This window comes from Kouleothrix sp. 19917 (assembly GCF_057073505.1).
The window spans coordinates 115,343-340,164 of record NZ_CP097100.1 but is presented as its reverse complement, the minus strand read 5'-3'; the positions used below and the strand labels follow the sequence as shown (position 1 = coordinate 340,164).

Below are 224,822 nucleotides of genomic sequence, written 5' to 3'. Positions count from 1 at the left end.
TGGTCGGCGCGAACGTGGCCGAGTGCTTCCCGGTGGCGATGCAGTGGCTGTGGCGCGCGCGCGACCGCGGTGCCCGCCTGATCGTGATCGACCCGCGCGAGACGCCGACCGCGCGTACGGCCGACCTGTGGCTGCCGGTGCGTCCCGGCACCGACATCGCGGTGCTGAACGCCATGCTGCGCCAGGTGATCCACGATGGCCTGGCCGACGAGGCGTATATCGCGGCCCGCACCGTCGGCTGGGAGGGCGTGCGCGCGACGGTCGAGCCGTATACGCCCGAAATGGCTGAGCGGATCGCGGGCGTGCCGGCCGAGCGGATCGTGGCGGCAGCGCGGCTGTACGGGCGCTCCGCCACCTCGCTGATCATGCACGCGCGCGGCATCGAGCACAGCACCCACGGCGTGAACAACGTGCTGGCCTGCATCAACCTGGCGCTATCTCGCGGGCAGGTTGGCAAGCCTGGCGGCGGCACGATCATGCTGACCGGCCAGGGCAATGGCCAGGGTGGGCGCGAGATGGGCCAGAAGGCCAACCAGCTGCCCGGCTATCGCCACATCGACGTGCTGGAGGAGCGCCAGTATATCGCCGATGTCTGGGGTATCCCCGAGCCGGAGCTGCCGCAGGAGGGCGCCGCGGCGACCGAGCAGGTGCGTTTGATGGCGGACGGCACGATCAAAAGCTGCCTGGTGATCTGCTCGAACCTGATGGTCTCGCTGCCGGACAATGCGGTTGTTCAGCGCGCGCTGCAACATCTCGACCCGCTGGTGGTGATCGATTTCTTCATGTCCGAGACGGCCGAGCTGGCCGACGTGGTGCTGCCCGGCTCAGTCTGGTGCGAGGACGAGGGCACCACCACCAACCTGGAAGGTCGGGTGCTCAAGATCAACCGCGCCGCCGACCCGCCTGGCGAAGCACGGCTCGATGTCGACATCGTCTGTGACCTGGCGGCGAGAATGGGCCGCGGGCAGTTCTTCCCCTACCGCTCCAGCCGCGAGATCTGGGAAGAGCTGCGTGTCGCGTCGAAGGGCGGCCTATCGGACTACTCCGGCATCACCTGGGAGAAGATCGACGCCCAGGGCGGTGTGTTCTGGCCCTGCCCGTCGGAAGATCACCTCGGCACGCCGCGCTTGTTTGCCGAGCGCTTCGCGCACCCCGACGGCAAGGCACGCTTCAACACGGTAGACTATACGCCGGCGGCCGAAGAGCCGGGCGGCGACTTCCCATTCCGCCTGACGACTGGGCGGGTGGTGTACCACTACCTGAGCGGTAACCAGACCCGCCGGCTGGGTTTTCTGCAAAGCCAGGCGCCCGAGCCATGGGTCGAGATTCACCCACAGGCGGCCGCCCGGCTCGGCATCGAACAGAACGCGCGCGTGCGCGTGCGGACACCGCGCGGCGAGATGGAGCTCAAAGCACTGGTTTCGCCGACGATCCGCCCGGACACGCTGTTCATCCCGTTCCACTATGGCCATCGCGAGGCGGTCAACCAGCTCACCAATGCAGCCGTCGACCCGACGGTGAAGATCCCCGAGTACAAGGTCTGCGCGGCAGCTGTGGAGCGGTTGGACGCAGATGATGACAGCACCGGCGAGGGGCCGCATGTGAACTTCACGCCCGCCAGCGCGCCCAAGATGTTCCCGTATGCCCAGGGCGAGGGCCAGGCGCCACAGGAGGAAGAAGGCAAGCGCTACTAGATTGCAGATTGTCGATTGCGAAGGCTAATCTGCAATCTGCAATCGACAATCTGCAATAGGGAGTTGTCTTTGGCTGGCAAAACACTTTTTGTCGACCCATCGCGCTGCATCGGCTGCCGGGCCTGCGAGGCGGCCTGCCGCGAGTGCGACTCGCATAAGGGCGAGAGCATGGTGATGGTCGACTTTATCGACCGCTCGTGGAGCGTTGCCACCCAGCCGACCGTCTGCATGCACTGTGCCGATCCGGTCGCGCCGTGCGCGCAGGTCTGCCCAGTGATGGCGATCCAGATCACGCCTGACGGCGTGGTGCAGATGGCCGATGCCTCACGCTGCATCGGCTGCCGCAACTGTGTCTACGCCTGCCCGTTCGGCGTGCCAAAGATCGACGCCGAGGCCCGGCTGATGAAGAAGTGCAACCTGTGTTATGACCGTACCTCGCAGGATCTCAAGCCCTGGTGCGCGCAGGCCTGCCCGACCCAGGCGCTGTGGTATGGCGACTACGAGGAGTTCGCCAATCATCGCCGCGGCCACGCCGCCAATGTGACAATCCTCGGCGAGCAGGAGATCCGCACCAAGGTCTACCATGTGCTGCCCGAAAATCAAACCGGGCTGGATGTCGGCGCGCTGCTGCGCCAGGCGCAGGCCGAGTTGGGCCAGGCTACTGGCACGCGCGAGGAGGCATGGGTGCTATGACAGACGCACACTACGACGATGCCGTCCCGGCCGAACGCGTGCCCGAGAGCGGCCAGATCAAGCGCTGGCGGGCCGAGTTTCCCTACCACTGGGACGCCGACGACCTGGTGTCACGCCGGCGCTTCCTGCAGTTCACGGTGTACACCTCGGGGGCGCTGTTCAGCGGCACGGCGCTGCTGGCGCTGCTGGGCCTGCTGAGGCAGCCGGAACAAAGCGAGGCGCAGCCGGTGGCGCGCGCGGCGGATGTACTGGAGGGCCAGCCGTACTACTTCACCTATCCTTCATCCGACGACCAGGCGGTGCTGCTGCGCCTGCCCGGCGACCAGTTCGTGGCCTATAGCCAACGCTGCACGCACCTGTCGTGCGCGGTGTACTACCAGGCCGAGCGCGGGCGGCTGTTCTGCCCCTGCCACGAGGGCGTGTTCGATCCTCAGACCGGCGAGCCGGTTGCTGGGCCGCCACAGCGCCGGCTGCCGCGCATTCGGCTGCGCCAGGATGGTGATATGCTGGTGGCGGAAGGAGTTGAGCCATGACACTGCCGACACGCGACGAGCCGGCGTTTGTCGGCCGCATGCGCTCAAATGAGGCCGTGAGCCAGCCGCCGCCACCCGGGCAGATGTCCCTGATCCTGGCGGGGCTAACGATCGGCTTGCTGCTGCTGGGCATCCAGCTCTGGCTGCTGACGATTGCGCTGGATTTGTATCTGGCCGGCGCGGGCGCGAAGATCTGGCAGCTGGCGCTCCTCTCGGGCGCGATCTTCCTGGGTGGGTTGCTGATGCTGCGGTTGCTGGGCCGCCGGGCACGCGTGCGCCGCGCCGGCAAGCCAAGCTAAAAACCAACAAGACGCCAAGGACGCCACCAAAGAGCAGTGTACGTTTGGTGCCTTTGCCGTCTTGACGGCTGGCGCTGCCGCTGGAGTGTTCGCCCAGATAATCTGAGCAGGAGGGAAGGCATGACAACCGACCATCCAATCTCATCGACCCGCGCGCTCGCGCTGAGTACGCTGGCGTTTGGGGTCGCCTTTGCGGCCTGGTCGCTCTTGTCGCCGCTTGCAACTGGCGTCCAGCGCGATCTGGCGCTGAGCGATGTTCAGACCAGCGTGCTGATCGCGGTGCCGGTCATTCTCGGGTCGCTGCTGCGGCTGCCGCTGGGGATCTTGACCGACCGCTACGGCGGGCGGCGTGTGTTTACCGGGCTGCTCATCCTGGTGCTCCCGGCGCTATTCATCCTGTCCCAGGCCACCTCATACACGTCGCTGCTGATCGGCGGGCTGTGGCTGGGATTGGGCGGCGCCAGTTTTGCGGTCGGCGTGCCGTTCGTTTCGCGCTACTACCCGTCCGAGCGCCAGGGCTTTGCGCTCGGTGTGTACGGTGCCGGCAACATCGGCACAGCGATTGCCGCGCGGCTCGCGCCGCAGATCGCCGCCGCCTGGGGGCGGCCGGCGGTGTTTTATGTCTTTGCCGCAATGATTGTCGCGATGGCACTGATCTTCTGGCTGCTCGCCCGCGACGCCCCCGCGCCGGCTGGCGCACCACGTCCCTCGCTCGCGAATAGCATGGCGGTGCTGCAAAGCGAGCGGCTAGCCTGGCTGTTCAGCCTGTTCTACTTCGTGACGTTTGGTGGGTTTGTTGCGTTCTCGCTCTACCTGCCCAAGCTGCTGATCGACTTGTACAAAATCACGCCGATCGACGCCGGAAATCGCGTGCTGGTGTTTGTGGTGCTCGCAACGCTGGCGCGCCCAACCGGCGGCTGGCTCTCCGATCGGTGGGGTGCGGCGCGAGTACTTCGGGTGGTGTTTGGGATGATCGCGCTTATGGCGCTCATCCTGACGGTGACAACCGCACTGATCCCCTTGACGATCGCCTGCCTGGTGTCCTCCATGTTTCTGGGCCTAGGCAGCGGCGCGGTGTTCAAGCTGGTGCCAGAACATTTCGCGGGCCGCACCGGAACGGTGACTGGAATCGTCGGTGCGGCGGGTGGGCTGGGTGGCTTCTTCCCGCCGCTTATTCTGGGCGCTGTGCGGCAGGCGTTTGGCAGCTATACGATCGGCTTTGCACTCCTTGCACTCACGAGCCTGCTGTGTTTTGTGCTTAATCAGCGCGTCTTGCTAACGAAGCGAAGTGGCAATCCGCTCCGCCATACGAAGCTAGAAACGTGATCAGCGCGCTCGGGTATGCATGAAGCCGTACACAGGACACGTTTCTTGATCTATCTACTGCTCGGCAGCCACACCGATCGATGATTGCCAACACAGATGATAGCTCTGCGGCGAAGCGAGATACTGTGGGAGGCATGCTGATCAACACGGTCGAGAAGGCCTGGGCGCTGCGCAACAGCGACCGGGCCGCCGCCCGCTCGGCGAGCGAGATCCTGCTGACGAGCGCAGATGCCGATCCGCGCGCCACTGCACTGGCCAAGGTGGTGCTAAGCTACCTTGACTACCGCGAGCGGCGCTATGCGCCTTGTTCAGCGACATGGTATTGTGGAACCCGTATAGCCTCACAGAAGAATCTTACCCAGCGAAAAGGTTACGCCTCACCAAAAAGCGGCTCTCCCTCAAAGATCGTGCTATTTCTCGACACAAAATAGTTGCAGTGCGCATACTGGGCATCACGGAGCAGTGCTTTGTCCGGCTAGATTCACATCGTAAGACCTTGAGCACGGAAGATGATATTGGTGGCGAATCCCCTAGTATGCCGATCAAGCCGTCATCTGATAGAGCTGAGCAAAAGGTGAACGTGACGTTTTCGCCTTCGGCTCCTCCGCCAGCCAGCGTAGGATGCGCACCACATTCATAGTGGCGATGATCGGCCAAGGCCGCGATCCCAGCAGCGCGCTAGGCGGCGCACCATTCCATCAGGCTGGAGCGAGCGCAGCCGGTAATCTCGACATCTGAGGCACGGTGTAGCCGATGCCATACAGGCGAACCGCTTGTAAACGCGTGCGCTGGGCGCCATCGCGGCTGGCGTGATAGGCGGCGAGTAAGGCAGATGCAGCCGCGTCGCCGAGTTTGAAGATTCGATGTGTCATAGCACCCATTGTACGCCGTTTATCTGTTTTGTATTAGAAACTTTCTGAAAAGCTTGCCAAAGCCTAGTGTGCGACATACACTACTCGGCTATGGCATATCTATCATATCCTTCTGACTTGACGGATGCGGAGTGGGCAATCGTGTCATTGCTTGTCCCCGAACCGAAAACCAATGGACGGCGTGCGACAATCTCCCGTCGCTCCCTGCTCAATGCCATGTTCTATGTCACCAAAACCGGATGCGGCTGGGAATGGTTGCCGCGTGAGTTCCCAAACTACAAAACCGTGTATCACTATTTCCGACTGTGGCGGCTCACTGGTCTTTGGCAAGCCATCCATACCATTCTGCGCGAGATGGTTGGCCAAGCGCTCGGGCGTAATGTGCAACCGAGTGCGGCGATTATCGATAACCAATCGGTCAAAACCACTGGTGTGGGTGGCGAACGTGGCTATGATGGTGGCAAGAAAATCAACGGTCGCAAACGCCACCTAGTGGTCGATACCCAAGGCTTGGTACTCGCAGTCAAAGTACATGCGGCCGACGTCGCCGATCGCGATGGCGCACCATTGGTGCTTGCTGGCATGCCCGAGCGCTTTCCAGACATCAAGAGGCTGTGGATCGATAGCAGCTACAACGGAAGCTTTCGCACTTGGGCAGTGCAGCAGCTTCCTGGGTGGCATGTTGAAATCGTCAAACATTGGTGGACCGGTATCAAAGGCGTATGGGTTGGGCCAGATCAAGAACCACCGACAATCCCGACCGGCTTTCACGTCTTGCCCAAGCGCTGGATTGTGGAGCGCAGCTTGGCGTGGTTGGGGCAGAACCGTCGCCTGAGCAAGGAGTATGAACGGCTGGCGCAAACCAGCGAAGCGTTTATTTATCTCGCGATGTCGCGCCTGATGTTGCGTCGGCTGGCTCATCTCCAAGCCTCATCTATAGAAATAGCGCGTCTGAATGCTTTTCAGAAGGTTTCTTAGCGCACCTCGTAGCGCCGGCGCTGCGCCTCGCACCTGAGGCGGGAGACGACATCCCACGCCTCGCCGATGTCCTCGAATCCGACCGTCTACGACCCGGCCTATGGGTCGGCGGGCCTGCTCGCGCAGGTACTCGACGCCGCGTCCTCGCGCGCCGTGTTCGGCCTGGAGCAGAAAGCCTTTCCGGCGCTCCTCGGCGCGACGCTGCTGGCGCTGCGCGGCAGCTTTACGCCGCACCTCGCGCGCGGCAACACGCTGAACGCGCCGCTCCATTGCGGCCGGCGCGCCGACGTCATCCTGAGCAATCCCTACTTCGCCGACATCGGCCAGGCCAACGCGCCGAGCCACTTCGCCGTGCGCTCCGGCGCTACGGATCTCCTATTTGTACAGCACATCATGGCACGCCTGAAGCGCCGGCCCGGCGCGCGGGCGGCCGTCGTCGTCCCTGAGGGGTTTCTGTTTCGTGGCGACGCCTTTGCCGCGGTCAAGCGTGTGTTGCTCGATACGTTCCACCTCACGGGCCTCATCGGCCTGCCAACGGGCGCATTTGCGCCATTCTCGGATTTGAAAACCGCGATCCTGGTCTTTGAGCGCCCGGCCACCGCGGCGCCGGCGCCCGATCGGCTCACCTGGTGCTGCGCGCTCACGCCACCGAAAGAGCTGCGGCCGACAAAGACACGCCCGCTCGCCGACGCGCATGTCGACGAGGCGCGGAGCGGGTGGCGCGCCTGGCAGATCATGCGGCACGGCGCGGGCATGGCCCTTGCTCCGCGCGCCGACGCGCATACCACCATGTGGCTGGAGCCCGCCGCGACGTTCGAGGGGCGCGGCTTTGACCTGCGGCTCGCGCCGCCCACAGAGCCGGCAGACCAGCCGCGCGAGCCGGCGGCCGCGATCGTCGCGCGGCTCGTCGAAAACAGCCAGCGCTGTCGGGAGCGGATCGAAAGCCTGCACCGCAAGCTCGGCGGCGATGCGTAGCGTCGCGCTTATGAGGCGGCGGACTGCTCGCCCGCGCGGCTCGTCTGGCGCTGGCGCAGGATGCCCGCGCGCTGGTGCTGTGTCCTGCGCTGCTCGTCGGTCAGGTTGCGGTAGTCGGCGGCCTCGACCGTCAGCGGCCCGCCGCCGGTCAATCGCCGATCCCACATGCGCGACCGGATGCGCCCGTCGATGTCGTCCGGCACGCGGTTGGTGGTGATCACCGTCGGCAGCTCCAGGTTATACCGGTGATTGACGATCTGGAACAGCTTTTCCTTCGCCCACAGCGTCGCAGCCTCGGTACCCAGGTCGTCGAGAATCAGGAGCGGCACCTCGCGGACGCGGCTGAACAGCTCGTCGTAGTCGATCTGGCTATCGGGGCCGAAGGTGGACCGCAGATGATCCAGGATGTCCGGCACGGCGCCAAAGTAGGTCGTAATATCGCGCGCGATCGCCGCGTTGGCAATCGCCGCGGCCAGGTGTGTTTTTCCGCTTCCATACTCCCCGAATAGGACCAGCCAGCCGCGCGGCCGGCGGGCAAACTCCTGCGCTCGCGCGAAAGCGCGCAGGAGGCTCGCGTTGTAGGCATCAAAACTGTCGAATGTTTTATCCTCGAAGTGTTGCAGGTTGCTGAGCCGCCTGAACTCCTCACGCTTGCGGCGTTCAGCCGCTTCGACCTTGCAGCGGCAGGGGAATAAGACGCCGAAGTGCGGGTGGCCAAACGGCACTTCTTCCTTGTAGTAGCCGGCCCCGTCGCAGTCGGGGCAGCGCTGCTCAAGGGGCGTTTCAGGCGCGGCATCCCCCAGATCCGCCAGGTCCGGTTCGATGGGCAGCACGACCGCACGCCGAGCGGCTCCCCGCTCGGCGCCAGCGCCGTTGCCGTGCCCCGGCAGCAGCAGATCGTCCGGGCCGATGCGCCGCATGTTGTCGTCCATACCTATCTCCTGCCAGTTTTACCCTGGTGCCACACGCGCGGATGGCAGAGAACGTGCGCGCGAGGGCGCGATACCAGTGCCTGTGGTGCCGGTATCACCCGGAAGCGCCCGCCGATTGATCGGCTCGGGCCGGGGCGGGAGCGGCCGCCATGCCGGCGACTGCGTGCTTGAATGGTACTGTTCCTGCGCGATATGTCAAGCAAAACCTAGTATCGATTTTGTTCAGGATCGGGAACCGCGTCCCAGACCCGGCCGTCAAGCAGCCTTCCACGCTGCGACTGGCCGGCGCGGGCCATCACGCGGCCAAAGCCCGCCACGCCGCCTTCCCGCACGCTGCCGTCCGGGTCCACGATGATCGTCGATTCGTCGCTCAGCGCCTCGCCGGGCGCGTCCTCGGCCGGCATCCACACGCCCCAGCCGGAAAAGCTGAACGGTATCCGGCGTGCCTCGCACGCCAGGCGGAGCTTCGTTAGCCACACCGGGTGCGGCGGGCTCTCGCCGCCGCCGGCCACGACCCAGCCGATTTTGCGGCCATCCTGCAAGTAGGGGTTCAGCGCCAGCTCTGCCCGCAAGGGAACGCACCAGGCGAAGTGGATCGAGGCGTCGATCCCGAGCAGGAGCGGCGCGCGCTCGTCGGCCTCCTGCTGCGTGCTTATGGGCACGCCGAGCCACAGGTTGCGCAGATGGCCCGGCGCGTCGCGCCGATCGGAAAGGAGGGCGCGGTTCAGGGCCGGAACGAGCGCGGCCATGCGCTCGACGTGCCTGCTCCAGACCTGGAAGACATGTCCCCGCTCGGCCGCCAGGTGCATCGTCCGCCAGACCTGGCGCAGCGCAGCCTCGCTGATGCGGCCGTCGAAGAGGTCGAGGCGCGCCGGGTCGATGACAAAGCGCTGCGGCCGGCGCAGCGCCAGCGGCTGCTCGATCAGGTCGACGAGCGAGGTCAGCGGACGGACAGGGCGTGCTGGTGTGCTCATAGACGCGGCTCCTTTGCTTGCTGAGTCGTTTTCAAGGCGTCGGCTATTTGCGCGGCGATCGCCGCGCGGCCCGCGTCGGTCAGCGCCGCATCGGCAGCCAGCACCGCGCGGATCTGCTCGACCAGTGTGCCGATCGGTACACGCCCGTAAGCCACGAGCACGGCGTTGCGCTCGTCCGCCGTCGCCGCCATGCCCTCTGTGCAGATGACGTCGATGCTCGCGCGTGCGGGCGTGCGCAGGCCGGCCTCGTATTGCGAGATCGCCGACTGCGACCGCTTTGAACACGCCGCGACCTGGGTGATCGAGAGATTGCGGGCTAGGCGCAGCGCCCGCAGCGCGGCGCCTCCGGCCGCAATCGCCGCGCGATCATCATCGATGCTCATCTCTGCTCCTTCGCCGATGCGCTTCGCCTCCGCGCCGCGGCGATTAGCTCCAGCGCGCACGCCGGCAGCGGCGCGATCAGATCCGGGTGCTGAGGGTGGCGCAGCGCATAGCCCTGGCGGCCCCCGGCAGTAGCTTGCCGACGAACGCCTCCAGGCCGCTCAGCGGCCCCAGGCGCACGCGCACGTGGTCGCCGCGGCCGAAGACCGGCACGGCGCCGCAAGGCGGCTCCAGCAGCCACTCGTGCGCGATAACGCGCACGCCGCAGCTACACCAAATAGACCGGCGCGGTAGCCCCCGCATTGATGCGTGGGGAGGAAGTGCCGCTTGCGGCTTGCCACTGCGTAAATTCGTGATATACTATCGGCATCCGAACAAATGAGCGAGCACCCATATGTCCCGCGCAAGCACACCCTCCTTCATCTGCGAGTTGCCGCTCGTGCTCGTCGGTGCCGACGAGCGGAGGCTGCGCATCCGCCTGGACTGCGCGCGGCAGGTCTATAACGCCGTGCTGGGCGAGAGCCTGAAGCGGCTCTCGCTGCTACGCCAGTCGAAAGCCTTTCAGGCCGCGCGGGCGATGCCCAAACAGAGCAAGGAACAGCAGCGCGAGCGGGCTGCCGCATTCCGCGCCCTGGACGTGCAGTTTCGGCTGCGCGAGTACGATCTGCACGGCTATGCCACGCGGTTTGGTCGCTCCTGGCTGGGCGAGCACCTCGATGCCAATACCATCCAGACCATCGCCTCTCGCGTCTGGAATGCGGTGCGCCAGTACCAGTTCGGCGTGCGTGGCCGCCCGCGCTTCAAGGGCAAGGGCCAGTTCCACAGCGTGGAGGGCAAGTCGAACAGGCAGGGACTGCGCTGGCGTGACGGGGCGGTGGTGTGGGGCGATCTGACGCTGCGGGCGCGTATCAGTACGGATGATTCCATCGTCGCGCACGCCCTGACCTGCCCGATCAAGTACGTGCGGATCGTGCGGCGCATGCTGAACGGGCGCCAGTGCTTCTTCGTTCAGCTCATCTTCGCGGGAAGTCCGTACCAGAAGCCACTGAACATGGTGGGGGACGGCGTAATCGGAGTAGATCCCGGTCCGCGCACCTTCGGTCTCGCCGGGGCGGATTGGGGCGCACAGATCGATCTGACCACGCCACTCAAGCAGTCCCGTACTCAGCAGCGCTGCATCCAACGTCAGATCGACCGCCAACGACGGGCCAACAACCCCACGAACTACTTGCCCGATGGTCGGGTACGCCCAGGCCGAAAGCGGTGGGTCATTAGCCGCAATCAACGAGACAACGAGCGGCGGCTGGCAGAAGCCAAACGGAAAGAAGCAGCCCATCGGAAAAGCCTGCACGGGCAGCTTGCCAATGCCCTCCTGGTGCTTGGTAGCGACATTCGTATCGAGAAAAACAGCTATAAGAGCTTTCAACGAACCTACGGCAAAGCCGTCGGACAGGCGGCCCCGGCGGCGTTTGTGGCGTCCCTCTCGCGCAAGGCTGAAAGCGCCGGTGCGAGTGTGACCGCCATCCCCACGTGGCTTAGGCTCTCTCAAATCTGTCTGTGCGGCTCTCTCGCGCGCAAGTCCTTGTCCGAGCGCATCCACCGCTGTGATTGTGGCATCACCGTGCAGCGGGACGTGTTCTCGGCCTACCTGGCGCGTTTTTCTGTGGCCGTGGAAGGGCCTTCTGGCCCGTCCTGGCGGCTCGACGCGGCAAAGGCACAAGTGGCTTTTGCGGGTGCGGAATCGCGCTTCCCGGCGGCGTCGAGACCGATCTCCGTCCAGACCTTTGTGGCCTGGGCGCGAGCACAATCCGCGAGCGGCGGCCCCAATGGGGACGCTCACCTGCTGCCTCTGGGCGGTGGGCCGGAGCGGATCGCCGGGGCAGTTGGCACGATGGTGCGTGAGAGCCAGGATGCTGTAGCGCATGATGTTCCTTGTGAATGTGGTGCGCGAGAGCCTGTGCAGAGCGCTCCGGGTTGTCACCAGAACCCCCCGGATGTATCCGTGGGGTAGATTCGGGTCACGTCGCGCACGTAGCGGTAGCTGGCGCGCGTGTCCAACACATCGGCGGAAGCGAGCGCGCACGGTTCGCCATTTGGGCGCCAGTTGCGCGGGTCCCGGCAGCATGGCTGGTAGATCCTGAGATGCGTCAACACCCCATCACGCGCAACCTGCCAATCATCTGGGACAAAGCCCCGGATCGCCCCCGTGCTCGGCGCAGATCGCCTGGCCTGGAAACGCTTCTGGCGGCTGCGGCGCACGTGTGTCATCGTCAGCCCTCCACCACAGTAGGCGGCGCGTCCTCCGTGATGCGCGCGCGCCGGGCCCACGCCTGGACGTCGGCCTCGATCAGGCGCCGGACCTCGCGGCGCATCGGCATGCTGATCGCCCGGCTCGCGACGTCGGCGGCCAGCGCCGCGTACGTTGCCTCGGAGAGGACCTGCGCGAGCAGCGGGTGCTCGTGGACGCTCGTGCCGAGCGGCGAGATGATGGAGCAGAACCCGCCGCAAACCACGCTGTCTGAACGGCTGCGGCCAAGGCGGGTTCTCGGTGGCTTCAGCCCTTGCACAGTGCGTCCTACTGCGGTATAATGAGTATACCAAAACATTTGTGCGATGACACAACCATGATCCGCACCCATACCATTCCTTGCGATCTGCCCAGGCCCGTTGCCGACGCCCTCAATCGGGCCAGCGGCGCAGTCTACACGCGCACGCTCGTCACCCACTACCGCGTCTACCGCAAGCGCGGCGCTCGCACGCGCCACTGGTTGTCGCAATTCGCCGCCATGCGCCTGAACGACTACTTCACGCGCGACGATCCACCCCTGCTGCACGCGCACTCCAAAGACGCGGCCCAGGAAGCCTTCTACCGGGCGTGCAAGACAGCGAAGGCTAATCGGCGCTTGGGAGCGAAGTACCCCCACAAGCGCACGTTCTATCGCACGACCATCTGGAAGCAGAGTGGCATCCGCCGCAAGGATGCCGCTCTGCTCCTGTCCAGGGCAAAGGGGCTGCCGCCGATCATGCTCCCGCTGCCAGAGCACCTCCAGGACGTGCTGCGCGTGCTGGAAGTGCGGCTGGTCTATGATCGGCGCGCCCATTGCTACACCTGGCACCTGGTTGTCGAGAACGGCAAGCAGCCGAAAGCGGCGCCAGGAACAAACGTCGTCGCGGTCGATCTCGGCGAGATCCACCCTGCGGTAGCAGGCGACGAGCAACAGGCCACGATCATCACCTGTCGCGAGCGGCGGCACCAGCAGCAAGGCCACGCCAAGCGGCTTGCCAAACTGAGCAAGGCGCTCAGCCGGAAACAGAACGGGAGCCGGCGATACAGGTGCCTGCGCGCGGCCAGAACCCGCATGCGTGCCAAACACAAGCGCGTCATACGCGACATGGAGCACAAGATCAGCCGGGCGGTGGTCGATGTGGCAGTCGAGCGGCAGGCCGGTACGATCGCGATCGGCGACGTGCGGGATGTTGCGGATGGCGTCGATCATGGCAAGCAGCACAACCAGCAAGCGTCGCAGTGGAACCACGGCCAACTCCGCCAATACATCACGTACAAGGCCGCAGCCGAAGGCATTGTGGTGGAACTGGTGGATGAGCATCACACGACCCAAACCTGTCCCAACTGCTCCGAGCGGTACAAACCACGCGGCAGGAGGTACTCCTGCGGGCGGTGTGGTTTCAGCGCGCATCGTGATGTGGTGGGACAGATCAACATCCTGTCGCGGTACAAAGCCGGGCAGGTGGGCAGGCTGCGCGCACCTGCCGACATCAAGCATCGTATGCCGCACAACCTGCGGCTCATGCGTAGACGCCGAGACACCGGCCAGCCGGAAACGGTTGTAGCTCGTGGGACTGGGTGCCAGCCGCGAGAAGCCGTAGGGCTTTAGCGCCCTGCGGAGTGTCACGTGCCAGACTTCGCCGGCGTAGTGCGGGACCGCCTCGGCCACCTCGGGCCAGCTCACCCACAGCACCGGGCCTGCGACGGCCAGCACCACGCCCTCGCCGAGCAGGTCGTCGCGGCGGCGGCGGCAGGATAGCTCGTTGCGGCTGTGGACGAACCAGCCCGGCCGGTACAGGCGCGTGCCGGCAATCGCCAGCGCCCGCTGGGCCGCGGAGGGCGGCAGCAGATCGGCCGCGTCGCGCGGTGGATCGCCGGCGCGGTCGAGCTGGCACAGCATGGTGTGCGGGTCACCTAACGCGCAGGCCACGGGGATGGCGTCCGGGCCGTCGACCCGGACGGTGATCTTCTGGCTGAGGACGTGGCCGAGGCCGCCTGGGCTGCCGTAGATGGCGTCGACCCAGACGGCGCCGTCAAAGCGCACCTCGCCAAGCTGCGAGACCTGCCGCGTCAGCGTCCGTGGTTTCTGTGCCGTGGTCACCTGATTGTCTCCTTGCTGCGGCGCTATGCCTCTACTCCGCGGCCCCTTCGACCGAAGCGGCGTGCTGTATCGCCGTGCGGTGGCGCGGAACCTATCCGTCATAGACCCGCAGCGCCGGTAGAATCTCGTCCTCCTCGTGCGGCGGCCGGACCAGCATCTCACGCCGGGCGCAGTAGTCGCGGCGGATGAGGTAGTTGAGCGTGCAGAACGTCCCGCCGGCCGCGATGATGGTCTCGATCGCGTAGAGCAGCTTGGCCGGGTTACGGGTCAGCCACTTAAATGTCGGCGCGAACAACATCTCCAGCGTGCCGGCTTGAATGGCATCAAGCCGTGCGCGCAAGGGCTCGTCGATCGCCGGGTCGTAGCCGCTGAGTACGATCGGCGCGATTGCGTTACGCCGCTCGCGCGGGGGCGGTGGCATACTGAACAGGCCCTCCTCGGGCGCGGCCAGATCGTGCTCTTTTGCTGGCGACGTCGCGAGCAGCCGCAGCCGCTCCCAGGCCAGCGGATAGGTCTGGGCGAGCGCGCCGAAGAGATCGCCGTCGCCAGTCACAGGCGGAACACCCCAGTCGCCGTGCTGGCGCGCGTGCTGCGCGAAGAACATGACCGCGCGCCCCGTGAAAGCTGGAACCTGGGCGTCGCGCAGCCGCTCGCGCACGCCTCGCAGCGCCGGCTCCGACGGGCGCGAGGCGGTGATGTCTTCCAGCATTGAGTTCCGCACGCCGACGGCGACGAGTGCGCGGGTCTCCAGCGGCACCTCGGCCGGCTGGTAGAAGGTGGCATCTTCCGTGCCGAGCAGCAGGGCCGTTTCGCGGAAGACCGGGTCGTCCCAGCGGCCGAGCAGCGACAGCAGCCGCTGCCGGACGTCGCCGGCGATCAGCGCGCGCTGCTGGCTCGTCAGCCCCAGCGCGCGGAGCTGCGGCAGGAGCGTGGTCGTCACATAGCCGTCGACGGCGCTGGTTGGTTGTGGTGTCCGTGGCATGCAGAACTCCTCTATCCGACGGCCTGGCCTTAGCGCCGGCGACGTTGTTCTTCCGAGTCGCCCCGCCGCGGGTGCGCGTGCCCGAGCGTGCGGTCCACCTCGGGCCCCCACAGGGACTCCTGGGCCGTCTCCGGCCGCGGCAGCGCGTCGTAGTCGATGATCAGCCGCCAGGCCGTCGCGAAGACGCTCTTGCCGCCGACCGCCTCCCAGCGCATGCCCGGCCAGTGCTGAGCGAGCCGCGGCGCGCCTTCGGCGCACCAGAACGCCAGGATCGGGATGGCTGTCTCCGCGCCCTCGGCGCAGAGCCCGGCCGCCAGCGCGATCGTCGACCACGTGCCGTTTCCGGCGCCGGGGAAGGCGATGCGCGAGTCGCTGGAGGCCAGGATCGCCGCGGGGCAGGGGTCGTGCGGGAAAGCAATCAGCCCGCTGCCCTTGCCCAGCCGGGCGCTGGCCCACACCTCGCGGACCATCTCGGCCGAGCGCTGCGCGAAGTCAGCGCCGAACGCGCCCGAGACCCGAAAGATCCGCGGTGGCGTTGTCGCGGCTGCGGTCGCGTACGCGTCACCGCCGGTCGGGCAATCCCCTACCGCCAGCCGCCGCGGCGGCTCGGCGCGCTCGACGCTTCGCACGACGGCCGCGATCAGCGGCCGCCAGTTCCCAGAGAGATCCCGCGGCGCGGTGATCCCCACCAGCGGGCGCCCGTCGGTCGATGCCGGGCCGGTTTCAGCTTCTGTCCAGCGTGCCATGGTCCTCACCCACGTTGCGCCGCGCTGCCTGGGCCCGCCAGGGCAGTGGCGGCCTCCCACACGCGCGCGATGTCTTCGCGCGCCGTTTGCGCCAGCGCAGCCAGAATCTCGTCGATCTCTGTTGCGGTTAGCGGCATAGTGGTTCTTCCGATAACGTGGTTGATGTGCAATCTATAGAGTTGACAGTGTTGCCGGCGCTGGCATATCGAAGTCGCAGCCAGCAATGCGATTATTTGGAATGGGCTGAGCACGATCATAGCCAGGCTGTTGGATGACCATCACTGCCTACGCCAGCGCCTGCTGCTGCGACTGCACCGTGGTGACGTTGGCTATGAGCCATGCCGCAATAGCGTTGATGTCGCGCTCCTGATCAGGCGTCACACGAACAATCAACTATCAATCCTTTTCGGTGACACTCCCAGGGCTGAATGAGGCTGCTGAAAAACTACCATGACACCACAATATGTAGAAGCGAGGGTGGCCTCATCGACTACAGGTTGTGTACCCAGAGGACTTTTTCAGCAGTCTCTGAATGCCCTGGGCTTCTGGCGGCTTATGGCCGCGCAGCAACAGGGGGCGAACCCCTGGCCCGTGTCCGAGGCACTACGACATGACAGGCATGCCGATACGTTGTTTGTCGCACCTGGATGCGCCCATAGCCGCCGAACATCGCGCGCGAGCAGATGTTCGACGCGCCATTGGCGTCGCGGTTGACGCTCACGCCACAGCCGGAGCAGCGGAAAGTCCGCCCCCGTGGCGCGCTCGTGTGGACATGCCCGCACGCCGAGCATGTCCGCGTCGAGTAGTCTTCGGGCACATGCGCGCTCGTGCCGCCGAATCGCCTGACCTTGTACTGGACATAGCGCTCGAACTGCCCGCGCGCCCACTGCGACAGCTTCTGGTTGGTTTTGCGGTCCTTGTCGGTCCCGTCAGCAATGTCGCGCACGTCGCCAATCGCCAGCCGCCTCACGCCCCGCGCTCGCGCGAAGTCGGCCAGGCGGCGGCTTGCGGTGTGGAGGACGTGGCGCTGCTGGCGATAGAACTTGGCCGAGGCTTGATGCTTGCGCTTTGTCAACCGTTTCCAGCGACGGCTGCCCTTGCGACAGCGGGCGAGTTTGGCCGTCAGCGTGCTGTGGCGTTTGTTGCGCAGCCGCTTGAGCGAGCGCAGGTAGCGCCCGTTCAGCACAAGCGCATCGCCTCGCTCGGTTACGACCGCCGCAATGTTGATTTCGCCAAGATCGACCCCGGCATGCAGGCCGTCGGCGCGTTCTGGCGGGTCGGGCGGCCCTTCGATAGTGATGGCGAGCTGGAAATGGTCAGCCCGCCACACAAGCGCGACCTGGCGGATGTGGGCAGCACGAAACCGCTCGGGCAGACTCAGCACGAGGTCGCGCTGCTTGCGGCCATTGGGAAGGACAAGCTGCCCGTCCACGACCCGTATCCACTGACCTTTCCACACCACGGTCTGGTAGGCTTTCGCGCGGTAGGGGTAGTTGGCATCCCCCTTCCCCGCTGCGCGGTTCTGGCGGGCAGTGGCGACGTTGGCGAGCAGTTGCTGCGCGAGGAACTGGATGCTTTGCGAGTGCAGCGCGTAGCGGTGGCCTTTGGTCAGCGCGTTCAGGTCGGCTTCGGCCAGCCACACACCCTGCTCGCGTGCGGCGACATGGGCTTGCACCATCTCGCTCCAGCAGCGCCCGGCCTCTTGCCGCAGCGTGTCGCACAGGGCGTGCGTGGCGGGATCGAGCTGCCGCAAGGCAACAAGCTGCACCGTGGCGGTTGTATTGGCGGTTTTGTAGGGCATGTTCGATTGTACCAGAAAATGCGTGCTATTGCAAGCGGTTTCGCGCACCCTGATGCGCTGCGCGGGCTTCATCCCGCCCGTAAACGAGACTGCTGAAAAACTATCCTCACACCACAATTTGTAGGGGCGAGGCTTACCTGATCCACTACAGGTTGTGTACTCAGGGGACTTTTTCAGCAGTCTCTAAACGGCGTGGGCTTTCGCCCGCCTCTTTCTGTAAGGCTCAACCACCAAGACAGCCAGTTTTTCTACTCGAACGTGACCCAGTAGCCCTTCGCCATCGCCGCGATCGCGGCCGACAGCTCCTCGCGCGTATAGAACCGCGCCAGAAAGCCGATTGGGTCGTCGGACTGGGTCCGCACACCATCGGCAATGCCCAGGCGCTCCATTTCAGCCAGCACCTGGCGCGCTAGCCCCAGGCTGGCCTCGGCCTGTGCGGATGTGGCGTGCCACACCTGCCGGCCGCGGCCGAAGCGCCTTGCCATGTCCCACATGAGGCGCCGCTCGTCGTCGTTCAGGGCGGCCGGACCGCCGCGGGCGCTGAGGTGCGCGACGCGCTCGGCGAGTGATGCCTGCGCCGCGTCTGCGGGTGTTTTCATGATAGCGCATTCTGGCGATAGTGAGGGCGCGTCGTCCATAGATGCCTTATGCGTTTGTGTCATCTGCTGTGCTCCTACGCCCGCGGCCGGTCGGCAATGCACACACGCAGGCGCTCCCAGCGCAGCAGGTCGAGCAGCCAGCCCAGCGCGGCGATGCGCGCGGCGGCGGGAATAGCCTTGCCCGCATACGCGCGGCCGCCCAGCCGCTCCCAGCGCTACTCCCAGCGCATCGGCGGCCCACCGTCGTCGAGCCTCGCCGGCTGCTCGACCAGGGTGACGCCGGCCTGGTCGAGCAGATCGACGGCCTGGCGCCAGGCGCGCGCCTCGTTCAGCACAGCCGCGCCGGCGGCGGGCGCGAGCGCCGCCGCAAGCCCGGCGCGGGCCTCCTGAAGGACCGGCGGCTCAGCAGCCCTGCGCGGCCACACCAGCAGCGCGAAGCGGATCGCCTCGCGCATCGCCGCGCCGGCGGCCTCGGATCGCTCCAGCGCGGCGAGCGCGTCGGCCAGGGTCTCGGGCGCCTGATTGTCGATCGATGTGTCCATCCCTCACCACAACGAAAGCTGCTCATCGTCGGCGGCTTCCTCGCTCGTCGCCGGTGGCGCCGCGGGCCGCTGCTCCGGCTTGGCCGCCCTGCTCGGCCGCGTACGCGACTTAGGCGCGGCGCTCCCCTGCTCCGCTTCTGCCACCGCAACCACCTCCTCGGCCACAGCAGGCACCGGCTCGGACGGCGGGGGCAGCCGCCGGCGCCCCTCCTCGATCACGGCCTCGACGGGCGCCGGCCAGGCGCCATCGAGCTGCCGGAGCGCGCAGTGGACGCGGATGGCCTTCAGCGCCCGCTCCTGGTCGGCGTCCTGAAGGCGCTCGACGACCCAGTTCCAATCGATTGTCGGGCGGCCGGAAGCCATTGGTCGTCATCCCTCACCGCGCACTGTGTTGTTAGCGCGCCACCTGCATCACCGGCTCGAAGACCTCCGCCCACAGCCCGGCGATCGTATCCGGCCAGCGTGCCGCGCGCGCGGCCGCGAACTGCTCGGGCGTCAGCAACAGCGCGATCTCGGCGAGCTGGATGACCCGCGATCGCCCGTCGCGCCGCTCGGCCCAGAAAATTTCTGCGTCGCGCTCGGCCGCCTCGCGCTCCGCGCCCGGCGGCGGCTCGACAAGCTCGGCATACCAGACCGGCGCGGTATGCGATTTCAGCAATACCACGTGCGCACCAGGGCCGATCGCGCGCAGCCACGGCGCGATCATGGGGCCCTCGGACGGCTCGGGAGGAACTAGCGCCGCCCACAGCATGTCCAGGCTGTCGATAGCCGGCGGGGTGTCACCTGAGAGCGGCGCCGGGTCGGTGGCAAGTAGCCGCGGGGCATCGCGTCCCGCGCACAGCCAGGGGATCTCAGCCTCGATCTCCTCGATCCGCACGCTCAACCGCGCGACCTCTGCCAGCCGCTGCTCGCGCTCGGCCGCGTGCTCCTGCCGAATCCGCCTGACGATCTCGTCGATTTGCGGCTGGAGCTTGGCGCGCGCCGCTGGATCAGTCTGGGCGCGCTTCCACTTCGCGTAGAGCCGCGCATCCTTGAGCGCCTGCTCGCCGCGGGCGTTGAACGCCTGCTGGTCGGCGCGCTGTCCCTCTCTGGTGTTCAGGTCGGGCGGGCGCACGCGGTCGCGCTGCTGGACGAGCTGGTGCCGCTCGGACGTCAACGCGCTGTAACGCTGCCAGCGCTCCACGGCGAAGGCGTGGAACGGATGCAGGCTCTCGTCAGCCTTGATAATGCCCGTGCCGTTGCGCCAGACCGCTTCCCAGGGCGTGCGAAACGGATTGTAGCTGTTCCAGGCGCGCGGGTGGAGCACGCCGTCGGGAGCGACGTCGACACGCCGCTCCTGGACGATCGTCGGGCGCTCGCCGAACAGCGCGTTCTGGTCGGCAGGCGATACATAATGTGGCAGGAGCGCGTCGCGGCCGGCCGTCGTGAGCACGCACAGGCGCCACTCAATGTACCAGTGCCATGGCGCGTCGGTCGTCAGCGAGCGTTTCGGGGCGGTGCGCGCCACGGCGACGTGCGCGGCGTGCGCAGGGTCCTCAAGCAGGGTGTTGATGATGTCGTAGCTGGTCGTCATGCTGCCCTCGCGATTGGTTGTTCAACTGGTGTGCCGGGATCTGGCGCGCCGCGGCCGGCGCGCAGCGCCGCAAGTTGTGCCTCGATCTCCTTAGTGCGGCGCTGCTGTTCCTGCAATGCCTCTGTGTAGGCGGCGGCGTGCTGCTCGTAGATCGCCTTGACTTGCGGATCGTGGACTTGCACCTGGCCGCGCTCATATTTGCGCCGCAGCGCTGGGCTCTGCTCGGCCAGCGCGGCCATAAAGCGCTCGTGGTACTCGCCGTGCAGCGGTCTGCGCGCGGTCTCCAGCTCGGTGAGCAGCGTGCGCTTGTAGTGGCGCTGGGCCACGGCAAAGGCGTGCAGCCCATCCAGGCTCTCGGCCGCGAAAAACGCGTCGTCGTGGTTCCAGACCGCCGCCCAAGGCGTCGGCGCGATCTGCCAGAGCCACCAGCCCGTTGGCGTGCCCTGCTCGATGGCCTGGCCGAGCGCCATGTCGACGCGCCGGTAGAGGATCACCGTAAGCTGCGCCGAAGGAAGCACCTTCCGCGCAGTCTCGCGATCGGCGACGGCATAGAGCGCTGTCGCCCCGCGCCGGCCGACGCGAATCAGGCGCCACTCGAAGACGATCGTGCCATCGGTGGCTACGTTCTCGCGCCGCGCCGAGCGGGCCAGCATGTAGATCTGCCCATCAGCTTCTAGTGCGGCGATGAGTTCAGGCGACGTGATCACGTATAACCTGCTCAGTTCGCGCGCTCGTGTTGTCGCGCGTAGTCGTCAAGCCACGCCGCCAGGGCGCGGTTGATCTCGTCCTGCGTGCGCATGCGCTCGGCAGCGCGCGCGTGCAGGTCGGTATCGGCGGGAACTTCCTGCCAGGCAGCACCCAGGGCAGCGCTTACCGCCTCCTGCGCCAGCCGGTTCAACTCGTCCGCGTCAGCGACCACGAATGGTGCAGGCGGGGTTTCCGGGAGATTCCACTGCGCCATGACAAAGCGATCGGCGAGATGAGCCTCCGCAACGTACATCGTCCGCGTGCGGCGGTTGAGGACGAGCCAGTGTGTGGGAGGCGCATCGTCGGAGCCGAAATCGTATGGCGCAACATACGGCGCGACGGCGCGGTGGCGCAGGTAGATATACAGGAACGGGTACCACTCGCCGGTCGCGCTGCGCAGGCCAGTGTCCCAAAACGCTTCCGTCGATTGGTAATAGAACGCCATCCATTCGGGGTTGAAATCCGACGAATCGCCGGCATATCCGATCGCCTGCTCCAGCATTGGCGGAACCGGAACTGGAAGCTGATGCAAAGCTGTGGTGTATGGATCGCTCATGAACATGCTCCCCGCTGCTGACACTGTATGTGTTTGTCCGCGTGTCTTGTCTCTGATCTGGGAGAAGGCCCCAGACGGCCGTACTTGTTTCGAGCAAGGTGGTGAGTGCTTGCGGCGCGTTCAATCGTTGCTCCTCGACACGGCTTCTACCGCATGGCAAAGATGTTTTCAGGGGCGAGGATTCAGCCCTTTCACGCAGGGAGGGGGGTCTCATGAGACCCCTCCCCCGCTCAGCCGTCGACCGCGCTCGACATGGCCGCGGAGGGCACTGCAACGCCGTCAACGCCGGAGGTAAGCATGGCCACAAACGCCGGGCCAGAACAGCCCGCCAGCGCGGCCAGCGTTGCCAGGGCGCCGCTCAACAGCATCGCGGCGCCGGGCGCGCCCGCATGCTGCGGAAGCAGCACGGAGACCGGCTGCGCGTCGTGCCGGAACGTCGCCCAATTGCCATCGGGATGCAGCGTCGCCTTCCAGCCGGCAGTCTGAAGCCAACGCACCAGGTCGCTGAGCAGCAAGATCTGCGCGGGGCTGGGGCCGCTCACAGCGCCTACTGCCGCGGCATCATCCCACGCCGGCGAGACCGGCAGCCCCATGTCATCGCACGGTGCAAGCGCCGCGCAGCCGTCCAGAACCTCATCGAGCAGCGGTGAGTAGTCGCCGAGCGCGCCTTCCATGAGACGCGTGACGAGCGCGCGCAGCGCGCCGCGTAGATCCGGCGTTTCAGCCAGGGTCAGCCTGGCGCAGACCTGGTGCCAGCGCGCATCGCCGGCGTCAAGCACCGTCTCGGCCGCGTCAGAGGCGACAGGGCCACCGCAACGCGGACAGATCGTGGCGAGCGCGAACGCCGTCGCGCTGCGCATGGCCGTTTGCGGCAGCAGGACGCCACAATCGCCCGTGTCAAGCACGGCGGTATCGGTGGCGGTGAACGTCGCGGGTGGGTTGTGCATGGCTGTGCTCGTTGCTGATTGGTGGTATCACAGATTGTGATAGTATATCCCATTTCCACATAAATGTCAAATCATAATTTTGTTAAAACGTGAAAAAATCAGTGACTCGACGCGCCGTTTCGCGCATTGGGGTACGGCAGAGAGGCGCAGGCAAAAATAAACTTCTTCTGCTGTTCGCCGGTTAGCTCATCATGACGCGGTAGCTGGAAAGGGATAGTGCAAAAATAAACCTCATCTGGCAGCCGGCGGGGCGGACGGGGGGTTGGTTGATCAAAGCTGGTAAAGGCTCGCAAGAGGTCGAGAAGAGGTTTATTTTTGCGGACGACGTTTATTTTTGCTGACAGGCTGCGCGCGGAGCACCCGGCACGGTCGACGTGAGTCGGACGGCGTCAGAGCGGGGAAGATGGCATGTCGAGCGCAACTACGCGGCCGCCTTGATCAAGGCGGCCGGCTCCAGGGTGGCCGCTTCGGCGCGCTGGCCGGCCAGGACGCTGCGCACCTCGGCGAGCGCGCGCTCGTAGCGCTCCGGCGCGATGGAGAGGGCCTGGTTGCGAGGGTCGCCGTCCTCGTAGGCGCGGATCGACAGATCTACCTGGCAGAGCAGGCGCGCGGTCTCGGCGATCTGCTCCTCGCCGGCATCCGCGGGTAGGTTGTTGAGCAGCGCTGCGCGGCCGCGCTGGAGCAACTGGATGGCGCCTACCGCGCGTGCGCGCGCGATCTTTAGCCTATGGCCGTTGAGGCCGTGGAGCATCATATTACTGGCGCCCATCTGCCAAACACGCCTATCGCGTTCCTGGCCGAAGAAGCGTATAAAATTCAAATCAATAGCGTAGCGATACCCCTGCTCCGCCAGCAGCTCCGCCATGTGCAGCAGCAGCGTGCAGGCGCCTGCGGCTGGGTCGTAGCAACCGATGGGCTGGAATGCCTCGTAGGCACGGTAGATAACCTGCTCGACCATCCAGCGCCGCTCCCCCTCGCTCACGGCGTCGAGGTCCCAGCGGGCGATCGCGATGCGGCGCAGATCGGGCGCGCCGGCGATCGCGGTGCTCAGGCGCTCGGCGAGGTCCGCATCCACCTCGATGATCCGCGCGATCGCGGCCAGCAGCCAGTGCTGCCGGGCAGGGTCCTCGGTGTGCAGGGCCCAGACCCAGAGGTGCAGGATTTGAGCGGAAGGCGAGAGCATGACGAGTTGGCGCAGATCGCGCCCGAGCGCGTCCCAGGCGTCCACAAAGCCCGCTACCGCGTGGTGGAGCGGCAAGGCACCTTCGTCCGGGCGCTGGCCCTGCGCCTCGCCAAGCGTCAGGATCATGAACGCCTCGACGCTCTCCGCGCAGATCGCATCCAGCCGGCGCGCGAAGGCGCGATCCAGCTCCAGCAGCGTGGCCGCGGCGTCGACGAGCCGCGCATGCGCCGCCGAGGCGGCGCGGAACGCCTGGCCGAAAAACGCCATCAGCGCGGCCATTGGCCGGGCCGCGATCGCGGCCTCGATGTGCTGCACCAGCACGGCGCCGACGCCCTCGTCAAGCGGTACGCCGTCCGGGCTGAGCACCACCGCCGGCATCGGGTCGGCGACGACGCGTACCAGCAGCTTGGAGACATCAGGCGGCGTGAAGAACTGGCCGGCGTCGACGTTGACGGCGCCCCACTGCTCGTACACCGGCCCGAGCACGTCGATCATGCCCATCGCGGTCGCCATGCGCACCCAGCCCACCGCGCGGGCAAACTGGGTGTGGATCTCTTCCCAATGCTTTCCGTACCGCTGGCGCAACCGCGTGAAGGCCCTGGCCTCGTCCCCGGGCGGCGCTGGCGCCGGCTCGTGCGCGGCCTGCGCGCGCACATGCTCTGGCTCGGCCCGGAGTGTGTAGTAAAGCGCTTCGAGGAAGTCGTCATACACCTCGCCGCGGCGCCAGCCGGAGATGGCGGTGACGACCTCCAGCTCTTTGATGATGGCTTTGATGTATTCGTCGAGGGTGTGCGGCAGGCGCTGCTTTTTTGTGCTCATATGTGGTGCTCGATTGTAAAGCGGATGTGTAATCTATGGGGGCGTGCCCTTCCGGCGGCGGCAGGCCGCCATGAGGAGGCGTGTAATCACCGCGCCGTCTCCGCACCTCCAGGTCGCGCGACAGCGGCCCGGACGGCGGCGCTGAGCGTCAGCCAGTCGAGATCCAGCGCGCCGCGCGTGGCATCGACGGGCGGGATGTCCATCACCGGAGCGCCCTGGTACGCGACGTCCGGCCATGCCGCCGGGTCGAAAATGCCCGACGGAATGCCGCTCTCGTGGTCGAGCCCCTGCCGGGCGCGAAAGTCGATCCGCTTACCGTCGGCCAGATCGATCCACCAGTGCGGCGTTAGGACTGCGCCGCTCGGGCCGCGCGAAATCGAGCCGCGCATCGGCGTGTGCGCGATGGCGGCCTCCTCCAGCAGGACGTGCGTGGCGAGGATCAGGTCGCGGCCGTCGAGATCGGGGTACGCGTCCAGCAGGCTCAGCGCGGCCGCCAGCGCGCGGTGCGGCTGTGTCGCCTGGCCCCACGCCTCGGCCATGTCGCGCGCCTGGCGGAAGCGCAGCGTTACACCACCGGGCAGCAGATCGTGCGCGTAGACGACGAACGGCAAGGTAGGGCGCTGCTTGCCGCGCACGCGCTGGATCTGCTCGTGGAGCGCGACGGCCTCGGCGCGCGTGAGACGCAGCACCGGAAAATAGCAGAGCCCTGCCAGCCGGTAGAGAGTCGCATCGACAACGCACGGCTGATTATCCTGGACCACCTCGTTCCAGCCGTGGTGGTACGCGAACCCGAAGGCTGGATCGTAGACCCAGCCCTCAATATACGCGAGGCCCTGCGCAGCCAGCGCGGGGGCGCCCAGCGCGACAAAGGCGTTGCGAAAACAGGCGCCTTCCTGCGCGCGGCAGGCGCGCGCAGCGACGGCCGAGCGGCTCTGATCGACCACGCAGTGTGGGTGTGGCCTGGTCGGCAGTACGGCGCCGTGCGGCTTGGCGCCGATCGAGGTGACGGTTGGCTCTCCTATGGCGGTGCTCGTTTCGTTTAGATCCCCACGGGATGCGCATACAGAAGCGGTAGAACGCTGAGATGATCATAGCATGTCATCACATTATTGTCAAATTGTGAAATACCAGGAATGTGAAACGGTAACGGCCGGGCAGACCGCGGGACACACGAGGCGCCCGCCGATATAGATCGGCGGGCGCCTCGTGTGGAGGAGGTATTCCTCTAGCGCCGGATGAGCGGAAGGAAGACTTGTTTGAACGCGATGGCGACCTTTCCGACCTTGTTGGACGCGAACCCGGTATACCAGAGATTGCCGTCGGGCCCGATCGTGAGGGCCTGGATACTGCTGTTGGGCGTGGGCGCGGTCCACTCGGTGACCGTGCCGTTCGGCTCCAGGCGGCCGAGCCCCGGCGCGCCGTCGGCCGCTTCCGTGAAGTAGATGTTGCCATCCTCGCCGGCGGTGATGCCAGTTGGCTGGACATCCGCCGTCGGGATCGGGAATGGGGTCACCGCTCCGGTTGCCGGATTTAACCGCGCGATCAGATTGCTCTGCGTCACCGTGAAGTAGATCATGCCGCCCGACACGGCGAGCTGGGACGTTCCGCCAAAATCGGGCAGCGGATACTCGGTGACCTGGCCGTTCGCGGGGTTGAGGCGCGCGATGGCATCCGTCGCAAAGGAGGTCTCCGTCGCCCAGATCGCGCCGTCAGGCCCCAGGACCAGGTCGCGGACATCGACGTTAGTCGTGGTAAGAACGAAGGTGCTGACAACGCCGGCGGTCGTAATCCGCCCCACGGCGTTGTCGTCTGGCAGCGTAAACCAGAGCCCGCCAGGCCCGTTGATGATCGACGACGGTCCCCCGGTCGTCCCGGTCAGCGGAAGCTCGGTGATCTGCCCGGCTGTCGTGGCGCGCCCGATCTTTTTGATGCTCAGCTCGGTGAACCACAGCGCCCCGTCCGGTCCGGCCGTCACCTCAACCACGTTGGCGTTGGTCGTCGGCACGGTATACTCGGTGGCAACGCCCGTGGTCGTGACTTTCGCGATCTTATTCGCGAGGTTCTCAGTCACCCAGAGGCTGCCATCGGGTCCGCTCGTAATATCCTGGGGCCCGGCCGCCGAAGTCGGCAGCGGGTACTCAGTGATGGGGGGCGTCGCCGCCGCGCGCGCGCCAGTGCCCCACGCGGCGAGACAGGCCAGAACAAGCACCAGCGCTATCCACCGCGCGTGGCGGGCTCCAGGAAGGCGAAGCGAGAGGGCTGTTTGCATCCAATCTCTCCTTGGTCAACAAAACGGAAAGACACACGGGGTTCTATCGAAACGCGCAGGCAAGTAGGGGCTGCGAAAGATCGGGGGAAACACCGGGGCCAGATCTGGCTCGACGTCTGCATGGTGTGATGGAACGCGTGGGACTGGCGCTCGTCGCACGCGCGCTATTCTACCATAGTCTGTCGCACCTCCTGGGACGCCAGGCGGCCCGCTGAAGGGAGCCGCGCGCGAGATCGCCGAGCTAGGCCAGCGGTGGAACACGATCCACCGGCCGCCGCCGGCGTGCCTGCCGCAGGCCAGATATGGCCGCCAGAGTGACCAGCAGAAAGTATTCCCTCACTCAGCGCCGGAGTGCCGCGCCACCGGGTATGGACACGCCAGCGGCACGGGCCGCCGACATACCCCACCGCGCGGCCCGCGCCCGCGATGTCTCCCGCCTGCACTGGTGGAACGCCGTCCCCCACTCGCCGCCGATATACCCCCGCAGGGTCGTTGGCACACGGCCGCCGCTCTGCTGTGTCGCTGCGTTGCGGGCGCCCTCCCGCCCCTCCTGCGTTCGTCGCAGGCTCCTCACTCCGTCGGGTCGGGCCCCTCCCTCCACTGCGCTCCTCCGCGCCGCTGCTCGCCGCCGCTCGCGGGGAACCGCGCGCCGCCGCCCGGCGCGGATCGACGCAGCGCGGTGCGGGCACGTTGCGATTCGCTGCGACTCAGCGCTGGGCGATGCGACTGGCCAGAGACGACTGAATCGCCGACCGACCGGCGTGGGAGACACGCGACAGGGAGAGAAGAAGTCGGCGGGCGCACCTGCATTGGGCTGCCTCAGGCGCGCCTGACGGTAACACCATCACGCCCCCGTCGCGCCCCCGTCGCGCCCCCGTCGCGCTACATACCCCGCCAGCTTTCGCGCAAGCCATCGCGCCAGCCGGCAAACCGTGCGGCGAACCTGATCACGGCCGCCGCGGCTTGCCAGGATGCAATTTGGGGTGGGCGCGAGCAAACCGCTCCAGCTCCTCGCGCGCGATGCCGTACCGCCTTCTCCTGCCTCGCGGGGGCAGATCGATCGCCTTCAGGCCCTTGTGGCGCATGTACAGGTAGACGCTGTCCACGCTGAGCGACGGCCGGCCCCACAGCCGCGCCAGCTCGCGGGCGGCGGCGGGTGGGCTCAGCAGATCGGCGGTGTCCGCGGTCGTTTCTGCCGCCACCTGGTTGTGTTCATTCATCGGTCAGCTCTCGTTGTCTCTCACGCACCACGATACGACCACCGAAATTGCGCGGCGGGGCCGCCTGCTTATGAACTTTTACTATTAAATCGGGTATAGGCCGCGCAGGCGGCCTTCGTGGCAGTAGCCAAGAGCTTTAGCTCGCGGGCAGCCCACCGTCGGGCTGAACCCCTCGGCTACAGTGGCAAAGCCCGCCTGCGCGGACTTCCCGATTATTTTCTCAATCTTCATTAGCAGGCGGGGGGAAGCCGCGTCCAAACACGTATAGTCGTAGCCGCCACCATCCGATTCCCGATCGCAATACTTGAAGGCATAGATGTCGGTGATTTCTTGGAGCGAAGTCCGTGTCTTCATCCCCGCGCCAGGATGATACGGGCGGTGAGCTGTCACGCGCTCGATGTCCAGCGCGTTCTTGAACTCTCCCCAGTGCAGATTGTGATGTCTCCCACACCGCATACAGAAGATTCGAGCATGTGCCCGAATTCCCGGCTTTGGTAACGATCGAAGATCAGACGAGAACTCGGTAACTGCTACAATGGTGCGTGCTTTCGCCATCACGATCTCTCCGTTCGCATCGCATAGGCATAGCCATCCGCCCGCTGGATCACCCTGAGATATTTGGGATGCACGTCAAACCCACTGAGTTTGAACAGCGGTCGCGAACGCACTGCGATCCGCCCGATGTGCGTGCCAGCGTACTTCCCGCCAGGAATGACCCCCCGCACCAGATCGCCCGTCAAAAACCCAAACCACCGCTTCTGCTTCCGCTTGTGGCGGCTCGGAAAGCCGTGCTTGTTCGGCCCACACATCATGGGATTTGCCGCTTTCTGCCGCGCTAACCGGCGTGTGCAGGGACGATCTCTTTGTGCGCATTGCTCCAGGTGCGCTCGTGGTTGACCGGCGCCTCCGGCTCATTGGGTAGACGCTGCGCGTAGGGCCGAACATCGCGCCAGGCGGTCGAATTGTGCGAGTAGTCGAGCAGCTCACCTGGATCGCGCAGGCCAATCTGCAACTCCCGGACGTAGACCTCGATAAAGTCCCCGTCGCCGCGTGCCGCATCGCGCTCGGCAAAGTAGGCCGCGCGCCACTCCGCGATGATCCGCGCGGGGATGGCCCAGCGGCTGCGGTCCGGCAGCGTTGCGACGATGAACTGCTCGGGGATGCCACGCACGGCATCCACTCCGGCAATGTGGGCGCGCAGCCTGCGCTCCAGGGTATCGGTGAGATCCTGGATGATGCGCGCATGGCCGGCGCGGGTCACCGTGGCCCGAATGCCGTAGGGCGCGTCTTGCATGAGCTGGATCGTCACCCGCAGGGTATCGCCGCCGTCGTTGTAGTTGACTGCTGCGCTGGCCGCGCCCTCCTGGTGCAGCGCGCACAGCAGACGCAGCGCGCGGTCGATGTCCAGTTCCATCACTGTATCTCCTCACAACAGGCAACAAACGCGAGATACCTGGGCCACAGCGACAACGATCGCGCCGCTCGGCATCCACGAAAGACGACTAGCCATCAGATCAGTCCGGTTGCATCGACCGCCGCGAGATTCTCAGCAAAGGCCACGTAGCTCTGGTACGCCTCCTGCATCAGATCCAGGCCAATGACGCCCGCGCCATCAGGCACATGCTGGGCCAGCGCGCAGAGGGCTTCGGCACGGCCCTCGCCGGGCCCGAGCGCGCGTGCTGACGCAAGCAGCGTCGTAAAGTGAACCGACGGCGCCTCAGCCAGCAACTCGATCAGCTCGCGCCGCCGGGCTGCGGGCGCGTGCGCAAGCGACTCGACCGCATCCCGCCAGGCGTCCGCGATGGTCGGCCCCAGGGCGCGGCGCTCGGCTGCGCTGCGGGCCAGCGGCCGCAGCCCCACGGCGAGCGCCGCCAGTGTCCGCACGCGGCTCACAGGGCTGGCCAGGCGGCGGACCATGTCCAGCATGCCGGCGATATGCTCCGGCCGGAGTTGCCCGAGATGGGGCGCAAGCGCGCGCAAAATTGTCGCGGTGTCGTCAGGGTCGCAGTCACGCTGGAAGAGAAATGCCTGGACAGGGTCGAGCGGCGCGAGTGCGACGGCGAACAGGCTGCGCTCGGACAGTGGTAGGCGCCGGCGAGCGGCGTCGAGAATCGCCGGCCGATCCTCGGCCCCAACATTCAGATATAGCGCCGCGAGATACTCCGCGAGCTGCGACTCCAGTGCGATACCCGCGCCTTCCAGCGCCTCGGGAGAAATGCTCATGCTGCCTCAGCTTTCAGTGCCGCGCGCCGGCGGCTGATACCTCGCGCGAGCCGCGTCTCGAAGACCAGCTCAGGCACGAGTTTTGCGATCAAGTCGGTGTGGTCGCAGTCGGCAATCCAGACGGCGCAGCTTATGTCCGGGCCAAGCACGATTTCGGCCAGCTCGGCGTCCGGGATGCCCTCCGGCCCAATGGCCAGCACCGCGTGCATGTTTTTATACGCATCGCAAAGCCTGCCCCACGCGGCCGACTCGGGGTGCAACGCGACGGCGAGCACCGGGTTCCCGCGCTCGCGGCTCTCCAGGAACGCCACGCCAGTCGCCGGAGTGTGCTCGCGGAGATAATACTCCAGAACCTGGCCGGCGGGAAGCAAGAAGCGGTCGACGCGCCGAACGATCCGCCACGCCGCCATCAGCTCGGTCGGCGTCAGCAGCCGCGCGCCTGGCTTGCCATCGCGCGACCGGCGCAGCAGCCAGGCAGCCGCGCGCGTGTCGAGGGCGTCGAGTCTACTCTCCGCCAGCAGCGCGCGCAGCGTGCGCGCGACCTGGAGCGGCAGCGGCAGGCCGCCGGCGGCGATCAGGCGGGCAAACCGCTCGGCGTCATGCCCGGCGCGCTCGGGCGTCCAGCGATCGCGCTCGATGAAGTCGACCAGGCGGCCGCTGTCCTGCGCGGCGTCGATCGCGTCGTACTCAACCCCTTCCGGGTCCTGGCCGCCGTGGAGGCGGACTGGGAGCGGCGTGCCGGCGTGAAAGCGGTTGACCCAGACGACGAGCGTGACCTGGCCGCGCCTGATCGTGACCTGGTGGAACGCCCCATTATCCTGGGCGTCGAGGGCGTCGCGCAGCCGCTCGCCGTAGGCGGTGAGCGCCGCGTCGGAGACGCGGAACTGAAGCGAGAGCTTGACCGACTGCGGCTGCTTGTCCTCAGGCATCTGCTCGAAGTGCGCCTCGCAGTAGGCGAGACCGTCAAGATCGTGGGCGTAGAAGGTCAGGGTACCACAGACGGCGCAGCGATCGAGCGGCTCGAACACCATCGAGCCGAGCCCGCATTTCATGCAGTAGCCGTAGCCGTCGCGCCTGCCGCGGCGCTCGAAGACGTGCGCGTCACACGCCATGATACACTGGTACCGCACCCAGCAGTCGGCCTCGGCCGCCTCGACCGTCGCGCCCTCGCCGCGGATGAAGGTATCCGGCTGGCTGGGGAACGCCTCGAAGAATGCGGTTGTGTACCGGTCCGGGCGTTGGGGCGCGGCGTCTGGCGCGGCCACGTCGACGACCGCGCTCAGCACATCGGCGATTGGATCAGCGGGCGCATGCGTGAACACGACGCCGTGTTCACCGCCTTGGATGCGGCAGTCCTCCGGCCAGGGGAACGCGCAGACATAGTCGGCGCGCTCACCGGCGCCGATCCCGCGCGAGCAGGGTGCGATGCGAGGCGTTGGTGCTGCGGGCGTCGCAGTCATTGGCAGGCTCCGAATGCTGTGTCAGGCGGATAATGTGCCGGTAGCATCCCCGAACGGTTATCGAAGTATACGAGGATAATATCACTATATGATACTTTTGTCAAGTAATTAGGTGATCGGCGGGCGCGTATGAGCGCGGGGAAATAAAAACACCACGCCGGCCTGGTGAGCCGGCGTGGTGTTCGTTCTCGGAGGAGATGTCAGGTCAGGCGTGGCTAGCTCGCGCGTGGTTGCCCGCGCGCCGCATGACGGCATTGAGGCGCGCCACCAGCTCGCCCATACTGAACGGCTTGGTGATATAGTCATCGGCCTGGCGCAGCCCGGCGACGATGTAGCCCTCACTGCGTTGGGCTGTGACCATGATCACCGCAATATCGCGGGTGGAGCTGCTCTCTTTGAGCGCGTCGAGGACCTCAAATCCATCACGGCCAGGCATGTTGACGTCGAGCAAGATGACATCCGGCAGTTCGACATGAGCCATATGAAGCGCGCTGGTCCCATCCTCGGCAACGTTGACGGTGTGCCCCAGACTTCTGAGTGCGCGCTCCACAGCGCCCGAGATGATCGGCTCGTCTTCGACGACGAGGATGCGCCATGTCGGCTGGTCAGTAGTTATAGAGATCACGGCTTCTATCCTTCGTGCCAACGAGGGCGTTGTGTTCGCTGGTCAGTAAGTATCAAGCATCAAGTATAAACTATCGAGGGTACACCCACATTACCAATAGTCAACCAAGCTATTGGCAAAACCGGATCGATGTCGTTAATTTATGATTCAGTGTCGTAGCGTATTCACTCAGAGTGCTGTCCCCGGCGGGCGCTGCGTTCCTTGAGTTGGTTCCACCAGGCGGCAGCGGCTGACTGAGACTCATCCAGCAGCGCGGCCGCATCGGATTCCAGCTCGGGCGGCAGGTGCGTGGCCAGCGCGATCAGCGCCTCAGCCCGCTGATCTCCACGCTCGATCTGGCGTGCGAAGGCCAGGAGGTGCGGCAGCCGCTCGGGGGTCAGTGCGACGGGCGCCAGATCCGCGATGCTGTCGGCGCGCTGAACGTCGTCGGTGATCTGTGCCAGGTCGCCGACGGTCGCGTCCAGCGCCGCGGCACACGCTCGCGGCGCCCAGTCGTTCTCGCGCTGAATGGCGGCGGCGAGCGCTGCCACCGCCTGGACGCGGGCCCGTACCTCGGTGATCGCGCGCGCCAGGTCCAGCTCAGTCAGCTGCGTGCTCACTCCAACGCCGCCGGACGCCGCGAGCGCGCAAAGCACGCGCATCTGGTCGGCCGGGTAGTTGAGCTTAGGCACAAGCAGGCGCGCGGCCTCCGGGTCGACCCCGGCGATCGCCATGCCAAACTGGCAGCGGTGCTCGCTCTGCATGCCGTCGATTTCCTCACGGATCGCACGGCGTGCATCGGCGCCGGCGAAGTGGTAGCGCACAGCCAGCAGCGTCACGCGCAGCTCCTGCGGATGGACGTCATGAGCAAGCAGATCCTGCTGTGTTGTCGTCATAGTGTGTCCTCTCAGTGTTGTGCGCGGCAGCGCGTGGCTGGCCGCGCAACTCATCGGCCGTCTCCAGCATGCCGGCCCAGCGCGCGCCCTCGGTCCAGGTCAGCTTGCGCCTCCTCCAGCCGCGTACGCGTGTGGCCATCCGGCCGGCCGGCAAGACCGGCGCGAATCAAGCTGTCCGCCGAATTAAAGAACAAGCAATCCAGCGCGCAGAAAGCCGCCGACGAGCAGAGGATGCCGCGGGTCGGCTCGGCCTGCTCGATGGGCTGGCGCAGCACGATCGCCGTGGCGCGGGCCTCGTCGCGCCAGGCGCCGATAAGATCGCCGGCGTTCAGCTTGTTCCTCGTTCGCTTTGCGACAAAATTTCGCTCGGCCTGCTCCATCGCCGCGTCATGCAACGCGCGCACCGTCGGCGCCGCGGCGGGCGCGGCCTCGTCGACGAGCGTCTCGGCGGGCATGGCATCCAGCGTCATCAGCACCACCTGGCCAAGAAAGACGCATGTCCGCAGCGGGATCGGGCGTCCCTGTGGATCGCCAAGCGCGCCATACCACCCCATCCCAGACTCCTGTGGTGTGAGGAAGTCGTCCCAGCTCCAGCCCGCCTGAAGCGCGTTGAGCTGCGCCACCAACTCGGCGACGGCCGCGCGGGTGCGGCTGTGCCAGATCGCTCGCTCGACGGCCCAGGCGGCGTCGCGAACGTTGGCCTGCTTGCGGCGATCGCTGGCGGCGCGACGCCTGGCTGCCGCGGGGCTCTCGCCTGGCTGGGGCAGGGCGAGCTGTGACTCGCGATACACTTGCTGGTACTGGCTGAACGCGCTCCGCGCCGCGAGCGGCAGGCTCGCCGCGTCCACGGTTCCGATGATCGAGCCGTCCGCGTCGAACTCGACCAGGTGGCCTTCGGCCGTAGTATGAAGGGTGTTGCCGAGAACAAAGCTCATCGCGGCCTCATCAGTTCGTGCGCATGTGATGTATGGCAGGCGAGTTCATACGAGAATAATATCGTCTTATGATACCTTTGTCAATCTACTGAGTAGATATGTGCTGCTACCGTTGATAGAGCAAGGCGCTTCCCATCAAGCCGCCTTTGCAATGATAACCGGCTCATTGGCCGCCGCCAGAAGCTGGAGCAGCGCATCGACACGGTACGCGTCGGCGATGTGGCCGTCTTCGCACAGCTCGCTTGCGACAAACGGCAGCACCTCCTCCACGAGCCAGCGCCAGGCCAGCGCATCAAGGTCGGCCAGGTCTTGCTCCAGCTCGTCCAGCAGCCTGGTGTCGGCCAGCAGGTGCGGAACGCTGACGCCGGTCCAGACCAGCCGCCCCGCTCCGTCGCGCGGCGGCGGCGGCAGCCGCCAGTCAACCTCAGGCTCCTGACGCGCGGCGAGCAGCTCCTCCAGGCTGCGCCGCGGCGGCAGGCTAACCGCCTTCGGCGCCCTGGCAGCCAACTGCTCATCTTCCGCATCCTCAGGCCCGTCAGCCGCCTCCCTGTCATCACGGAGATCCGCCTCGGCGATCGGCATCCACGGAAGCCCGATGAGGTTTCGGTAGCGGCAGAGGTGGTAGACCAGCCGCGCCTCACGCGAGGATTTGAGCTTGGCCGGGCCAAGGCCGTAGACGCCATCATAGCTTGGCGCAATCTTTTGCCAGCCGTTCTTGGCCATGGCGGCCGGGCCCGAGCTGTCGAAGGAGAGCACACAGCCGCTGCGAAGAGTCAGACTCGGCTTGCCGACACCGAACAGGTGGAGCGATTGCCAGTACAGGTCGACCAGGTCGGCCTGCTCCAGGTCGGCGATCAGCCTTTCATACCATGCGATAGAGGCAGTCGAGTAGCGCGCGACGACCATGCCGCCGATCGCAACGCGCGGGACGAGCGGCCGCGGCTCGCTGTACATGGTTCCGGGGGTTGCGCAGACGGCGTCGAGGTAGTCGAGAAAGGCCGGGCTCGCGAAGTCGAGCGGCGAGGGGTGGTCGAGCACAGCGGCCGCGGTGTGCCGGTCGCGCCCTAGCGCGTCGCGCAGGCCGTCCGGGTAGGCGATGACGGGGACAATCGGCGGGCCAGGGTCGCGCGTCGCGGCCATGATCGCCCGGACGATCGCGGGGTAGTTGCGCGTGCCAGCGGTCGCGTCGCCGAGAACATCATAGCTCGGTGCCCAGTCGAATCGAGGCCGGTAGCCGTCATAGTCGTCGATCAGCGTCTGAATATACCCGAGCAGCGGCAGGCGGTCCGGCGATCCTGGGGGCCACGCCCCATTATCATAGCAATATTTGATGCCACCGTGCTGGCGCGCCCACTCGCGCACGTAGCGCGCGCCGCGCGAGCCGGCGATGATCAGGAACGCATCCTGGCCGCAGCGCACCGCCAGCTCAAGGTCGCGCTTGGCAGGACGCTTTCCGATGGCGAAATAGAAAAGAGGGGCGTGGATCATAGCTGGTTGCGACGTCCTCAGCACGTAGACGCTCAGCAGGTGCTACTGAGCGTGTCGGCGCGGTCGGTGGCCTCGGCAAGCACTGCCAGGACGCAGCGGACGTCCTCAACCAGCAGCCCGTCGCTCCAGCTCGTCGGCATATAGATCTTGAGCTGGTTCGGCGGCGGCAGCGTGGGGTCATAGATCACTGCAACGCCGAACGGAACAATGGCCCGGCCGTCGGCAATCTCGAACGTGTGGCTGCCGTCATCCTGCCGGGTCTCCACCACCAGAAGGCCGTGGCCGTCTCGTTGGACACGGTGAGTGATGCTGTGTGCCATTGCGGTGCTCCGATGTATGTCGCCGGAGGCGAGCTGCACGAGGCCAGGCCCTCATCAGGGCCTGGCATACGTTGCGTCTGCTTAGACTCCGAGATGGGCGTCGATTTGGTCGGTGATCGCGTCGATCGCCTCTGCCGCGGCGGGGTTGCGGGCCGCCGTCTGCTGGAGCAGCCCGCCCCTCACGGCGCCCAGTTCCTCGGCCAGCTCCTCCAGCCGCCGCGTGCTCCGCGGGGTGATCTGCTCCAGCGCGGTGGCCAACGCCTCCAGGTCGGCGCGGTATGGTTCCTGGACGGCATGCGTGGTGATGAGCTGGCGCACAGCCGCGGCCCACGCGGCGGTCTTGGAGGGCTTTGCGGCCCTGACTAGCTGCTGCGCACTGGCCTGCGGCGGGGCGCTCAGCAGTGTTCGCGCGATGTTGTAGGCGGCGATCTGGGCCTGGAGCGCGGCGATCTGCTGGTCGATAAAAGCGTCGGTGAACGGAATGATATAACAGGCATCATAGGTGACCGGGCTGCCGGGCTTCTTGACGGGCGTCATGTCGGGCTTCAGCACTTTTTCCAGCCGGACGAGCGCGTTGTACTCATCGCCGACCTGCGCGCCGCGCGGCAAGCAGCGGTCCTGGCTGGTGTAATAGCGCCGCTCGACCGCGATTACGCGGTAGACCCAGCGCTTGTTTTCGTAGCCCGAGACGACGAGCTGGCCGACCTGGATGCCGAAGGTGAAGTCAAAAGAGGCTGGCTGAGTTGTCATGGTGGCACGCCCTAACTTGACAAATGTATCATAACGCGATAAGATTATACCATGTTATTATTTTATGTCAAGTGATCTGTTGACGCCAGGCCGATCGCTTCTCAGCTATGCCAGCCCCAGTTCCATCTGCGCCTGGTGGTAATGCTGCTTGACGGCCGCGCGCTGCTCCTGATCGTGGAGGTCGATCGGCCTGACATCCGGCTCGGGCGGCCATTGGATCAGCCCAGCCCGAGCGCTGAGAAGACTCCGCGCATGGGCACCCATTTTCTCCTCGGTGGTGAAAAAGGTCTGTACCTCGCGCGCGCTCTCGCCAAAGCGCCCTTTGCCAAGCGACAGCATCGTAATCAGACCATCCTGTACGATTGGGATGGAGTTGGTGCAGGCATTCTGGATGAACCAGCTTCCATCGATCCATATCTTGTCGAGCAGGCCAAGAACGCCGAGCGAGTTGACCACGTAGGCGGATGCCTGGCCGAGGAGCCAGACCTTGATGTCGGGAACACCTCGCGCGAGCTGGTAGTAAAGCTGCGCGCCATAGAGCCCGCGAACGAGGCGGTGACACGGACTCTGGGCCATGCCGCCAATCATCACGCGGCCCGTGCGCATCGCCATCCAGCGCAGGTCCGGGTCCTGCGCCGCGCGCTGCGCGTTGGCGATTGCCTGGTATGCCAGGCGTTCGAGCGTTGTGGACGTCGGGCGCACCTGCGTACTGGTGAACGGGATGTAGGCATGCAGCGGCACGCCGCGGCGAAAGCACGGCGCCAGGCGCTGCTCGTCAAGGCGAGCATTGGCGTCCCAGCTCCACAGCATGCTGTAGATAGGCCAGAAGTTCCCGCTGGCCGGGTCGGCATCGTGCGGGTATGTCGCGACCGTCGCGCGCAGCCAGTCCAGGGTGCGTGTGCGACTTTCCGGGTCGTCGAAGGCGGCCCAGCCATCAGGATCGGTCAATTCTCGCGCTGCAAAATAAACCTCCAGGCTATGCGCCCACTGCGGCGCCTCGCCGCGCCACCGGCCATACCCGGACGAATCAATCATATAGGGAAGCTGGCGCGTGGCGCGCGAGCAGAACGCCTCTCGCCCGGGGCGCCAGCGCAGCGCCTGGGGATCGGGGCAGATAAACCCGCCGCGCGCGGTTTCGACGTAGGGAGTCACATCGTAGTGAAAGGCTGAGAAGATAACGGCGTGCTGGCCGACTACACCAGTCGCCTGGTCGCCCAGGCTGCGGTGCGTCGCTGACGTGCGTCGCCGCTCCTGACGCGCTTCGCGGTCTACTGCTCCGCGAACAGCACCGCTCATATTCCCAGCTAGCCCGATATATGACCCCTGGCTCGCCTGGATGATCCGCGCATGCTCCAGCGCCGCCCGCTTCTGGCTGCCCATATCGCCTGCCAGGCCAATCTTTGATTCCATCGACGTTAGTGCTCCGTTGTACTGCTCGTTGTCCGCATTACGACGCCGGCGAGCCTTGCGCGCTTGCCGCGACCAGCTCGTCGAACGCCTGATCAGGCCGTGCCCGCAGCGCCCGCGCAGCCCTGATCAGGGCTGCGTCCTCTACCGCCACCTGCTCCGTATCTGGTCCTGTAAGGTGCCAGGAACCTCCAGCCTGCTCGATCGGCCAGCCGTAGGCCCGCAGCACCTCCGCCGCGCTCTCTGCTTCCGGCTTGCCCGGGCGCGTGGCCTGGCGCAGGAGCTGGCGCAGCTTGATCAGCGCGCGCTCGACCGCGTCCCGAGGATCGGGGACGTCGGACGTAGCGAACCCTGTCGCGCGATTGCAGAGCCGCCAGTAGCCGAGCGCGCCGATCGTGCGCGTGTTCTGCTCCCAGGCCCAGCCGTGTAGCTCGGCCGGCTTGGGTGGCTCGGGCGTCTGCGCCGCGCCTGTTCGGATGGCCGCCAGCACTCGGCCGCAATCGCGGCAGAGGCGCAGGCCGAGCGCGGCCATCTTGACGACGCCTGGCGCCTCGGTCATGACAATCCCGCAGAACGTGACATGGCGCTGCTTCGAGCGGCCGCGCGGTGTGGGCCGCCAGATGTGCAGCGGCGCCTCCACGCTGCGCGCGCCGCGGTGGTGGCCGAAGACAAGCGGGCTCGGAAGAGTAGGCCAGGGCGGGCCGGTGACTGGCACCGGATCGAGACGCAGCGCGCCCGGGAGCCGGGCAAGCTGAGCGACGACCGCGTCGAGCGCGCATGGCTCAGCGATGACGATCGGCGCCGCGCTTACGAGCGCCTCCCTGGAAAGCGCGAGCAGATCCTGCCGCCGCGAGCGCGCGATCCAGGCGCCATCGTGGGCTAGCTCCACGCCCCAGTCAAGCAATCGCAGTATTTCGGCGGCCTGCTCTGGCGTCGCCGGTAGTGTGTTGATCACGATAGTGCCCTCTTCTGTCACTGCTCACAGCCTTCGCGTCCCAGTCGCGTTGCGACAATATCGGCTGTGGTTACGGGTTGTTCTTTCTCCAGGACCAGCGTGGCCCAGTGGCGGCCTATCAGCCGCGCCAGCGTGCTTAGCGCCATATACGGCGTGACGATGCCTATTAGGATCGCCGCCTCGTATACTCGCAGCCGCTTCGGGCCGCCCGCCTGCTCCGCCTCGGCCGCGCGCCGGTTCTGCGCGGCCGCCAGCGTGCGCATGGCCTCTTTCAGCGCCTTTTCGTCGACTTCGGCGACCAGGAGCCGCACATCGCCCGCGGCCAGCGGCGGCGCCTGGCCGACCGCCAGACACAGCGTGGGATAGACGCGCGCGGCCAGTCGCTCCTCGCGCTGCCAGAGCCTGAGGGCCTGCGCCTGCCGCTCCTTGTCCAGCCCGGGAAAGTGACGGCAGCGCAATGCCTTCCCGCGCGCGCCGCAGTTCGCGCAGAATGGCCCGCCAAACTCGCCCCGCGCCTTGACCGGCCGCCGGTCCAATCGCTTTACCAGACCGCCGCAGACGCAATATTCACCCGTTGCGACCAGCCCCGACGTCCTGCTATCCATCATCCAATCCTCCACTTTCGGCGACTGCCTCGCGCCCCACTCGCGTGACCGCCAGCCGGCGCTCAGCGGGCGGGATCTGCTTCGAGCCGACCAGCGTCACCCAGTGGCGGCCGGCAGCGCGACCAGCGGGCCGTCAGGCGCGACGAGCGGCGCGTCAATCGGCCCGCTGGTCCATACGGCGCTATCAGGGCTCACCACGATCTGCCAGCCCATCGCCTGCACCAGCGCCAGGTCGAGCGGCCGCCCGGCCGCCGGCCGATCCGTGCGTACGGTCATACCTGCGCCTCCTCCACGGCCGCGGCCATCGCGTTCCGCGCCTGGTCTATGAGCGCCGCGAACGTCACGGTCTGAACCTCTTCCTCACCGCGACGCGCAGTCCAGCTCCGCTCGGCGAGCGCGGCGCGTACCGCCCACCCGTGGCGCTCGAACCACTCCAGCGCGGCCTGCGCGCTCCCCACCGCGAGCAGCGCTTCGGCGAGCGGCAGCGGGCCGCGGTCCCACGTGGCTATATCGCGCCCGGCATTGACCCCCCACCAGCGGCGGAGCGACCCCTGCGTGGTATCGCCGCGCGCGCGCACCCAGTCAGGCACGCCGTCGCTGATGCCGTCGAGGTCGTGAGTGATCAGGCGGCGGTTCGGGTCGCCTACGTCGACGCGCACCGACCAGAAGCGCCAGCCGGCGCGGCGCAGGCGGGTGGCCAGCGCGCCGTCTTCGCGCGTTTCTGTGAGCTGGCCGACGAGCGACAGCCAGAGCAGGTTGGCGCGGCACGCGTGGAGCGTCTCGTAGAGGGGCCGCAGCGCGCTCCGCACGCGCTCCCACGCCTCGCGCTCGGCCTCGGCCTCGGCGCTGGCCGCCAGCGGAGCCAGCGGCAGCCCTTCGCGCCGCGCGCGGTGCCAGACGGCTAGCGCGACATCGCCGCTCGCGACGCCGAACGGCCCTTCCGCAACCCGCCCCTCCGGCGGGTACAGCGCGGCCAGGTCGCGCCAGCGGCCCGCCAGAGCCCAGCGCGCGCACAGCTCGGCGCTTGGCGGGTCGTCGGGCGCGTCGTCAGACGCCATGGCCGCAGCGCGCGCGTGCTCGTCTTCGGCCACGCCGGCGCGAGAGCACAGCGCGGCGTCGAGCGCCGTGAACGGCGGGGCATCCTCCCGCACGGCCAGGCGCGCGAATGCCGCCCCGGCCGCGCACAGCGCCGGCCAGCCGGTGATCCCCTGCACGCTTGCGGGGTGCGCCAGGTTGGTTGCCGCCGCGTGGATGTGCGCCGTGGCGCCGGCATCGAGCGCGCGCTCCAGCTTGGCTTGCAGCGACTTGAGCGATCGTTTGTGAAGCGGTGTCGGCATAAATGTCCCTTCGTCTTACGCCGCGTCGCGGAGCAAGGCTTTGATCTCGGAGAGCAGGTCAATAATCCGGTGCTCCTTCTGGAGCACACTGTCAGCGATCTGAAGCGGCGCCGGCGCCGGCGCGCCGATCGCGCGGTACGGGTTCTTGCGGTCGAGGTTGTAGCCATCGGCCGCAATCTCGGGGAACGGGACGCGCCAGGCGCGCGCGTGCTGCGCGCGGGCGTGCCACCAGGCCAGACAGTCGGCGAACGCCGCGTCGCCGACCGGGTTGGTCTTGGTATAGCGCTGGCGGCCCTGCGGCGGCGGCATCTCGTAAAACCACACCTCCCGAGTCGGGCCCGCGGCGTCGAGGAACAGGATGTTGGCCGGGACATCCGAATACGGCGCAAACGCCCCGGACGGCAGCCGCACAATCATATGGAGATTGCAAGTCGTCAGCAAACACTCGCGCACGCGAGCGGCCGCCCCGCCAGCGAACAGCGTGCCGTTGAGCACAACCACGCTGGCGCGCCCGCCCGGCCGCCGTAGCTTGCGCGCCAGGAGCTGGAGCAGCAGCAGCGCCGTATCACTCGTCGCGGCCCCGCCCTCCGGTGCGCCAAGCCCGCTCACGTCCTCCCGGCCCCCGAATGGCGGGTTGGTAAGCAGCACATCCGCCATTTCAGGCGCGCTCGCGCCACGCAGCGCGTTGCCGTACGCGAGCCGCGGCGCCTCAAGGCCATGCAGCATCAGGTTGAGCGTGGCCATCAACAACGGCAGCGGCTTGGCGTCGCCGCCGCGAATACACCACGTCTGAAGCGCCAGATGGTCCTCCGGCGTCTGGCACTGCCGGGCCAGGCGCGCGTAGGCTTCGACGAGAAACCCGCCGCTTCCGGCCGCGACATCCTCGACCACCTCGCCCAGGCGCGGATTCAGGGCTGCCACCATAAAGCGCACGATCGGGCGCGGGGTGTAGAACTCGCCCGCCGACCCGGCACTGTGCATCTCCTTGAGTAGCGCCTCGTACAGATGGCAGAGCGCGGCGCGCTGCTCGGGATCGGTAAAGCAGACCCCGTCGACGAGGTCGAGGACCGCGCCGAGCTGCTCAGCGCTCTCCATGCGGTTGGTCAGGTCGCGAAACACGGTCGCAAGCGCGCCCGCCGTGCCCGGGTCGCGCAGCGCCGCCAGCAGAGACGGCCCGCGCGTGCCGTCGGGACGGAGCGCGCCGGCGCCGTCAACAAACTGCTTCAGCGCCTCGCCGCGCAGCCCGCCGCGGCGCGCCGCCCAATCGCGCCAGCGATACGGCGGCTGGATGGTCGGGACGAACGCCGCGCCTCCCCGCTGCGCGGCCTCGCGCGCGCCGTTGGTATCATCGACGAGCTTGAGCAGCAAAATCCAGCTCAGCGTGGCCAGCCGATCGAAGCTGCCGCTCAGCCCGCGGTCCCTGCGCATGGTCGCGCGCAGCGCGCGGAATACATCGGCGAGGCCCTGCCGGGCCGTGTTGCTCCTGCGAGGCATCGCTAGTCGTTCCCCGTGCTCACGGCCGGCGCAGTAAGCGCCAGATCGATGAGGTGTCGAGGGTCGTCGTCGAGCGTCCGCACGACAAGCTCATTGCCGACGTCCAGCGCCTCGACGAGCACATAGGTGTCGCCCTGATCGCCGCGCAGCCGCTTCGCGATCAGCCGCAGCGCGGCGACCGTCAGGTCGATCCGACCGGCATGCGTCACGGTCGCGCGAAAGGGATGGCCGTCCGCCGCGCTGTCGCGCTCGGCTGCCACGGTCAGTTCGACATCGCCGTGCGCGACGTGCAGCCGGCCGCCATCGGCGACCAGCGTGACGCGGTCGGTCTCCGCGCTCAGCAGCGCCGCCGCCCCGGCACACAGATCGCGCAGCGGCCTGACCTGGTAAGCCGCCCGGAGGATGTAGCCGGCGGTGGCGTGGTAGGTCGCGGCGCCCGCCGCGGCCAGCGTGCGATCGTACGTGGCCTCAAGCTCGGCAATCTTGTGCCTGAGGTTGTCTGCGTACTGCAACTGCGCCTTGCGATATGATTCGCGCAGCGCGGGCGGCAGCGCGGCCAGGTCGACGGGCGTGAAGATCACGTCGATCGAAACGCTGTGCTGAGCGTGGTTACCGCACAGCAGCGCCACGCCGCGGCCTGGCAGCGGCCCGATAATGTAGGCGCCTTTCGCCGGATTGGCGCATGTTTCGTGTACCGAGCGCGAGTGGCGCGGATGCGCCTGGCAAGTCGGAACACCAGGAGCGGCTTGTGACTGAGCAGGGCTCATACAGTGATGCCTCCAAAAGTATCATCGAGCGGCACGGAGATTCCCCACACCGGCAGCTTTAGACGAACCGAGCGACTCCACGCGCGCCAAGCGCGAGCGCGAGCGCGACCAGGCTCGCCACCAGCGCGATGGGCCAGCGGCGGATGCCGTAGCGGATCGGGATGCCCGCGGCGGTGGATGCGGCCGCGGCCGCCAGTTGCGTAAGCGCGGACGGCGGCTGAGCGATGAGCACGGCCAGGAGCAGCAAGCCGCTCAGCGCAAACAGTGTGGCGGAGGCGCGATCGCGCACCGACGGCGCCTGGCGTGACCTGATGACGATCGGCATACGATTTCTCCCGTACACACAAAAGAGAATCAAAGACAGGCAGCAACCGATTCGATGATGTCCATGGCATCCTGGTCGGCCGCGTCGCCGGTCCAGAGGGTATGTTCGCGATCCGCACGGCGGTTCCAGCCGCGCCCGCCGGGCTCCGTAGAGACCCAGAGCGGCGTCGCCGGGCTGATGCGCAGCGGCTGCGGCACAAGCGCGACGGCGATCGGCTGGCGAGTGGTCGCCACGGGAAACGCGACGACGACACGCGCCCCGTCCGGCCCAAGGGCCAGGGCGATGTGCGCGCGGCGCCCGTGCTCCTGCACAAGCGCAAAGCCATCCAGCCGCTGCCGCAGCGCGTGCGCGTAGCGGATCGCCGAAAGGGGCTGGCTGCCGGCTTGGGCCAGATGAAGCGCGGCCTCGGCCAGCGACGTGTCGATGCGCGCGAGAAGGGCGCGCGCGAGTTGGCGACCGATCGCGAGGTCGTGGCAGGCGCTGCACATGTCGGAGGCCGCGAGATATGGCTGGGTGCGGCTGAACCACGGAAGATCGGTTCCGTTGACCGCCAGGCCGCAGTGGGTCACGCTGTTGTCGTGGGCGGGGTCGGTGAGGTGAACCAGGTCCGTGCGCCAGTCCCAACATGCCTGCGATTGGCTGGCGATGTCCAGGTAGAGCGTGTCAGCCGCCGGGGCGGCGTGGGCGACGGTCTGTGCGGCGCGCATGAATGGGAGAGCGTCGGTTACGCGCGTCCAGACGTAGATCATGGCGCCGTCGGCGCGGCGGGTCTCGGTTTTCGCTATCCGATCGGGGGTCTGCCAGTCGTCCCAGGTGAAGCCGTGCTCGTGCATTATGTGGGCTTGAAGGTTGTTCAAATCCGACCCGTGGTGGAGATCCGGCACCTGATCGGGCGTCGTGCCGCAGATTAGGCATTCCAGCGCGTACGTGTGGGCCGGAGCGGTAGTAGGTGCTGTCATCGCAATCATCCCTTGAGTATCAACGCGCGGTTCCGTAGCAAGCGGTGCAGGCGCGTGACTGCACCGCCGCTCGACCAGACCTACGCCGCGCGGCTATTCGTGGCGCCGGCGATCTGGTCGAAGAAGATGGCGACATCCCAGACGAACTTAGCCATGCAGCGCTTCCTCCGGCAGCAGCTTGCCGCGGCGATTGCGGATCTGCTCGGCATGCCGCCCGTACCATGGCCGGAACAGGGCCAGCACGGCGGCCCGATCATACAGAAAGCGCCCGCTCGGCTCGAAGCCTGTTACGCAGTGCAGCACCATCGCGGCGTAGGTCTGCGCCGTCGGGCGATCGGCGTCGGTGAGGAGAATTTCTTCGCCAGCCTGCTCGCCCTCGCCCCAGCGCTGCACGACGCGCCAGTTCTCCGCTCCGCCACCGGCCAGGATATAGAGCGTGTTGCCCGCGAAGCTGGCGCGAAGCACGGCCAGGCCATCCACGGCCGGCTCCTCGACCACGGCGACATTGCTTCGCTTGTAGACGGCGCGAGTTGCTGCCATACAATCACGCGCAAACGGCGGATCTGGGCGCGTATTGGAACATGTTTTTGGAACCATAGCGTTTTCTCGCGTTCTTTTGCGTTTTAGTGCAAGTATTCCCAACGCACCGTGCGCCCCCGCTCCAGCAGGATGCAGTCTTTCGGCAAGGCCGATGCTGGCTCGCCCTTGACCCGCGTAAACGCTAATCGCCCCTGCATCGTTGCGGTGGGCGAATAGATACTGTTCACTTGCTTCACCCACCTCCCCTTGACTCGCACGATGTCGCCCTTCCGAAATCCCGCCAACTCCTCGTTCACCTGGTAGCGCACTCGTCCGATCCCCTTGCGAGGGAGATCGTAGTAGCGGCGGCGGGTCTGCCGGGGCCGGAAAGCGATCCGGTAGCTGTTCGGGCAGTCAGGGGCAACGGCCTCCCTGCTCCCCAGTGTGGCAACACACAGCGCGTCGGTGGTATGCGATTTGTGGAGGAGGCGGTGCTTGCGAAACGCGGCGGTTTCATAGCCAAACACGGTAGTAAGCGGGGCAACTGTACTCAAGGCCGCATACAGGTGGGCTTTCCCCTGCATGGTGCGCTGGGCGATCTGGTCGAGGCGCCCGCTCACGCCGGTCACTTGGAGCGTGATCGTACCAGCGTGAACCTTCTCATGACAGGCATCGCACAGCGTCAGCAGATTGGCGAGCGTGTCCTTGCCGCCATGCTCGCGGTAGACGATGTGGTGCGCTTGGAGACGGCAATTGCGTTTGCCGCAGTGCCGGCACCTATAGCTGTCGCGCATCAGGCAGGCTAGACGCAGGTTCTCATCGAGGCGGGTCGGGTCCTGGTAGCGGCTGCCCGCAAGCGTCGGGTCATTTAGTCGGGCAATGTCGACCTGCACGTCCTCGACTACGATCTGGCTGATCGGTAGCGGAAGCTGCCGAACAACCCGGATCACCTCGTCCACATTAGTCCTGATGGAGGGTGGCAGCCGCCTGCTGCGCTTACTGGACGCACGGTTGGCAAAGCGCGGCGGGCGATACCACATCCGGTTGCGTCGAGAACGGCGGTGAACGCGGCGAGTGTCCAGTTTTTCTTTCACATCGCGGCGGTGGTGGATCTCGGCGGCCAGCAGGACTGCTCCATTGCCGACACAACTGATGCCCGTCACGCTGCTGCCTTTGTCGATCCCGGCCACTACCTCCTGCACCTGCCCCTCACACTGCCACCCTAGCTGGATGGTGAAGGGGGAGTGCGCGACCACCCTGGCCTTGCCCGCGCGCAGGAGTTTGCGGGCCTTGGCCTCCTTGCAGGGCATCAACGGCGTTCCGTCCAGGTTACGAACATAGACCTTCATGTGGCTCTAAGCCCTCCTTAAAGGAGTAAAGTGCTCCTCGCGGGTGTTTATCAGTGTTGTCGCGACGCACACACATTCGTGTTTCCACTACCCTTAATGCACGTCCACAGAGCTTCGGACTGGAGCAAACATCCAAAGGTGTGATCATCTGATGAACTGCTGCGTGATTGCTCACGCCCGCTGGTAGCTCCATGAGCATAGTGTCATACAACGCTATACTTTTAGGAACTATCCCAGATCCGCCGTGTGCCAATTTACGCGGCTTTGTCCATCGGTGCGGCCTCGACCACCTCCAGCCCCTCGCTCTCGAACGTGCAGTCAGCAGGCTGCTTGTCGTTTGCCGGACGGATCGGCGAGCCGTTCGCGCCGCGCACCGCAGAGGCGCGAATCATCTTCCCGTTGAAGGACAACCCCATGCAGTGCGCCCGGACGACGAAGCGGTGCCGCGCCAGGAAGGCGTCCATATCGCTCTGGCTGACGCCTGCCGCGCCCGCTGCCTGCCCCACGGCTGCCAGATCGGCCCGCGCCGCGTCCCAGCGCGCCTGGAGGTCGCGCCGATCGGCGTCGGACCAGCCGCTGCCAAGCTCGCCAAGCGAGCAAAGCACGCCCTGCTCGTTAAACACGCCGACCTCGATCGCGGCGACCATGCCGGTCTGCTTGCCGATCCCATCAGTGAAGCCCCAGGCGCCTCTCGTGGGGTCGTAGATCATCGCGACCACGTCGGCCTCGCGGGCGCGGTCGCGCCAGCGGAGGCAGGTGTTCGGGCGCGCGTTAACATAGGGTGAACCGTTCTTCCGCAGCACGAAGCCTTCGCCGTTCCGCTCCCGCACCTCGCGCAGCATCCGCTGCTTGGCCGCCGCGCCGACCGCGGTCGGAATGATCCGCACCACGTCCTGCTGACCCAGGCCCTTGACGATCGTGCGCAACGCGTTTAGCCGCGAGTCGTACCAGTGTGTCGGCGTGTTTGGCAGCAGCGGCGTTGCAATCACGTCGAAGACGTAATAGCGCTGATGGACCGCCGCACCGCCCGCGTAGAGTCCGGCCCGGCCGTGGTCGTCCTCGGCCAGCAGCTCGCCGTCCAGCCAGGTGCCGGGAGCCAGGTGCGCGAAGACTGCGGCGATCTCCGCCGGGACCTCGACACTCCGCCAGGACTTGGTCTTGCCGACGATTCGGCCGTCCGGCGTCTTACCGGCGAGCAGGCGGTGGCCTTCCTTCTTCTCGGTCCAGACCCACGAGTTGTCGGTGATGGTGGCTCGCAGATCGGCCTCGCTCCGAATATCGTTCGGGTTGATGATCATCAATGGGAACGGGAAGCCGTCGGCAGGGATCGCGGCGACGGGCGCCACTGCCGCGGGCGCCGCGACCGGCGCGGGAGCCGCCGTGGGATTTGGGGTGGAGGCGGCAACCGGCGCGGGGGCAGCCGTCGGAGCAGCCGCCGCAGCCGCGGGTGTCGCAGCCACTGGCGCTGGAGCAGCAACCGGCTGAGCGCTCTGCGCCGCACCAGGGACGATCATTGCCTGCGAGTGCAGCGCGATGGGCAGGGTGTCGAGGCTGCGGCCCACCTGCCAGACCAGGCGGTGAATCGGCAGATCGCTGCTTGCCATGGGGCCTAACTGGCCGGTCTGCATGGTGCTGGTCGTGCCGGGAAACGGGTTGGTGTAGACCCGCGGGCGGGCCGGCTTGAGCTTGTCGCCGAACTTCTTGTGCGCCGCGCGCAGCACATCGACCAGCGCGCCGTTCTTGACGACGCCCTGGTCGGTAAACGCCGCGCCCGCGGCCGCGCTGAAGGCGCGAGCCTCGTAGGTCTGGCCTACCTGGCGAACTTCGATCTTGTAGAGCGCGCCGCCGGAAACGGCGACACCGCCGAGAAAAGCGACCAGATTGCCGCCACTGGCGGCTGCTGAGGTAGTAGCTGGCTGTGTCATCGATGTACTCCTGCGATGAGTGGTACGTTGTAACTACTTTAAGTTATATCATATTATGATACTGTTGTCAAGTAACAAAATTGGTATCCTGTGAAATTGGTATCGTGTGAAAATGTGAAAATGTCGGCGCACAGACGGCGGAGAAAAGCTGCCCCCGCACGCGGCAAAGCATACGGGGGCGGTGCGGGGATGCGGCGGGCGGCTCCTTCTGACGCGCCTCGCGGGGGAGCGCTACGCGGTACGGCGACCGCGCGAAAGAGCCAGCGCCGCACGGGCCGAGCCTCCAGTGTGATCTGGTCACGCCGTTAGCGGCGTGAGCGCCGTATGCGCGGCCCGGGCGAACGCGATGGTGCGGCACATGCTATGCGTAGCCGAATAGTGCCTCGATATGCTGTATCCTTTCCACTCGAACGACCGGGCGCCCGCGCGGGCACGTCCAGGGCTGCTTGCAGCGCGCAAGCTGATCGAGCAGGGCCCGCATCTGTTCGGACCGAAGCTGCTCCTCGCCGACCGCGCTCGCGCCCGCCAGGGTCGTCAAGAGCGATTCCTGGATCTCCTCGGGCGTGCGCAGGGCGCGCCGCGACAGGTGATCGGCCACGTCGAGCAGCGTCGCGCCGAGCCGGTCCAGACGAAGATGCGGTGTGGCCAGCACGCGCAGGCTCTGTCCGCAGTCTTCAAAGCGGAGTCCCCAGCGCGACAGCGACTCAGGGTGCGCGAGCAGCAGCGCATGCGCCGCGGGCGGCAGCACGACGTCGCGCGCCATCTCCAGGGCCTCGCCCGGAACACCGCCGGCGAGGAACTGAGCGCCGATTTGCTCATAGCGAATTCGTGCGCCGGCTGCCTGCTGGTCGATGAGCACGAGGCCAACACCCGACTCGGCCATGATATAGCGCTGATGGAGCTGACCGATTGGGCGCAGCAGCGTGAGGTCCAGTGTGCCGGCCCCGGCGGCCCGATCTTGTAGCTGATCATCGGCAGGCAACGCCGGCGCCTGCTCGTTCTCCGGGCGCTCAAACGGCCAGGCATCATGGCGCGCCACGGCGCCCCTTGCCGGAGTTGATGGCCCGCGGCGCTGCCAGCGCGGCCCGGCGGCTTCCAGCAGCGCGGCGTGGAGCGCGATCCCGATCTGGCGGCCCACAAACGCCGGGTCGCGAAATCGGACCCGTGTTTTTCCAGGCTGGCCAGCTACGTCAGCGGCCCAGGCCGGCGCCTCGATATGCAGCGCAATGATCGGGTAGCGATCGTGCGGCAGCAGCGTCTGGTATGCCTCGCTGAGGATCGCGCTGAGGTGGCGGTCCGGTCGGATCGGGCGCCCATTGACCGAGATGAAGATACAGGCACGCGACTCGCGGCCGAGGTCGGGCGGCGAAATAAGACCGGCAATACGTACCCAGTCCGGCTCGTCCGCAGCGTCCTCCTCATCGGCCGGCTGCACGGCCTCCGCCGCGACCGTAAGCAGCGCGCGCGCGACGTCGTCGCCGTAGAGATCCGCCATCGTGGCCCGCAGCGAGCCCGCGCCGCCAGCAGAGAAACGTTTGCGGCCGTCGACGGCAAACGTAACGTGGACGCCTGGATGCGCGACCGCGTACTGGCCGACCACGGCCGCCAGCTCCGCCGTTTCGGCGAGGTCGCTGCGCAGGAAGGCCCGCCGCTCGGGCGTGTTATAGAACAGGTTGCGGACGGAGACCGTCGTGCCATACTCGCGCGCGGCGATGGCTGTCGATTGGACTTCGCCTCCGGCGACGCGCAGCTCCACCGCCTCATCAGCGCCAGCGGCGCGCGTGACACAGATCACCTGAGCGACGGCGGCGATCGCCGCCAGCGCCTCACCGCGGAAGCCCAGTGTGCCTGATCGCGGGTCTGCCGCGCCGCCGGCTTTGGTGGTCGTGTAGCGCTCGAAGGCCATGGCCACGTCGCCGGCCGCGATTCCGCACCCGTTATCCGCGACCGTCACCTCTCGCAGGCCGCCGCCCGTGATGCTCACGGCGATGCGCGTCGCTCCGGCGTCGAGCGCATTGTCGAGCAGTTCGCGCACGACGCTGGCCGGCCGATCGACGATCTCGCCAGCGCGAAGCTGGTCGGACACGCGCTGTTCGAGCCGCTGCATGGTCGGCGAAGCCTGCTCCGGCAGGCGCTGCCGCGCGCTTAGCATGTGGCCTGGAGCTGGGCAAGCGGCTCGACTCGGTCGAGCGCGCGCGGCTCCAGCGTTACCGCCAGGCCGAGCGTCTCCAGCACGATCTCCCAGCGCTCGCGCGCGGTGCTGATCATCTGGATCAATTGCTCGTGCCGGCACTCGTTGCCGCACCGCGCCGCGGTGCAGCCGCAGCCAAGTCCAGGGTGAACCAGGTAACAGCGCCGCGCGGTCGACGACGACGCCACATACCAGGCGCCCTGCGGCAGATCCACCGGTGGTCGCCGCATGCCTTTCGGGAGCACAAGCTCCCAGCCCTGCGGCACCTGGTTCATCGGTCGCATCCCGAGGTTAAAGTCGGCCAGCGCGTTCTCGATCGCCCTGGCGCCGCGCATGTCGCCATGCTCGCGTGCCGCGGCCCGCAGCGCGCGCGCCACTTCCTGCATATAGCTGGCCGGCGGATCGTTGGGATTTGGCGCCGGAATGACGCCAAACCGGACGTTCAGCGTATACAGCGTCTCGGCGATGCTCAGCGACGACAGGTCGTGCCCGAGCGGCGCGTTTGCCGCCAGCAGGCGAGCAAGGCGCTGCTGGGCAGTCAGGTGTTCCCAGGGGCGATCGGGGGGTGGCGGAGAGTGCAGGCGTAGCGCCCGGCGGCGAGGCGCCGGGCGGGAGCGCGGGTAGGCTGAGTCGGTAGTCATGATGCAAGTCCGTCCCGAACACAAAACCTTATTCGTGGCTTTGGAATGCGGTAAACTAGGAATCGATTATATCACATAATCACAATTATGTCAAATTGTGATGCAAACATGGCCTGGTGCAAGGGAGTCCGGCATGCAGGAGTTGACGCGCTTGCCGGACTATCCGACATCCTCGACCAGCGCCTGCGTGTAGAGCTGGGTGCTTGTGCGGGCAGCGTGGCCGAGCAGCTTCTGGACATCGTCCACCTTCGCGCCGTCGCGAAGCAAATGCGCGGCGAAAGTGGTTCGCAGCATGCGCGGCGTCAGCTCGGCCAGGCCCAGTTCCTGCGCATAGCCTTGCAAAATGAGCCAGATCCCTTGCCGGGACAGCCGCTTGCCGCGATGGTTAAGGAATAATGCCGGGCTGGTAGGCGCATTGCGCGTGAGCTGCGACCGGGCATTGTCGAGGTACTCCTCGATCGCGGTACTGGCCGCATGGCCGAGCGGGAGCGTTCGGACGCGGCCGCCGCGCCCGCGGCAAGTCACCGTGCCGTCCTCCAGGTCAACGTCGGCGCGATTGAGGTCGATCAGCTCGCTTACCTGCATACCAGTGGCATAGAGGAGTTCGAGCATCGCCTTGTCGCGCATCCGTTCCGGCGTCGGGTTGCGCAGCGGCAGCTCCAGGAGCGCGTCGACCTGCACGGGCGTCAGCGCCTGCGGGGGCGCGTATGTCACCTTGGGTGTATCGATCTGCTCGGTGGGGTTGGCCGGGATAATGCCGTGCTCGTGAAGAAAGGTGAAAAAAGACCGGGCCGCGGCGGTCCGCCGCGCGATCGTCGAGTCGGCGTAGCCGCGCTCCCGAAGGTGGAGCTGGAACGCGAGCAGGTCGTCGTAGGTCACCGCCGGCCAGGATTGCCGGCCGCGCTCGCGCATGAACGCAACAAGCTGTCCCAGGTCGGTCTGGTAGGCGCTGAGTGTGTTCTCAGCCGTACCACCGCCCTGTTGCAGGTGCTGGAGGAATGTGTCAATGTGCTGTTGCATACGGGTCCTTTACCTTGATCAATCGCTCTAGGCGCATTGATCGGCGCGATGTCGGCGCCAGTGTACCATACGAGCGGCGGCGGCGGCGCAAGCCGCCATCAAGAATCATCGCCTTTCGCGAGAAAATGAGCCTCGATCACGCTGGCTGCATCCGAACATCAAACCGCCGGGCCTTGGCCCATGCGGGTACTGACGGAAAGGGCTAGATCCCCAACGCGTCCAGCTCGGCGGGTGACCGGCCGTTGGCGTGCTTTTCGTAGAAGTACCGCGCCGTCCGCTGCCCGACACGGTGCGTGTCGGAAAGCCAGTCATCCCCGACGAGCTTGCCGCCCTTGATCACACGCACCCGGTGGGTAAATCCAGGCGCCGCGCCGCGCTTCAGCGGCTCGAACTCGACGATCGCGCCGTCCGGGGCGCGAAACTGCGTGACCTGCGTGAAGGTCACCGCGGGCTGCGTGGTCATAGAACCTCAAATTTTGGAGCCGGCGACCGGCGTGAGGCCGGTTCGGGATCGCGCGTTTCCACGATGCCCCGCACATCGTACGCCGGCGCATACCGCGCTGCCGGATTTGAACCAACAAGGAGACACTGTCTCGCAGCGAAAGCTGCTGGGCCTGCCTGATTACTGCCCAAAGCGCGGTAGACAAGTGGCGAGGGGTGGTGGGCTTTGAACCCACGGGAGTCGGCTGCGCTGCCGGTCTCCTCATCACGCGTCACGTCCGATCGAACAGTATCACTGTGGTCGAGTGCGGCTTTGGCACGGCTCGCCGCCGCCGTCCCGCGTCACAGTAATACTGCCCAACCTCGCGTGCGTGTGTGATGATTCCTCCGGCCCGCTCACGTTCCCCACCGCCGTAGGGCGGCGCCAACAAACCCGGTCCACCTCTCTGAGGGCCTGCCGTTGATACCAGCGCGGAGCCTCGCGCTGGCGACTGCGGGTGACGGAACGTGGCCTCACCCCGTCCCGGCCGGCGGCCAGATCCCAGAGCAGCGACTGTCTAGGCTTCACTCCCCATAGCTTCGCCGTCTCGCGCGGCGTTCGTCGCAAACGGCGACGTCCGTTGTGGTGCGCAGGAGGGGGATCGAACCCCCAACATCGGCGCCCGTGATTGCCGACTGCGGCGGCACACGCACCCGCGACTGTTCCCGCCGCGCGGCAGGCGTTGGGGCTCTGAGGCCACACACAGCTCCACCGCTACGTCGAGATGCACCAGGCACGTTGTCGCGACTCCACCGCGCGCGGCCGCAGCCGCTGGCGCGCAGCACGTCACAACCACCAATCCGGCGCGTCCGATGCGCCCGGCGCTCGCGCGCCGGCGCCTTACCGAGAACTTGTCCTCGGGTGCCATCAGGCCAGACGCCACCCAAGCGTTTCAGGCTACAAGCGCATACATCCCGCCGCTCCGGGCTGGGCAGCGCGACGCGGCGGGCGATCGCGCTCCAGAAGGAAAAGATGACCCAGACTACCGCATCCGGCCCGAGCGCTCCTGTTACTGGCTCGCTGGCGGATGGTGAAAATCCGGGATGGCGAGCTAATGTTGTGCTAATAGCACAATATTAGCTCGAACATCACGCTTTCGTACGGCTTTGTGTAGACAGGCCGCGCACACCCCGTACCGGACAGGGCGACGCCCCCGGCCCAGTGCAAACCCACCGCGTGCCTTGCGCGCGATGCCGTGCAACCGCGGCGATCGCGGCCGCGATCTCCATCAGCGTCGCTGCCCGTCCTGCCTGGCCGCGGTGGCCAGGCGCCGATCATGCTGCCGGCGGGACGGAACCACCCCGTCCCGATGCTTTCCCCGGCTGTGTGAACGTGTAGCACTACGTCTGCGGGACTCTCACCCACCACAGCGGCTCACCGGGAAGACTCGGTCACCGCAGACTCCGGCCGAACAGCGCCTGTCGGCGCCTGCCGGCAGCATCTCCCTGCGGCTGATAGCCGCGTCGCTCCGGGAGCAGAGAATGGGGGCGGCGGATGGAGTCGAACCACCGACCTTCGGGTTATGAGCCCGACGAGCTGCCACTGCTCCACGCCGCGATAGACAGGCGTGCCGGAGTTGCACCAGCGATCCTCCAGCGGCCGGGCACTTGGTCGTCGCCCCGGGAAGGCGCGCCAGCGTGTTGCATCGAAGCACACCGCACCAGACTGGTGTTCCAACTGCTAAACTACACGCCCCTCAGTGCCGAAGAGACATACCCTCGGCCTGGCCGATGCTCCATCAGGAGCGGCCCGCCGGCCAGCGCGGGTGCCAGGTAGATCGCCTGGCCTATTGTTCAACAGTGCTTTCTTAATGTGCCGATGCCCGCGAGTATCTGTGACCGCTGAGACGCGCCTGCCCGGTGCAGCTCTGCGTGTGACCTCCGCACGTCCACCGCCCGCATCGCCCGCGTGGGGCTTCTGGTACGGTTTCGGGTCTTGAACCGTTCTTCACGTTCCTGCCCCGGCGCGAAAGGCGCGCCTCACGGTACAGACTGATTTTATCACAATTTTGTTTTTATGTCAAGGAATGAAAATGTTAAATCACAAAAATGTTAAGTTGTGGCAATGTGAAAGCGCCGTGAGATTGTGTTGACGGCGAGCCTACCGCACTGGAGCGCGAAAATACGAGCGGCCCGTGGAGACTTGGGCGGGCCACTCACACCAGCGCGGATGCTTCTGAGCACTGAATTAGGCAGGCGGGGGAAGAGGAGTATCGCCGGACCGGGTAAACGGGGCGCCAAACAGGATTGCGGCGGCAACCCCCAGGCCAATCGCGATCGAGCCGATCGCTGGCGTGAGCGCGCGGAGCAGCGCGAGGGTGACCAGCGCGCCCGCCGCGGCCTGCGCCAGCTCTCCGGGCATGACCCACGGCCAATCCACCTGCCAGGCGCGGCGCGTCCAGCCCCAGGCCAACGCGATCGCCGCGGCGGCCACCAGCATAACAACCGTCCACTCCGGCCACCACTGATCGACCGTGCTGGCCACAAACAAGACGCTGATTGCCGCCAGACCGGCGCGCTTGCGCATGACCGCGTCCAGGCGGCGCCATGGCATAACCACCGTGCGCATACTGCCTCGCTCGCAACTGATTTTTTGCTCGGTTTCTATAGTATAGCGCACGTTGAGGCGGGTCTCTGTCGCTGCCCGGTGACATTTCTGTCAGATCGCGCCCAGTTTCAGAGTCCACCGCACGGACCCGGACGCGCCAGGACGCCGCCTTCGCAAGGCCGGCCGGCGATATACCGGCTGAACGCGGCGTAACCTCAAGCAGGGCTATCGGAGGCGTCAGCGGCGCGGCGCTCGGCCATGATACGGGCGATTTCGCGGCCAATTTGCAGCGGGCCGATCGATTTTACCAGGTAGGCGGCGTAGAGATCAGGCTTATCGGGCGGCAGCGTGCGCCGAATATCATCTGCATTCCGGCCGCTCAGGGAGATGCGCACAACATCCGGCCGGTGCTCGTAAAGCCAGAGCGCAAGCTGGATACCGCGTGACATCCCAAGATTCTGGTCGATCAGCGCCACCTGGAATGCGTGCGCGCCCAACTCCATCTGCGCTTGTTCAATGCTCGAACAGGTGACAACGCGCGCGCCGACGCGGGTCAGCACACTGTCTATCCCAAGCGCCTCGTCGTCAACCAGCAAAATGTTCAGACCGGCGAGGAGCTGTTTTATATCCATCATGCCGTCCTCAGCGGGCGCTGGCGCAGATTGCCTTTTCGCCAGCACGCGCCTTGTACTATCTAGCCCTGATCATACCTCCGATCGGCATAGAAAGATCCTCGTCACGAATGGCCCTGGGCCGCCTAACGTATGAGCCGCACCCAGCCTTCACTACGCAGCCCGGACGTATTTTTGGCGATCGGTGCGTAGATGCCCCCAGACGCGCCTGGCGTGGCCAGGAGCGCCGCGCAGGCGAAGTGCGCTCCCGCGTCCCAACATGCAAGCACGCGCCGTATGCGCTGCTTTAGCGCACTGGCATCGTGTAAACCCGCATATGTACGCATGCTGCCCGGCGCGATTAGGAAGGCTGCTGCGCCGCTCAGAGCGCGCTTTCCGCGGCGACCCAGGAGCCGGAAGTGGTATCGTAGCGGTAGACAAGCTGCTGGCGACTCGTCGGCGGCGCGAGCGTATAAGAAAATGGCGAGATCACAACGGCCAGACCGCCGTCACGCGTCCAGCTCAGCCGGCGCACCCGGCCATCGCCGTCTATCGCCCGATCCGCGATGGAGAACTCCGGCTGCGGCGCGCCGCTGAAATTCCCGTTCTTATCGAGCGCGACCGATTCAACATCGCCGATCCGCGCGCGGCCGAAGTAGAGCCGTTTCCCGCCGCGCGTGTTGCCGGTCACGAGTCCGATGGCGTCGACGCCATCGAGCTGGGAGACCACCTTGCCGCTTGAGAGATCGATACGGTAAATCCGGCCGGCCTCACGCTCGCGCGTGCTCCCGGCGACCGAGCTGGCATACAGGCTGTTGGTGTCGCAATCGGTGACCAGGCCGAGCACGCCAAACGGGTTGGTCTCGGTCGCCTCCGCCGCAGCGGGCAGCGCGACGTACTCAGTCATCTCGCCAGTCTGAGCATCGACGCGGTAGATTCTATTTTGCTGGCCCAGCGGATTGAGCAGCAAACTCGTCTGCGGTGTCGGCGCGACATAGATGTTCCCGCGCGCGTCCAGCACCGCGGCGCCAAGATAGCCGGCGCGGGTCCAGGAGGGATGCTGGTAGATCTGCTGGCCTTCCGGGCGGGTTTTGTCGACCAGCGCCAACCCCGGACGCCGCGTATCGCCGGTGTCGATGTTGGTCTGTGGGCTGAAGCCCAGTCCGCTGGCGAACGGTGGAAACGCGCCGCACAGCACGCCGCCCAGGGGCGCGCGGCTCTGCGCGGACTCGCGCGGGGTCAGCAGCCACCACGCCAGGATCGCGGCCAGTGGCAGTGCCGCAAGCAGTAGCCACCACCAGCGAAAGCCGCGCCGCGGCCGGCTGCGCGGGCGCTTGCCGGCCGCCTCACGGCCCTGCGGCTGGGGGCGGGTCGTGCGCGCGCCCCTGGGCTGATTGGAAGAGGTGCCTTTCATTGGCCGCTCCCTGCCGGGACAAACATCGGCCCGGCCTCGCACGCCCACACCTTCGGCGCATACACGCCGCTCTCGGTCACCCGCGAGTCGGCCCAGCACGCTTCTTGCCCCGGTGCGTCGCTGTTTTTGAGCTGCGGAGTGTACCAGAGCACCAGATGCGCGCCGTCGATCGGCTCGGGCGATGCGCCGATGAATTTCTCGGGCCCCTGCTGCTCATTGGTGTTGCAGCATGGGCCGATGGTGATCATATCGGCGTCGCCTTCTTCGGGATGGTGCCTGGTGACATATATGTAGGCATGATCGTTCTTCGGCGGCGGCGCGTACTGGCCGTGGCCGGGGGCGACAAAAAAGCCCTGTCCCGCGTTATCAAGGATACGGAACAAGTATCCGTCGGCATTGTAGGCGGTGGTATCCGTCTGGAGCGTCCACTGCTCGGTGCTCCATGGTTTCCAGGAGGCGCCGTCCCAGGCCGCCACGTGGTTCTGGTCGCCGGCGAGATCGATCCGCATGACCGGCCGGTAGGTGCCGTCATTGCCGCAGCCGCGGCCCCAGGAGGCCGCGACGACGCGGAAGCGGCCGTCCCCATAGAACTCGTAACGGGAGTGGTAGTTGTAGGAGCAGGGCTGCGGCCAGCCCGGGTGCCGGAACTCCTGATCGATAGCGAACCCGACGACCCCCTTGCCGTCCCGAAGGTCGCTGATCGACGGCGGCTGGTACGCCGGCACGGCCGCGGTGCTGAACAGCGGGCACCCCACTGCATCCGAGTACCCGAACGCCTGCTTCCCGGAGTAGCTCACGTGCCAGTCGACCAGCTTCGCGCTGTGGAGCACGAGCTGATCGCGGAAGCGCACGTCGGCGACGCGGAGCCCGTCCGAGCTGGTGAGCATGTAGCTCAGCTTCCAGCCATCGCGATCGATGCTGGGAACCTGGTCGCAGAGCTGCGCCATGATCGCGCTGTCCTGGATGGTCTTTTCCGTGATTTTCGGCGTCTGCGAGGCGCCGAGGTTGGTCCACTGCACGCCGACCAGCACGCCGTCGGTCAGGTCGACGATCGCCCACAGCGCCTTCTCACCCACCAGGAAGGTCGGCGCCACGCACAGGTGCTGGCTGCGCTCGCAGCGGGTGTTGTTCAGGCTGGTTTTCATCTCGGCCATCGTGGCCTGCTCGGTGCTTGGCTTCCGCCCAAGCGCCTGCTCCACCTCCGGCGCGCTGACTGCGATCTGAACCGCCGCCTGTTCCAGATCTTTGGGAATATCCGGCTGCATTTGCGGCAGATCGGCGACGGCCACCACCGTGCGCGTGTCGACGTCGACCATCGCGACGGTCGCGCTGTTATCGGCGTAGTGATAGATCTCGACCCGCAGGCAGCGGCCGCTCCGGCACGCGGCCGTCTCGTCGGTAATGTCGCTCTGCCGGGCCGGGCGAACGTCAAACACCTCGTTGCGCAGCGGCTCACCGCTCGTCGCGCGCAGCTTCGCGCGCACGCGCGGATCGTGAAGTGCAAGATCCTGGGCCGTCCGCTGCGCATCGTCCAGGCCCTCGTTCAGCATCACGATCGGAACCTCCTGCTTGAGCGATTCCTGGACACGCGTCATGTGCGCTGCATATTCGGGAATCGCGGCCTGAGGCGGCGCTACGCGCGGCGCAAGGATGCCGGGCTCAAGCGGAAGGAGCTGGGGCGCCGCCGGCGCGCCGCACATGACCAGAATGCCGGCCAGCCCCAGTATCAGCCAGCGCGTGCGAGGCAGGCGCTTTCGCACGGCGGGGATCGCCAGCAGCGCGCCCGCGCCGAGCAGCACGGCAACCATCCCAATGACGGCGCGGTCCGCGCCGCTCGACCAGAGCGCGGCGAGACCGAGCTGCGCCGCGAGCAGCAGCGCGCCGAGCAGGCCAATCAAGCGTGGAGAGCGAAGCATTAGATTAGCCTCCGAAAATGGCGAGGGCGTGCGCAAGCGCTCCCGCGGCGACACCGAGCACGAAGGTGGCCGCGAGCAGCGCCGCGGCCAGCCGCCACCCGGCCATGCGCGCCATCATGATGACGGTAAAGATGCCGATCGACGGCGCGGTGCAGATCAACGCGGCGACACCGCCGACCCCCGCGCCGAGCTGCGTGACGATGATCGCCAGCGGGATCTCGAACAAGACCGGGATGCTGACGATTGTGCCGGCCAGGGCCAGCGCGATGATGCCGTCGGGCGTATCGCCACCGAGCGGGCTAAAGAGCGGCTGGACCAGCACCCGGGCGGTGGCGGCCAGCAGCGTCGCAACAATCATCAGCGGTAGGAGCCGGCCAGCCAGCGTCACGCAGCTCCGCCACCAGTCGTAGAGCGCGTTCACCCCAGCGTCACGCCAGCTCACCACAGGAACGGCCAGGTTCACGCCGGCCGGATCGAGGGTCTGCGTGTGCGCGAGGGCGCGGCTGAGCAGCGGGAGCGCGACGAAGGTCAGCGCGGCGCTGAAAACGATGCGCGCGATCACGACCGGGCGCGGAAACAGCGTCGCGATCGTGGTCAGGCCGACGATGTTCCACAGCGCGCTGCCCAGGACGATCCCATACGCGGCTTCCGGCGCGCGCGTCCGGCTGCATGCGCCCTCGCTCGTGACCGCCGCGCAGTTTGCGCAGAGATTAAGCGGCGCGCCAAGCACCGCGCCGAGCAGCACTCCGCCAAAGCCGCGCCGCCCCAGCGCTCGCTCGACCGCGGGCGCCGTCAGCAGCAGCGAAAGCGCCGCCCCGCCGATTGCGAGGCCAAAGGTCATCCCAAGAAGATTGGCGCGCCAGAAGTTCAGCGCCGTCAAGGCGATCGCCAGGCCGGCCGGCGCGTCCGGCGCCACCTCCCAGCGATCCGAAAAGCTGATCGGGACGGCCCCCTCCGGTCGCCAGGACGACTGCACCGCGGCGACTTTGGCATACTCCGCGGGCAGCCGGCTGCCGAGCAGAAACAGCGCGAGCAGAAAGAGCAGCAAACATGCCTTGAGCGCGGCCTGATTTTGTCGGGTGAGGTCACGCCGCAGGCGCGACAGCGAAGCAACCGTCATACACACCCCCACCGGTCATAGCGATCGCCACGGCACATATCGTGCGTGGTATGCAGAGTGTACCAGCAGATCGACCCAGCAAGCGTTGCGGAAGCTCGGCAAAATGAAAACAAGTCACGAGGGCATGCGTCCGATCCTGATCGGACGCATGCCCTTACCGACGATTCGTATGATACACCTAACGCTCGTGTTGGCGGCACACGAGACGCGGCGAGGATACGTCCGTGAACAGGCTGCTGCTTCCAGCTTCCGGCTGCTGGCTCGTGGAGCTGCGGGGCCAGTCGGCGTCAGGCGACGTCCTGGGGAGGATGCGGCGGCGCACTCGATGGTTCGCCCGCCGGAGAGGCGACCTGATCCAGCGCATCGAGGCGCGCGCGGAGCACCTCCTCGACAATCGCGCGCACGGTCACCCGCTTTCCACGGCGTGCCTGCTGATCGAGGGCAAAGCCCTTGACTCGCAGCAGCAGATCCGAGTCCAGGCGTATGACCCGGAGATCCTTAGCCGTCAACGGCTCGCGCGGAATTTCCAGGTCGGGGCGCTCCAAAAACGCGCGCAGCGCATCCTCGATAATGCCGGCCGGCGCTCCTCGGGCCTGGGCGCGCTGGACTAATGCGCGATCGATGGCGACTGTTCTCGTGTGCCTGGCAGAGGCAGGTTGCGTTTGCATGGTCACCAGCGGTACTGTGTGCGGTGAAGCTGCTCTAGTATACCAAAGAAGCCGGGGCGCGTGTGCGCCCCCGCATCTTGCCGACGCCGCCCGGCCAGCATGCATGCCTGGCTCCGAATTATGCCTGAGCGCAGCGCGGATCTAACCGCGGGACTCCGCGTCACGCGCGTCCAGGTAGGCGCGGACGATCTCTTCGATAACCGCTCGCTGTGAAACACGCCTCCCCCGCTCCACCTCTCGATCGAGCGCGAACCACTTTACGGCCATGATGAGTTGCCGATCGACCGAAGTAGTGCCGACGGTTTCTCTGAGCACCGTACTTCGCGGCACCGCCGTGTCGGGGGCCGCAAAAAAAGCGCGGAGGGCCTGCTCTACCACCTCGGTCTGGCTTCCGTACGGCGCACAGCGCCTTAGAAGCGCCTGGTCAAGCGCGACGTTGATTCGACGCGTTGGGGCACTCGTCCCAGCACCTGGTTTCTGTTGAGCGAGATCGTCGTTCATAGCGGATCGCTTTGTCTGCCACAGCAGTATACTACCGCTTGCGCTTCCGATGTAAAGATAGAAGGGCGTTTTATATCGCTTGGTGCGAACGGAGGAATCGGGGAGATCGCGCATCCAAACTGCCTTCTCGCGTTCCCCTCATCGCCACGGCGCAGGCGCTTTGATGCGAAAAATATACCGCTCGGTGCGAAAAATTGCAGAATTATATGTTTCATGCGAAAAATCGCGGGCATCAGACTGTCCTCGAACCCTCACCGGCGCGCCGAAACGCTTATACGTTGCGGTCGAGCAGCTTGGCTTTGATCTCATCAAGCAGTGTCCAGATCAAAAAGAAAGGCCATCTGGGACAATGCCCAGATGGCCTTTTTGGTGCTATGGAATGCCCCCGATTCTGTCACGGACCATCATCTCTCTGCCCACGGGCGACCCGCGGACGCCGTTCCTAGCTTGCGCGGTGTTACCGCGCCTCGCCGTCGCGGCGGCGGCCGGACCAAACTCTCTGGTGCAAACGCCTTGCGGCTCCCAGAGGGCGCCTGGCCCACCGGCCTTGCTGCTCTCACCAGCGCAGTCCCCTAGCCGTCGGCATTGCTGCCGGCGCTGTCGGGCGCTTACCCCGACTGTTTCAGTCCTGACCTGAGCCCGAGGGCCATCGGCCGGAACGTTCTTTCTGTTGGCGTCTTACGTCGCCGGGCACTCGCGCGCCGGCGCCCTCCCTTGCTGTTTCAGGAGGTAGTGTTCCAGCTCGTATGAGCTGGGCGAGCAGTCGGGAAGTTCCTCTGGCGCGCTGGCCAGCGATGGTCTACCATGCACCCTGCGCGTTTAACACCGTACTGCGGTGTCGATAGCTGTCGATGGTCGGGCGTCAAGGAGTTGCACCTTGGACTGCGGTTTATAAGACGGCCGTGTTCCTGTTACACTAACGCCCGAGGTAGCTCCCGTCATAGCGGCGGGAGCCGGAGGTCGCCGTGGTGCGCGTGGATACGCACCGCAGCTTTGCGCATATTGGCCTCTGCCCGGTCGAACCGGAGGCCGGCGAGTTGCTCCAGCGCGGTTGCCGCCAGCGGATGGCGCTCAGCAGATCGCTCTTCTGGGGGTCGCGCGCAGCCACCGTTTGAGGTACGTGGCTTGCTCCGCGACGATGTCGGCGCCGAACAAGGTATTGGGGAAGGAGGTGGGGGATCTCAGCGAAGCTCAGCGCGGCCATCAGGCACTCATAGGCGGCATAGCCGCCGTCGTCAGGTGTATCCATCGTGGCCTCGCTGGGATCGTAAGGCGGTATCCTGTCCAGTTAGACGAGCAGGGCCGCGGCCCCGTCGGCGGCTCGAACGCCGATCTCCGCAGCGGGAAGTGTCCTATCCAGTTAGACGAGCAGAGCCGCTGCTCTGCCGGCGGCTCGAACGCCGACCTCCTCCCTCTGGTACCGGCCGTCGGAATCTGCCTCAGACCGCTGTGTGACACTCCGTCCGCTGAAAGTGGGCGGTTTCTGGCGGCGTTAGCGCCGCGCAGCAACAGGAGGCGCACTCCTGGCCTGTGTCCGAGGCACTACGACATGACACGCATGTCGATACGTGGTCTGCCGCACCTGGACGCGCCCATAGCAGCCGAACATGCTGCGGGAGCAAATGTTCGCACCACCATTGGCGTCACGGTGGACAATCGCACCACAGCCGGAGCAGCGGAACACCCGCCCCCGTGGTGCGGAGGAGTGGACATGCCCACACGCCGCGCATGTCCGGGTCGAGTAGTCTTCGGGAATGTGGTCGGTGGTGCAACCAAACCGACGCGCCTTGTAGCGCATATAGGCTTCAAACTGGCCACGCGCCCATTGGGACAGCTTCTGGTTGGTTTTGCGACCCTTGTCCACACTATCTGCAATGTCCCGCACGTCGCCGACCGCCAGCCGGGTCACGCCGTGCTGGCGTGCGAAGTCCGCCAGGCGACGGCTTGCGGTGTGGAGAATGTGACGCTGCTGGCGATAGAACTGTGCCGATGCCTGAGCCTTACGCTGTGTCAATCGTTTCCAGCGGCGACTGCCCTTCCGACAGCGGGCGAGCTTCGTCGTGAGCGTACTGTGCCGTTTGTTGCGCAGCCGCTTGACCGACCGCAAATAGCGCCCGTTGAGTACCAGCGCGTCACCTCGTTCGGTGACGATGGTCGCGACGTTGATTTCGCCGAGGTCGACCCCGGCGGTGATACCGTCGGTGCGAGTAGGCGGGTCTGGTGGTTCCTCAACAGTGAGCGCGATCTCGAAGTGATCAGCCCGCCACAGCAAGGCGACCTGGCGGATGGTTGCGCCGCGGAACCGCTCCGGCAGCGGCAACACCAGATCGCGCTGCTTTCGCCCGTTTGGCAGGATGAGGGTGCTGTCCACGACCCGCACTGCCTGCCCCTTCCATACCACTGTTTGGAATGACTTCGAGTGGTGTGGGTAGTTGGCCTGAGTATCGCCAGCGGCACGGTTGTGGCGGGTGGTGGCCACGTTAGCCAGCAGTTGCTGGACAAGGAACTGGGCGCTCTGCGAGTGAAGCGCATAGACCCCTCCCCTCGTTAGGGCGTTGAGATCAGCTTCCGTCAGCCAGACTCCTTGATCGCGAGCGGCGATATGGGCCTGTACGAGAGCACTCCAACAGCGGCCGGCCTCGCGCCGCAGCGTGTCGCACAAGGCGAACGTGTCCGCAGGGAGATGGCGCAACGCGATGATTTGGACAGTGTTGGTGGTGGCGGCGATTTTGTAGGCCATGCCCAAGTATAGCAGAAAAGATGTTCTACTTCAAGCGATTTGATGCGTCAGGGTGCGGCGTAAAGTTTCGGGCCGCAGGGAAGATGCCGTAGCGCCATCCCATTAAGACGAGACCATTTCAAACCGGGGCAACGTCGCAATACTCGTTTCCGGTATAATCTCTCGGTCGTGCTTATCCCCCCTTTTCCTGCTCAGCACGGCATCCTAGTTAACCGCGTTCTGCTACGAGGTGCTGTATGTCCACCCTCGACTCCTCTGCTGTCTACCAACTCCGCATCCGGCTCGACCGCATCAGCCCCATGATCTGGCGCCGGCTACTCGTTACCGATGCGACGACCATCGCCGAGCTGCACGCCAGCATCCAGATCGCCTTCGGCTGGAGCGCCTCGCATCTCCATCAGTTCATCATCCACGGCAAACACTACGGCATCGCCTACCTCGGCGGGGTCAGCTTTGCCGACAACCCCGACCACCTTCGCCTGGCTGATTTCCGCTTTCGAGTGGGCGAGCGCTTCAACTACGAGTACAACTTCCACGTCCCCTGGCGCCACGAGATCCGCATCGAGCAGATCATCTCGGCAGCCCCAGGCCACCATTACCCCGTGTGTGTCGGTGGCGCTCGTGCCGCACCACCAGAGGAGTGTGCTGATCCCCACGCTTTTCTCGCCCTGCGCCAGCAGTATCACCCGCTCCACATGATCGAGCGCCTCCTGGCCCTCATCGACGACCCGGACGCGCATCACGACCCCTACGACGAGCTACGGACGCTCCAGTACTGGGCGTCTGTCAATCGCTGCGACCGTCGCGCTATCAATCAGCAGCTGCGACACGACCAAATGGTCACGTCCGAAACGGAGGCGTGCGCATGAAGCTCACGGTGCAGCTCGTTATCGAGCCAGGGGATGGGTCCAAGGTCGTGACCGAGGTGGCCGCCCTTGAGCGCGAGGGACTGACAGAGGAGACCCTCGGCCTGAGCTTGGCCGAGGGAAAGGCGATCCTGGCCGGCGTGCAGGAGAGTATGGTTGCCCAGCAGGCAGCCAGCTACACTACAGCTCAGCAGACCTGCCCTGCCTGTGGCGCACCGCGTCAGTGCAAGGGCCATCACCAGATTGTGGTGCGCTCGCTGTTCGGCACGCTGCGGCTCGACAGCCCACGCTTGAGGCGCTGCGCCTGTCAGCCAGCCGACAGCCCAGGCAGTAGCAGCCCGCTGGCGGAGCGCCTGGTGGAGCGGACGACACCCGAACGATGCTATCTGGAAGCCAGGTGGGCGGCGCTGCTGCCGTTTGGGGTCACCGTCGACGTGCTCTCCGAGGTGCTGCCACTCCAGGCGAACCGCGCCACGATCTATCGGCATACGCAGCAGGTGGCCGAGCGACTGGAGAATGAACTTGGCGACGAGCAGCCGTTCTTTATCGAGGGCTGAGTGCGCGATTGGGATGCGCTACCCCGGCCCCTGGGGCCGCTGACCGTCGGCATTGACGGCGGCTACATCCACGCTCGGGATGGCGACAGAGAGCAAGGCGGGTTGGTTCGAACTGATTGTCGGCAAGAGCGTGCCGACCGATGGCGATGCCAAGTGCTTTGGCTTTGTGACCAGCTACGACATCAAACCCAAGCGGAGGCTGGCCGAGCTGCTCAAGGCCCAGGGACTACAGATGAATCAGGCGATCACGTTCTTCTCTGACGGTGGCGACACCGTGCGCGATCTCCAGTTGTACCTGAGGGTGCTGGCCGAGCACCTGCTGGACTGGTTCCACATCACGATGCGCATCACCGTGCTGCGGCAACAGCTCAAGGAGCTGATTGCGAGTGTTCCCGATCACGATCTGGCGAAACTGGACGACGAACTGGAGCGCCTTAAGTGGTACCTCTGGCACGGCAACGTTTTTCGGGCGCTCCAGGTGCTTGAGGGAGTCCAGTGGGAGCTGGAAGACCTGGACCAGGAAGTGCCGGCAAGCCGCAAGCTCGCCAAGACGGTGGCGGAATTCCACACCTACATCACAGCCAACGAGGACTTCATTCCGAACTACGGCGACCGCTATCGGTATGGCGAGGTGATCTCGACCGCGTTTGTCGAGTCGACGGTGAAGTGGGGTGATCAGCAAGCGCTTCGTCAAGAAGCAGCAGATGCGTTGGACGAAGAAGGGCGCCCATCTGCTGTTGCAGGTGCGAGCCCAGGTGTTGAATGCGGATCTACGGCCAACCTTCGAGCGCTGGTACCCGGCGATACCCAGCACAGATGTTTCAGCAGCCCTGGCGGCGTAGCTAGCCCCCACTTTGAAATGGTCTCTCAAGACGCTCAGCATTCATTGAGGCTGGCCCGGTCGGCCGTACCGCTCGACGCCGCTGCCTAGCGCACCGGTGTGCGAGAATCGGCAGGCTCGCAGGGGAGGTGCATGGTCGCCAGAAAATCTTGCCAACCCCCGATTCAGAACTGCTATCTCAACGCCGCATCAGTGGCAGATAAATTACTCGCTGCAACACTTGGACCTCATTATCTGCGCTGATGATCTGATCGACACTCCCATCGCTGTGTGCATCAACCTGGACGCTTAGCGCACCTCGTCCATCCCAGGCTGCATAGTCGATGATATGGCTCGCCCCCGCCCCGATATTAATGATCGCGTGCTGGTAGTGATGCTCTCCAGTCGCGTCGACGCGCATGATATCAATCCCGTAGCTCCCGCCGCCTGCCAGCGCATTGCTGAAGTGGAGCTCACCGCGATCAGTATCGACTGTCATCGTCACTGTTTGGCCCGCACCAATATCGGCGCTCTGGATGCTCAGGGAGTAACTGGCTGCAGGAGCAGCCGACAGGGCGCCTCGCGCCGGCGGGGAATCTAAAGCTATGGTGAGATTCGCCTCAGCCGCAGAGTCGGCATGATAGCCGATAGTGGTTCCATCTTGGCCGATCATCACCTGGTGCTGGTGGCCGGGGACGAGCGACCCGCCGTCGACAGTAACCGCGTAGCCGGGGCCGAACTGTGAAAGATCGATATCGGTCGTCGTCGTCAGCGCGCGTCCGTCCAGCCGCACTGTATAGGCGGAATCCGTGGGTAGATCGTAGCTGATTGGGCCAGATTGATGGATACCAAATACAAAGCGGCGCTGAGAGGCTCCAGGGATTTCGTCATATTCTTGATTGCTATCGACTCCGATCCGGTGCCCGAGTGAGTCGGTGATCAAGATGCGCGCATCGCCCCGCGAGGTGATGGCCGCGCTCTTGGGAGAATCACTGCTGCCACATGTGGGGCATTGCATAGGCGGTTGATTCTTTATCACCTCAATCAGGTCGAGAGTTGATTTCGCTCCCCCTTGCCATATACCTTGCCCGGTGTCATAGAACCAAGTGTTAGCTGTCGCATCGATGATAACATGGCGATCCACACTGTCGGGGAAATTTGGGTCATAGACTTGAATCCAGAATATGTTGTCACCACGACTCTGCACAGCGTATGGTGTCAGTGTATGTCCAACCCACTCTTCTGGCTTCTCTTCTTGCTTCGGTTGATACCAGATATCCAGGGTTGCATCGACGTTTGATGCGTTTTGTGCGAGGGCGAGGCTGAGATCCTGTAGTATCCGTCCTGGCGTATGAGAACTTGAGTCTTGGCGCGCCTGATACGCCGGATTCGCTAGTTGGCGAATTTGGTATGACGCCAGGTACTGACGTACCGAGTCGAAGTGCAGATCGTGAGTTTTCGTAGCCTGATCCTCGAACATCCCTGGCTGGTCGAGTTCACGGAAAAGCCGCATGCTGGTCACAGCCATACCATAACAGAGTCCATTCGGAATATCGCTTGCCTGCGTTTTCCACCAATCCTCGAAAGGCTTCTTTAGTTGACATTGCCCTTGGATGAAAGATTGGCAAATGACGTCGCCAAAGATATCGCGCATGCTCATGATCGTCAGGTCTTCTGGTTTACCACTGCCGTCATTGGCGAATCGATAGCCATCTAACTTGGGTGTAAACGCTATCTGCGGATCGATTAATTGAATTGCAGTCGGCAGCGTCATCCGCAGGCTGTCAGGGTTGACGACCGTGAGAGCATAGCTGCCAGCTTTAAGGCCAGAAGGCAGCGTTGCCAGGATCGTTGTACTACTTTGTCGTTGTGCGCTTGCTACTGGGAAACCATTTATCAAAACGCTCGCCCCTGAATGAAAGTTATGCCCCTCGATTGTGATCGGCTTAAGCACTGCGGTCAGCATCTGATTTGGCGTCACCTGGTCGATCTGGGGCCGGTCGCTTGCAAGCGGTGTGCTAAGGCGCAACGTTAGCGGCGCGTAGCCGCACTGGGGCGGCGAGCACGGTGGGAGCAACGTGTTCCCGTTGCGGATGACCGGGCGGATGCCGCCATATCCCGCTGTGACGTGCTGCACAGCGCATACGGGACATTCAGCAAGCTCGACGCGCATCACCCGCCCCGGCAACACCTTGTGTTCAAACGAGAACTCGCCCTGCTCGGTCGTCTCATCGATCGCAATCGTTTTGCTTGTTAGGTTGTCGACCAAGGCCACCTTCAGACCGCCAAATGGACTCCCTAAGCGATCGAGCACAACGCCGCGGAGTTCGCTGGTTGGCGGTTGCCGATGCACCCGGTACGTGATCTCGGCCTTCTTCGCCTCATCGCCCTGGCCTTTCAGGAGCCCCGCACACGTCGGATCGGGCGTGTCGCCCAGATCGCCTGTGATGGCGCAGGTGAGCAGATCGATATCAAGGTTGATGTCGCGCAAACCTGGCTGTGGATTGATGTCGATCTGGTCATCGCCGAAGTCGAGGCCGAGGAATCCATCATCGTCCCATAGCTGCAGATTTGCCGCAATATCTGTCGTGGTTGCGAGATCGACAGTGGCTTCCCCGAACCAGTCGGTCAACCGGAGATCGTTCATGCCATCCTTTGGCTTGGTCTGATGGGACTGACCGTTCACCGTAATCTTGGCGTAGAAATCAGGATTGCCCTGGGTCGGCCCTTCGATGACGTCGGGATCGATACCATGGACCGTCTCCACGATCAATTGCGTGACCACATTCCCGTTGAATGGCAGCGCCACATCGACGGCGTCGACGAGACCCGCCGAGGCCACCCCTTGGTTCGCGGTCTGGGGCATACCGACGAATGCGTCCGCATGGGGCTGAAGCGGATCGCGTAAAAATGCGACTGCCCAGCCGTAGGTACTCACTGAATCCATGGTAGGCGCCAGGGTCGCCGAATAATTGAAACTGAGGCCGTTGAAGGTAAATATGAACGCCGCGCCGTTGCCCGCGTCAGCCGGGTCGCCAACCAGGAGCGTTCCACCGGAGAGTGCGACCGACCAGCCAAAGTTGGCTGATTGTGGATATGGATCAGGGCTCAGCAACCTCGACGTGTGGCGCCAAGACCCCTCCCGATACAGAAAGATATGAACAAAGCCGCCGGAGACAGTGTCAATCGGCGTATTCATATTCCAACCGGCTTCCCCAACGGCGATCACGCCAGACTCCAGCGCTACTGCCCTGCCAAAGCCGCCATTGGTGATCGGCTGGTCGGGGTCGACCAGGCGCGGTTGTTCGGCCCAGTTTGAGCCTGTCCGCGTGAAGACATGGACCGCGCCATCTCGGGAAATAGCACTACCAGGTAGCGTGGTCTCCTCCGGCGCGCCGACGACCAGTGTATCCGCCATCGGATCGTCAGGATCTTGCGTGTGCGTCTCGAGCGCGATCGATTCGCCAAAATGAGTAGCCTGAGCGCCAGCGTGTGGGCGGACCTTCACCGGCTCGGGCGCCCAGTCAGTGCCGACACGGTCGTAGATCGTGACGGCACCGTTGTTCAAGGAACCCGAATCATCTGCTATGCCGAGCTGGGAAACCGCGATGGTGTCGCCGGAAATGGCGACCGCATTCCCAAAGTTTCCTGCCTGTGAGGGGACGTCGGGCAGGAGCGGCGTGCGCTGCCAGCTGGCAGCATCGAGCCAGTTCGTACCATTGAGCCGAAAGACATAGGCGGCGCCTGAGGGGGGAGAATAGAATCCGGGATTGTGACGATAGGCGCCGACCACAATCGTGCTTCCGCTGATCGCGACAGCATGCCCGAAAAAACTATGGTCTAACTCGCCGTAGAATGTCGGCCCGGTTTCCCACTGCCCATTGTTGAGACGAAAGATGGTGATAGAGCCGCGTTCCGTCCCGGTGGCGCTATCGGCTTCCGCGCCGACGACAGCGAAGGAGTCATCGATTGCTACGGCGTTGCCAAAGTGCGCCTGTGGTGTGGGTACCGTAGCTCCCATTGTCTGTGTTTGCTGTGGGCCCGCCAGAGGCGCCGCTCGCACCTGCGATGATCGGTGGGGCGACAAAAGGAGGGCCGTGATGCACAGCAGCGCGAGAACGCGTCGGCTGGTTCGAGTGGATCGCAGGCTCATCGATGTCTCCTTTGTGTGTGAGTGGCTATGATGCACTGTGGCTTGGGTGCATGATTCCCTCCCCAGTATCAATTCTGGTTGTTCGTAATCTGGTAACTGAAGTCAGTATAATCGCCGCCCGACCAGCCGACATGCTTGACCCCTGATTCGGTCTGGCCCTCACCAACGCGTACATTGATGGTATCTTGCGCTCGCAAATTATTGGTGCGGCAGTTCTTCCCCTCGTACAGCTGCACTGTAATATTGACCGTCACTGTGCGATGATCCGCTTCTAAATGCACCTCGTAGGACACTACAACGCGCACCTCGTCGCCAGTACAGCGTTCAAAGGAACCGGAGTCCGTCGGCTTATCCGGACTCACGACTATCGGTGGTTGATCATCGATGGCATGATTCTGACGCTCGTTAGAGCCAAAGGTCTCGTCGTCTTCGATGTACAGATCGCCCTGGACAAGAACCTGACGGATCGAACGAGCGATCCAGGCTCGCGCCCACGTAGCAGCCTCTGTAGCCTTGTTGGCGGCCTGCTCGGCCGTGGCCGCGGCGTCGGCAGCGCCTTTCGCGCGCGCGGCCTTGGCCGCCTGCTGTGCCGCAGCTGCGGCCTGCTCCGCGGCGCTCGCTGTGTCCTCCCTAGGATTCTGACGCGCGTTCTGAGCTGCCTGGGTCGCAGCATCGGCCGCCTGCCGCGCTGCAGCCGCGGCCTGCTCCCGTTGGACGATGGTCTGGCGGGCAGCGCTCGCTGCGGCATCAGCCTCGTTGGCGGCCTGCTCGGCCGTGGCCGCGGCGTCGGCCGCGCCCTTCTCGCGCGCGGCCTTGGCCGCCTGCCGTGCCGCAGCTGCGGCCTGCTCGGCGGCGCTGGCTGTGCCCGTCGCAGGATTCTGGCGCGCGTTCTTAGCTGCCTGGCGCGCGGTGTCGGCTGCCTGCTGTGCCGCATCGGCCGCCTGCTGGGCCTGGGCTGCGGCGGCGTCCCGTGCCGCCTGAACCGCGGCGGCGTCCCGCGCCGCCTGGGCTGTGGCGGTCTGCGAGGCTGCCTCTGCGGCTGCTTGTGCCTCGGCAGTCTGCTGTGCGGCCCGTGCCTCGGCAGTCTGTTGTAACCGGGCGGTGGCATCCTGTGCCGCCACAGCCTGAGCAGTTGCAGTTTGCGCGGCGGCGGTCTGCCGGGCCATCTCTGCCTGTGCCGTCTGTTGGGCGTTTGCCGTGGCCTGCGCCGCCGCCGCGATAGTCGGCCCGACATCGACGGTCGGCGGCGCGGCAGCAACGGCGGTGATCGGCGCAAGCAGCGGCGCGCCCGACGGCTGAGAGAGCGCGAATACCGACATGCCGCCAAGCAGCACAAGTATCGCCACCGCCGCTGCGATCCCAAGCCCTCTTGGTACGCGCCGTGGCGCAGCCGCCACAGGCGGGCGCCCGGAGCGCACCCGCTCGAGATCGTCGACGAACTCGGCGACAGACTGATAGCGCAGGTTGCGGTCCTCCTGGGTGGCCTTGGCGATCACCCGGGCGATCCCGGCGCTGGCCTGCGGGTTTCGGCTGCGTACCGTCCTATGCTTCGACTGGGCGATCGGCTTGTAGGGCTCGCCGATCAACATTTCGCCGAGCGTCAGGCCGAGCGCATACAGATCGGTGCGCACATCGAGGGCGTTGGAGATCTTGTCCTGCTCCGGGGCCATGTAGAATGGTGTGCCAGGGTGGTGGAACTCGGTGCCGCCACGCGTATACATGACCGTCGTCAGATTTCCCTGCTGATCCTGGGCTGCCCCGAAGTCGCCGAGCTTCGCGGTCAGCCCACCACGCCCGTCGTCGAACAACAGGATATTCGATGGCTTGATGTCGCGATGGACAACCTTGCGCGCCGAACTCGCCTCCAGTGCCGCGCAGATGTCCAGTGTCAACCGAATGGCCTGATCCTCTGGGATCGGGCCGCGCTGCTTGAGATGCTCCGCCAGCGAACCACGATCGGCCAGCTCGCACAACAGAAAGCTCTCCTGCGTCTGCGGGTCGGTCAGTAGCCCGTAGCACTCGATGATGTTCGGATGCTTCAGCTCTTTGAGGGTACGAGCCTCTTTGGCGAATTTCTGGCCGGTGCGCGGCACGTCGCTGCCTACACTCGCCGTCTTTAGCGCACAATATTGATTCCGCCTCGGCACGAAGACCTTATAGACCGTCGTATCCATGCCCTGGCCGATCTCGCGATCGATGACGATCTGACCAGTGGTGACGAACCCGCTGCTCTGGAGACTCATAGCAACCTCTATTAGTTATCTGGATTGTTAGCGCGGCGCAATGCCGGCCGGAGCGACAAACTGGACGAGCAAAAGCGAATCCTGGATCTGGATATAGCCGCGTCCTAGCGGCATGGAGAGATGTCCCATCTGGCGTGGCAGCTTCATGCCGATACTGGTGGCCGCCTGGCTCTGTTCCGGCGGGCGCCCGAGAAACACCGCCGCCCGCTCGCCTCGCACCGCGCGCAGCAGCCGGCTGCTCCCGGCATTGCTGAATTCACTGCCGCTGATCAGCAGGTGGAATCCGATGTCCTGGCCCTGTGATGCGAAGGGGGCAAGGTTCTCAAGCTCCTGAGGGATGCTTCCAAGATGATCCCATCCACAGATCACAAGAAAGAGCCTGGGCCATGGGCCGTTGCCACGCACGCGCTCGCCGAGCTCGCGCTGGAGCGCCTCAGCCAGCGCGCGGAGTTGGCTGTCCAGACGCACCATACGCACCTGCTCGAGAACCTTGGCTGAGGTGCCGGTGCCGACCTGCAGGCCCATCTCGCGAACGTGCGGCAGCTGCTCGACCATCTGGAGCTTGCGACGTCGGTAGTCCACCAGGAGAAACTGCGCTTCGTCCGGCGTATTGCGCACCGCCAGACCGGCGATAATCGTACCCAGCAGCGACGATTTCCCACACCGCTGCCCGCCGGCGATCAATAGGTGCGGCGTGTTTCCGGCAAAGTCAAGCACTATCGGTTGGAACGACACGTCGGCAAGCCCGACCGGTAGCTGAGTGGTACTCGTTTCCACCGGCATCAGGTCGGATGGCGCGACAAACGGCGGCAGCTCACGCAGCGGCTGTGGCCGCCGCCCGCCTGCCTGCCCATACTTGGCGCTGATCTTGCGTACGGCCTCTTCCGTCTCGTCATTACCAGGTGCGACAATCACGGATCCACTGCTATTGTCGGGATTGGAGCTGGCAGGTCGCAGACTGGGGAGCGCGATCTGGATCTCGACCGGGCGCTCGGTGGCACGCAAGAACCCACGTCCCGGCTGGTCGGCTCTAATTCGGGCGGCGAACGATTTGCCAATGAGCGAATCTGAGTCTGCCGGGTCGTTCAGCCGCAGCGCGATCCGCGTCTCGCAGTGATTCTGAATCCCGCTGGCGACATCGCGCGCGGCCGAACCCGTGATGAGAAACGTCACTCCGTACTTGCGCGAGTCGCGCAGCAGCGCCCGAAGCGTTTCGACCGCGTCGGGGGCGGATGCGGCAAGCTCGGCGAAATTGTCGATTGCGACCAGCAGATGCTGCGGTGGCTCGGGCGCATCGGGTCGTGCGACGCGCTGCGCCACGTAGGCTGCCAGCGTATCCACAGCGTAGTCGCGGAACAACTGCCGGCGTCGGTCGATCTGTGTCTGAAGCTCGACTAACAGGCGTTCGATCCGTGCCACATCGCCCGTGGCAAACACATCGGCCAGATGCGGGAGACGCGTCTCCCCGGCCTGGCGCGCCCCACCATACAGCCCGCAGGCGCCGCCACTCGGGTCGATCGTGTAGATCCAGAGGTTAGATGGTGCGTGGCGTAGCGCAAACGCGAGCAGCAAGGTGCGCAACAGCGTCGTTTTTCCAGAGCCGGCGGATCCGAGCACCAACATGTGCCCGCCGCTCTCGGCGAGCCGAAAGACGAGCGGGGTCTGTTCGGCGCTGGTCGGCAGATCACATAATCCAAACACAGCGCCCGATTCTCGCTGATGTTGCTGCAACAGATCGCCGAGGCTTACCTCACACAGCGGCGGGAGCCAGATACGGTAGTGACTGGCCGCATATGTACTCCCGTGCGACCGCTGCATCGCCAGTTTGAGGAGCGTCAGTTCGCTCTGGTTGGCATCCGGTGAAGTTGCATTGGATAACAGGTTTGCCAGTGTGTGATTCAGCTCCTCGATCCTCCCGGTGACGTCCATGGTCCACTGAGACACCTGATCGGCGGCTGCGTGATACGGCAGGGTAACAAGCGCCGACTGGAACATGTGCGCCTGAGTGCCGGCACGAAAAATTCCCCGTCCGGGCGTATCGGTCGCCAGGTAGGCCGCGTCGGGGAGGCCAACGACTGCACGACTATCGTTGGGGGAGGTTACGCGTAGCGCGATATTATAGGCCAGGTTGAGCAGCATCCCCTCTTTGATGCTGGCGGGCTGCTGGGTCGCAAAGAGCATATGAACGCCAAGGCTACGGCCCTGTTTGGCCACACGCACGAACTCCAACACCAGATCAGGGTAGTCTCGCGCCATCTCGTCGAATTCGTCGATCACGATCATGAGGTTCGGTATCGGAGCGAGGTTCGCCCCGTTCGCCGAAGCTTTCGCACGGTATTCGTGGATGTCCGCGACTCTGCAAGCAGCCAATGCACTCTTACGCCGGTCGAGCTCGCTGTTGATCGCCAGCAGCGCACGCTCAGTCATATAGCCGTGGAGATCCGTCACCACGCCAACAGTATGGGGCAGATCGGCCAGATCGCGAAACGTCGCCCCACCTTTGAAATCGATCAACATCAGATTCAGTCGATCAGGGCTATGGCGCACGGCGAGCGCCATCAAGAAGGTGAGTAGCAGCTGGCTCTTTCCCGAGCCGGTCGTCCCGGCAATCATACCGTGAGCGCCATGCGCGCCCTCATTCAAGTTGATGATCAGCGGATGCGCCGCATCGACCAGCCCCACCGGCACCGGGTGCCAACTCTTGTTTGGATCGATGTTCCAGAGGAGATCTGGCTGGTACGCGCGGATGTCCGCGATATTGAGCAAATCTGTGAGTCGCACCTGGCGCGGCAGATCGCGCCGGCCGGTCGCGTCGGCCAACACTATTTTTGCCAGTCGTCGCGCCAGTCGATTGGACGTCTGTATATCGATCGCATCCACAGCACATCTGATCACACTGCCGATCAATCCGGCGACTGCGAGCACCGGCTGTGGATCTGCGAGATCGATATAGCCACCACATTCTCCGGGAACCTGGTCGGCCTGCGGCACGATGCAGAGGGCATGAATCCCGCATACTCGACCGCGCCGCATTGCGTCGGCGAAGATGCCGTAGTCGCGACCGAACCGATCATAATCGTCGAGAATCAAGACTAGGCGCGGGCGTGACTCCTCAGCACTGGCCTCATTGCGCTGCTGAAGTTCACGTGCCAGTATGCCAATGAGATGCTGGAGATGCTCGGTTGGCCCGTCGTACCGCGCGAGCAGCCGGTAAGTATCGTCGCCAGTGAGCGCACATGTATGGGGCATCCAAAGCATCCAATCCCAATCGCGGCTGCGTTCGTCGCTCCAGACCCCTATCACCCGAACGTCGCCTGGTGCATGGTGTACGATCAGCTGTGCGAGCATGGCGCGCACGAGTGCCAGCGCTGCTGGTCGCTCGCCAGCGATACCAAGCGATCCGACCTCGCGTAATCGAACAGCCAGCGGCACATCTCGAACGGTACTGTACTCACGGGCTAGCGTTGTCGCGCGCTCCATCAAGGGGAGCGAAGCGAACTGGTTCGCCGAGGGTTGTTTGATCTTGACGCTGGCCGGCATGTCGGCGCGACCAATGCGCAGCGCCAGAAAGTCGGCATGCTCAGGGCGGCGCTCCCAGAGCCGCTGGCGCGGGGGTGTGTCGCCACCCTCGGCCACGCCGGCGATCCGGACGAGCGCGCCCGGCTCAGGGTCGTTCTCATTACGCTGGGCGCGCTGCCGATAGTCCAGATCGGCCAGTCGCGCCTGAATGCCGCTGTAGACCGCCTGGCAAAGATCGTCGTACTGCACCCGTGCCGCCTGCTGCGCCCGGCGATGCCGCCGATAGGTCAGCAGGCCAACGCCAACGCTGATCACGGCAATGCCGATTGATGGGAGGCTCACCCACGGATTTATTCGGGCTTCGGGGCGGATCAGCAATATGATCACGTAAAATGAAGCCGTCACCAGTGGAAGCAACATGGCCGTCAGTTGTGGGGTGATTGGCGGATTCGGTGGCGGTGGCGGTGCCGGAATCTCCACCTCATCGTCTGGCAGGCGGTGAACGATGCGCGGCGGGCGATTGAACGGCTCAGCAGTCGCCGCTCGATCGGGTTGGCGACCCGGCGCCACGACAGTTGCGACATTATGGGCCACGTCGGTGCTCTCCTGGCGGTATTGGAAGGATCGCGATCCGGAGATTCCAGCCATCCAAACCAAGGCGTACAGTGACGGCGTGAGCGGGTAGCTCTACGAGCTGGCCTTCAGGAAGTGGCTCTGTCGCAGACCCCAGGTAGGTTCTGTTCGCGAGTGGCAGGAGCGCCCAGCCGTCGGCAGTGCGAACCAGGTCGCAGTGCCGCTCGCGACTGACCCGGCGCAGCCGCACATCGGTACGGTCGAAGGTGCCGGGCAGAGCAACATCGAGATGCTGGAGCAGAAACAGCCGCTGGAGTGACACTGTCTCGTAGACATCGACCTGACAGCCAGGCGCAATGTCGATGCGGCAGAAGCTATGGCTTGGCGCAGCGACTGGCGCGCGCGCCGCGTGCATCCAAGGCGACGTCAGCGTCGCTAGGTAGAGCGTTTCTCCAGTCTGCACTGCTGCCTGAGCCAGGGTCTGCTCAGATGGGAGCGGATCGAAGCCGTAGTGCGTCCGGCGGAACAGGCCGTACGCCGTCCACAGACCGACCGCCGCGCCCTTCTTCTGGATGATCAGCAGAAGATGCTTGACAATCTCCGCCAACGTTTCGGTGCTGCGTGCGGCATAGCGCTCACCCTGCGCCCCACCCCACTCCACGTCAAACAGAATATCAGCCATCATCGCCTATGTCCGCCTCCGTTATAACCCAGGGTTGGCCGCCACAGTCGGCCCTTGAACAACCCAGCGCCGCAGCAGTTCGTGTAATTCATTCTGCCTGGTGCGCCGCGCATCTACCAGCGAGGTGGCCTCGTCGAGAAACAGCAGCCAAGCAGCTGTCGATCCTTGCACCAGCAGAATGGTGCTGCCCTCAACGATGGTCTCATTTTCGTACACAAGCACGCTCAGCGAGCCACGCCAGCGCCAATGGCGCAGCGCTGCAGCAAGCGGGGCAGCATCGGCCGGCGCCACTCCCTGGGCATGGAGAATCGCTCGTGTGCCGGCACTGTCACCTGCATCAGCTTGGTCACGGGCGGCAAATAGCGCGTCGAGCGGAACCTTCACCCCTAGTGGCGGCTCCGCGCCCCGCACGGGAAAGCATGTCTCGAGCCGGGCGACAAGCGACTGCTGCGGATAGAGCGCGGCAATCCGATACTTCCCTGCGGCTGGCATCGTCAGCTCCGCGCATAGCTGCTCGACCTGATAGTGGAGGATCGTCTGCGGCCCCAAGCCAGGTCGCTCGCGAACGCTCACCCACACTCGCCGAGGGGCGGCCATCACGCGGGCCAGATAGTACAGATCGCGACGCAGCACCAGGGTTCCATCGGGCTTGCTCGACAGACCACCCTGCTCACGCAGCTGATGATGCCCCTGGCGCAGCCGCCGCTGAAGCTCCTCGTCATTTGCCGGGGCGAGGTCGGGGTGCTGTAACATGGGAAATGCCACAACGCCAGCAGCGTCGATCAGAACCAGCATCGCATCGGCGTCGAGTATCAGCCCATCGTCACGAGCGGTGGAAACATCGTTCATTGCACACCTATCATTTCGCCCCGCCGTCTTTGGCGCCGCCGAATCGCAACCCCAACATGAAGAAGGGCAGCTTGACGGTAACGCCATGTTTACCAACATCGCCGCCTAGCTGGAATGTGAGCCCAACTCCACCGACAACTCCGACGTTGTAGCCTGCCATGTTGGCACCAATCTCGCCCTCGAGTGAGCCAAGCGATATTCCGGCGCTTCCCGAAAGTTTGCCACGATCCCATCCAACTCGCGCCTCAGCCCCAGGGCCATGCACCGTCGAGGTGCGCGTCAGCCCGAGCGCCGTGTCACCCGTCACCATCTCCTGCGAGCGATTGTACGTCGAAAGCTCGGCAAAGACCCCGGCGCGTGTGCCGTGCTGGGATACACCGGCGAAGACCTCGGTCGATCCATCTGATGCAGTGAGCTTGTGATGGTCGCCATCCTGTATCCAGTGGTCAGTACGCTCGTTGAGAGTCAGCTCCCCATAGGCGCCAGCGTGGAATCCATCCTCGTGCGACTGGTTTATCCCAAAACCATAGGCGCCCTGAATGTCGCCCCAGGATTTCGGTAGATATGCTGTGGGGATGCTGGATGTACCAAGCTCGTAGCGAAACTTCCGCTCATCGCCAATCTCCAGGCTCAACGGCGGCTCGGCGTTCTCCCCAACCGCGGCGGCCGTATGTTGATGAGGCTGCGCTGCCGCGACTACGGCGGATCCAGCGCCGGCGGTGCTCGATCGAGATTCGCCCTGGGCTCGGCTGTGCTGCACCGGATCGCTAGCCGGCCGCCGACGAGGGTGTGGCTGGTCTGCGGCGCGAAGCCGTGGCAGAGTATGCTGTGCGGTTGCTACAGGAGAAGCAGCGAAGCCGGTGGTGGCTTCGATGGCTTGGGCGAACTCATCGATCCGCGTGGCAAGCTCTGCCAGGCGCTCGCATTGCGGCGCCATGCGCTGATGTGTGTCGTCCCATGCCGCCAGGCCACGGTCGGCTGCAGCGCCGCGCCAGCTCAGCGCAAGCGCGCCTATCGCCGTATGCAAGGCATCGTCGGAGCTGATGATCGCCTGGGCGGCGGCGCGCATCCGCTGTGCGGCCTGGCGAAGTTGGTCGGGGTCAACTCGGATGTGGTGTGGCATGCGACACCTGAGATTTCGTCATAGCGCCAAATGGTTGAGCAGTTGGACCCAGCTCACTCATCCAGCCGGCGATCCGCTGCCGAAGCAGCGCCATATCCACACTCTCCAGCAGCAGCGACATACTTCCCGGCATTGCCTGAGTGATCAGCCATGCCGACCCCGGCCCTTGCACAAACGCCGGGTTTGTAGCGAAAACGACCTCCCGGCCCTGGCAGCGCAGAAGCGCAAACATCCCACGCAGCGCTGGTTCACAGAACGCGTTGAGCAGCAGCCCGCGCACGCGCGGCGCCAGCTCGTAGGGGTTGAGAAGCGCCGCGGCCGTATCGTAGTCCTGCCGTGCGGCGGCGGCGACGAGTCGATCGAGCACCTCCATCGGCAGCAGCACACTCTCGCCGACAGCTGCGCCCCGCCTCACCGCGAAGCGCTCGATTAACCGCTCGGCGATTGCGCCAATCGCCGGTAGGGTGCGAAGCATGACGCTTCCAACCGAAGGTATAAGCTCAACCGCCAGCCCGTCGGAGCAGTAATGAATGAAGACCTCAGCGTGACGACCGAGCTCAGTGGCGCTTGTCACGCACACAGCCTGGGGGAAGGCCATCACGGCACCCATCATGAGTAGCACCGGATCAAGCTGTAATGTCCCAGTGGGCATACGGGTGAGCAAACCGCGCTCCGCGAGCCGCACTTGCCCCTCTATCAGCCGCGCCTGAAGCGCGCTGGATGAGGTCGGCAGCGGATATCCAATCAGCGTAGTCGTTCGTAGCGCGTCCATCAGCACAAGCAGCTCGACATCCAGCAGCGTCACTTCGATCATTGCGGCGATCATCCTCTCACTGAGTGAGTACACCGAAGAAATCGGCGAGAGCGAGGGGCAGCTCAGCTGTGCTGCTCGTGTCCGGGCGCGCCTCGAGCAGGTGCCGGCTGGCCGTCGGCATGAGCGGCAGCCGTCGCATGGCATCAGCAGTCATGGCTGGCAGGTTATTGCTCCAGGGTATTCGAAAGCCGTCGCCGTTATGTGCCGCTACGCTGATCTCGCCCGTGAGTGTGAACGGCTGGGCGGAGAACCAGCTCGACCCGACTTCCCGAAGGCTTGTCGGCCGGACATCGTAGTTGAAACCAGCGGTGCTCGCCAGCGGAGTTAGCGGAGCAAGCGCATCGACTGCTCGCATCACATCATCTGGAAGCGCCCGGCTCAGCGCGTGATGCACGGTGACGTGCAACTCGGGCGGGAGCGCGCGCAGCGTCGCTCCGATCACACCCGCGGGATCGACGCCGTTGATTCCAGGCGCCACATCCGGAAGATATTGGCCAGCGAGTCCGGCGGCGGCTTTCAGCACATCTTCAGGGTGCCCTTGTGCAATGGCATGAATAGTGTCTTGGGCAGTGCCGACAACGTTCGGCGAGCCAGTCGAGCCGGCAAGTGCCGACGCCGCTTTGTCGACGGCGTCAAGCGGGCTATCCGCCGACGCTGCGGCCACGATACTATTTTTGATAGTCGCACCCTCAGATCCGCCGGGGATGAGCTGGGGCTCGGCAAGCCCGGCGGCGGCCGTTAGGAGTTTGGCCGGATCGCGGTGCGCAACGGCGTCGATCCCTTTGTTAAGGGTGTTGGCAACATTTGGAGTCCCGGGTACTGCGGGGATGGTAGCGAGCACCTTTTGAACGGCGTCGAGCGGGTTGCTCGCTGTGGCTACGGCCCTGACCATATCTCTGGCCAGGGCGCCCTCAGCGCCGGTGGGAAAGGGAATAGCGCCAGTCAGGCTACCCACCAGCCCACGCCAGTCGCCGGTGCGGACGAGATCGGGCAGATTGGCCGCCAGTCCCAGACCGCCGCCGGCGATCTGCAAACCAAGGCCGACAGGTGGAAAGATAAAGCTGAAGACGCTTCCGACGATGCCCAGGCCGCTAACGGCAAACCCGAGCGCCCGCTTCCAGAATGGCTGATGACGTGCCTGCTCCAACGATTCGGCGTAGTGCTCTAACCCCTCGGCAAACTGCGCGAGATTCTCACTGGCCGCGCCGTACATTGGCTCGAGCGCACGCCAGCGTTCCAGGCAGCGCTCGCGGCTCCCGCCCTGCCAGACGGTGGCGAGCTGATCGATGGCCTGGTTCATGCTGCCGGCACGCCCCGCAATCTGCTCTGCGGCCCCGCGCAACTGCGTAGCCATGTGCCGTATCTGGTCAGTATCGGCCCCAATGCGCCCCACAAGCCCCTCCCTCTAGTACAGGTTGGCGGAAGTTCGTACTCGGTTCAGTGTGCAGTTTGCCACTGTTAGTGATAGCTACTGCTTGCGTCGGCCTGCTCTAGTTCCTCCTTCTCGCGCTGGACCCCTACCGTGATCGGCGTGAGTTGCTCAATCGTCTGCGCGAACCCTTGTCTCCACTGTTCCCACAGTTCGCTGAACTCCGCCTGTGCGTTCCCCTTCCACGAGCTACGCAGCGCCTCTACCGACTGCGCCAACTGGTTGAGTTGGTCGGTGAGCGCGTGAGCCGACTGCTGCATCATCTGAACGGCGGCCTGGGCGACGTCGGTATCCATGCTGATCTTGGGCATTGGAACGCTCCTGTACTACTATGCGCCGAAGTGTCGATCGGCCGCCTCAAATTCAGCCTTCTCCTGCTGGATTCCAGCCGCAAGACTGGGAATAGTCTCCAGCACCTTGCGAGTACTGGTCAGCCACTGTTCCCAGGAGACTGCGAACCGCTGGCGCGCCTGGCCATCCCAGCCTGCTATCATCTCTTCAACTGTGCTCGCCAGCGTCTGCAGTAATTGGTCGAGCTCCTGGTGGTTGCTGAGCAGTGTCGATGCCGTCTGCATCGCTTGCTCGGGGTCAATCTGGATCCTTGTCATAGTGTCTCCGGTCGATCTCTCATGTGACAACCGCCAAGGCGCATTAGAACCGCGCCTGCTGATCAATCAGCACCAGTTGATCGCGCTCGCGCGCGACACCATCGCGGAATTCCTGGAGCCGGCCGATCTGCTGCTGCGTGTGCGCGAGCCACTCTTGCCAGGTGGCAACGAAATTTCTCTGGGCATTGCCCGTCCACGACTGTTCTAGATCCTGGACCGCGCGCTGAAGATTAGCAAGCGCCTCGGTGAGACCCTGGGCAGCTGCGTCAAACGCGGTAATTGTCGCTTGCGCCTGCTCCAGGTCCATTTCAATGGCTGGCACTGATACCTCCTCTTTGCTTGATTGAGTTGTATTGCATATATGAACGTGGGCGTGCATCGAGTTAGCATAAATAAGCGATGACAATCCTGGTACACATCAGGTACAATAGGGATGTACCATCCTGTACCACCCGCAACTAATAGCCATGGGTGCAGATTTACGCTCGAATCAGAACGCTATGTCCGACAGATCGTCGTTTCCCACACGTCTTAAGCAGCTCCGTGAGCAGCACGGACTGTCACGTGACAAGTTGTCGAAGCTGGTCGGCGTTGATCAAGAGACCTTGCGTAGCTGGGAGGCGGGGCGTCGCAAGCCCGGCAAGGATACCGTGATCCGACTAGCACAAGCGCTTGGATTCAGACCGGGAACAAAGGAGTTTCAGGCGTTCATAAGAGAAGCACGCGGCCTGCCTGACCCGACAGCACCACTGGTTGGCGACGTGCCAGCTACCGATGAATCCGGCGACACGCTCACGGTAAAGCGTGTGCCGGGCGCCTCGCTATTGCGGTCGAGGCCCATCGAGCAGCGGGCGCGCGCTAAGATTATTCGCGAGATGCACTCGATTTGGATCGACGGGGTGTTGCAGTACTCGTTGCATGGTCAGGCACTGATAGAGCTTGGGCTTGCGGAGCGCACCGATCTGGCACGCCAGATTTGGGACGATGTTTTTCCGTGGGATCTGCGCGACAGACAATCGGGGGATGCAGAGCTGCCCTTTCCCGAAGGCGCCCTTTTGATCGACGTCTTTGACGCCTACCAAGCCGAACTGTTGATCCTCGGCGCCCCGGGCGCGGGCAAGACTACCCTGCTGCTCGATCTCGCTAAGACGCTGCTCGATCGAGCAAGCGACGATGAAGATTATCCGATACCCATCATACTCAACCTTGCGTCCTGGATCGAGCAGCAGCTTCCGCTGGCCGACTGGCTGGTGGACGAGCTGAGCGAGCGTTACGGCATCGCACCACGGGTCAGTCAGGGGTGGATACGCGAGGATGCACTCTTGCCACTCCTCGACGGCCTCGACGAGGTGCGCCAGCAAGATCGCGCAGCATGTGTTGCGGCACTCAACCAATTTCACGAACAACATCCCTGCGGCATGGTTGTCACGAGCCGATCCGCCGATTATGATGAACTGGTGGATCACCTCCGCATCCGCAGTGCTGTTGTGCTCCAACCACTGTCAGAAGCCCAGATCGCCGCCTACATCCGGCAATTCGGCGCGCGCTTGGCAACGCTCGATGTCGCACTCGGCGTGGATGATCAGCTTCGCGAGCTGGCGCGGCTGCCCCTGCTACTGAGCATGATGGTAGTGGTCTACCAGGGAGCAGATGAGGGAACCATTCCCCACGGAGTTACCCTCGATGAGCAGCGGCATGAGCTGTTCGACCGCTATGTCATTCACGTCTTCACGACGCGTCGTCGATCAATCACGGTCTACACCCTCGATCAGACCCGGCGATGGCTTGCTTGGTTGGCGCGCGAGATGACCACGCGCTCGCAAACTATTTTCTACCCGGATCGGCTACAGTACGACTGGCTGGCAACAAGAACCAGTCGGATCGCGTATGGGCTCATCGATCGGATGGCCGGAGCGGCTTTGGGAGCATTGGCACTTGGCTGTAGCTATCTGCTGCTGATCATCGGCTATGGATTGCTCGCAGCCGAGCCGCAGATCTACTATCGGTATCTCGGCTACGACACCGCGGTCATGAGTCTGATTGGTGCGATCATCGGCGGGATCTTTGGCGGTTTGCCGTCACCTACCGAGGGCCGTGCGACGGGACTACGTGGCGGGCTGGGCTGGCTTATCGGCGGTCTCTACTTAGGTGTGGTTGGTTGGTCGGTAGCGCACTCGATCGCCGGAGTGATCTCCTACGGGATTATCGGCTGCGCCATTGGGGCGTTCAGCGGCCGGCCTAACCTTCAACCGCGCTTGATCAATACTATTGAGCCGCGCCGCTGGTCATGGCAGCGCACGCGCGGGCTGCTACCGGTATTAGTCTCGGGGGGGATCGCGGCTGGGTGGCTTATGGGGCTGCTCGTAGGCCGAATCGACGGGATATTTGGTCGTTTCTTCACACCACTGATCGGCAGCACCATCGCTGGCGGCCTTGCCGGGGTGCTGAGTGCCTTTGCCTTTGGCATCAGTCGCACTGACGTCGCCGAGCAGACCACACGTCCGAACCAGGCTATTTACCGATCGGCGCGAGGTGCCGGCTGGGCGGCGTTAGAAGGTGGCGTGGTGGCGGGTGTCATCTTCACCCTCGTCGCTGCCGTACCAGTTTCCGGTATCCTAACCGCCCTGATGGGAGCGCTCATCGGCGGCGCGGCGTTTGGCGGGTATACTGTTGTCTCTCACTATGTAGTGCGACTAATGTTATGGAGCGTGGGATTGCTCCCACTCCGCCTGCTATTCTTTCTGAGTCTTTGCTCGGAACGCATTCTATTGCAGCGAATTGGTGGAGGCTATCGCTTCATTCATAAGCTCTTACAGGAGTATTTCGCCACGCGCCCAGCGACACGACAACCGATGGCAATAGCTGGTACGCCCGTTGCACCCATCCACCTCCCTCATTGGGCCGAAATCATAGGCCTATGCATGCTCCTGCTACTGTTTGCGTTGTGCCTATCCAGTAATCCTCACAGAACATCGCTAGGCATAGTGGCCCCGAGAGAACAGGCCAGTCTCGTCTTAGCTAGCGGTGCTGGCTACATTGGCCGCACCACATACAATCGGTTGATCGAGGCGGGAAGTGCCGTGCGTGTGAGCGTTGGGGGTGGAATGGAGATCGGCCCATTTACCGGAACTGTAGATCCGGAAGGAGTCGAGCGCGGCTTTTATGGACTTCCGCTTGGTAATGTACACAAAGTCATCGCTGATTTCCCAACCGGCGCGCTCCTCTGTCGTATCATCGGAGAGCCAGCGTGGCGGCTCTGTGCGCCGCAGACAGAGTTTATGGCTCCACACACTGGCCAGATCGAGTTCCTGATCAATGACAAAGACGTAGCTAGCCACAACGGTTCATTTATCATCCAGATAGATGTTGAACCTTGAGTCCAGTCCTCCTCACTCTCTCCAGCAAACATAATCTCAGAGCCTATTAGGAGACCATTTCAAACCGGGGGCAGAGAGCTTCGGCTAATTGGGGCGTGGGTGCCGCTGACAACATCGGGGGTGTTTTTTCAGCCGGGGTCAGGTGGAGGGAGGTGGTCGGAGCAGGAGGGTTGCGGGCGGTTGTCTGAGTGATGAAAGCATATTCTCAACGGTTTGCACCAGTCTGGCGAGAAATCCGAGCGTTGAACACCGATTATTTCTGGTTGTGCCCATGCTGCGGCCAGCCCACCCGCAGGGGCTTCTCGCCTGGCGCCTGGCCGTCGTGAGCTCACGTCGCCGGTCGGGGAGAAAGGCCCCGCCTCAGGCGGCTCAGCCACATCAGCAGGTTGCGCATCGCGCAGGCCCGGTACAGCTGGCACTGCGCCGCCGCCTGCCCCACCCGCCGCGCCCGCCGACAGCCTTGATAGCGCACCAAAAACGCAATCGTCGGCTCCACCTGCCAACGCCCAGCCAGCAGCGCCCGTCCTGTCGGCGTCCGGTTGAAGGCCTCGCCAGCCCGTAGATAGATGTGGTAGTCCGAGATGAACACCCGTCGCTCGCTGTTCGGCTTTGCCTCTGGGTCGCGGCACTGCGACCACAGCGGACAGTCTCGGCAGCGGGAGGGCAGAAAACAGAATGAGACCCCATCGCCACTGCCGTGGACGTAAACCTTGCGACTGACCACGCCGTTGGGGCGATGCACGTGCGACGCTCCGCATCCACCTGGAAGTCGGCGACCGTGAAGCGTGAGCGGTCGCTCCCACCGCTTACCGGTGTGCGCGCCACCATCATCGTCTGTCCCTCGCTGAGCGCGTCAACCCGGGCGCGGGTCTTGCCCCAGCCTCCAATCTGGTCCATTACCAGATAGGGTGGCAGAGGCAGGCCGGCAGCGAGTTGCTGCTCGAGCACTGCGCTCAGTGTCTCGTTGTCAGGGGTCGAGCCGGTCAAGGCCACTGCAGCACGGATACGGGTTGTGGTGATGCTGATGACCGCGTTGCTGCCCAGCACCGCCGGGCTGCCCTCGTGTTTGCGGAAAGTGGCCTCGAGGTCCACCGCACTGCCTAACCTCCGCGTCCCGCGCTTGCCAATCGGCCGTTCCGTCACGAAGCCGGTGCCATCGACGACGAGGTCATCGGCCACAACCTTGACCAAGGCGGCAAGATAGTCGGCCACGACCGCGCGCAGCGGCTCGGCGAGCACCGGCAGGTGTGGGGTGAGCCCGTCACCAAGCCACGTAGCCACGGTCACTGCCGCCTGGAGGCGCTGCTGGCGTTCGATAGCCGTGCGGGCGCCGCAGGATCGGGCCAGAGCACTGAAATCCAGAGGTGGAAGGGCAGCCTGGAGCAAGGGTGGAGCGTAGGCCAACCAACAGCGAGCCAGCCTGAGGCAGAGATGGCGGAGCAGTTGGTCTGGGCCGGGGTGGGTGGCCACCGGGCTGGCCATGGCAAAGGTATCGACAATTTGGGCCGTGGTCGCAGGCTCTTCGGGGTCGACACGAGAAAGGAAGCCCAGCACATCGCGAAAGAAGGCGTCGGGGGCGTGGGCAGTCAGGTAGGCGTGGATGTCGGCCAGGGTCGAGTGGTCAGGGCCGGGCTGACTCAGCGGCAGGCCCACGAACCAGCGAACGAGCAGGTTGGTCGAGAGCAACTCCTCCAGCGCGGGGTCGGAGCAGGTATCAGCCCAGGCACGAACCATCTCAGCACGGACGAATTGGGCAATGGTAAAGGTGGGAGGGGTACCAGGAGTGCCCGGAGCGTGATGGAAGCCGGCACAGGCGGCAACCACGGCAGTAGGGTCATACCATCGGGCAAGCAGCACCAGGGGGTGGTCGGCGCAGCGGCGCAGCAGCGGGCGATAGACCAGAGTTTCGAGCCAGCAGAGAATGGGAGCGAAAAATTCGCCGATGAGCCACTGCACGGCGGGCGGGACATCAGGCAGGTCGCGAGTGCCGGCCCGCAGCACGGGTGGTACAATCGCCATACCAACCGCCTTTCTATGACCTGATTGGTGTAACCGCCCATATCATGTCACAGATGGCGGTTGCTCATGTGTTCGGAATAATTAGCCGAAGCTCTCCGCCCCCGGTTTGAAATGGTCTCGTAAGATGGCATGCGACCGCCCGTTGAGGTTTCTCCCCGAGGCGATTTGCCACATCACGCGAAACTTTACGTCGCACCCGATGCGTCATAATGAGCTGGGCAGGCTTCATCTGACTACTGAAGCATACGGGCTCTCAGCCACTCTTTCTGTAAAAGCGGCGCATCACCACTCTGCCAGGCCGGCGTGGTATCTCTGTACCTGCTCGCCGGCGGCGTCGACGTCCGCGACGCCGCCGGCTGAGCCCAGGCTGTCGGGCCACCTGGCACTCTGCTCTCGGCGGAGCGCTCTGCCATTTGCGCTATGAGGTGCTGGTCGGGCAACGCCGACTTGAACGGCGAACCTTCTTGTTATCAGCAAGGTGCTCTAACCAATTGAGCTATTGCCCGTTGATTGCCGTCGCAGTGCTACGCACAAGGCAGCGGCATATGGTATGCTCGTGCTGGTAGATTCAGAAACCGCCGCAAACCACGCCGACCCCATGGCAGCGGATAATGCGGTTTTTTCATTGCTTCAGCACTTGCAAAGCGCGTCCTGATGCTGTAGAATGAGTGCGTTGAAACAGATGTGCGATCGGCCTGGCCATGATCCGTACCCACATCATCGAGTGTCACCTCAAGCACGCAGAGGCCGATGCCCTTAATCGGGCCAGCGCCGCGATTTACACCCAGACGCTGGTCGCCCACTACCGCGTCTACCGCAAACGCGGCCAGAACAAACGCCACTGGCTCTCGCAATTCGCCGCGATGCGGCTGAACGACTACCTAACGCGCGACGAGCCGCCGCTGCTGCATGCGCACTCCAAGGACGCAGCGCAACAAGCCTTCTACAAAGCATGCAAAACGGCTCGGGCCAATCGCGAGAAGGGCGCGAAGTATCCCCACAAGCGCAAGCGCTGGCGCACCACGATCTGGAAGCAGAGTGGCATCCGCCGCCAGGGGGAACGGTTGCTGCTTTCCAGGGCAAAGGGTCTGCCGCCCATTCCTGTGGAGCTGCCAGAGGAGATGCAGGACGTGCTGCGCGTGCTGGAGGTGCGGCTGGTCTATGACCGTCGTGCTCACCGCTACACCTGGCACCTGGTAGTTGAGAACGGCAAACAGCCCAAAGCGGCTCCAGGAACGAACGTCGTCGCGGTTGATCTCGGTGAGATACATCCTGCGGTGGTAGGTGACGAGCAGCAGGCGACGATCATCACCTGCCGCGAGCGGCGGCACCAGCAGCAAGGCCACGCCAAACGGCTTGCCAAGCTCAGCAAAGCGCTCAGCCGCAAAACCAAAGGCAGCCGGCGCTACAAACGCTTGCAGCGGACCAGGAGCCGCATGCGTGCCAAGCATCGGCGGGTCATGCGCGATATGGAGCACAAGATCAGCCGCGCGGTGGTGGCTGTAGCCATCGAGCGACAGGCTGGCACGATCGTGATCGGCGATGTGCGGGATATTGCCGATGGCGTCGGTCATGGCACGCAGCACAACCAGCAATCCTCGCAGTGGAACCACGGCCAGGTCCGCCAATACATCACCTACAAGGCTGAAGCCGAAGGCATCGCGGTGGAACTGGTCGACGAACACTACACATCTCAAACCTGTCCGAACTGCTCCAGGCGGCACAAACCTCGCGGCAGGAACTACTCCTGCGGTCGGTGTGGTTTCAGCGCGCATCGCGACGTGGTAGGGCAGATCAACATTCTGTCGCGCTATAAGACAGGAGAGGTTGGCGCTTTGCGCGCTCCTTGCGAGATCAAGCATCGTATGCCGCATAATCTGCGGCTTATGCGTAGACGCCGGGACACCGGCCAGCCAGATACGGCTGTAGCTCGCGGGACTGGCCGCCAGTCGCGAGAAGCTGCGGGACTTTAAGCCCCTGCGGAGTGTCACGATTCCCAGTGAGGACCGCTATGCACCGGACAGCATCTATCCCCGTCACCCTCCGCGAGGAAACTGAGTACGGGACGCGCTTCACGATCAGCACCTACTTCGGTGGCATCGAGGCCATGCACCACGAACGTGGGCCCGAGTACGGCTGGTTCTGGCGCATCAACCGCCCCGAGTTGCCCGCCTACCATCGCGAGTGGCACGATCACTCCGCGCTCACCGACACTGTCTGTCAGACCGAATACGATGCGCTCGCAACGGCGGTGATGTATCTCCTGCGCGTGCTGGCAGCGCACGATCAGACCGCCGAATTGGTCGCTGCCCTGGAAGAGGCTGTGGAGCAGTCAGGCATCGACCTGCCGCCGATCGACCCGCCGCGCATCCTCGACCTGAACGAGCGCCTGGAGCGGATCTGCCTCGCCATCGGGACGCCGCGGGCCGCGCCGCCTCCTGAGGTAACCGCTGCGCTGGCGACGCTCGCGACACTCGCCGACGACCTGCCGGAGCACCTGGCCGCGCACCAGGTCACCGCGCTAGATGCCCTGCGCCAGCACCTCGGAATCGCGCCAGAGCGTTAGCTGCCGTGGCCCGGCGCTCACCGGTGCGCACCAGCGCGGCAGCGGCTGTCCCGCCCTGGCGCTCTCTACTGAGCTACGAGGAAATGGTCCCGCGGGTGGGCCTCGAACCCACTGCCTTGCGATTAAGAGTCGCCTGCTCCTCCAAATGAGCTTCCACGGGATGTTGGTGCCCCGGACAGGCCATGATCCTGCACGCTTCCGATTAAAAGTCGGCTGCTCTGCCCGCTTGAGCTACCGAGGCACGTGGTACCTCTCACGCGAGTTGCACGCGTACGCGCGTCGCCGCGCACCGGTTTTTGAGACCGGCGTGTCTGCTGTTCCACCAGAGAGGCATATGGTCCGGCTGGCGCGAGTTGCACGCGCACGGGCTCTCGCCCACAGCGCCCTCAACGCTGCGTGTCTGCTGTTTCACCACAGCCGGATGCTGGTCAGCGTACAGAGATTCGCACTCTGATGACCTTGCGGCCACTACGACCTGAACGTAGCGCGTCTACTGTTCCGCCATATCCCGATGATAGAGGTCTCCGCCCGACCTCCTGCATGTCGGGCAGGCGCTCTCGCCGGCTGAGCTACGCGGAGAGATGGCGCCGCGTGAGGGAGTCCAACCCCCACCTTCAGAGTCCGAAGCTCTGTGCTCTGTGCATTAAGCTACCGCGGCGTGTGGAAGGGCGTACCGGTGCTGCCCCGGCTCCTGCGGCTTGAAAGACCACCGTCCTAGCTGGTAGACCAACGCCCCATAAATACATAAATCCCGAACTCGCATGGTGCCATTGGCTGTGGGCGCAGAGATGACGGCGCTTCATCGCACGTTGCAATGGGACCGCGTGCTTCTGGCAGCTATGTCGGTTGTTGCGCCCTTTGCCCGCTCCATTGCGGGTTGATTCGTGCCTTTGGTGGAGCTGCCGGGCTTCGCACCCGGGCTTCCGCGTTGCGAACGCAGCGGCTTCCTCTTCGCCTACAGCCCCATCTGGAGCCTCGCACCGGCTATGCTCCGGTCCCGGCGCGTTACGAATGCTTGCCGAGAGAAGCGAAAGCCCAGAGCGCTTACGCCTGAGATGAAGCGCCGCGCTTTAGCAGCTTTAGCCCATTGGAGCGCAGCAAAATGCTTGATTACGAACATATTTTCTGCTATACTCGCTCTATGCGAACGATCCAGACAGCCTACCGCTACCGGCTAGAGCCAAACGACGCCCAGGCTACTCAGATGCGCCGGTTTGCCGGCGCGCGTCGGTGGGTATGGAACTGGGCCTTGTCGAGACGCCGCGACCACTACCAGCAGACTGGCAAGAGCCTGTCGGTCACAAACCTGTGTGCCGAGCTTGCCGCGCTCAAACAGCAGCCAGAGACAGCCTGGCTGCGAGAAATGGATAGCCAGGCGCTTCAACAAACGCTGCACGACCTGGATAAAGCCTTTCAATCCTTCTTTGCGAAACGGTCGCGCAGACCTCAGTTTAAGGCCAAGAAGACCGATCCCCTGCGCTTTCGTATCCCGCAGCGCGTGACACTTGACGGCTCGTCTGTTCGTGTGCCGAAGATCGGGCGCGTCAGAGCGCGCATCCACCGCCCAATCGAGGGCGTCATCAAAAGCGCGACATTCAAGCAGGAGCCGGACGGCCACTGGTATGTCTGCTTCGTGGTCGAGCAGCAGGCGATCGATCGCGTCGAGCGGCCGATTGCCACGCACGCCGGCGTCGATGTCGGCCTGAAGACCTTCGCCGTTCTGAGCACTGGCGAGCAGATCGCCAATCCACGCTACTACCGGACACAGGTGCGGAAGCTCAAGCGAGCGCAGCGCAGGCTGTCGCGTCGTACGCTCGGCAGCGCCAATCGTGCGAAAGCACGGCAGCAGGTTGCCCGGCTGCACCAGAAGGTCAAGCAGCAGCGTGCCGATTTTCTGCATAAGGTCACGACCAAGCTGATCACGCAGTTCGACCTGGTTTCGATTGAAGACCTGTCCGTTCGTGGGCTGGCGAGAACCAAGCTGTCGACGAACGTACTGGACGCTTCTTGGGGCACGTTTCGGCAATTGCTCACCTACAAGGCCGACCGGCAGAACTCCTACCTGATGTTGATCGGGCGCTTCTACCCGTCGAGCCGGCTGTGTCCGGCCTGCGGGACGATCAATGTCGACCTCAGCCTGGCTGATCGAACCTGGAGATGTGCGTGCAGCGTCGTTCACGATCGCGATCTCAACGCCGCACGGAACATTGACGCCGAAGGGCTGCGCCTGTACCAGCAGCACGTTCTCCGCAACGTCGCCGTCGGGCAGACGGAGACGCAAAACGCTTGTGGAGCCTCGGTAAGACCCGCGAGAGCGGGCGCGGGACGATGAAGCAAGAAGCCCTCGCGCCTCGGCCTTGGGCGTGTCACGAATGCGCCATGCTTCTGACAACACTTGCGAGGCATTGGCGGCGCTGGAGCCCAGCGCCAGTGGTGACCCGAGCGGGTAACGCTCCCGCGTTTCCTGGTTGAGAGCCAAGCGGTCTTCTTTTAACCTACCGGGTCGGAAAACCATCGTTGTGCCGCGGAGGACGCGGGCCGGCCCAGCCGGCCCACGACCTCATTTCATATGTTGTAGGCGTACTTGCGCCAGACCTCGTGCCGATCCAGCTCGCCAATGAGCGCGAACGCAATCACCTGCGGCTGGCGGGGCTTCGTCCTGAGCACCATGCGCGCCTCTTCCGGGGTTCTGTCCCTTTTGGCGTGGTTGCAGTCGTAGCATGCGGCCACGACGTTCTCCCAGGTCGTCTGGCCACCGCGCGCTTTCGGCACGACGTGGTCGAGCGTCAGCTTCGCGCGACCTGGCTGGGCACCGCAATACTGGCAGGTCTCGCGGTCACGGATAAGCACGGCCCGGCGCGAGCACGGCAGGCGCCGCGAGCGCGGGATTGGGACGTATCGCACCAGGCGGATGACCAGCGGGCACTCCATACTCGTCCCTTGCGCCCGCAGACGCTGCTCGGCGGCCTCGACCAGCTCAGCCTTCGATTGGAGCAGCAGGATGACCGCGCGCTTGATACTGACCATGCGAAGCGGTTCGTAGCTCGCATTCAAGACGAGAACACTCGAACTCAAGAGACGAACACCCCCTTTCAAGACCATTCCAAGAGGGGTGCGCTAAACATAAGATCGGCGTCACTCGCCGACGCCAGTTCCCCATTCGGCGTCGCGCTCGTGTCTCCTAGCGACGCCGGATCTTCATCCGGCGTCGCCGTGCCGCCACACCAGTGGTAGCATGGAAGCGCTAACAACCCACCCACCACTTGTGGAGACACTGCCATGCTACTCGATTTGTCAACCTCGTTCAAGCGCCTCGTCGCCGCCTTCCGGCCCCAGCCGCTCTGCTCGCCTCCAGCCCCTGAGCCTGTCTGCCCGCTCAATCACCCCGACCTGCCCCTGCCCGCCTGGGTCGCAAACGACCCGATCGTCGCCAAGTATCGTGCACTCATCGGCGACCTACCCTGGGCTGACTTCCCCGAGCGATCCACCGACCGCCCCTGGCCTGGCCCTCAGCCTGACCCGCGCGCTCCCTTCGTCGCCGCCTATCTCGTCAAACTTCACGAAGGTAAGCGTTTCATGTCCGAACTGCGCGAGTACCTGCTCGAGCATCCTGCCCTGCTCTGCTGGCTTGGCTTCCAGTGTGTGCCGGATGCCTCCTCTCCTTATGGCTTTGCTGTTGCCCAAACCGTCCCCGACCGTCGTCAACTCAGTCGGGTCTTGCGCACCTTGCCCAATGACTCGCTCCAATGGCTGCTGTCCGCCTCACTCGACTTGCTCCAAGCCACGCTTCCGCCCGAGCAGCAAGCTCTGTTTGGCGACACCATCGCTGGCGACACCCAGGCGCTGCTGGCTTGGGTCAGAGAGAACAATCCCAAGCAGTATATAAAGGAAGGTCGCCTCGACAAGGACTGCCAACCTATCGCAGACCCGGACTGCAAGCTCGGCGTCAAGAAAGCCCGCAACTCTGCCCCTGCCGACGCCGATGGTGCTGCCGACCCTCCGGCTCCCGCCACTCACGCCAAACCGGCTCGCGACCTCCAGCTTGGCGTGGACATCTTCTGGGGCTACGCTTCTGGCATCGTGGTCAGCAGAATACCCGACGGCACCGAGGTCGTGCTTGCCGAGCGCACCCGACCGTTCAACCAAAGTGATGCTTCCTACTTCTTCCCGCTGATGGATGCCGTCGAGCAGCGTCTCGGTCGCAAACCGCGCTTCGGCACCTGGGATTGCGCCTACGACGCGCACTACGTCTACGAGTATTTCCACCAAGCCGGCGGCTTTGCAGCTGTGCCATTCAACCCCGGACGCAAAGGCGGCAAACGCCAATTTGACCCCGACGGTCGTCCGCTGTGTGCAGCTGGCTTGCCAATGCCACAGCTGCTGCGCTATCTCGACCGCACCAGTGGTCTGATTCCACACACGCGTGAGAAGTGTGGCTGCCCACTGCTGCACCCAGCACCGACAGGTACGAGTTGCCCAATCGCCGATCCGCATTTTGAGAAGGGTGGCTGCACCACGACCTTGGCGGCTGATGTCGGCGCGCGTATTCGGCACACGCTTGACCGTGAGAGTGCAGCGTACAAGCAACTGTATGCCCAGCGCACGATGGTCGAGCGGATCAATTCGCAGGCCGAAGCGCTAGGTATGCTCCATCCCAAACTGCGGCGTGGTCGAGCGATTGCGAACCAGAACAGCTTAACCTACGTGCTGATCAATCTGCGTGCCCTGCAGCGTATTCGTGCCGCGCAGGAGCAGCGGCCGAGCACGAGAACGACGACCCTGGCGGCATAGCTCAAGCGGACGGCCTGTGATACTCGAGGGTGGGTGGGAGTGGCAAACGGGCCGCCGAGAGAGACACCAGAACCAGGGACGATAAGCCAAACCGCACACACCTGTTCGCGAGGACGCAAGGACGGGTCGTGAGCTCGTGCGCTCGAAACGGCAAACCAGCGCTGTGATGCGGCAAAACGTGCCGAAAAGGACGAGCGCGCCCTCAAGCAGCCCCGGCACAGGCGTGCAGCACCAGCGTTGAGCGCCTGACGACATCTACCAAGAGGGCTTGCGCTTGCTTATGTTCAGCGCACCACCAAATCGCTTCCCTTATGTTTAGCGCACCCCTCATTCCAAGACGTTGAGCTGGCGCCTCCTGCCTCTTCGCGTGGCTTCTGGAACCCGATCCGGCTGGCCGAGGCCAGGTACAGGACCGGCATCAGTCGCGGCGACCTTTTCAGCCGCAGTGGGAGGCAATGGTCAGAGTGGTCGGAGTTGAACCGACGGCCTCCGGCTCCCCGCGCCGGCGCGCTACCAGGCTGCGCTACACCCTGTCTGTTTGCGACATTTCGCGACAGCCGGTGTCGCGAAAAAGCTGGCGGGACGAGCAGGTGCTGCCCCTGCAAGGCCCTTCACAGGGCTCGACCGCTTTCCAAGCAGCTGCCGTCACTCACTCGGCTTGCCGTCCCGTAGTATCGTGCCATTTCCGCCGCCTTTCGGCGAGTGTTGTGTTAGGGGCGCCGGGCCGGCAGACTGCGGGGCCGCTCCCACGGCTTGCCGCCGAACGGGGAGACCCGGCTCCGACGCCTCCTTTAACTGGCGGGAAGGGCGCGAGTTGAACGCGCAAGGCTCATCGCTCGCCCAGGTTCGAGCTGGGTACCGTCGCCCATCGGTTAGCCTTCCCATACTGGCGGAGAGAGAGCGGATCGAACGCTCAAGGCTTACGCTCGGCCGGATTCAAGCCGGCTGCCGTCACCTATCGGCTAGTCTCTCCATTGGCGGAGCGAGCGCGAGTTGAACGCGCAAGGCTGTTACGCTCGACACGTTAGCACCGTGCTGCCGTCGCCCATCGGCTTGCCGCTCCATAGCACTTGATCACGCACCCCAGCGCGTGGCCGTTCGCCGCCGCGCGTCCGTGTTCTCCGGCCGGACCCACTTTGGTGGACTGAGCGGGATCAGCCCGCGACCTTTCGGTCTGTGTTGCGGATCTGACGGCCACCCGCCCCTCCCCGTCGCGTCGTCGTTTGTACGCGCCGGAGCTGCGCAATCACTGGAGTCCCGACAGGGATTCGCACCCTGGACGGCACGGTTTGCAGCCGTGCTCCTCGCTGTTCGGTTCCGGGACAAATGGGGTGCGCGACGGGATTCGGACCCGCGAAACCTGCGGTCACAGCGCAGTGCCTGATGCCATCCGGCTTCGCGCACCATAATGGCTGCGGGAAAAAGAGTTGATTCCTTGCCGGCTTCAGAGACCGGAGTTTCTACCGACTGGAACTATCCCGCACCTATGCCTACAAGCTATGCTCTGGCACCGTCGGAGGGCCTCGAACCCCCACCTTCGTGTTTAGAAGACACGCGCGCTTCCAATTACGCTACGACGGCATTGGTCCCCCGACCGCGACTCGAACGCGGAAGCGGCTCACACCGCACCAATTTTTAAGATTGGCTCGTTTACCAGTTCCGGCACCGGGGGTAGAGTTTGCAGATTTGCCGCGACGTTTTGCAGATTTGCCGCGACGAGAATACAGCACCCCAAAGCCTTAGATGATGTCTTGATACTCCTTAGTTGCGAAGATTCGGTTCCCATGCGGCCGTTATCCGCCGCACGACCATACCTGCGCATGTGAGGCTGCTCCTCGATCGCAGCAGCAAGGGCTAAATCGGCTGGCGATTGGCGTCCTGCGTTTTGCTCCTCTACTCACGATCAGGCATATGCGCCCGTGTCCCCGCGCGGCTGGCCTGAGCCGCGTGTTCGGGTAGACCGCCCCTCCAGGAACCAGACCCCTTTCTCTACGCGCCGTACGCATCGCATAGGGCAGGCGGAAGGGTGCTATAGCCCACATACCGGCCAATCAACCAGCACTGGCACGGGGAGCAGGATTCTAACCTGCGTAGCGGGGTTCAAAGGCCCGCGTCCTAACACTAGACGATCCCCGTAAATTTGGCGCCGCTGACCCGAGTTGCACGGATACGGACACTGCTTAGGACACAGTCGCGCTATCTGTTACGCTACAGCGGCATACTTCTCAACCGCGGCCGGTATTTGGTCGTGCGCCGTCGCGCAGCGGACCACCGCCGGCCAATGGAACGTTGTGATTGTGGCTAGATCCCCCACCTGGCTCCTGAACCGCCCAGCACGTACCGGCATGCGCGGGGTGAGACACCTCCCGGCGATCGGCCGGCCGCATGGCTGCGTCCACCGTCTTCCAGCCTCCAGCCGAGCCCACCGGCGCCTCTTCTCGCCAGGTCACGACAACGTCTTCGGCGATCGCTGACCCACAGGGCTTATTCGGCTTTATTGGCGCTCCCGCGCGCTGTCACACGCGCTCACGGTCACTGGTCGGGGAAGCGGGCCTTGCTCCCGCCGCCTCCTGGGTGGAAGCCAGGCGCTCTGCTGGCTGAGCTATTCCCCGAGATAATGGTCAGAGCCCCCGGTTCCGCCCCGGGCACCTCCACGATGTCGGCGTGGCGCTCTGGCTGAATGAGCTAGGCTCTGGAATGGTCAGGGAGCCGGGCTATGCTCCCGGCGCCTCCTGGATGGGAACCAGGCGCTCTCCTGAATGAGCTACTCCCTGTTGCGGCCCGCCTTACGGCGAGATTGGGTACTCGCGGCGTGTTTGTCGTGGTGCCAGCCACCAAGGATGCTGGCCGCCGCCCCCGCGCGCCGCGCTGGCACGCGACGCTTGCGGGCGACAACCGCTTCCCACGAACCCTGGCCTTGCCGGGGCCTCCCTCGAACCGGGACACCGCAGAATCGGGCACTCTGGTCAGGTAGGCGAGGATCGCACTCGCGTCCCGTGCTTGGCAAGCACGTGCTCTGCTACTGAACTACTACCTGGTTTTACCGCTTCCTGAAGCATCGTAAAATAATTCGGAGATTGACCACCGCCATCCTGCTGCCGCCTCACACGGCTAGATCGGCTGTATGATCTACCCCATCTGCGACGTTACCGCATTGAGATGCGATCCTGAACCAGATACCTGCACTCATTTCTGCGGATACCTGCACTCATTTTCTGTGCTTCATGGTGGTCTGCCGGGGCGACGATCCCCGTTCGGTTCCTTGAGAGAGAACTGTCCTAACCATCGTAGACGAGCAGACCGTTCTGGATTTCGTAGGCGACCTGGCAGGCGGACGCCTGCTCGCGCGCTCGTTCGGCGATGCGACCGCCCTGGGTTTTCGCGCGCGTGTCCTGGCTGGGGCTTCCCAGCGTGATCGTCTCGATTTGACCCCACACCTCTTGCCGTCGCACAGCGCCCGGTCCGATCCGCTCGCCCGGCAGATCGGCTGCTCCGAGCACGCAAGCCCTACACTGCACGCCGTTCAGCGTAACGCTTTCCGATGACGGCATGGCGCAGGTGGTCGGCGTCCGTCATCATCCCGCGTATTCTTCCCGCGTAGGCGCTCAGGATCTAGCAGCGCTCCACCTCGACCCCATTCGGCTTGTGGCACATTGTGGCGGTTTCCCCAGCAGGCGGTGCTACCGCCTGGAGGCCCCTACGAGACGGGGAACCCACGAAATCACTGGTGCCGTCGCAGGGTATCGCACCCTGACCTCCTGCTTTTCAGACAGGCGCGCAGACTGTCTACGCCACAACGGCAAGGAATGGAGCCGCAGCAGAGAATTGCACTCTGATTTCCTCGTTACCACGGAGGCGGTCTGCTGTTGACCTACAGCGGCGTATTGTGCTACGCGACCTGGTCGCGCAGCTCGCGAGCTATCTCCTTCCGGCCCGCCTGGCGGGCGCTGGTCTTGCGCGGCTGCTGGGCGCGGCGACGAGCGCGGGCGCGGGTGCAGCCGTAGCGATCCGGCGGGTATTTGTCGTGACCAGGGCAGCAGCCCCGATCGCACCGGCGAACGCCATAGGCTTTCACGGCGATCTCCTGTGTTGATGGTGCGGATCGAGAGGGTCGAACTCTCATGGCCGATTGAATACGGCCGCCAAGCCCTCAACCTGGTGCGTCTGCCTGTTCCGCCAGATCCGCAAGTGGTGCAGGTCGGAGGGGTCGAACCTCCATGAACGCTCACGCGCTCGCCTGGTTCTAAGCCAGGTGCGTCTGCCATTTCGCCAGACCTGCGTTGGTGCCGATAGAGAGAGTTGAACTCTCACGAGGTTGCCCTCACTACGCCCTGAACGTAGCGCGTCTGCCTGTTCCGCCATATCGGCATGGCCCAGCAGTGCGCGGTATCCTATCGTTGGACGATCCGAGCGCCGAAGCACCCGGCCAGGAATTAAACCTGTTTCTCCGCGCTCTGCTGGCAACCACAATTTTTGCTGCCCTCCGCCTGGCGTGGTCGCATCGCCACCTCCGAGCCGGTGGAAAACCCGGCCCGGCGGCGCTGCTGCCAAACAGCGCCGGTTTCCAGGCTGATGACGACGTGGCACCGGCCACGCCCTGCGTCAGGCGATGGTAGCGGGAGTGGGACTTGCACCACACGACCTCCTAGTTATGAGCCCGGCGAGCTGCTGCTGCTCTATCCCGCGTCGATGAGATTGTGGCCCTGCTTCCGCCGCCGCCCGCCAGCGGGCGACCACCGCCAACCCCGGCAGGCATCGGCGCTGATCACGCAGGAGGGGCGCTCCTACGCTCCCAGCACATTTGCCGGCCGGCCGTGCCGCGAGTCAGACGGCCCGATTTCCAACAGTCGGCGTGCGACTCGTCGCCTTGGCCGGCGACGGCTTCCACAGGGCTCATGGTGGCGGAGACCGGGATTGCACCGGCGTCTCGGGCTCATGAAGCCCGCGAGCGTGCTGCTGCTCCACTCCGCGTCAATATGAGACGAACCAGATTGGGCACGGCTGCGACGGCGATGAGCGCCCCCATCGTCGGCCGCGTGGCACCTTGAGCGGCGCCGCGCCCATCGTCCCCCCGTTCGTTAGCTGCTCGTTGCCGCGCGCGAGGCGCCTCGCGCGTGACGGGCGGGAGGATAGCCCTGCACCAGCAGGGTGCCACTTGTCATGGTCGGCCAAGAACGACTCGAACGTTCAACCGGCACTGTATCAGAGTGCTGCTCTCACCAGATTGAGCTATTGGCCGTGGTGGAGCACAAGGGGGTCGAACCCTTGTCGTCCGCTTGCAAGGCGGATGCTCTCCCGTTGAGCTAGTGCCCCAGGTGGGCCACCAGCCGGCCCCTGTGGCTGGCCGTGTGCCCGGTGGTGGGTGTTGGCCGAGTCGAACGGCGGTCATCTCCCCCTCTGTGGGGGTGTTCTCCCCTTAAACTATCCGCCCATACGGGCGAAACGGCATTCCTGGTGCCGTACTGCTCTGGTCGACCTGGCAGGTTCCGCCCCTGCAACCTCCTGGATGTGGACCAGGCGCTCTACTCATTGAGCCACAGGTCGATATGGTGGACCGTAACGGGCTCGAACCGTTATCTCCGCCGTGCGATGGCGGCGTCCTCCCGTTGGACGAACAGCCCATTGGTGGACCTTGCGGGCGACGCTCCCGCTACCTCCGCACTGCCAGCGCGGCGCTCTCCTAATCGTGAGCTAAAGGCCCAAAAATCTACTGTGATGTTCTCCAGAAACCACTGTGATAGTTCGGGGAACGTACGAGTCGCCTCGGCGATGGCCTTGCAGCCGCCGGATTTGCGCCGGTTTCACTGTGCAAGAGTGATGCTCAACTGATGAGCGCGTGTACGCCGATGCTGTGAGAGTACACCATCCCCAATGGAGCCGCCTGTCAGATTTGCACTGACACCCGCCGGGTACAGGCCGGCGACGCTACTGTTACGCCAAAGCGGCAAATGGCGGTGTCGACGAGTGCTGCCCTCGCCCCTGAGCCTTGACAGGGCCCAATGCTTCTGATACACCACGACACCGTATGGCGACCTCAGCAGGAATCCCACCTGCGACCTCCGGCTTCGCAGACCGGCGCTCTTTGTGCTGAGCTATGAGGCCAAAATGGCGACCACACCAGGATTCAAACCTGGGATCTCTGCCTTCGGAGAGCAGCGCTCTGATTCGCTGAGCTATGTGGCCACTGCTGGCGCCCGGCCCCTCCACCGCCGTTGGACGCCGCCCCGCTCCATGCCGGCGCAGGGTTCCCGACCTTCAGGTCGCTGTAAGGTATGGCGCGTGCGGTTGGACTCGAACCAACGCTCTCCAGGTTCGCAACCTGGTGCTTTATCCGTCTAAGCTACGCCCGCAATTGGCGCTCCTGGCTGGGCTCGAACCAGCAACTTCCGTCATTCGCCGGCTATCGGCACCTCGCCTAGCGAAAACCCCGCCGCCCCGCTCGCGATCGGTTTGGCCGAGCTGTCCGGTGCTTTGCCAAAATTAAGCTACAGGACCAAGTGGTCCACGCGCCTGGAGTTGCACCAGATCCTCGACTTTATCAGAGTCTTGCGCTCCTTCTGCGCCACACGTGGATGGTGGAGATGACGGGCGACGCTCCCGTGTCCGCAGTAGCGTGTGCTTTCGCTCGATCACGTCGTCGCCCTAGACTGTGCGCCTTCAGGGCCGGAGCCGCTGCGCGGCCGTGATCCACGCCACCACGTCGAACCTACGCATCCCCAAAGTGCGTCCCAGCTCGCCGGCCGTCCGCCGGCCTCCGTCGCCGCACATCCCCTCGGGGCAGCGGTAGGACGGGCTTCTCATCGCTCGCACCCTGCGAGCTGGAACATTGGCTCCGGGACAGGGACTCGAACCCTAATCGTGCGGGTAACAACCGCGTATCCTACCATTGAACGATCCCGGATCAAGGGCGGATCTGCCACTGTGTTGCATCGCACTTCTCATCGGAACGGGGCAACGCAACGCGGCAGGTCTGCCGCCGCGTCGTCCCGAACAATGAAGCACGGCGCAGCGGCAACAGGTCGCCGCCCATTGGTGCCGGAAGTCAGGCTCGAACTGACCATGCCGCCTCTCGGCGACGGCAGCTTTACAGGCTGCTGGGAGTCCACCCTCCCATCTCCGGCATGTGTGGGGACGGTCCCGGAGCGCCTGCCCCGCCGACGAGCGGCGCCGCAGGTTGCTCGCGCCGGGCCGTCCCAGAAAAAGAAAGGCTCGATTGTTAAGGTGCGGCGGAGCGCTGATCGCTTCGCCTCACGCCGCTGGCAGGGCCGAAGCGCTGCTGTTGGCGAGCCTGGTTGTGGCAGGTCTGGAGGGATTTGCGCCCCCACTTCACGTTTTGGAGACGTGCGTGCTGCTGTTGCACTACAGACCTATGGCTGCGGGACAGGGATTTGAACCCCACCTACCTGATTCAGAGTCAGGCGTTCTACCGCTAAACTATCCCGCATCACCTGAGCTGTGAGCCGGTTCGCCCAGCTCGACGTGCCGCCGCACACGGCACTCATCCCGCTCCTGGATTTACCCGATGAGTCGCACACCGAAGTTTCTCTGGTCGGGGAAGTGGGACTCGAACCCACGACCTCGGCGTCCCGAACGCCGCGCGCTAGCCAGGCTGCGCTACTCCCCGATTGGTATAAAAAACCGCTGCTCCGAGTCCCTTGCGGGTGGCCCGGAGCAGCGGTGGAAGGAACCCACCTGGACACTCCGGGTTATGTCATATCACGCCGCGCCACGAAGGCAATCGACGGCATGGCGACGCTATGCTCGGGGCACTGCCCCAGCTCGCCTGTTGATTGCCATTCGAGATTGCGCGTCAGATACAACACTGAGAACTCCTAAGTAAGTGTGGTCGGGGTACCTGGATTTGAACCAGGGGCCTCCTGCGCCCAAGGCAGGCGCTCCGCCAAGTTGAGCTACACCCCGATGATAACTGGATACAAAAAGCCGCTGCGCCGGATCTGCCTGTGTGGCTGACCCGGCGCAGCGGCCGATCGCGACCGCTGAAAACCGGGTTATGTCACGTATGCCGGGTTGGCGGCCGATGCCGCCAGTAAGGACTTGACCAACGCTTTCAGGCGCCGCAGCGCCCCGTCGGATTGCTGCTTCACGATAGCCATCAGCGACAAAAGATTGGCGTCGCCGCGGAACACTTCCGGCTGAAAGGCCAACGTGCGCGTGGTGGTGATGAGGTCTTCGACCTCAGCCACAGGGCCGCATATGGAAATTTGGCTGGTCACGCTGTGCATTGATCCGAAACTTTCCAATAGAAATCTGGACGCTGTACATATTCTTGACGGTTACTGAGGACATAATACCACGCTAACCGTCAACTTCTCTCCGTCTAAAGTCTGATCTTCCGGGCAATTTTTCTACGACTTTAGATGTATCTTCTGAGCTGTAAAACTCTATACTGAACCTTATAGATACTTTGTGAGCAGTGTGTGTGATAGGCAATACAATCGGTCTTTTTACGGTTGCCGGGGTAGTTGCGGTGTGGTATGCTGCATTTCAATGACTGACTCGCGAGGGATCTATGGCTGCTGGATGGACCGACGAACATGAGGGATTACGTGCGTGCCGCGTCCGCTTGCGCGAGCGCTATCCCGCGCTGACCAGCTCCACACTGGCCAGCGCGCTTGGCTTCCACTCGACCTGGTACTCACGAGTCGAGTCGGGCAAGGCCGGCCTGACGGTCGCCAATTTTGCCCGGCTCGCCGGCGGCGTGCTGGGCCTCCTGGCGGCGACGTACCCCAGCGATGTCTGGACGCTGCATGACCTCATCCGCGACGTTCCCCGGCCTGATCCGCTCCCTCCGCTCCCCTCGCTCCCAACCGAACCGCACACATACACCTGGCATACCGAAGATCTCCGCATAGAGCTGGGGCGCGTCCAAGAGCGGCGCGCCCCGATCGCGATTCCTGAGGTCACCGCCGCAATCGGCCTCCAGCATATGGTCCTCTATGACATCGAAAACGGAAAAAGCCCCGGCAGTATACCAACCCTCCTCAAGCTCTACACCTACTTTAGCCGCCACCTCAACCGCCCGCTCCTGCTCGACGAGATCCTGACCATCGCTCGCTATATCCCCGCAGCTCTAATGCCACTCCTCGACCAACAGCACCTGAGTGTCGCAGCCGGCACATAGTCCTTCCTCCATCCGCCCGCCCAACTGCAATGTTCACTTTGTAAGCGGCGTCATCGGCGCCACAGCCAGGCTATTCACGTATAATAGGCGTCGATCCGATGGCATCATGCTGACGCGTCGCATCGTGATCATGTCTTCTCGCCCGCTGCTGCCGGATACAATAGTGTTATGCCTGAGATTACACGGATGCTTACGGCGCTTGGACCGGACGATGTCCGATTCACAGTCGCCGATCCCTCCAGCGAGCCTCAACTCCGCGCGCTATCGCGCGACGGTCTGCTCCACTGCGCCAATTGCGACCAGCGCGTGCTTTACCGGCACGGAGCGGTTCGCCGCGCCCACTTTGCCCACGCCGGCGACGCGCCGTGCCTCGATCGCTATGGCGAGCCGGATAGTCCTCCGCACCAGGCGATGAAACTCGCCATGTGGCGCTGGCTGTGCGAACGCTACCCTGATGCCTCGGTCGAGATGGAGGTGGTCATTGAAACTGGCCAGCGTGCTGATGTGCTGGCTCGGTGGCCAGGCGGCCAACGCCTCGCCATCGAGGTACAGCTCTCGCCGCTGAGCGCGGCGAGCTGGCTGGAGCGCCACACGCTCTATCAGTCCTGCCAGATACGCGATGTCTGGCTGCTGCACATGCGCTGGCTGCGCGGTATCACAGGTTTCACGCAGCCAACCGACGATGCGTACCTCGCACCGCTCGGCGGTACCGCCCGTCTGGCGAGGCTCGGCGACCTGGAGCGGGCGCTGGCCCGCTACGATCACCAGATTCGCTATCTCGACGTCGAAGACGGCGCTAGGGTGTACTTTCTCACCAACATTGAGGCCGCCGAGGATGATAGCGATGGAGCGGCAGACTATCGAGATGATGTGCCAGGTGCCACGCTGCTGGCGGTACCGCTGGCCGACCCCCGCCTCCGCCTGCGCCGGGGGCGGCTGATCTGGCTGCCGCTGGAGGAAGCGCTGGAGCAGCGTGAACGGGATCGGCAGACCGAGCAGGAGCGTCTCGTACGAGCGGAACAGGACGCGGCCGCTCGCTTGCGCTTTTATCAGCAGCGCACAAGCAGGCAGTTCGACGAACACCGCGCCGCGATGGCCCGGCACCCGGCCTGGCGCCAACTCGTCCGCACTGCTCATCTCGACCCCGACCCAGAGCGGCTGCATCCAGTGTTTGGTGTGATTGTCCCGGGCAGCAACTTAATCCGAATCGACCAGCGGCTGTGGCAGGCACACATTTACTACCGGTTGATTCACAATCAACCGCAGCGCAAACGCGACTCGGTGTGGATAGGCAGCTTCCTCCGGCAGACATTTGGCGACGCCTGCGACCCGAGGCTCAATACCGAGTGGATCAGTGAGTATTTCCTCCAGTACCTCGCGAACCTGGGCATTCTGAAGCGACAGCACCAGCACTACATTGTCGTCAAGAATATCCGGCCCGAATGTCCATGCACGCTGCGAATTGAAGCGTACAAAGCCTTGAACCACTGGCATGCCGACCGGCACCTGGCGCGGTACGTCGTCAAAGACCTCCCGCAGCTCGAACCCGAACAGCTCGTCGGTCCTCCACCTGACGGTCACTTATCGCTCTGGGATCGTCCCTGTCCTTTCCCCTGCGACTGGCGCTCCAGCGACTGATCCCATCACAGCCACAAAACACAAACAGGCTGCCGGCCGAACAATCATCCGCGATCCCGTAACCGCCGTGCGCTGTGCTCCTTCCCTGCAACCACGTTGCCGCCGCGCATCCACACGCTCATCCGGTCCTTCATGCCGAACCAGCGCGGAAGCTCGTACACCTCTTCCAGCTCCCAACTCTCCTCCAGCGCAGCGAAAAACGCCTCGTCGGCGGCCGTCTTCGGGTTCCACTCGCCGATAAAGATCACGCACTGGCCCTGGTACGCCGCGAGCGCATCTGCGGCCATCGGGTCGCCCGGCGGCGGCCAGCACAGAAACAGCGCTCGATCGGAGTGGCGGGCGGCCTGCTCGGGCCCGCCGATGAGCACCTCGGACCAGATCACCCCTACGGCCAGGTCGTTCCGATGAAACTCATTGGAATGGGTGTCGTCCAGCGGCGGATTGGCGTCGAAGGCCAGCACGTCTACGCCGCGCTGGCGGAGAAGGTAGGTCCAGTAACCCGTGCCGGCCCCGATCTCCACGATCGGCGCCCGAGCAGCCAGCAGATCCAGGGCGGTATCGTCGGGGATCGCGTAGGAGTAGCGCACGGTGCCAATCGGCCGGGCGAGCGCCCAGCCAAGAATTTGCATCATCGACGACGCGTCGATCTGCCCGTCGCTTTCTTTGGGGATTGTCAGAGCCGCGAACGCATACTGCTGTGCGAATTGGAGGTACTCATTCATCAGGACGGATGCTCGCTAGTAGCGCACACAGCGCACCGCGACATGAGCAGCGCCCCCGCTGGCGCGGGGGCGCTGCTCGCGACGCGACTCACGCGTCAGATGACGGCCCAATCGTCATTCCTCGTCTTGCTGTCTTTCCACACCAGTCGACGAAAGGTGTGTTGCCGAGCCGATGGCTCTACGGCATACAACAGCGTTTACCGCCCGGGCCATTGGTAGCGCCAACCTAAGTCATCGCATACGGGCTGGCACCGCGGAGGGGTGCGAGGTACTCACCCGCGGACAGTATAGCACGGCCTCGCCGCGCCGTCGAGTTGTCTTATCCAAATATTTCATCCGGCTTACTGAAACTGTTCTGCAAAACTGTCTGGGAATGACCAGAGAGGGGGGCTATCTATTAGTGAGACCTGAAAAAAGGTCTCGCTGTACTCGCAGGCGCGCGGCTTCGGCCGGGCGCCTTTATCGTTGGAGGTCTGAAATGAACCAGAACCATCCCGGCACCGACTCCACCCTTCGCCTGGCGCTGGCGCTCATCATCGTCGGCTTTACCATCGTGCTCGGCGTACTCAGCCTGTTCCACGCGGCGGCCTTCCCCGTCTTCAGCGCGATGCTGACGCCCATGGGCATCGTGTTGGGGTATTACTTTCTCGGAAAGGAGCGGCAACAGTGAGCAGACAATGTGAGTCGACGGAAATAACGAAAACGCCCTCGCCGTAACGCGAGGGCGTTTCTTGTTGGAGTTGGTGGCCTCCCCGTCCAGCTCGGCCCCGTTCCTCAGCGGCCGCGACTTATTTTGAGCCGCGGCCGCTGACGGCCGCCTTGAACTCGCTTCCTGGCGTGAACCGGGCCACGTTCGCCGCGGGGATCGTGATGGCCTCGCGCGTGCGGATGTTGGTTCCCTGGCGCTCCGCGCGTGTCGATCGCCTGAACGTGCCAAAGCCCGTCAGAGTTACGTTCTGCCCGCTCGCGACCTGCTCCTGGATGGCCTTGAGCGTCGCGTCGATCACAGCGCCGACCTGCTGCTGCGAGAGGCCCGAAACGCGGCCGGCGACATCCTTGACCAGCGTCTGCTTGCCGTAGATAGCCTTGGTTTCGTTCTGCTCGGTCATCCTTGACACCTCCATATTATTCATGCCCGCTCTGGTGCGGCTTCTTGGCAGAAATCATACCACCAGGTGTCAAGCGTTGGCAATGTGCGTGGTGTGCGAGGCATGCGCATTGCGGGTTCCGGCAGGCCAGAGTGCGAGAAGCGCGGCGAGCCAAGCGCGCTGGAGGGGAAAGAGTAGCGCTGAAATGGGACGACGGCGGGAGAAGGCAATTGCCTTCTCCCGCCGTCGACGCTCGCAGGCTGACGCCCACCTATAGCCTAGCATGGCGCTCGGCGCAAGCCAAGTGGCCGTTTGTCCTCTTAATCGTGGTACCTCACGCCACGCCCGGCGGGTCAGTGTTCGGTGGCGTCCCACCAACCAGCATCGCGGTTCCGGCACCCGGGCGCTCCAGCTCAATGGCGCGTAAAAACGCCGCCGACGCCAGCGAGCGGTCGCGCAAGAACGCCGCGTACATCGACTGCCAGCGCTCGGCCAGCGCCACCTCGTCGAGCCGTCGCAGCTCGGCCTGCGCGCGCGCGACGGCGCGCCGCTCGCGGTCAAACGCGCCCAGCGGGACTGCCGCGAGCACGACCAGACTGGCGACAATCACCGCCAGGCTCGCGACAAACTGCCAGAGCGCGCCGGCAATGAAGGCCAACGCCGCTCCGAACAGCAGGCAGCCGATCGCAGCAGCGTAGATGTGCTGCCGGCGCTGGCGCTGCCAGAAGCTCAGCAGGTCGAATAGCGAAACAGTAGGCTGCACCGGCTGCATGACATCCTCCAAAACACGGCCGCAGCGCCGCGGCGGCTTGCCTTACGCGGCCAAAGCGTGCGCTTCTACCGCCCTCAGGCCATCCAGAACCGCCTGGCGCAGCGCGGGGTCGTCGATGGGCGCGGCCAGCGCCTGGCGTGCTTTTGCCTTGGCACGCTCGTCGTCGTCAAATGCGTCGCGGACAACCGCCAGCGCCAGCGGCAGCAGCGCCGTGGGCATATTGGCCGCGTGACGGCAGACCAGCCGGCAGCAGTGCTCTGGCGGGAGGACATCGCTGACCTGGAGGATCGACAGCAGATCGTCCCAGGTCGCTTGCTGCTCCGGCTCCGGGACGATCGGCCCAAGCGCGCCGGCCACGCTGGCGGCCAGTTCCTGCACGCGCGGCCAGAGCGCGTCGAGGAGTGCCGTACGGTCGGCGGGAACGCCCAGGCGCGCCGCCAGGCTCGCGATCGCCGTATCGTCGACGACAAGCAGCACCTCGCCCGCACCGGTCATGAATGCGCGCACCGGCGGGCCAACTTCTTCACGCAGCGCGTCGCACAGCGCCCTGCTTGCGATTTGCGGACTAACCATGGTAAACATCTTCTCCATTCGCGTTGAACATGGCGAAGGCGCGCCGGCGGGACCGGGACGGCGTAACCGCCGGCATCCCAGTGCCATTGTGCTTCCAGCCGCTCTGCATGGGCAGCAGGCCATTCGCCACAGAGAAAGTATAGCGCCCGGCGGGTGGAGCAAAAGACGGAGGTCGATCGCAACTTGGTAGCAGATCGGCTGCGCGTGTATCGCGGTGTGGGCGCGGCCCGGGGTCAGTGGGCCGCGCCGGCGGGATCGGGAGTGACGTCGTCGACGTCCGCGCCGGCCTCGGCGAGGAGCGCGCGCCCCAAGCGGCGCGTTGGTTAGCAGGACAAAGCGGTTGGTGAAGTGATTGGCGGCTACGGCATTGGCCCAGATAAGTCGCCCGTAGGCCAGCAGCGCGGCCGGCGGCTGCCAGCCGGGCGCCACGCTGCCGCGGATACACCAGCCATACAGAACCCGGCGGTCGGCATCCCCGACCCAGTCGGCAGTGTCGATCGCTGACTGCCACGGTGGTCGAACGTCGAGATAGCCGGTCATCGTCATGCCGATCCCCGCATCCTCAACCGCATCCGCGCGCACCACGGCGACGGCAGGGTTCCCGCCGCCGCTCTCCCCCATCACGAGAAGAAAGCCGGTCAAGGGCTCCTGGCTGGCTTGCAGGCGCTCGGCGACGGCGATGTAGAACGCGAGCTGGTCGCGCCGCGCGCGACCGCGCGCCTGGACTGCCTGGTGCTGGCTGAGGTCGGGCGAATCTTCAACCGCCTCGGCCCGCCTGATCGCTTCGTCCAGCTCGTCGTGCTCCAGGCGCCAGCGGCGCAGGGTTTCCGTGAGATACATGAGGTGCCCTCCAAAATCGCGCCGCGACGGCGCTATCAGGGGTGTGAGTAGCAGCGGAGCAAGGAATCCGGTTAAACGATCACGTATACAGCGTTCTTCTCCTCGTACTGCTTATAGTCTTCTCGACCCCTGTCTTCCAGATCCAGCCATCACGGCGCGCCGTGACTCCTCACCAGCGAAACCCCTCCATGGGAGGGTTTCTCAGGAACGCCCTTGGAACGTGCTCCGAACAGTTGGCCATTTTCCATTTTCGTTCACGAAGGGTTACTTTCCGCATCTGTATCACGAACTGAGCTAGAGACGATCTCGTTTATCACCATTCTCTGTTCTGCTGCTACTCACACCCCTATCAGCCCTGTTGAGCCGGCAGAAAGCCCAAGCCGAGCACACAATCGACAAGATACCCCAGTGTCGCCTCGTCGTCGGGAAGACGCGTGAGCGGCCCATCGGATGCCTGCCGGACCGCCTCTTGGAGCGCCGGCACGATCGCCGCGCGGCGAGCCGCAAGCGGCGCGAACACATCGGCCAGGTCCGGGCGATCGGCGAGGACGGCGCGCGCGACGCCGCGCACCGCATCCAGCACCGTGTCGTCGTGGACAAGCTGCTCCCACGCGCCGCCGCCGGCCGCGTTGGGCGCGACAACCCCCGCGGCGCGCAACTCGTCCCAGATACGGTTCACGGTATCGGCTGGCACGCGGGCCCAGTCGATCTTGGCGAGCAGCCGGTCCTGCTTCTCGCGGCGCCGCGCCGCCGCAAACACGGGGTCGATCACCTCGTAGCGCGCGACCAGCTCGTCCGTCAGGCGCTCGATCCGCTCCTGGCGCTGCTCAACCGTGCCGTTCATACGCCTGAGATCCTTGCTGAAGCGCGAGCCATCGCGGAGCACAACCTGGCCCGATGGAGTGACGCTCTCCACCTGCCCAACGCGCATGCTGGTGTCGGTGATGATGCCGACCAACTGACCTCGCACAAAAGAAACAGCGCTCATGCCGTAACCTCCTGCGCCACAGTCACGTCCGGCGCAGCCGCTGGCGTCGCCGGAAGATCGTCCGCCAGCGGAGCGATCTGGTCCAGCAGCGCCTGCGCGCGATCGCGGTAGGCGCGCAGCTCGGCCGCGACATCCTGCGGCCGTGTCTCGATCATACTAGCAACATGGTGGAACAGACTGCGATGCACGGCGTCGCCCGGGCGCGTGTCCGGGGCGACAAAAATTCGCCAGAGCCGCGCGGTCTCGGCCGCCTGGTCGACGAGCGCGACGATCTCAGCACGCGACGCCAGATGGCGCTCGGACGCGCGGGCATACTCGACGATCGCGTCGACACGCCGGAGAAAAGGTGCCACCCAGGCGAGATCGTCCCAGGCAGGCACACCATGTGGCGGAACTTTTTGCGTTTGTGGGACGAGTGAGACCAGGTAGCGCGTGAGCAGATCTTGCCCTGGAGAGAAGCTGATAGCCAGGTCGATCGGGTCCGGCTGAGCAGCCAGCCACGCTTTCACCGCCGTGCGGTCGGCGAGTGCGAACAGCCAGGCGCGCGCACCTGGGCCGCTGACATGACGAAAGTCGGCAGGTTCCTGGAGGTGAGCCGCACGGCACAGATCGTCCAGCAGGCTATCGGCCAGCTCAGGGATGGTGGGGGAACGTTTCGGCATTGGCGTTACTCCGGCGGTGTGCTGCGCAGCGCCGCCTGATCATAGGCAATGGACCACAATCGACCGTCAGGCCCAGGAAACGTGTACCAGGCCGCCCACGCGTCACCCTCGCAACGCGCGACGAGCTGCGCATCGATCGCAAGCGGCTCCGGGAGCGTTTCGCCTCGGAGGGCTCATCGCCCACTGTACAGACCACGCCGGCCGCGACCGCGATTGCCACGGCACCAACGACGACCGCGGCCTCCAACGGCACCTCGCCAAACCCACCGGTATCGCAAAAGTGGAACATCGGCCGCAGTGCAGCACGCACGCGCACATACACGACCTGCGCGTCGCGCTCGACATCACTCTGGTAATGATAGAGCGCGCCGGTGTTCAGGTGGTGGATCTGTGTTCGCGCTGGGATGCGGATGCGCAGATGCGGCGCCGTGGCGTCATAGGTGCTGATCATCAGCCAACTCCTCAGTACCGGTCACCGGCCAGAGAGGGCAGGTCGAGTATCAGGCCCTGCACATGCGCCAGCGCCTGATAGGCGTCGAGCTGCTCCTCGGCCGTCGCCGCCACATCCGCCTCCGCGCGGAGCTGCGCGCGGATGGCCGCAAGCTGCCCACAAGCATCGTCACGATACGGCGCCCAGGCCGCGGTATCCTCGCCGGCTGCCGTATGCGCCTGCATCGCCGCGGCGGCAATTCGATCGGCCTGCACGACATACCCGGCAATCGTCGGCGGAGTTGCCAGCGTGACATCACCAAGGGTGATCGCCTGCACGCCCAGATCGGCGAAGTTCTGGACCACCGCGCCCATCAGCGCGTCAATCTGGTCCTGCCAGCGCGCGGCCTCCTCGGCCTGTGTCCGGCCCAGGCCGTCCTCGGCGTAGAGCCGCATCAGGTAGTCCTCGGCCACCAGCGAACCATCTTCGTCAGCAAAGCCGTGCTCCGGGTCATACTCGGCCCAGGCGCCGCCGCTCACCGAGATGATGCACAGACGCTGCCTTTCATTCACGCGGCGCTTACGCATCCGGCGCCCGCCTGGCCGGGATGGCACGTAGTCCGACCATTGTAAATACAATATGGCCTCGCCGGCAAACATGGTCTGCGGCTGCGGCTCGTACAGGCGCACCAGCTCGACGTGGCAGCACACTCGCTCCTGGCCCTGCCACCTGGTGAGGATCTGGGAGCGCGAGAGCTGGCGGTAGTGAGCGGGGATGCCGGTTGATTGCATTGGAGAGCCTCTAGCGATGTCACATATTTATGCCGATAATAATATCATGTTATGATACTTTTGTCAAGTGATTGGCGCCGAACCGGTAGCAGGCCAAGCCCATGGCTGTGACTTTTCACACGTATGGGCGGGTGTGTCAGATGTATTGGCCCGGTTGCGTCGTATGTGGGCGCAGGGCAGCGTCCTGGTGAGCTGAAGCCGATCCCACTCCTGTCACCTGGTGCCAATACGTGTGATACCAAGTTGACCCGGCGCCAATACGTGAGAAATAGAGCGGCCAATACATGTGAAATACGGGCCGGTTTCAGGGCCTCTCGTGCCAATACGTGTGAAAAGCTACAATGGCCCCCGACCGCTGGTATGCGGGAGGCCCAAGTGCCACGCGTGAAATTGACAAAGGTATCATAACGTGATATTATTATCGTATATCTGCGGCGTTCATCCGCTCCCTATGGCGAGGTCCACAGATGCCATGTATCGACAATATGACACTCCAGGCCGCCCTGGGCAACCTGCGCCAGCCGCTTTCGGACGGCACCCGGCTCGGCAATCGTTGCCCTAATGGTTGTAGCAGCCCAACCGCTCGTGCCGCGATCATCAGGTTTATCCTGTGCGCCCTTGCACTCCACGCTCCTGCTGGGCGCGTGCTCGTTTCTGCGACCGCGCACGCGTTCCTTCGGCGCTAGCAGCTTCCCATTCCGCCGCAAAGGCTGGATGATTCTCGATCCATTGACTAAGCGTCTGCCGGGTAATACCTGCCGCTGCTGCCGCTTCCTCGCCCGATGCTCCGTCCCGGCGGGCTGTGAGCGTCCGCTCGATTGACTTGGGCCGCCGCCAATGGTCATGCCCCGTTCCTCAGCGCCGCCAGAAATGCTGTTTTTCGCTCGACCTCGCCCTACTGTCGCTCCTGCGCCTCGGGTACATCCGTGAGGAGCCGCACCAGAAGCCGCTGTGGATCACGTTCCCTGTAGATGCGCACGCCTCGTCGCTTCGCCGCTGCCCGCAGGTCGGCGGCGAGATCGGCGAGGTGCTCGCCTTCCTCCGGCACGATTTCATAGAACTGCATGTCCATGAGCTGGTCGAGCATCGCATCACCGCGCGCATCTCGTTGCCGGCGTGCGTGCTGGCGTGTAGTCTTTTCTTTGCTTGCGGCATCGTGCCACGCCTGCGCGAACGAAGGGTCCCATCGCCGCCGCCGCAGCGCCTCGCCCCACTGCCACCCGGCCTGCTCGGCTGCTGCCTTCGGTCGTACGCCTTGCGCCAGGGCCACGAGAAATGCCTCTGCCAGCGGCGCCTCACGCGTCAATGTTTCCTCACGCCTGTGGCGTAGCTGCTCCTCATACGCCTCGCGGACCATGGGAATGGTCTTGGTCCAGACCAACGCAATACCCGGCGCCACACCAACTGTGGCGGACGCCTCCACCAACGGCATATTGGCGCGCAGGGCAGCCGCAAGTTGCTCTTGCTGCTCGCGCGTATACGCTGTGAGCTGTTCCTGCCGGGGAAGTATTGCAGCAACCGACGACGCCAGTGTAAGCAGATCGCAGGCTTGCCCAAAGGGCGCATTCTGTACATGCACCTTTTCGACTGCCTCCAATGACACTCCGGCTACCTGCGCCGCCTCTGCCAACGACTGGCCGTCACGCCACGCGCGAAAGAAAGTTCCGACCCAGCCCGCACGGGGGTGTTCGGGCTCGATCTGCGGCGGAAGCGCTCGCGTAGCAACAACCGCTGCTGCAATCACCCGATTGAGCAGCGCCTCGAAGGCTGCGCGCCGTTCGGCCAGTGGAGTTGACTGAGAGGTACGCCAGACCTGGCGGAATAGCGGATTTTGCTGCTGCTCGGCACGAATCTGCTCCTCCGTTACACCGGCCTTCGCACGGGCAGCGTCTGCCGATTGACCGGCCAGCAGCGCGCCGAACAAGGTTGGGGCCCATGCGGGCATTTGCTGGCTGAACAATGTGGGGATAGGCTCGGGAGCAGAAATGGCTGTGGAGTCGGGCGCCGGCTCGGGAGCAGCGGTGTGCTTGATGAGCGCGAGATCCTGCGCCAGGCGCTGGCGCGCGGCTTCAATGGCTTCCCTGCACGCGTCACGGAATGCTGGATCGGCCGCAACGCGCTCGTAAAAACGTTGTTCGGTAATTCCTGCCTCTGAGCAGGCGTCTTGAAGCTGCCGACCACGCGCCAGCGCCGTGATCACCGCGCGCTGCCACTCTTCGTCGGGTGATGCGGAATCCTCACGCTCAGAAAGCTGGTGACCAGTGGACATTGTCAAGTATGACCCGCTCAGGCGCCATGACCGGTCGTCATGCGCAAACCTGCGAGCGGCGGCCTGCCGCGGGATAATGATAGTGACGACTCTAGCGATAGATGCGCGCTCGGTGGCGCGGAGGCAGATCGGCTACGCCAAGATTGTGCCACAGAAGTGGCCGCTTGTCCACAACGCAGCATGTGCGGCAGATCTACCGCCGCGCCGCCAGTAGCCGGTGAACACTCCAGGACCAGGCGACTTGAGGCCGGCGGCTCTGTATCCTGGCATATATGCCTCTCGGGCCGTGGCGCATAACTCCGCCACCACTTCGAGATTGGCGCAAAACCTCGCCACGACGCCCGTACGGATGAACGAGCGATTTACCGTCCTGGTGCTGCCGGCGCGATAGCAGGGGCACCAGAACCTCCCCAAGATGAAGCATAACCCCGTCTCTTCGAGACGGGGTTATGCTTCAAAACACAGGCCGCACCAACGCGACAACTCGACGGGATAGTGGCACAAGCTGTGATTGTAGCTCAGCGGCGGCGCTCGCCGCCGCTCGCGCGTCCCCCCTTCGGCTGTGCTTCCTCCCACGCAGCACGGAAGCGCTCGTTGGAGCGCCGGTGCTCGTAGACCGTGCCGACCGAAACGCCAGCGCGGCGCGCCGCCTGGTCGACGCGAGCGCCACGCCGGAGCGCCTCCAGGAACACCGCCTCCCAGCGCTGCGGCATGTCTCGCGGCGGCGCGGGCGGCGTGGCCTCCGCTGCATCGCGCGGCCGGGCCGGCTGCTCCCGCCCCGGCCCCTCACGGCGCCCGCCAGGCCGCTGGCGCTCCTCGCCCTGCGCGGTGCCGGACATGGCCGCGTTCATCGCCGCGCGGAAGATCGGATCGCTCTGCCACCGGTCGTAGACCGCTTTAGGCGCAATACCGATAGCGCGACACGCCGCGGCGACCGTGCCGCGCTGCTCCAGCGCCGTCAGAAACCCGAGCGCCCAGTCAGTTTCCTCGTCCGGCAGCGCATCCGCCTCCTCCACGCGCGACTCACCGGGCTCGATCGTCGCTGAGACAGTTGCTTCCGTAACATCCGGCTCAGCATCGATCTGCACAGGTGCGACGTTAACCGACGGGGGTTCGGCTGCCTCGCGCCCATCGACGGGTGACGCTACCTCTGGTGCAGGTGGCGGTGCCGTGGGCGTGGGAGCAGGCGCCTGGCGGGCCGCGCGTACCGCGCGCCCCTGCTCGGCAGCTCCCCCCCATGCCGCTTTGAAGACCCGGTCCTGCCGCATCCAGGTGTAGAGCGTTGTTCGCGAGATGCCGGCGGCTGCCTCGACCGCCTCGATCGCAGCACCTCCTCGCAGAGCTGCCAGCGCTTTCGCCTGGCGATCGCGCCGTTCCTCTCGCCGGACAGCCATGCGATCGTCGGCCGACAGAGCCGCGCGCCCGCGCGGACGCGGGGCAACCACGGGACGCCGCTCCAGTGCCTCCTGCCAGGCGCGCGCGAACGCCGCATCCTCGTTTCTTCGGCGTAGAGCCCGCTTCCACGACCACCCAACCTGCGCCGCCGCAGCGCGCGGCCCAGTTCCGGCCGCAAGCGCCTCCAGAAAGGCGTCCGCCAGCACGGCGTCGCGCGCGCGTTCACCCTCGACGACAGCGCTGCGCAATGTGGGCTCGGAGTGCAACCAGGATTGGAGGTGCTCTATGGGAACGCCGGCGGCCGCGGCCGCCGCCTCTGGCGTTCCCCCACCGCGCAACACCACAGCAGCGTCCTCGACGGATTGCCGGCGCCGCGCCGCGATACGCTGCTGGTAGGCCGCATATGCCTCGGCGACCGCCGGGATGGTCGCCGTCCAGACCGTGGCCAGATCCAGCGACACGCCAGCGGCGCGCGCCGCCGCCTCCAGCGGCTTGTCCGCGTTCAACTCTGCGGCAACACGCACCTGCTGTGCGCGCCATTGCTGCTCGCGAGCCGCCTGTGCCTGCGCCTGCTCTGCCTGGCGTTGCCGTGTAACGGCATCCCAGGCGGCGCCAAACGCCTGGTCGCTCTGCCGCTGGCGCCGGAGCGCGGCCGGCGAGGCGCCGGCGGCCTGTGCTGCCGCCACCGGGCTGGCGCCGTCGCGGTAGGCCGCAAGAGCGCGCTCGGGCCAGTCCTGCGCCGCGGATGTCCGCCGCGTCGCCGGCTGGTAAACATCATCAGGCGATGCCGGACGGTGAGGGGGGACAAAAATAGCGATCAGATCGCATGCCTGGGCAAATGCCGGATTACGCTCACGCTCTACCGCGACCGCCTGCTCGTCTACGTTCGCAATCCGCATCGCCTCTGTAATTGACCAGCCGTCACGCAGCGCGCGCAACAGCGCCCCCTGCCAGTCGGCGCGCGGCTGGGGCGCGCCCTCGCGCGGCGCGATGACGCGGGCGGCGACGACTGCGTCGGCAACGGCCCGGTCGAGCAGCGGCTCATATTTCTTCCGGCCGGAGCCCTCCGCCCCACTGGAGCTTGCGGCCTGAAACGCCTGGCGAAAGAGCAGGTTGCGCTGGCGCTCGCGGCGGACATCCGCGGCGGGCACGCCCGCCTCCTTATACGCCGCCTCCGGCGGCATGCCCTTCAGCAGCGCGTCAAACAGCGCCGGCGCCCAGGCCGGCAAGGCATGAGCAGGAACGCTGTCCGGCCGCGGCGTGCTCAGCGCGCGCGTATCTGGCGACGCCTCGTGCGCACCTACGCGCGCCGCCGCGATCGCCGCCAGACAGGCGTCGCGGAACAATAGATCGTGGGTGTAACTGTCGCGGAACTGCCGGACGCTGACATGCGCATCGGCGCACGCTGCCACCGGCGTCCTGCCTGCCTGCAAGAGCGCGATCACGGCGACTTGCCAGGATTGCAATGCCGCGGCGCCGTGTCCGGGCGCCACGGGAGTACGCGATGCCGACCGTGAGTCGGCCTCTCGGAGATATGTCATTGAAACTCCGCCTTATGTGGCTTTGTCACCTTCAAAACGCGCGAACATGCCGTGGGACAGCATGGCATGTTCAGAATGCACGTAAAGTGGCATACCAGTGGTGGTACGCACGCATCCAGATCTGGACGCGCGTGAGCAGAAATCTTCCGTCCAACGTACCGCAAGGGAATCCTGCCACACTTTTCGCCGATTGTCTAGGGGAATATGGAGCAATTACGGAGGAGTTCGGGGATCGATGTCCGACGACGGCAGTCCGTTGAGCGCCTGGTCCCAGCGCGCGCGGAATTCCCGGTTCTGCGCGCGCACACGGTAGACGAGCGAGGAGGCCACACCGGCCGCCAGACGCGCGCGGGTAATGTGTTTGGTCTCCGCGAGCGCCGATAAGAACACAGCTTGCCACGCGGGCCGCTGTCGAGGAACAGCTAGCGCCTCGTCCCAGAGCGCACGGAACTCTGCGTCCAGCGCGCGCACTCGATAAACGTAGGACGGCACCCGAGTGGCAGCGGCAATCGCGCGCGATACGTTCTGCTGCTCGGCCAGCATGCGTAGAAAGGTGCGCTGCCACTCAGATCGCGGCGCATCCGCCCGCACCTGGTTCCATTCGAGGCGAAAAGCTGGATCGCTGCGCCGTTGCTGATAGGCAAACGAGGAGGAGATCATCGCGGCCGCGCATGCGCGCTCGACACGTTCGCCGTCCCGCAGCGCCGCAATGAAGCGCGCGCCAGTCGGTCGGGCGCGGCAAACGCCGGCGCGCCCGCGGCCCTGGGCGCGCAACGAAACCACGGTCAGACATTGGCGTACCTCCACGCGTGCCATGGTCAGCAATGAGTAGACCATGAGCGCGCCGGACGCCCAGCGGCCACGTGTTAGGCCGGTTGCTCGGCGGGCCGAAGCGCGTCCCACGCCCGGGCAAACTCCGCATCCTGCCGTCGCGTGCGGTACGCGGTGCGGTGCGTGACGCCTGCGCGCGCGCAGGCGTCGACAATGGTGCGGCCCTGCCGCAGGTGGTCGAGAAATACCGGGCGCCAGTCCAGCCGCAATCGCGCCTCGGCGACAGCGGCCTCCCAGGCCGTGCGGAACGCCTCATTCTCGGCGCGACAGGTGTACGCCCACGAGCGCGTTACGCCGGCCGCGGTCGACGCCTGCTCGACGGTCTCGCCGGCGCGGATCTGCGCAAGGAATAGCTCGGCCCAGGGCAGATGTGTGGTGTCAGTGGTTGTGGTTGGTGCAAGCATCATTGCGCTTTCTTGATCTGAATCTACCCCTATGGATACATCCAAGGGATTCTGGTGGCAACTCGACGCGCTCCGCGCAGGCTCTCGCGCATGACGCTCACGAGGAACGTTATGCGCTACAGCATCCTGGCCCTCACGCGCCAGCGTGCCAGCTTTCCCGACGATCCGCTCCGACCTGCTGTCCACAGCGGGCAGCAGGTGGGCGTCCCCAGTGGGAGCACCGCTCGCGGATTGTTCGCGCGCCCAGGCGACAAACGCCTGGACGCCGATCGGTCTCGATGCCGCCGGGAGGCGCGATTCCGCACTCGCCCAGGCCGTTTTGGCCTGAGCCGCATCGAGCCGCCAGGACGGGCCAGAAGGCCCCTCCACGGCGATGGAGAAGCGCGCAAGAAAGGCCGAGAACACATCCCGCTGCACGGTGATGCCACAATCGCAGCGGTGGACGCGCTCGGACAAACTCTTGCGCGCGACACTACCGCACAGACAGGTTTGCGAGAGCCTGAGCAACGTGGGAATGACGGTTACACTTGCGCCGGCGCTTTCAGCCTTGCGCGTCAGGACACTCACAAACGTCGCTGGGGCCGCCTGTCCGACGGCTTTGCCGAATGTTCGTTGAAAGCTCTTGTAGTTGTTCCGCTCGATACGAATGTCGCTACCAAGTGCCAGGAGGGCATTGGCAAGCTGGCCGTGCAGGCTTTTCCGCTGGGCCACCTCCTTGCGTCTAGCCTCTGCCAGCTTCTGCTCGTTGTCACACTGGTTCTGACTGATAACCCAGCGCTTTCGGCCTGGACGTACCCGCCCATCGGGCAGGTAGTTCGTGGGGTTGTTGGCCCGTCGTTGGCGGTCGATCTGACGTTGGATGCAGCGCTGCTGAGTACGAGACTGCTTGAGTGGTGTGGTCAGGTCGATCTGTGCGCCCCAATCCGCCCCGGCAAGACCGAAGGTGCGCGGGCCTGGATCGATTCCGATTACACCGTCCCCGACCGTGTTTTGTGGTTTCTGATAGGGCTGGCCAGCGCAGATGAGTTGCACGAAGAAGCGCTGGTGCCCGTTCAGCGTGCGCCGCACGATCCGCACGCGCTTGATTGGACACATGAGCGCGTGCGTGACCACAGTGTCATCGGTAGGAATGCGGGCACGCAGTCTGAGGTTGCCCCACACCACCGCGCCATCGCGCCAGCGTAGACCCTGTTTATTGGTCTTGCCCTCGACGCTGTGGAACTGGCCTTTGCCCTTGAACCGTGGTCGCCCGCGAACGCCGAGCTGATACTGGCGCACGGCGTTCCATGCCCGCGTGGCGACGGTCTGGATGGTGTTGGCATCGAGGTGCTTGCCCAGCCAGGAGCGGCCAAACTGTGTGGCGTAAGCGTGCAGGTCGTACTCGCGCAACCGAAACTGCGCGTCCAGGGCGTGGAAGACTTGTTGGCGCTCCTTCCTGCGCAGTCGCCGCGCTGTCTGAAACGCTTTCGATTGGCGCAGCAGATTGAGCCGCTTCACGCTTTCGCCCAGCACCACGTTATACACCTGCCGCGCGCAGTCCAAGCGGATCAGCAACTGCCGCTCGTCGGCGCCGGCTAGCACGAGTGGTAGCTCGCAGACAAAGGTTGGGGTTGTGGTGTGGGGCATATGGATACTCGCTCAGATGTTCGGATGGTCACAGTTTACTACAGTTTCACCGCATTGGCAAGCCTCAAACAGTACCATAAGGTCTCAGGGCTGCGCCTTGTTGCTACCGCGCCGACCTATTTCGTGTGCCCCGCCGCCCGTTGTCTGGGGCGGGCGATCGACGCCGCATGATGTTCAGGCAGGTCGCGCCACCTGCAAGCGCGATTCCTGACGCCGAATCACTGCGGGCCGCATAGCGTGAGTCGCCGCACGAGAGCCGATCGGGGTTCCTAAAGCAGACGCGCACGCCTGCCTCCTCGCCGCCCAATCGGGCGGCCCGTCGCTTGACAGACGGCCGGTGCGGCCGCCACACATGGTGAGAACGATCAGCAAAGCACCGCACGCCATACGGTTACGAGGATAATATCACCTTATGATGCTTTTGTCAAGGTATCTGGGCACTGTCCCAGATCCGCGCGATGCGCCGGCGGCGTGACACCATCAGCGACTGTCAGGGCCCGCTCAATGCGTTCGGCCAGCGCGTCAGCGAGGTCGCCGGGAAAGGTCAAAGGGATCGAGATGGGAACGGGCGAAGCATCGGGCTGGCAGAACAACGCCTGCCCGGGAGCGAGAAGGGCTGGGCCATCCCACATGCTCGGGGCGAGACCGGCAGACATCGCAGCTCGCGGGCCGGCGGCGAGGCAATAACGCGCCGCAGCGCGCTCCACCAGGCTGCGGCCACTCAGCGCCCAGCGTTCAAAATCATCTGCGGCCAGCAAACATCCGGCAAGCACAATGTAGAGATCGAGCGAGGCCCCGGAAGTGATCAGCCGCGCGACTGTGCGGCGCGCTCGCGGGCAGTTCGCTGCCAGCTCCGGCCAATCGTCGACGACGAGAAGTATCGGCGGACCGCCGCGCACATGCCCCTGCTGGCGCGCCGACAGCTCCGCGTCGAGCACGCCGGCCAGCGTGTCGATTTCCGGCCAGGTGCTGGCTATCGTGGCCCCCGCAGTGGCCCGGCCGTCCAGGAGATGGCCCGCGCAATCCCACAGCACAAGATTGATACCGTGCAGCGCCGCCTGCGCGGCGAGGAACCGGAGCAGAACAGTCTTGCCAGCCGAGCGGCGGCCGATGATGAGCGCGGGGAACACCTGCGCAAAGCGGCCAATGAGCGGCAGCGCCCCAACGAAGCCGGCGGTCAGGCACTCGGGAAAGGGACGCCACCCGTGCGTGCGCAGATCGGCGAACGTGCGTGTTTCAGGCATGTTCAGAGGCTCCTGGTGCATCGTTCCGTGCGACATGAACGGCGTGAACATGATATACGCTCACGCCGTTCGTGTCGCGCGCGTCGTATCTACGCTGCGACTGCGACCGCCTCCACCGGGATCGCTGCCGGGGTTATCTCGGCAGGCGCCGCTTCAGCCGGCGCCGCGCTGGCAGCGGTGACGAGCAGGACATCGCTGGTCAGCACCGCGGCGGCGGCTGCCTGCAATTCGACGACGCCCTGCTCGATGTCCTGGGTCCAGAGACCCAGGAGATCGCGGTAGGTGATTGCGCGCTCTTTGAGCTGCCGGTACTCGACCAGGCGGGCCGCAATTGTTTCTCCCTTCACGGTTCCCGGCTTGGCGTCTATGAAGCGCTGGAGGTCAAGTCGCATCGCATGCAGGTCGGCATCCAACTTGACTTTGGTGGCCTTCGTAAGCTGCTTGCGCCACTGGGCCTCGTCAGGAACCCCCAGCACCGTCATAAACGGCTTGTAGCGCGACGTCGTCGGCAGCGCGGCAACCAGCCGCGCGAGGCGGTCCACCGCGTCCTCCTGGTCGGCAAGCACGAAGTAGCACCCGCCCTTTGTGCCCATATCAACCGGACTGAGCGACTGCACGATCTCCACGAGCATCCGGCTGATGTCCTTCCCGACGATCGTGCGCTTGGCCTGATCCCAGTGGGGCTGGATCTCGGCCAGGATCTTGTCGCTCTGCGTCACCTGGTCGACGCCGCGCCGGTCGGTGGTTGGAATCACCATGCCGGACTTTTTGTGCAGCAGGAAGCGCAAATTGGTGTCGTGGCTAAACCCGAGCGAGGCCATATCGACCTCCTCAGTCACCACCCCAAACACGGCGTAGTCGCTTGTGGCCGGCGACGAGACGCGCACCAGTGTGCGCTGCTGGACATTCTCCCGCCCGCCGCGGCTGCTCGTCTGCACGTCATCGTCGTCATCCTCGCCCATGGCGCCGTCTGCGCCGCCACGCACCGCGCCGCGCGCCTTCAGCCAGTTCTCAATGCCGCGCCGCAGCGCGTTCCGCTTGGTCGGCTTGGACGGCATGTAGGCGCGGAAACCGGCCAGGTCCAGCAGCGCTTCCAGGTCCGCATAGTCAATCTGCACGCCCCGTGCATACCAGGAAATGACAAACCCCAAAATGGGGTAAGCCCGGCTGGCCGCCGCGATGTCGGCGGCGGTCATGCTCGTGCGGTTGGTGTTTCGCGATGCTCTCGGTGTCATCGCTGTACTCCTCGTATTGTTATCGTTCCCTTGAGCCATAGCGTTTTCTTGCGTTTTATTGGTACGACCAAACGACTGTGCGCCCACGCTCCAGTAAACGGCAATCTCGCGGGCGCGCGGCGGTAGGCTCACCAGGCACTCGTTTGAACGCCACATACCCGTTTGAGTAGATGCTGTTGATCTGTTTGACCCAGCGCCCCTTCACTCGTACGATGTCTCCCTTCCGAAAGCCCGCCAGCTCCTCGTTCACCTGGTAGCGCACGCGCCCCTGGCCTTTGCGCGGCAGGTCGTGAAACCGCCTCCTGGTCTGCCGGGGCCGGAAAGCGATCCGGTAGGTGTTCGGACATTCAGGGGTGACTATCTCACCACTCCCGAGCGTGGCAACACACAGAGCGTCTATCGTATGCGTCTTTGCCAGCCCTCTTCTCTTCCGAAAAGCGCTGGTCTCGTACCCAAACACCGTCACGAACGGGGCGGATGCTCTGAGGCTCGCATAGAGATACGTTTTGCCCTGCATACTCCGCTGGGCGATCTGGTCGAGACGGCCCGACACCCCGGTCACTTGGAGCGTGATGGTGCCGGCGTGAACCTTCTCGTGACAGGCTTCGCACAGCGTCAGGAGATTGGCGAGCGTGCCCTTGCCGCCATGCTCCCGGTAGACGACATGGTGCGCTTCCAGGCGGCAGTTGCGTTTGCCGCAGTGCCGGCAGGTATAGCCGTCACGCATCAGGCAGGCGATCCGCAGGTTTTCGTCCAGGCGGGTCGGGTCCTGGTAGCGGCTGCCCGCAAGCGTCGGGTCGTTCAGCCGGGCAATGTCCACCTGCACGTCCTCGACCACAATCTGGCTGATCGGCAGCGGGAGCTGCCGAACCACCCGGATCACCTCCTCCACGTTGGTCTTGATCGAGGGCGGCAGCCGCCCGCTGCGTTTGCTGGAGGCACGATTGGCAAAGCGCGCTGGCCGATACCACTTCCGTAGGCGCCGGCTGCGGCGGTGCGCGCGGCGAGTGTCGAGCTTTTCCTTCACATCGCGGCGGTGGTGGATCTCGGCGGCCAGCAGCACGACGCCGTTGCTAACGCAACTGAGGCCGGTCACACTGCTGCCCTTGTCGATCCCGACCACCACCTCCTGCACATGTCCCTCACACTGCCAGGTGAGTTGGATCGTGAAGGGGGAACGAGCGACCATCCTGGCCTTGCCCGCCCGTAGCAGCTTGCGCGCTTTGGCAGGAGTACAAGGCATGAGCAGCGTCCCATCTTGATTGCGAACATAGACCTTCATGTGGCTCTAAGCCCTCCTTGCGGAGTAAGATGCTCCTCGCGAGTGTTCAACGGGGTTGTCCTGCGACAGTCACGTTACCCTTTCGGTTTCCTTAAACTGCCGCCACAGAGCTTCAGACTGGAGCAAACATCCGAAGGTGTGATCAACCCGTCAAACTGCTGCGTGATTGTTCACGCCCGCTGGTAGCTCCATGACCATAACGCAAGGTAACGCTATGGTTTTAGGAACTATGTTTATGTTGCTAGATCGCGAAAATGTCGTTCAGGACCGGCAGATCCTGGCTCAGGTCGTCGAGTGTCAGCACGGCGTCCGAGCAGAGCGATAGTTCCCCCATCCCCTGCGTCGTGCCGATAAGCACGCCGTACGACCGCATCTCCATCGCCTTACGAGCGGCGTTGAACTCGGCGAGCACCGTACGGTCGATACGGGTCAGCCCGTCAGTCAGCACGATGACGTCCGCCTTCGGCTGCGAGGTCTGCACCAGATCAGTTGCCTTGCGCATCCAGGGCTCAAAGCGGGTGTCGCTGCCGTTGTAGAAATGCTCCGCGCACCGCAGCGTGTCCTGATACGGCCCCTCGCCGTTCGGGAACACGTCCACGCGGAGCTGGCCCTGCTCGGCGAAGTGCAGCACCACCAGGTCGCGCTTCTGGAGCCGCGCGATCGCCAGAAAGGCCAGCAGCGTTCCACCCGCCCACACGGTCTTCGGGTAGGGGCCGCACGGCCCGCTCATGCTGCCGCTCTCGTCGACGGCGACGATCACCGGTCCCTGGCCTTGCGGCTGACGGCCGATCAGCTCCCACTGCATCAGGCTGCGCTCGGCCATGCCTTTGTAAAAGAGCAACTCAGTCTCTCTCAGCATCAGCAGCGCCAGCTCAGAGGGCAGCAGTAGCGCGGGGTCGTTACCGAAGGTGATGCCGGCCACTTCCGTCGGCGGGTAGGGCACTTTAGTCGCCTGCACGTCGAGCGCAATCGTGATCTGGCGCCCGGCGATCGCCATCATCTGCTTGAGGCGGCGCGAGCCCTGGACCATCTTCGCGAGCGCGATCCGATCCTTGGCGGTGAACTGCTGGCCGCTCCCGCCCCCACCGCCGTAACCACCACCGAACACGCGCACCGCCTCGGCCTCTTCGGCGATCTCGTTCATTGCCTGCTTGAGCCCGGCACGCGCCGCGCGGCGCAGCGCTTCCTCCCGCGCCTCGTCCTCGGCTGTCAGCGCGGCGGCGGCCTGTTCCATCTCAGCCTGCACACTCTCGGCGCGCGCGCGCTCGGCCTGCTCAAAGAGTTCACGGGCGCGGTCGCCCTCAGCCTGCTCGATCAGGTCGGTCAGCGCCGTGGCCTGGGCGAACAGCGCGGCAGCGCCCGACTCCAGCTCGTGCAGCCGGTTGACGTCCGCGACCGTCGCCGCGTCCAGCGCCTGGATGGCGCCGTAGGCAACCCCCAGGGTCGCCATCGCCGAGGCGATCGGGTCGCCCGACGTCCCAGCCGCGCGAGTCTGCCGCCACTCGGTTGTCCCGAGGATTTGCTCGACAATCTGACGATTGATGGCGTGCGCCGGGGTCAGCGCCACGATCGGCCCGATCGCGGGCGACGGCTTGTAGAAGCTCCAGAAAACATCGCGAAACAACGGTAGCGCGGTGATCAGGCGCCTGCTCGCGCCTTCGACCGCCTCGCGCAGCTTGCCGTAATCGCGTACGGCCGCGTCCCACGCCTCGACGTCGTACCCGTCGTGCCGGATGACCTGGGAGCCATCCGCGATCGCCTGTGGGACGAACAGCGGCGGAAAGGTGCCGAACAGACCGGTATCCTCTGGGAGATCGAGGGCGGGCTCATCGACCACGCCCTGCATCGCATCGATCATCACGGCCTCCTAGAGCACGTACTCCGACAGCTCTTTGCGCCAGCCCTGCACCGCATCCAGCGCGCGCTGGATCTTGGTCGGGTTCATCGCCTGCTGCTGCGCCTGGGCCAGCAGCGCCTCCAAGCTCTGGGCTGTCTCCTTGAGCTTGCCGAGGGCCTCGACCGTCGCGTTCATCTTCCGGCCAGAGTCCAGGTCGGTGTCGGCCTGGGCCGCGATCGCGGCGTCATAGGCCGTCTTGGCCTGGTCGCGCTTGTCGACCGCGGCAACCGCCAGCGGGTTGCCCAGTCGCTCGACGACCTGCGCGATGGTGACGCGCTGCTCGCGCGTGGTCCAGAACATGTTGGTATAGACGGCGATGTCATCGTTGGTCACGATGCCGCGACCATCGAGCAGCGCGTTGACGCGCAGCGCGTCCTGGCTCTGCCGCCAGCGCCGGTCGGAGACGTAGATACCTTTGCCGCCCAGCTCGTCGTAGAGCTTATCCAGCGTCGCGAGCACGCTCTGCGGAATCGGGACGTGGGCGGCGACCCACATCAGCGAGAATAGCTCGTCCTGACCCACCACGACGGGCGGCGGCGCGAGCGTAAGCAGGCCGTGCCGGGACGCGAAGACGGGCATGTTGTGCGCCAGCACCCGCAGCATCTGGCCCGACGGTCGGTTCGCCGTCAGCGCCATCAAGCGCGGGAAGTTTGCGCGGCTGACGTAGTTAATCCACAGACGAAAGGTGAATCTGTCGTAAAACGCCATCGTGTCTGGCGTCTGAGGTATTTGGTTCGAGGCCGCGAAGATCGAGATCAGCGGAGCGCGCTCGGTGCGATTGCCGTTGTCGAACTCGCGCTCGTTCATGAGCCGGAGCGTCGCCTGCGTAACCGCAGGCCCCAGATTAAAGCACTCATCTAAGAATGCGAGCTGCGCCGACGGCATATAGCCGGTCGTCAGACGCTCATAGATGTCGCGCGGGAGCTGCGAGAGGCGTAGCGGGCCGAGCAGGTCCTCCAGCTTGGTGTGCGGCGAGCACAGCGTGATGAACTTGCTGAGGTCGAACGCCTGCGCCAGCAGCAGGATGAGGAGCGATTTGGCGGTGCCGGGCGGACCGATTAGGGCAGCGTGCTGGCCGCTCAGCATCGCGATCAGCGCGACACGCGTGGCCTCCCCACGCTCGATCAGTTCGGCGCCCAGCCACGCCTCGATCTGCGCGACCTTCGCGAGCGGCGCCGCCAGGGGCGTGAGGTCCAGCGGACGACTATCGAGCGTCGTACCAAGTGTCGACGGAACGAGGATCTGCGGCGCCGCAAGCGCGGCCGCCACCGGCGATGCTGGCTCGGCCAGCATGAGATCCGAGCCGGGGGGAGACTGGACCGGGACAGCAGTCGCAGCCATCGAAGGCTCCTTTATTGGTGATTGGAAGGCGGTTCAGCGACGGGCGCATACGCGTCCGCATCACCACTGATAGTATCACATCATCACATAAATGTCAAATACTAAAAATGTTATTTCACACACTCATATCTTTACGTTTTTACATTCGTGTGGTATGATACAGAGAGCGCCGGCCCGTGCTCCTCATTGTAGGCGCCTGGCTGGCATCATTACAGTTCGCGCGGAACATCCGCGCCAGCCCGGGAGCATAGTTATGACTGGCAAGAAAAAACCCACGGGCACGTTGGGCAGGATGGCAGCGCCGACATCTGGAGCCAGCAGCGGCCCGCCTGGGATTATCGCCTCTCCCGAACAAGACCTGTCGACTGACACCGTCAACGTGGCCGTTTCACGGCCGATCCTGCTGCGGATCAAGCGCTACGCGCTCATCCTTCAGGAACAGGGCGGCCCTGGCACGCAGCGCGCGGTCGCCGAGCGTATGCTGAACGCCTACCTGGACGGCGCCAGTCCACCCATCGACCTGCCCCGGACGGAGCCGGTGGTGCAAGCGCCGAGCGGCACGATCGCCCTCGGCCGTGCCCTGGTGCTGCGTCTCAAACGCTACACGCTCGACCTGGAGGAGCAACTCGGCCGCACCGTCGCCATGCGCGAGGTTGCCGACGCGATTTTCAATGCGGCCCTCGATAAGGCGGGAATCCCGGCCGGGCCGGGGTCTCAGCGGTAAGCGGCCCGAGAGGCGCCTGGGCCGCGCCGACATATTTCTACACGCATAACGTCACTAAGTCATCCTTACACCGTATACAAATCGTATATCAAGCGATTAGAATGCGGCGGAAACGCCGTGCTATACTGCGTGCGAGAAAACACAAATCGTTCTGCCGAGGAGGCTCGCGCATGCAGAAAATGGATTTCATTGCGGAAGTCGCTCGCCACACCGGGATGAGCCAGAAGGCCGTCAGTAAGGCGCTGAATGGGGCCATTGACGTTATTACCCAGGCGCTGATCAACGACCAGCGGGTCACCTTGACCGGCTTCGGCACTTTCGAGGTGCGCCGACGCTCGGAGCGCGGGGGCGTTCATCCGAAAACACGGCAGCGGATGACGATCGCCGCGACCAAAACTCCGGGGTTCACTCCCGGCAACGCCCTGCGCGAAGCGGTGCGTGCAACCAACGAGGTTGAAGCCATTCACTAGCCCTCGCCGCTACGACGCCAAAAACAGCGCGGGTCCTGTGAGATGTCTCACAGGACCCGCGCTGTTTGACGTCGCTATCCCCGCGCCTTTTCCGGCAGCTCCGCTGGGCCCTCCAGATCGATCGCGGTCGGCGCATCCTCGCGCAGCCCCGGCACCACCAGCCAGAGCCACATGCGGCACTTGAACAGGCGCAGCGGCAAGAGATGCTCGGGAAACTGCTGCCTGCCATGGCCCTGCCAGTGCTCCAGGCTGCCGAGTTTCTGCTTGGCGCATGGGGGACACAAATCGCCGGGCGCGCCTTTATCGATGCTGTACGTCTGCGCCTGCGTGTCTAACGGCTTCGGGTCCGGGATACGGCCATCGACGGCGTACGGGCAGGGCTGGCCGCCCAGGTCGGCGACGAGCTGGCCCGAGCAGACCAGGTCATCCGGGAGTATCACGCCATCGAAACAGAGAAACAGCGCTTTTGCTTGTGTCATACGTTTCCCTGGAAACGGCGGCGGGGGCGGAATTCCGCCCCCGCCGTCGCCATCCTCTGTAGCTACAGCAGCTCCTCGCGGCGGCTCGCACGGCTCGGGCGGGCACCCGGCACCGTGGCGCGCGCCCCGCTGGCAGCCACCGGCGCACCGCGCGGAGGGCTGGGCGGCTGAGCGGATGGACGATCCGCGGCGTGGCGAGCGGCCGGCACATCCTGCGAGCCAGCGCCATCGCTACCGTCGTCGAACGACGCCTCCTGGGGCAGCCCGCCGTTGCGCTGGTAGCGCTGCGCCCAAAGCTGGATGCCACTAAACAGTGACTCGGCCTGCTTGTGGATCTCCGGCTTGCGCCACATGCCCCGCACGTACGACTTGGTTATCGTTCCCGGGTGCGCGGACGCGAACGTGTACACCGTGGTGGACGAGCCGCCCTTCTGCGGATTGCGCGACGTCCACTCGACCTCGCAGCCCAGGACCAGCGGCAGCACCAGCTCATGGAACGTCACCTCCTCAGGCCGGTTGTCGCGGAAAGCATCCGCGGCCTCACAGACGCGGCGGTGGTCCACGAGCGCGTCCATCAGCACGTCCGACGTGTTCGAGCTGACCCCAAGCTGGACCAGGACGGGGATGACGATCCAGGTGATCGGCGCACTCTGGCCGGCCGCGCGTTCCTCGGCCAGCGTGAGGAGCAGCGCGCGGGTCGTCTCGGGCTTGTCGGGGTCGATCGTCACGCCATCGGCAAGGTTCGGCAGCGCGAGAAAGCCGCGCACAGCCATCGACGACTTCTCGCCGTCCAGCCAGCGCAGGCCGATGCCCGCCTCGGCCGCCGCCGCCATCATCGCCGGGTCAAGGGTAATTGAGGAGACCTTGTCGGCCGGAGGGCCGGCGGTGATCGGGTGCAAACCGATAAAGGCGCCAAGCATCCAGTCCTGAGTGATTGTCGTCTGCCGGCCGTTCTTGGCCGGGTGAAAGAACTCGATCCGCGGCACGCCCGCGGCGTGCATGGCGCGGTCGAACTCCTCGTTGCGCCCGGATTCCACGTGGAAGTTGGGCCACTGCGACCAGCTTCTTTCGCCAAGCTCGCGCCACTTCCCGCGCCCGTTGTCCCACTGAATGATGGCCGGCTGCGGCTGCTTGACGGTCCGTCCGATCGGTGCCATGGCTCGTACCTTTCGTCATTCGCCGGGGCGCGCATGGGCGCCCCCGGACGTTATTCGTTGCTCTTATTGTTTATACACCGTTTGAGGACGACGATCAGAGCAGCGGGTCTTCCTTGTCCTGACCGGCGGCAACCGTCGCGCGGCCGATCGCGCCGCGGCGCACTTGGGCGGGCTCAACTGGGGCGGCGGCTGGCACACGGCCGTTTGCGCCCCGATCCTGGCGCGACGCGGGCTCGGCGGCCTGCCCCACCAGCGCTTTCAGGCCGTCGATAAACGCACTGGCCTGGCCCTTGGTCATGCCGGCCAGGTCGATCTCCTGCTCCTGGGCATAGGCGGCGAGCTGCTCGCCCGACCAGCCAAGTTGCTCCTGGAGCGTGGCGATGTAGTTGCGCTGCTTGTCCGAGGCCGGGGCGTCGGGTTCGCGCATGCGGATCTGTGGCGGGACGGCCGGCATTCCGGCGCGGATCTCGTCAATCTGCTGCTCGGCGGTGGCCCGCTGCGCGGCGAAGATGCGCCAGCCAAGATCGACGGCCTGGGCGATCTCCTCGTCGGTAGCGTCGATCGGCAGAACGACCGTCTCTTCCAGGGTGACGAAATCCTCGCCGAGGCGGATGGCTGCGCGGTAGGTACGCGAGACGAGGGGGGCCTGCTCGGTTGCGGTTTTGGACGTTGCCATAGCGGTCTGCTCCTTCCGTGTGCGTTGGTGTGCGTCGAAAATGCGTTGATGTGCGTCGTGGATGCTAGCCTCAGGATGTGGCGCGCGGCCGGGCGAGAACCGATTCGGCCGGAAGCTCCAGCTCAAGCTCGACCCGCACGGTGAGCGTGCCACTCGGGCCGCGTACGCCAACCACCACGCCGCTCAGGCCGGGCGTGGCGCCGGCGAGGACCAGCGCGGGCGTGATGGCGTCGAGCGGGATGATAGCCTCATCGCCGGGGGTCCCGTCTCGGCCAGCGCTGTCGCTGATTGTTGGAAGCGCGCTCTGCTGCATACTCTCTCTCACCAGAACGAGACGGGAACGATTCTGTTCCCGTCTCGTGACTACGACTGACGCTGGCGGCTGCCGCGGAGACCGTCGATAGCCTCGGCCACGCTGTCCTCGATGAACGCCTGGATCGACGCCACATCGAAGCGCCGGCCGAGCGCCTCGTCGACGAAGATACCGACGCACAGCGACACCGCGGCAATCAATGCCTCCCGTCCGAAGTAGTAGGTTGCAAAGGCGCTCGCAAGCACCAAAAGCACGATAACTGCGCGCTGTCGCATGGTCGATACCTCCTTTCCGCGACCTTCAATAATCACTCCATGAGTCTATCACATATTCACATTATTGTCAAGATGTGATTTGACAAAAATATGAACGTGTGATAAAATCAGTCCGCTGGACAACGTTGTAGGAGGCTCTATGCAGGTCAAAGATGCCACAGCAGAATCGCAGGAGACAGCCAGGAGCCTGCGTGAGCAGCTCGGAACGCTTCCGATCTACATCCTGGCGTTCCTGTACGTGTCGGCGCATAAAGCGCGCTGGCTGTGGGTTGTGTTCTTTATATTCTGCGTGCTCGTGCCCTTCATCATCGCCGAGCACCCATACATCTCCGCCCTGCTGGTCCTCGGCGGCTTTGGCTGCATCGTCGCCGTGACCCTCCCCAACCACACACTTGGCCGCACATCTCAATCGCGTGAGCCGGCCGACGTGCGTGGGGTAGATACGATTGAGGCCGGGCGCTAGCGCACGAGCGGCGCGCTGGCGGAGAGAAAGGACGCCTGATATGGCCAATGATCAAGCACAACCGATCGCCCTCGAAATCCTCGCCGCGCGTGTGATCGCGCAGCGCGCCCTTGATCGGCTGGCGCAGGAACTGGCCACGCGGCGCCCCGCGTTCGCGGAGGTGCTACGCGCGGACCTGCAACGTCCGCCTGGCCAGGGCCGGGCCAGCATGCTCGGCGGCGTCCGCCCTGTCGAGCGCATCGTCAGCTTCAACAACGTCGAAGGCCAGGTGGAGACGCCAGTGCCTGGCGGCCAGCTTCCGATCGTCCAACTCCTCGTCGGCGCGCAGCCGCTCAGCCTGGGCGTGATCGCGCGCACGGACGCTGACGACGACGCCGATGCTGACGCGGGAGCGGACGTGCTCGACGAGCTGCGCTGGGCGCCGCTGGCCGCAATCGACGGCCGAACCGCGACATCTACGCATGCGCCGATTCCGCTGACCGAGCGGGTCGATCCGCACGTGTTTCCGCTGATTGACGTCGTCCTTCAGATCGTCGACGCCGGCATGCGGGAGGTGGGGGGATAGCGCGGGCCATTCGTTTGGGCGCGTGTCCACGCTGAGGGTCGGCTGTAAACGGCTTACAGCCAAACACGATGACGCCCCGGCAAGACTGTCCTCTCGCCGGAGCGCCATCCGGTCGCACGGTCCTTGTTGCGAGCGGCGCCACGTTTGGCGCGGCGCGCCGCTCGCCCCGCACGTTGATAGAAAGTATACCGCATCATGCCAGTCCAATGCACGCGCCGGCCATTACCGTTCGCGCTCCTGCTCATCCTCGCACTGCTAGTGCTGCTGCCCACTCAGGGGCGGCCCGTTGTGGTCGCCTACGACCCGCCCGGCGATGACCCGGGGCCGACGACTGGCCTGGGCAGCTCGTCCGATGAGGGCGACCAGGCGCCATAGTCGGTGCGGCCTGGCAACGAGGTGATTCGCCGAGGGAGCCGCAAAAAAATCGGGGCCAGCCAGAGGACGAGTCCACCGGGAAGAAATGGAATGGCTGCCAGGCCGCAAACACGCCTCCCGGAGCAGCAATTCTCGATCCAACAACTCAGTTGCGATGCAGAAGTGTTTTATGACCGACCAACTATCGCTCACTCACCACCGCGCCGGCGACGGCGCGTCCACTACGGCAGCGCCAGGGCCTAGCATAGCGCTGCGCGCGATCATGGACGCGCGGGGGCGCACGGGCCTGCTCAGCGATGAGATCGAGCAGCTCCGTGAAATCCTGCGCGCGATCGCCGGCGAGGCCGGCTGGCTCGACGCCCTCGCGCTTGCCGCCGATCACCCGGAGCCGATGGGCCTCATCTGGGCGCTCCTGGAAGAGGTCCCCGACCAGTATGTCGAGAGCTGCGCGCCGCAGCTCTCGCGTCTCACCGATCTCTCCCTGCCCGTCGAGCCGCTGGCGCGGCTGCTCGGGCATCTTTCTCGCCGCACACCAGCCGCAGATGTGGCGGCCGCCGCCGCGCAGATCGCGCCGACGAGCAGCAGCCTGACTCAGCGCTTCGCGGTGCGCCTGCTGGCGCGGGCGCTCGATAGGCGCCCGCGCGACCAGATCGTGCTCACCCTCCGCGCGCTGCGCGATGGGGTCGTCCGCGAGCTGCTGGTCATCCGTCTGGCCGCTGGCCAGCCGCAGGCGTTCCAACGAAATTGCTGGAGCTCCGTCTGCGCCGGCCTCGACGATCAGACCCCGGCCTGGCGCCTCTTACAGCTCGCCCCACACGTGCCGCGCGCGTTTGTCGTCCACCTGGCGCAGCGGGCTCGCGCGCTCGCGAGCCCGGTTGAGACGGTCGAGGTGCTGTGCGCGCTCGCGCCGCGGAGCGCAAGCCCGGCCGCTCAGATCCGCTCAGCGCTCTCGGTCGCACACAACCTGCGCACGCTGATGCGTGGCGAGCCGCCCGAGACGATCGCCGCGGCGCAGCGTCAGGCGCTAGAGTGCGTGGCGGCCGCACTCGACGCGGCGGGCATGGGAGCTGGCAACCACGTGCGGCTCAGCGCCATCCGCCAGGCCGGCCTAATCCGCAGCGGGTACGAGCGCAATGCCGTCCTGGAGGCGCTCCAGGCGCCTGAGAGCGTGGAGGTGGGGTAATGGCGCGAGGAAGACAGGTCACGCCGCCACCAGTGACGCCGGCCAGCGCGGCCGGCGGCGCGTGTCCCCACTGCGGCGCCACGCCGACAGTCCCGCGAAGCGACGGTCTCGTGCCGATCTGCCAGACCTGCATGCTCGGCTGCTCCACCGAGGAGCCGGGCGATGGGAAGGCAGGCGCGGCGGCCTTCGGCGTGCGCAGCGACAGCACGCTGGCCACGCGGATGTACGCGGCGATCCCGCTGTGGGTTCTGCATCTTCAGGAGTTGGACGACGCGCAGTTCTGGGCTACGTGGCGGCGCTGGGTGGTCGAGGCCAACGAACTACCGGTCTCGGAAGCCATCCTCTACCCGGACGCGAACCGCGCCGAGGCCGAGCAGCATTTCGCGGCCTACGCCAAGGCGATCGCCGCGCTCTCCTTCTGTGAGGGCGGCGTCCCCATATTTGGCCGCCGCTGGGAGAGCAGGCGCCCGCCCGGGGCACGGGCCGTGCCCACGTTGCAGCCTCCCGCCGCGCGCGGCCGCACACCATCAATACGACAACGGAGACCGATACGGTCAGGAACCCAGGACTAAAGCACCTGGGCTTGTGAGGAAGCCTGAATGCCATCAGGTGACCGCGCATCGCAAGTCCTGTACTAGCCGCCACGGGCTATCCCGTGGGACACCGAACTGAGCCGGCTGGGCATGGCAGCCCAGACAACGATCGGGACGCCTCCCTAATCTCGATCCACTTGGCCGACCAGTGGCGAAGGGATACACAGCCCCCGCAAGGGGAGAAGGACGAGTAATCGTCATGGAGTTCATTCCGGTTCACAGCGCGACAGGTGAGCGGCTGATGCCCACCCACGCCGCCCGCGCCCGCCAGCTCATCCGGGCGGGCAAGGCCGTCAAACGCCACGATCGCGGACTGGTCTACCTGGTGCTGACCGAGCGCCAGGCGGGCGATACCCAGCCCATCGCGGTCGGGGTCGATCCAGGCAGCAAGAAAGAGGCGCTCACGGTCCAGTCGGCGACGCATACCTACCTCAACGTTCAGGCCGACGCAGTAACCTGGGTCAAGAAGCATATCGAGACCCGGCGGAACATGCGCCGTCTGCGGCGCTATCGCAACACACCCTGCCGTGCATGCCGGCCAAATCGCCTGCGAGGGCAGGTGCGTCTTCCACCATCCACCCGCGCGCGGTGGGGCTGGAAGCTGCGGCTGCTCCGCTGGCTGGCCCGCCACTACCCGATCACAGACATGGTGATCGAGGATATTCAGGCCACCACCAGGGAGGGCAAACGGCGCTGGAACGCCTGTTTCAGCCCGCTGGAGGTCGGCAAGCAGTGGTTCTACGGTCAGGCCGAACAGGTCGCCACGCTAACGGTCGTGCCAGCCCACTTCACCGCCGCGCTGCGCGAGCAGGCGGGCCTCACCAAGAGCCGCCACAAGCTGGCTGACCGTTGGGATGCCCATTGCGTGGACAGCTTCGCGCTCGCTAGTTATCGAGTCTCAGGGCCACCCAAGCCGACCAGCACCGCCATCCTCTACCTCGCGCCCTTGCGATTCCATAGGAGGCAACTGCATCGGCTAGAGCCGGGCAAGGGCGGCGTGCGGGCCCCCTATGGCAGCACACAGAGCCTGGGGCTGAAGCGCGGGTCGTGGGTGCGCCATCCCAAATATGGAATTGTGTACGTTGGCGGAACGCGGGCGGGAGGTGGAATCAGCCTGCACGAGATGCAAACGGGCAAACGGTTGACAACCCATGCAAAGAAAGCCGATTGCCAGGTGCTTTGCACGGCATCCTGGCGCATACGAAAGGAGGAGCGCGCTTCCTCCCACCACTAAAGGAGACTGCTGAAAAACTACCATGACACCACAATATGTAGGGTCGAGGCGAACCCGATCGACTACAGGTTGTGTACTCAGGGGACTTTTCAGCAGTCTCTATAGCGGGTGGGTTTCCGCGCGCCATTTCTATGAGCACCACTAACCCGACAGCAACCCCCACCGACCCCGCAGCGCAGATCGCCGCGATGCAGGCGCAGATCGACACGCTCCAGATGCAGCTCACCGCGTGGGCCGAGGCTGCCGCGCGCGACCAGGCCGAGCGCACCGCGCACACGCGCAAGCTCGTCTGGGCGCTGCTGGAGGCCCACAAGCTCGCGGAGCGGGCCACGATGATGGCTGACGCGCGGCACGCTCAGCGCCAGGCCGAGCACCGCGCCACTGAGGCTGAGCGCGACCGCGACCGGGTCGAGGCGGAGCTGCACGACCTCAAGCTGCTGCTCGGCGAGCTAGCCTGCGGGCCGATCGCGCGGCGCATGGCGGTGGCGCGCGAGGTCTGGGCGCTGGCCTGGAATACGCGCGACGTGCTCAGCATCGGCGGGCGCACCGGCTTTGACGCCGCCATGGCCCAGCTCGACATCCTGCTGGAAAACAAGGACTGGAACGGCCAGAGTGCTCAGTATCCGGCACCCGATGACGACCCGATCCCGGTCGCCGAGCTGGCGCGCCCAAGCACGATCATCGATGGGACGCTGCTCGGGCGGATGGTCCACGTCGCCCGTCGGCGCGCCGCCAAGGCCGGTCAATGGGCCGCGGCGGCCGACACCCCATGGGATGACCTGCCACAGGGCGAGCAAGCGCTGTGCGAGTGGATCGGGCGGCTTGTCGCGATCGCCGGGGCGGGGAGTGCGCTCTGCCGCGCGTACGCGGTGATGGGTGCGCTCGACGACGTCGCCTGGCTGCTGCGCGAAAGAGTGGGCGGCGATGGCGTCGCCCTGGCGCTGGCGCGGATCGACGCCTGCCTGGCCGGCGACGACCCGGACCGGGCGGCGGGAACGACGCGCCGCGCGCTTCAGGCGGTCGCCGCAGCCGCGGCCAACCTGCGCGCGGCAATAGCGGGGCAGGAGGACGGCGAGGTCGCCTGGATGCGCTCGCCTGGCCCGCGTATCGAGGCGCTGGACACCGCACTTGACGCGTATGACCTGGCCACCGCGAATGGCGCCGACCTGGTCGCGCCCGGCGCGTTCGAGCACGCGATCGACCTGGCGCTCTGGGCCTTACGAGATGGCGAGCGCGACCAGGGAGCCATTATGCTGGCGATGCTGTTCGGCGCGCCCTCAGGCGACGCGCTGGCCGGCCGGATTGTCGCGGCGCTGCACCATGCGCGCGGGGCGCGTGCCGGGCAATCATCAGGAGGCGGCCGTGCCGACGCTGCGCAAAGTCTCTAGCGCCGAGGCGGCAACCTGGGAGCGTTCGACGCGGCCCACCGTGATAGCGCCGCCCGTCCCACCACCCGCCACGGCGCCGCCACCCCGCGCCCCGGACGATTTCCATGCCCGCGGCGTCGCGTACGCGCTCGGCAAAGGTCGCGATTTGAGCGACGTGCTGCTGTGGATGGAAAGCGGCGCGCTGGTAGCGTACAACCGCGGCAAAAGCTCGACGCCGCGCTGGCAGATACCGCGCGCAGCGCTGCTGCGCTTCCTGGCCAACGAGGACTACTGGATGGCCTGGAGCGTCGAGCGAATCACCGACCCGGATCTTCAGGCCGAAGCGGCGCGCATCCGCGACGGCAAGCCTGGCTGGATTACCGTGGAGGAGGCGGCCGCGCTGTTCGAGGTTCCGCAGTCGCGGATCATGGCCTGGATCAGGCAGCACGGCCTGCCCGCCAGGCGCTACCGCAGCGTGTGGTGGGTGCGCGCGAACGCGCACGAGGGCTGGCAGCGGCCGGCAACCTCAGTCCGGCCACGCAGCACGAGTGAGCAGCGCGCCAGCGCCGCGCCCGACCCTGATCTTGGGGGCGCGGCCCCGTTCGTCGCCATCAGCGCCTCCGAGCGCGAACAGCTTATTGCCTGGTCGCGCTTGAAGATGCCGGCAGAGGAGCAGGCGCAGCGCCTTGGGCGCCCGATCCATGTTCTGGAGCCGGTCTGGCTCGAACTCCAGCGCGAGAGGCTCATTCCGCGCCGCAAGGCGACGCGCGGGCCGGACTGGTCGCCCAAACACCGCGCGATGCTCAGCAAGCTGGTCAAGCAGGGACTGAGCTACGACGAGATCGCCGAGGAGATGGGCCGCACGCCCGCCGCGGTGCGGATCGCGTGCAAGCGCTATAACATCCGCCTGCTGCACGCGCCCGGCGTGTATACCGCGCGTGAGGTTGCCGAACTCATGGGCTTGCCGTGCTCCAAAGTCGTCGCGCGCTGGATCGCCGAGGGCATGTTGACAGCCCGCAACGGTGGGCGCACCGATCGGCCGCTCTGGCGCATCCAGCGCGACGACCTGATGGCCTTCATGGCCGAGCCGCTGTACTGGATGGCCTGGCGCGTCGAGCGGGTGGTAGACCCGTACCTGCGCGCGTACGCCAGGCAAATCCGCGAGGGACAGCCAGGCTGGCACACGCCCGGACAGGTGGCCAGGCACTACAGCGCGGGCCGCAACACGCCGCAGCAGTGGATCGAGCGCGGGTTTATCCCGAGCCAGCGCTGGGGTAACCACTGGATACACCAGTCAGTGCTCGACCACTGGGCGCCGCCTGGCCAGCCGGGTATCTACGGCGCTCCGATCGACGGGGCGATCGTGCAGGCCGCGATCGAAGCCTCGCGCCAGCACGCCCACCGCATCCTTGCACAGTTTCGCGCTCGCGCAACTGATCAGGCGGCCGCGTAGCGGCGCCACAGCAGACGAGGTATTGCATGTCGCTCCTTGCACCACACATACGGCTCACGCCGACACAGGCAACCATCTGGCTGCGCGAGCGCGGCGGGCAGATCGAGCGCGCCGGCAAGCGCTGGAATCTCACCTGGCAGGGCCGGTCGCTCAACGTCGACCATGCCGCGCTCTGCGACATCGCCGGGCGCGAGCGCGCGCAGACGCTCCAGGCGCGGCCGCCCTACGCCGGCCGGCCCGTCGTCGTCGCGCTGGTCGCGTGTGTTGGCGAGAAGCTGGATCATGCGGCGCCGGCGCGGGATCTCTACGTTTCCCAGTGGTTTCGTAAGGCGCGCCGCTACGCGGAACGGTTTGCCGACCAGTGGTACATCCTGAGCGCGCTCTACGGCCTGATCGCGCCCAACGAGGAGCGCGCGCCGTATAACGCAACGCTGAATGAGATGAAGGTATTTGACCGGCTGGCCTGGGCTGAGCGCGTCTGGCCGCAGATCCGCGCCGCCATGCCCGAGCCGCAGCGCGACCGGATCGTCTTCCTGGCCGGCAAACACTACCGCTACCACCTGGCCGAGCGCCTGCTGGTGCTCGGCTACGAGGTCGAGGTACCGATGGAAGGGCTGGGCATCGGCGAGCAGCTCGCCTGGATGGATCGGGCCGCCGCGGCGGTGCAGGGATGACGGCGGCGGCGCGACAGCGGCAGCGGCCGCTTGCGGTCGATGACTGGGTGCGGCGCGTGAACGCGCTCGCGCGCCGGATCGACGATTACGCAGAGGGCGTACATCCGGGCGCACTTGTAAGCGATCCCTACTATCAGCGGCTCGTCCAGCAGTATCGCGATCTGGCCGCCGCCCCGACGCGTGACGATGAACAACGACCTGGAGCACAATCTATGATTATTGATTTTCCGGCCATCGCGATGGATGGAGCGGGCGGCAGAACATTCGTCGGCGCCATCGCGCTGACGCTGCTTGGCGCCGCCGCGGATCTGCCAGGGAGCGGCGCCTTCTGGCGGGCGGTTCCCCCCACCGCAGGCATAACGGCGCGACGTCCGACCGGTGACGAGCGGAACGCGCAGATCGCGGTCTGGGAGGCGGCGATCGGCACAAATCTGCATCCCGAGCCCTTGCTGCCGCCGATCACGGCGCTGATGGTGCCGAACGGCGCCGAGGATCGCCCCATCATGGGCAACCCGCAGCCGGGCAGCCAGCCGGATCTGGACCAGCCGGACTACATCTTCGCCGGGAGCACGCTCATCCTGAATCACTCCTGCCAGCTGCTCATCCTGCGCGAGTTCGTGCCGTTCGCGGCGGCGCTAGCCGTGCTTGAGGCCGGGGCAATGCGCAGCAAGCTGTACCACGCCATTGCGGGCGCACACGTCGCCGTCCAGTGCATCCCCTACCGCGACACGATGCAGCTCGTCGAGCTATGGAACGCGAGAAAGCCATACACGCCCGGATGGGAGCGACGCTGATGATCGCTGACGCGCTAACCGTTCCGGACATCGCCGATGGCGCCGCGCTCACGCCGCCGCAGGCCGAGATCCTCGCGCTAAAACTGCTCGACGGCCCGGCTGTGATCAGCATGCCGACCGGCGGCGGGAAGACCTGGCTGGCGCTGCGCCGCGCGCGGGCGGTGCTCGACGCCGATGCCCGCGCGCGGGTCGTCTTCCTGGTGCCGCAGCGGCACCAGGAAGACGATTGGCGAGGTTTGGACGGCTACACGCAACAAGCCTACCGCGGCTATGTTTGTGCCCCACGCTGTTTCAAGAGCGCGGCGACCGCCTCCTGATGATGCCATTTCGCCCAGATGAACGGGGTGCTCTCATACTGAGCGTCTCTGGCCTGCAGATCGGCGCCATGGTCGAGCAGGACGCGTGCCACCTCGACATGGCCATGCCAGGCGGCCACATGCAGTGGCGACAAGGTACAGATGATCTCCTGGTGGAAATGCTCAGCCGCCAGGTTGGGATCGGCCCCATAGCCCAGCAGCAAGGCGGTCGCTTCCGCCAGGCCCTGCTGGGCGGTGAAGTGCAGCAGCCGCTGATATGCGCCGGCCGGACTGACCAGGGTCGAATCGGCCTCTAGCAGGGCTTTGGCGCGATCGAGCTGATTGAGGGCCACTGCCGCTGAGAGATCAGCATCGCCGTGCCTGGCGCGCAAAAGCTCCGCGATATGCTCTTGTCGGTGTGTCACGGCAAGGCAGAACGGCGTGAGCCCCCAGGCGGTTGTAGCATACACATCCGCGCCTGCGTTCAGCAGCAATGCCACCATCTCTTGCCGACCGTGCTGAACGGCAAAGTGCAGCGGCTGTTGGCGTTGGTTCACAATCCCCAACGGTTGGCTGAGCACAGCGCGATCGGTCTCGATCAGCGCCCGGACCGCATCTGGCTTGCCCCAAGCGATCGCCGAGAAGATATCGAGCTGTGCGCCCTTCGCGAGCAGGAAGTCCGCAACCTCGCGTCGCGCAGCTTCACGACGACATTGGCCGGATCCTATCGCAACGGCCCAGCCCACTGGACTGAGGTTGTGCCAGCCATCGATCGCATTGACATCGGCGCCCTGGTCGACTAGCAGTCGCGCAACTTCCAGATGCCCCCCATCGGCCGCCCAATGGAGCGGGATCGTGTCACTGCTGCCTTCGCGCGCCATGACGTCGGCCCCAGCGGTCAGCAACAACTGCACGATCTCCAGATAGCCGCGGTGCGCCGCATAGTGCAGCGGGGTACTCTGCAGATACGGGTCACGGTCGTGGATCTGCGCGGGATCGGCCTGGAGTAGTTGCCTAACTCGTTCGACATCGCCGCTACACGCCGCCTGAATCAGATTGTCGAGTGCCTGCATAGTCGCCTCCTTGAACGTGCTGTCTCTGGATGGACGCTGGTCAGAGAGATTCTCCTGGAGCAGCGCCAGCATGCTCGCGCGCAGTCGCGTGCGCGCCGTGCGCAGCCGGTTCTTGATCGTCATAAGTGGCAGGTCAAGGAACGCACTGATCTCGCGCTGCGAGTAGTCGCTGATGTAGAACAGCGTGATCACCGTGCGTTCGTTGGGTGGGAGCGTCCAGATCGCCTGGCGGATCCGCTGCTTCAGCTCGTCTGCCTCCATCAGCACCGCCAGATCGCTTGCACCCGCGGCCACCTCGTTTGCAGCGTCCAGGGTCACTGTGGCGAGCTGTTTGCCGCGCCTCAGCCGGTCGCAGTGCTTGAAGATGATCTTCCGCAGCCAAGCCGCGAACGCCGCCGGATGCCGCAGCTGGCTCAGGTGGGCATACGCCTCAATAACAGGACTTACGCGGTGGGTCTCAATTCGGGTGGGCAAGCTCGCAACGGCGCAGGCGGAACTTCGCCCGCTTGTATGATTGCCAACTGCCAGCGCTCCTTGACCGCACCCACCGACTCATCGGCTGAGTTGCGCAGCATCTGTAAGACAACGAATGTTAAAAAGACCAGACTGACATGCCGTACCAGCGCCACATCTGCCCAACATTGACACGCTTGCAGGCTTGCAAACTGCTTGGTGTCGCGGAAGAGTGTCTCCACACTCCAGCGCGACCGCTTACGCAGCACCATCACTGTCAGGTCACACCTCAGGTCGTTGCTGACCAAGTACTCGTAGTTGCCGTGACGGTTTCTGGTCACGACCAACCGCAGCTGTCCATACTTGGGTGCATACACCCGCAGCGCTCGCGCTCGCAGCCCCAGATGTGGGCGCCAGCGCAACTTAAGCGTGTCTGCCAGGTCGCGCACCGCTTGTTTGCGACCACGCCAAACAACACTGGTTTTCGGGTTCAAGGTTCCGTGCCAGGTCAGGCCCAGCCTAGTGAGCCGCTTGGTGAACCAGCCAGCGGTGTAGTGCGTATCGCCGACGATGTAGCGGACTGGCAGCTTGGCTTGTACAACCACACCGACCAACTCGATTGCCAGTTGCAGCTTGGTGCGATAGCGCTGCTTGTGGCACGAGCGCTTGGGGCGCCAGAGCCGAAAGCCGACTGGGATGCGCCAGCGACCATCAAGCGAACACCACAGCAGCACCACAATCTGGAAGCCCCAGACTTTGCGCTTCTTGGCAAACGAATAGATACTGCCCGCCCACCGCAAGCGCTTGGCAAAGGCTTTTTCGACAATTACCTCGTCCAGAACCAGATAGCCATCGCACCCCAGACGTTTGGCGAAGGCGCACAGCAGCGCCAGCAGCGCGCGGGTGGAGAAGGGCATCGCTCGCAGCAGGCGGTTGAGAGCGTCGTGCTGGCGTCCAGGCAGGAAGCGCGCCACGCGTGTCTGCGTCGGCCGCGCATCCAGCAAGATCAAGCCAGTCACACTCCAGGCAATCAAGACCGCCAGTGTCGGTGTGCCCAAGCTCCACAGCTTCAGCCTTTCGAGGGCTTGGCAAACGCACAGATACAGCAGGCGCGTGGTACGATACAGACGAGACGCCATCGGAGACACCTCCAGCCAGTCGCTTGTTGTGTGGCAACAACACTGTACTGGCAGATGGCGTCTCGCGCCATGTTCAGTTGTTAAATGGACGGTGGATTACCCCACCGCGTAAGTCCTGTCAATAAAAGCCTCCTGGGCGGCATCCTCGGCCAGATGCGCATCGCCGAGGTAGGCATAGGCGTATCCCACTGCCATGTCCTGAAATCGCTGCACCAGGCAGCTATAGGCATCCAGATCGCACGCCTGCGCACGCCTGATCAGCGCGATCAGATCTTCCATGAACCATCACCGTTCCAACCAGAAGGCCTTCTATGAAAGAGTCCCATCTTTTCGGTAAAAGGTGTAGCGCACCGAGCCGCTTTTGGCGTGGGTGTCAGATCAGGACTGAACCAGCTCAGGTGCTCTGCGCGTGTCAGCCCCTTGCGTGATCAGGCAGATGCTGCCAGGGAGGTCGAACTGACAAGTAGCCCAGGCGAATGGACAGCGTGTGCCTTGGCATCCGGCCGTCAGATCACTGCGGATCGACGCGGAGGTTGAACAAGACCGGCGCGCTTGGCCGCTCCGACGGATCCTCCAGCTGCGCAACAAACGATGGAACTCCATGCACCGCTGCTCCCGATAGCAGGGTCGTTGCCAACGCCTTCAGTTCCTTTGGCCAAAGGGGTAACTGCGGGACATCATTCAAGTGTATCCAACAGGGTACCGCGGTTGCGGGGTGTTCCACCCGTAGGGCAGCGGGATCGCTGAGCGGATATGCATACAGGTAGATTTCCAGGCCGAAGCCAACCTGATCCTGACCATCCGGCACGGCACAGTATTTCGGCACCACCCACTCGCGCAGAAAGGCCACACCAGATATACCGACACGGAGCCCCGTCTCTTCCAGGACTTCGCGGACGGCACACTCCGCCAGGCTCTCATGCGGGGCGAGCCCACCGCCTGGCAGCTGCCAGCCTGCGCTCATGTCACGTGGTGGCAGGAGTAATAGACAGCCCTGGTGGACCACAATGACACGGGTCCGAATGTTGTCGTAGATATTGTGATTGAAGATCGACATCCTGTTCCTTGTGCAAGCCGAGAGCTGCGCGCCAAGATCGGAGCTTCTTGCGTTTCTAGCATCTGGATGAAATGCCGTAACACTGGGCGGGAAGCGGCCGCTGAGCGCTTGCGCTTGGCCCGCGGCGTGAGGCTAGCGTGCAGCTCCTCCTGGGTCGTCACTCCTCGTACGTACAAACAGCAGGTCCTCGGCTGTCTTGCCTGTCCCTTCGATATACGTCAGAAAGCGCTCCGCGAAACGAAAGCCAGCTTTCTCGGCGACGCGCTGGCTCTCGCGGTGCTGCTTGTCGATACGCAACTCGACCTGCTCGAAACCACCTTCGCTCAGCGCCCACTCTGCAACCAATCGCGTGGCCCGCGTGGCGATCCCACGCCCCCGAGCGTGTGGCGCCACACCGTAGGACAGCTCCATACCAGCCTCACTGGTCGGCGCCAGATACATTATTCCGAGGAACGGTTCGCGCTCATCAACGATGAGACCACCTCCATGGATGCCGCCCTCGTTGATCCAGCCAGCCAGTAACTCCTGCACAAACGCTGACGCCCACTCGTGCAGGCCCTGCCCTGGCCGTGGGCCAGGAATCCAGACGCCTTCCAGGGACATCGGATTAGCACCGTACCGCACGACGCAGTCAATGTCGGCAACGGTTGGAATGCGCAGTCGCACCACTCCGTCGGACAGCTCGCGTGGAGGCGGCGGCCCCATCGAGACCTTCAGCGGGTGCAATGATGCTCTCTCATATCTCATCGGTTCAGGCTCCCATCGAGCAAACGTGCTCCCGCGCGGGTCGTAGTATACCGGCAGCCAGCGTGTGTGTCGAGGCGAGCGCCTAATGGCAAGGCTTAGGGGCAGGGCGAAGCCCTATCTGCTACATCCAATGGTGGGCTGCATTATGATTGCCGAAAGCCTACTGACGAACCATTTCAGCCGCTCACATGAAGCCAGCGGAATGCGATTCGGTTGCGAGTGGTTACCGAACAAAGTTCGCGTAACTGCGGTGTTCCAGATTGCCGGTCTGGGTCTGCGGCCGTTGTCAGCCGTGACCGAGTAGTTGGCGCCGGGCTTCGACCATGGCAGTCTCGAAGCCGACTTCGCCCACATCGATGTAGGCCACCCCGGCGTCGAGGCACTCGTCATGAAGCTGTTTGCTACGCCACCGGATCCAGGTGGCAGCCTCGCCGAGCTCCTCCCATGATGCGCCGTGGTGCTGCGGCTTCGGTCCTCGGTAGCTAGCGAGGTCGTCGGTCGAGAATGAGCGGTTTCCCAGAAAGCACGCTCGGATCTCAGTACCCTCAAGTGCTTCTCCTAACCGTGCGGGGTAGGACGCAGACATCTCGAATCCCTCGATGAGGAACCGCTCGTTTTCCTCGGTGCATACCTCAGCCGCCTTCTCTATGTGCGGATACATACACTCGGCGAGCAGCGACGCGTCCACCGGATCCTGGTCGATGGCATCGAGTTCGGGAAGGACCTGGCGCAGCACTGTACGGAGCACATCGGTTGGCAACCACGGGATTTGGTCACGCTTGAGCAGGCGTTGAGCCAGCGAAGACTTTCCCACCCGCGGTGGGCCTCCAATAAGGTAGAGGATGCGCCCACTCATATGCACTTGCGCCATACGTCTTTCCTCCTTAGGAAAGTGTTCGCTATTCAACGCTGTTGCTATGCTGTTTGTTTGCGCATCCGCTGGCGAACCAGTTCGTAGAGCACCACCCCGGTCGCGACACCCACGTTCAGCGAATCCTGTCCGGGCGCCATCGGAATATGCACGCGCTCGGTGCAGACCTCCAGCACCGCCTGGCTGATCCCGCGCTGCTCGTTGCCAACCACGATTGTGACGGGCAGCGGCATCAGCGCATCAAACAGCGAGCGCGACGCATGTGCCGTCGTACCCAAGACGCGTACGCCGTAGGGGCGCAGGTCCACCAGCCAGGTAGGGAGATCGCTACAGCCAAAGATCGGGATCCGACCAACCGCGCCACGAGCCGCACGCACGCAGTTTTTGTGCAACGGATCGGCCTGTGCGCCAGCGACGACCACGCTATCCACGCCTGCCGCATCCGCCGTTCGCAGCACCATCCCCAGATTATCGGGATTTTGCAGATTCTCCGCGACCAGGACCGCGCTGACGTGGTTCGCGTCCAATTCAGCAGCATCACGGAGCTGCACCCGTATGGCAGCGATCACTGCGGGCAGCGGGCGACTCGTCGTGAGTGTGCCCATGAGGGCGTCAGATGCACGATAGTGATGAATGCCGGCCTGCCGCGCCCGCTGCAGCAGCGCCAGGCCCTCGGGCGCACGCAGAAGTTCAGCGGTGTAGACGATGCTATCGATGAGCAAGCCGTCGTCGATCGCCCGCTGCACTAGCGTCAGCCCCTCGGCCACACACTGGGCGTATGCGCGCCGCCCGGCGATGTGCATCAGCTCGCGATAGTGGCTGACGATCGGGTCTTTGCCTTTCGCGATCGTTCGCCCCTGGCCGAGGCCAGCTTGCGCCGCCCTCGGCGCGGCGGGGTTGGTCTGGCCGCGATAGAAGGGGTCGAGCGTGGGAGCGATGAATCGGCCGCTGCCGCGCTTGATTCCCAGAAACGAGTCGACCCGGTAATAGCGCCGATACCCGACGTTTTTTATCACCTGGAGGTAGTCGGCCTGATTGGACAGATTACAATCACAGACCGCCAGCTTGCCCTGCCTCAGCACTGACTCCGTTGCGGCGGAGAACACACTTTCCGCGTGATGGGTCGAAAAATCGCCGATCGCTTGCAGCCCATGCACCATATGACGGTCCGGCCCAATCGCCCAATGGAAACACAACGCCTGCAGATGGCTGCCGTCGTGGCAGACGAAGACGCTGTAGCCGAGATCGAGGACTTCCTGCCAGACCGATTCGCTCCATTGCTCACGGACCAACTCATAATCGGCAGGGGTAAGCTGGCGCACCGGATGGGTCCGGTCGGAGAGAAAGGTGTCCTGGGTCGCATAGTAGCCTTCGCGCGCCGGCATGACCTGCCCGTCGAGTACCTCGGCCATGGTGGTCAAGGGCCAGGCCCCACCGACATAGAAAAAGCCGACGCGATCGCGCGGGAAGGCCAGCAAGACGTCGCGCAGCGCCCGCTCGTTGGTTGCCGCGACAACCGCACGCAGATCGGCGTCGAACTCGGGCTCGGGAGCGAACGCCAATACGGCTTCGATGTCGGTCCACCCCGAGATGAAGATCTTGGCCTCGGGCGAGCCGAAGATCGTCTCGAACGGCACGCACGGCCCGGTCAGGACGCGCAAGCCAAGATAGGGAATGTTGTCACCCATCCATTCGGGCGCAGCGGGCGGAGGCGTGAAGCACTCGCGGAGCTTGACCGACTGGATGAATCGATTGACCGTCGCGTAATCGCTGGTTTCAGTTGCCATACCTGGTCCATTCGCTGCTTGTTGTGATTCATGATAACAAGTATCGACGAACGAGGCCATGTATCATACTGACGTAACAAGTAGCACAATTTGCCTCGGTGCCAGGCCGCGTTCGACCGCCATGGCGATGGCCATCGCTACACCAGCCCGGCTTCCACAAGCGCCCGATGATAGATCGGCTCGAAGCCCTCCTCCATCCACAGATGCGCCAGAAGCTCGCTGGCTGGGACCACACGACGATGCGCAATCTCGAAGCACGGTTTCCACGGCATCAACGCAACCTCTGCCAACCATACCGAGCGAACCAGCACCAGACCTTGCTCGGGCCCTGTGAGGCACACGGCACGGCAGAAGCCGAGTAACCGCGCATCAACGACAGCGGCGCACGCCTCCTCCATCACCTCTCGGCGGAGGGTCTGCTCCCAGGTCTCATCGCCTTCAGGTCGCCCCCCTGGCCAACCCCATCGCTGGCCATTATCGCTGATCAGCACAACGCCATCGTCGGCGGTCACACAGAACGCATTGGCTCCATGGGCAGTACCCTGCGGAGCTGCAGTCGGAGCGTGCCAGGCGATCAACCAATCGCCCCCATTCGAGCGAACCGCGAACGCTTCGCCGTCGCGCGCTACAGAATACACCGACATTGTCATCTCCATTGCGACCAGTCGGAACGGGCTCACGGCTGGCGCTTCAATAGCAGTGTTGGTTCGGTCGCCCCGCCAAGGTACGCGCACACCACATGGGCGCGGAGCGCTTTGGGTATTCCCGTAGCGCTATGCTGCGAGAACGCCCAAAGCCTGTTTCTTTGATGATCTAGCCGCCTTCTACTGCATAGCCGTCCCACACGCCTTGCAGGTGCGGATCACCGGGGACGCTTTGATAGATCGAGAAGACCGTCATATCGTTGACCCAACCCATTTGCCGCCAGAACGCCCGGCCTCTGGCCTCATCCTTGTCGAGACCGGTGAGGACGTGAATGGTTTGGGCACCCTGCTGTTTCAGCACGCCAACCGCATGCCGCACCAGGGCTGCCTGCGTGGCCCATCGTCGGCGAGACGGTTGGACATAGAGTTCCTCGATTTTGCCGGAGCGCCCCGGCATAACCGGATGAGGGCTGATACTGCAGGTCAGAAAGCCGATAATCGTCCCGTCTTCGACCGCCACAACACAGTGGGCATCCGGATGGGCAGGCGTGCGCCTGAGATTATCGAGAATTTGCCGTGCGGCGCGGTCAGGAAGCGGGGTGCCAAGCCGGGCGCAGTTGTCGAGCCACAGATCACGTACCTGTGCGGCCTCGTGTGTTTGCATCATGCGAATGTCTGTCATCGCACACCTCCAGTGCAGATAGAACGATGCATACATGATTACGGACGGGTGGGGAGGAGGTGGCCGCATGTGGAGGTGCGCGGGCACGATAAAAGACACCAGGAGACCCTGGCGGTCGGCAGCAGGTCTCAGGGCGAACAGAGCGATCCTTAGTTGTTGGTCTGAGACGACAACCGTGGGTTGTTCAGCAGACTCACCGGTACGCCAACATGAGCTTACCCGCCTACAGAGCAGGAACGAGCGCAGTCCGAAGATGCAGCAACAGCGATGGAGTCATTATAGCAGGTTCGACAGATGCGGCAAAGGGCAGCCCAACAGGAGCTTCAGCAGAAATACTCTGGCGCTCAATGCTCGCCTGCCATCGGCCTGCCCTACTCCCCCGCGCCGTGCCTCCGCAGCAGGTCGCAGATCGCCTGGTGGCCGTGGTGCTCAGCCCAGCCATAGGGTGTGGCCTCATACTTGGGGTCGCGCGCGGATGGGTCAGCTCCGCGCGCGAGCAGAAGCTCCACCAATGCGACATCACCCCCGCCGGCAGCCCAGTGCAGTGGCGAGGCCTGCACGTCGAACCCCGACGGCTGGGCGTTGACGTCGGCGCCGCGGTCCAGCAGATAAGCGGCGGCTTCGACCTGTGTGCAGATGCACGCATACACCAGCGCCTGTTCGAGCAGCTCGGTCTCGGCGCCAGGAGCCGCCGGGATCGTCTGGTTGGTCGGCGGGTGATGCCAGCCGGCTGTCGAGAGCAGGTTTCCCCCGGCGTCGAAGAACGTTTGGAGCAGATCGACGCGGCCGAGACCGGCGGCGAACTCCAGATCGATTGTCGCGCCACGCTGAACGAGCAGCTCGGCCGCCGCCAGTTGCCTATAAAAGAGCGCCTGCGCCAGTGGTCGCCGGTCGTCGTTGACGCCATCGACCGGCGCGCCGGCATCGATCAGCGCTTCCGCAACCGCGACATCGTTGGCACTGACCGCCCACTGCAGCGGTGTTTCGCCCACCGCTGAGTCGATCGTTCGGGCGTTGATGTCCGCGCCGGCGCGGATGAGCAGCTGCGCGATTTCGATGCCTGATGGTCGATGAGCGGGCCAGTCGGTCAGGTGAGAGAGCAGGTTGCGACCGTCGGGCGAGCGCGCGTTCGCCAATTCAGGCTCCTGCTGGAGCAGCGTCGTGAGCGCTGCTACATCACCGCTCTGCACCGCGGCAACCGCGGCGGTGACACGCTGGGCAAAGCGCTCATTCCGCGATGGTGCCTGTTCATGCAGATTGTCCTGTACCATGGCGAGCATCCTTTGCTGCAGCTGTCTACGCGCCGCCTGCAGCCGTTTTTTCACTGTTGTGAGTGGCACATCGAGGAAGGCGGCGATCTCGCGCTGCGAGTAATCGCTGATATAGAAGAGCAATGTCACTGCGCGGGTATGCTCCGGTAATCCCGCAATCGCCGCATGCACCTCGGCTTGCAGCTCGGCCTGCTCGGCGAGTTGCGCCGGCTCTACATGCGCACAGGCCACCTCGCGGACTGCATCAAGCGAGATTATCGGCTTCTGCTTGCGGCGAGTCAGACGGTCGCAGTGCTTGAAGACGATCCGGCGGAACCAGGCGGCGAACGCGCGGGGCTCGTGCAGTGTCGGCAGGTCATGGAACGCCTGAATGAACGCCTCCTGCGCGGCGTCTTCGGCCAGGTGAAAATCACCCAGGAGCGCATAGGCATAGCCGACCGCCATATCCTGAAAGCGCTGCACGATTGCGCCAAACGCTTCCCGATCGCCGGCCTGCGCTCGCTGGATCAGTGCGATCAACGTATCCATTGCAGTTCTCTGACCCGCAGAAGATCTTCTTGATAAATAGCCCCACCTTGTGCGCAAAAGGTGCCGTGCAGAAGAGCGTGACGAGACGGCCGCTACGGTAGCATACCACAGTGGACGTGTGAAGTGCTGTGTGCCAGTATGCTCATCCTCCCAAAGACCACAGCGTGACGCCAGGCGCGTATCCAAACTGTGCCAGTTTCTTCGATTAAATCCTCCGGTCATGCCCTACACCCGCCTGGGTAGCTCCGAGATCAGGGGATATCCACACTCATGGCAATAAGGAAGCGTCGCCACCACAAGAAAAACTCGCTGACCGGAAAGATACGCCCGGCGGGGTGCTGGGCCTGCCAGTCTGCCGCCGCCTCTGCTGAAGCGAAGAAAGGCTGCTGGGAGCAAACATCCGCTTCAGCTTGCTCCCTGCTGCTGAGCTGCTGGAGCTGTGGCGCCAGCGGGCTGATCACCGCGATGACGGTGCTGGGCGGCTCCACACGCTCGACGCCTTCTGGGGTGAAGTCGATGCGAATCGGGCTCCCGGTCGCCGGGCAACTCGCCTCTGCATGGATGGGCTGGCCAGCAAGAAGCGCCGTCCAAACGATGTCCGGTGCGCAGCCGCCTGCATCGATCCTGCGCGCGCCGATCTGGAGGCGATAGCGGGCGGATGTGCCCGCCACTGAGAGATCAAGGTGAACCAGCCCATCCTGCACGTCCACTTTGAGGAACTGCCGCGCCAGAGCCAGCGTCTCCTCCATGGGCCGATCGCTGGCGGCGGCTAACTGCTCAACCTCGACGGGCCGCTCGCCCCCTCCACTCAGCTTGATCAGTGCCGAGGTCACCTGGATAGCCGGCTGATACTGTCGGCCCACGGTTTGCCACCCAGCATCGAAATCGTCGATAGGATGGCTGCTGATCGTGTCGCCCATCTTTTCTCCTTGAAGGAAGGGCTCATGTGTCGGTAACGTACGAGCCGTGAGTCGAGGGCTTTGAGACGCTCTTCCCAGAAACCGAGCACGCATGCTCCACATGAGCCCCGCCTGTTTGTCACTACTCGTGAGTGATGAGCAACGCACGCACAAGCGTGTGCATCAGCCGCAAGTGCTGTTACTGCTCGTACCTTGCTGCACCACTAAGCCGTATCTCAACCGCGTCCACTGGCAAGAAGACGACGCACCCGACTTGATCGTCGCGCCCGAGCAGCCAGTTGGACACAGCCAGGACCTCGCACCCCGCGTAGCCACGCGCGGCGGCCAGCAGCATCGAGGCGCCGTAGAAGTACACCACGGCATCACTTGTGAACGCCAGGGGCGGGAAATACCACGGCGTCAGATACAACGCTAGAAAGATCGCCGCATTGACGAGATAGCCAACTGGGCCGGTCGCGCGCAGCGGAGTCGACGTGTAGCGCAGCCGCAGCCACTGCCCCAGTAGCAGTATCGCCGGGAAGACGAGCAGCCCCAGCACCGGTTCATACCACTCGTCCAGGTGGAAAGCGGCGATGTTACTCGCGAGCATCCAGCCGCCGACGACAAGCCGCGCCAGCGTGCCAAGCAGACCGATCGCGCGCCGCCGTGCCGGCATGAGCTGTTCGATTATCATTCAGTACCCCTTCAGTAACGTGTTCTTCTCGAATTCCTTATTGATATTGTCAGAGACCTTGTAGCGGAGTGTTTGGCACTCACGCGATCACCCCTGTCGCTGCGCAAGCTCCGCGATCAACGACTTGATCGGCTCGCGCTCCCATAGCAGCTTGCCGATCTGAAAGACCGCATCGACAGGGACAATCACCAGGCCGGGGTGCTGCGCGACATACTGCGCCGCCGTCTCAACCGAGCTGAAGAAGTTCGTGAAGTTGCAGAAGTTGGCGCGGATGTTGTTGAGACTCTCCGTTCCTGGCATCCATGACACCACCGCGGTGCTGGGCTCAACCTCCTTGGCGCCTTCCGGCGTGCCGATCAGGCGGATCTTGGCGCCGTTGATTGGATCGGGGGACTCGATCACAGCGCTGGTTTTGTGTAAGATCGGAAACGTGATCGCATCACCGGCGCACCACACGTAGAACTGCCGGTCGTTGATGATGTAGGAATGCGGTGTCGGCGTAAGCGACAGCCCAATCCCCACGACATTGCCGTTCGCATCCCACTCGACACCAAGCTGGTGGAGCAGCGCGGTGACGGTCTCTTGCGGCAGCTGCAGCCGCGCGGCGATCTGCGCAGGGGCCACGGGGTGGCCATCAAGCAGCAGCAGCTGTGTCACAAGAAGGATAGCTGTTTCCTGCGGTGAGCCTTCAAAGAGCTTGGAGAGCGTATCGGCCAGGGCGTGTAGATCAGCATTGGACACCGTTTGGTTCGACATATGTACACCTCCATCGAACTACAAAGCTACTCTATAAGTTCCAGCGCCGGAACTGGGGGCGGCGAGGTTACCCGCCGCATCTCACTCGATGTTGAGCCGTTTGCGTCGTGTAGAGATAAGGTTCACGTGACGGTTCAAGGTCGACAGCGAGGCGCTCGGGGGAGAGGGCGTGCCCATCAGAGAGCAGCACAACCAGGCGTCGAATGAGTGGGGGATCTTTCAGATCAACTCCTTCGCGCATACTATCATGCAAGGTCGCCGCCAGTTCCTCAACTCAGTTTTCCGTTGTCATTGACATCCTCCTCGTGTGCTAGGGTATGCGAACGCAGCATACACCCTCACCGCGGGGGGAGAGTCAAGAGGGGACCTTGGAGATTGTGTGGCGCGGATCCGAGCCAAAGAGGTTTAACTCAGTCTCTCCTGCCAGCTCTGCAGCGTGAGCAGATTGAAAATCACGAATGCGCTGCCGTAGCGCCTGCAAGTCAGTGATCCTGGCTTCGATGCGCGTGAGCGCGGCCTCCAGTTTTTCACCGAAATGCGGTCCAATCGGCTCGCCTGGGCGCTCAAGATAGACGGCAGTGAGGTCCTGGATTTCTTTGAGGGTCAGCCCGAGTGAGCGCATGGTACGAATAACCTGTACACACCACAATGCCTCCTCGTCGAAGAGGCGGTAGTTGCTCTCACTGCGGCCAAGCGTGTAGATCAACCCGAGCTGCTCGTATTCGCGTAAGGCTTTGATCGGCACACCGGTTCGTCGGGACAGTTGCCCGATCGTCATTGGCTTCGCTAACACCATATGGACACCGCTTTCGATCTGGTCAGCCCTGTTGCTCTGTTGGAGTGCCGATGAGGCGAGCTGACCCAACCTATGTCACTCTTTCAGCAGTGGTATGATTTGTTGTTGGAGTTCTTCACTACTGCCGATGACCGTTCCTGTGCTTGAACCAATTAGCGGCCCAGGGAGCGCCTCCCACTTCGCATCTGGACCGTACAGCAAATAGCCATCCCAAATGATGTCTTGCGCGTTATTGAGATGCTGGGCAAACCAGCGGCCACTGAGGCGCTGCTCATCCCAGAGATGCGTGACCCGTGGATCAGGCATCAGGGATGCATCCCAGGCGCTCCGTCTATCACCGGGGAGCATTGCAAACCAGACCACATATACGCGAAGCTTGGCAGTCGGATGCTTGGCAAGAATCTCCTGCTGTACCCAACGGGCACCTTCCTGGCAGACGCCTCAGGTCGGCGACAAGAGCAAGATCAGTCGTGGCGCTCCAGCATCTCGATTGAAGCGAGATTGGAGGTCTTCGATGCGCTGGATATCGGTCAAGACCGGAGCAGACACAGTGGGTGTGCCGTTTCCTGCCGTGCTGCCGGGTGCCGTTCGTTGTGCTGAAGGCAGCACAAACAGCAGCAGGAGTGCGACGAACCCGCCGAGCAGGAGGACGAGGATCGCAGCGATCCGTTTCTTCATCGCAGTGACCTCCTACGAGTAACCTTACTGCGTATGAGCTGCGGGAGATTGCTGTGTTGAGAGATGGTAGCGGCGCGCGGCAACAATGCGCCCAAGCTGGTAAACCGCTTCCACCGGCAGCGTCCGTGCCTGTGGATGATCCACCTGCCAGGTCGCGGCGGCCTCAGGCGAAGCGAAGAAATGCCCCTGGTCGCAAAAGCTTGCCCGATTGCAGGCGTCTGTGTGGGTATCGGGGATAGTCAGCGAGACCATCGCCGTGGCGGGATCAAGGACGCTCACGCCATCAGGACCGACACGGATCCGGACCGATGTCTGTGTAATTGGACAGACCGACTCGACCTGCGCCGTTTGTTCCAGGAGTATCGGATAGGTCAGCGCATCTAACGCACACCAGGTATAGAGCGTGTGCCCATTGATACGAAATTGATGTGGAGTTGCCTGTAATGACAAGCCCCACCCGACGACCCGTCCCGTCTCGTCACGCTCGATGTCCGACATACGCTGGAAGGTCTCTGTAACTGCGATTTCAGACATACCAAGGGCTGCGCCCATCTGAGCGGCGGATACCGGCTGGCCTCGACCTAAGAGGCGGAGAAGTTGGAAACAGAACGCTTCATTCGTACCGCAGATCCGTTCAGCAAGCAGCTGCCCCAACGCCGTCAGCTCATTGTCATCCATGCGAACTCCTACTCTGCACAACAACTGAGTTTGGCCGGGTCTTTGTAGCGCGAGATAGCCACAATCTTGAGCGCTTCGGCCATCGTCGGATAGACGTGGATCATATCGATGAAGTCGTCAATCGTCGCCCGAAAGCGCATCGCCATCGCCGCTTCGTGAATGACTTCGCCGGCGTTGACGCCCACCATCGAGACGCCCAAGACCTCCTTGGTATCGTCGTCGATGACCATCTTGATCATCCCTCGCGTATCGCGGATGGCTCCAGCACGGGGAACGAACTCCATCGGAACGGTGTTGCACCAGCAGCGGTGACCCGCGGCATTGGCTTCTGCATCGGTTATACCCACAATTCCGATCTGCGGGTCAGTAAAGATCGTGCGCGGGATCACTCGATGGTCAAGGGCACGCCGCGTGCGACCCACCTCCTCGGCAAAGGCGTTGTGGGCGACAATGACGCCGTCGTGCGCCCCAGAGGGCGTCGCAAGCTGATTGCCGTGCTGGGTGCCGATCACATCGCCGGCAGCAAAGATGTGTGGCACCGAGGTGCGCAGGTATTCATCGACCTTGACAGCTCCATCATCCGCCAACTCAACACCGACAGCCTCAAGGCCAACATTGTGGGTGTTGGGTGTGCGCCCGGTTGCAATCAGCAGCCGAGCAGCCCGGAACGTTTGCTCTGAACCATCCACGCGGGCGGTCACGCTCACTTCGCGCGCATCACCTGAAACGCGCACCACCTCCGCGCGGGTCTGGATGTTGATGCCTTCCTCGCGTAGAATGCGCTGAATAGTCAGCCCGACCTCTGGCTCATATCCATGCCGCAGGACGCGGCTGTTGCGCTCAAGAATGGTCACCTGCGTCCCAAAGCGGGCAAACATCTGCCCCAACTCAAGCGCGATATAGCCACCACCCACGATGATCAGCGAAGACGGCAGCTCTTTCAGCTCTATCTCCTCTTGGCTCGTGAGAAGGTCGCTTGTCAGGTATGGCGTTTCCTCAAGCCCTTCGATTGACGGAAGCGTGGGGCTTGAACCAAGAGCAATCAGGATCTTGTCCCCGCGAAGCTGGGTCGTACCCTCCGGACCGTCCACTGCGACCGTATGCGCGTCAAGAAGCCGTGCGCGCCCATACACCACATCGATATCCCGGTCCTCGCCGATGATGCTTTGATACTTCTTGTCGCGGTAGCTCGAAACGACCGCATCCTTTTGAGCGATGAGCTGGCCAAAGTCGAACACTGATTGGTGGGGTGCAATACCGGGATAGCGCGGATTGCGGGCATCAAAGATGATTTTTGCTGCCTCGATCAGGTTTTTCGAGGGCAGACAGCCGCGGTTGACGCACGTGCCACCGAGCGTTCGTACCTCGGTCATCACGGCCCGCTTGCCCAGCTCTGCGGCTCGCAGAGCCGCAGCAAAGGCCGTTGAACCGCTGCCCATAATGACCAGGTCATATGTCCGAGGTGTACTCAAGGGAGCCTCCTATCCTCAACTACAGGTTGAGGTTAATGGTGCTTTGGAGCGGGGCACGTATCGCCGCTCTCTGGGCTAGGTCGGTTCAGGAGCCAGATGCCGAGAACAATCGCGGCGAGAAAGTAGCCGGCACTTAACCCGATCACAAGGCCGGTATGGGTTGAGAGCCAGGCGCCGAGGGCTGTCCCGCCAAAGAGCGCAACAAGAAGCGGCAAGGTGAGGGGTAAATGGCACGGGCACGCCAAAAAGCCCGTGATAAGTAAGAGAGAGGAGCCGATGGAACGTCGCATAGGAACATCCCCATTCCCTAGCCGGCCTGCTCGCTTGCCGTATTGAGAACCGAGCAGGTGGCAAGCTGCGCGCCATGCAGGACCACCATATCTTGCGCCAGCTTGATCAGCTCGCGCACGCGCGGGTCACAAACACGGTAGTACACGAACTTGCCGCGCCGCTCGCTTGTCACAAAGCCACACCAGCGCAAGCATTGCAGGTGGGTCGAGACGCGGCTTTGCCCGGTGCCCGCCAGCATGACCAGTTCGCTGACGTTGTGCTCGCGCTCCAGTAGTGCAAGCAGAATGCGCAACCGGGTCGGGTCGCTCACGCCCGCGAACAGGCGCGCCAGCAGGTCAGCTCCATCAATCCCTGCGCCGACTGGGGACAGCGGAATAGTCCCAGATACAACCTGTTCCATCACATCACCCTATCATATCCGTATATACAGATATCATAGCAATTTTGCGTACGGCTGTCAAATCACCATTCGGTGCTGCTTCATCCCGGATGGCGTAAAAGCAGGGCGTTATCCGGATCAAGCAGTAGGGCTGTGTACGACTGTTCAGGGATTGACAGTCCACCGATCACGGCATACAATATAATGACTGACTGGTCATTTTGCCTCCTCAAGCTTTTCTCGTGGAATGAGGGATAGGTTTATGCGATCGTTCCGTGCGCCATGGCTCGCTACCTTGCGGGCGACGATTCGCCTGCTCTATCGCAGCCATCCACGCGCGTTCCTGGTCAGCGCCGTGGCCTCGCTGGCCGAGCCGCTCTTTTTTCCCGCCTTCATCCTGCTGCTGCAACGGCTGTTGCTGCAGATCACAGCGGGTGGCACAGTGCATGTTACGCCGGCGGTGATCCAGCTCGGCGCCGGTCTGCTAGTTCTGCTCCTCGTGCAACGGCTGGGCATAATCGTCCGCGATGCGTCCTCGACCATCCTGCGGCAGGAGGCCTGGGTGGCGATTAGCAAGCAGGTCATGCAGAAACTGCCGGCCGTGCCCTACCCGCTCTTCGAGAACAATGCCTTTCAAGCCCGCTACGGGTTAGTCATCCGCGAGGCGGCCCAGCGCTCGATCACCCTGGTCGACTCGCTGCTCTCGACCGCGCCGATCTTCCTTGGGTTGCTGGGGCTTGCGATCAGCCTCTTCACGATCGCGCCGCTCATGGTGCTGGCGATGCTGCTGATCGCGATCCCGGCCGGGTTCATCGAGCGGCGTTTCAGCCATGCGATGTACGAATTACAGGAACACACCGCGCCGAACCAGTTGCGGATGGAGGCGCTCACCAATATGCAGGTGGATGCGCCCTGGCAGCGCGATGTGCGCCTCTACCACAGCAATCTCATCCCGCGTGAGCACGCTGCGCTCGCCGACGCCTACCTGGCGCAGCTTAAACAGCTGACGCGGCGCTTTCTGGGCTTGCGCACTGGCGCAGCGTTGGTGCAGGTGCTGGGCTTTGGTCTGGCGCTGGTCGCTGCGGGCGTGCTGATTGCGCGCGGGCAAATTAGTCTCGCCAGCCTGGCCGTCCTCGTGCCTGGCATGGCACTCTTGTCGGGGATGCTCGGGTCGCTGATCTACCACTATCGCGAGCTGCTGGAGTCGCTGACCTATGCGGCGACATTATTCGAATTCCTCACGACCGAGTCCTTCGATGGCCACCGCGCAGTACTGCCAACTCCCAGTGCCACCCTAACACGAGCAGGGCTGGCGGCCATTCACCTGACGGATGTTTCCTTCACCTATCCTGAAACGGGCACAACCGCGCTCAAGGACATTTCGTGTACCTTCACACCAGGCCTCACTGCGATCGTCGGCACGAATGGCGTGGGCAAGAGCACGCTGGTCAAGCTCCTGGCTGGCTTGGTCGCACCAACCACCGGCACGATCCACGCAATCGGATCCACGGGCGGTGCCGAGTCGCTGGATGGCTATGCCAAAGCGGTGCTGTTCCAGAACCCAGCGCATTTCCATTTCAGCATCCGGCACAATGTGACCATGCAGTTCGAGCGGAGCGTGGGCGATGAGGTGCGGATTGCCGTGGCGTTGTGCCAGGCTGGGTTGTGGGATCTCGTCCAGGCGCTGCCCGATGGTATCGACACGGTGGTAGGCGCTGGGTTTGGGGGTGCCACCGATCTATCAGGTGGACAATGGCAGCGACTCGCGCTGGCGCGTTTGCTCTATCACGATTCGCCCTTGATCATCCTGGATGAGCCGAGCGCTAGTCTGGACCCTGTCGGCGAACGGCAGATCTTCGAGCTGTTGCGGACGATGGCTCACGAGAAGCTAATCCTGTTCACCACGCACCGGTATGATACGATTCGCAAAGCCGACACGATCGTGGTGCTGGTCGACGGCCGGATCGCCGAAATGGGCACGCATGAAGAACTGGAGCGCAACGCTGGGGATTTCTGGTCGCTGTTCCTGGCGCAGGGCGCGCACCCGGCGGCGTGATGGCACCACAGATCATCAAGCAGCCTGGCTGCCGGTGCAGCCGTGAGGAGTGGTGACGATGCCGAAGTTGCTGGAGAGGACCCGCGTTGCACGCGAGGCGCGCATCCTGCACGCAGCTGTGACCTGTTTTGCCCGCCAGGGCTATTACGGAACCACGATGGAGGAGATCGCCGCTGAGGCTGGCATCGCCAAGGGCGCGGCCTACGTCTACTTCCCGAGTAAAGAAGCAATCTTCCTCGCCCTGTATGACACCTGGGGCTGTACCTTGCGCGAGGAGATTATGGTGGCGCTGGCGACGCTCACGCCGGCGGAGCGGAACTCAGCGCGGCGGGTGCTGCGCACGATCGTAGAAGTCACCGGGCGGCATGTGCAGGCCGAGGCGGCCACCTGTCGCGTGTTGATGGAGGGCCGGACGCTGGCGGCCTATGTGCCAGCCATCGCTGAACGTGTGGCGACTGAACAGGCGCAGGCCCAGAAACAGCTCACCGCCCTGATCCAGGACGGGGTGGCAGCGGGCGAGTGGTCGCCGGACTTCGACGCAGTGCTTCACGCGACCATGGTGCGGGCGACCATCCACGGCTTGATGGCGAGCTGGCACCTCGCGCCGGGGAGCTTTTCCTGGGACGCGGCGGCGGCGGCACTAGCAGCTGGCTGACTGAGCATCGTGAAGCGTTAGCCGTAGTATACTCATCCTCGTGTGCTGTCAATCTCACCTTGCGCATTACCGACAAGGACCATCTGCTGGATGAGTCCAGGATCGGCATGACACATCTGGCCTGTCCTACAGCCAGCCCTTCTGTTCAGCGAGTCGTGCAGCGTCCATCCGGTTGCCCACACCCAATTTTTGAATAGCCGCAGAGAGATGATTGCGGACAGTTCCCTCGGACAGTGACAACTGTGTGGCAATGACCGCGATGCCGGCACCGCCCAGCGCGGCCGCCAGCACCTCCCGTTCCCGGCCACTCAGCAGGTTGTCACCCTCGCTTAAAGCCGCCAGCGCCAGCTCCGGATCAACCACTCGCTCGCCGGCCACCACGCGCCGGAGCGCCATAGCTAGCTCGGTTGCGGGCGCCTCCTTGAGCAGAATCCAACCGCGCCACTCTCCATCGCCCGCCGGAGATAGCCGCTGCGCCCAAAGGTGATCAGGATCACCACCTGGCAGGACGGCAGGCGCTCGCGCAGCGCCTACGCCGTGCTCAAGCCGTCACCGCCGGGCTCTCAATATCCAGCAGTGCCACACAAACCTCGCCAAATGATCCTCTGGCGAGGTTTCCACGCCGCACCTCGCCATTCTCAGCACAGCCTTTCCCTCAGCGGCTGATACCACAGCCACTGCCTGAATCTGGCACAAGCAGCGGTTCGATGGAGGCCGGTCGAAGCGGCACCAGGCCGGCGTGGCACAGCGCGGCCGCGACCGCGTCCGAGACGCCCGGCCAGAGCTGCACCGCCCAGGTGGTGATCGGGGGCGCGCCCATCCGGCGGCGCACAGTCGGATGGTCAAGGACGGCGAGCTGCCTGGCGCGGCGAATGATCCGATCGCTCGATTCCGGCTCCCCATACACCAGCAGCGCCACGCGGACGTCGAACTGGGGGCGCGGCTGGCCAAGCGCCCAGTATGGCGGCCCATGACACGGGCAGCGCCCGGCGCGGATCGCGCGACAGGCGACGCACGCCTGGTAGCGCGCCGCGGCGGCGGCTTTGTCCGGCCGCGGCTCATCTGGCTGGCGGATTGCGGGCTCGTACCCCCAGTCGGTCGGGTCCGGCAGCCCGGCATCGAACGCGTCCCAGCGCGCCTCCAGCACTCGCAGCGCGTAGTGTTCGCGGCAGACGTCCTTCGCAATGTCATGCTCCCGCTCCGGTACGTCAAACACCTCGCCGCACAGCCGGCACGCGAAGTCACGCTCGCCGGCGATGTCGAGGTCCAGCACGCCGGCAGCGCGGCCGCCCGGGCCAGTCACCGCTACGTCCGCGGCAATCGTGAGCTGCCACGCCCCCATGCCTGGGGACGTTCCGTAGAGCCGATCGAGGAGCGAGGCGGCGGCCTCGGGCGCGCGCAGCGCGGCGATCAGGTTCGCGTCCGCCGGACGCCGAGGAGGGTCCACTGTCAGACCGTGGCGCGGGGGCATGGTTGTCTCCCAGGGCGCATTCGGCGGGCAGATCGCCCAGAGCAATGGGAAGAGTTCGGCAACGACGAGATGTGCGATGGAGGCGCCCTACCGTAAGTATCCTCCTGTGCGATGCCTTTTGTCAAGCAGTAGAACGCGCAGAACGCCGCCTCTCCATATGTCTCTCCGAGCAAAAATTTGAAGATCAGAAAAATCAAAAGGTCGAAAAGTCACGCTTGACAAGTGTCACCATCCGCTATATTATGTCAAGTAAAGATCGTTCAATCTTCCTGATCGCGGCAGCCGCGCATAGGAGCAACACCGATGACAACATCGCCGACCTTCTCCGACGCCGAGATCGAGTCGCGCATCGCCAGCGTTGCCGCCGGCCTGTCACAGCCGCTGGTGGCCGCAGACACCGCCTGGATCGCGGAGAACGTACGTCACTGGCTGTCGAGCTATATGTTCAACGAAAAGAGCCTGGCCGACGTCATTGCGAGCTGGGTCCGCGGGTGCGCTCCGCTCGTCGATATGGACGGCCAGCCCATCACCGTCGGAACGACGCTGCTGGTTCCCTTTTCCAAGGGTGGCGCGGGCAACGGTGCGCACATGCGGCGGATGGTGGTCGTCGCCATTGGCGAGCCAGCGCACCGCGGCTACGGCTATTACACGCGCACACTCACGGTCAAGGGCCTGGGCGATGGAAAGAAGATGAAGCATCATTACCCCAGCAATACGCTGGTCATAGCGCCGGCTCCGGCTAAAGCCTAGCGGTTCTCGCGGCCGAACGAACTTTGTATACTGCACCAGTTAGACACGAGGCCAGCAATGCAGCTCTACATCCCAAATATCGGCGAGAAGATCATACTTGCCGCCGACTGGACCTTTCGCCTATTCAACGAGCGCCGGTGCCAGCCGTTCGACGATTGCCCGGCGCCCGCACAGATCGTCGACAATCCCACCTACTTCCTCAGCCAGGTCAAGCACTGCACGCTCCCGGCCGGCACGATGCTGATGGTCGACCGCGTGTACCTTCGACAGGGCCTGGATGAATTCGCCTCGATCAGCTTCCGTATCGTGAGCACCAGCGCGCCGTGGGTCGCCAAGCAGCGCAAGCGCTTCTGGGCCAAGCTCGACGACATCAACCAGATCCAGATCGTCCCGCCGGCATCTTCGCAGGCCGAGCTGATGATCACCCTGCGGCCGGACGATGTTGTCGCTCGCGCGCGCCAATGCCGGGCGCTCACGCCTCTCGACCAGCTCACGATCGCCAGCGCAGCCGAGGGGTCAGCGCTGGCTCGTGAGGCGCGCGGCCTGGTATTGGAACTGGAGGCGCTGATCGCCGCGCTGCGTGTCCAGGTCTACCAGGCCGCCGCCGGCGCGGACCTGACGAAGATCGAGGCCCTGCTCGCCGACATCCAGCGCCTGCGCGTTGACCTGAACACGCGCGCGGGGCTCCTGGAGCACGGTGCCACACTCGCCGCGGCGTAGACGATCGGACGCTCGCCAGCGCCGCATGACCAGGCCGACCGCTATGCTGCACGCCGCACGAACAACCACCGGCGAGCCAGAGCCTGTGCAGTCGCTGAGCGACTGGGCCCGCGCCCGGCTGCGCGCGCTCAGCGGCTGCGGTCTGCCTGAGCGATTCGAGGTGTGGGATCTGCACGGGGCCCTGGCGCAGCTCGGCAGCGCCGGCCCCGAGCGGCGCGCGGCAGGCGAGCGGCCAGCGCTCGCCAGCGAGGCGGCCGGCGCTTCAAGCTCCCAAATGCGGCACGAGGCGCTCCTCGCGAACTCCTGCACGCGCGCGCCGCGCGCGCTGTGGGATGCTCAGCGGCTGCGGAATACCCTGTTTGTGTAATTCGTCGAGAAGGATTGCGGCGCCTTCCGCCCAGCCATGATCGAGCATCAACAGATGCCCGCCATGGCACGCGCGCGCCTCTGTCCCGAGTATCGTCGCGGTCCGCGCCACCGCCGTCCCGTGTGACAGCGCGTCCCCGGCGGCGCCAATCACAATTGCGCTCGCGCGCACCGCGGCGATGCGCGGGCGAAACGCCCCGCTGCTGAGCTGCGACAGCGCGACAAGCGACTCGGGCTGGAGTTGCCCGGCATAGCTGGACGCCAGCGCAGCGTCCAGTATCGGCGAGAAAAAGACGCGCCGGGCGCGCTCCACGTGCGCGTACGGCTCATACCACACGCCGCTCAGGCGGGCTGCGAGCTGCGCGCGGCCAATCGCCGCCACCGTCTGCGGGCCGAGACGCCGCAGCAAATGCAGCCGATCGACCGCGCGACGCGCCTGGGGAATAGCAACCGCCAGCAGCGCAACCGCGCTCACTGCCTCGGGGTGCCGCGCCGCGCACTCCAGGACCAGCGCGCCGCCCATCCCATGGCCGACCAGCACGGCTGGCGCCGCGAGCGTCGCGAGCACAGCCGCGACGTCGTCGACGTAGTCTTCCATTCGCGCGGTGCGCAGCAGGCTGAACCCGTCGCTGGCGCCATGGCCGCGCAGGCTCATCGAGCACACGAGATAGCCGCGCTCGGCAAAGTAGGTCCGCCAGTGTTTATAGACCCAGGCGCCGGCATACGCGCCGTGGACGAGCAGCACGGGCGTAGCGTGCGATCCGGGGAGTGGTTGTGTGATGGTGCGTTCAAGGTACATCTATCGCTCACTAGCGCGCAAGAGCCCCACGGTGGGAGCGTAACGGGACGACCCCGCCCGCTGGAATGCCGCGCGCGGATAATGCTTCGAGAATAAGTGCCGCGGCCTCGATCCAGTGCGCGTCGAGCATCAGGTCGCTGCCGCCGCGGCTGAACAACGCCTCCGTCCGAAATAGCGCCGCGGTCGCGCGAACGTCTTCCGCCGGCACGAACACATCGCCATATGCGCCTACGACCACGACCGGCGCCTCTAAACCCGATAAATCCGGGCGAAACGAGCCCTGGAGCGTCTGCTGAACGGCAACTGGCGACTCCGGTTGAATCAGCGGAAAATAAGCGTGCAGGTCGTGTGGCGCCACATCCGGCGACAAAAAAGCGCGGCGGAACAGCTCGGCCGAGGTGATCGGGTGATGCAGCGCGCCGCGGAGTTTTGATTGCATCGTGGCCCGCGCGTACGCCAGCGTGACGCTGCCGTCGGAGGCCAGCGCCTGCCGCAGCGCCGCCGCTCGCTTGCGCCCGACAGCCTGCGGGGCCGCGCTGGCCAGAAGCACCACTGCGCGAGTCAGGCGAGCAAACCGCGCCCCGCTAAGGAGCGCGAGCGGCCCGCTCATCGCATGCCCCACCAGCACCGCCGGCGCGCCGATCCGTGCCAGGGCCCACCCGATGTCCTCGACGTAATCCTCCAAGCGCACCGCGCGCAGGTCGTCGCGGTGGCGGTTGGCGCCGTGGCCGCGCAGGCTCAGCACGTACGCGGTATAGCCGTGATCGGCGAAGTACGGCAGCCAGTGCCGATAGCACCAGGCGCCGTGGTATGCACCGTGGACAAACAGGATCGGCGTGGCGTGCGCTCCTCCCGCCGGCTGTTCGATGAGAAGTTCCAGGTCCATATGCCGTCCCGCACAACCTTTCAGTCGAGATCAGATCTGCCACACGATAGCATACCCTACGCGTCCGCCTAGTAGGGTTGCGAAACCGCAGCAGCTTAGGTACAGGTCGACTGTCCGGTCGATCGCCATCCACCCCTTCCGAAAGGACTGCTGAGGCATAGCGGCTGTGACACGGAAACGAGTAAGCGCGGCGGAGCCGCCATGCCGCGCGCGGCATGGCGATGCGGTTTGTGGTTGACGCCTGGCAGCAGGTATGTTATACCTCTCGTGGTCTCCCCACACCACGCGGATCGATCAGCAGTGCGACGCCGCATCTCGAACAGCGGGAATGTGTTCATGCCACAAGCGAGCGGACATCATCAGGACAACCTCCTCGATACGGTGCTTGCCGTCCTTCAGGCGGCCCTGGCGCGCCTGCGGCCGCACGCTCCCTTTTCGTGGCCCATTCTGCTGCGCATCTTCGAAGATAAGGACGTCCGGGCGCTGCTCCCGCGCGATCCAACCCCGCAGGTGCTCGCGGCCGCAATCGATCGCCTGCTGGCAAGCGGCGAGGTCGAGGCGGTCGAGCAGGAGCCGGAGTTGTTCGTATGCTCGGCGGATGTGGGCGCGCTGGGCCAGGCCGCTGTCGAGCGCCATGGCGCCGCCGATGAGCAAGGCCGCGACCTTGGCGCGATCGCCTTCCGCGCGCTGCGCGATCTCGTGAGCAGTATGCTCTGGGATGCCGCGGCTCCGCGCGACCTCGCGACCCGTGACCTGCTGCTGCCGCACCTCGCGCAACTGGTTCTCCAGAGCGAACCGCAGGAACCCGGATGGCCGGATCTGCTTGCCAGGACGGCAAGCACGCTGATCGACCTTGCGCCCGAGTTGTTCGTCGACACGATGCTGAGCGTCGTCGCGCGTAGCACGACCTACGATACGCACCGCGAGCTGCGCGCCATCAGCGAGTGCGCGCGCCGCTTTCTCAAGCGCCGGCCGCGGCACCCCGCGGCATTCGCAGTCGCGCGGGCGTACCGCGCCGCCCAGACGCAGCTCTACACAGTCACCGCTGGCGCGTACGGCGAGCGGTCGGCGCTGCTGGCCGCACCTCTCATCGGCCTGGCGACCGCGCTCGACGCCACGAGCGGCGAGGCCGCGACCCTGATGGAGCAGGCACGCGATCTCGACGACGTGGCCGGCGATCCCAGGGTCTGGTATCACCTGGGGCTGGCCTACGCGCGCTCGCGCCGTCTCGGCGAGGCGCTGGACGCCTACGAGCGCGCGCGCGACCTGGCGGGCGCCGAGGCGCCCTACCTGGCCGCGCGCATCAAACTCGCCCTCGCGACGCTGACCGAGCCGGTCATCCCGCCGGAGCAAGCTGAGCACGCCCGCACGCTCCTGCGCGCGGTCATCGCCGAGGCGCGGCGCTTCATCGCGGAGGGCACCGACATCGCCGAGGAGGCCGGCGAGCCGGTCGACCCGGCGCGCCTGATCCTGCTCGACGGTCTCATCGCCCTGATCTGGCAGTCGCTGTTCACCAACCAGGTACGCGACATGCTGCCGCTGATCGCCGAGGCCAGGCGCGTCGCCGCGGAATTGCTCGACGAGGATCATCCGACGATCCAGGCGCTTGATGATTGGGAGCGTATGGCGCGCCAGGCGCAGCGCACGCGCGGCAAGCCCCGGCGCTAGGCCGCCCAGGCGGTGTGGTCAGCCGCTGAGCGCCTGCTCGGGCGCTGGGGCCGGCTGAGGCTGGAGCTGCTGCCAGATCGCCTGCGAGAGCGGCGTGGAGGCTTCCTGGCGCGCGGCGCGGAGTATGGCCCGCTGCTCGGCAGCGGGGCGCCGCGCGAGTTCGTGCAGGACCCGCACGCTGACATGGTGACCCGCCAGCGCATCCTGGACGTCGGGCATGAGCTGCGCGACCGGCATCACCAGGCGCGCGCGCGTCGCTCGTGAGAGCGAGGCAAGGCCGAGGTCTTTGAGAAGCTGCGCCCAGCTCGTGGGAAGCCGGCCGGACTGCACATATACCCCGACGGTCGGCACCTGCGCCAGCACGCACAGGCGCTTCGCCAGGGCAATGATCTGCCACGCAGATCTGCCGCGCGCGGCCGCGTACCGCCTGGCGGTCTCCTCGCCATCGTCGCCGAGCGCATGCTCCAGCGCAACGATCTGGACCCCGAGGAATTGTATGTATAGTGCCTGGCCGAACCACAACGGGTCGGTATCGCGCCGCGCCAAATTGGCCTGGAGCAGACGCCGGTGCGCGATGTACCAGGCGGGCTCGCGCGCGGCCTGGGCGATCGGGCGGCGCTGAGCGGCGCGGTAGTGCTGTCTCAGACGGTGCAGCAGTGCAGATGCCATAGACGAGGTTGTCTCACTCCGTCAGATCCTGAACGCGTCCAGTGAACAGTGTCTGGACGCGTCAGCCGCCATCCTAACATGCGGCCAGCCGGACTGCAATAGGATGCCGGTCATGAAAACGGCGTGCGCCGCGTGTATAACATCATAGGAGCCAGTTAGAAGGAGCACGCCGTGGCGCTCATCGACATCACCGACCCGCGGATCGACCCGGTCGCACAGATCGGCCTGGCCATCAGGGGCGCAATCGCCGTCTGCCCTACGACTGGCGCCGAGCTGCACGCGTCGCACGGCAGGCGCATGGCTGGCCGGCCGCGCCGCTACATGATGCTGTTCCCAACCGGCGAAAAGTACACCGTCCACGGTCAAGGAGGCACGTTTGTCAGGCAGCGCCTGGGCTGTGCCTTCGGCCTGACCGCGCAGAGCGATGCGGAGGCGATTGCGAAGGCCAACACCCAACTCGCGCGGTTCTTGAAAACACCACGGCGCTGGGACGCGGCACGCTGGCGCTTCGTCGCCGGCGACCCGGCATGAGCGTGCGATCCGGGCGGCTGTCCCAGATGACTTGACAAAAGTATCATAAGATGATATTATTCTCGTATAAGCGAATTCATCCGCGTCATTACAGCACACCGACGAGGACCAGCGGCATGCCAGCATCACGACGGCTCACCTACGACCAGTCAATCGCGGCGCTTCGGGAAGGCCGCACGCTCACGCACTTCAGGCGCTCCGGGCGCATCATCTTCGACGACGGCCGGCAGGCGCAACAAGGCGTCCTGGCCGGACTGAAGCTGCGCGACGCGGTGCGGGTCAGCCAGGAAACCCGCGTCAAGACAGTGTATGTCTTCGCCGGCGACGGCAAGCCCGCTGAAGCTCGCGAGCCGGGCGTGATGGCACACGCGACCATCGATCTGCCGGACGATGCGATCGGGCGCGTCGGGGAGCGCTACACGCTACGCATCGCCCTGAAGGGCAACCTTCCCGGCGATCTGCCGCAGGTCACGCTCAGCGCCAGCGTGTGGGCGAGCGATGAGCTGGCCGTAGAGGAGCCGTGGCACCAGTCGGAGACCGCGACCCCAGATACGCTTGCAGATACCGTCTTTTCGTTCTCGCTATCCGTCGTCGGTCCGGCGTCTGCCGCCAGGCCCGCCACCGTGACAGTCGATCTGCTCGGCAATAACCGCTACCTCGCGACCCTGCGCTTCTCGTTTCCCTGCCGCTGATCAGTACGAGGACAACAAGAGGGGATCATAATGGCGCCCGTCACCATCGAATACGACCACGGCACATTCGAGGCGTTGGTCATCAGCACACTCGGCGTAATGCCGAATTACACCTATATGGCCTGCATGAGCTGGCGCGACCACGGCGGCTACACGCCAGGCGCAGAACTGGCTCCGATCGGCCTGAGCCGGCCATTCGTGATTACCCACGCCGACATCGCAGCAGCGCGGGCCGCGCTGGACGATCTCTACCAGGCGGCGGCGGCATACCAGGCGCTGGTTGTCGAGAACGGAGGGAGCGATCCCTACATCGAAGACCATGCTTTCGGCGCGGACCTGGAAGACGTCGGCCTTTTAGCGGCACGCATCAAGCTGTGGAGCGCGCTTGAGTTCAAGGTTCGCGAGACGCTGCTCGCGCTGCTCGAACGCGGGGCTATCGAGCCGGGCGCCTACAGCATCAGGCCGCCGCAACACGCGTGGCGGCTCCCTGGGCTAAAGCTCCCGGTGTTATTCTCTCCTTTCCCGAATCATATCTGAGGCAAGATGCTATGGCACGTCGAGACGATCGTTACTACCCCCGCCCAAAGCCCGGCCAAGCGGTCAACTTCACGCTGATCGCCGCCGAGATGCGCCACCTCGGCAATACCGGAATCGACTGCCTGCGGGTATACTACGATGCCGATGGGCGCGAGGTCGGCTGGCGCGCCTACCGCGGCGCGAAGTCCACGGTCGGGATCTGGAGTGAAGGTCAGAACCTGGCGCAGCCGCCAAACAACTGGAGCCTGTTCGTCGTGCCCGAGCTGGGCCCCGACCACTGGGGGCAGCGCGACCACGAGCTGGCCGAGGCGGGCGCGGTGCGCTACGACGAGTACACGCGCGCATCTAGCGGCAGGTGGAAGCTGCTGCCGCCCGGCGCCACGTCGGACGAGCAGATCGCGGCCGAGCTGGCCCAGGTCACGGCGGCTGAGCGCCGCCGTGACCTGGGCGCCTATTTTACGCTGGAGGCGCTGGCTCTGCGGCTCGCCGATCGGGCGACGCAAGATGCGCTCGCGCGGCTTCGAGAGGCGATCGAGGGCATTCCAACAACCAGCGGCTGGCAGCGTTGCGGCGCAGTGGCATTCGCCAGCCTGGCCGCCGCGCCGCAGAACGACCAGGCTGGCGCGGACGCCCGGCGCGCGCTGGATCTGGCGCTCGCGGCCGAGCCGTACACGCTAATCACGATCACGCCGTACATGCCCGCCGCGCTGCTCGACGCGATCGCCGCGGCGGCGGCCGAGCCATCGCGGCCAAGCATTCAGGCCCGCCTGCGCCAGCACCTGGCGTGGCGTCGCGCCGCCTTGGCGCGGCAGATGGCGCCGGTGTGCTGAGCCAGAGTAGTCGTCCCAACAACGATCTGAGGACTTGTTATGCGACAATACAGCACGACCGACCAGCGTATTCACACGCTCATTACGTGGGCGCAGAGTTCCTCCAGCGGCTCGCGCCAGCTTGAGCTGCTCGCGACGATTATCGAGATCGCACCCGAGATGACCGACACGGACGGCGAGCGCGCGCGCCTGTTCTGCCGCATCGCGCGCATGCTGCACGAGCTTCGCGGCGTCGAGGTTCCGCAGGATCTCATCGTTCGCGCGCTCCAGGCAGCCCGCACGTCCGTCCACGCCGAGCCGCGCGCCGAGGCGAGCGCGCGCCTGGCCAGGATGATCCGCGACCGGGAGGAGTGCAACGCCGCGCAGGCTGCGCTGCTCGCCGAGATCCGCACCCTGCCCGACCCGCACACCCGCGCGCTAACGCTCCTCGCCGCGCTACGCTTCTACCCGCCATTCCAGCGCATCGCGCTATTCGACGAGGCAATCGCCGCGATGACCCCCGACCAGCGACACGCCTGGGCCACGCGCCACCCCGGCGCTAATATGGTCATCCACACGGTGGTACAATCGGCTCAATCCGACGAGCAACCCACCGTCCGCGCGCGCATTCACGCCCTGCGGCAACCAGGCGTGGCTGTGCATGTCTGATACTTGACAAAAGTATCATAAGGCGATATTATTCTCGTGCTGAACGCGGTGACCGCACCGTTGGCACGCACCAGGGAGAGACGTGATGATCGACCTTCTGCACCCAGAGCCACCCACTGCTGGGCCGCCGCTGACCCAGGCCGACCTGATCGCCTTCTGGTCGCACCCGATCGCGAAGATCGAAGGCTACAGCGGCTGGGGCCACATGTACAGTGCGACGCGCAAGTTGTTCACCGCGCTGCGGCCGAACGGCTACTGGAAGGAGACCGGCCAGGGCGCGTTCCGCATTCAAGTATCGCCTGACGCTGACCTTGCGGTCGTGCGCGCCGAGGTCGAGATGATACTGACACATGTGATACCTTTCACCTTCGAGGAGCCAGGCCGGGCCGCGCTGGGTCCCGTCAAGGCGCTCGGCGTCTTCGAGCATACGATGAGCGACCCTTATAGCTACGTGTTGCTATTCGACGCGTAGGGGAAGCTGCACCTGGTCAACCACCTGTCCGAGCGATGGACGTTTGCCGACCTGGACGAGGCGCTGGCCTACATCCAGGTACATCACTGGTATAGCGAGCACGAGGAAAACGTGGCAGAGGACGCGTTGTAATAACAGCAGCCGGCACCGCTCCGAGCGAAGCGACCGCCGCAGGGAACACAACAATGACCGACCGCCAGCTTCAGGACCCCGTAACTCTCCAGCCGCTGACCCGAGCGGATCTGATCGCCTCCTGGTCGCGCCCGATCGCCGAGATCGACCGCGACCCGTTCTGGCGCCGCATGAACACGGCGATGTACTCGCTGTTCATCGCGCTGCGGCCGGACGGCTACCGCCGCGAGACTGGCCAGGGCGCGTTCCAAATCGCGGTGCCGCCAGACGCCGATCTTGCGGCCGTGCGTGCCGAGGTCGAGTTGCTGCTCCCGCACCTGCTCCCGTTCACGTTCGAGTCGCCGCGCTGGGCCGCGTTGGGCCCCGTCAAGCTACTCAGCGTCTTCGAGCACACGCTGAGCGACCCGGTCAGCTACGCGCTGCTGATCGACGTGCAGGGAAAGCCGCACCTGGTCGACCACCTGTTTGGGCATTGGAGATTCGCGGACCTGGAGGAGGCGCTGGCCTACATCCAAGAGCATCACTGGTACGGCGATCGCGCGGAGAATGTGGCTGAGGAGGCAACGTGGTAACACAGCTAAGCACCAGCCCCACTCGCGAGGAGATCGTCGTCTGGTGGGCGCAGCCGATCAACATTACCGATCGCGACACGCCGCAGCGCCGCGCGATGGACGCGGCCATGCAGGCACAGTTTCAGGCGCTGTACCACGACGGCGTCTGGTTCCAGACCGGGCAGGGCGGCTTCCGGCTGCGGGTCTTCCGCCGCCACGACGCGCAGGCCATCGCCGGCGAGGTCACGTTCGCGCTGCCGCACATCATCCCGTTCGCGCACGCGCAGGCTAGCGATCTAGGGCTGGTCAAGATTGTTCAGCTTCTGGAGCACAATTTGAGTGCCGAGGGCGTCTACTGGCTGATGGCCGATAGTTCCTAAAATCTAGCGTTCTATCGCTTCAGATCATGGAACTACCAGCGGGCGTGAGACATCACGCAGCAGTTCGACAGGCCAACACACCTATGGATGTTCGCTCCAGTCTGTAGCTCTGTGGTTCCGGTTTAAGGGTACCGGAAACGGGAACGTGATCGGGACATGACAAACCTGTTGAACAGTCGCGAGGAGCACCTTACTCCGCAAGGAGGGCTTAGAGCCACATGAAGGTCTTTGTTCGCAATCAGGATGGAACGCCGCTGATGCCCTGTACACCCGCCAAAGCTCGCAAGCTGCTACGGGCGGGCAAGGCGCGAATGGTCGCCCGTGCCCCCTTCACCATCCAGCTAGGGTGGCAGTGTGAGGGCCATGTGCAGGCGGTGGTGGTTGGGATCGACAAAGGCAGCGGCATGACCGGCATCAGTTGTGTCGGTAATGGCGAGGTCCTGCTGGCCGCTGAGATCCGCCACCGCCGTGACGTGAAGGAAAAGCTCGACACCCGCCGCGCGCACCGGCGCAGCCGGCGCCTGCGAAAATGGTATCGGCCTCCGCGCTTTCTCAACCGCGCCTCCAGCACGCGCGGCGGCCGGCTGCCGCCATCGATCAAGACCAACGTGGAAGAAGTAATCCGCGTGGTGCGTCAGATCTCGCTGCCGATCAGCCAGATCGTGGTCGAGGATGTGCAGGTGGATATTGCCCAGCTGAACGATCCGACGCTTGCGGGCAGCCGCTACCAGGACCCGACCCGCCTGGATGAGAACCTGCGGATCGCTTGCCTGATGCGGGATAGGTATACCTGCCAGCACTGCGAGAAACGCAACTGCCGCCTGGAGGCCCACCACATCGTCTACCAGGAGCATGGCGGCAAAGACACCCTCACCAATCTTCTAACCCTCTGCGAAGCCTGCCATAGCGGGGTTCACCAGGGGCGCATTACGTTGAACGTAACGGGCGTGAGCGGGCACCTCGACCAGGTCGCCCAGCGAACCATGCAAGGGAAAGCCCATCTGTATGCAACCCTGAGATCGTCTGTCCCGCTTACGACGGTGTTTGGGTACGAGACCGCTGCCTTCCGCAAGAGCATGGGCCTAGCGAAATCCCACACGACTGACGCACTATGCGTTGCCACGTTGGTGAACGGGGAGGTCGTCGCCCCCGAATGCCCCAACACCTACCGGATCACCTTTCGGCCCCGGCAGACGAGAAGGCAGTTTTACGATCTGCCGCGGAAAGGTCAGGGGCGAGTACGGTATCAGGTGAACGAGGAGTTGGCGGGCTTTCGGAAGGGCGACATCGTGCGGGTCAAGGAGAGGTGGGTGAAGCAGATCAACAGCATTTACTCAAACGGTTATGTGGCGTTCAAACGGGTGCCCGGTGAGCCTGCCATTGCGCGCCCGCGAGATTGCCGTTTACTGGAGCGCGGGCGCACGGTAGTCTGGATGCACTAATAAAACGCAGTACGTCGCAAGAAACTGCTATGATTCAAGGGAACGATAACAATACACCGGGCCGCTACCACGTAGTGTGCAGCCGGCGGTCCGTGGCACGCCAGAGCTTTGACACGCTCGTCGAAGCTATCGGCTACATCCAAGTCAACCACTGGGCGATCGACTACACCGAAGCCAGCATCGCAGAAGAGGACTGATATGGGCGCATGGGGCCACCAGCCGCTCGAAAATGACTCTGCCTGGGACATCGTCGGCAGCATCACCGACACCATCATCCAGGCGATGGGCGCCGCGCTAGAGGCCGGCGACGCGCTCCGCGCGCGGCACGCGATCTGGCTGCTCGGCGTGCTGGACGCGCGCGTCCCCGCCGTGGTCATGCCGGAGCGTGAGATTATCACCGAATGGCGAGCGCGGCTGCTCGCGCTCGCGACGGCCCCGGCGACTAACGCTGACGCCACGACCCCGCCCGTCGCGGTACCGCTCGCGGTGACGATCGTCAGCCAGGAGCTGGCGCGCTTCGCCGAAGAGGGCCTGGCGCGCCGGAACGATCAGGAGGTGCTCGGCGCGCTCGGCGTCCTGGCGCTGTTGGTGCCGGAAGTCGAGGGTCTTGTGCTTCCATCGAGCGCGGCGCTCGACGATTGGGAGCGCCGCTTCTGGATCATCGACCTGTCCGGCTGGAGCGACCCCGACGCGCGCGCGCAGGCCGCGCGGGAGACGTTCGCGGCTATTCGCGAGCGCCGCCTACCGACGACGACGCATACCGGCCTGATGGACCGCATCGTCGAGTACCTGGACAATCTCCCGCCCAACGACCTGTTCAGCGGGCTGCTGAATGATGGGCTAGTGTAGCCGATGAATACACGCGCACTCGCCGAGCTGATCGTGCCGGCATGCCGAACCGGCGGCGATCGCCTGATCAGTTTTTTCGACCAGCAGGGCGAGCGCCAGGCGCGCAACCCCGCCGACCACCCGCTGGCGTTCTTGATAGCTGAGGCGATCGGCGACGTCCCGCCCGAGATGGCCGACGCGCACCAGATCAGCTACCTGCTGGATCAGCTTGAGCGTGATGCGGCCGACCTGAACGCGGTGGTTCGCCGGCTGCGCTGCGCGCAGCGCCAGGCCGAAACTCGCGCCCGGCGGCCGCCGCTGGGGGCACCGGGCGCCGCGCCAGCCGTAAGCAGCCGGCCTCTTGACAGCGATGGAGTGGATGCGCCAACACGATCGAACGCCTCGATCGTGCGTTCCTTGTAGGAGCGAATTGATGACACAGCAGCCGGTACCAGTAAGCCGGCAGCGCGTGCAGAGCGCGCTGCGACGCGCCGGCCACTACAGTGCCGCCCGGTCAAGCGGCGGCTACCAGGTGAGCGAGGAAGGTGGGCAGATCGTCGTCCGCTACAGCACCCCTCACTCACGCTACAGCGACGAGTACGCCGCGCGGGTCCGTGAACAGCTTCTGGGCTACCAGGCGGCGCTGGAGCGGGCCGGCATTCCCTCACATATCCCCGACAGCCCCGGCCGCGTCCCCTGGCTGGTCTGCGCGCCGGCGCCCGGAGAGGGTGCTGTATGAGCCGGCTTACCCTTCGCGATCAGGTTCTGGCGGCGCTGGACGACCTCGGGGTATGTGTCAGTCGCGACGAACTGGCCGCGTACCTCCGGGCGAAACTGGGCATCGCCGAGCGGGAAGTGCGGATGCAGCACCTCATCCCGCTCGCCGAGCGCGAAATCGCCGCGTATCGGCGCGACCCCGGCGCGCGCGAGGTCTGGATCTGCCACCCGCTCACCGCCCGGCACCTCGAAACCATGTGGGGCATCTTCGCTCGCTCGGACTGGCCGCTCGAATGGCGCATCGAGACGATGCGCGGCGGTCAGATCAGGTACCTGAAGCGCGTCATCCGGCTGTGCGAGCTAGCCGCCGCCGCAACGCCAGACGTCGCGGACCCGCTGGCACTGAAACGCCTCTGCCGAAATGCCGCGCGCGGACTCGCGGGTGGCGAGACGCCGTGGGATATGTTCGAGCTGGATCGGTGGAAGACGACCGCCCAGGCCGCGCTGGCCGACATCGAACCGCTGGACGCCGCGGAGCTTCAGCAAGCAGTTGCCGCCGTGGCGCAGCTTCCCGCTGTCGAGCAGCTCTACGAATCACCTGAAAATCTGGTGCATAATTTGAACCGTCCATGATCATATGATCTCGGATGGTTCAAACCATGCACCGAACAGTGCGTTATACGACCGCTTGGTGCATGGTTTGAACCAGTATGATATACTTCGTGCGTCAGTGATACCAAACAGAAAGAAATGATTTGCTATGAGCAACGCAGCCGGGCAGCCGCCGGCCGAGCGGCCAGTTGAGCAATTGCCGGTCCCGCTGTTCGATGGCGTGGTGCTGGCCGCGCGGACGCGCGACGGCGCGATCCACCTTGCGCTCCGCGACCTCTGTGAGACCCTGAGTCTCGCGCTGCCAGCGCAGCGGCGGCGCATCCAGGCCAATGAATCGCTGCACCTCATCCAGCTCCGCGCCCAGGTCGGCCGGCAATTCCGCACGATGGACTTTCTGCTGCTCGACGACGTACCCGTCTGGATTATGGATGTCCAGTCGCGGCGCGTCGGCGAGGAAGTCCGCGAGCGATTCGGCTACATCAAGACCTACCTCGTCAGTGCCGTACAAGCGGCGTTCGCGCAACTCACCGGCCTGCCGGAAGGGCCGAGCCGGCAGATCGAGGATATACGCGATCTTGACCGGATCGACCAGGCACTTCGGACGCTGGAGGAACTAAACACACGTCAGACCACGATCGAGGCAAGCCAGGATCGCGCGCGGATCGCCTTTCGCGACCTCGCGGCAATGGTCCGCAGTCTCCAATCGCGCGTCCAAACGCTTGAGCAGCAGGCGAAGCAGCGCATGTCACCCGCGCAGCGCGGGACGATCTACCATCTGGTGCAAGCGTGGGGCACCGCACTGGCCGCGCGCACACCTGAGAAGAAACCTGGCGCGTCGATTCGATCGCGTTGGCAGCTATTCAATGACCGGTTCAATCTGGGGACGTACACCGACCTGCCTGCGGCGCGCTACGATGAGGCCATTCAGTTTATCAAGGAACAATACCGCGGCCTGACGGGCCAGGAAATCGACGCGATCGAGCAATCGGGACTGGAGTTTGACGAATGACCACGCAGGAGCTGCTATCGGCGCGTCTGGCACGACGGCTGCGCGAGGCACGTGTCCAGGCGGGCCTGACCGTGCGCGAGGCGGCGGTTCAGGCGGGTATTTCCAATCACACGCTCATCGTCAAGTATGAGAACGGTGCCGTCGCACCACCCCTCGACCGCTTGCACGATCTGGCACGCGCCTACGGAACGACGCCGGCCGCGCTGCTGGCGGAGCATGACGCGGCCATGCCGGTAATTGCGGCAATTGACCAGGCCGACTCCGCGCAGCTCGCGCACCTGGCGATGGCGCTGGAGAGCCTGCCGGCATCAGAACAGGAACCAGGAAGCGAATGAGCGAGCTGCGGGTATCCACCCAGGAATCGCTCCCAGTGATACAGGAGAGGAACCGTATTCATGCAGGGCAGAGACGACATGATGCGTTCGTGGTGCATTGAGAAAGCAACGAATGTTGTGGTGATGTTAGCCTACGCCGTCAGTGCATTCAATCGCCTCCCAGAGCGGCCAATGCAGGACGAAAGCGGGCTACCTACCGAAGATTCAGCGCTGATCGACAGCGTGTTTGATGCGATTTGGGATGCGACGAAGCTCCTGGCGTACCACGTTGGCGCATCATGGTCGCCCGACGATGCCGAAGCAATCCGCAAGGACGGAATCAACGGGTACGCGCGCGTTGCCGCGCGCTATGGCCTGACGCTACCTGCACCTACTGCGGATATGCCCGACGACGACCCGCGCCGGCTGGTGGTTAGAACTGCCTGGGTGTACTACGAGGAGGGCAGCGACTGGGGATGGATGTATTGGCCGCCTCCCCTCAAAGATTCTTATGAGCAGCCAAGCGCACGCCGGGGATTTGCGACAGAGGCGTTGGCGCGCGAATCGGCACTCCAGGCCGGTTTTCTGGTGGCGCCCATCCCACCAGGCCAGCGGCCGATACAGTTAGGGCCGCTGGTACGCTATGTCGAGGGTGAGACCTACACCAGTGAGGAGATTGCCGCGTTTAACGCCGGAACCCTCGGAACGGAAGCACTTACGGTGATACCCGACGGCGCGCAAGTGGATCTCGTCGGCACAGAGGGTACCGGTCACGTCATCCGCTATCAGAACCACGAGCTAATCGTCCCCCACGATACGATTTTATGGGAGCAGCCTCCACAGCGCACGTCGCCGCCGCTGCGACTCCTCCTGTGGCGCGAGATGAGCCCGTTAATAATCCGCGACTTGGCGACTCTGGAACAGCAGGGTACGATGTTGAAAGACTGGCGCCTTGAGACCTTTGCGCTCGACCGTCCAATCGTCAAGGATTGCAGATGGGACGGTGTGACATTTGACGCCGGACAGCAGCGCGCTGCTCTCGCAGCTTCGGTAGAAGCGATTATGGCCTACATCGGACGATTACCCCATGCCGAGCGGGTCGCTTTATGCGGGCCGGTTGGCGCGGGCAAGAGTCACCTCGCCTTCGCCGCGGCATTTGCAGCAGCACAGCGGGGCTTGGCCGCCGGGTATCTCGAAACATCACAACTGCCGTTCCAATGGCGTCCCAGCGCGTTACGTGCGTTGGACGCCTTTCGAGAGATCGATCTGCTTGTGCTGGATGATCTCTTCATCAGCGAGCGCCTTTCATCAAAGTTTACGGGGCCGATCAGCGAGTTGATCGCCTACCGCCGGGCGCAGCAGCGGCCCACAGTGTTCACCAGTACGCTGCCGCTCAAGCAACTGCCCGATTTGGTGCGCGAGGATACCACCGAGATCCGGTTACCGCTCAGCGACTATCGCACGCTGCGGTTTCAAGACCAGAGTCCTGATGTGTTGTGAATCTGCCGCCCCTGTGGGCGGATAGCAGCGTAACCAGGAGGCGTATAATAGGTCGTAATTGCATCGTGTCTCTGTTCAGCCGGCTCTCCCTACGAGGCCGGCCTTCGGCTAATTGACAAAGGTATCATAAGGTGATATTATCCTCGTAGTACACACGGCTCGGCCTGATGGGCCGATAGCATCAGAACACCGGCTATAGAGCGCAACACACCGGCTGCGAGGCCGGGAAGGACCGAGCGAATGATTGTTTTCCTGACTCGCTACGAACTCGACGATAACCACCCGGTTCAAATGGGACCGCCGTCGGAGTTCATGTAGCGTGCGCGGCTCATGATCGTGATCGAGAACGACGGCTCGCTCACCATCCTCAAAGACGCGCATGGCCCGATTGGTCGCTATAGGAGCGAGATCCTTCCGTTTCTACTGGCATCCCGCTTTCCCACCGACCTACCGGCTGGCGCGGTTGATACGCGCGATAGCACCATCGTGCGCGCCATGGTGGGCGGGGTCATCGAACCGGGTCTGCTGCCCGAAGGACTGAGAGGTCTCTACACACGCTTGCAGGACGGCGAGCAGTAGATCAGCGGCAAGGCCGGAGGATCAGCCTTGACATTCAAGGTAAGCGATTTAGAGGACGATATGGTTTACATTCTTAGGCCAGATCGGGAGGGACTGACGGTCAGCACGGCCGAGCATGCTACCGCGCCAAACCCAACACCGGTGAGCGGGGTCACCATTCCCAATGACCCGCGCGCCGCGACCACCACGCTGGTGGGGCATTTCGGTGAGGCGATCGAAGTTTGGTATACCCGGACGGGTGAGGCCGCGATTAAGATGTGGCCAGAGTTGAGCTGATGGCACAATATAACGCCGAGCGCTTCAGGCGCGCGGCAACAGTGTAAACACTGCGTTCGAGCCGACGACGATAATCATACGTGCCCGGTTCGGAGGCCCAGCGTACCGATACGCCAATCGCAACAACGATGAGCACACGCCAGCGCACACAACACACAACCCACCCTCGCGAGCTGCGCTGGCTTGTGCCCACCTACCCGCGCATCGCGCACGTGCCCTACCAGCCGAACGCCGCGCGTGACGACCTGGTCGCCTCCGAGGCGGAAGCGGCCGTTGTGTTTGGCGCCACGCGCCTGACGGTCACCGAGAAGTTCGACGGCGCCTGCCTGGCGCTGGCTCGCCAGGATGGCGTCGCTGTCGCGGCGACGAAAGATCACGTACTCCGAAAAGGGTATCTCAAAGAAACCCAAGCCAAGCGGCAGTTTGTCGATGTCTGGCGCTGGTGCGACGAGCACCGCCGCCGCTTCGAGTATCTGGAGCGGGCGCGCGGAGGCCCCGTCAGCGTGTTTGGCGAATGGCTGCGGATGCCGCATACGGTGCGCTACTCGGCGGCAACGCCTCGCTTTGTGGCCTTTGAGATCTACGACGCTGGAGCGCGCGCCTTCCACGACCCGCTGCTGGCTGAGGAGTTGCTGCGGGCGGCCGGCTTCGCCGTGGCCGACCGGCTGCCGATCGAGCGCATGACCGCGTGGGAGGAGCTTGCCACGCTGGCGCGCGGCGCTACGCCCTGGTCGGCGCTGGACGCGTGCGAGGGCGTGGTCTTAAAGATCGGCGACGGCGAAAAGCTCACGCACCGGTTCAAGATGGTCCGGCCGGATTTCGTGCGCGGGCGATTTTTCAAGGTGAAGGAATGATCAACGAGCAGGAACTCGATGTGCCGATCCGGCGATTGGTGCGGGCACTGAACGCCTTCCCGGGCATCCGCACCCGTGGAAGTTGCGGTGGGCACGACAATCCGGGCACTGGCCAGTGGCCCGCAGGCACATGGTATGTGACCTTTGAGGTGGATCGCACCGACCATGGATGGTTCTCGCTGGAGTTCCTCGCGTGGCTTATCAACAACGACTATGGTCAGGCTGGGCATCATGTGACACTCTACCCCACCTCTGCGCCACCGTACTTGAACCAACCCGGCCAATGTCTGCATTTCGCGCTGGAAGGTTACGACGGCGAAAACGCGGACGAGCTTGCCACCTGGATCGATGAACTGCATGCGAAGTATTTCATCCCACCGAAATCAGTCAAACATGCTCGGGCCTCCACCAGGCAGCGAAGTAAACGGCGGAACTGACTCATCTGCGAGGAGTTGCCACACTGGTTCAATATGGTCCGGCCGGATTTCGAGCGCGGCGCCGCATTCGCCAATCATTAAGACAGCAAGGGAGCACACCGATGGCTGCCACACCGGTAAGGATTATCTGCCGGGAGCAGGTCGACGGCGTCGACTATGCCTGGGTCGTCATTCCCGGCTGGGACGGCGAGACGGCGCGGCGCGTGAGAGCGAGCGAGCTGCCGCCTGAGCTATGGGATCGCGTCGTGTGGGGCGTGGTCAAGGTCGGCGAGTCGGTCGCCGCCGAGGCCACCATCAGCGGCGACGCCCAGCCGCCATGTATGCTCGCGCTGCAATTTCCAAAGTAGGGCGATTCTCTGGTATTGATCGCCAAAAGAAGGGATGTCGATGAATCGCAGGAATGAGCCTGGAGTTGACCGAGTTTTATACATCACGGAGCCTCGGCCAACTGTGCTGGAGTGCGTACTCGTCCTCGAAACAAAGGCGGGTGGAGAGCATCCGCGGTTTGTTTGCGGCGGTGAGCACGCCGTGTGGGATATTGTACGCCTCTCGGGTTATCTCGAAGCGCCCATTGTTATGAACACATCGGTCACACCCGCCATCCAAGAGAAGCTGCGCTGGCATCTGGGAACTGTCAGAACGGAGCTTCCGCAGGGGACGGAACTGTGACAGATCGCACACGTCCTTTTGAGATTGACGACCTGGTCCGGCTCAAGAACGCCGGCGACGACTGGGACGGCTGGATCGGCGTTATCGCGCTGCGTGAGGGAGAGGTGCGCCGCACGGAACCGCACCTCGACACACTGGGGCGCCTGCGGGTTGACCTCGACCGGCGTCCCGGCGCCTACGCCGACGCGCCGTCTGGGTGCCTGGGGCGGATGCCGCTGCCGTATGTCAACATACCGCAGCGGTTGAAACCGCGCGGCTTGTATCTGCTCTTTCGATGCTGTGACTCAGGAGCGACACAATTGGCTGGTTGACGGCAGCCACACGAGCAATGTTTACGGCAGCGTTCGTATCAGCGGCAGCGGTATGGCCGCATGAGAGACAACGAAAATGGGCTTGATCGGGTCGGTTACGTTCATCACAAAAACCACAGTTCGCACATCTGCGCGACGTGTTGCACGGATCCACGTAGACCACGCGCACGCCAGAGAGCTGCGCTTTGTAGCTGATAAACGTTCGCAGTTGCCGAAAAGCCCACGAATGGCGCACACGTCGCTGCGAGCGTCGAACCGTGACTCGCTCTCGTATCCCGTCCAAGGTTTCGAGCGCGAGTGCCTTACGCTCCGTCTGCGCCTTAGCAACCAGCGCTTTGCTGATGCAATGGTTGACATCCTTCTGAAAGCGATGTTCTCGTCTCGCGCTTTGGCGCAATCGCCAACGAGCACGACGAGTGTTTGCCAGTTGCAATCTTCGGCGATGGTCGTATCGCCGCTTGCGAACCGCCTGCACCTGTTGTCCGCTGTAGGTCTGGCCAGAGGAGTCGGCGGCAAGGTTCACAAGGCCCAAATCAACGCCCAGGTAGCCGACTGGCTCGTCAGGGGCAGGCGCGACCTTCGATTGGGTGATGCACAGATACCAGACATCCACACGACGCAGCAGCTCCGCGCCGCCGATCTTCCACGAGGTATCGTACAGGTAGCGCCGCTGGAAATCGCCCAACACAAGCTGCCCGACCACGCGGCCGCTCAATGTATTGAGACTGACCCGATCCAGGCTGAGGAGACGGTAGGTGCGTGCGTCGTAGCGGATGGAGCTGTCGGTGGCAAAGGTTGGGCAAGTCTTGGGGATAATCTGGTCGGTGTCTCGGTCGCGCCGCTCAGGGGCTGTGCGCACGGCTCGGACGGCTTCTGCCGCCTTGTCCCTGGCACAGCATGCCAGTTGCGCGCCCAGGCCGTAAGTCACGCGCGACTCGCCATAGACAAGGTAGTGCAGCTTGTTCTTGTTGGTGATACCCTGCTCCCACGCGACCCTCGCGCAGTAGCTTGCCGCCGCATTAAACGCGGTCTGGGTTTGACGCAAGGCCGCATCGGCCAACGCATCAACGGCGATCTTACAGCAAACAGTTCGTATGGAGAGCGGTGTACTCATAGAGTGAGTATACCGCAAGTCGAACATTTGTGCAAGCGCCGCTTGTTGCAAACAAACGTGGTTCCCTTGCGGCGCTCCTCGTTTCCTCCACTGGGGCTTCGCCCCGTGGTTTCCAACTCGTGAGGTTCCTATGATCACGACCGGTGGTTGGTCCGCCGCGCAGCGTCGCCAGCTCGCGACGCAACTCGATACCAGTGCCGAAGCGCTCCAGCGTGTCTGGGGATCGAATCGTTGGCAGTTCCGCCTGTGGGCCATGCAGCACGATGCCTTCCAGGCCAAACAAGAGACCTGGGAGCTGTCCGGGTGGTGGAGCGCGCTGTCCATCGAGGCGCTGATCGAGCGCATGCTGATCCGCGCCATCAGGCGGTCCACAGACCTTCCACCAGACGCGCGCTGCGTTGGCCGGGCCGATGTGGTCGCCGCACGCTGGCTCCGGTCCGATCAGGCCGCCGAATGCCCGGAGTTCTATGTCGCCGAGCGGCCGGGCTAAATCGCGCTGTGGTTCGCGCCAGGCCAGGACCTCGACGACCCGAGCGCGGTTCTCAGCCCGCGAACCATTACACGCCCGCTGCCGTAAACGGCACGGACACGTCCTTGAGCACGCCTATGACAGCACCAACAACGCCGATAACCGACCACCCGCTGCTCCAGGGACTCAACGAGCCCCAGCGCCAGGCGGTGCTCCACCGCGATGGGCCGTGTCTCACGCTGGCCGGCCCAGGGAGTGGGAAGACAGCCGTCCTGGTGCGGAGGTGTGGGTACCTCATCGACGTTCATGGCGTCGACCCAGCTCATATCCTGGCGGTGACCTTCACCAACAAAGCCGCGCGTGAGATGCGCGAGCGCCTGGCGAAGCTCATCGGCCCGAAGCGCGCCGAAAAAATCGTCGCAGGAACGTTTCACTCGCTCTGCGCGCGCTGGCTGCGCAAAACCATCCACCACCTCGGCCGCGACCCCGGCTTCACGATCTTTGACGAAGACGACCAGCGCAAGGTGATGCGCGAGATCCTTGACCGCGCCGACCTCGACTTCAAGCCGGCGCAGATCCTCGAAACGATCTCGGCCGCGAAGACCGAGCTGTGGGATGTTCGGGAGTTCGAGCAGCGCGCGATCGCCGCCCAGGCCGCGGGCGACCCGTGGCCCGCGATCGTCGTGCCGCTTTACGACGCATATCAGCGAGAGCTGCGCAAGCAAAACGCGCTCGACTTCGACGACCTGATTATGCTCATGATCGAGATCTTGCGCACCCAGCCAGGTGTTCTGGCTCAATTTCAACAGCGATTCGCGTACTCGCTGACCGACGAATATCAGGACACAAATTTTTCGCTGGCCACTCTGCTGCGCCTGATCGTCGCCAAACACCGCAATATCTTCGTTGTGGGCGACGATCAACAAAGTATCTATAAGTTCCGTGGCGCCGACGTCAGCCTGATTCGCACTTTCCAGCAAGAGTACCCTAACGCGCGTGTGATCATGCTGGAGCAAAACTACCGCAGCACCAAGACTATCGTCGGCATCGCCCAGGCGATCATCGAGCCGAGCCCGGAAAATATCTTCAATAAGCAGCTCTGGACCGCGAACCCCCAGGGGACGCGCGCACTCCTGTACGAGGCCGACGACGAGTACGATGAGGCCGACTTCGTCGTGCGGACGATCCAGACGCTCAAGCGCCAGGGCCACGCGCTCAGCGAGATGGCGATCATCTACCGCACCAACGTGCAGTCGCGCGTGTTCGAGCAGACATTCGTTCGCGCCGGCATTCCCTACCGACTGATCGGCGGCACGCCGTTCTACGAGCGCAAAGAGGTCAAAGACCTGCTGGCCTATCTGCGCGTGCTCGCGAACCCAAAGGACAACATCAGCCTCGCGCGCATCATCAACGTGCCCGGGCGCGGGCTGGGCGAGCGCAGCGTCGGGCTGCTCGTGACGGCCGCGAGAGACCAGGATTGCTCGCTGCTCGACGTCGTGCGCGCGGTCCACGCCACGGCCTTGTGGCAGCAGTCCACGGTCCGCGCGCCATCGCTCAAGCCGGCCGCGCAGCGCGGCATCGGACAGCTCGGGGCCGCGCTCGACTGGCTGGCCGCGCAGGCCGAGCGGCTGGACATCGAGAACCTGATCGCGCGCCTGATCGAACGCCTTGATTTCGCCGGCTATCTCGCGAAAGAGTACGGTCACGAGGCCGGTGCCGATCGGCTGGCCAACGTGCAGGAACTGGTCAACGTCGCGCACGGCTTCATCCACCTCCCCCAGCACGAACAGCTCGCCGCGTTCCTGGAGGAAGTCGCGCTGATGACCGACGCCGACGTGGCGCGCGACGACACGAACGCCTGCACGTGCATCACGCTGCATCGCGCCAAGGGGCTTGAGTACCCGATCGTCTTTTTGCCCGGCCTGGAGGAGAAGACGCTGCCGCACGCGCGCTCGATGCCGGACGAGGCGACGGTCGAGGAGGAGCGGCGACTGTTCTACGTCGGCGCCTCGCGCGCCATGCAGCGGCTCTACCTCATCCACGCCAGGAGGCGCACCATTTTTGGCGAAACTGAGACCCGCTCGCCATCGCGATTTCTCGCCGATGTGCCCGAGCAGCACCTGGACTGGGCCGACTGACGCCCAGCGTCCTACGCAGGAGGATGCCTTGAACGAAACAACCACCTCGTTCCATATCGGCGATCGCGTACGCATCACAGACACAAACCCGTTCTGGAACGGCTGGACCGGCACGGTCAGTCCTTCGAGCGCGGAGCAGCGCGCCGGCGACGTTGAACGAGCACGGCAGGCTGCTTGTGGCCCTCGACAGCGGCGGTACACAGCAGGTTCTCCCTCAAGGGCTCATACCGCTCACTTACGATTACGCGATCATCAGCAACGGCTGGAGCCTGGAGCAGCGCCGCCACATCGCGGAGGCCATGGCCGCGTCCGGGCTGGATACAGCCTGGGGGGCGCTCTATTTCTGGAAGTGGGCGCGTCGCCGGATCTCTTGAGCGAGCAGTCAGTCACCGCCACGTCAACGAGGCGGCTTGTAGCGGGTCTACAAGCCCAGACTGACAGGACCCAGGGCGGGCAACCGTCCTCCGCCCGGAAGGTCACGATACGTCGGGCTGCGACAGCGCCAGGCCCGACCGCTATCGCTCGTGAGAACGCCGTCCTGGGGTAAGGGACGCATCTGGCGAGCACGACAAGCCTTCCGCGCATGGTCGAGGCGCACATCACCCCAGCAATGGGAGCCGCCCCGGTAACGGGGCAAAGGAACGACAATGGTTTTTGTCCTTTCATCTGACGGAGTGCCGCTCGACCCCTGCCACAAGGCGCGGGCCAGGAAGCTGCTCAAGGCCGGCCGGGCGGCGGTCTGGAAACGTTATCCCTTCACAATTCGCCTGAAGGATCGTTTAGCAGCCGAGGCGATCTCGCACGAGCACCGCTTGAAAATCGACCCTGGCTCGAAGACGACCGGCATCGTGATCGTACAGGAGGAAACCGCTCGGCTGGTCTGGGCTGGCGAGCTGACTCATCGGGGACAGCAGATTCGTGACGCACTGCTGCGCAGGCGCCAGATCAGATGCAGCCGCCGCCAACGCAAAACGCGCTACCGGCCCGCGCGCTTTCTGAACCGCAGGCGGAGAGCCGGCTGGCTCGCGCCCTCGCTCGCCCATCGTGCGCTGACCACGACGACCTGGGTACGGCGGCTGCGAGCACTCTGCCCCATCACGACGATCAGCATGGAGCTGGTACGGTTCGATACCCAGGCGATGGAGCACCCGGAGATCAGCGGGACTGAATACCAGCGCGGCACGCTATTTGGCTGGGATGTCTGGAACTACTTGCTCGCCAAGTGGGGCCACCGCTGCGCCTACTGCGGTGCCACAGGCGTGCCTCTGGAGCAGGAACACCTGATCCCGCGCAGCAGAGGAGGGAGCGACCGCATCACCAACCTCACGATCGCCTGCCGACCCTGCAACGAGCGCAAAGGCAACCAGACCGCCGCAGAGTTCGGCTTCCCGCACTTGATGGCGCAGGCTCGCGCCCCGCTGAAGGATGCGGCGGCAGTCAACAGCGTGCGCTGGGCTATCTATCAGCACCTACTAGCGACGGGCCTGCCCGTCGAGGTGGGCACCGGCGGCAGGACGAAATGGAATCGCGCTCGGCTCGGCTACACCAAGGCCCATTGGCGCGACGCGGCAGTAGTGGGGGCGAGTACGCCGGATGATCTGCGCGTGGCGGTGGCCAGTGTGCTGCTGATCGCGGCGGCAGGCCACGGTCGCCGTCAGATGTGTGGGACAAATGCGAGCGGCTTCCCGATCCGTCACAGGCGGCGCCAGAAGCAGTAGTTAACATTCAGAATAGACGGGTTTTGGCTTCCTGACGCTCTAAAACATGATTCGCAACTTGACGGCGTTATTTCGCTTCCTGATGCAGTGAGAGGCGATTTTGCCCCGTTATTCTGAATAAGGTCTAGTGGTTTGGCTTTCGGAGTGGCGACCTGGTGCGTGCGGTCATCCCGAGCGGGAAATACGCTGGCAGGCATGTGGGGCGGATTGCGGTACGCAGCCGGCCGAGCTTCAAGCTGAATGGCTTTGATGTGCATCCGAAGTACCTGACTCTTGTGCAGCGGGCCGATGGATATACCTATGCAACACGAAAGGAGAGCGCGAGCCCGCCCCCTCCGCTGCGCTTGTCCCCCACCAGCTAAAGCAAGTGGCCCCCGCCGCGCTTTTTTGGTGGTCGGCGCAGCTTACAGCGGCGCTCAGCTTCCACGCGACGTGGCTCGACGACGAAGGCGACCTCGAAGCCATCGCCGTCCAGAGCTTCCTGGAGGCTATCCCGGCGCAAAACTGGCCGCATGTACATACGACGCTGCTGCTGCTGGTCGGTTATGGATGGGCGACGGGGATGACGCAGCCCGCATGAGGGCATGCAGCCCATCCGCATCGCACGAACGGTTTTTACTGGATTGCTTCGATATTGATCCACGGAACCTGGTGACAATCCTCGCCTCACCAGGTACGATCAGGATAGTTCCTAAAAGTCTTGAGTTTTATCCCATGAAACTCATGGAACTACCAGCGGCCCCGCACGGGGAGCAGTTCGATGGGCCAACACACCTACGGATGTTGTTCCAGTCTGTAGCTCTGTGGCTTCGGTTTAAGGGTAGCCGAAAGGCGAAGGTGACCGAAGCATGACAAGCCCACTGAACAGTCGCGAGGAGCATCTTACTCCGCAAGGAGGGCTTACAGCCACATGAAGGTCTTTGTTCGCAATCACGATGGGGCGCCGCTGATGCCCTGTACCCTGCCAAAGCCACTGTCATCTGAGCAGGTTCACACAGGGCGTCAGGACGCCTGTCACGGTGAGTAGCGACCGGACCGGCCGATCGTGCGGCTGAAAGGCCGGCGGAGGGCGCTGCCGATCACCATCACGACCGAGCCGAACGGCAGGCGCGTGTTCGCGCCTGCCGACGTGAGCGCCGCTATGCTGGCGCTGGAGCTACAAAAAATCGAAGATCTGCTCTAAGGCTCGGAAGCCCGGTTGGAGGTGTAGATTGAGTTGTGACACTTCTGCGCGCGCCTACTGCACGCACATTGGCCATCAGATTGCCCCCATACTCGGCATGGCACCACCGGAGGCCCGCGCGGTGCTCCTGGAACTCCACGAGCTGGCCACGACACGGGTTGAGGCCGCCACGCCGGCGCAACGCTCGGGGCGCACCACCGCGCAGGACCGGCTTGCCGCGGCGCGCGCTCGCGCCGAGGACGCCGCCGCCGCGGAGGCGACCACCGCTCTATTCGCCGAGATGCGCTCGATGCAACCGCCCATACCCGTTCCTTCGCACGGGGAAATAGACCCCGCGACTGGACTGGCGCTGCCGAAGCCTGACGCGCAGCACGGCTGGCGCGCCGTGTATGAAACCGTCCAGGCGGCGCGCGCCGGGCGGGAGTTGCCGGATCTGGCGCGAGAGATCATTGGCGCTTTCCGCGCTCGCAGCACGTCCACCCCGGACGCCGTCGCACGCGCCGCCCTGGCGCGCATGCCGAGCCTCTGGACCACCGCCAACACCACGGCCAGCGTCGGCAGTGCGGACGCGGTCGCCGAGACCCAGGACCTCGCCGCGACGGCGGCACAGCTCGACCGCAGTGGTGTCGCGGCGGAACTGCGCGAGGCAGCGGTGGCGTTTCGCGAGGCCATGCAGGGCGGTGGTGTGGCGTTCCGTATGGCCCGGCGCAACCTCGCAATCGCGGTCGTCACGGCGGCCGGCGTTGACCGATGTCTAGCATGTGGTCGTTATGTCGAGTTGGATGGAGCGCATACCTGTCCTGCTGAGCCTGTGGCCGCGGCCATCCCCGTGATGGAAAAAGGCACGCCGGATCGCCTGACCCAGGAGGCGTTGGCGCCGCATCTGCACGCGCTGTCGCAAGCGCCGTTTTTCCCCGAGCCGCTGCGCGAGGCGGTCAGAAACAGTTCCTGGCAGCGCGGGTGGGGCAAGCTGGCCAGGCAACTACGGGCGCACTACGAGCAGATCGGGCAGCCGCTGCCATCTCGCGCGCCCAGTAAGGCGCCGGCGCTCTCGCCGAGCGAGCGCGGGCGGGCGCTGCGCGCGATGGTCGCGCCGCCACCCCCCTCCGGCAACACCTTTCAGTGCGCGGCTGACCTGCTGACCCGCTACCCCGCTATTCGCGCGATTGCCGGAGGCGAGCGGACCGCCTCAGGGCTCGACCAAGCTATCCTGGCCTACGCGGCGGCGCAGCTCCGGGCGGCCCAGCCCTCGCTCGGGCTACGCTCGCTGCGCGGTGTCGAGCTGGCGACGTACATCGACCGCGCTTCCTCCAGGCATGAGTGGCATCTTGCTAATATGGAGCGGCGGCTGGCGCAGGCGATCGTCGATCTTGCGGCGCCGCCACCGCCACCGGATCGGCACATCTCACTTCCTCCCGAGCTGGATGACGCGACGGTGCTAGCGCTTGTACAGCAGGCGATCGACGACCCGTCACACGTCTTTGAAAAACGGCCGACGGCGCCGTCCCTGGAGGAGGCCCGCGCCGAGCTGGAGCGCTACCTGGACCGGATGGCCCGCGGCGATGGTGGCGCGCAGCGCGTCGCCGAGCACGTCGCATACGCACTGCGTGGCGGCGAGGTCGATGGCGGCCACTACCGCAGCGGCATCATTGGCACAATCGCCGAGTCGCGCCGCGAGAGCTATGAGCGGCTTGCCGGCCAGCCGCCGCACAAGTTAGTCGGCCCGATCCTCGCGCTCGACCGGCTCGATATGGCGATCAGCCGCGGTGACCTGCCTGAGACCAATCCGGTCGTCGCGAAAGTGCTGCACTGGGTCGGCGCTTGGGCTCAGACGCGCCAGAAGCAGCACTACACGCTCGCGCGCTACCCGATCGGCCCCGATGGCACTGCCTCCGGCCCGCCCCTCGCGTTTGCGGGCAAGCCGCAGCCGTGGTTGCAGAGCTGGTGGACCGCGATGCGTCTCCAGGAAGTGTACCGGCCGCCGAATGGCAGGCGCCACGTTGCGGCGACTGAGCGCTATGGCTTCGAGATGAACCCGGTTCCCGTGCCAGAACTTGAGGGGAGCGAGCGATGAGCTGCGAATCGGCCCAGCGTGCCGCGGCCACGCGCTTCGGCGCCGAGATCGCCGGCGTGATCCGGTTCAGCCCGGACGAAGCTCGCGACATATTGATGGAAGTGCTCGACCTGGCGCAGGCGAGAGCAGCACAACGCGTCATCCCTAGCGAGAGCGACCAGACCGCCGCCGGCAAGCTCCTACGCCTCCAGGCCCAGGCCGACGACGCGGCCGCGCGGGACGCCACCATCGCCTGCTTCCAGTCGATGGACGAAATGCGAATCTTCCGCCACCGGGAGGGCGCCGTCAGCAAGGATCTCTTTCGCGACCTGGTGGATCCCGACCGCTACCTGGAAACCTTCGTTGTGGTCTCGTGAGCCGAGCACATGCGCCAGCATGCCCGCGTCACGATGGAGGATCAGGCGATCGAAGCTCGGGCCTTCGCGTTCTTGTAGGAGGGTGTCGCACGGTCGCTACGCACCTAATCACCGCCCGGATATATGATCGCCGGACACGATCGGAGTCTCGGTACACTGAGCTGTCATAACGACGAGGGTAAAGAAGAGGGCAGGCGAAAGGAGCGAGACCGATTGAATAGAGAAAGCTCGGTAGAACTGACTTGGATGTGTCACGTATCTGCCCGATCGGCGATGATCAAACGTGTCCCTCCTGATTGATCATAGCGCACAGTATCGGACGTGAGTAAGAAATAGCTCATCACAAAGCGCAGAAGCCCTTGGTGTCCATATTGGGATCCAAGAGCTTCTACCTTTTTGCGCCTTCCGAGAGCGTCACGATTTGTAATGTGCGTTACGGAGGTTTAAGCTAAAGCGTTGCGTATCGATAGGTAGGCCATTGCGCTTGAATGCGGTGGTTTCCGAGACGCTGTCGGCCACACAAGGGCAGGCGCTCGACCCCTGACCCAGCAGCCGGCCGACGCACAGGGCCAGCGGCTGCCGGCATTGGTGGTGCTGCTCTCCGATGGTCAATCCTCCGCCGGTATGGCACCCAGTGAAGCCGTGGCGCAAGCCGTAGGCGTGCAGGTTCGGATCCACGGTCGGTATTGGGCAGCACGCCGAGTTGGACGAGGCGAGCTTGCAGGCGATCGCGCGGCAGACCGGCGGAAGGTACTTCTACGCGGCGGTGGCTGGCCACCTCGAACAGATCTACGGTGATCTGAGTAACCAGGTGAGCTGGATAGAGGAGCGCACGAAGATCACGACGCTCATAGGCGCGCTGGCAACGGTGCTCTTGCTTGCGGGTGGGGTGCTCAGCCTGCGCTGGTTCCAGCATTTCCCGTAGCGGCTGCTACACCATTCCTTGACCCACCACCACACGTTCACTGGCGCTTTCCCGCAGCCGTGCGGCATCGCGCATGGGTGGGGCGCCGAACAGCCGCCTGTACTCGCGGTTAAAATACGCCGCATCGTCGTATCCCACGCGATAGCCGGCGCTCGCTGCATCGAGGTGCTCCCCAAGCATGAGCCTCCTCGCCTCCTGCAGCCGCAGCTGCTTTTGGAACTGCAACGGGCTCAGCGCGGTAACGGCCTTGAAGTGGGCGTGGAAGCCCGAGACGCTCATCCCCACCTCGCGCGCGAGATCCTCGATCCGCAAGGGTTGGTCAAAGTGTTTTCGGATCCGCTCGATCGCCTGAGCAATACGGTGGGCGTAGCCACCTACCGTCGCGATCTGCTGGAGCCTGTCACGCTGCTCTCCCTTCAGGAGCCGGTAGACGATCTCGCGCTGCAGCAGCGGCGCCAGGAAGCCCGCGTCGTGCGGGGAGTCCTGTAGCCTGATGAGCCGCACCACCACGTCCAGCAAATCCGTATCAAGTGGGCTCACGTCAAGAGCACGTACGGAGGGGTGGCTCTGCGGCGACGGGTGCCCAGCCTCGACCATCACCGAGCCAACCAGGGTGGGGGTAAGCTCAATGCGGAGGCTCAGATAGGGGCACTCCGGCGAGGCCTCGACAACCTGTCCTACCACAGGCAGCTCAGCAGTGACGAGCAGGTAGTGTGCCGGGTCGTAGCGGTACTGGTCATCCCCCAGCAGCACAACCTTGCTGCCCTGGGCGATCACGCAGAAGGCCGGGACGAGCACGGCGTGGAGCGGCTGCGTCGGCGAGCAGGCGCGGTGGAAATGCAGCCCTGGCAGCGGCTCAACCGTCCCATCGGCCGGGAGGGTGCTCGCGATCCGCGCGACCAGCTCTTCACGGTTGGTGTGCGCATGCTGTCGCTCCCACGCTGCACGCTGTCCCTTGATCACATCCATAGTGCCTCGGCCTCTCTTTCTCCAGCCCCGGTGTTGAGTATTTAGAGGATTGTCCAATAATTCTCGATAATCATCATACCACATCATGGTCGAAAGCGCCTATACTGGATACGAAAGCGCGGAGGCGCTGCTGGCGCCGTCCAACGCCTGGGAGAATTGTGCAAGCAGCAGCGGTACGCGCTCCGCATATGCACAAGGAGAACAGTCCATGTCAACGGTGCCTACAGTTACTTTAAATAATGGTGTGGTCATGCCGCTTCTCGGGTTCGGCGTGTTTCAGATGAACGATGCCGAAGAGTGCGAGCGAAGCGTCTACGAGGCAATACGCGCAGGCTACCGTCTGATTGACACCGCGGCGGTGTATGGCAATGAGGCCGCGGTCGGCAAGGCCATCAAGCGAGCCGGTGTGGCACGCGAAGAGCTCTTCGTCACGACCAAGCTGTGGATTCAGGATGCCGGGTACGAACACACCAGGCAGGCGTTTGAACAGTCGTTGCAGAAGTTACAACTGGAGTATCTCGATCTGTACCTGATTCATCAGCCCTACGGGGATGTGTATGGCGAGTGGCGCGCGATGGAGGAGCTGTATCGGGAAGGCCGGGTGCGCGCCATCGGGGTCAGCAACTTCCACTCCGACCGGTTGATGGATCTGATTGTACACAACCAGGTGATTCCTGCGGTGAACCAGATCGAGACACATCCCTTCTATCAGCAGACCGAGACCCAGAAATTCCTACAGGACAACAGCGTGCAGATTGAGTCCTGGGGGCCGCTTGCCGAAGGCAGAAACAACATCTTCGAGAACGAGCTGCTGGGTTCCATCGCAACCAAGCATCAGAAGACCGTGGCGCAGGTCATTCTGCGCTGGCTGACCCAGCGCGGGGTCGTGGCGATTCCCAAATCCGTCCGCAAGGAGCGCATTGAGGAGAACTTCAGCATCTTCGATTTCGCCCTGAGCCCGGACGATATGGCGGCGATTGCAACGCTGGATACAAAAACCAGTCTCTTCGACCACCGCGATCCGAACATCGTGAAGCGGTTGGGCGAGGTAAAACTCACGACCTAAACGTACGAGCGGCCCGTTGGCATCTGCGACCGACGACGCCGGTCGTCGTGGAAAAGATGACGCGCGAATCAGCGCAGGGCAACTCACTGGAATTGAAGGGAGAAAGCGGTATGCAACAGCGCACACTCGGTACCAACCTCGCGGTCTCAACCCTCGGACTTGGCTGCATGGGACTCAGCCATGGCATGGGTCCCGCCACGGAGAAGCAGGAGGCGATCGCTTTGATCCGATCGGCCGTCGAACGCGGCGTGACATTTTTCGACACTGCGCAGGTCTACGGCCCGTTCACGAACGAGGAGCTGGTGGGCGAAGCCGTAGCCCCCGTTCGTGACCAGGTGGTGATCGCCACCAAGTTCGGCTTCGATTTCAGTGGCAAGGGTGGTCTGAACAGCCGACCTGAATATATCAAGCAAACGGTCGAGGATTCGCTCAAGCGGCTCAGAATTGAAACGATTGACCTGCTGTATCAACACCGGGTCGACCCGGACGTGCCGATCGAGGAGGTGGCTGGGACAGTCAAGGAGCTGATACAGGAGGGCAAGGTCAGGCACTTCGGCCTTTCGGAGGCGGGCGTACAAAACATTCGGCGTGCCCACGCAGTTCAGCCGGTCACAGCGCTCCAGAGCGAATACTCGCTGTGGTGGCGCGAGCCGGAAGCCGAGATTCTGCCCACCCTGGAGGAGCTTGGGATCGGCTTCGTGCCCTTCAGCCCGCTCGGCAAGGGTTTCCTGACCGGCGCGATCAGCGCGAACACGACGTTCGACACGAGCGACTTCCGCAACACCGTCCCGCGCTTCTCGGAAGAAAACCGCAAGGCGAACCAGGCCCTGGTCGATCTGGTCGGCAGGATCGCCGTGAAGAAGCAGGCGACGCCGGCGCAGATCGCGCTGGCCTGGGTGCTGGCCCAGCGACCGTGGATCGTGCCGATCCCCGGTACCACCAAGCTCCACCGCCTTGAGGAGAACCTCCATGCAGTCGACATTGAGCTGACACCCGACGATCTGCGGGAGATCGAAAGCAGCGTAGCGCAGATCACGATCCGCGGAGAGCGCTACTCCGAAAGCTCACAGCGGATGATCGATCGCTGAGCAGGTCGAAACGTGGCGTGACCGGATCAGATTACACGGCGAACAAGAACAGGAGACACGAGATGTCTGAAGCAAAAGAACCAACGGTCGCACAGAAGCTGGTCGGCGATTTCGCGCCCAAGCTGGCGCAACTCACGGACGAGGTTCTGTTCGGCGATGTCTGGGAGCGTGCCGAGCTCGCGCCGCGCGACCGCAGCCTGGTCACGGTCGCCGCGCTGATCGCGGGTGGCAACACCGAGCAGCTTGCAGGACACCTGAGCCGGGCAAAGCAGAACGGCCTATCGGAAACTGAGCTCGCTGAGGTGATCATCCACCTGGCCTTCTACGCTGGCTGGCCGCGCGCGATGTCCGCTGTCAAGATCGCGCGGGAGGTCTTCAAGAAGTAGCTCCAATCACGTGGCTCCAGGCAAAAGGCGAAGCACGATGAGTCTCGAAAAACGAACACTCGGCCGGCAAGGGCTTGAGGTCTCGGCGCTCGGTCTCGGCTGCATGGGCATGAGCCAGTCGTATGGCCCCGCCGACGAGACTGAGTCGATCGCCACCATCCACCGCGCCATCGAACTGGGCTGCACCTTCCTCGACACAGCGGAGGTGTACGGCCCCTACACCAACGAGGAGCTGCTGGGCCGGGCGCTCAAAGGGCGACGCGATGCGGTGATTCTCGCCACCAAGTTCGGCATGCGCATCGAGCAAGGGAAGCGCATGGGTCTCGACAGCCGGCCCGAGCACATCCGCCAGGTGGTTGAGGAGTCGCTGCGGCGCCTCCAAACTGACCGTATCGACCTGCTGTATCAGCACCGCGTCGACCCCGCGGTGCCGATCGAGGAAGTGGCGGGCACGGTGGGCGAGCTCATCAAGGCAGGCAAGGTGCGCTTCTTCGGCCTGTCCGAGGCGGGCGTCGCCAATATCCGGCGCGCACACGCCGTCTACCCAGTCTCGGCGCTCCAAAGTGAGTACTCGCTGTGGGAGCGGAACCTGGAAGCGGACATCATCCCAGTGCTGCGCGAACTCGGCATCGGCCTGGTGCCGTTCTCGCCGCTTGGTCGCGGCTTCCTGACCGGCGCGGTCAAGCGGGCGGAGGAATACCCCGAGGGTGACTTCCGGCGCGGCGACCCGCGCTACCAGGGTGAGAACTTCGATGCCAACGTGCGGGCAGCGGAGGCGGTGCGCGAGGTGGCGCAGTCGATCGGCATTACGCCGGCACAGGTTGCGATCGCCTGGCTGCTGCATAAGGGATCGGACATTGTGCCGATTCCAGGCACCAAGCGCGTCAAGTATCTGGAGGAGAACGTCGCCGCTGCACAGGTGACGCTCGACGCGGCGCAGATGCAGACGCTCGACGCGGCGCTCGCGCCGGAGAACATCTCTGGGCAGCGCTACAATTCCACGACGATGTCCATGATCGACCGCTAAGCACAATCTTGACAGGTCATCAGGATGGCTCCAGCAGCACCGTTGACACCTGACAATCTGTTTTGATATACCTGCCAGTGCATGGGTATCATTTTTGAAGGCATGCTGGCACGCAGGAGTTATGAGTATGAGCACGAGCAACACTACTATCGCAGGAAAAGTCGTCGTCATCACAGGCGCAAGCAGCGGAAACGGTGCAGCCACCGCGCGTCAACTGGCGCGGCTAGGGGCCAAACTGGTTCTCGGGGCACGGCGGCTCGACCGGCTTCAGGCGCTCGCGACCGAGCTGTCGCTGGGGGCTGACGCCGCCGTGCAGACCGATGTGACGCACTACGACCAGGTCAAGCATCTCGTGGATCACGCGGTGCAAACCCATGGGCGCATTGACGTGATCCTCAACAACGCTGGTCTGATGCCGCACTCGCCGCTTGAACGGGGCAAGATTGAGGATTGGGATCGCATGATCGATGTGAACTTGCGGGGCGTGCTCTATGGCATCGCCGCCGCGCTGCCGCATATGCAAGCGCAGAAGAGTGGTCACATCATCAATGTATCTTCAGTTGCCGGCCACAAGGTGCGGCCGGGCAGCGCCGTCTACGCCGCAACCAAGACCGCGGTTCGCGTGATCTCCGAGGGGCTGCGGCAGGAGGTCAAGCCATATAACATCCGGACAACCGTGATCTCGCCGGGTGCGGTCGCGACCGAGCTTGCAGATAGCGTCACCGAACCCGACATCGCGGCGAATGTCCGCCAGGCCATGGCAATCGCCGTCCCGGCTGACTCCTTCGCCACGATGGTGGTCTTCGCCATGAGCCAGCCAGAAGAGGTGGACATCAACGAGATCCTGTTCCGGCCGACCCGGCAGGAATTGTGATGAGCGACGAGTGGACCAGCCTACAGAGGCAGCCACCGGGGGTGACTGTTGGTAACGCTCACCATCAGCCGCGCCAGACGTGCCTTACGAACGTGATCAGCGCTCGCAGCGCCAACCATCGCTGCGTGCTCATTATATAGTACCTCGACAAACGAAAAAGGAGTTTCCCATGCCTCTACAACCCGATGGTCTGACCTTCGTCATCTCGCCGGAGGTCGACCGCACCCGTGTCACCTACAAGAACCGCTACGGGATCACCATCGCCGCCGACCTCTACACGGCGAAGGACCTCGACAAGAGCGGCCAGCATCCCGCGCTCATCATCGGCCCCAGCCATGGTGGCGTGAAGGAGCAAATGCCGGGCGTGTGGGCCAACCAACTGGCCCAGCGCGGCTATGTCGCTCTCGCATTCGACCCCTCCTACAAGGGAGACTCCGGCGGCGAGCCCCGCTTCGTGTCCTCGCCGGAAATCTTCATGGAAGACTTTAGCGCCGGCGTCGACTTCCTCGGAACCCTCGACTACGTCTCCCGCGACCGGATCGGGCTGGTCGGCATCTGCGGCTCGGGAGGCTTCGGCCTCGGCGCGGCACGCATGGACACCCGCATCAAGGCGGTCGTCACTGCCTCCATGTACGACATAGGCGAGAACTACCGCAACGGGTGGCAGCACTCCTGGAGCGACGCCGATCGACGCGCAGAGATGGACCGCCTCGCCGAGCAGCGCTGGGCTGACCTGGACGCCGGCACCGTAACCTACGACCCGATCTTCCCTGAGGAAGTGCCTCCCGCGCAGGTTCAGCTCGACCCGGTGACGAGCGAGTTCTTCGACTACTACGTCAAAAGCAACGACCGTGGCTACCACCCCCACTCCCAGGGCGGACACATCGCAGTGAGCCACCTCGGGTACATGGGATACGGCGGCCTGCGCTACCTCGAAGACATCAGCCCCCGGCCCGTCCTGATGATCGTCGGCGACCAGGCCTTCTCGCGCTGGTTCACCGAAGATGCAATGAAGGCGATGGGTGAGCCCAAGGAGCTCGTCGTCGTGCCGGGCGCACGACACATCGACCTCTACGACCGCCTCGACCTGATCCCCTTCGATAAGGTTGACGACTTCTTCACGAAGAACCTGCCGTGAGTCGCTCGGCCCCGTGGGCGTCTATCTTCGGCGCCCACCCTGGGAGGGGAACCGGCATCAAGGGCGTCCTCTACGGCACCGGCAACGCCGTGTGCGCCGCGACCAAGACCGCCGTGCGGGTTCTCTTCGAGGGGCTGCAGCAGGAGGTGAAGCCCTACAACCTCCGCACGACGGTCATCTCGCCGGGCGCGGTCGCGACGGAGCTGCCCGGCAGCGCCACCGAGGCGGACGTCGCGGCCGGCATCCAGCAGTTCTACGAGCAGGTTGCCATCCCGGCGGACTCGTTCGCGCGCTGCGTTGTGTTCGCCATGAGCCAGCCCGAGAACGTGGACGTCAACGAGATCCTGTTCCGACCGACCCGGCCTCCGTCGACACAGTCGCGACGTCGTCAGGGTAGTCGCGCCTGAACCCGAGCAGCGTCCATTTCACGCCGGGCGCCCGGACGGCGTTGCACAGCCACGCAAACATGGCGTTGAAGCGAGCGGGCACTCGCCACAGTGCCGCGCCTTCGGCCACAACCGAAGCCCAAGAGCATGTCAATGAACAAAAATCGAGTTGAAGCCTTCAGTGATGGCGTCTTTGCGATTGTGATTACCTTGCTCATTCTCGATATTCGAATTCCTGAGGTCGACTATAACCAACTGCTCGCAGCGCTCGTCGCTATGCTCCCCCGCATGTTCGCCTATGTCATCAGCTTCGGTGTCATCGGAGTCTACTGGCTTTCGCACCATCAGTCACTGCAGTTGATCGGAAAACTGAACGGCTTTCTGATTTGGCTCAACCTGATCTACCTGCTGGCGGTGAGCTTCATGCCATTTCCAACTGCGCTGTTGGGTCGCTACCCCCTGCAGCCAATCCCGATCATGATTTATGGGGTGAATCTGATCGCGGCGAATACGCTTGGAGTGATGCTCACGCTGTATCTACGCGCACACCCTGAATTGGGGAGTGGCCTTGCCCATTGGGCGAGCCACAAGGGCTTGTATGTCTCTGGCTTTGTCAATCTGAGCTACGTACTAGCCATACTGCTTGGGTTTGTCGCGCCGGCAGTGAGCTATGCTCTTTTTGTGGTTGTGCTGATGGTGGTGATTGTCTACCACAGTTTCGCTCCGGTTGCTCGGCCCACCGAAGGAACGCAGCGCCAAGAAGCCATAGAGGATTCACCATGATAGACACCGCCAACCCACGCCTTGATGCTTCCATGGATGCCCGCATGACCTGGTGGGAAATCTTACCGATGACAATTACCGCAGAAAAAAGTCTCTCGCTGAAGGCAACTGGGTTCTGCGCCGCCATTTCAGCTCTCTCATCGATCATAGCGCACATTACCACGCGTGAGAAAGCTTTGAGGTGATTACAAAGGGCAGGCTCTTGGCTGCTCCCCTATGGGGCCAAGAGCTTCTGCCCTTTATGCGCCACTTTGCCATCACTATTGATATTGTGCGCTTGTATTCTACCCTAGTAGCGAGCCGATGCCATTGGCTCGTATGCACAGCCGCATAGACACTGGACAGTATCGGCACATCATTGGATTGAGGCACAATTCCGCTATATCTTATCCTGAGTGTCCATGAAAGCGTCCCCTTCTCCCCTTGTGGGAGAAGGGATTGGGCGATGAGAGATCAAAATGGCGACGTTGGCGCAGCCCCATCGCGAAGGGCCTTCGCGACGGAAATACCTATCACGCGGTGCAACTCGTGTGTGGGCGCGGGCATCCTGCAGAACGTATCCACCGCGATTGGATTCGTCCCTTTGCCCGGCTGCGCCATTGGTTCGGCGAGCCGGGGCCAGTGTTCAACAGATCATAACGTTCAGGAAGCACCGCAAAACCCAGCTGGAAATCGACATGATCGCAGATGCCGCCGGCGAGGGTGAGGTGGTACAGGCTGCATCGTAGGCTTGCGGTAATGACACTGTCGACAATGAAGTTTTGCCGATACTCGTGGCCCCACGAGCTAGAAAAGCGATCGTTCTGTGGCGCCAAAAAGCACGAACCGTTGCCATACCTTCTTTATTATTCGCGCTGAACTGTGCGAAAATACTTGCCGATGTAGCGCTTGCGGGTCTTACCGTTCACAAACCAGTAGGCATACCAGTAGGGGCCGTGGCAGGCTCCACCTGCGCAACGGCACTGCGGCTTCCCGCAGCGTACATGCTCTAGGCGGTAGGTCACACCTCGCACCATGCGCTCCGCAACCACGCCTGGCGCAGACATCATCGTGGTCGGCGAATCTCTTGCAGCGAGCAGATCGCGCAGTGCCGCTGCTATCGCCTGCAGCTCGTCCGGATCCAGCTCCGACAGGGCCTCAATGATCTGGGTCTGATCCACAACGCGCTCCCTGGCGTCTTAGGTAATGTTTCGTATACATCGTGCGATGTATTACCTAAGACGTCACTATTGCCAAGGGACGCATCCCTCGGCCGCGCCATCTGAGCCGTAAATCGTCCACGCACCATAGCGTGTCGCACGTAGCGCCTGGCGCGGTTCTGGTCACTACAATCTTAGGTAATATCGCCTCATACCTTCGGGCAAACATTACCTAAGACCCCCTGGATCCGCAGCTACCGATGCGTCGCCGCTCGTATCTCCGGCCAACGCATCACCGACGCGTGTCGCACTCTTGATCAGCGCGTCGACGTAGGGCGCGTAGCGCGTCGCCAGCAGCTTCCCCTGAAACGCCGATGCCGCCCGCACCTGCCCGCCGTCGAGGTCCGACCCGCCCAGCGCACCGCGCAGCATTGGTGGAAGCTGCTCCCACTGCTCCGCCGCGATCCAGGCCGGGCGCCGCTCCGGCGGGGGCGGGGGCGCTGGCGGGGGCGCGATCAACGCGAGCTGCGGCGGCGCGTCCCAGCCAAGCTCGCGCAGCGCCGTGGCGATCTGCGGCAGCACCGCCTGAAGCGCCGTCGCGTCCTCGACGTTGTGGCACGCCAGGATCGGCGTATCATCCTCCGCCACCACCTCGACGCGCTCGATGATTGGCCCTATCTCGCGCCGCATCCAGCGCAGGCGCTCTCGCAGCTTGCTGCCGAGCAGATCGATCGGTACTCGTGGCGCTGGCGCATTGGGCACCTCGGCCAGCGTTTCCCCCTCGTCCGGCTCATCGCTGATAAGCCCGCTGGCCCGCATATCTGCGATCACCTTTGCCCAGTCGACGGTCTCCTGCTGCGCCCGCGATCGATAGCCCGTGATACGCCAGCCATGCTTGCGTGCATCGCGGATCAGGGACACCGCCCAGGCGGCCTGGTCGCGCACTCCTGGGCGCGCCCGCGCGTCCGCGATCGCCGCCTCGACAACATGGATCGGCGTGTCCGCCAGCTCGGCGACGACGGCGGGCCGGACGTTGAATGCCCTGAGCGCCCGCGCCGCCTCCGTGTCCGGGGCCGCGGCGGCCCCGCTTTCCACTCTTTTTTCCGCCGATCCTGATCCACCACCACTAACATCCTCTGCCGGCTGTGGGGGGGTTGGGGGGGGAGTGCTTGAGTCCTTTTGATCCCTGGATTCCCATGTGATCCCTGTGAGTCGCACATCTGATCGGGTTTGGGGCGATGCTGCTGCGATTGGTTCGGCTGGAACCTCCTCGGGCGAACCGATCATGGCACCGATCATGGCACCGATCATCGATCCGATCATCCCCGGTGGGACAAAAAAAAGCGGCTGCGCGCGGCCGCTCTCGTCGTTCTGAGCTGGCATCGATACCATCCCGAGCTTGCGCGCCCCGCTCGTCGTCAGCTCCGTGTCGCGCAGCTCCTCGGACTCATCGAGTGTCAGGGGGCGCTGTGAGATGATCGCCAGCAGGCGTGCGTCGCTCGGGAGCGGGCGGGCCTGCCCGTCGCGGACGAGGCCGAGCCAGCGAAGCGCGGGAGTCTCGTGAGGAAGACCCGCCAGGGTGAGCGCATAGCAGCCAATATCGGCCAGGGACAGCGCCGGCGTCGTTATGTAACGAGTAATCGGGGCCGTCTCGGTGGGATGCGGTGTGATTTTGCCCATGCAAATATCGAGAAGCGAGCGGTCGAGCGGCAGGCGGTCAACATGGCGGGGGCGACCCATACACGGTTGCCCGATATGCCAGGGCTGCGAAATCCCTTTGATGCGCCCCCACGTCGGCGCATAGCGCGTTTTATGACCGCGCCGCGTGGTCGCGAGCAGCCAGCCGCCATCCACAAGCCGCTTCAATGCGCGGATGACCGCGCCGCGCGAGAGTGTTGGGTCGTAGCGGAGGACATCGGGAACAGAGAGCGGGATGGGCTCCTGGACGACGAAGTACAGGCGGCCAAGCAGGGCGTACAGGCTAATTGCCAGCGGATTGTCGTGGACGTCGGTGATCAGCCGCTGTGGAACAGGACAGTAGTTGCTGGGATGTGATGGCGCGGCGTGAAATGGCGCGGGCGGTCGATCTGCCGCCGGCGCTGTGTGGGCCAGCATCTCCGATTACTCCTCGCGCTACTACGTGGTAGGCGGCAGCGCATCTATGTCCGAGTATTGACATCGGACTTGGGCGGATACTATAATCGGAGCAACTCAAAGCCGACCTTTCTTGGCGGAGGGCTGTGCAACAACACAGCACCGATCCTTCCAATCGAAGGCTAGGCGACGGGGCTGGAACAGACCATTCGAGAGAGCTTGGCAGGCATTATCGAGTGGTCTGAGACCCCACGAGCTTTGGATTACTCCGAACGGATGGGGCGCCGCGACGATGCGGCGCTTCGCCGTTGGAGGGCGTACTGAGCGACCGAAACCGGCCTCAGTGTACTCACCTCGAACAGGTGTTGGATGCGATCACAGTGGTTATTCTGCTGCGCCAAAGTCATCGCGGCACCTCCGTACAGGTGTCGCAGACAAACAATTCAGTGCTTCTATCCTAGCAAGGATGCGCGACATGAACAAGAGTGCTACGCGACACTTTCTCCTCTGTTTCGCGTCAAATTCTCCCTTGCTAAGCGACATGCTCGTCATGACCGCCACAGTTGGGGTTTCATAGGAGGTTGCGATGGGTTTTGGACTGAGTCATTCTCAGATTATTACATTAAGTATGGCATCCTAATGCGCTGCTTGATGGCCCACATCTTCGCGTCATGTCCATGTCGCGCATGACGTGAAGAGCTGCCGGTCTTCGCGTCATAACCATGACGCGCATGTCGCGAAGAGCCGTCACTTCTCGCACCGACTACCTCCGCATCCCAATAGATGACCTCGTACTGAGATGTTCTGAGTCTGTTGACCAGGATACAAGCGTATTCGGTTTTCTGCCCAAGTCGCGGAAAATGCTGAGGTTGGAGGAGTGTAGCGGTGTCACTATAATGACACTGCGAGAGGTGTCACTATAATGACACTGCGAATCGTCGTTTACACTTTGTAGATGCTTGGATCTCTCTCGGATGGTATCGATCAGGACAAGCTACTCCAGGAGGCCGCCGGCTGGCTACAGGTGGAATGGTGCTTGACCACGACTCGGCTCCTTCCTATCTTCGACGAAGAATTGGGCTGGCGAGGGATAATGAGCCGCAGATGCTCACAAACAGGTGTGGGATTGAGAATGCAAGCGCTGGTAGAAGAGGTTGCGCGTCGTGCGCGTCACCGCTGCGTCGCGTATGTCGTAAAGAGCGGAGCGGGTGTTGCGCGTCGTGCCCGTCACCGCTGCGTCGCGTATGTCGTGAAGAGTGGAGAAGGAATTCCACACCACGCGTCATCCGTAGTGCCACATCGTCTTCGTGCTATGTGCGCCAGTCAAACGTCGCGTATACCGTATAGGGATTAGCTGTTTGGAGAAAAAAATGAAGCCTGCGTGGGGGTATTTTCGGTCAACTCGTACTGTGTTTGATGACTGCCCCCAACTCTCCGCAGCAGGCCGATCTCGATGAGCTGAGTAGTCTCACGGTTGACCTGACGATGCTGAATCGGGTCACCGGTCGTGTTCAGCTGTCCCGTAATTTGCTGTGCGGTCGCTTGACCACCCAGGGTGCGCACAATAGCCAGGATGCGGCGCTGCCGATCGGTCAGTTTCGCGTAAACCCCACCCTCGTAGAATGTTTCGGGTGCTCGCCCCACGAGCGTGACCCGAAAAAACTTGTGATCTAGATCCTCGAACTGAGGGCGCGGGAGCCGCGCCCGCTCGTATTCACGCAGAATTGTGTCCACCCCCTGGCCAGCTTCCTCGCCGAGGCCAGCCTGGCGCAGAATCTCCGCAATGATTGGGTTCCGCGACTCGTGGACCTCGGCAATTCGATCCACGGTAACCCCGGCCGGCAAACCACCAGGATTCGTCATCAATATGTGGGTTGGGAACATCAGCACATCAGCCACCACACCTCGCTGAGTGTAATCACGGTGGCCCAGGAGATTCACGAGCGCCTCGCGAACCGCCGGGAGTGGCCACTGGTAGACATCCTCGCGCTCTAGCGAGCCGCGGTGCAGATTCTCCAGATTCATTCCTTTGCGCATATTGTTGAAAAGATACTCTTGCACCCTGGATGCCTGGTCGAAAATGGTGCCGTCAATGCGATCACGGTTCAATACCTCATTGGAATGGACGTAACTACCAGTATAGTGAACCAGCGAAATAATGGCATTAGGAAACACGCTCTGCGGATTCCTCCCAAAGCACATGATCCCAGCGATCGTAGCGCAGAGGTCATTGTCGTCTTCTGCCAGGCATCCGGTGTTTTTCCAGAACGCCTCAACACCAGCCGGACCCCGATAACGACGCCGCTCCACCGCACGTGTGATGTGCTCGGCGGTCTTCTCAGGGTCAAGATGCTCCGGCCCGACTCCGCGGATAGGCAGACTGTCGATGCTGCGCAACTTTTGCAGGTCGATATAGTCAGTCATAGCACCAATTCATTCCTACCCGCAGTGGGGTGTTCTTTGCGCAGTGAAAACGCTTTTTTGTACCATAGTCTTTCTTCGCCGTCAAATGCTACGGCAGCTTTGAACCTGGCGATAGACCGGCGCCTAATAGCGTGTGAGCAGCCCGTTCCACGCCTGCTCGCCCGCCGGACTGCCGAGTCGGGCCAGCGCAATCAGATGCGCGGTCGTGGCATCATGCTCGAACTCCATTGTGCGTCCTGCCTCGCTTCGCCAACACCTGTATGCAGTTTAACGACAGATCGCGTCGTTTGGTTCGGTCTCTTCGGATATGTCGAGGGATACCTGCGCGGGGGTCGCCGCGAACCGCGCCACCGAGAGTTGAGAGCGGGAGCGGTGCGCGGTGGGGTATCGGACAGCACATGAACACTGTGCATTGATGCTATACTTGGGTTCATTAGGACACACGTTCGCGTGTCGTGCGGAGGGTTTGCCTGTGGCGTTCGATTGCGTTTTCCTCGGTGGGGCTGCTGGGGTCGGCGCGAGTTGTCTCGCGTTTCGGCTCGGTGAGCGCTGGATCATTGTCGATGCCGGTGTGCGGGTCGGCGCCCCACCCGATCAGCGTCTCCCCGATCTGGCGTTTTTAGCGGATAAAGATGTCACCGCCATCCTCATCACTCACGCGCACGCCGATCATATCGGTGCGCTGCCCCTCCTCCGCGAGCGATTTCCGACTGTCCCAATCTACGCGTCGCCCGCGACAATCGCGCTAATGCGTGTGATGTTTGCTGACGCGCTGCGGATTATGGCGCGGCGCGCCGCCGAAGAATTGGAGGTTCCGCTGTTCGACGATGCGCTGGTCGCTGCAACCTTGCGACGGCTACGCCCCCTACCCACCGGCACCCCACGCGTCCTCCCCGGTCTGCCGTCCCTGAAGGTGACCACCGTTCCGGCGGGTCATATCGCCGGCGCGATGAGCCTGGCCATGCAGACACCCGAGGGCTACGTGGTAGTAAGCGGTGACCTGAGTTGCGCGCCGCAACGCACGGTGCCTCCTGCCACCTCCCCCAAGCAGCGCGACCCTGACCTGCTCATCTTGGAAAGCACCTACGGCGGACGGACGCACCCTGACCGTCGGGAAGAGGAGCGCCGGCTGGCTCACGCCGTCGCCGGTCATATCCAGGCCGGCCGACATTGTCTGATACCTGCCTTCGCGCTCGGCCGCGCGCAAGAAATCATGATCATCTTGCGAACGGCACAGGAGAAGAATCTCGTCCCGCGCTTCCCGGTCTGGGTCGACGGACTCATACGCCAGGTTTGCGACGTCTACACAACGATACCCGAGGCGCTCACCCCGCCGCTTCAACACCGCATCCGCAGCGGCGTCAACCCCTTCTTCTTCCGCGGCATCCGGCCGGTTGAGACACCTGATCAGCGTTGGGCGATCCTCGATGGCCCACCCTGCTGCATCATTAGTAGCAGTGGCATGCTGACCGGCGGTCCCAGCGCCTTCTATGCACGTCACCTCGTCGGACAGCCCAACGCCGCGATTCTGATAACGGGCTATCAAGATGAAGAGTCGCCGGGCCGCCAACTGCTGGCCGTGGCAGCACGGCAAGAAGGCACGTTGACCATCGGGGCGTTCGACAAGCGGTGCAGTGCCAGGTGGAAACCTATGCCTTGAGCGCCCACGCGGACCAGGCCGAGCTTGCCGCCTACGTTCGCACACTGCGTCCGGCGCAGGTGGCCCTGGTGCATGGAGATACGGACGCTCGCGCCGCGCTGGCCGACCATCTGCGGATGCAAGGCGACACTGTGCGCTGCCCGGCTGATGGCGAGATGATCGCCATCACGCCTCGTCGGGGATCGACACCTGCCATCGCGCACGGCCCGCTATCGGATGCACCGCCAGCACAGCTCAACGCCGTACCCGTCGATCGAGTGCCGCAGGTCGTGTCCCCGGCACCTGCGATCATTGATCTTACCAGCGCAGCCCTGGAGCCGCCGGCCCAACCCCTCACGCAGTTCGTGGCCAGCCAGATAGCGCACGCGGTGCTGAACGGGGCGGCAACGCGGATTGGAGTCCATCCGCACCAGCCGGCGACGTTCGTGATCCGGTTTCCGCTACCTGAAGTGGACCGAGAACGCTATGCAACGCAATTAGCCGAGGTGGCCATACGCACCGGCTGGACGGTCACGGTGCATCCGAATGCCCAGATGCAGGCACTTTTAGCCGCGCTACCACCCGATCTGGCGTTGGCCCGTTCGCCGTCGGTGTACCAGGAACAGCGCCAGGTCGTGGTGTATTGTGATGAACCAGTCGACGCCACTGCGGAGCACGAATACACGACCGCATTTGCAGCGGCGACGGGGGGCTGGCAACTCATCATCCGCAGTGCAGATCAGGGAGCTGTCACTTGAATTGCGACAGCTCGTCGTGCGAAACCGTGGTGGAAGCGGCGGCAGGCGGCGACCAGAAACCAAAGCCGCGCGGCAGGATGCAATACAGCAGCTAATCAATAAGCCTGACGTCAGGAACCCAGGGGCTAAAGCACCTGGGCTTGTGTGGCAAGCGAAAGCCAATCGCGACCCCACAACGTAAGTCCTGACTAGCCGCCACGGGCAATCCGCGGGACAAACAACTGAGCCGACTGGGCGTGGCAGCTCGAACGACGATGGGGACGCCTCCCTAATCTCCATCCTCTCGGTCGGCCAGTGGCGAAGGGATCAGTTGTTCTGTCTGTAGAGACGTTAAACACTTGAGGATCTCCATGCAGCCATTCATCCCCGTCATCAGCGCAAACGGCAAGCGACTGATGCCCACGACCAATCGCAAAGCCGACCGCCTGATCGCCAGCGGCCGGGCACTCAGGCGCTTCTCACGCGGCCTGTTCTACATCCAGTTGACCGACCGCACGGACGGCTACACGCAGCCGATCGCGGTTGGGATCGATCCCGGCAGCAAGAAGGAAGCCTTCACTGTGCAGTCCACCGCGCACGCCTTCCTCAACGTCCAGGCCGACGCGGTAACGTGGGTCAAAGAGCATATCAAGACCAGGCGGGATATGCGCCGCATAAGACGCTACCGCAAGACGCCCTGTCGGGCCTGTCGACCGAATCGGCTGCGAGGGCGCATCTGCCTCCCACCCTCGACGCGGGCGCGCTGGGACTGGAAGATGCGGCTACTCAGGTGGCTGGCCCGCCACTACCCGATCACCGACGTGGTGATCGAGGACATTGCGGCCACTACCAGGAAGGGCAAACGCCGCTGGAACGAGTCCTTCAGCCCGCTCCAGGTAGGCAAACTATGGTTTTATGGCCAGGTTGAGCAAATCGCAGAGCTGACGGTTGTGCCGAGCCGTTTCACCAGTGGTCTGCGTGACCAGGCAGGATTGGTCAAGTCGCGAGCGAAACTGTCTGACCGCTGGGATGCCCACTGCGTCGACTCGTTTGTGCTGGCGAGCTACCGCGTCGGCGGGCCGTCACGGCCGGGCAGCACCGCCATGCTCTACATCACGCCGCTTCAGTTCCATCGTCGGCAACTACACCGCCTGCAACCAGAGAAGGGCGGAAAGCGCAAGCCCTACGGTGGCACGATCAGCCTGGGACTGAAGCGTGGATCGTGGGTGCGCCATCCCAAGTATGGGATCGTGTATGTGGGTGGGACGCGAGCTGAAGGCTCTCTCAGCCTCCATGAGCTACAGACAGGCAAGCGCTTGACGACCCATGCTAAGGTAGGAGATTGTCAGTTCCTCTGCACCGCGTCCTGGCGCGTGCGCTAAAGCTGGTTCAAGCAAGGCGCTCCGAACAAAAGTAAACGCTCTGGGTTTCCGCGCCTAAAGGATCGAATTTATGAGCGATTGAGGAGCGGTGGAGATGAGCGCGACCATCTACTGTCAGTTCGTGACGCAGAGCAACGCCAACGACAGCAAGGCCGGCCTTGACCTGATCGGGCTGGCCGATACGGTCGCATTGGGAACGCCGGATGAAATCCTGGCGCAGATGGAGGAGGGCCGGGAGCCGCTCTACACGCTCGTCGTCGAGGTGCGTACACTCCCGCCAGTTTTCAAGCTGCTCGAAGGGCAGGGGTTTATCTCACCGACCGACCGCAAATATCCGCTCCAGCTCCGGCGTGTGACGCCGCTGGGCATTGCGCTGGACTTTTTCAACATCGACACAGAGCCGCCGGCCGACCACGCGGCGGTGTTCATTCCATTCACGAACATCATCGACATCGCCGCGCTGCCAGATTGACCTGACGTCGTCGCGCTGGAAGCCAGGTAGCGCGGCGGCTGGCAGTTCAACACCACCAGCGGCCTGGAACAAACGCCACGAAGGTTGCGTGCGCTTCTCCGGGAGTTGCCAGTACAGGAAATATCTTCGACCGGGCCACTTTCGCCCTGCGGGTAGCTGACGTGCGCCGCAATCGACCGCTACGGCGGGTGATGTGCCCGGCCTGCGGCAGCCCGGCGCTTCTCCTGATTGACTGCGACAATGCTCACGACGAGGCGGGGATCGACGGCTATCAGCGAATGACGGCAAATCTCATGAGTGGCTTCAACAGTATCGGGCGGTCGACTCAGCGATCAGCGTCTAGCCCGCACTGCCTACATGGATCACAATCGGCCGCAGGTAAATACGCGGGCAGCGCGGGAGGATCACATTGCCGCAATGGGGCGTTCCTACGCTGCGGGCAATGTGCCGGGTGAGCCTCTTTTCAGTATTCGAGCGTGTGTGCCGTGTCAAAACGTTCAGTAGCTCCTTGATAACCCGTTCACGTTCTGCTGGCTGCTCGCTCCGAATTGCTGTGGTGCCACAGCCATTGAGGTGGTCTTCAAGGGTACGGGCACTAAACGTGTCGAGCATACGGCGAATGGCTTTAATCTGGATAATGACCGCAACGTGGTCAGCGCCCGCCCGAACTGGGTGTCACCCCAGGCGCGGCGGTCGCTGAACCAGGAAGCCAAAGGGTTTAAGCCTTTGGTAACTCACTTTTGCGATGGCTCCTCGACTAGCCCCGCGATCAGCTCAAGCACGTATGGAATAATATCCGGCCGTGCCTGGAGGCTCTGGTTGATAAGAGTGAGTGCCTGATCGCTCGTCGAGTTAGGTTTTGGCGCAGCTACCTGGGATGGGAGGTCGTGCTGAGCCTGTCCGGTTGCGGGCGTGCTCGAATACCTCTCACTCGCGCCGGACAGCGCGAAAGTCTGCAACGGCACGTCACAAATCGCTGCAATCTGGAGCAGCAAATCGGCAGGCAGGGGGCGGCGCCCCGTTTCATAGCTGCCGAGCGTCGAGCGCGAAATCGGTTCGCCCAGGCGCGCGCTGAGCGCCTGGGCAAGCTCCTCCTGAGTCATGCCGCTCCCCTGCCGCACCTCACGCAGGCGCTGGCCAAGCAGCACCTGGAGCGCGCCCGAATCGACCGGGTGTGGCGTTGATTCAGTCACAGCAAGCTCTCCTGGAGCGGTGGAAGCGCGTCAGGGTCATCGGGGAGATACTCCCGCGCCCGAGCGCGCAGCCAGTCCAGCGCCTGGGCATATTTGGCCGCCGGGAGCGCGTCGTAGCGCGGCGTCCCAAGTTCGGCACGGAATCGGGCATAGAGCAGATCATAGATTGCCTTACCCGTCTTTGTCTCGTACCGCTTCCCAATCTTTTCGATGCTCCGCCGGATGACCGACTGCTGCGCGGCGGTGATCTTCACACTGTCGAGGAGCCGTTGCTGCGCCTCGTCGAGTTGCCCCTGAACCGTTCTCAACTGCGTGTTGACGAGGTCTTTCAGTTCGGCGATCTCCTGGTTTTGCACATCCTGAGAATCGGCCCACTCCTGGCGGAGCTGCGCGGCGAGCGTGCGCATCTGCCGTGCGATCAGGGTTACAGTGGCCGGGGAGATCGCCGGCGGGGCCGCCGGTTCGAGCGAGCCAGCCTCCGACTCCACACCATAAATCGCGTTCAATAGCTCGACCAGTTCTTCCTGGTATGCCTTCAGCTTGGGCCGGATCTCGGGGCGTACCTGGTTCGGCGGGATGCTTGCCAGCCACAGATAGAGATAGCGGCGGTGCAGCGCGAGTACCGTTTGAATCCCCCCTGCGGTTGGAATCCTCACGTAACGCAGCCCTTGCGCCAGTACATCATGCTGGCGCAGGTTTTCCGCCTGCGTGTCGGGGTCGAGGCCCAGGACACCACAGACAGCCCGCACCGGCAGTACAACCTCACGGTTATCAAGGACGACCGCCTGTAGCTCATCTTCGTTGAATGTAATGGTATCGACGCGCGGCCGTCCGGGGAGACCGGACGCACTTTGATCGGTCACCTGTCCCTCCTTCTGAGTGTGCTATGATTGTGTCGCTCTGACACATAATCGCACACATGTTTGTTCTTGTCAAACAGTTTGTGTCACTCCGACGCAAGGTACCCGGCGATCGCCGGGTACCTTGCGTCGGAGTGACACAACGCCACCGCTCGGCGCGTTCTAAGCTGCGAGGTGGGTGAACGGCCCGGCACAGGCGACCCGCGTCGCCTTTGTGCTCGAAACGCTTGGCGACGCCCCCGGAATCGCCCGAAGCGGACCGGTGATCCGCCCCGGCAGGAGGCGGTAACCAGATTGCTCGCCAACCGCGCCTGCGGGACGGTTCAGAATCCTTCGCTCAGCACGTGTACTGGCAGCGCGGCGCCGCGCTGCCAGTGTTGCTCTCATTAGACCCGCGGCCTGGCGCGATCTGGGACAGCCGCGCTTGGAGTTGACGCAGTTCGCACCGCGCCTCGTGAGCGGCATCAAGCGCACGTAACTTGACAAAAGTATCATAAGATGATATTATTCTCGTATGTTATTGATGTCCCGCGCGGCCGCTACCACTTTGCTTCTCAACCGCAACCGAAAACGGGGCGCACACGCTCCTAATCGGGCGTACACTACCATTGGGGAGCAGGTCCTCAAGCTCTGTCGATGAGGCATTCGATTGGGAGCGCCGTAACGAGCGTGCTCGGCGGCGACCAGAAGCGCGCGTGTGAGGTGCTGACAAGCGTGTTCGACCTCAAACGTGACACCTGAACCCGAGGTAGCCCTATGTGCTTGCAGTGGTGCCATACCACCCACCAGCTTATCGATAACGACATCGCCTGCACCCACTGTGCGCTGTCTGGGGCACTGCGCCCTGACCAGCGCTGCGACACCTGCCGCCACCGCGTCGAGCGCGACGGCAAGCCGCCGATGTGCCGCCTCACCAGCATGGGTCTGCCGCTCTCGGGCGGCTGCTGCCACGCCAACATCGTCCCGGACACTCCTGACGATGGGATTATGTGGCTCGATACGGACGACGTCGCGCCGAGCGCGCTCGCCCACCACCGGGTGGCCACGATCGCCGCGCTGTTCGAGCGCAGCCCGACGGCACCCGGCTACACCGCCACTGTCGACGGCGGCGTCGAGGTCAACATCGAGGACCTGGCGCGCCCGGAGGTCTACGGGGTTCCTGCCCCGGACTGGGACGCGGCGCTCGGGCGCGAGCGCCCGCAGTTTGTGTGGACGGATGCCGCCGAGGCCATTGCCACAGGCCCACGCTACAGCGACACGGTCATGCCGCTGATCGACGCGATCAGCCAGGCGCAGGCCAGCGGTACGCTGACCCTTGAGCGGCGCGCCGAGCTGCTGGCGGAGGCGCGCGCGCTGGGCCCGCTCCCCGACACGTGGGCCAGCATCGTCAACGAAGCCATCGAGATTCTGGAGGACCCATCATCGTGATCAACATCAGCCTTGCCGGCAAGGGCAGCAGCGGCAAAAGCACGCTGCTGCCGATCCTACTCGAAACGGTCCGCGCACTCGCGCCGGATTTGCGGGTCCTGGTCGTCGACGCCGACCCGCACATGTCTGGCACGCGCATGCTGGGCGTGGCGGTGGAGCGCACGCTTGGGCAGCTCCGCAGCGCCTACGAGCGCCAGTTCAAGCTGGGGCCCGACGATGTGAACGAAACTCGCGAAGAGTTCGCCGAGCGCAAGATGGGCAAGGAAGCGCTGGTTCGCGCTGGCGGCTTCGACCTGCTGGCGATGGGCCACTGGGAGCTGGTCGGGAGTCAGTGTACCGTCAACCGTGTGCTGGAGCGTGCCCTGGACGGCCTGGCCGGCCGCTACGACGTTCTGATCATCGACAACGAGGCCGGCGTCGAGCACATCGGCCGCTACGCAAGCCAGCAGGTCGACCTGCTGTTGGTCGTCTCGCAGCCGGACGCCGAGTTCCTGGAGGTCGCGCAGCAGATCTGGGCGCGTTGCCGCGAGGTCGGCCGCCGGGTCGACGCGGCGCGGCTAGTCCTGAACCGCGTGCAGGACGGCGATCTTGAGAACCCGGGCCTGCTCGCACGGCTGGACGAGCTGGGGCGTGGCGGCCTGGCGTACGCCGGCGCGCTGCCCGAGTCGGCGGGGCTGCGCAAGCTCAGCCGCGCCGGCCAGTCGGCGAGCGCGCTGCCTGCCGATGACCCCTGGCGAGTCGCCGCGGCGGAACTGCTCGGCCGCGAGGTGCAGGAGACAATCGGGGTCGAGGTTGCCTGAGTCGCGGCGGCAGAAGCCGTCCTATTGCGTCGCCGAACGCGCCCGGGCATCGCGTTTTACAGCATCGCAGCGGGGTAAGGCGGCGATGTAGCAAACCGAGACACATTGCGACTCTCTCCGCAATCGGGGCGGGCTCACTCCTCAGTGGCCCGCCTGTGCGACGACAGGCCCGCTCACGCGCGGGCCGACAGGATTACCAAACGGCGACACTTTTCGCGGCCAGGATCTTCCAAGGAGGAACGTTGGATTTCTCATCGAGCGACAATTTGGCGCTGGAGCTGCGCGTGGAGGCTCTCAACGAAAGCGAGGCGCTGGAGGCGCTGACCTACGTTTTGATTGCCGAGCTTGGCGTGTTCAGCCTGGCCGAGGTCGATGCGCAGCTCGAAGACCTATCCGATGACGCCGATCGCGACCATGGCGAGATTACCCATATCTGCGCGGCGCTGACATATACCGACCCTGACGGCCGACAAACGCTCACCCAGGCGCTGCTCAAGGACGCGGCGAACGGCTCGTACAATGAGCGCGAGGCGCTCTCCGCCGCGATTGACTGTGTCGGCTCGGTGGGGATAGACGAGATCCGAACGACGATGGGCAAGGCTGTTCTCGCGATTGCGCGGCGATTCCAGTGCGGAGAGGCGTCTATCCAGGAGGACAGCCTGATGATTGGCGACAGCCGGGTCGCATCCTTCACATCACCGACGATTGGGGCGTTGATTTCCTGGCTGCGGGATTTGCCGCGCTGGGGATGACGGCAAAGCCTGTAAGCTGGTAAAGAGACAACAGATGGCTCTCTTCGACGACGACGGCGGCGTGATTGTCCGCCCAACCATCCTGAATTGCGTAGAGCACGAGCGGCTGAACGCCGCGCGCGCCGCACTGCGCTGCTTTCGCGACTGCACCATCGCCGACATCGCGGCCTGGCGCAGCCGCGACGCGCAGGGCCAGCCGCTCCAGGAGGGAGCGCAAGCGGCCACCGTCCTGGTCGATCGCAAGATCTATCCGGCGCGCACGCACCTGGCTGATTTTTATTGTTTTCTCTGGGCCTGCTACTTCAAAGAGAACCCGGCCGACCTGACGCTGGCCGCGCGCTACGACGCCTTCTTGGACCAGCCGCCCGGCCAGCGCCGCCACGTCGCGCGCCGGACGGATACCTACCCGCCCGAGGGGCTCAGCCGCCTCAGCGACGCCGCGGCGATCGCCGCGCTCGTCGGCGGCCGTCTGCTCCCACCGCCATTCGACGAGCTGCTCACACGCATCGAGCCGACGCCGGCGCCGAACACGATCTACACGCTCGGCTACACCGGCAGCACCCCGGCCATCGTTCAAAGTTATGTCAAGCGCCTGGGGGCTGTCCTGGTCGACGTGCGTAAGTCGGCGAACTCTCGGGTGCCGCACTGGCGCGGCGCCGCGCTCGCGGCCCAGCTCGGCGACCGGTACCTGTACCTCCCCGATTTCGGCAATGACAACTACCTGGGGGATGGGCCGATCCAGCTCCACAACCCGGCGATCGTCGTCGAGGACGCACGTGTGCTGCTCCAAACACAGCCGATCATCCTGCTGTGCGGCTGCGCGGATCACCGGATCTGCCACCGCAGCGCGGCCGCGCGCTACCTGGCGATGTGGCTGAACGCCCAGACCCAGCACCTTCCCGCGCGCGAGTCGTCGCGAACTCGCGTCGATCAACCGGTACTGGGGCTTGGCGTATGAGCTGCGAGACCTCATACGGCCGCTTTCTGGCGGCCGCCTGCACGCCAAATAGCCCGCTCACCCAGCACCTGGGCGGCGGCGACCCGCTTGTGACGCGCAGGGTGCTGGAGGAGGTCTTCAGCATTGCGCAGGAGCGCGCGGCTCGGGCCCTCACGCAGCGCCAGCCGCCCGACCCGCGCCTGCGAAAGCCAATCCACCTGCTCCAGCAGCGCGGCGCCGCCGCGGCAGCCCGGGAGGATTGTGTTCGGCTGTTCCGCGAGATCGCAGCCGTGGGCATCACTCCGCCAGCACACGGTGATCCGATCGATGGGGAGACCTTCGCGCTGCCCAAGCCGGCCGCCATCCACGCCTACGCCGAGGTGCAGCGCGCACTCGACGCGGCCGAGCGCGGCGAGCTGACGCCGCTGGTCAGCGAGATTATCGCGGCGCAAGCCGCCCGCGCGGAGAGCGAGGCGCGGTCAGAGGCCGGCCGGCGCTTGACGCGGCGCGCGCGGGACGGAGACGAGTACCTGCGGGCCTGGGCTGATGAGAACGCCTGGCTGTTAGCCAACGACCGCCCGCTCGTGCGCATCGTCGCCGACGATCTGGGCCCGCGCCTGATCTTCGCGACCGGCTTTGGCGGCGACCAGGAATGGGCGATCTACTCGGTGGCGCTCGGCCGCAAAGGCCGCGGCGGTTCCGCGAAACCCAGGGGCGCGACGCTCGACGGCTACACCTTGGCCGACGGTCCGCTGCCCGATCGCCCGCGCCGCTGGGGCGGCGACGACGACCACGGCCAGTGGCAGCGGATGGCGTCGCACCTCGACCATGCGATGACCAAGGGCGCCGGCAGTCTTCGCGCCGCGGAGATCCGTACGCTCACACCGCATATCGAGGCGCTCGCGCGCGCCAGCGACGACCTCCGCGCCTCCAACGAGGCACTCCTGCCGATTATCCGGCCGCTGATCGACCGCGACCAGGCCACGTGCAAGCGGCTGCTCGAAACCGGCGTCGAGGGGCTGATTCGCTTCACGATCGCCGAGGCGATGATCGGCCACCAGAACCGCAACAACCCCGGCGCCGACGGCGCGTGGGACGACGACCTGGACAGGCAGATTGCCCCACTCATCCGGGCCAGCTTCGACGCGGCGGACCGCCAGGCCGCGGCTGATGCTGCGCTCTGGGAAGCGATGCGCCCGCTCGCCGAGCGAAGCCCGGACGATATTGAGGCGCTTAACCGGGTCGTCACTATCACGTGCGGAGCGCGCTTCAAGCTGGTCCAGCTCAAGATCGACCAGGCCAAGCCGGGTGGAGGGCCATCTTGAGCTGCGAGGCGTCACTCTCACGGTTTCTTACCACCGCTACACAAACGCCGGCGATCAGCCAGGCGCTCGCCGACACCCCCGAGAACGCCGCCGCTGTCCTGACCGAGCTGTTTGAGGTGAGTCACCGGCAGACGAGCCCGGGCGGCAAAATGGCGGAGTTGCGCGCGAGGGCTGGCTGCACGGCGCTGTTCGAGCGCATGCGGCGCCTCGATCTGCCCGTACCGGCTCACGGAGAGCCCTCCCCCGGCATGACCTTCCCGCTCCCTGCCAGCGGCGCAGCGCGGCGCGCCTACGCCGCGCTCGAAGCCACGATCGCCGCGGCCGAGGCCGGCGAGCCGCTCCCACCCAAGGCGCGCGAGGTCGCGTCCGCCGTCGCGCGGCGAGCGGGGAGAATAGTGCCACCACCGCTGCGGCGCTTCGATCGCCTGTTCCACGTCGGGCGCCTCGACCCGGCCGCAAAGGGCACAGACAGCCACGAAGGCGCGGGGCTCTCGATCTCGCGCCATCCTGAAGACTGGCGCGCGATCGCCCGTCTCGGCGACGCGCCGGTCTGGGACATCGACACGCGCGACGCGCGTTTCCTCGACTTCCATGCCTTCCGCCGCGACAAGGCCGCGGTGGGGGCGGCCTGCGACTGGGCGGTCGAGCAGGGGTATCTGGAGCGCGGCCGCGTCTACGTGGTGACAGTGCCCGACGGGGAGGGCGAGCCGCTCATCTTCCGCTTCCAGGACGAGGCCGAGGCCGAGGAAGAGGCCCGCGGCTATCTGGAGGTCGATCTTGACGGCGACGAGCTGGAGGCGGCTGTGACGAAGGCCGTGCGGCGCACGGCGGGCTACGTGCCGACCGCGCGCCTGGCCGGGCGCATGCGCCATGAGCGCGGCGTTCCGCTCGCGCTGGTCGTCGACCTTGCCGTGGTGGCGTACGCCGAGGATGTGCTCGATCTCGACGGCGTCTGGTGGGAAGACGCCTACGACCCAGCGGGCTACTCGGCGCCGCGGGGCGTGCTGTTTGCCCGGCGCCTCAGCACGCACAGGATGGCGCTGGCAGAGCCCGAAGATGAGGGCGCCCAATGAGTTGCGATCGATCGTTTGCAAGCTACAGGGCAGCCGCTATGGCCCGGGAGCCCGACACCGCCAGGCGCCTGGGCGGCAGCCCCGTGATTGCCGCCGCGCTTCTCGACGAGGTCTTCAACATCCAGGAAGCGCGGATGGCCGCGCTGCTGGCCAGGTATGAGCGGCCCACGGAAGGCGTGTCGAGTCTGGTGGCCCGCGCCCAGGACGCGCGGGCGCGCGAGGAGACGCTGCGGCTGTTCCGCGCGATCGTGGCGGCCGGCTTCACGGCACCGTCTCACGCCGAAATCGTGCCTGGCGACGACCTCCCGCTGCCGCCGCTCGCGTCGCAGTATGCCTACGCCGAAGTCGCGCGCACGCTCGATGCCGCGCGCGACGGCCGGCCGCTGCCGGAGCTGGCCGAGGAGGTGCTGGCGGCCCAGCGCACCCGCGCCGTCGCCGCCTACGCCGAGGCCGCCCAGATCGCCGTGCGCAGGATCGCCAATATCCGCGATGTGGCGAACCGCTTCGGCATCTTCGCCAATCAGCGAACTCCGCTCGCGATCGCGCGCCAGATCGTCGCTACCGCGGACGTGCCTGACCATCTCCGGCGCGCCGCCGAGCGGTACCTCGCCGATCGCGGGCCGGGAATGGCGCGCTTTGCTCAGATCCTGTGCGACATGGCCGGCGTGCCCAGGTGTTCGCATTGTGGATGTTATGTCGACCTTGACCATACATGTGACGTCGCGGGCATCCTTGTGGAGTCGCCGCAGCTCCTGCGCTTGAGCACGGCCGATGTGCTGCGCGGCGAGGTTCCGCCGCTGACCACCCTCACGTCGGAGGCAAGAGCGGCCCTGGCCGAGGCCGCGGCTGTGCTCGAAGACGGCCCGGGGGTGGGGGACGCGCTCATCTTGTCCGCGAACCTCTACCGCGCCTGGTACAGCAATCAATACTCGCGGCGCACCGCACAGCCCGTCGGCGAGGCTGTGGCGCGGCGCTTCCTGCCGCTTGTGGCGGCTCATCTGGCAAAAACACTGCGAAGCGACCCGGCCGCCGACGCGCGGATCGCGGGGCAGGTCGCGGCGCGCGCCGCCGATACTCTGGAGGCGCTCGTCAAACGCACGGCGATGGCACCCGCCGCCGACGCGCGTTACCGCCAGGTCATAGCTGATTTGCGTCAGGTCGCCGCGGACAACCCAGCCGAGGCCGCGCAGGTGCGGCTGTCGGGCGCGATGCGCCAGCTCCTGAACGCCGACGACCCGAGCGGCGCGCCCACCGCGGAGCTGCGCGCGCTGGTCCGCTCGACGTATGAGGACCTCCGCCCGATCAACCAGGCATTGGCGGCGGCCTGCCGGCCTGCGCCGGAGGCCGCGCAGAGGGTCGCCGAAAGCGCGCCGGACGGCGCCGCGGCGGCGGCTGAAATCGTCCTCGGCTACTGGCGCACAGATGGCGGCGGCGCGGGTGGCCCGCGCCGCGTCACGCCCGGTCCGCTGCGCGCCGCGGACCTGGACCGGCTCCGCGCCAGCCCGAGCGGTAAAGCGCTCCTCACGCTGCTCTGCAACCAGGCCGCCAAGGAGAGCGGCGACGGGACCGAGCAGACCAGAGGCTTCTACCGCATCAAGCCGGTGCTACTCGCCGACGCGATCGCCGATCTTGATCCTGACGGCTGGGGATACACGTACCACGAGCACGGCGAGCGCGGCAAGTGGGTGGTCTACCTCCACAGCGACATCGGCTCGATACCGTTCCACATTGAGGGGACCGAAAGCGAGCTGCTGCCGGCGCTGCAAAGCAAGCCGCCGGACAACACGCTGAAGTGGAGCAGGATTCCGCTCCAGCCGCGGGCCGCCCAGTTCGCACGGGGCTGGCTCGACAGCCGCCTCACGACCGGCGGGGGCAGGGCGAGGGTTGGAACGCGCTGCGGCGGGCGGCAAAAATGCCCACCGACGTCCGCCCGCTCGCGATTGCCGCGGCGCTCCGCACTGTCGCGCCCGAGCTGACCGACGTCGAGTGCCACCAGGCGATCGTCACGCTGCGGCGGCTTGCCGAGCCCTCGATCACCCGCAGCGGTGAGACCGTAATACTCCGGCGGCTCGCGCAGTTCGGCAGCTACCGCGACGCGCTCAATTTGGCCCGCGCCCAGGCCCGCGGCGACGACCGGCAGGCGCTCCTGCTCGGCCTGGAGGACGCGCTGCCGCCGGCGGCGAGCTGGAGCCCGGCCGCGCCTGGCGACGCCGTCGTGACGACGCTGACGCCTGACGCGCATCGCGAGCACATGGTGGCGGCACAGACGCCGGGCCGTGTAGCCACGTTCGATGGGCCCTATGTGGTGGTCGCATTCGCGCTGCCGCTGACAACGGCGGGTGGGCAGCGGCTTGAGCCCGCTCCGGGGCGGACAGAGCTGGAAGTTCGCTACCTGCCTGATGAGATCGCGCGGCCGGCCGCATAGCCGAAACCGTCTCAAAGGCGTATTGCTATCGTTCACTCGTTCGATAACGTTTTAGCGTTTTGTCGCATTCTATTGCGGAAAAGACCGTGTTCTGGTATACTACGAACACCTGTTCGCGCTATGTGTGCTATCAATGAAACTGACCCGTGCCGTCACGCATATACGGCTTTCCGACGCCAACGCGAGCAAGCTCACACAGCTTGACGCGCTCGCCGATGCGTACATGCGGCTGTGCCAGCAGTATGTTACTGCATTCTGCACGGACGTGGAGCCGGACAAGTACGCCGATGCCTGGCTGCCGAGCCCGCTCTTGGCCCGCTGGCAGCGAGCGGTGATCCAGCACGCGGCGGGCATCGCGCAGTCCTGGCGCACTAATCGCGATCGCGCGTATCAGGCATACCTGGATGAGTTGACCGAGTATCAGGCGCAGGCTGATCCCCAGCGTGCTGGCCCAACCTGGAAAGAATGGCAAATCCCCACACTCAAGCAAACGGTTATTCAAGCCAACGCCAATGTCGTCGCGCTGGAGCCGTCCGAAGACAGCACCTTCGACTACTGGCTGCGCATCAGCACGCTGGAGATGGGCCAACCCATCCGGCTGCCGCTCAAGCTCGCGGCCTATCACCGGCGGATGCTCGACGGCAAGCGCATCAACACCAGCATGACGCTCACGCGCAAGCCATCGGGCTGGTGGCTCACTGTGAGCGTACACGAGCAAATCGCCGCGACCACCACGGACGAATCGCCCGTCGTCGGGGTGGACGTCGGCATCGTAAACTTGCTGACCACCTCGACCGGCAAGCACTACGGCACGTTCCATGGAAAGCTCGCTCGCCGGCATAAGCTGGACCGCGAGAAACGCCGCCGGAAGGCCAAGCTGGGCGCCTGCCTGAAAAAGAAGGGCGTGAGTGAGCTGCCGTCGCTGACCAATCAGCGGCTGGCCCGCCACGTCCGGCAGGAGATCAACCGGGCGGTCAACCAGTTCTACGCCGATCATGCGGGCCATCAGGTTGCCTATGAAGACCTGGACGTGCGCACAATGCGCTTTCGCGCTAGGCGCATGAACGCCTACCTGTACGCCAGCAACCTGGCCCACCTGCCTCGGCAGATCGCCTGGGGCGCGAAGAAGCGCGGGCAGACCGCCCAGGTAGGTTGGGCTGCCTACTCGTCTCAAGAATGCTCGCGCTGCCACTTTGTATCCCGTGCCAACCGGCCTGAGCAACAGACGTTCTGGTGCCAGGCATGCGGTTTGACCATCCACGCCGACGAGAATGCGGCGATCAATCACCAATCCCGCTTCTATGACCGCGAGATGAGGGCGTGCCGCAGCAAGGAGGCCGTCAAAGACTTGCTCGACGCCCGGCATGTCGCCTATCTGCAATCATCGGATGCCCGTAGTGCATCCGCCCGCCGAGAACCCGCCTTCGGGTGCGAAAGCATAAGCGGTCAATCCGGCGTAGGTCAGCACTCCGGCTCCTGCCGGAGGAAACATCCATCGCAAGCGTTATAAAATGCTATGCGGTGGGTAACTATCATGGACGCGAACAGCACAGCTATAGGGAGGGAGCGCGTGAGCGACAGGTCCGAGATAATCGACCCGCATCGCCACCCGGTGCGGTATATCACCCAGCAGCTCGGCGAGACCGCGAAGCAGGCGCGCGGCATGATCTGGCGTATTGTCCACGAGTGCGGCGCCGAGCAAGCGCTGGAGTGGCTGCGCGAGGCACAGGAGATCGAGTCGCACGGCGGCATGATGACCGAGGATGGAGAGAGGCGGCGCACGCCCGGCGGCGTGTTCTTCAAACTCGTGCGCGACAAGTTGGGCGGAAGCGGCGCGCTGGGAGACGCCCGGGCGATGGAGCGCTACCGCGCGATTTTCGGGACGCCCCGCTGGCGCGAGCGCGCCCGTCCTGGGTCCGGGGACGCCGCACCTCCGCCCCCACCTCCGCCTCCGCCAGCGCCGATCCCCTGGGAGGAGCGCGCCGCGCACTGGCGCGCGCTGGAGGCTAGGAGCGGAGGTGCGACCGCGCTCAAGCTCGAACTTACCGGCAAGCCGGGCAACGTGATCGAGAAAGAGCGGCAGACCATGCTGGTGCTCACGCACCACGGCGCGCTGCCGCCGATGCCGCGCGCGGTCCCTGTGCCGCCCGAGCCCATCGATCTCGCATACATCGTCACGATCAACGCCAAACACTGGCGGCCGGCGCAAGAGCGGCCGCCCGGCAGCCTGCTCACCTTCAGCGGCGTCGGTCTCTACGACCCGGAGCTAGAGGGGATGAGCGTGTTCGCCATGGGGCCGGTCAAGGTGCGCAACCCGGATGACCGGCTCGCGGAGGGCGATCTCAAACCGCCGGCCATCACCGTCGTCGGCCAGGTTGGGACGCCGCTCATCCGCCCCGATATTACGCTAGTACGCATGATCTACGCCGGCCCGCTGCCAGCGCTGCCGAAGGGCCTGGAGCGGCCCGACCCGGTGTCCGTGAGGCCGATCGGCCTCTACATCACCGCAAAGGCGTGGAGGAAGGTCGCCGCCGCGCTCGCCGATGACCCGGCAGATACTTTTATCGGAAGTGGAACGCCATACTACGATGCCGCGCTCGGCATGGTGGCGGTAAATATTACGACGGCCACAACCCGCGCGGTCGAGCGCGCGCAGCGCCAGAGTTCAGCTGCCGCCCCGTAAGCCGTGGGGGAGTGCTCCCATCAACGCATCATCTCAGCCTGGAGTACCATCTTGTCCTGTGAAGCGTGACACTCCGCGGGGCGTTAAGTCCCCGCGGTTTCTCACGACTGGCGACCAGTCCCGCGAGCTACAGCGGGGGAAAGCTGAGAGCCGAGAGCTGAAAGCTGAAACGAGTCGTTTTCAGCTTTCAGCTCTCGGCTTTTGCTTTCCCCTGCTGGCCGGTGTCCCGGCGTCTACGCATGAGCCGCACGTTATGCGGCATACGATGCTTGATCTCATTTGGGGCGTGTAAAGCGCCCACCTGTCCTGTTTTATACCGTGACAGGATGTTGATCTGTCCTACTAGGGCGATGTGCTAGTTAAAATGGTTTGACATTCGAGCCTCCAGGTGCTACAGAGAGACTCTCTGACGGTCAGCTCTTTCACACCTGGAGGATTGTGATGATAACCGATTTCGATGACTTTGTGACGTGCATGTACGTACTAATTGACGACATCTGGCTCCAGATTCGGCATCTCTATCCGCGACCCGGTCCCGAGCCAGGCTGCTCGGATGCCGAACTGATCACCATGGCGATTGTGGGCGAATGCCGCGAGTGGGACAAGGAAACCAATCTCATTGGCGAATGGCGCAACTACACCCATCTGTTTCCCGTTCAACCCGAACGCTCGCGCTTCAATCGACGTCGACGCAACTTGATGGCCGCAATCAACCATATTCGTCTGATCACGCTTGCCGTGATGGATGTCGCCCAGGATACGCACTGCGTGATTGATAGTCTCCCGATCGAAGTCGTTCAGTTCCATTTGGTACCATCGTCTTCGGGTGATTGGGACGCCTATGGTGCAACTTATGGCCGCTGCCCGACCAAGAAACGAACGATCTACGGCTATCGGCTCAATCTGCTGGTCACCGTCGGCGGCACGATACTCGACTTCGAGTTGATGAGTGCCAATTGTGATGAGCGTGATGCCGCTCGTGACCTGCTTGAAGACAAACGTGACCTGACCGTGATTGGCGACAAAGGCTTTATCAAAGCCGAACTGGCCAAAGAGTTGCTCGAACGCTGTGGCATACGATTGCTGACCTTGCCGCGAGCCAACCAGAAACAGCAGGTGTCGTCTGAGGTGCGCCGATTGCTCAACCAGGTGCGCCAAATCATCGAAACAGTGAATGGGCAATTGACTGAGCAGTTTCAGATTGAGAGCAACCACGCGCATAGTTTCTGGGGCTTGTGCGCACGGCTGTACACCAAGCTGACCGCTCACACGCTGTGCATCTATATCAATCGCTTGCTCGGCAACCCAGACTGGTTGCGTATCAAGCAACTTGCTTTTCCGACCTGAGTTTTAACTAGCACATCGCCCTACTATGTCGCGATGCGCGCTGAAACCACACCGCCCGCAGGAATACGTCCTGCCGCGTGGTTTGTGCCTGCATCCACAATTGGGACAGGTTTGGGTCGTGTAGTGCTCGTCGACCAGTTCTACCACGATACCTTCCGCTGCGCCTTGTAGGTG

At 64.4% G+C, this 224,822-nt stretch carries 212 protein-coding genes, 47 tRNA genes and 6 pseudogenes (2 of these 265 running past the window's edge); 94 read left to right on the top strand and 171 right to left on the bottom strand.

The features are described 5' to 3' along the window. The 6 genes from M1P90_RS36540 to M1P90_RS36515 all read left to right on the top strand — a co-directional run. On the top strand, positions 1 to 1,694 hold the 3' portion of the coding sequence (locus M1P90_RS36540; protein WP_483706051.1) for a molybdopterin oxidoreductase family protein. The gene continues 604 nt to the left of window position 1, outside the view; the window shows 1,694 of its 2,298 coding nt (coding positions 605-2,298); the start codon falls outside the window, past its left edge; its stop codon occupies positions 1,692 to 1,694. Positions 1,695 to 1,763: 69 nt separating this feature from the next. Then, a complete protein-coding gene (locus M1P90_RS36535; protein ID WP_483706049.1) occupies positions 1,764 to 2,387 on the top strand; it encodes a 4Fe-4S dicluster domain-containing protein in 624 nt (207 codons plus the stop codon). Further along, a complete protein-coding gene (locus tag M1P90_RS36530) occupies positions 2,384 to 2,920 on the top strand; it encodes a QcrA and Rieske domain-containing protein (protein WP_483706047.1) in 537 nt (178 codons plus the stop codon). Before M1P90_RS36535 ends, M1P90_RS36530 begins: the two co-directional genes overlap by 4 nt. Continuing rightward, positions 2,917 to 3,219: a DUF6755 family protein gene (locus M1P90_RS36525; protein WP_483706045.1), complete on the top strand. Its 303-nt coding sequence runs from the start codon at positions 2,917 to 2,919 to the stop codon at positions 3,217 to 3,219. Before M1P90_RS36530 ends, M1P90_RS36525 begins: the two co-directional genes overlap by 4 nt. A gap of 120 nt (positions 3,220 to 3,339) precedes the next feature. Then, the gene (locus tag M1P90_RS36520) at positions 3,340 to 4,545 is read left to right on the top strand and encodes an MFS transporter (protein WP_483706043.1); all 1,206 of its coding nucleotides are present in this window, start codon (positions 3,340 to 3,342) and stop codon (positions 4,543 to 4,545) included. A gap of 134 nt (positions 4,546 to 4,679) precedes the next feature. Continuing rightward, entirely contained in the window at positions 4,680 to 4,976 is a 297-nt protein-coding gene (locus M1P90_RS36515) for a hypothetical protein (RefSeq protein WP_483706041.1), read from the top strand. 267 nt (positions 4,977 to 5,243) lie between these two features. Here M1P90_RS36515 and M1P90_RS36510 read toward each other — a convergent pair whose 3' ends face one another. Next, positions 5,244 to 5,417: a hypothetical protein gene (locus M1P90_RS36510; RefSeq protein WP_483706039.1), complete on the bottom strand. Its 174-nt coding sequence runs from the start codon at positions 5,415 to 5,417 to the stop codon at positions 5,244 to 5,246. A gap of 90 nt (positions 5,418 to 5,507) precedes the next feature. Here M1P90_RS36510 and M1P90_RS36505 point away from each other — a divergent pair, with 90 nt between their 5' ends. Continuing rightward, positions 5,508 to 6,395: an IS5 family transposase gene (locus tag M1P90_RS36505; RefSeq protein WP_483706037.1), complete on the top strand. Its 888-nt coding sequence runs from the start codon at positions 5,508 to 5,510 to the stop codon at positions 6,393 to 6,395. A 66-nt stretch (positions 6,396 to 6,461) separates the two neighbouring features. Next, entirely contained in the window at positions 6,462 to 7,370 is a 909-nt protein-coding gene (locus tag M1P90_RS36500) for an HsdM family class I SAM-dependent methyltransferase (RefSeq protein WP_483706035.1), read from the top strand. Positions 7,371 to 7,378: 8 nt separating this feature from the next. Here M1P90_RS36500 and M1P90_RS36495 read toward each other — a convergent pair whose 3' ends face one another. The 3 genes from M1P90_RS36495 to M1P90_RS36485 all read right to left on the bottom strand — a co-directional run bounded on the left by M1P90_RS36495 (position 7,379) and on the right by M1P90_RS36485 (position 9,659). Beyond that, positions 7,379 to 8,302 carry an ATP-binding protein gene (locus tag M1P90_RS36495; protein WP_483706033.1) on the bottom strand — a complete coding sequence of 308 codons (924 nt, stop codon included), beginning with the start codon at positions 8,300 to 8,302 and terminating at the stop codon, positions 7,379 to 7,381. Between the two features lie 206 nt (positions 8,303 to 8,508). Then, positions 8,509 to 9,276: a DUF5131 family protein gene (locus tag M1P90_RS36490; protein WP_483706031.1), complete on the bottom strand. Its 768-nt coding sequence runs from the start codon at positions 9,274 to 9,276 to the stop codon at positions 8,509 to 8,511. Further along, positions 9,273 to 9,659 (bottom strand): helix-turn-helix domain-containing protein, encoded by a 387-nt coding sequence (locus M1P90_RS36485; protein ID WP_483706029.1) that lies wholly within the window; start codon positions 9,657 to 9,659, stop codon positions 9,273 to 9,275. The genes M1P90_RS36490 and M1P90_RS36485 overlap by 4 nt, the downstream gene beginning before the upstream one ends. A gap of 392 nt (positions 9,660 to 10,051) precedes the next feature. Here M1P90_RS36485 and M1P90_RS36480 point away from each other — a divergent pair, with 392 nt between their 5' ends. After that, positions 10,052 to 11,668: a zinc ribbon domain-containing protein gene (locus tag M1P90_RS36480; protein WP_483706027.1), complete on the top strand. Its 1,617-nt coding sequence runs from the start codon at positions 10,052 to 10,054 to the stop codon at positions 11,666 to 11,668. A gap of 259 nt (positions 11,669 to 11,927) precedes the next feature. Here M1P90_RS36480 and M1P90_RS36475 read toward each other — a convergent pair whose 3' ends face one another. Further along, the gene (locus M1P90_RS36475; protein WP_483706025.1) at positions 11,928 to 12,224 is read right to left on the bottom strand and encodes a hypothetical protein; all 297 of its coding nucleotides are present in this window, start codon (positions 12,222 to 12,224) and stop codon (positions 11,928 to 11,930) included. A gap of 21 nt (positions 12,225 to 12,245) precedes the next feature. On the opposite strand from M1P90_RS36475, the gene M1P90_RS36470 reads away from it, so the two are divergent. Next, a complete protein-coding gene (locus M1P90_RS36470) occupies positions 12,246 to 13,553 on the top strand; it encodes an RNA-guided endonuclease InsQ/TnpB family protein (protein WP_483706023.1) in 1,308 nt (435 codons plus the stop codon). A 583-nt stretch (positions 13,554 to 14,136) separates the two neighbouring features. On the opposite strand, the gene M1P90_RS36465 is transcribed toward M1P90_RS36470, so the two are convergent. From M1P90_RS36465 to M1P90_RS36235, 47 genes are all read right to left on the bottom strand, one after another. Beyond that, positions 14,137 to 15,027: a hypothetical protein gene (locus M1P90_RS36465; protein ID WP_483706021.1), complete on the bottom strand. Its 891-nt coding sequence runs from the start codon at positions 15,025 to 15,027 to the stop codon at positions 14,137 to 14,139. Between the two features lie 29 nt (positions 15,028 to 15,056). After that, positions 15,057 to 15,773: a hypothetical protein gene (locus M1P90_RS36460; protein ID WP_483706019.1), complete on the bottom strand. Its 717-nt coding sequence runs from the start codon at positions 15,771 to 15,773 to the stop codon at positions 15,057 to 15,059. 5 nt (positions 15,774 to 15,778) lie between these two features. Then, on the bottom strand, positions 15,779 to 15,910 hold the full coding sequence (locus M1P90_RS36455; protein WP_483706017.1) for a hypothetical protein: 132 nt from the start codon (positions 15,908 to 15,910) through the stop codon (positions 15,779 to 15,781). Between the two features lie 416 nt (positions 15,911 to 16,326). Continuing rightward, on the bottom strand, positions 16,327 to 17,574 hold the full coding sequence (locus M1P90_RS36450; protein ID WP_483706015.1) for an RNA-guided endonuclease InsQ/TnpB family protein: 1,248 nt from the start codon (positions 17,572 to 17,574) through the stop codon (positions 16,327 to 16,329). Between the two features lie 248 nt (positions 17,575 to 17,822). Further along, complete coding sequence (locus M1P90_RS36445) at positions 17,823 to 18,236, bottom strand: hypothetical protein (RefSeq protein WP_483706013.1); 414 nt, start codon at positions 18,234 to 18,236, stop codon at positions 17,823 to 17,825. A gap of 152 nt (positions 18,237 to 18,388) precedes the next feature. Continuing rightward, entirely contained in the window at positions 18,389 to 18,715 is a 327-nt protein-coding gene (locus M1P90_RS36440; protein WP_483706011.1) for a hypothetical protein, read from the bottom strand. A 3-nt stretch (positions 18,716 to 18,718) separates the two neighbouring features. Next, positions 18,719 to 19,078 (bottom strand): hypothetical protein, encoded by a 360-nt coding sequence (locus M1P90_RS36435; protein WP_483706009.1) that lies wholly within the window; start codon positions 19,076 to 19,078, stop codon positions 18,719 to 18,721. 31 nt (positions 19,079 to 19,109) lie between these two features. Next, positions 19,110 to 20,288, bottom strand: a complete 1,179-nt coding sequence (locus M1P90_RS36430; RefSeq protein ID WP_483706007.1) for a hypothetical protein — start codon at positions 20,286 to 20,288, stop codon at positions 19,110 to 19,112. Continuing rightward, positions 20,285 to 20,995, bottom strand: a complete 711-nt coding sequence (locus M1P90_RS36425; protein ID WP_483706005.1) for a hypothetical protein — start codon at positions 20,993 to 20,995, stop codon at positions 20,285 to 20,287. Before M1P90_RS36425 ends, M1P90_RS36430 begins: the two co-directional genes overlap by 4 nt. Before the next feature lie 11 nt (positions 20,996 to 21,006). After that, positions 21,007 to 21,591: a hypothetical protein gene (locus M1P90_RS36420; RefSeq protein ID WP_483706003.1), complete on the bottom strand. Its 585-nt coding sequence runs from the start codon at positions 21,589 to 21,591 to the stop codon at positions 21,007 to 21,009. Between the two features lie 230 nt (positions 21,592 to 21,821). Then, positions 21,822 to 22,538 (bottom strand): hypothetical protein, encoded by a 717-nt coding sequence (locus M1P90_RS36415; RefSeq protein ID WP_483706001.1) that lies wholly within the window; start codon positions 22,536 to 22,538, stop codon positions 21,822 to 21,824. 421 nt (positions 22,539 to 22,959) lie between these two features. After that, positions 22,960 to 24,540 (bottom strand): N-6 DNA methylase, encoded by a 1,581-nt coding sequence (locus tag M1P90_RS36410; RefSeq protein ID WP_483705999.1) that lies wholly within the window; start codon positions 24,538 to 24,540, stop codon positions 22,960 to 22,962. Between the two features lie 86 nt (positions 24,541 to 24,626). Then, positions 24,627 to 25,484: a hypothetical protein gene (locus tag M1P90_RS36405; RefSeq protein ID WP_483705997.1), complete on the bottom strand. Its 858-nt coding sequence runs from the start codon at positions 25,482 to 25,484 to the stop codon at positions 24,627 to 24,629. 281 nt (positions 25,485 to 25,765) lie between these two features. Next, positions 25,766 to 26,809, bottom strand: a complete 1,044-nt coding sequence (locus tag M1P90_RS36400) for a Vgb family protein (protein WP_483705995.1) — start codon at positions 26,807 to 26,809, stop codon at positions 25,766 to 25,768. A gap of 947 nt (positions 26,810 to 27,756) precedes the next feature. Continuing rightward, the gene (locus M1P90_RS36395; RefSeq protein ID WP_483705993.1) at positions 27,757 to 28,029 is read right to left on the bottom strand and encodes a hypothetical protein; all 273 of its coding nucleotides are present in this window, start codon (positions 28,027 to 28,029) and stop codon (positions 27,757 to 27,759) included. Between the two features lie 84 nt (positions 28,030 to 28,113). Next, entirely contained in the window at positions 28,114 to 28,584 is a 471-nt protein-coding gene (locus tag M1P90_RS36390) for a hypothetical protein (RefSeq protein ID WP_483705991.1), read from the bottom strand. A 280-nt stretch (positions 28,585 to 28,864) separates the two neighbouring features. Then, positions 28,865 to 29,443, bottom strand: coding sequence for a hypothetical protein (locus M1P90_RS36385; protein WP_483705989.1), 579 nt, complete (start codon positions 29,441 to 29,443; stop codon positions 28,865 to 28,867). Between the two features lie 95 nt (positions 29,444 to 29,538). Continuing rightward, on the bottom strand, positions 29,539 to 30,252 hold the full coding sequence (locus M1P90_RS36380; RefSeq protein ID WP_483705987.1) for a hypothetical protein: 714 nt from the start codon (positions 30,250 to 30,252) through the stop codon (positions 29,539 to 29,541). Next, a complete protein-coding gene (locus M1P90_RS36375) occupies positions 30,249 to 31,712 on the bottom strand; it encodes a hypothetical protein (protein WP_483705985.1) in 1,464 nt (487 codons plus the stop codon). The genes M1P90_RS36380 and M1P90_RS36375 overlap by 4 nt, the downstream gene beginning before the upstream one ends. A gap of 205 nt (positions 31,713 to 31,917) precedes the next feature. Then, positions 31,918 to 32,337: a response regulator transcription factor gene (locus M1P90_RS36370; protein WP_483705983.1), complete on the bottom strand. Its 420-nt coding sequence runs from the start codon at positions 32,335 to 32,337 to the stop codon at positions 31,918 to 31,920. 164 nt (positions 32,338 to 32,501) lie between these two features. Beyond that, positions 32,502 to 33,212 carry a hypothetical protein gene (locus M1P90_RS36365; RefSeq protein WP_483705981.1) on the bottom strand — a complete coding sequence of 237 codons (711 nt, stop codon included), beginning with the start codon at positions 33,210 to 33,212 and terminating at the stop codon, positions 32,502 to 32,504. A 50-nt stretch (positions 33,213 to 33,262) separates the two neighbouring features. Further along, on the bottom strand, positions 33,263 to 34,147 hold the full coding sequence (locus M1P90_RS36360) for a hypothetical protein (RefSeq protein ID WP_483705979.1): 885 nt from the start codon (positions 34,145 to 34,147) through the stop codon (positions 33,263 to 33,265). A 135-nt stretch (positions 34,148 to 34,282) separates the two neighbouring features. Next, positions 34,283 to 35,635, bottom strand: coding sequence for a hypothetical protein (locus M1P90_RS36355; protein WP_483705977.1), 1,353 nt, complete (start codon positions 35,633 to 35,635; stop codon positions 34,283 to 34,285). Positions 35,636 to 35,667: 32 nt separating this feature from the next. Further along, positions 35,668 to 35,955, bottom strand: coding sequence for a hypothetical protein (locus M1P90_RS36350; protein ID WP_483705975.1), 288 nt, complete (start codon positions 35,953 to 35,955; stop codon positions 35,668 to 35,670). Between the two features lie 81 nt (positions 35,956 to 36,036). After that, positions 36,037 to 36,705: a hypothetical protein gene (locus M1P90_RS36345; protein WP_483705973.1), complete on the bottom strand. Its 669-nt coding sequence runs from the start codon at positions 36,703 to 36,705 to the stop codon at positions 36,037 to 36,039. Positions 36,706 to 36,810: 105 nt separating this feature from the next. After that, positions 36,811 to 38,115 carry a hypothetical protein gene (locus M1P90_RS36340; protein WP_483705971.1) on the bottom strand — a complete coding sequence of 435 codons (1,305 nt, stop codon included), beginning with the start codon at positions 38,113 to 38,115 and terminating at the stop codon, positions 36,811 to 36,813. A 37-nt stretch (positions 38,116 to 38,152) separates the two neighbouring features. Further along, positions 38,153 to 39,067: a hypothetical protein gene (locus M1P90_RS36335; protein WP_483705969.1), complete on the bottom strand. Its 915-nt coding sequence runs from the start codon at positions 39,065 to 39,067 to the stop codon at positions 38,153 to 38,155. 17 nt (positions 39,068 to 39,084) lie between these two features. Then, on the bottom strand, positions 39,085 to 39,675 hold the full coding sequence (locus M1P90_RS36330; RefSeq protein ID WP_483705967.1) for a hypothetical protein: 591 nt from the start codon (positions 39,673 to 39,675) through the stop codon (positions 39,085 to 39,087). Between the two features lie 93 nt (positions 39,676 to 39,768). Further along, complete coding sequence (locus M1P90_RS36325; protein ID WP_483705965.1) at positions 39,769 to 39,948, bottom strand: hypothetical protein; 180 nt, start codon at positions 39,946 to 39,948, stop codon at positions 39,769 to 39,771. Further along, positions 39,945 to 41,009 (bottom strand): hypothetical protein, encoded by a 1,065-nt coding sequence (locus tag M1P90_RS36320; protein ID WP_483705963.1) that lies wholly within the window; start codon positions 41,007 to 41,009, stop codon positions 39,945 to 39,947. Before M1P90_RS36320 ends, M1P90_RS36325 begins: the two co-directional genes overlap by 4 nt. A gap of 15 nt (positions 41,010 to 41,024) precedes the next feature. After that, the gene (locus tag M1P90_RS36315; RefSeq protein ID WP_483705961.1) at positions 41,025 to 42,503 is read right to left on the bottom strand and encodes an HsdM family class I SAM-dependent methyltransferase; all 1,479 of its coding nucleotides are present in this window, start codon (positions 42,501 to 42,503) and stop codon (positions 41,025 to 41,027) included. A 2-nt stretch (positions 42,504 to 42,505) separates the two neighbouring features. Beyond that, a complete protein-coding gene (locus tag M1P90_RS36310) occupies positions 42,506 to 43,270 on the bottom strand; it encodes a hypothetical protein (protein ID WP_483705959.1) in 765 nt (254 codons plus the stop codon). 58 nt (positions 43,271 to 43,328) lie between these two features. Beyond that, the gene (locus tag M1P90_RS36305; RefSeq protein ID WP_483705957.1) at positions 43,329 to 43,595 is read right to left on the bottom strand and encodes a hypothetical protein; all 267 of its coding nucleotides are present in this window, start codon (positions 43,593 to 43,595) and stop codon (positions 43,329 to 43,331) included. Positions 43,596 to 43,624: 29 nt separating this feature from the next. After that, complete coding sequence (locus tag M1P90_RS36300) at positions 43,625 to 44,554, bottom strand: hypothetical protein (protein WP_483705955.1); 930 nt, start codon at positions 44,552 to 44,554, stop codon at positions 43,625 to 43,627. Positions 44,555 to 44,701: 147 nt separating this feature from the next. Further along, positions 44,702 to 45,094: a hypothetical protein gene (locus M1P90_RS36295; protein WP_483705953.1), complete on the bottom strand. Its 393-nt coding sequence runs from the start codon at positions 45,092 to 45,094 to the stop codon at positions 44,702 to 44,704. An 83-nt stretch (positions 45,095 to 45,177) separates the two neighbouring features. Then, positions 45,178 to 46,422: an RNA-guided endonuclease IscB gene (iscB, locus tag M1P90_RS36290; protein WP_483705951.1), complete on the bottom strand. Its 1,245-nt coding sequence runs from the start codon at positions 46,420 to 46,422 to the stop codon at positions 45,178 to 45,180. A gap of 254 nt (positions 46,423 to 46,676) precedes the next feature. Beyond that, entirely contained in the window at positions 46,677 to 48,347 is a 1,671-nt protein-coding gene (locus M1P90_RS36285; protein ID WP_483705949.1) for a hypothetical protein, read from the bottom strand. A gap of 361 nt (positions 48,348 to 48,708) precedes the next feature. Next, a complete protein-coding gene (gene mutL, locus M1P90_RS36280; protein ID WP_483705947.1) occupies positions 48,709 to 50,454 on the bottom strand; it encodes a DNA mismatch repair endonuclease MutL in 1,746 nt (581 codons plus the stop codon). A gap of 38 nt (positions 50,455 to 50,492) precedes the next feature. Beyond that, positions 50,493 to 51,179 carry a hypothetical protein gene (locus M1P90_RS36275; protein ID WP_483705945.1) on the bottom strand — a complete coding sequence of 229 codons (687 nt, stop codon included), beginning with the start codon at positions 51,177 to 51,179 and terminating at the stop codon, positions 50,493 to 50,495. A gap of 159 nt (positions 51,180 to 51,338) precedes the next feature. Beyond that, positions 51,339 to 52,199, bottom strand: coding sequence for a tyrosine-type recombinase/integrase (locus tag M1P90_RS36270; RefSeq protein ID WP_483705943.1), 861 nt, complete (start codon positions 52,197 to 52,199; stop codon positions 51,339 to 51,341). A 202-nt stretch (positions 52,200 to 52,401) separates the two neighbouring features. Next, positions 52,402 to 52,662 carry a hypothetical protein gene (locus M1P90_RS36265; RefSeq protein ID WP_483705941.1) on the bottom strand — a complete coding sequence of 87 codons (261 nt, stop codon included), beginning with the start codon at positions 52,660 to 52,662 and terminating at the stop codon, positions 52,402 to 52,404. 1,500 nt (positions 52,663 to 54,162) lie between these two features. Further along, a tRNA-Met gene (locus M1P90_RS36260) sits at positions 54,163 to 54,237 on the bottom strand. Between the two features lie 630 nt (positions 54,238 to 54,867). Next, positions 54,868 to 55,233, bottom strand: coding sequence for a hypothetical protein (locus M1P90_RS36255; RefSeq protein ID WP_483705939.1), 366 nt, complete (start codon positions 55,231 to 55,233; stop codon positions 54,868 to 54,870). A 209-nt stretch (positions 55,234 to 55,442) separates the two neighbouring features. Continuing rightward, a complete protein-coding gene (locus tag M1P90_RS36250) occupies positions 55,443 to 55,862 on the bottom strand; it encodes a hypothetical protein (RefSeq protein ID WP_483705938.1) in 420 nt (139 codons plus the stop codon). Between the two features lie 358 nt (positions 55,863 to 56,220). Next, complete coding sequence (locus tag M1P90_RS36245) at positions 56,221 to 57,252, bottom strand: hypothetical protein (RefSeq protein ID WP_483705936.1); 1,032 nt, start codon at positions 57,250 to 57,252, stop codon at positions 56,221 to 56,223. Beyond that, positions 57,249 to 59,168, bottom strand: coding sequence for a hypothetical protein (locus M1P90_RS36240; RefSeq protein ID WP_483705934.1), 1,920 nt, complete (start codon positions 59,166 to 59,168; stop codon positions 57,249 to 57,251). Before M1P90_RS36240 ends, M1P90_RS36245 begins: the two co-directional genes overlap by 4 nt. 4 nt (positions 59,169 to 59,172) lie before the next feature. Next, positions 59,173 to 60,288, bottom strand: a complete 1,116-nt coding sequence (locus M1P90_RS36235; protein ID WP_483705932.1) for a permease — start codon at positions 60,286 to 60,288, stop codon at positions 59,173 to 59,175. A 224-nt stretch (positions 60,289 to 60,512) separates the two neighbouring features. Here M1P90_RS36235 and M1P90_RS36230 point away from each other — a divergent pair, with 224 nt between their 5' ends. Then, positions 60,513 to 60,899, top strand: a complete 387-nt coding sequence (locus M1P90_RS36230) for a hypothetical protein (protein WP_483705930.1) — start codon at positions 60,513 to 60,515, stop codon at positions 60,897 to 60,899. A 198-nt stretch (positions 60,900 to 61,097) separates the two neighbouring features. On the opposite strand, the gene M1P90_RS36225 is transcribed toward M1P90_RS36230, so the two are convergent. The 3 genes from M1P90_RS36225 to M1P90_RS36215 all read right to left on the bottom strand — a co-directional run bounded on the left by M1P90_RS36225 (position 61,098) and on the right by M1P90_RS36215 (position 64,197). Beyond that, entirely contained in the window at positions 61,098 to 61,457 is a 360-nt protein-coding gene (locus M1P90_RS36225; RefSeq protein ID WP_483705928.1) for a hypothetical protein, read from the bottom strand. An 852-nt stretch (positions 61,458 to 62,309) separates the two neighbouring features. Beyond that, positions 62,310 to 62,383 (bottom strand) — tRNA-Ile (locus M1P90_RS36220). 566 nt (positions 62,384 to 62,949) lie between these two features. Continuing rightward, positions 62,950 to 64,197, bottom strand: a complete 1,248-nt coding sequence (locus M1P90_RS36215) for an RNA-guided endonuclease InsQ/TnpB family protein (RefSeq protein ID WP_483705926.1) — start codon at positions 64,195 to 64,197, stop codon at positions 62,950 to 62,952. A gap of 236 nt (positions 64,198 to 64,433) precedes the next feature. On the opposite strand from M1P90_RS36215, the gene M1P90_RS36210 reads away from it, so the two are divergent. Both M1P90_RS36210 and M1P90_RS36205 read left to right on the top strand, forming a co-directional pair. Then, complete coding sequence (locus M1P90_RS36210; protein ID WP_483705924.1) at positions 64,434 to 65,066, top strand: plasmid pRiA4b ORF-3 family protein; 633 nt, start codon at positions 64,434 to 64,436, stop codon at positions 65,064 to 65,066. Next, positions 65,063 to 66,462: pseudogene (locus M1P90_RS36205) on the top strand (ISKra4 family transposase). Before M1P90_RS36210 ends, M1P90_RS36205 begins: the two are co-directional and overlap by 4 nt. Before the next feature lie 177 nt (positions 66,463 to 66,639). Here the strand turns inward: M1P90_RS36205 and M1P90_RS36200 are convergent. From M1P90_RS36200 to M1P90_RS36150, 11 genes are all read right to left on the bottom strand, one after another. Next, positions 66,640 to 70,593, bottom strand: a complete 3,954-nt coding sequence (locus M1P90_RS36200) for an IPT/TIG domain-containing protein (RefSeq protein ID WP_483705922.1) — start codon at positions 70,591 to 70,593, stop codon at positions 66,640 to 66,642. Between the two features lie 68 nt (positions 70,594 to 70,661). Then, entirely contained in the window at positions 70,662 to 72,836 is a 2,175-nt protein-coding gene (locus tag M1P90_RS36195) for a serine/threonine protein kinase (RefSeq protein ID WP_483705920.1), read from the bottom strand. Positions 72,837 to 72,863: 27 nt separating this feature from the next. Beyond that, positions 72,864 to 76,949: an FtsK/SpoIIIE domain-containing protein gene (locus M1P90_RS36190; RefSeq protein ID WP_483705918.1), complete on the bottom strand. Its 4,086-nt coding sequence runs from the start codon at positions 76,947 to 76,949 to the stop codon at positions 72,864 to 72,866. Beyond that, positions 76,939 to 77,613: a hypothetical protein gene (locus tag M1P90_RS36185; RefSeq protein ID WP_483705916.1), complete on the bottom strand. Its 675-nt coding sequence runs from the start codon at positions 77,611 to 77,613 to the stop codon at positions 76,939 to 76,941. Before M1P90_RS36185 ends, M1P90_RS36190 begins: the two co-directional genes overlap by 11 nt. Positions 77,614 to 77,631: 18 nt before the next feature. Next, positions 77,632 to 78,459, bottom strand: a complete 828-nt coding sequence (locus M1P90_RS36180) for a hypothetical protein (protein WP_483705914.1) — start codon at positions 78,457 to 78,459, stop codon at positions 77,632 to 77,634. Between the two features lie 10 nt (positions 78,460 to 78,469). Beyond that, positions 78,470 to 79,582, bottom strand: coding sequence for a WXG100 family type VII secretion target (locus M1P90_RS36175; protein WP_483705913.1), 1,113 nt, complete (start codon positions 79,580 to 79,582; stop codon positions 78,470 to 78,472). Next, complete coding sequence (locus M1P90_RS36170) at positions 79,560 to 80,396, bottom strand: hypothetical protein (RefSeq protein WP_483705911.1); 837 nt, start codon at positions 80,394 to 80,396, stop codon at positions 79,560 to 79,562. The genes M1P90_RS36175 and M1P90_RS36170 overlap by 23 nt, the downstream gene beginning before the upstream one ends. 16 nt (positions 80,397 to 80,412) lie before the next feature. Continuing rightward, entirely contained in the window at positions 80,413 to 81,789 is a 1,377-nt protein-coding gene (locus M1P90_RS36165; RefSeq protein WP_483705909.1) for a WXG100 family type VII secretion target, read from the bottom strand. A 65-nt stretch (positions 81,790 to 81,854) separates the two neighbouring features. Next, positions 81,855 to 82,136: a WXG100 family type VII secretion target gene (locus M1P90_RS36160; RefSeq protein ID WP_483705908.1), complete on the bottom strand. Its 282-nt coding sequence runs from the start codon at positions 82,134 to 82,136 to the stop codon at positions 81,855 to 81,857. 18 nt (positions 82,137 to 82,154) lie between these two features. Further along, a complete protein-coding gene (locus M1P90_RS36155) occupies positions 82,155 to 82,433 on the bottom strand; it encodes a WXG100 family type VII secretion target (RefSeq protein ID WP_483705906.1) in 279 nt (92 codons plus the stop codon). 43 nt (positions 82,434 to 82,476) lie between these two features. Then, the gene (locus tag M1P90_RS36150; RefSeq protein WP_483705904.1) at positions 82,477 to 82,755 is read right to left on the bottom strand and encodes a WXG100 family type VII secretion target; all 279 of its coding nucleotides are present in this window, start codon (positions 82,753 to 82,755) and stop codon (positions 82,477 to 82,479) included. 178 nt (positions 82,756 to 82,933) lie between these two features. On the opposite strand from M1P90_RS36150, the gene M1P90_RS36145 reads away from it, so the two are divergent. Further along, positions 82,934 to 85,810: a helix-turn-helix domain-containing protein gene (locus M1P90_RS36145; protein WP_483705902.1), complete on the top strand. Its 2,877-nt coding sequence runs from the start codon at positions 82,934 to 82,936 to the stop codon at positions 85,808 to 85,810. A gap of 328 nt (positions 85,811 to 86,138) precedes the next feature. On the opposite strand, the gene M1P90_RS36140 is transcribed toward M1P90_RS36145, so the two are convergent. The 3 genes and pseudogenes from M1P90_RS36140 to M1P90_RS36130 form a co-directional block, all read right to left on the bottom strand. Next, positions 86,139 to 86,534 (bottom strand): transposase, encoded by a 396-nt coding sequence (locus M1P90_RS36140; protein WP_483706073.1) that lies wholly within the window; start codon positions 86,532 to 86,534, stop codon positions 86,139 to 86,141. Between the two features lie 890 nt (positions 86,535 to 87,424). Beyond that, a pseudogene (locus tag M1P90_RS36135) lies at positions 87,425 to 87,829 on the bottom strand (transposase); the annotation flags it as partial. A gap of 429 nt (positions 87,830 to 88,258) precedes the next feature. After that, positions 88,259 to 88,335, bottom strand: a tRNA-Ile gene (locus M1P90_RS36130). Between the two features lie 195 nt (positions 88,336 to 88,530). On the opposite strand from M1P90_RS36130, the gene M1P90_RS36125 reads away from it, so the two are divergent. Together M1P90_RS36125 and M1P90_RS36120 are read left to right on the top strand one after the other, a co-directional pair. Continuing rightward, positions 88,531 to 89,802 (top strand): RNA-guided endonuclease InsQ/TnpB family protein, encoded by a 1,272-nt coding sequence (locus M1P90_RS36125; protein ID WP_483705900.1) that lies wholly within the window; start codon positions 88,531 to 88,533, stop codon positions 89,800 to 89,802. Between the two features lie 38 nt (positions 89,803 to 89,840). After that, positions 89,841 to 90,395, top strand: a complete 555-nt coding sequence (locus M1P90_RS36120; protein WP_483705898.1) for a hypothetical protein — start codon at positions 89,841 to 89,843, stop codon at positions 90,393 to 90,395. Between the two features lie 84 nt (positions 90,396 to 90,479). On the opposite strand, the gene M1P90_RS36115 is transcribed toward M1P90_RS36120, so the two are convergent. From M1P90_RS36115 to M1P90_RS36090, 6 genes are all read right to left on the bottom strand, one after another. Further along, a tRNA-Lys gene (locus tag M1P90_RS36115) sits at positions 90,480 to 90,555 on the bottom strand. A gap of 4 nt (positions 90,556 to 90,559) precedes the next feature. Continuing rightward, a tRNA-Lys gene (locus tag M1P90_RS36110) sits at positions 90,560 to 90,636 on the bottom strand. A 3-nt stretch (positions 90,637 to 90,639) separates the two neighbouring features. Beyond that, a tRNA-Leu gene (locus tag M1P90_RS36105) sits at positions 90,640 to 90,727 on the bottom strand. A 250-nt stretch (positions 90,728 to 90,977) separates the two neighbouring features. Then, positions 90,978 to 91,053, bottom strand: a tRNA-Arg gene (locus M1P90_RS36100). A gap of 3 nt (positions 91,054 to 91,056) precedes the next feature. Next, positions 91,057 to 91,131 (bottom strand) — tRNA-Glu (locus tag M1P90_RS36095). Positions 91,132 to 91,286: 155 nt separating this feature from the next. Beyond that, positions 91,287 to 91,360 (bottom strand) — tRNA-Ala (locus M1P90_RS36090). Between the two features lie 137 nt (positions 91,361 to 91,497). On the opposite strand from M1P90_RS36090, the gene M1P90_RS36085 reads away from it, so the two are divergent. Further along, positions 91,498 to 92,727: an RNA-guided endonuclease InsQ/TnpB family protein gene (locus M1P90_RS36085; protein ID WP_483705896.1), complete on the top strand. Its 1,230-nt coding sequence runs from the start codon at positions 91,498 to 91,500 to the stop codon at positions 92,725 to 92,727. A gap of 99 nt (positions 92,728 to 92,826) precedes the next feature. Here M1P90_RS36085 and M1P90_RS36080 read toward each other — a convergent pair. Both M1P90_RS36080 and M1P90_RS36075 read right to left on the bottom strand, forming a co-directional pair. Then, positions 92,827 to 92,900: transfer RNA gene (locus M1P90_RS36080), tRNA-Glu, on the bottom strand. 60 nt (positions 92,901 to 92,960) lie between these two features. After that, entirely contained in the window at positions 92,961 to 93,422 is a 462-nt protein-coding gene (locus M1P90_RS36075; RefSeq protein ID WP_483705894.1) for an HNH endonuclease, read from the bottom strand. 252 nt (positions 93,423 to 93,674) lie between these two features. Between M1P90_RS36075 and M1P90_RS36070 the strand changes: the two genes are divergently transcribed. Beyond that, a complete protein-coding gene (locus tag M1P90_RS36070; protein WP_483704907.1) occupies positions 93,675 to 95,186 on the top strand; it encodes a hypothetical protein in 1,512 nt (503 codons plus the stop codon). A 456-nt stretch (positions 95,187 to 95,642) separates the two neighbouring features. On the opposite strand, the gene M1P90_RS36065 is transcribed toward M1P90_RS36070, so the two are convergent. The 39 genes from M1P90_RS36065 to M1P90_RS35875 all read right to left on the bottom strand — a co-directional run bounded on the left by M1P90_RS36065 (position 95,643) and on the right by M1P90_RS35875 (position 103,390). Then, positions 95,643 to 95,719 (bottom strand) — tRNA-Pro (locus M1P90_RS36065). A 42-nt stretch (positions 95,720 to 95,761) separates the two neighbouring features. Continuing rightward, positions 95,762 to 95,854 (bottom strand) — tRNA-Ser (locus M1P90_RS36060). A gap of 219 nt (positions 95,855 to 96,073) precedes the next feature. Continuing rightward, positions 96,074 to 96,159, bottom strand: a tRNA-Ser gene (locus M1P90_RS36055). A gap of 2 nt (positions 96,160 to 96,161) precedes the next feature. Next, positions 96,162 to 96,249 (bottom strand) — tRNA-Ser (locus tag M1P90_RS36050). Between the two features lie 264 nt (positions 96,250 to 96,513). Beyond that, positions 96,514 to 96,590: transfer RNA gene (locus M1P90_RS36045), tRNA-His, on the bottom strand. A 5-nt stretch (positions 96,591 to 96,595) separates the two neighbouring features. Further along, positions 96,596 to 96,669 (bottom strand) — tRNA-Gln (locus tag M1P90_RS36040). A 22-nt stretch (positions 96,670 to 96,691) separates the two neighbouring features. Then, positions 96,692 to 96,767 (bottom strand) — tRNA-Arg (locus M1P90_RS36035). A 2-nt stretch (positions 96,768 to 96,769) separates the two neighbouring features. Continuing rightward, positions 96,770 to 96,858 (bottom strand) — tRNA-Leu (locus tag M1P90_RS36030). 390 nt (positions 96,859 to 97,248) lie between these two features. After that, positions 97,249 to 97,322, bottom strand: a tRNA-Gln gene (locus tag M1P90_RS36025). A 5-nt stretch (positions 97,323 to 97,327) separates the two neighbouring features. Further along, positions 97,328 to 97,404: transfer RNA gene (locus tag M1P90_RS36020), tRNA-Arg, on the bottom strand. A 318-nt stretch (positions 97,405 to 97,722) separates the two neighbouring features. Then, positions 97,723 to 97,798 (bottom strand) — tRNA-Gly (locus M1P90_RS36015). A gap of 86 nt (positions 97,799 to 97,884) precedes the next feature. Next, a tRNA-Gly gene (locus tag M1P90_RS36010) sits at positions 97,885 to 97,960 on the bottom strand. A gap of 189 nt (positions 97,961 to 98,149) precedes the next feature. Further along, positions 98,150 to 98,223: transfer RNA gene (locus M1P90_RS36005), tRNA-Gly, on the bottom strand. Positions 98,224 to 98,464: 241 nt separating this feature from the next. After that, positions 98,465 to 98,737 carry a hypothetical protein gene (locus tag M1P90_RS36000; RefSeq protein WP_483705892.1) on the bottom strand — a complete coding sequence of 91 codons (273 nt, stop codon included), beginning with the start codon at positions 98,735 to 98,737 and terminating at the stop codon, positions 98,465 to 98,467. A 174-nt stretch (positions 98,738 to 98,911) separates the two neighbouring features. Next, a tRNA-Phe gene (locus M1P90_RS35995) sits at positions 98,912 to 98,987 on the bottom strand. A gap of 6 nt (positions 98,988 to 98,993) precedes the next feature. Then, a tRNA-Thr gene (locus tag M1P90_RS35990) sits at positions 98,994 to 99,067 on the bottom strand. Positions 99,068 to 99,279: 212 nt separating this feature from the next. Further along, positions 99,280 to 99,372 (bottom strand) — tRNA-Leu (locus tag M1P90_RS35985). 3 nt (positions 99,373 to 99,375) lie between these two features. Continuing rightward, positions 99,376 to 99,465, bottom strand: a tRNA-Leu gene (locus tag M1P90_RS35980). Positions 99,466 to 99,467: 2 nt separating this feature from the next. Next, positions 99,468 to 99,554 (bottom strand) — tRNA-Leu (locus tag M1P90_RS35975). Positions 99,555 to 99,796: 242 nt separating this feature from the next. After that, positions 99,797 to 99,872, bottom strand: a tRNA-Met gene (locus M1P90_RS35970). Positions 99,873 to 100,082: 210 nt separating this feature from the next. After that, positions 100,083 to 100,157: transfer RNA gene (locus M1P90_RS35965), tRNA-Met, on the bottom strand. Positions 100,158 to 100,347: 190 nt separating this feature from the next. Further along, positions 100,348 to 100,425, bottom strand: a tRNA-Ile gene (locus M1P90_RS35960). Next, positions 100,426 to 100,499, bottom strand: a tRNA-Ala gene (locus M1P90_RS35955). A gap of 155 nt (positions 100,500 to 100,654) precedes the next feature. Then, a tRNA-Val gene (locus M1P90_RS35950) sits at positions 100,655 to 100,730 on the bottom strand. Positions 100,731 to 100,733: 3 nt separating this feature from the next. Further along, positions 100,734 to 100,807: transfer RNA gene (locus tag M1P90_RS35945), tRNA-Ala, on the bottom strand. Between the two features lie 2 nt (positions 100,808 to 100,809). Continuing rightward, a tRNA-Ala gene (locus M1P90_RS35940) sits at positions 100,810 to 100,887 on the bottom strand. A gap of 171 nt (positions 100,888 to 101,058) precedes the next feature. Further along, a tRNA-Thr gene (locus M1P90_RS35935) sits at positions 101,059 to 101,132 on the bottom strand. An 80-nt stretch (positions 101,133 to 101,212) separates the two neighbouring features. Beyond that, a tRNA-Arg gene (locus M1P90_RS35930) sits at positions 101,213 to 101,288 on the bottom strand. 4 nt (positions 101,289 to 101,292) lie between these two features. Next, positions 101,293 to 101,369: transfer RNA gene (locus M1P90_RS35925), tRNA-Arg, on the bottom strand. A gap of 90 nt (positions 101,370 to 101,459) precedes the next feature. Further along, positions 101,460 to 101,536 (bottom strand) — tRNA-Arg (locus M1P90_RS35920). 3 nt (positions 101,537 to 101,539) lie between these two features. After that, positions 101,540 to 101,681 (bottom strand) — tRNA-OTHER (locus M1P90_RS35915). A 3-nt stretch (positions 101,682 to 101,684) separates the two neighbouring features. Beyond that, positions 101,685 to 101,758: transfer RNA gene (locus tag M1P90_RS35910), tRNA-Ile, on the bottom strand. A 255-nt stretch (positions 101,759 to 102,013) separates the two neighbouring features. Continuing rightward, positions 102,014 to 102,087: transfer RNA gene (locus tag M1P90_RS35905), tRNA-Asn, on the bottom strand. A gap of 129 nt (positions 102,088 to 102,216) precedes the next feature. After that, positions 102,217 to 102,307: transfer RNA gene (locus tag M1P90_RS35900), tRNA-Tyr, on the bottom strand. Positions 102,308 to 102,481: 174 nt separating this feature from the next. Beyond that, a tRNA-Trp gene (locus tag M1P90_RS35895) sits at positions 102,482 to 102,555 on the bottom strand. Between the two features lies 1 nt (position 102,556). Next, positions 102,557 to 102,630 (bottom strand) — tRNA-Gln (locus M1P90_RS35890). A gap of 102 nt (positions 102,631 to 102,732) precedes the next feature. Beyond that, positions 102,733 to 102,810 (bottom strand) — tRNA-Pro (locus tag M1P90_RS35885). Positions 102,811 to 103,029: 219 nt separating this feature from the next. Then, positions 103,030 to 103,106 (bottom strand) — tRNA-Pro (locus M1P90_RS35880). Between the two features lie 89 nt (positions 103,107 to 103,195). After that, positions 103,196 to 103,390 (bottom strand): hypothetical protein, encoded by a 195-nt coding sequence (locus M1P90_RS35875; protein ID WP_483705890.1) that lies wholly within the window; start codon positions 103,388 to 103,390, stop codon positions 103,196 to 103,198. A 326-nt stretch (positions 103,391 to 103,716) separates the two neighbouring features. Here M1P90_RS35875 and M1P90_RS35870 point away from each other — a divergent pair, with 326 nt between their 5' ends. Further along, positions 103,717 to 104,328, top strand: coding sequence for a hypothetical protein (locus M1P90_RS35870; RefSeq protein ID WP_483705888.1), 612 nt, complete (start codon positions 103,717 to 103,719; stop codon positions 104,326 to 104,328). Between the two features lie 168 nt (positions 104,329 to 104,496). Then, positions 104,497 to 105,966: a competence protein CoiA gene (locus M1P90_RS35865; protein ID WP_483705886.1), complete on the top strand. Its 1,470-nt coding sequence runs from the start codon at positions 104,497 to 104,499 to the stop codon at positions 105,964 to 105,966. Between the two features lie 44 nt (positions 105,967 to 106,010). Here the strand turns inward: M1P90_RS35865 and M1P90_RS35860 are convergent, their stop codons facing one another. Next, positions 106,011 to 106,688 carry a hypothetical protein gene (locus M1P90_RS35860; RefSeq protein ID WP_483705884.1) on the bottom strand — a complete coding sequence of 226 codons (678 nt, stop codon included), beginning with the start codon at positions 106,686 to 106,688 and terminating at the stop codon, positions 106,011 to 106,013. Between the two features lie 478 nt (positions 106,689 to 107,166). Between M1P90_RS35860 and M1P90_RS35855 the strand changes: the two genes are divergently transcribed. Next, on the top strand, positions 107,167 to 107,358 hold the full coding sequence (locus M1P90_RS35855) for a hypothetical protein (protein ID WP_483705883.1): 192 nt from the start codon (positions 107,167 to 107,169) through the stop codon (positions 107,356 to 107,358). 118 nt (positions 107,359 to 107,476) lie between these two features. Here the strand turns inward: M1P90_RS35855 and M1P90_RS35850 are convergent, their stop codons facing one another. The 16 genes from M1P90_RS35850 to M1P90_RS35775 form a co-directional block, all read right to left on the bottom strand. Continuing rightward, complete coding sequence (locus M1P90_RS35850) at positions 107,477 to 107,797, bottom strand: HU family DNA-binding protein (protein ID WP_483705881.1); 321 nt, start codon at positions 107,795 to 107,797, stop codon at positions 107,477 to 107,479. Between the two features lie 313 nt (positions 107,798 to 108,110). Continuing rightward, positions 108,111 to 108,548 carry a hypothetical protein gene (locus tag M1P90_RS35845; RefSeq protein WP_483705879.1) on the bottom strand — a complete coding sequence of 146 codons (438 nt, stop codon included), beginning with the start codon at positions 108,546 to 108,548 and terminating at the stop codon, positions 108,111 to 108,113. Positions 108,549 to 108,590: 42 nt separating this feature from the next. Continuing rightward, a complete protein-coding gene (locus M1P90_RS35840) occupies positions 108,591 to 109,961 on the bottom strand; it encodes a hypothetical protein (RefSeq protein ID WP_483705877.1) in 1,371 nt (456 codons plus the stop codon). Positions 109,962 to 110,310: 349 nt separating this feature from the next. Beyond that, positions 110,311 to 110,949 carry a hypothetical protein gene (locus M1P90_RS35835; protein WP_483705876.1) on the bottom strand — a complete coding sequence of 213 codons (639 nt, stop codon included), beginning with the start codon at positions 110,947 to 110,949 and terminating at the stop codon, positions 110,311 to 110,313. Next, positions 110,946 to 111,611 (bottom strand): hypothetical protein, encoded by a 666-nt coding sequence (locus M1P90_RS35830; protein WP_483705874.1) that lies wholly within the window; start codon positions 111,609 to 111,611, stop codon positions 110,946 to 110,948. The genes M1P90_RS35835 and M1P90_RS35830 overlap by 4 nt, the downstream gene beginning before the upstream one ends. Next, a complete protein-coding gene (locus M1P90_RS35825) occupies positions 111,583 to 112,062 on the bottom strand; it encodes a hypothetical protein (protein WP_483705872.1) in 480 nt (159 codons plus the stop codon). Before M1P90_RS35825 ends, M1P90_RS35830 begins: the two co-directional genes overlap by 29 nt. A gap of 11 nt (positions 112,063 to 112,073) precedes the next feature. Next, positions 112,074 to 112,832, bottom strand: coding sequence for a hypothetical protein (locus M1P90_RS35820; RefSeq protein WP_483705870.1), 759 nt, complete (start codon positions 112,830 to 112,832; stop codon positions 112,074 to 112,076). Between the two features lie 895 nt (positions 112,833 to 113,727). Beyond that, a complete protein-coding gene (locus M1P90_RS35815; RefSeq protein WP_483705868.1) occupies positions 113,728 to 115,107 on the bottom strand; it encodes a hypothetical protein in 1,380 nt (459 codons plus the stop codon). Positions 115,108 to 115,619: 512 nt separating this feature from the next. Continuing rightward, complete coding sequence (locus M1P90_RS35810; protein ID WP_483705866.1) at positions 115,620 to 118,037, bottom strand: hypothetical protein; 2,418 nt, start codon at positions 118,035 to 118,037, stop codon at positions 115,620 to 115,622. A gap of 213 nt (positions 118,038 to 118,250) precedes the next feature. Then, positions 118,251 to 118,874, bottom strand: a complete 624-nt coding sequence (locus tag M1P90_RS35805; RefSeq protein ID WP_483705864.1) for a hypothetical protein — start codon at positions 118,872 to 118,874, stop codon at positions 118,251 to 118,253. A 29-nt stretch (positions 118,875 to 118,903) separates the two neighbouring features. After that, the gene (locus M1P90_RS35800; RefSeq protein WP_483705862.1) at positions 118,904 to 120,898 is read right to left on the bottom strand and encodes an RNA-guided endonuclease InsQ/TnpB family protein; all 1,995 of its coding nucleotides are present in this window, start codon (positions 120,896 to 120,898) and stop codon (positions 118,904 to 118,906) included. A 410-nt stretch (positions 120,899 to 121,308) separates the two neighbouring features. After that, positions 121,309 to 122,142 (bottom strand): hypothetical protein, encoded by an 834-nt coding sequence (locus M1P90_RS35795; protein ID WP_483705860.1) that lies wholly within the window; start codon positions 122,140 to 122,142, stop codon positions 121,309 to 121,311. An 89-nt stretch (positions 122,143 to 122,231) separates the two neighbouring features. After that, positions 122,232 to 123,338, bottom strand: coding sequence for a DUF6744 family protein (locus M1P90_RS35790; protein WP_483705858.1), 1,107 nt, complete (start codon positions 123,336 to 123,338; stop codon positions 122,232 to 122,234). Between the two features lie 94 nt (positions 123,339 to 123,432). Next, positions 123,433 to 124,659 carry an RNA-guided endonuclease IscB gene (gene iscB, locus M1P90_RS35785; RefSeq protein ID WP_483705856.1) on the bottom strand — a complete coding sequence of 409 codons (1,227 nt, stop codon included), beginning with the start codon at positions 124,657 to 124,659 and terminating at the stop codon, positions 123,433 to 123,435. A 241-nt stretch (positions 124,660 to 124,900) separates the two neighbouring features. Continuing rightward, entirely contained in the window at positions 124,901 to 126,517 is a 1,617-nt protein-coding gene (locus M1P90_RS35780; protein WP_483705854.1) for a vWA domain-containing protein, read from the bottom strand. A 9-nt stretch (positions 126,518 to 126,526) separates the two neighbouring features. Beyond that, positions 126,527 to 127,897 (bottom strand): AAA family ATPase, encoded by a 1,371-nt coding sequence (locus tag M1P90_RS35775; protein ID WP_483705852.1) that lies wholly within the window; start codon positions 127,895 to 127,897, stop codon positions 126,527 to 126,529. 253 nt (positions 127,898 to 128,150) lie between these two features. Here M1P90_RS35775 and M1P90_RS35770 point away from each other — a divergent pair, with 253 nt between their 5' ends. Together M1P90_RS35770 and M1P90_RS35765 are read left to right on the top strand one after the other, a co-directional pair. After that, a complete protein-coding gene (locus tag M1P90_RS35770; RefSeq protein ID WP_483705850.1) occupies positions 128,151 to 128,621 on the top strand; it encodes a hypothetical protein in 471 nt (156 codons plus the stop codon). A gap of 170 nt (positions 128,622 to 128,791) precedes the next feature. Further along, on the top strand, positions 128,792 to 129,091 hold the full coding sequence (locus M1P90_RS35765; protein WP_483705848.1) for an HU family DNA-binding protein: 300 nt from the start codon (positions 128,792 to 128,794) through the stop codon (positions 129,089 to 129,091). A gap of 74 nt (positions 129,092 to 129,165) precedes the next feature. On the opposite strand, the gene M1P90_RS35760 is transcribed toward M1P90_RS35765, so the two are convergent. From M1P90_RS35760 to M1P90_RS35740, 5 genes are all read right to left on the bottom strand, one after another. Then, positions 129,166 to 129,570, bottom strand: coding sequence for a hypothetical protein (locus tag M1P90_RS35760; RefSeq protein ID WP_483705846.1), 405 nt, complete (start codon positions 129,568 to 129,570; stop codon positions 129,166 to 129,168). A gap of 62 nt (positions 129,571 to 129,632) precedes the next feature. Further along, on the bottom strand, positions 129,633 to 130,727 hold the full coding sequence (locus M1P90_RS35755) for a hypothetical protein (RefSeq protein WP_483705844.1): 1,095 nt from the start codon (positions 130,725 to 130,727) through the stop codon (positions 129,633 to 129,635). A gap of 94 nt (positions 130,728 to 130,821) precedes the next feature. Beyond that, positions 130,822 to 131,403: a hypothetical protein gene (locus M1P90_RS35750; RefSeq protein ID WP_483705842.1), complete on the bottom strand. Its 582-nt coding sequence runs from the start codon at positions 131,401 to 131,403 to the stop codon at positions 130,822 to 130,824. Positions 131,404 to 131,473: 70 nt separating this feature from the next. After that, complete coding sequence (locus M1P90_RS35745; RefSeq protein WP_483705840.1) at positions 131,474 to 131,716, bottom strand: hypothetical protein; 243 nt, start codon at positions 131,714 to 131,716, stop codon at positions 131,474 to 131,476. Positions 131,717 to 131,766: 50 nt separating this feature from the next. Then, the gene (locus M1P90_RS35740) at positions 131,767 to 131,991 is read right to left on the bottom strand and encodes a hypothetical protein (RefSeq protein ID WP_483705838.1); all 225 of its coding nucleotides are present in this window, start codon (positions 131,989 to 131,991) and stop codon (positions 131,767 to 131,769) included. A gap of 139 nt (positions 131,992 to 132,130) precedes the next feature. On the opposite strand from M1P90_RS35740, the gene M1P90_RS35735 reads away from it, so the two are divergent. The 11 genes from M1P90_RS35735 to M1P90_RS35685 all read left to right on the top strand — a co-directional run bounded on the left by M1P90_RS35735 (position 132,131) and on the right by M1P90_RS35685 (position 141,009). After that, positions 132,131 to 132,454 carry a hypothetical protein gene (locus M1P90_RS35735; RefSeq protein ID WP_483705836.1) on the top strand — a complete coding sequence of 108 codons (324 nt, stop codon included), beginning with the start codon at positions 132,131 to 132,133 and terminating at the stop codon, positions 132,452 to 132,454. Between the two features lie 40 nt (positions 132,455 to 132,494). Further along, positions 132,495 to 133,019 carry a hypothetical protein gene (locus tag M1P90_RS35730; protein ID WP_483705834.1) on the top strand — a complete coding sequence of 175 codons (525 nt, stop codon included), beginning with the start codon at positions 132,495 to 132,497 and terminating at the stop codon, positions 133,017 to 133,019. Between the two features lie 195 nt (positions 133,020 to 133,214). Then, the gene (locus M1P90_RS35725; RefSeq protein WP_483705832.1) at positions 133,215 to 133,394 is read left to right on the top strand and encodes a hypothetical protein; all 180 of its coding nucleotides are present in this window, start codon (positions 133,215 to 133,217) and stop codon (positions 133,392 to 133,394) included. Positions 133,395 to 133,563: 169 nt separating this feature from the next. Then, the gene (locus M1P90_RS35720) at positions 133,564 to 134,577 is read left to right on the top strand and encodes a hypothetical protein (RefSeq protein WP_483705830.1); all 1,014 of its coding nucleotides are present in this window, start codon (positions 133,564 to 133,566) and stop codon (positions 134,575 to 134,577) included. A gap of 110 nt (positions 134,578 to 134,687) precedes the next feature. Next, positions 134,688 to 135,149: a hypothetical protein gene (locus M1P90_RS35715; protein WP_483705828.1), complete on the top strand. Its 462-nt coding sequence runs from the start codon at positions 134,688 to 134,690 to the stop codon at positions 135,147 to 135,149. A gap of 220 nt (positions 135,150 to 135,369) precedes the next feature. Continuing rightward, positions 135,370 to 136,404: an RRXRR domain-containing protein gene (locus M1P90_RS35710; protein WP_483705827.1), complete on the top strand. Its 1,035-nt coding sequence runs from the start codon at positions 135,370 to 135,372 to the stop codon at positions 136,402 to 136,404. Positions 136,405 to 136,535: 131 nt separating this feature from the next. After that, positions 136,536 to 137,792: a hypothetical protein gene (locus tag M1P90_RS35705; protein WP_483705825.1), complete on the top strand. Its 1,257-nt coding sequence runs from the start codon at positions 136,536 to 136,538 to the stop codon at positions 137,790 to 137,792. Then, positions 137,767 to 139,224, top strand: a complete 1,458-nt coding sequence (locus tag M1P90_RS35700; RefSeq protein ID WP_483705823.1) for a helix-turn-helix domain-containing protein — start codon at positions 137,767 to 137,769, stop codon at positions 139,222 to 139,224. Before M1P90_RS35705 ends, M1P90_RS35700 begins: the two co-directional genes overlap by 26 nt. Positions 139,225 to 139,250: 26 nt before the next feature. Beyond that, entirely contained in the window at positions 139,251 to 139,898 is a 648-nt protein-coding gene (locus M1P90_RS35695) for a DUF6884 domain-containing protein (protein WP_483705821.1), read from the top strand. Further along, the gene (locus M1P90_RS35690) at positions 139,895 to 140,692 is read left to right on the top strand and encodes a hypothetical protein (protein ID WP_483705819.1); all 798 of its coding nucleotides are present in this window, start codon (positions 139,895 to 139,897) and stop codon (positions 140,690 to 140,692) included. Before M1P90_RS35695 ends, M1P90_RS35690 begins: the two co-directional genes overlap by 4 nt. Further along, a complete protein-coding gene (locus M1P90_RS35685; RefSeq protein ID WP_483705817.1) occupies positions 140,692 to 141,009 on the top strand; it encodes a DEAD/DEAH box helicase family protein in 318 nt (105 codons plus the stop codon). Before M1P90_RS35690 ends, M1P90_RS35685 begins: the two co-directional genes overlap by 1 nt. Here the strand turns inward: M1P90_RS35685 and M1P90_RS35680 are convergent. The 19 genes from M1P90_RS35680 to M1P90_RS35590 form a co-directional block, all read right to left on the bottom strand. Then, positions 140,961 to 142,535 carry a sigma-70 family RNA polymerase sigma factor gene (locus tag M1P90_RS35680; protein WP_483705815.1) on the bottom strand — a complete coding sequence of 525 codons (1,575 nt, stop codon included), beginning with the start codon at positions 142,533 to 142,535 and terminating at the stop codon, positions 140,961 to 140,963. The two genes, M1P90_RS35685 and M1P90_RS35680, sit on opposite strands and share 49 nt — an antisense overlap. After that, the gene (locus tag M1P90_RS35675; RefSeq protein WP_483705813.1) at positions 142,505 to 143,653 is read right to left on the bottom strand and encodes a transposase; all 1,149 of its coding nucleotides are present in this window, start codon (positions 143,651 to 143,653) and stop codon (positions 142,505 to 142,507) included. The genes M1P90_RS35680 and M1P90_RS35675 overlap by 31 nt, the downstream gene beginning before the upstream one ends. 96 nt (positions 143,654 to 143,749) lie before the next feature. After that, positions 143,750 to 143,932, bottom strand: a complete 183-nt coding sequence (locus M1P90_RS35670; protein WP_483705811.1) for an RNA polymerase sigma factor — start codon at positions 143,930 to 143,932, stop codon at positions 143,750 to 143,752. Between the two features lie 232 nt (positions 143,933 to 144,164). Continuing rightward, on the bottom strand, positions 144,165 to 144,710 hold the full coding sequence (locus M1P90_RS35665) for an NUDIX hydrolase (RefSeq protein ID WP_483705809.1): 546 nt from the start codon (positions 144,708 to 144,710) through the stop codon (positions 144,165 to 144,167). 132 nt (positions 144,711 to 144,842) lie between these two features. Further along, positions 144,843 to 145,436 (bottom strand): GNAT family N-acetyltransferase, encoded by a 594-nt coding sequence (locus tag M1P90_RS35660; RefSeq protein ID WP_483705807.1) that lies wholly within the window; start codon positions 145,434 to 145,436, stop codon positions 144,843 to 144,845. 307 nt (positions 145,437 to 145,743) lie between these two features. Further along, the gene (locus M1P90_RS35655; RefSeq protein ID WP_483705805.1) at positions 145,744 to 146,328 is read right to left on the bottom strand and encodes a hypothetical protein; all 585 of its coding nucleotides are present in this window, start codon (positions 146,326 to 146,328) and stop codon (positions 145,744 to 145,746) included. A gap of 44 nt (positions 146,329 to 146,372) precedes the next feature. Next, a complete protein-coding gene (locus M1P90_RS35650; RefSeq protein WP_483705803.1) occupies positions 146,373 to 148,115 on the bottom strand; it encodes a TrmH family RNA methyltransferase in 1,743 nt (580 codons plus the stop codon). Between the two features lie 137 nt (positions 148,116 to 148,252). Continuing rightward, complete coding sequence (locus M1P90_RS35645) at positions 148,253 to 148,759, bottom strand: NUDIX hydrolase (RefSeq protein ID WP_483705801.1); 507 nt, start codon at positions 148,757 to 148,759, stop codon at positions 148,253 to 148,255. A gap of 169 nt (positions 148,760 to 148,928) precedes the next feature. Continuing rightward, positions 148,929 to 149,441 carry a GNAT family N-acetyltransferase gene (locus tag M1P90_RS35640; RefSeq protein WP_483705799.1) on the bottom strand — a complete coding sequence of 171 codons (513 nt, stop codon included), beginning with the start codon at positions 149,439 to 149,441 and terminating at the stop codon, positions 148,929 to 148,931. A 371-nt stretch (positions 149,442 to 149,812) separates the two neighbouring features. After that, positions 149,813 to 151,240 (bottom strand): sigma-70 family RNA polymerase sigma factor, encoded by a 1,428-nt coding sequence (locus M1P90_RS35635; RefSeq protein ID WP_483705797.1) that lies wholly within the window; start codon positions 151,238 to 151,240, stop codon positions 149,813 to 149,815. Between the two features lie 251 nt (positions 151,241 to 151,491). Further along, entirely contained in the window at positions 151,492 to 152,160 is a 669-nt protein-coding gene (gene merB / locus M1P90_RS35630; RefSeq protein ID WP_483705795.1) for an organomercurial lyase, read from the bottom strand. Positions 152,161 to 152,338: 178 nt separating this feature from the next. Further along, entirely contained in the window at positions 152,339 to 152,833 is a 495-nt protein-coding gene (locus M1P90_RS35625) for a hypothetical protein (RefSeq protein WP_483705793.1), read from the bottom strand. Between the two features lie 87 nt (positions 152,834 to 152,920). Beyond that, on the bottom strand, positions 152,921 to 153,589 hold the full coding sequence (gene merB / locus M1P90_RS35620; protein ID WP_483705792.1) for an organomercurial lyase: 669 nt from the start codon (positions 153,587 to 153,589) through the stop codon (positions 152,921 to 152,923). A gap of 355 nt (positions 153,590 to 153,944) precedes the next feature. Next, positions 153,945 to 154,454, bottom strand: coding sequence for a MerR family transcriptional regulator (locus M1P90_RS35615; protein ID WP_483705790.1), 510 nt, complete (start codon positions 154,452 to 154,454; stop codon positions 153,945 to 153,947). Between the two features lie 6 nt (positions 154,455 to 154,460). Then, positions 154,461 to 154,691, bottom strand: coding sequence for a hypothetical protein (locus M1P90_RS35610; protein ID WP_483705788.1), 231 nt, complete (start codon positions 154,689 to 154,691; stop codon positions 154,461 to 154,463). 135 nt (positions 154,692 to 154,826) lie between these two features. Next, complete coding sequence (locus M1P90_RS35605; protein ID WP_483705786.1) at positions 154,827 to 155,063, bottom strand: hypothetical protein; 237 nt, start codon at positions 155,061 to 155,063, stop codon at positions 154,827 to 154,829. Positions 155,064 to 155,087: 24 nt separating this feature from the next. Then, a complete protein-coding gene (merB, locus tag M1P90_RS35600; protein WP_483705784.1) occupies positions 155,088 to 155,741 on the bottom strand; it encodes an organomercurial lyase MerB in 654 nt (217 codons plus the stop codon). An 8-nt stretch (positions 155,742 to 155,749) separates the two neighbouring features. Beyond that, entirely contained in the window at positions 155,750 to 157,213 is a 1,464-nt protein-coding gene (gene merA, locus M1P90_RS35595; RefSeq protein WP_483705782.1) for a mercury(II) reductase, read from the bottom strand. Between the two features lie 307 nt (positions 157,214 to 157,520). Continuing rightward, the gene (locus tag M1P90_RS35590; RefSeq protein WP_483705780.1) at positions 157,521 to 157,904 is read right to left on the bottom strand and encodes an ArsR/SmtB family transcription factor; all 384 of its coding nucleotides are present in this window, start codon (positions 157,902 to 157,904) and stop codon (positions 157,521 to 157,523) included. A 241-nt stretch (positions 157,905 to 158,145) separates the two neighbouring features. Here M1P90_RS35590 and M1P90_RS35585 point away from each other — a divergent pair, with 241 nt between their 5' ends. Together M1P90_RS35585 and M1P90_RS35580 are read left to right on the top strand one after the other, a co-directional pair. Then, complete coding sequence (locus M1P90_RS35585) at positions 158,146 to 159,939, top strand: ATP-binding cassette domain-containing protein (protein ID WP_483705778.1); 1,794 nt, start codon at positions 158,146 to 158,148, stop codon at positions 159,937 to 159,939. Positions 159,940 to 160,006: 67 nt separating this feature from the next. Further along, the gene (locus M1P90_RS35580) at positions 160,007 to 160,594 is read left to right on the top strand and encodes a TetR/AcrR family transcriptional regulator (RefSeq protein WP_483705776.1); all 588 of its coding nucleotides are present in this window, start codon (positions 160,007 to 160,009) and stop codon (positions 160,592 to 160,594) included. A 126-nt stretch (positions 160,595 to 160,720) separates the two neighbouring features. On the opposite strand, the pseudogene M1P90_RS35575 reads toward M1P90_RS35580, so the two are convergent. Together M1P90_RS35575 and M1P90_RS35570 are read right to left on the bottom strand one after the other, a co-directional pair. Then, a pseudogene (locus tag M1P90_RS35575) lies at positions 160,721 to 161,177 on the bottom strand (LuxR C-terminal-related transcriptional regulator); the annotation flags it as partial. A 72-nt stretch (positions 161,178 to 161,249) separates the two neighbouring features. After that, positions 161,250 to 162,065, bottom strand: coding sequence for a hypothetical protein (locus M1P90_RS35570; RefSeq protein WP_483705774.1), 816 nt, complete (start codon positions 162,063 to 162,065; stop codon positions 161,250 to 161,252). Positions 162,066 to 162,368: 303 nt separating this feature from the next. On the opposite strand from M1P90_RS35570, the gene M1P90_RS35565 reads away from it, so the two are divergent. Next, positions 162,369 to 162,815: a hypothetical protein gene (locus M1P90_RS35565; protein WP_483705772.1), complete on the top strand. Its 447-nt coding sequence runs from the start codon at positions 162,369 to 162,371 to the stop codon at positions 162,813 to 162,815. Positions 162,816 to 162,872: 57 nt separating this feature from the next. Continuing rightward, positions 162,873 to 163,535, top strand: coding sequence for a hypothetical protein (locus M1P90_RS35560; protein ID WP_483705770.1), 663 nt, complete (start codon positions 162,873 to 162,875; stop codon positions 163,533 to 163,535). Positions 163,536 to 163,797: 262 nt separating this feature from the next. Here M1P90_RS35560 and M1P90_RS35555 read toward each other — a convergent pair whose 3' ends face one another. Beyond that, on the bottom strand, positions 163,798 to 164,700 hold the full coding sequence (locus M1P90_RS35555; protein ID WP_483705768.1) for an alpha/beta hydrolase: 903 nt from the start codon (positions 164,698 to 164,700) through the stop codon (positions 163,798 to 163,800). A 10-nt stretch (positions 164,701 to 164,710) separates the two neighbouring features. Next, on the bottom strand, positions 164,711 to 165,586 hold the full coding sequence (locus tag M1P90_RS35550) for an alpha/beta fold hydrolase (RefSeq protein ID WP_483705766.1): 876 nt from the start codon (positions 165,584 to 165,586) through the stop codon (positions 164,711 to 164,713). 336 nt (positions 165,587 to 165,922) lie between these two features. Between M1P90_RS35550 and M1P90_RS35545 the strand changes: the two genes are divergently transcribed. After that, entirely contained in the window at positions 165,923 to 167,254 is a 1,332-nt protein-coding gene (locus M1P90_RS35545) for a hypothetical protein (RefSeq protein WP_483705764.1), read from the top strand. Between the two features lie 18 nt (positions 167,255 to 167,272). Here M1P90_RS35545 and M1P90_RS35540 read toward each other — a convergent pair whose 3' ends face one another. Continuing rightward, the gene (locus M1P90_RS35540; RefSeq protein WP_483705762.1) at positions 167,273 to 167,923 is read right to left on the bottom strand and encodes a hypothetical protein; all 651 of its coding nucleotides are present in this window, start codon (positions 167,921 to 167,923) and stop codon (positions 167,273 to 167,275) included. 171 nt (positions 167,924 to 168,094) lie between these two features. Here M1P90_RS35540 and M1P90_RS35535 point away from each other — a divergent pair, with 171 nt between their 5' ends. The 22 genes from M1P90_RS35535 (at position 168,095) to M1P90_RS35430 (ending at position 181,611) form a co-directional block, all read left to right on the top strand. Continuing rightward, positions 168,095 to 168,454: a hypothetical protein gene (locus tag M1P90_RS35535; protein WP_483705760.1), complete on the top strand. Its 360-nt coding sequence runs from the start codon at positions 168,095 to 168,097 to the stop codon at positions 168,452 to 168,454. A 116-nt stretch (positions 168,455 to 168,570) separates the two neighbouring features. Then, positions 168,571 to 169,146 carry a hypothetical protein gene (locus M1P90_RS35530; RefSeq protein ID WP_483705758.1) on the top strand — a complete coding sequence of 192 codons (576 nt, stop codon included), beginning with the start codon at positions 168,571 to 168,573 and terminating at the stop codon, positions 169,144 to 169,146. Between the two features lie 30 nt (positions 169,147 to 169,176). After that, the gene (locus M1P90_RS35525; RefSeq protein WP_483705756.1) at positions 169,177 to 169,683 is read left to right on the top strand and encodes a hypothetical protein; all 507 of its coding nucleotides are present in this window, start codon (positions 169,177 to 169,179) and stop codon (positions 169,681 to 169,683) included. An 11-nt stretch (positions 169,684 to 169,694) separates the two neighbouring features. Then, positions 169,695 to 170,513 carry a hypothetical protein gene (locus M1P90_RS35520; protein ID WP_483705755.1) on the top strand — a complete coding sequence of 273 codons (819 nt, stop codon included), beginning with the start codon at positions 169,695 to 169,697 and terminating at the stop codon, positions 170,511 to 170,513. A gap of 39 nt (positions 170,514 to 170,552) precedes the next feature. After that, on the top strand, positions 170,553 to 171,161 hold the full coding sequence (locus tag M1P90_RS35515) for a hypothetical protein (RefSeq protein ID WP_483705753.1): 609 nt from the start codon (positions 170,553 to 170,555) through the stop codon (positions 171,159 to 171,161). An 85-nt stretch (positions 171,162 to 171,246) separates the two neighbouring features. Continuing rightward, complete coding sequence (locus tag M1P90_RS35510) at positions 171,247 to 171,633, top strand: hypothetical protein (RefSeq protein ID WP_483705751.1); 387 nt, start codon at positions 171,247 to 171,249, stop codon at positions 171,631 to 171,633. A gap of 185 nt (positions 171,634 to 171,818) precedes the next feature. Continuing rightward, the gene (locus M1P90_RS35505; protein ID WP_483705749.1) at positions 171,819 to 172,337 is read left to right on the top strand and encodes a hypothetical protein; all 519 of its coding nucleotides are present in this window, start codon (positions 171,819 to 171,821) and stop codon (positions 172,335 to 172,337) included. Beyond that, positions 172,331 to 172,696, top strand: a complete 366-nt coding sequence (locus tag M1P90_RS35500) for a hypothetical protein (protein WP_483705747.1) — start codon at positions 172,331 to 172,333, stop codon at positions 172,694 to 172,696. The genes M1P90_RS35505 and M1P90_RS35500 overlap by 7 nt, the downstream gene beginning before the upstream one ends. Before the next feature lie 218 nt (positions 172,697 to 172,914). Then, complete coding sequence (gene iscB / locus M1P90_RS35495; protein WP_483705745.1) at positions 172,915 to 174,138, top strand: RNA-guided endonuclease IscB; 1,224 nt, start codon at positions 172,915 to 172,917, stop codon at positions 174,136 to 174,138. A 29-nt stretch (positions 174,139 to 174,167) separates the two neighbouring features. Next, on the top strand, positions 174,168 to 174,335 hold the full coding sequence (locus M1P90_RS35490; protein ID WP_483705743.1) for a hypothetical protein: 168 nt from the start codon (positions 174,168 to 174,170) through the stop codon (positions 174,333 to 174,335). A gap of 1 nt (position 174,336) precedes the next feature. Then, positions 174,337 to 174,987 carry a hypothetical protein gene (locus M1P90_RS35485; RefSeq protein ID WP_483705741.1) on the top strand — a complete coding sequence of 217 codons (651 nt, stop codon included), beginning with the start codon at positions 174,337 to 174,339 and terminating at the stop codon, positions 174,985 to 174,987. A 3-nt stretch (positions 174,988 to 174,990) separates the two neighbouring features. Continuing rightward, on the top strand, positions 174,991 to 175,389 hold the full coding sequence (locus tag M1P90_RS35480) for a hypothetical protein (RefSeq protein ID WP_483705739.1): 399 nt from the start codon (positions 174,991 to 174,993) through the stop codon (positions 175,387 to 175,389). A 10-nt stretch (positions 175,390 to 175,399) separates the two neighbouring features. Beyond that, positions 175,400 to 175,705, top strand: a complete 306-nt coding sequence (locus tag M1P90_RS35475) for a hypothetical protein (protein ID WP_483705737.1) — start codon at positions 175,400 to 175,402, stop codon at positions 175,703 to 175,705. Then, complete coding sequence (locus M1P90_RS35470; RefSeq protein WP_483705735.1) at positions 175,702 to 176,316, top strand: hypothetical protein; 615 nt, start codon at positions 175,702 to 175,704, stop codon at positions 176,314 to 176,316. The genes M1P90_RS35475 and M1P90_RS35470 overlap by 4 nt, the downstream gene beginning before the upstream one ends. Before the next feature lie 127 nt (positions 176,317 to 176,443). Next, positions 176,444 to 177,304, top strand: coding sequence for a phage antirepressor N-terminal domain-containing protein (locus M1P90_RS35465; RefSeq protein WP_483705733.1), 861 nt, complete (start codon positions 176,444 to 176,446; stop codon positions 177,302 to 177,304). Beyond that, entirely contained in the window at positions 177,301 to 177,639 is a 339-nt protein-coding gene (locus M1P90_RS35460) for a helix-turn-helix domain-containing protein (RefSeq protein ID WP_483705731.1), read from the top strand. The genes M1P90_RS35465 and M1P90_RS35460 overlap by 4 nt, the downstream gene beginning before the upstream one ends. Before the next feature lie 60 nt (positions 177,640 to 177,699). Beyond that, positions 177,700 to 179,118, top strand: a complete 1,419-nt coding sequence (locus tag M1P90_RS35455; RefSeq protein WP_483705729.1) for an ATP-binding protein — start codon at positions 177,700 to 177,702, stop codon at positions 179,116 to 179,118. A 330-nt stretch (positions 179,119 to 179,448) separates the two neighbouring features. Then, on the top strand, positions 179,449 to 179,697 hold the full coding sequence (locus tag M1P90_RS35450; RefSeq protein ID WP_483705727.1) for a hypothetical protein: 249 nt from the start codon (positions 179,449 to 179,451) through the stop codon (positions 179,695 to 179,697). Between the two features lie 27 nt (positions 179,698 to 179,724). Beyond that, positions 179,725 to 179,973 carry a hypothetical protein gene (locus tag M1P90_RS35445; RefSeq protein ID WP_483705725.1) on the top strand — a complete coding sequence of 83 codons (249 nt, stop codon included), beginning with the start codon at positions 179,725 to 179,727 and terminating at the stop codon, positions 179,971 to 179,973. A gap of 80 nt (positions 179,974 to 180,053) precedes the next feature. Next, the gene (locus M1P90_RS35440) at positions 180,054 to 180,827 is read left to right on the top strand and encodes an RNA ligase family protein (RefSeq protein WP_483705723.1); all 774 of its coding nucleotides are present in this window, start codon (positions 180,054 to 180,056) and stop codon (positions 180,825 to 180,827) included. Further along, positions 180,824 to 181,264, top strand: a complete 441-nt coding sequence (locus M1P90_RS35435; RefSeq protein ID WP_483705721.1) for a hypothetical protein — start codon at positions 180,824 to 180,826, stop codon at positions 181,262 to 181,264. The genes M1P90_RS35440 and M1P90_RS35435 overlap by 4 nt, the downstream gene beginning before the upstream one ends. Before the next feature lie 101 nt (positions 181,265 to 181,365). Then, positions 181,366 to 181,611, top strand: a complete 246-nt coding sequence (locus M1P90_RS35430; RefSeq protein ID WP_483705719.1) for a hypothetical protein — start codon at positions 181,366 to 181,368, stop codon at positions 181,609 to 181,611. 547 nt (positions 181,612 to 182,158) lie between these two features. On the opposite strand, the gene M1P90_RS35425 is transcribed toward M1P90_RS35430, so the two are convergent. Next, a complete protein-coding gene (locus M1P90_RS35425; RefSeq protein WP_483705717.1) occupies positions 182,159 to 183,358 on the bottom strand; it encodes an RNA-guided endonuclease InsQ/TnpB family protein in 1,200 nt (399 codons plus the stop codon). Between the two features lie 130 nt (positions 183,359 to 183,488). Between M1P90_RS35425 and M1P90_RS35420 the strand changes: the two genes are divergently transcribed. The 9 genes and pseudogenes from M1P90_RS35420 (at position 183,489) to M1P90_RS35380 (ending at position 192,221) form a co-directional block, all read left to right on the top strand. Further along, positions 183,489 to 183,848, top strand: a complete 360-nt coding sequence (locus M1P90_RS35420; protein WP_483705715.1) for a hypothetical protein — start codon at positions 183,489 to 183,491, stop codon at positions 183,846 to 183,848. A 116-nt stretch (positions 183,849 to 183,964) separates the two neighbouring features. Then, complete coding sequence (locus tag M1P90_RS35415; RefSeq protein ID WP_483705713.1) at positions 183,965 to 185,965, top strand: ATP-dependent helicase; 2,001 nt, start codon at positions 183,965 to 183,967, stop codon at positions 185,963 to 185,965. Positions 185,966 to 186,117: 152 nt separating this feature from the next. Then, positions 186,118 to 186,339 carry a hypothetical protein gene (locus tag M1P90_RS35410; RefSeq protein WP_483705711.1) on the top strand — a complete coding sequence of 74 codons (222 nt, stop codon included), beginning with the start codon at positions 186,118 to 186,120 and terminating at the stop codon, positions 186,337 to 186,339. A 273-nt stretch (positions 186,340 to 186,612) separates the two neighbouring features. Continuing rightward, positions 186,613 to 188,045: pseudogene (gene iscB, locus M1P90_RS35405) on the top strand (RNA-guided endonuclease IscB). A 5-nt stretch (positions 188,046 to 188,050) separates the two neighbouring features. Continuing rightward, positions 188,051 to 188,263 (top strand): hypothetical protein, encoded by a 213-nt coding sequence (locus M1P90_RS35400; RefSeq protein WP_483705709.1) that lies wholly within the window; start codon positions 188,051 to 188,053, stop codon positions 188,261 to 188,263. Positions 188,264 to 188,728: 465 nt separating this feature from the next. Further along, on the top strand, positions 188,729 to 188,866 hold the full coding sequence (locus M1P90_RS35395) for a hypothetical protein (RefSeq protein ID WP_483705707.1): 138 nt from the start codon (positions 188,729 to 188,731) through the stop codon (positions 188,864 to 188,866). Positions 188,867 to 188,987: 121 nt separating this feature from the next. Further along, a complete protein-coding gene (locus tag M1P90_RS35390; RefSeq protein ID WP_483705705.1) occupies positions 188,988 to 190,940 on the top strand; it encodes a hypothetical protein in 1,953 nt (650 codons plus the stop codon). Continuing rightward, complete coding sequence (locus tag M1P90_RS35385) at positions 190,937 to 191,296, top strand: hypothetical protein (RefSeq protein WP_483705703.1); 360 nt, start codon at positions 190,937 to 190,939, stop codon at positions 191,294 to 191,296. The genes M1P90_RS35390 and M1P90_RS35385 overlap by 4 nt, the downstream gene beginning before the upstream one ends. Before the next feature lie 703 nt (positions 191,297 to 191,999). Continuing rightward, a complete protein-coding gene (locus tag M1P90_RS35380; RefSeq protein WP_483705702.1) occupies positions 192,000 to 192,221 on the top strand; it encodes a hypothetical protein in 222 nt (73 codons plus the stop codon). Positions 192,222 to 192,227: 6 nt separating this feature from the next. Here the strand turns inward: M1P90_RS35380 and M1P90_RS35375 are convergent, their stop codons facing one another. Next, positions 192,228 to 193,190, bottom strand: coding sequence for an AraC family transcriptional regulator (locus tag M1P90_RS35375; protein ID WP_483705700.1), 963 nt, complete (start codon positions 193,188 to 193,190; stop codon positions 192,228 to 192,230). Between the two features lie 208 nt (positions 193,191 to 193,398). Here M1P90_RS35375 and M1P90_RS35370 point away from each other — a divergent pair, with 208 nt between their 5' ends. From M1P90_RS35370 to M1P90_RS35330, 9 genes and pseudogenes are all read left to right on the top strand, one after another. Further along, complete coding sequence (locus M1P90_RS35370; RefSeq protein WP_483705698.1) at positions 193,399 to 194,256, top strand: aldo/keto reductase; 858 nt, start codon at positions 193,399 to 193,401, stop codon at positions 194,254 to 194,256. 110 nt (positions 194,257 to 194,366) lie between these two features. Beyond that, entirely contained in the window at positions 194,367 to 195,344 is a 978-nt protein-coding gene (locus M1P90_RS35365) for an aldo/keto reductase (protein WP_483705696.1), read from the top strand. 62 nt (positions 195,345 to 195,406) lie between these two features. Continuing rightward, entirely contained in the window at positions 195,407 to 195,730 is a 324-nt protein-coding gene (locus tag M1P90_RS35360) for a carboxymuconolactone decarboxylase family protein (protein ID WP_483705694.1), read from the top strand. 37 nt (positions 195,731 to 195,767) lie between these two features. Beyond that, positions 195,768 to 196,757 (top strand): aldo/keto reductase, encoded by a 990-nt coding sequence (locus tag M1P90_RS35355; RefSeq protein WP_483705692.1) that lies wholly within the window; start codon positions 195,768 to 195,770, stop codon positions 196,755 to 196,757. Between the two features lie 127 nt (positions 196,758 to 196,884). Further along, positions 196,885 to 197,631, top strand: coding sequence for an SDR family oxidoreductase (locus M1P90_RS35350; RefSeq protein WP_483705690.1), 747 nt, complete (start codon positions 196,885 to 196,887; stop codon positions 197,629 to 197,631). A gap of 169 nt (positions 197,632 to 197,800) precedes the next feature. Further along, positions 197,801 to 198,769: an alpha/beta hydrolase gene (locus M1P90_RS35345; protein ID WP_483705689.1), complete on the top strand. Its 969-nt coding sequence runs from the start codon at positions 197,801 to 197,803 to the stop codon at positions 198,767 to 198,769. 74 nt (positions 198,770 to 198,843) lie between these two features. Beyond that, a pseudogene (locus M1P90_RS35340) lies at positions 198,844 to 199,176 on the top strand (SDR family oxidoreductase); the annotation flags it as partial. A gap of 132 nt (positions 199,177 to 199,308) precedes the next feature. After that, positions 199,309 to 199,938 carry a TMEM175 family protein gene (locus M1P90_RS35335; protein WP_483705687.1) on the top strand — a complete coding sequence of 210 codons (630 nt, stop codon included), beginning with the start codon at positions 199,309 to 199,311 and terminating at the stop codon, positions 199,936 to 199,938. Continuing rightward, positions 199,935 to 200,123, top strand: a complete 189-nt coding sequence (locus M1P90_RS35330; RefSeq protein WP_483705685.1) for a hypothetical protein — start codon at positions 199,935 to 199,937, stop codon at positions 200,121 to 200,123. The genes M1P90_RS35335 and M1P90_RS35330 overlap by 4 nt, the downstream gene beginning before the upstream one ends. A 660-nt stretch (positions 200,124 to 200,783) precedes the next feature. On the opposite strand, the gene M1P90_RS35325 is transcribed toward M1P90_RS35330, so the two are convergent. From M1P90_RS35325 to M1P90_RS35315, 3 genes are all read right to left on the bottom strand, one after another. Further along, positions 200,784 to 201,098: a DUF6788 family protein gene (locus M1P90_RS35325; RefSeq protein WP_483705683.1), complete on the bottom strand. Its 315-nt coding sequence runs from the start codon at positions 201,096 to 201,098 to the stop codon at positions 200,784 to 200,786. A 207-nt stretch (positions 201,099 to 201,305) separates the two neighbouring features. Beyond that, positions 201,306 to 203,192 carry a hypothetical protein gene (locus M1P90_RS35320; RefSeq protein WP_483705682.1) on the bottom strand — a complete coding sequence of 629 codons (1,887 nt, stop codon included), beginning with the start codon at positions 203,190 to 203,192 and terminating at the stop codon, positions 201,306 to 201,308. Between the two features lie 1,329 nt (positions 203,193 to 204,521). After that, positions 204,522 to 205,595 carry an ATP-binding protein gene (locus tag M1P90_RS35315; RefSeq protein ID WP_483705681.1) on the bottom strand — a complete coding sequence of 358 codons (1,074 nt, stop codon included), beginning with the start codon at positions 205,593 to 205,595 and terminating at the stop codon, positions 204,522 to 204,524. Between the two features lie 472 nt (positions 205,596 to 206,067). Here M1P90_RS35315 and M1P90_RS35310 point away from each other — a divergent pair, with 472 nt between their 5' ends. From M1P90_RS35310 to M1P90_RS35295, 4 genes are all read left to right on the top strand, one after another. Next, complete coding sequence (locus tag M1P90_RS35310; protein WP_483705679.1) at positions 206,068 to 207,255, top strand: MBL fold metallo-hydrolase; 1,188 nt, start codon at positions 206,068 to 206,070, stop codon at positions 207,253 to 207,255. Then, positions 207,237 to 207,992 (top strand): MBL fold metallo-hydrolase RNA specificity domain-containing protein, encoded by a 756-nt coding sequence (locus M1P90_RS35305; protein WP_483705677.1) that lies wholly within the window; start codon positions 207,237 to 207,239, stop codon positions 207,990 to 207,992. Before M1P90_RS35310 ends, M1P90_RS35305 begins: the two co-directional genes overlap by 19 nt. 350 nt (positions 207,993 to 208,342) lie before the next feature. Further along, positions 208,343 to 209,353: an RRXRR domain-containing protein gene (locus M1P90_RS35300; protein WP_483705675.1), complete on the top strand. Its 1,011-nt coding sequence runs from the start codon at positions 208,343 to 208,345 to the stop codon at positions 209,351 to 209,353. A gap of 94 nt (positions 209,354 to 209,447) precedes the next feature. After that, positions 209,448 to 209,825 (top strand): hypothetical protein, encoded by a 378-nt coding sequence (locus tag M1P90_RS35295; RefSeq protein WP_483705673.1) that lies wholly within the window; start codon positions 209,448 to 209,450, stop codon positions 209,823 to 209,825. 339 nt (positions 209,826 to 210,164) lie between these two features. Here M1P90_RS35295 and M1P90_RS35290 read toward each other — a convergent pair. The 3 genes and pseudogenes from M1P90_RS35290 to M1P90_RS35280 all read right to left on the bottom strand — a co-directional run. Beyond that, positions 210,165 to 210,479 (bottom strand): annotated as a pseudogene (locus M1P90_RS35290) (metal-sensing transcriptional repressor); the annotation flags it as partial. 80 nt (positions 210,480 to 210,559) lie between these two features. Beyond that, positions 210,560 to 211,018 carry a helix-turn-helix domain-containing protein gene (locus M1P90_RS35285; RefSeq protein WP_483705671.1) on the bottom strand — a complete coding sequence of 153 codons (459 nt, stop codon included), beginning with the start codon at positions 211,016 to 211,018 and terminating at the stop codon, positions 210,560 to 210,562. Continuing rightward, the gene (locus M1P90_RS35280) at positions 211,015 to 211,881 is read right to left on the bottom strand and encodes a phage antirepressor N-terminal domain-containing protein (RefSeq protein WP_483705669.1); all 867 of its coding nucleotides are present in this window, start codon (positions 211,879 to 211,881) and stop codon (positions 211,015 to 211,017) included. The genes M1P90_RS35285 and M1P90_RS35280 overlap by 4 nt, the downstream gene beginning before the upstream one ends. A 753-nt stretch (positions 211,882 to 212,634) precedes the next feature. On the opposite strand from M1P90_RS35280, the gene M1P90_RS35275 reads away from it, so the two are divergent. From M1P90_RS35275 to M1P90_RS35225, 11 genes are all read left to right on the top strand, one after another. Continuing rightward, positions 212,635 to 213,306, top strand: a complete 672-nt coding sequence (locus tag M1P90_RS35275) for a hypothetical protein (protein ID WP_483705667.1) — start codon at positions 212,635 to 212,637, stop codon at positions 213,304 to 213,306. Beyond that, positions 213,303 to 214,106: a nucleotide-binding protein gene (locus tag M1P90_RS35270; RefSeq protein ID WP_483705665.1), complete on the top strand. Its 804-nt coding sequence runs from the start codon at positions 213,303 to 213,305 to the stop codon at positions 214,104 to 214,106. Before M1P90_RS35275 ends, M1P90_RS35270 begins: the two co-directional genes overlap by 4 nt. A gap of 242 nt (positions 214,107 to 214,348) precedes the next feature. After that, positions 214,349 to 214,858 carry a hypothetical protein gene (locus tag M1P90_RS35265; RefSeq protein ID WP_483705663.1) on the top strand — a complete coding sequence of 170 codons (510 nt, stop codon included), beginning with the start codon at positions 214,349 to 214,351 and terminating at the stop codon, positions 214,856 to 214,858. A gap of 34 nt (positions 214,859 to 214,892) precedes the next feature. Then, entirely contained in the window at positions 214,893 to 215,816 is a 924-nt protein-coding gene (locus M1P90_RS35260) for a hypothetical protein (protein WP_483705661.1), read from the top strand. Next, entirely contained in the window at positions 215,813 to 217,120 is a 1,308-nt protein-coding gene (locus tag M1P90_RS35255) for a hypothetical protein (RefSeq protein ID WP_483705659.1), read from the top strand. The genes M1P90_RS35260 and M1P90_RS35255 overlap by 4 nt, the downstream gene beginning before the upstream one ends. Further along, positions 217,117 to 218,193: a hypothetical protein gene (locus M1P90_RS35250; RefSeq protein ID WP_483705657.1), complete on the top strand. Its 1,077-nt coding sequence runs from the start codon at positions 217,117 to 217,119 to the stop codon at positions 218,191 to 218,193. Before M1P90_RS35255 ends, M1P90_RS35250 begins: the two co-directional genes overlap by 4 nt. Positions 218,194 to 218,231: 38 nt before the next feature. Then, complete coding sequence (locus tag M1P90_RS35245) at positions 218,232 to 220,169, top strand: serine/threonine-protein kinase (protein ID WP_483705655.1); 1,938 nt, start codon at positions 218,232 to 218,234, stop codon at positions 220,167 to 220,169. Then, a complete protein-coding gene (locus M1P90_RS35240; RefSeq protein WP_483705653.1) occupies positions 220,106 to 220,618 on the top strand; it encodes a hypothetical protein in 513 nt (170 codons plus the stop codon). Before M1P90_RS35245 ends, M1P90_RS35240 begins: the two co-directional genes overlap by 64 nt. A 133-nt stretch (positions 220,619 to 220,751) precedes the next feature. Then, a complete protein-coding gene (locus M1P90_RS35235) occupies positions 220,752 to 222,128 on the top strand; it encodes an RNA-guided endonuclease InsQ/TnpB family protein (protein WP_483705651.1) in 1,377 nt (458 codons plus the stop codon). A gap of 60 nt (positions 222,129 to 222,188) precedes the next feature. Further along, positions 222,189 to 223,301, top strand: coding sequence for a phosphorylated adapter RNA export RNA-binding domain-containing protein (locus M1P90_RS35230; protein WP_483705649.1), 1,113 nt, complete (start codon positions 222,189 to 222,191; stop codon positions 223,299 to 223,301). 441 nt (positions 223,302 to 223,742) lie between these two features. After that, complete coding sequence (locus M1P90_RS35225) at positions 223,743 to 224,648, top strand: IS982 family transposase (protein ID WP_483699052.1); 906 nt, start codon at positions 223,743 to 223,745, stop codon at positions 224,646 to 224,648. A gap of 3 nt (positions 224,649 to 224,651) precedes the next feature. Here the strand turns inward: M1P90_RS35225 and M1P90_RS35220 are convergent, their stop codons facing one another. Beyond that, on the bottom strand, positions 224,652 to 224,822 hold the 3' portion of the coding sequence (locus tag M1P90_RS35220) for a zinc ribbon domain-containing protein (RefSeq protein WP_483705647.1). The gene runs 30 nt beyond the window's last position; only the last 171 of its 201 coding nucleotides appear in the window; the start codon falls outside the window, past its right edge; the stop codon is at positions 224,652 to 224,654.

Bases quoted from the DNA above. Each gene is read 5' to 3' on its own strand.
- M1P90_RS36530 (WP_483706047.1), top strand. From the start codon at position 2,384: ATGACAGACGCACACTACGACGATGCCGTCCCGGCCGAACGCGTGCCC.
- M1P90_RS36525 (WP_483706045.1), top strand. From the start codon at position 2,917: ATGACACTGCCGACACGCGACGAGCCGGCGTTTGTCGGCCGCATGCGC.
- M1P90_RS36520 (WP_483706043.1), top strand. From the start codon at position 3,340: ATGACAACCGACCATCCAATCTCATCGACCCGCGCGCTCGCGCTGAGT.
- M1P90_RS36515 (WP_483706041.1), top strand. From the start codon at position 4,680: ATGCTGATCAACACGGTCGAGAAGGCCTGGGCGCTGCGCAACAGCGAC.
- M1P90_RS36510 (WP_483706039.1), bottom strand. From the start codon at position 5,417: ATGACACATCGAATCTTCAAACTCGGCGACGCGGCTGCATCTGCCTTA.
- M1P90_RS36505 (WP_483706037.1), top strand. From the start codon at position 5,508: ATGGCATATCTATCATATCCTTCTGACTTGACGGATGCGGAGTGGGCA.
- M1P90_RS36500 (WP_483706035.1), top strand. From the start codon at position 6,462: ATGTCCTCGAATCCGACCGTCTACGACCCGGCCTATGGGTCGGCGGGC.
- M1P90_RS36495 (WP_483706033.1), bottom strand. From the start codon at position 8,302: ATGGACGACAACATGCGGCGCATCGGCCCGGACGATCTGCTGCTGCCG.
- M1P90_RS36490 (WP_483706031.1), bottom strand. From the start codon at position 9,276: ATGAGCACACCAGCACGCCCTGTCCGTCCGCTGACCTCGCTCGTCGAC.
- M1P90_RS36485 (WP_483706029.1), bottom strand. From the start codon at position 9,659: ATGAGCATCGATGATGATCGCGCGGCGATTGCGGCCGGAGGCGCCGCG.
- M1P90_RS36480 (WP_483706027.1), top strand. From the start codon at position 10,052: ATGTCCCGCGCAAGCACACCCTCCTTCATCTGCGAGTTGCCGCTCGTG.
- M1P90_RS36470 (WP_483706023.1), top strand. From the start codon at position 12,246: ATGAGTATACCAAAACATTTGTGCGATGACACAACCATGATCCGCACC.
- M1P90_RS36465 (WP_483706021.1), bottom strand. From the start codon at position 15,027: ATGCCACGGACACCACAACCAACCAGCGCCGTCGACGGCTATGTGACG.
- M1P90_RS36460 (WP_483706019.1), bottom strand. From the start codon at position 15,773: ATGGCACGCTGGACAGAAGCTGAAACCGGCCCGGCATCGACCGACGGG.
- M1P90_RS36455 (WP_483706017.1), bottom strand. From the start codon at position 15,910: ATGCCGCTAACCGCAACAGAGATCGACGAGATTCTGGCTGCGCTGGCG.
- M1P90_RS36450 (WP_483706015.1), bottom strand. From the start codon at position 17,574: ATGCCCTACAAAACCGCCAATACAACCGCCACGGTGCAGCTTGTTGCC.
- M1P90_RS36445 (WP_483706013.1), bottom strand. From the start codon at position 18,236: ATGACACAAACGCATAAGGCATCTATGGACGACGCGCCCTCACTATCG.
- M1P90_RS36440 (WP_483706011.1), bottom strand. From the start codon at position 18,715: ATGGACACATCGATCGACAATCAGGCGCCCGAGACCCTGGCCGACGCG.
- M1P90_RS36435 (WP_483706009.1), bottom strand. From the start codon at position 19,078: ATGGCTTCCGGCCGCCCGACAATCGATTGGAACTGGGTCGTCGAGCGC.
- M1P90_RS36430 (WP_483706007.1), bottom strand. From the start codon at position 20,288: ATGACGACCAGCTACGACATCATCAACACCCTGCTTGAGGACCCTGCG.
- M1P90_RS36420 (WP_483706003.1), bottom strand. From the start codon at position 21,591: ATGAGCGATCCATACACCACAGCTTTGCATCAGCTTCCAGTTCCGGTT.
- M1P90_RS36415 (WP_483706001.1), bottom strand. From the start codon at position 22,538: ATGCACAACCCACCCGCGACGTTCACCGCCACCGATACCGCCGTGCTT.
- M1P90_RS36410 (WP_483705999.1), bottom strand. From the start codon at position 24,540: ATGAGCACAAAAAAGCAGCGCCTGCCGCACACCCTCGACGAATACATC.
- M1P90_RS36400 (WP_483705995.1), bottom strand. From the start codon at position 26,809: ATGCAAACAGCCCTCTCGCTTCGCCTTCCTGGAGCCCGCCACGCGCGG.
- M1P90_RS36395 (WP_483705993.1), bottom strand. From the start codon at position 28,029: ATGAATGAACACAACCAGGTGGCGGCAGAAACGACCGCGGACACCGCC.
- M1P90_RS36390 (WP_483705991.1), bottom strand. From the start codon at position 28,584: ATGGCGAAAGCACGCACCATTGTAGCAGTTACCGAGTTCTCGTCTGAT.
- M1P90_RS36385 (WP_483705989.1), bottom strand. From the start codon at position 29,443: ATGGAACTGGACATCGACCGCGCGCTGCGTCTGCTGTGCGCGCTGCAC.
- M1P90_RS36380 (WP_483705987.1), bottom strand. From the start codon at position 30,252: ATGAGCATTTCTCCCGAGGCGCTGGAAGGCGCGGGTATCGCACTGGAG.
- M1P90_RS36375 (WP_483705985.1), bottom strand. From the start codon at position 31,712: ATGACTGCGACGCCCGCAGCACCAACGCCTCGCATCGCACCCTGCTCG.
- M1P90_RS36365 (WP_483705981.1), bottom strand. From the start codon at position 33,212: ATGACGACAACACAGCAGGATCTGCTTGCTCATGACGTCCATCCGCAG.
- M1P90_RS36360 (WP_483705979.1), bottom strand. From the start codon at position 34,147: ATGAGCTTTGTTCTCGGCAACACCCTTCATACTACGGCCGAAGGCCAC.
- M1P90_RS36355 (WP_483705977.1), bottom strand. From the start codon at position 35,635: ATGATCCACGCCCCTCTTTTCTATTTCGCCATCGGAAAGCGTCCTGCC.
- M1P90_RS36350 (WP_483705975.1), bottom strand. From the start codon at position 35,955: ATGGCACACAGCATCACTCACCGTGTCCAACGAGACGGCCACGGCCTT.
- M1P90_RS36345 (WP_483705973.1), bottom strand. From the start codon at position 36,705: ATGACAACTCAGCCAGCCTCTTTTGACTTCACCTTCGGCATCCAGGTC.
- M1P90_RS36340 (WP_483705971.1), bottom strand. From the start codon at position 38,115: ATGGAATCAAAGATTGGCCTGGCAGGCGATATGGGCAGCCAGAAGCGG.
- M1P90_RS36330 (WP_483705967.1), bottom strand. From the start codon at position 39,675: ATGATGGATAGCAGGACGTCGGGGCTGGTCGCAACGGGTGAATATTGC.
- M1P90_RS36325 (WP_483705965.1), bottom strand. From the start codon at position 39,948: ATGACCGTACGCACGGATCGGCCGGCGGCCGGGCGGCCGCTCGACCTG.
- M1P90_RS36320 (WP_483705963.1), bottom strand. From the start codon at position 41,009: ATGCCGACACCGCTTCACAAACGATCGCTCAAGTCGCTGCAAGCCAAG.
- M1P90_RS36315 (WP_483705961.1), bottom strand. From the start codon at position 42,503: ATGCCTCGCAGGAGCAACACGGCCCGGCAGGGCCTCGCCGATGTATTC.
- M1P90_RS36310 (WP_483705959.1), bottom strand. From the start codon at position 43,270: ATGAGCCCTGCTCAGTCACAAGCCGCTCCTGGTGTTCCGACTTGCCAG.
- M1P90_RS36305 (WP_483705957.1), bottom strand. From the start codon at position 43,595: ATGCCGATCGTCATCAGGTCACGCCAGGCGCCGTCGGTGCGCGATCGC.
- M1P90_RS36300 (WP_483705955.1), bottom strand. From the start codon at position 44,554: ATGACAGCACCTACTACCGCTCCGGCCCACACGTACGCGCTGGAATGC.
- M1P90_RS36295 (WP_483705953.1), bottom strand. From the start codon at position 45,094: ATGGCAGCAACTCGCGCCGTCTACAAGCGAAGCAATGTCGCCGTGGTC.
- iscB (WP_483705951.1), bottom strand. From the start codon at position 46,422: ATGAAGGTCTATGTTCGTAACCTGGACGGAACGCCGTTGATGCCCTGC.
- M1P90_RS36285 (WP_483705949.1), bottom strand. From the start codon at position 48,347: ATGACACAGCCAGCTACTACCTCAGCAGCCGCCAGTGGCGGCAATCTG.
- mutL (WP_483705947.1), bottom strand. From the start codon at position 50,454: ATGCAGCGGCTCGAACAGCGCGTGTCCGACCAGCTTCGCGCTGGCGAG.
- M1P90_RS36275 (WP_483705945.1), bottom strand. From the start codon at position 51,179: ATGACTACCGACTCAGCCTACCCGCGCTCCCGCCCGGCGCCTCGCCGC.
- M1P90_RS36270 (WP_483705943.1), bottom strand. From the start codon at position 52,199: ATGCAACAGCACATTGACACATTCCTCCAGCACCTGCAACAGGGCGGT.
- M1P90_RS36265 (WP_483705941.1), bottom strand. From the start codon at position 52,662: ATGACCACGCAGCCCGCGGTGACCTTCACGCAGGTCACGCAGTTTCGC.
- M1P90_RS36255 (WP_483705939.1), bottom strand. From the start codon at position 55,233: ATGCCATGGCGCCGCCTGGACGCGGTCATGCGCAAGCGCGCCGGTCTG.
- M1P90_RS36250 (WP_483705938.1), bottom strand. From the start codon at position 55,862: ATGATGGATATAAAACAGCTCCTCGCCGGTCTGAACATTTTGCTGGTT.
- M1P90_RS36245 (WP_483705936.1), bottom strand. From the start codon at position 57,252: ATGAAAGGCACCTCTTCCAATCAGCCCAGGGGCGCGCGCACGACCCGC.
- M1P90_RS36240 (WP_483705934.1), bottom strand. From the start codon at position 59,168: ATGCTTCGCTCTCCACGCTTGATTGGCCTGCTCGGCGCGCTGCTGCTC.
- M1P90_RS36235 (WP_483705932.1), bottom strand. From the start codon at position 60,288: ATGACGGTTGCTTCGCTGTCGCGCCTGCGGCGTGACCTCACCCGACAA.
- M1P90_RS36225 (WP_483705928.1), bottom strand. From the start codon at position 61,457: ATGAACGACGATCTCGCTCAACAGAAACCAGGTGCTGGGACGAGTGCC.
- M1P90_RS36215 (WP_483705926.1), bottom strand. From the start codon at position 64,197: ATGGCCTACAAAATCGCCGCCACCACCAACACTGTCCAAATCATCGCG.
- M1P90_RS36210 (WP_483705924.1), top strand. From the start codon at position 64,434: ATGTCCACCCTCGACTCCTCTGCTGTCTACCAACTCCGCATCCGGCTC.
- M1P90_RS36200 (WP_483705922.1), bottom strand. From the start codon at position 70,593: ATGAGCCTGCGATCCACTCGAACCAGCCGACGCGTTCTCGCGCTGCTG.
- M1P90_RS36195 (WP_483705920.1), bottom strand. From the start codon at position 72,836: ATGAGTCTCCAGAGCAGCGGGTTCGTCACCACTGGTCAGATCGTCATC.
- M1P90_RS36185 (WP_483705916.1), bottom strand. From the start codon at position 77,613: ATGATGGCTGATATTCTGTTTGACGTGGAGTGGGGTGGGGCGCAGGGT.
- M1P90_RS36180 (WP_483705914.1), bottom strand. From the start codon at position 78,459: ATGAACGATGTTTCCACCGCTCGTGACGATGGGCTGATACTCGACGCC.
- M1P90_RS36175 (WP_483705913.1), bottom strand. From the start codon at position 79,582: ATGCCACACCACATCCGAGTTGACCCCGACCAACTTCGCCAGGCCGCA.
- M1P90_RS36170 (WP_483705911.1), bottom strand. From the start codon at position 80,396: ATGATCGAAGTGACGCTGCTGGATGTCGAGCTGCTTGTGCTGATGGAC.
- M1P90_RS36160 (WP_483705908.1), bottom strand. From the start codon at position 82,136: ATGCCCAAGATCAGCATGGATACCGACGTCGCCCAGGCCGCCGTTCAG.
- M1P90_RS36155 (WP_483705906.1), bottom strand. From the start codon at position 82,433: ATGACAAGGATCCAGATTGACCCCGAGCAAGCGATGCAGACGGCATCG.
- M1P90_RS36145 (WP_483705902.1), top strand. From the start codon at position 82,934: ATGTCCGACAGATCGTCGTTTCCCACACGTCTTAAGCAGCTCCGTGAG.
- M1P90_RS36125 (WP_483705900.1), top strand. From the start codon at position 88,531: ATGATCCGTACCCACATCATCGAGTGTCACCTCAAGCACGCAGAGGCC.
- M1P90_RS36120 (WP_483705898.1), top strand. From the start codon at position 89,841: ATGCACCGGACAGCATCTATCCCCGTCACCCTCCGCGAGGAAACTGAG.
- M1P90_RS36085 (WP_483705896.1), top strand. From the start codon at position 91,498: ATGCTTGATTACGAACATATTTTCTGCTATACTCGCTCTATGCGAACG.
- M1P90_RS36075 (WP_483705894.1), bottom strand. From the start codon at position 93,422: ATGGTCAGTATCAAGCGCGCGGTCATCCTGCTGCTCCAATCGAAGGCT.
- M1P90_RS36070 (WP_483704907.1), top strand. From the start codon at position 93,675: ATGCTACTCGATTTGTCAACCTCGTTCAAGCGCCTCGTCGCCGCCTTC.
- M1P90_RS36000 (WP_483705892.1), bottom strand. From the start codon at position 98,737: ATGCCGTCATCGGAAAGCGTTACGCTGAACGGCGTGCAGTGTAGGGCT.
- M1P90_RS35870 (WP_483705888.1), top strand. From the start codon at position 103,717: ATGGCTGCTGGATGGACCGACGAACATGAGGGATTACGTGCGTGCCGC.
- M1P90_RS35865 (WP_483705886.1), top strand. From the start codon at position 104,497: ATGCCTGAGATTACACGGATGCTTACGGCGCTTGGACCGGACGATGTC.
- M1P90_RS35860 (WP_483705884.1), bottom strand. From the start codon at position 106,688: ATGAATGAGTACCTCCAATTCGCACAGCAGTATGCGTTCGCGGCTCTG.
- M1P90_RS35855 (WP_483705883.1), top strand. From the start codon at position 107,167: ATGAACCAGAACCATCCCGGCACCGACTCCACCCTTCGCCTGGCGCTG.
- M1P90_RS35850 (WP_483705881.1), bottom strand. From the start codon at position 107,797: ATGACCGAGCAGAACGAAACCAAGGCTATCTACGGCAAGCAGACGCTG.
- M1P90_RS35845 (WP_483705879.1), bottom strand. From the start codon at position 108,548: ATGCAGCCGGTGCAGCCTACTGTTTCGCTATTCGACCTGCTGAGCTTC.
- M1P90_RS35840 (WP_483705877.1), bottom strand. From the start codon at position 109,961: ATGTATCTCACGGAAACCCTGCGCCGCTGGCGCCTGGAGCACGACGAG.
- M1P90_RS35835 (WP_483705876.1), bottom strand. From the start codon at position 110,949: ATGAGCGCTGTTTCTTTTGTGCGAGGTCAGTTGGTCGGCATCATCACC.
- M1P90_RS35830 (WP_483705874.1), bottom strand. From the start codon at position 111,611: ATGCCGAAACGTTCCCCCACCATCCCTGAGCTGGCCGATAGCCTGCTG.
- M1P90_RS35825 (WP_483705872.1), bottom strand. From the start codon at position 112,062: ATGATCAGCACCTATGACGCCACGGCGCCGCATCTGCGCATCCGCATC.
- M1P90_RS35820 (WP_483705870.1), bottom strand. From the start codon at position 112,832: ATGCAATCAACCGGCATCCCCGCTCACTACCGCCAGCTCTCGCGCTCC.
- M1P90_RS35810 (WP_483705866.1), bottom strand. From the start codon at position 118,037: ATGACATATCTCCGAGAGGCCGACTCACGGTCGGCATCGCGTACTCCC.
- M1P90_RS35805 (WP_483705864.1), bottom strand. From the start codon at position 118,874: ATGGTCTACTCATTGCTGACCATGGCACGCGTGGAGGTACGCCAATGT.
- M1P90_RS35800 (WP_483705862.1), bottom strand. From the start codon at position 120,898: ATGCCCCACACCACAACCCCAACCTTTGTCTGCGAGCTACCACTCGTG.
- M1P90_RS35795 (WP_483705860.1), bottom strand. From the start codon at position 122,142: ATGCCTGAAACACGCACGTTCGCCGATCTGCGCACGCACGGGTGGCGT.
- M1P90_RS35790 (WP_483705858.1), bottom strand. From the start codon at position 123,338: ATGACCGCCGCCGACATCGCGGCGGCCAGCCGGGCTTACCCCATTTTG.
- iscB (WP_483705856.1), bottom strand. From the start codon at position 124,659: ATGAAGGTCTATGTTCGCAATCAAGATGGGACGCTGCTCATGCCTTGT.
- M1P90_RS35780 (WP_483705854.1), bottom strand. From the start codon at position 126,517: ATGATCGATGCGATGCAGGGCGTGGTCGATGAGCCCGCCCTCGATCTC.
- M1P90_RS35775 (WP_483705852.1), bottom strand. From the start codon at position 127,897: ATGGCTGCGACTGCTGTCCCGGTCCAGTCTCCCCCCGGCTCGGATCTC.
- M1P90_RS35770 (WP_483705850.1), top strand. From the start codon at position 128,151: ATGACTGGCAAGAAAAAACCCACGGGCACGTTGGGCAGGATGGCAGCG.
- M1P90_RS35765 (WP_483705848.1), top strand. From the start codon at position 128,792: ATGCAGAAAATGGATTTCATTGCGGAAGTCGCTCGCCACACCGGGATG.
- M1P90_RS35760 (WP_483705846.1), bottom strand. From the start codon at position 129,570: ATGACACAAGCAAAAGCGCTGTTTCTCTGTTTCGATGGCGTGATACTC.
- M1P90_RS35755 (WP_483705844.1), bottom strand. From the start codon at position 130,727: ATGGCACCGATCGGACGGACCGTCAAGCAGCCGCAGCCGGCCATCATT.
- M1P90_RS35750 (WP_483705842.1), bottom strand. From the start codon at position 131,403: ATGGCAACGTCCAAAACCGCAACCGAGCAGGCCCCCCTCGTCTCGCGT.
- M1P90_RS35745 (WP_483705840.1), bottom strand. From the start codon at position 131,716: ATGCAGCAGAGCGCGCTTCCAACAATCAGCGACAGCGCTGGCCGAGAC.
- M1P90_RS35740 (WP_483705838.1), bottom strand. From the start codon at position 131,991: ATGCGACAGCGCGCAGTTATCGTGCTTTTGGTGCTTGCGAGCGCCTTT.
- M1P90_RS35735 (WP_483705836.1), top strand. From the start codon at position 132,131: ATGCAGGTCAAAGATGCCACAGCAGAATCGCAGGAGACAGCCAGGAGC.
- M1P90_RS35730 (WP_483705834.1), top strand. From the start codon at position 132,495: ATGGCCAATGATCAAGCACAACCGATCGCCCTCGAAATCCTCGCCGCG.
- M1P90_RS35725 (WP_483705832.1), top strand. From the start codon at position 133,215: ATGCCAGTCCAATGCACGCGCCGGCCATTACCGTTCGCGCTCCTGCTC.
- M1P90_RS35720 (WP_483705830.1), top strand. From the start codon at position 133,564: ATGACCGACCAACTATCGCTCACTCACCACCGCGCCGGCGACGGCGCG.
- M1P90_RS35710 (WP_483705827.1), top strand. From the start codon at position 135,370: ATGGAGTTCATTCCGGTTCACAGCGCGACAGGTGAGCGGCTGATGCCC.
- M1P90_RS35705 (WP_483705825.1), top strand. From the start codon at position 136,536: ATGAGCACCACTAACCCGACAGCAACCCCCACCGACCCCGCAGCGCAG.
- M1P90_RS35695 (WP_483705821.1), top strand. From the start codon at position 139,251: ATGTCGCTCCTTGCACCACACATACGGCTCACGCCGACACAGGCAACC.
- M1P90_RS35690 (WP_483705819.1), top strand. From the start codon at position 139,895: ATGACGGCGGCGGCGCGACAGCGGCAGCGGCCGCTTGCGGTCGATGAC.
- M1P90_RS35685 (WP_483705817.1), top strand. From the start codon at position 140,692: ATGATCGCTGACGCGCTAACCGTTCCGGACATCGCCGATGGCGCCGCG.
- M1P90_RS35675 (WP_483705813.1), bottom strand. From the start codon at position 143,653: ATGGCGTCTCGTCTGTATCGTACCACGCGCCTGCTGTATCTGTGCGTT.
- M1P90_RS35670 (WP_483705811.1), bottom strand. From the start codon at position 143,932: ATGGAAGATCTGATCGCGCTGATCAGGCGTGCGCAGGCGTGCGATCTG.
- M1P90_RS35665 (WP_483705809.1), bottom strand. From the start codon at position 144,710: ATGTCGATCTTCAATCACAATATCTACGACAACATTCGGACCCGTGTC.
- M1P90_RS35655 (WP_483705805.1), bottom strand. From the start codon at position 146,328: ATGGCGCAAGTGCATATGAGTGGGCGCATCCTCTACCTTATTGGAGGC.
- M1P90_RS35650 (WP_483705803.1), bottom strand. From the start codon at position 148,115: ATGGCAACTGAAACCAGCGATTACGCGACGGTCAATCGATTCATCCAG.
- M1P90_RS35645 (WP_483705801.1), bottom strand. From the start codon at position 148,759: ATGTCGGTGTATTCTGTAGCGCGCGACGGCGAAGCGTTCGCGGTTCGC.
- M1P90_RS35640 (WP_483705799.1), bottom strand. From the start codon at position 149,441: ATGACAGACATTCGCATGATGCAAACACACGAGGCCGCACAGGTACGT.
- M1P90_RS35635 (WP_483705797.1), bottom strand. From the start codon at position 151,240: ATGGATACGTTGATCGCACTGATCCAGCGAGCGCAGGCCGGCGATCGG.
- merB (WP_483705795.1), bottom strand. From the start codon at position 152,160: ATGGGCGACACGATCAGCAGCCATCCTATCGACGATTTCGATGCTGGG.
- M1P90_RS35625 (WP_483705793.1), bottom strand. From the start codon at position 152,833: ATGATAATCGAACAGCTCATGCCGGCACGGCGGCGCGCGATCGGTCTG.
- merB (WP_483705792.1), bottom strand. From the start codon at position 153,589: ATGTCGAACCAAACGGTGTCCAATGCTGATCTACACGCCCTGGCCGAT.
- M1P90_RS35610 (WP_483705788.1), bottom strand. From the start codon at position 154,691: ATGCCTGATCCACGGGTCACGCATCTCTGGGATGAGCAGCGCCTCAGT.
- M1P90_RS35605 (WP_483705786.1), bottom strand. From the start codon at position 155,063: ATGAAGAAACGGATCGCTGCGATCCTCGTCCTCCTGCTCGGCGGGTTC.
- merB (WP_483705784.1), bottom strand. From the start codon at position 155,741: ATGGATGACAATGAGCTGACGGCGTTGGGGCAGCTGCTTGCTGAACGG.
- M1P90_RS35590 (WP_483705780.1), bottom strand. From the start codon at position 157,904: ATGGAACAGGTTGTATCTGGGACTATTCCGCTGTCCCCAGTCGGCGCA.
- M1P90_RS35585 (WP_483705778.1), top strand. From the start codon at position 158,146: ATGCGATCGTTCCGTGCGCCATGGCTCGCTACCTTGCGGGCGACGATT.
- M1P90_RS35570 (WP_483705774.1), bottom strand. From the start codon at position 162,065: ATGCCCCCGCGCCACGGTCTGACAGTGGACCCTCCTCGGCGTCCGGCG.
- M1P90_RS35565 (WP_483705772.1), top strand. From the start codon at position 162,369: ATGACAACATCGCCGACCTTCTCCGACGCCGAGATCGAGTCGCGCATC.
- M1P90_RS35560 (WP_483705770.1), top strand. From the start codon at position 162,873: ATGCAGCTCTACATCCCAAATATCGGCGAGAAGATCATACTTGCCGCC.
- M1P90_RS35555 (WP_483705768.1), bottom strand. From the start codon at position 164,700: ATGTACCTTGAACGCACCATCACACAACCACTCCCCGGATCGCACGCT.
- M1P90_RS35550 (WP_483705766.1), bottom strand. From the start codon at position 165,586: ATGGACCTGGAACTTCTCATCGAACAGCCGGCGGGAGGAGCGCACGCC.
- M1P90_RS35545 (WP_483705764.1), top strand. From the start codon at position 165,923: ATGCCACAAGCGAGCGGACATCATCAGGACAACCTCCTCGATACGGTG.
- M1P90_RS35540 (WP_483705762.1), bottom strand. From the start codon at position 167,923: ATGGCATCTGCACTGCTGCACCGTCTGAGACAGCACTACCGCGCCGCT.
- M1P90_RS35530 (WP_483705758.1), top strand. From the start codon at position 168,571: ATGCCAGCATCACGACGGCTCACCTACGACCAGTCAATCGCGGCGCTT.
- M1P90_RS35525 (WP_483705756.1), top strand. From the start codon at position 169,177: ATGGCGCCCGTCACCATCGAATACGACCACGGCACATTCGAGGCGTTG.
- M1P90_RS35520 (WP_483705755.1), top strand. From the start codon at position 169,695: ATGGCACGTCGAGACGATCGTTACTACCCCCGCCCAAAGCCCGGCCAA.
- M1P90_RS35515 (WP_483705753.1), top strand. From the start codon at position 170,553: ATGCGACAATACAGCACGACCGACCAGCGTATTCACACGCTCATTACG.
- M1P90_RS35510 (WP_483705751.1), top strand. From the start codon at position 171,247: ATGATCGACCTTCTGCACCCAGAGCCACCCACTGCTGGGCCGCCGCTG.
- M1P90_RS35505 (WP_483705749.1), top strand. From the start codon at position 171,819: ATGACCGACCGCCAGCTTCAGGACCCCGTAACTCTCCAGCCGCTGACC.
- iscB (WP_483705745.1), top strand. From the start codon at position 172,915: ATGAAGGTCTTTGTTCGCAATCAGGATGGAACGCCGCTGATGCCCTGT.
- M1P90_RS35490 (WP_483705743.1), top strand. From the start codon at position 174,168: ATGATTCAAGGGAACGATAACAATACACCGGGCCGCTACCACGTAGTG.
- M1P90_RS35485 (WP_483705741.1), top strand. From the start codon at position 174,337: ATGGGCGCATGGGGCCACCAGCCGCTCGAAAATGACTCTGCCTGGGAC.
- M1P90_RS35480 (WP_483705739.1), top strand. From the start codon at position 174,991: ATGAATACACGCGCACTCGCCGAGCTGATCGTGCCGGCATGCCGAACC.
- M1P90_RS35475 (WP_483705737.1), top strand. From the start codon at position 175,400: ATGACACAGCAGCCGGTACCAGTAAGCCGGCAGCGCGTGCAGAGCGCG.
- M1P90_RS35470 (WP_483705735.1), top strand. From the start codon at position 175,702: ATGAGCCGGCTTACCCTTCGCGATCAGGTTCTGGCGGCGCTGGACGAC.
- M1P90_RS35465 (WP_483705733.1), top strand. From the start codon at position 176,444: ATGAGCAACGCAGCCGGGCAGCCGCCGGCCGAGCGGCCAGTTGAGCAA.
- M1P90_RS35460 (WP_483705731.1), top strand. From the start codon at position 177,301: ATGACCACGCAGGAGCTGCTATCGGCGCGTCTGGCACGACGGCTGCGC.
- M1P90_RS35455 (WP_483705729.1), top strand. From the start codon at position 177,700: ATGCAGGGCAGAGACGACATGATGCGTTCGTGGTGCATTGAGAAAGCA.
- M1P90_RS35450 (WP_483705727.1), top strand. From the start codon at position 179,449: ATGATCGTGATCGAGAACGACGGCTCGCTCACCATCCTCAAAGACGCG.
- M1P90_RS35435 (WP_483705721.1), top strand. From the start codon at position 180,824: ATGATCAACGAGCAGGAACTCGATGTGCCGATCCGGCGATTGGTGCGG.
- M1P90_RS35430 (WP_483705719.1), top strand. From the start codon at position 181,366: ATGGCTGCCACACCGGTAAGGATTATCTGCCGGGAGCAGGTCGACGGC.
- M1P90_RS35425 (WP_483705717.1), bottom strand. From the start codon at position 183,358: ATGAGTACACCGCTCTCCATACGAACTGTTTGCTGTAAGATCGCCGTT.
- M1P90_RS35420 (WP_483705715.1), top strand. From the start codon at position 183,489: ATGATCACGACCGGTGGTTGGTCCGCCGCGCAGCGTCGCCAGCTCGCG.
- M1P90_RS35415 (WP_483705713.1), top strand. From the start codon at position 183,965: ATGACAGCACCAACAACGCCGATAACCGACCACCCGCTGCTCCAGGGA.
- M1P90_RS35385 (WP_483705703.1), top strand. From the start codon at position 190,937: ATGAGCTGCGAATCGGCCCAGCGTGCCGCGGCCACGCGCTTCGGCGCC.
- M1P90_RS35375 (WP_483705700.1), bottom strand. From the start codon at position 193,190: ATGGATGTGATCAAGGGACAGCGTGCAGCGTGGGAGCGACAGCATGCG.
- M1P90_RS35370 (WP_483705698.1), top strand. From the start codon at position 193,399: ATGTCAACGGTGCCTACAGTTACTTTAAATAATGGTGTGGTCATGCCG.
- M1P90_RS35365 (WP_483705696.1), top strand. From the start codon at position 194,367: ATGCAACAGCGCACACTCGGTACCAACCTCGCGGTCTCAACCCTCGGA.
- M1P90_RS35360 (WP_483705694.1), top strand. From the start codon at position 195,407: ATGTCTGAAGCAAAAGAACCAACGGTCGCACAGAAGCTGGTCGGCGAT.
- M1P90_RS35355 (WP_483705692.1), top strand. From the start codon at position 195,768: ATGAGTCTCGAAAAACGAACACTCGGCCGGCAAGGGCTTGAGGTCTCG.
- M1P90_RS35350 (WP_483705690.1), top strand. From the start codon at position 196,885: ATGAGCACGAGCAACACTACTATCGCAGGAAAAGTCGTCGTCATCACA.
- M1P90_RS35345 (WP_483705689.1), top strand. From the start codon at position 197,801: ATGCCTCTACAACCCGATGGTCTGACCTTCGTCATCTCGCCGGAGGTC.
- M1P90_RS35335 (WP_483705687.1), top strand. From the start codon at position 199,309: ATGAACAAAAATCGAGTTGAAGCCTTCAGTGATGGCGTCTTTGCGATT.
- M1P90_RS35330 (WP_483705685.1), top strand. From the start codon at position 199,935: ATGATAGACACCGCCAACCCACGCCTTGATGCTTCCATGGATGCCCGC.
- M1P90_RS35320 (WP_483705682.1), bottom strand. From the start codon at position 203,192: ATGCTGGCCCACACAGCGCCGGCGGCAGATCGACCGCCCGCGCCATTT.
- M1P90_RS35315 (WP_483705681.1), bottom strand. From the start codon at position 205,595: ATGACTGACTATATCGACCTGCAAAAGTTGCGCAGCATCGACAGTCTG.
- M1P90_RS35300 (WP_483705675.1), top strand. From the start codon at position 208,343: ATGCAGCCATTCATCCCCGTCATCAGCGCAAACGGCAAGCGACTGATG.
- M1P90_RS35295 (WP_483705673.1), top strand. From the start codon at position 209,448: ATGAGCGCGACCATCTACTGTCAGTTCGTGACGCAGAGCAACGCCAAC.
- M1P90_RS35275 (WP_483705667.1), top strand. From the start codon at position 212,635: ATGTGCTTGCAGTGGTGCCATACCACCCACCAGCTTATCGATAACGAC.
- M1P90_RS35260 (WP_483705661.1), top strand. From the start codon at position 214,893: ATGGCTCTCTTCGACGACGACGGCGGCGTGATTGTCCGCCCAACCATC.
- M1P90_RS35255 (WP_483705659.1), top strand. From the start codon at position 215,813: ATGAGCTGCGAGACCTCATACGGCCGCTTTCTGGCGGCCGCCTGCACG.
- M1P90_RS35245 (WP_483705655.1), top strand. From the start codon at position 218,232: ATGGCCCGGGAGCCCGACACCGCCAGGCGCCTGGGCGGCAGCCCCGTG.
- M1P90_RS35240 (WP_483705653.1), top strand. From the start codon at position 220,106: ATGCCCACCGACGTCCGCCCGCTCGCGATTGCCGCGGCGCTCCGCACT.
- M1P90_RS35235 (WP_483705651.1), top strand. From the start codon at position 220,752: ATGAAACTGACCCGTGCCGTCACGCATATACGGCTTTCCGACGCCAAC.
- M1P90_RS35225 (WP_483699052.1), top strand. From the start codon at position 223,743: ATGATAACCGATTTCGATGACTTTGTGACGTGCATGTACGTACTAATT.